The sequence below is a fragment of the Coleofasciculaceae cyanobacterium genome (assembly GCA_036703275.1).
Taxonomy (GTDB): domain Bacteria; phylum Cyanobacteriota; class Cyanobacteriia; order Cyanobacteriales; family Xenococcaceae; genus Waterburya.
This window is the reverse complement of the sequence record DATNPK010000111.1, coordinates 57,672-288,357: the sequence shown is the minus strand read 5'-3', so window position 1 is coordinate 288,357 and position 230,686 is coordinate 57,672. Positions and strand designations below refer to the sequence as shown.

Here is a 230,686-nt window from a genome sequence, read left to right as displayed (position 1 = left end):
GCAGCAAAAAAAATATCGTAATCCCTTGCCAACTCTGGGCGAATTGAACGTAAGAAAAACAGTCCAGCCCCTGCTACTGCTAAGAATAAACCTAAGATAGCGGCTGCATTCAGCCCAAAATTAACCATTACTATTCTCCCAATCTGGTTCGCTTGGTTTTAGGTAATATCTATTTTACCTATACTGACTTTAAGTAGTGTAGCTTCATATTCTACCTAGACTCAGACGGGTATTAAGATCCAAGTCTGTATAAGTTACTATTATCTCTACTGTTTTCTATATTGTGTACTATTTTTAAATCCAGCATGAACCCTAAAATATAACGACGGAATACTATTAAGGCTATATCTTTGCGCTACAGGGGATTCCGTCGTTTAATTATTTATACTCTTGTTAACAAAAGCAGACAACTATTATCTATTATCCACGCTCAATTTTGTCGCTTTGACTAAGCACAACTAGCGCTATGGTGGCGGGAATAACTACAATAATCGCGCCTAGTCCTATACTTAAAAGAAAATTAGCTAATGAAGGAGTCATAATTTTTTTTATCCTAACTATTTTTTGTCTCAACTGTAATAGTTTACGTTGTTTTATAATTTTAAAAGTTTTTTAACCAAAATTAAAGTTAATCACAGCATTTTTCATAAGTAAGAGCTAAACCAATGTTGCAGTATAGTTCGCTTCACTATTATTAAGCAGTTTAGCAAAACACTCTCAAGCCCAAAGATCCTCTTTCTCTCTCATACTATTGGTACAGATGAGCAACAGGGCTAACATATTTGACTATTTTTGACTATTAAACTTGAATCAGCATCTGGCAAACAGTGGCATCTTTTTTGCTTGCGGTTTCCCAAAAAAGCCTGGGTTTAACGCATCAAGACTTGAAAATGACAGTACAATACATAACAGATGTTTACATTACGCAATACTTTTGGCGATTAATTTAGAAATTAATTAAGGATATGAATTTATCAATAATAACTATAGGAATTAGCATTTTACTGGGATTAATGACCATCCTGTTTATTTTTAGAATTGTTCTGACTTGGTATCCCCAAGCGGAGTTAACCAAGTTTCCCTTTAGCCTAGTTGTTTATCCGACAGAACCTTTCCTAAAACCTCTACGTAAAATAGTTTCTCCTATTGGAGGAGTAGACATAACTCCAATCATTTTAGTTGGGGTTTGCACTCTCCTACGAGAAATTTTAGTCGGTCAGCAAGGATTAATTACTATGGCATTAAATCATTAATTAAAAATCTACTCAAAACTTTTAAGCTTTTAACTTTTGTCTTCTCCAAAGCGATACTAATCGCTAAGATGCTCGGCAATAAAGTTAGTATAGATCTCACCTTTAAGGAAAGCTGGAGTTTCTAAAATTCTCTGGTGAAATTCAATCGTCGTCGGAACTCCAGTAATAGCGCATTCTCTTAAAGCCCGCTTCATCCGTTTAATTGCTACATCGCGATTTTCTCCCCAGACAATTAGTTTGCCAATTAAAGAATCATAGTAGGGAGGAATTTCGTAGTCTGTATAGACGTGAGAATCCATTCTTACTCCAGGGCCTCCTGGGGGTAGGTAAGCAATAATGCGTCCTGGATGTGGTCGGAAATTATGTTTGGGGTCTTCGGCATTAATGCGACACTCGATCGCATGACCTTTTAAAATTACCTGATCTTGAGTAAATCTAAGTTTTTCTCCCTGAGCGACGCGAATTTGTTCGGCAATCAGATCGATACTTGTTACCATTTCAGTTACAGGATGTTCCACCTGAATACGAGTATTCATTTCCATAAAGTAGAAATCACCCGATTTATCCAGCAAAAATTCTATTGTTCCAGCACCAACATAATTAATCGATTTAGCTGCTTTGACCGCAGCATCTCCCATTTTCTGACGTAACTCAGGACTCAGAACTGCACTGGGAGCTTCTTCGAGCAATTTCTGGTGACGACGCTGAATCGAACAGTCTCTTTCTCCTAAATGAACCACATTGCCGTGGCTGTCGGCAATAATCTGAAACTCAATATGACGGGGACATTCAACAAACTTCTCTAAATATACTCCCCCGTTGCCAAAAGCTGCTTCTGCTTCTCCTTGAGCAGCCTGAAACATTCTGACCAGCTCCGTCTCGTCTCGCACCAAGCGCATTCCTCTACCGCCACCACCAGCAGTAGCCTTAATCATTACTGGATAGCCAATCTTTCCTGCAACGACCTTGGCTTCGTCTTCATCACGCAACAAGCCATTACTACCAGGTACTGTAGGTACTCCCGCTTCCTGCATTGTTTTTTTTGCCGTAGATTTGTCTCCCATCGCCAACATTGCTTCTTTAGAAGGACCAATAAAAGTTAGCTGGTGGTCGTTGCAAATTTCCACAAAACGAGCGTTTTCTGCTAAAAAGCCATAGCCAGGATGAATAGCCGTAGCATTACGAGTTAGGGCAGCTGCTATAATATTAGGAATATTTAGATAGCTTTTACTAGATGGAGGTGGTCCAATACAGACACTTTCATCTGCCAACTGAACGTGGAGAGCTTGGCGATCGATTGTGGAGTGTACGGCTACAGTGGCGATGCCCATTTCAGCACAGGTGTGTAAAATGCGTAGAGCAATTTCTCCTCGATTGGCGATCAGAATTTTGTCAAACTGCATTCTTTAAGTAGATAACTAAAGTCATGTTTTAGAATAGAGCTTTTAATAGTAATAATGGTACTAAAAAAGAGTCGAAGCTTATTTATCGCCTGATTCCGAAGAGGGGCGATCGTCGCTCCAACCCCACCAAGCAGTATCGCACTCACACAGATAAAACTCTTGGTATTTGCGTCGAGTATCTGTATTCACAGGAGCGCGACGGTTCAGCCAAACGTTTTTTGCCTTTGCAGGTTTTGTTTTACAACTAGGGCAACAAAAATCGACCGCATGAACTGCTGATTTAGTCCATTCTGGCGGAACTAGGGCAAAGGCATCCATAAAGCTTATCGAGAATTGGGAATTGGACAGTAAAATAACTTATCTGTAAAAGTCAGTGGTAAGTTATGGTTTATCCCTGTTATTGTACTTCGATTATTCATAGTTGTTGTTGGAGCTTGTAATCAGTCGCGATCGCTACTAAAACTTTATCTTAAAATTTAAACTGTTCGATAAACATTTAAAAAACCAGAGGTAGTTTGTTTACCCCTGTTTTAGTATGTCTAGTTTGTTTATTACTTGCTGTAAATAATAATGCTTATAATTATTTTTAGTGTTGGTAGCTAGGAGGAAGATATTGATTCACATTAACTTGTCCTTGAACGCTAGTTTGAGTCGAATCTTGTCCGATAACGTTACCAGTACCGATAGCCGCAGCTTCGTTAGCGTTAACCTGTACAGCGGTTTTAGCATTAGGAGTTGCAGGAAGATCATAAGTGCCAAGGTTTAGCCGATCTTGTACGCTAAGTCGATCGGTGTTTTGAATTACTAAGTTGCCTGTTCCTACCGCCGCAGCAAAGTTAGAGTTGTTTTGAATGCTTGTTTGAGCTTGGGCTACGGTCAGGTTTCCCGACCTTGTAGAACCAAGCTGTTGTGTATCTTGCGCGAAAGCAGTTAAAGAAAGTGCAATAACTGTGGTTAGAATTGTTGACACTCTCCCAAAACGCCAAAGTGCGGTTTAACGGAGATTCTTGACTCATCGACTCTTAGCTAGACAAAACCTTGATTTTGTCCCCGCCAGACCGTCTCTGCAAGCATTTTAGGTTAAAGACCACGATATGCCCTAGCGCCGACTTTTTGCCAAATTAATGAGATTAATTAATTTACTCACTCAGACCCTCAACAGATTTTACGCCACCATTCGGCTACCTGAAACTATGGTTACAAACATATATCTATTTGTGCGACCCGTTTCAGCCTAACTACAGCTTGTAGGAACGATGAGGGTAATTTCTAGAACCTAGAAAATACAATAACTCTAAGTTCATGTAGGTTAAATTCCTACCGACGAATGAGACGTTTGAATCCATATCCTATGTGCTGCTAGGTAACATCATAGTGGTGCAGAGCTAGGATAAAAGCAGATAGCTGATAGCCGAATTTGGCAACTCTGCAAGGAAAGTTGTTTATGTTCAACAAAGTCTAACTAATTTTAAGCTTCGTTATCTGTAAGTAGTGTAACGGCTTAATACACTACCGCCAAAAGGCAACAGAGGTCTGTATTTCTTTTGAAAATTAAGAAATAAAAAAAGAATATTATTTGTGAGTAGATAATATTTTCTCATCATTATACCTCTCGGAGTATAGATTAGGGACTAACAACAACGTGAAATGAATTTAGGGAACGGGATAACCCCATATTTCTATCAAGACATAATCCTTGATAAACCAGATGTGAAGCGTATGAAATATGGGAGTAGGATGCTGTAAGAAGCCAATGCTTAACCTGAATTAACAGGTAACGTCCGACAGGGATGGATGTAATGTCCGAGATATGCTGACGTACAGCCCTGAGTCTGAGTAGGGAAATAAGTAGTTCTTAATATGCCTAATACGCAGATGTGTACAGAAAGACTTAAAACTGACCTTTCCGAGGCAGTCTAGCGTGGGATGAAAAGGAACAAAATACAAATTACCGAAAAGCCAGGAGTAGCCGTGTGCAGTGAAAGTTGCAAGCACGGTTTTGAATGGGAGTGTCGAGGAGCGATCCTCGGCTCGACCCCTAACAGTTTTTGAGGTTCTGTACACAGTCCAGCAATCTCAGCTTGTGTCACGTACGAAAATATTATATAACGAAGTGTATCCGTGATAGACAACGTTTGAAACTAATGCTATATAAAGCTTTCGACGATATTAATTCCAGCAGTTATATTTATCCCACTCGACTGTTAAGTTCGATTCACCCCACCACTAATCCTTACATTCTTGGGGACAAGCGTGGGGGTACTTTCTCACACTCAGATAGTATAGATTTTTTTATTATTTTAGACCTCGTTTGGGTAAATTTTAATGTCTGTTTTGCTTACATTTACTAGTTACGGACGATCTATATTTTTTATGCAGGTTACGAAAATCTGGTTTCTTAATCTGGGAATTTATCATTATTAGCTTTGGCCTATCAGAAAACATATTAAAATGGTTTATATTCCCTACTCTTAATTTAAACATTTAGATTACTATTACTTGCCTGGATGTCAATTATTAAATTGACATCCACTAATTATTGGAGTGATATGAAAGATAAGCTGTGGGGGAAGAATAAACATATTGCTCTACTCCCAAGCCCTTAAAAAATTAATATGCGGAAATCATTTAATAGCAAGAATTTTTTATTAATTACTATTAGCTTGATATCAACAGTAATAGGCTCAACAGCTTTAATTTTTGCTTATAAAATAAATTCAAATTCTACGCAAGATGCCAGACAAATTTTCCCTGAGCAACCAGCAGTTGCCCTAAATGAATCGACTACAAATACTCGCAAGAGTTTTTTACTTGCAGCAGATTTAATTGAGCGCAAACAGGGTAAAGAAGCTCTAGCAGAATTGCAGGGTTTAGAGCGGGAATATCCTTTGCTGGCTGCTTATGTTTTGCTTGCTAAAAGTAAAGCCTATCAGCTCGAACAAAACTCTGAAGCAGCGGAAAAGACTTGGCAGAAATTAGTCAGGAAATATCCTACTTCTGCTGCTGCTGCTGAAGCACTATATTTATTGGGTAAATCTAATTCTGCTTATTGGCAACAGGCGATCGCGCAATTTCCGGCTCATCCCCGCACACATGAAATTATCCGCCAGCAGTTAAGCTTAAATCCGAACCAACCGCATTTGATGGCAGTCTTGGTTAAATATACTCCTGACGAGCCTGGGGTAGACCAAATGAGAAATCGTTTAGTTGAAGAATATGCCAGCCAGTTGACTCCTGAAGAGTGGGAGGCGATCGCCGATAGTTATTGGTTGAAATGGGACTACGCTGAGGCAGGCAAAGCCTACGCTAAAGCTCCTATTACTTCTCAAAATCTTTACCGTGCGGGCAGAGGATATCATCTAGGCAATGATCGAACCACCGCTAAACAATATTATCTTCAGTTAATTCAACAATATCCTCATGCCGAGGATACAGGCTGGGGTTTACGCCGTATCGCCACCTTAGTCAGTCAAACAGAAGCGGTGACTTATCTGGATCGGGCAATTAAGCAATTCCCCGCACAAGCACCAGAAGCCCTGGTTGAAAAAGCACAATTTCTTGAAGCACTCAATAGTCCCAACTCCGCTGCCAATGCCCGACAAACTCTATTAACCGACTATAAACACTCTGAAGCAGCAGCTAACTATCGCTGGGACATTGCCAGTAAGAAAGCTGAAACGGGAGATTTGGTCACCGCCTGGCAATGGGCGCAACCGATTGTAGTTAATAATCCTAACAGTTTAGTAGCACCCAAAGCTGGTTTTTGGATTGCTAAATGGGCAGAAAAGCTCAATCGTCCCCAAGATGCCAATACCGCCTATAAATCAGTCTTGGCACGGTTTCCCCGATCATATTATGCCTGGCGTTCGGCGGTAGCTTTAGGATGGAATGTAGGAGACTTTACCACAGTACGCCATCAAGATCCTCAAGTAGTTAAAACCAGCAAAATAACTCCTCCAGGAGGCTCAGAAACCTTCCAGGAATTATATCAACTAGGGCTAGAACCACAAGCTTGGGCGCAATTTCAAACTGAAATTAGCGATCGCACCGAATTAACGATTGCAGAAGACTTTACTAAAGGCTTATTGAAACTATATCAAGGCAAAAATCTGCGGGGTATCAATCAAATCTGGTATCTGCAAGATCGAGATTCGCCCAAAGATCAACAACAATGGCAACAACTACGTCAAACCCCTGAATACTGGCAGGCTTTATATCCGTTTCCCTATGAACAAACTATCTTGAAGTGGTCGCAACAGCGACAGCTTAACCCATTATTAGTTACTTCTTTAATCCGTCAAGAATCACGGTTTGAACCTGAAATCGAGTCTTCTGCTGGGGCATTGGGCTTAATGCAGGTAATGCCTCCTACTGGTGAAGCCGCAGCTAAAAATATTGGCTTATCTAGCTATTCTTTGATTGAGCCTGAAGATAACGTCAACATTGGGACTTATTATCTCGACTTTACCCATGAAAAATACGGCAATAACTCGATGCTGGCGGTGGCTAGCTATAACGCAGGACCAAATGCAGTAGCTCAATGGGTCTCTCGCTATGGGTTACAAGACGCAGATGAGTTTGTCGCAAAAATTCCTTACCCAGAAACACAAGGTTATGTAGAGTCAGTATTTGAAAATTATTGGAACTATCTATTGGTTTATAACCCCGAAGTAGGAAAATTGTTTAAGCAGATTAACGAACAGTAAGTAATTTTCTTCAGCTTAAGTAATGGTCAAAATCATCAAACAGACGGCATCAATGCAGACGAGCGATCGCGTTAGATTGGATGCAGATATTTATCGTCCTGACACGGATGAGAAATTACCGATTCTATTGATGCGCCAGCCTTACGGTAGAGAAATTGCTTCTACAGTGGTTTATGCTCATCCTCGTTGGTATGCAGCCCAAGGCTATATTGTAGTGATCCAAGATGTACGCGGCAGAGGAACATCTCAAGGTGAGTTCGATCTGTTTACCCACGAAGTTACTGATGGTTTAGATACGTGCAACTGGGTGTCTCAATTACTTGACAGTACAGGAAAAGTAGGAATGTACGGTTTTTCCTATCAGGGAATGACGCAGCTATATACCGCAGCGCACCAGCCAAAATGTTTAAAGGCGATCGCTCCTGCTATGGTAGCCTACGATCTTTGTACCGACTGGGCTTATGAAAACGGGGCATTTTGTCTATTTGCTAATTTAGCTTGGGCAATTCAACTAGCAGGGGAAACAGCACGCCTCAAAGGAGATCGTGCAGCTTACCGAGAATTACGCGCTGCCTCCCGTAACTTGCCGTTAAATGGTTCTATTCCTGCCAATCCCGAACTGATGAAAGAGCTAGCCCCAGACTCCTTTTATCATCAGTGGTTAAATAACCCTAATCCTAATGCGGAATATTGGCAAAAGCGATCGCCTAAATATCTGCTAGAAAACGTAGATCTTCCCATGCTGCACGTTGGCGGTTGGTTCGATCCTTATTTACGGGGGACATTAAATCTTTATCAGGCAATGATAGCCCAAGGTAAACAACCACAGCATCTTTTGGTTGGGCCTTGGGCGCATCTTCCTTGGGGTAGAAAACTGGGTGCAGTTGACTATGGCATTCAAGCCCAAAATCCCCTTGATGAGATCCAGATTCGCTGGTTCGATCATTGGCTCAAAGGAAAAGATACAGGACTACTGCAAGAATCGCCGCTGTGTCTGTTTGAAATGGGCAGTAACCAATGGCGAGAGTTCGATAGTTTACCTAAAACTCAAAAAATTTATTACTTGGCTAGTGATGGACAAGCAAGTATTAGAGAAGATAGCGGAATGCTTTGGGAGTATGAAGAGGCAAGGGATATTTCTGTGCCCGAGTTATTAGAAATCGATCTTAGTCAAACAATTACAGAATTCGAGAATAATACAGATATTTTAGTTCATGACCCCTGGCGACCAGTACCCGCCTTAGGAGGACATTCTACCTATCCTGGAGGCACTTTTGACCGCTCTGCTTTAGACTGTCGTTCAGATATTCTGACCTATACATCGGCTTATCTAGAATCAGATTTACATATTGCGGGAGCAATAATGTTAGAAGTCTACTGTACTGTGGAAAATCCTAGTTTCGATCTTTGTGCTGTTTTGTCTACCGTAAATCCTGACGGTACCGTGTTTAATTTCACACAGGGTTACATTCGCGTAGTTACCTCAGATTCCGATACCGCCCTAATCAAAATTCCTTTGCAGGCTACCTGTATGTGTATTGCAGCAGGGAAGAGCTTGCGTCTCAGTTTAAGTGCCGCTTGCTTTCCTGCCTATCCCGTCAATCCTGGTAATAGCAAGCTACCTGACGAATCAGGTTTGATGGATGAGTCGATAATCACCTTGTTAATCCATTCAGGAGACAACTATCCATCAAGATTAATAATAAACTTCTCGACTGAATAAAGATTGAGGCTTCGGTTATTAGCGATCGCTAACACCCAAAAGTTTCTCGAATAATATAAAGAGAGGAAACATTTAGCATCTTAAACAATTAAAAGTTTATTGCCCTGCTCCCTCTCTAATCAAATCAATTATTGACCAGCACCAGCATCTGGTGCCGCATCTGGTGCCGCATCTGGTGCCGCCCCTGGTTCTTCCTGTGGTTCAACAACACCAGCATCTGGTTCAGCTTCAGTCTCTCCTGCTTCTGGGGTAGCACAAGAAGTTACTAAGCCGAGGCTTAAAACAGAAGCAGCAAACAAAGCTGCTAAATATTTGATTTTCATGTTTTTCTCCTAATGAAAACTTAAGTTGAAATTGTTTTACCGAAGCACATTATATAGTTGCTTTTAGTCCAGAGTTCATCTAACCAAACAGATGAAAATTTTCTGGTAAGGCATCGCTAAATCAAGCAAACTTAATCAAAACTTTATTTATTAATTGTTGATTTGACACACATCGTACTAAATATGCTGTAGCGTATACAGAAAGATTATCTTTTTTAAGCATTTCCTTGTTTAAATTAGCTTGAGTCTTTGGCATCATAATCGAGAAAGAACTGTAATAAACTCAATATGGAATTAATTCAACAATTAACACAAGGTCTTGGAGTTGATGATAACCAAGCAAAAGGTGGTGCTGGGCTCATTTTCAAAATGGCTAAAGAACAGTTAGGAGATGGTGAATTTGCTCAAGTAGCGAATGCGATTCCTGCTATCAGAAATTTAATTGGCGAAGCTCCGTCTGGCGGAAAAGGTATTGCTGGGGCTATTGGTGGCTTAGCTGGCGCAATGGGCGGTGGCAGTGGCGGTCAATTAGCGAATATGGCTGCTTTAGCTGGAGGTTTTAGTCAGCTAGGATTAAATCCAGGCATGGCAAGCAAATTTATTCCCATCATCTTATCTTTTACCCAAAGTAAAGGAGGAGATGGGGTGAGAAACATTTTGGCAGGAGTTTTAAAATAAACACACTTAGTCGCTATTGGCTATTGATAATTTCCTGAATTCACGAAAGACGTTCTACGGAGCGTCTTCTTTTATTTAAAATATAATTAAATATTAAGAAATATAAATTTAATTATATGGTGATCGCTCTCAAAAGTAAGCAAAAATCTTGTGTCGTAGTAGTTGGTGCTGGTATCGGTGGATTGACTGCGGGAGCATTATTAGCCAAACGCGGTTATGAGGTAAAGATCTATGACCAAGCGATCGCGCCAGGGGGATGCGCCTCTACTTTTAAGCGTCGGGGTTTTACCTTTGATGTGGGGGCAACTCAGGTAGCGGGGTTAGAGCCTGGAGGAATTCATCAACGCGTTTTTGAAGAATTAGAAATTCAACCGCCTGCGGCTACCTATTGCGATCCTGCCTGTGCTGTATTCTTACCAGGAGAAACAAAGCCGATAAATGTCTGGCGGGATCGGGAAAAATGGCAAGAAGAGAGACAAAGACAGTTTCCAGCAAGTGAACCATTTTGGAATTTATTGAATCGTTTATTTGAAGCAAGCTGGCGTTTTCAAAGTCGAGATCCAGTCTTACCTCCACGTAACCTTTGGGATCTGTGGCAACTAGTCTCAGCAGTCAGATCCGATACCTTAATTACTGTGCCGTTTACTTTGATGACTGTTGCCCAGGCGTTAAAGCTATATGGCTTATACGAAGATAAACGACTAAAAACATTTTTAGATCTGCAATTAAAACTATATTCCCAGGTAGGGACAGACGAGACGGCTTTGTTATATGCAGCTACAGCGTTAGCGGTTTCTCAAGCCCCTCAAGGACTCTTCCATCTTCAGGAAAGTATGCAGGTATTAAGCGATCGCCTAGTAACGGGTTTAGAAAAGTATGGTGGTAAGCTATTGATGCGTCATAGCGTCGAACAAGTTCATACAGCGTCAGGAAAAGTCACAGGGGTGAGTGTTCGTAACCAGAAAACTAATGAAACCTGGATAGAAGAGGCGGATGAAGTAGTCGCAAACGTTACCGCTCAAAATTTAGTTAAGCTGACTGACGATAAATCTCTGAGAAATTATGAACGTCGAGTCGAAAAACTGCCTCAACCATCAGGAGCATTTGTAATTTATTTAGGAGTCAAACGAGAAGCAATTCCCGCAAACTGTTCTCCTCATCTTCAGTTTCTTTACGATCGAGATCAACTAATTGGCGAAAATAACTCCCTGTTTGTTTCTGTAAGCAAGCCAGGAGATGGAAGAGCCCCAGAAGGGCAAGCTACGCTCATTGCATCTTCTTTTACCGATGCGGATTTGTGGTGGAAGAACGATTGTGACTATGACCAGATTAAACAACAGTATACCGAAGAGGCGATCGCTCGTTTAAGCTCATATTTTGCTCTCACTCCCGAAAATCTTATCTACGCTGAAGCAGCATCCCCTCGAACCTTTGCTAACTATACCGCTAGAGGCAAAGGCATCGTCGGCGGATTAGGACAGCGTATTTCTACCTTTGGGCCTTTTGGCTTTGCTAACCGCACTCCAATTAAGCATCTTTGGCTTGTGGGAGATTCTACCCACCCAGGAGAAGGTACGGCAGGGGTAAGTTATTCTGCTTTGACGGTTACCAGACAAATCGAAGCGAGTAGTTAGAGTCTATAGATGATCGCCATTGACTGCCAAAAATCCTTGTTCTAAAATGCCGCTCGCGTCACAATATAGGAAAGTATTTATACTCAGATAATTATTCTCTTGAAAATTCATACAGAATGTTAGTACAACCAGAAACTACTAAAGCAGACTCCCTCGATCTCAACTGTGACATAGTCATTGTTGGCGGTGGTATTGTGGGGACGACTCTGGCAACAGCACTAAAAGATTCTGGCTTAAATATTATCTTGATTGAAGCTCGATCCCCAGAGGTAACAGCAGCTAAAACCCAAGCTTATGCCCTTTCTCCCCTATCTAGACGTATTTATGAAGGAATTGGCGTATGGAAGGATATATTTCCCTATATTGGTAAATATCAGCATATTAGTCTGACTGATGCCGATTATCCTCAAAAAGTTAAGTTTGAAACCAAAGATTTACCAGGAGAATATTTGGGTTATGTGGCGCAGCACAATATAGTTATTGCTGCCTTACATAAATATCTGACCGACTGTCTTAACGTTACCTGGCTTTGCCCAGGGGAGGTGATTAACCTAACGACAGAAAAAGGTGTTTCAACGGTAGAAGTAAGCGTTAACGGAGAACAGCGTTTAATCAAAACTAAACTAGTTGTCGGGGCAGACGGAGCGCGATCGCACATTCGCAACTTAGCAGGAATTAAAACCCGTGGTTGGAAATATTGGCAATCCTGTGTGGCATTTACCATTAAGCATACTGCCTCAGAAAACAATACTGCTTTTGAACGTTTTTGGCCGACTGGCCCGATGGGAGTCCTGCCGTTACCAGGCAATCAGTGTCAGATTGTTTGGACACAACCCCATGCCAAAGCTAAAGCTTTAGCTGAACTAGATGATTCGGCTTTTTTGGCTCAACTACGAACCTGTACGGGCGATGTTTTAGGAGATTTAGAATTAGTTAGCCAACGTCTCGTGTTTCCAGTGCAGCTAATGCAGTGCGATCGCTATATCAAGTCCCGTTTAGCTTTGATTGGTGATGCTGCTCACTGTTGTCATCCTGTTGGTGGACAAGGTTTAAACATGGGTATTCGGGATGCCGCTAGTTTGGCCCAGGTACTACAGACTGCTCACGATCGAGGACTGGATATCGGTACAGTTAAAATTCTCAAACGCTATCAAGGTTGGCGAAAACTGGAAAATTTAGCAATACTCGGCTTTACTGATTTGTTAGATCGAATATTTTCTAACAATTGGTTGCCAATAGTTGCCCTGCGTCGTTGGGGATTATGGCTGATGAGCTATTTTAAACCCCTAAGGATTTTTGCTCTGCGACTCATGACGGGCTTACTCGGCAGAACACCAAAGTTAGCTCAACGCTAAGTAGATCGACTTATTAAGTATTTATTCAGTCACAGATTAGCTCGTACTTGGTCAGTCTGAGAATTGCGATCGATGTTATTATCATAGGTTGTAATCAAGGCACAATTACAGCTTAAGGCTGGGAAAAAAGCATTTATTTTCCTTTAATTCTCAATATCAGTAACTAACTACAAACAGAAGCTCGTACACTATGATTCACGATATATTCATGCCCGCCCTCAGTTCCACAATGACCGAAGGTAAAATTGTCGAGTGGACTAAATCTCCTGGGGACAAAGTAGAAAAAGGGGAAACGGTCTTAGTAGTAGAGTCGGACAAAGCCGATATGGACGTTGAATCTTTTAACGAAGGCTACCTGGCAGTTATCTTAGTCGAGGCGGGACAAGAAGCTCTTGTAGGCAGTGCGATCGCTTTAGTAGCCGAAACTGAAGCCGAAATTGAATCAGCTAAACAACAAGCGGTGAATCATGTAAAAGGTGGAAGCAAACCAGAACAAGCAGCCCCCGTAGCAGTTACCGCTCCAGTAGAAGTTAGTACTGCTACCGTATCCAGCAATGGTAATAGCTCGGGCAGAACTATTGCTTCACCCAGAGCGAAAAAATTGGCTAAACAGTTGGGTGTGGATTTAAAAACTCTTCAGGGAAGTGGTCCTTATGGTAGAATTACGGCGGGTGATGTCGAACAAGCCTCAGGTAAACCTGTAAGCACTCCTGCTGCGACTCCTTTGGGCGTTGTTCCTCAGGCTACTGCTAACTCTGCACCTGCTGTCGTGGCTGCCCGTGTTACTCCTAGTGCTGCTCCCACAACTGCTGCTCCCACAACTGCTGCTCCCGCAACTGCTGCTCCCACAACTGCTGCTCCCGCAACTGCTGCTGCCCCAGCCAAGGTTAATCCTGGTGAAACTGTACCCTTTAATACTCTGCAAAAAGCGGTGGTACAAAACATGGTGGCAAGCTTGCAAGTGCCTATTTTTCATGTAGCTTACACCATTACTACTGATGCTTTAGATAAACTTTATCAACAAATCAAACCCAAGGGCGTGACGATGACGGCGTTATTAGCTAAGGCGATCGCCGTTACCTTGCAAAAACATCCTGTGGTTAACGCTGGCTATACTCAAGATGCCATTAGCTACAACTCGGAAATTAATGTTGCTGTGGCAGTAGCTATGCCCGATGGTGGACTAATTACTCCCGTATTGCGTAATGCAGATCGACTGGATATTTATTCTCTCTCGCGCACTTGGCAAGATTTAGTCGCCCGCGCCCGAGCGAAACAACTCAAGCCCGAAGAATATACTACTGGGACATTTACCCTTTCCAATTTGGGAATGTTTGGAGTCGATAATTTTGATGCTATTTTGCCTCCAGGACAAGGCTCAATCTTAGCCGTTGGTGGCTCAAAACCTCAATTGGTAGCTGATGATTCAGGCATGATGGGAGTAAAACGCCAGATGAAGGTGAATATTACTTCCGATCACCGCATTATTTATGGCGCACAGGCAGCAGCTTTCTTGAAAGATCTGGCGACTCTGATTGAAACTGACGCTCAATCTTTGACGCTTTGAAAAAAGCGATCGGCTTTAAGCTTTAGAACAAGATTGTACTAACTTAAATAAAATATAGGGAAAAAAATGTTATTGTGTCTTTTTCCCTATCAAATAATAATTAAAGACTGACTTATAACAGCCTATACAGTTCAATTGAGGAGTAAACCAAAATGAGCGAGCGGTTTCTCTACGAAAAATCTGTAGCATATCAGGAATGTTTGATTATTCCCTTCGTTTTTAGCTGCGTTGATGGTCAAAATATCTACTCTTATTCTCTACTATCAGAGCAAGGCTACACCAGCATCTTACACCAAGCAGTAAACCCTGCTCAGTTGTATTCTAGTACAATACAAGAGATTGTAACGATCGCCCAACAACATTTAGATAGCCAATTAATTTTAGAAGGATCGCGCTATTTTCGGCAGCGTTATACCTATCATCACAATCTAATTGTGATCCATCAAGAAGCTAACAAGTGTTTTTACGATCATTACGCGCCAAACAAGTTAATCAATATCGCTGCACCCAAAATATTTAGTTGTCCGTTAGACTGCATCGCCTGGGTTAAGTCGGGACTACAGCGCCACCAAAATGATTAATTTGCTTCTTTAACAATCACAAAGGGCTGGACAATCAAAGCCGTGAATTCTTTCTGTGGTGTCTGATTCCAATGGGTAAGTTCTGCTGAAGTTGGCTTAGAAATAAATTGTTCGCTAATCCATCGTTGAACTGAAGGTGTATTGTCTTGCGCGATCGCTACTGCTACTTCAGAAAGATCTAACTCATCTTTAACTACGATAATGGCATCTCTTTTGGCGTGAGGCTGCAAGTCTTGCCAAGAAATATTGGCAACATCTTTTTCTAATTTCTCTTTTAAACCTGACATAGTCAATTGGATTGCTATCTACTTCCAATTATCTTAAGGCTCTGCTGGGAAATTTAGCAAATTGGCTGTTGCCTTTTAAATCATTTTAGGCGATTATTTCAGGACTTTTCAATCTCGCAATTTTCACCTTTAACTCTTCTGCCATCTTTAATAAATCGTTTTGAGCGATCGCCTGTTGTTCTGCCGATGCCAACCATTTTAAGTTAACGGTATTATTCTCCGCTTCTGCATCGCCTAAAACCAAACAAGCAACTGCACCACTGCGATCGGCTCTTTTAAACTGTTTACCAAAAGCACTACTGCTTAGATCTAGTTCGACACTCAAACCTAAGCTACGTAACTTCTGCGCCAATAACAATCCCTGTGCTTCTGCTGCCTCACCACGAGAAACAATATACATATCGGGAATATTAACAAGATTAGATTCTAGCTGTTGCAACAGCAATACTAATCTTTCCATGCCAATCGCCCAACCTACCGCTTGAGTTTCAGGACCACCTAGTTCTTTTACCAAGCCATCATAGCGTCCACCACCACAAACTGTTGCTTGTGCGCCTAAATCATTAGATTTGATTTCAAAAGCAGTGTAAGTATAGTAGTCTAAACCCCTCACTAGGCAATGATCGATCTGATATTTAATATTTAAGTCCGTGAGTAACTGCAACACCAGATCAAAGTGTTTTTTCGATTTTGCACTAAGATGCTCGGTAATTTTAGGCGCATTTTGGGCAATTTCTTGAGTTTTAGGGTCTTTACTATCTAGTATTCGTAGAGGATTACGGGTTAATCGATCTTGTGAATCTCGATCTAAATCAGCTTGATAAGGTTCGAGATAGCTAACCAAAGCTTCACGATACTGAGCGCGATCTTCACCATTTCCCACCGAATTGATATCTAACTGCAAATTTTTCAGACCCAAAGTGCGCAAAATATCAGTAGCTAAGGCGATAACTTCGACATCTGCACGAGGAGCATCACAGCCTAGTAATTCTAAACCGACTTGATGAAACTGACGCTGACGACCAGCTTGTGGTCGTTCATAACGAAACATCGGACCCGTATACCAAAGTCGCTGTACACCTCCTTGGGCATGAAGCTTATTTTGAATATAAGCTCTGACTACTCCTGCCGTACCTTCAGGTCTAAGAGTAATAGACTTATCTCCTCGACTACTAAAGGTATACATTTCTTTACCTACTACGTCAGTAGCTTCTCCAATCCCGCGCTCAAATAATGCTGTCTGCTCAAAAATTGGCGTACGAATCTCTTGATATACCGCCCGACCCAATATTTCTTTGACCGTTGCTTCAATTAACTGCCAGTATCCAACTTCCTCTGGCAAAATATCTCTTGTTCCTCTTAATGCTTGAATCATTTATTGCTTATGCTGCTTTTGTGTCTGGAAAAAACTGACCGCAGAAGACCGAGTCCCGTTCACTAGTAATTATAGGCGATCGCTCTTCGCCGAGATATTTCTAGCCAACGTATTAATTTGGTTGTGATAGAGTGGTTAGCATCCGAATTGTGTTTGATTTGCCTGCACCGTTTGCTCCTAAAATACCCAATATTTCTCCTTCTTCTCTAATTAAAGAAAGATGATCGACCAGCAAAATTTTTTTGTCTGTTTTGTCAATATTTAATAATGTTACTGGTGCATTATTCATTGATATTTACAATTTTTATTTATAAACCAAAAAACAATTATCAAAGATAATGCTATTATCTTTTCAAGCCATTTTATTAAAATTGTTAGCAACAACTTGATTCAATCTTTAAACTTATAAACGAGATTAATAGCTAGAATTATTAGCATCACCATAGCTCTCAGTTTTTTTTATCTCTTGGAGCGTTTTCCATCCTGGTAGCCATAAGGAATCGTCCTTAAGCTGAGACGCATTAACCCAAAAGCGGGTTTGAGAATCGCAAGATGCTACCATCTCGGCAAAGATCCATTTTCCTTGATTTTTGCGATTAGTTACCTGAAAATGTCTCCACCCCCATGTTTTTTGTTTGGCCGTCCATTTTGAGCCAATTAAGTAGGGGAACTTTAGTTTTTGTTTTTTCGACATTTTAACCTCAAGAGATAATAATGATAGTCTAGTCGCAATAATCTACTCTTTTTCATTGTGATATTTTTATGAAAATTACCTCTGTTTTGTATCAATTATTTTTAGAACGAGTTAATAGCTATAGCGCAATCGCTTTATTCTTCTGTTTGGCTCTTGCATCGGCTCCAGCAATTGCTCAGGACAACACTATTGAATTACAAGATACAAATTCAGGACAATCATCAACTGAACCACAACAATTCAACTATAGAGATTTACCACCCCTAGAAAACCAGACAGCTCCTAGCTCTAACCCTACACAAGTTACAGCTCCTATACCTCCAGCTAACGTAGAATTTGCGACTGAGGAAACTGACTATACTTTGGGAGCTGGCGATACAATCAATCTCAATATCTTCCAGGTAGAAGAATATAGCGGACAATATCCTGTTTTGGTAGATGGTACTATTAGTCTGCCCTTAGTTGGTCGAGTTGATGTTAGAGGTTTGAGTCTCAAGCAAACTTCTGATGTAGTTTCTAAAGAGTATGCAACTTATCTTAAAAGACCAATTATTACTGTTGGTTTAGTTACACCTCGCCCCTTAAGAATTGGTATTGCGGGAGAAATAGACAATCCAGGAGCTTATGAGGTTGCTCTAACTGCTGAGAATCCTCAGTTTCCTACCGTCACTGATATGCTAGAACAAGCTGGCGGTATTACTACTATTGCTGACGTGCGTAACGTCAGAGTGACCAGAGAAAATAAGGGCAAAGAAGTTGTTTACAATGCTAATCTTTGGGATCTACTAACCAGAAATCAAATTAGGCAGGATATCTCTCTTCGAGATGGAGACACTATCTTTGTACCTACAACTGATAAAATTAATACTTCTGAACTAGATCGTTTAGCTCAATCTAGCTTTGGCTTACAATCAGACAAACCGATCAAGATAGCGGTAGTAGGAGAAGTGTATCGTCCAGGTTCTCATTTTATTCAACCAGGACTACTCAGCAGAGATAGTATTAATGTAGCTAATCAAGGAAAAGAAGAGTCAATTCCTCCCAGACTTTCTCAGGCTATTAGTGCTGCTAATGGTATCAAACCTCTAGCAGATATTAAACAAGTAGAGATTAAACGTACTGCCTGGAATGGTGAAGAAAAGACGATTGCGGTTAATCTATGGGAGGTTATTCAATCTGGAGATACTAGCCAAGATATTATTTTGCAAGAAGGAGATAAAGTCCTTATTCCTCAAGCAAAGGCACCTACCGAAGAAGAAAGACGTCAACTTGCCTCAGCTACTTTTTCTCCAGAGACAATTACAGTTAATGTCGTAGGAGAAGTAGTTACCCCAGGTCCTGTAGAAGTAGAGCCAAACACTCCGCTCAACCAGGCTATTTTAGCTGCTGGTGGATTTGATACTCAGCGTGCCAACAGTAAGGAGGTCGAACTGGTTAGCCTTAAGCCAAACGGTACGGTAGAAAAGCGAAAAATTCAAGTCGATTTTGGCGCAGAAGTTAATGACGAAACTAATCCAGTTCTCGGTCAAAACGATGTAGTGGTCGTTGGTCGTTCTGGTACAACCGCAACTAGCGATAGTATTGGTAATGTAACTAGCCCTCTTGGGGGTCTATTTGGTTTATTTAATGCCATCTTTTAGATAAGAGTGCGCTAAAGTGTTAGCCCATTGCTCTGCCACATCTTGCAGTGGCAATGGGTCATTATGCGAATAATTTAAAATAATCCGCGTTGTGAGGATTGATAAAATAATGCCCGATAGAAGTTCAGATCGTTCTACTTATCTTCCTTCAAAAGATAGAAATGGTAATGGGATTGGTCTTAGAAATGCAAACGATACCTATGCCTATTCCTTACCTGTGGTTGACCAATCAGGAGAAGCCGAAGGAGATAGTATCGATCTACGTCAATTAACCAGTATAGTTAAACATCGCTTGCGTTTAATTTGTGGTGTAGTTGCTGGCGTAACTGCTTTATCGGCAATTGTAACTTTTAATCAGGAAGCAAAGTATGAGGGTAGTTTCAAACTTTTAGTCGAGCCGGTAACCGAAGAGCAAGACGATACTCTTTCAATATTGCAGCAGGATTTAGGAGGATTAGACTATGAAACTCAAATTAAAGTACTGCAAAGCCCTCGCGTTCTCGAACCAATCGTCAAAAATCTGTCTACTAAGTATTCAGAAATCGAATATGATGAGCTAATCAAGCCGAAAAGGTCTCCCCTAAAAATTGAGCAGCTAGACGAAACCAAAATAATAGAGGTGTCCTACGTTGATGGCGATCCAAACAAAATTCAGTTTGTTTTAGATAATTTGGCAGAAGCTTATCTGCGTTATTCTTTAGAAGAAAGAAGAGTAGAAGTTAGACAAGGTATTGATTTCGTTGAGAGGCAATTACCAGAGGTAAGGTCAAGAGTTGATCGGTTGCAAGGTAAGCTACAAAAATTTCGTCAGCGATACAATCTATTAGATCCAGAACAGCAAGCAGGAATATTAGCCAGGCAGCGGGTTGATTTTGAGCAAAAATACTTTAATACTCAGGCTGAATTAAAAGAAACAAAATCTTTATACGCCTTGCTCCAAAATCAGCTGAGATTGGAACCGCAACAGGCGTTAGCTGCAAGCTATCTAAGCGAATCACCACGATACCAAAATTTGCTAGATGAGCTACAGCAAGTCGAGGTAGAGCTAGCTAAAGAATCTTCCCGCTTTTCAGACCAGAATCCAGTTGTTCAAGCTTTGGAAGATAAAAAAACTCGTTTACTTGCACTGTTGCAGCAGGAAGCCAGTGGAATTTTAGGTCAAAATTTGACCAATGCAGTAGAAAACACGCCAAATTTAACTTCTCCTAGCTCTTTACGCCTGGGACTCAACCAAAAGTATATTGAAGCCGCTAATAAAATCGAAATACTTGAGCTTAGAGAGCGGGTTCTACAAGGAGCGATCGCTGAGTTGAATAGTTTGACCAAGCAAATGCCTGTTATCGCCCGTCAATATACTGATTTAAACAGACAGCTAATTGTAGCCACCGAGAGTTTAAACCGCTTTTTAACTGCTCAAGAAGAATTACAGCTTCAAGGAGCGCAGCAAGCGCTTCCCTGGCAAGCGATTTCACAACCTAGCGTAGCGGAAAATCCTATATCTCCTAATCCTGTTCGTAACCTGGCGTTAGGCTTAGTTTCTGGTTTAATGTTAGGTTGTGCCGCAGCACTATTAGCAGAGCGTCTCGATCCAGTTTTTCACTCTTCAGAAGAGCTAAAAGAGAGAATAAAATTGCCTATATTAGGTTTGATTCCAGTACAAAAAGATCTCAAACCTTTAGATGAATTATTAGTAGAACCTAAAAAAGAAAAAGTTAATTTGCCTCGATTACAAATTGGTAACAACACTCTTAATCTCAATCGCTCTTTTAAAGCTTCGCCAAGGTCTGCTGTCGATAGTAAGCAAAAATGGTATGGTGCTTCTCCTTTCTTAGAGTCTTTTCGCTCTCTTAACACTAATATCAAGCTTTTAGGCTCTGACACTTCAATCCGCTCTTTTGTAATTAGCTCCTCTATTCCCTCGGAAGGAAAATCGACTGTCTCCTGTCATTTAGCACAGGCAGCAGCAGCAATGGAGCAAAAAGTCTTATTAATTGATGCCGATCTGCGCCGTCCTCAAGTTCATCGCTGGATTGGGATTGAGAATCAAGAAGGCTTGAGTAACGTTTTAGCTACTGGCCTAGACGTTGAAGAAGCAATTGTCAAAGTTCCTCAGTGGGAAAATTTATCTATCATCACGGCAGGAGAAATTCCCCCAGATCCGACTCGCTTACTCTCCTCTCAAAAAATGTACGCTTTGATGGAACGTTTAAAAAGCAGTAGAAAATATGACTTAATTATTTACGATACTCCACCAATATTAGGATTTGCCGACGGTAGAATTTTATCAAGTCGTACTGATGGAGTGATATTGGTAGTCAGAATTGGCAAGACCGATCGCTCTTTACTTAAGCAAAATATTGATAATATTAAAATGTCTAACGTGCCCGTTCTAGGAGTAGTCGCAAATCAGGTCAACCGCACTACTAGCTCTTATCATTACTATAATCATTATTATGCCGATCGCCAGTAAGAAAATTTCTGGTAGTAAAGAAAAAATTGTCAATGTATTTGAGAATATTGTCACGATCATAAATCTGAATTTAATCTAGTGAACCTGCCAGTTATTTCCTCGACCTTTTTTTTGACCCTGTTGATGATGATCGGGTTATTTTTCTTCATTCGCGCTTCAGTCAAAGATCGTACCAAGCAGATACAGCTTGTTCCTGCTGAATCTGCAGATATTTTGCTTAAACAATTGCAAGAATATTTTGAAGCCAGGGCTTACCGACTAACCGCCGTTAATGCAGAAAATAAGCTGATTGTTTTCAAAGGATTTGTACAGCCCAGCCTTTTCTTAGCTATATTGTTAAGTTTTTTAGCGGTAGTAGGTTTATCTTGTTTGGTTTTGGTGTTGTTTTTGCTGTTTCCTAATGTTAACAATCTATTATTTTGGCTATTGGTTTTGATTGCACCCTTAGCTGGCGTTTTTTATTGGCGTAAAGCTGGTCGCTGGGAAGAAGTGTTATTACAGGTCACATCTAGAACAAATAGCCCTAATTTAGTCACCGTTACTGCTCATCGAGATGAGTTGATTAAACTACAGGAAAACCTGTCGGTGAAAACAGTGGAATAAATATAACTATTAGCTTAATTAGGTTTGATTAAAATTTAATAATTTTAGGTTAGATCTTCAAAGGGAGATAAACATAATATTTATCTCCCTTTAAAAAAATCTAAGTATTTAAGTTTGCTTAAATTTGCTTTAAATTAATGACTCTTACTCTAACGAGTAGCTGCTGTAGCGATCGCTTTATCATTATCCCACTCTTGAAGATCGATTGATTGCAGACTGGGAAAGAGAAAGTGGTTTTCTTCTACATATTGAGCGCCAAACAAACCTTTTTCTGCCCAGAAATAACGATCTGTGGTGTGTTCGTTTCTTTTAACCACCAAAACGGATGGAGGCTGAATCCCGCGGGAGGCTATGTAGTTGCGAGCCGCAGTTACTGGCTTATCTTCACCGCTTTCGATATGATACTGAGGAACGAGTTCTAGAATTTTGCGCCCTTCTTGGCGACGACGGCTTTTGCGTTTACGTTTCCTTGCCAACCCTTTGACCTCCTAAATTTTACTTACTGAATACTGTGTCATTGGTTACTATTTTCAGTTTTATTGTATCGTAATGAACAAAAAAAATCAACTGTTTTCTAGGGAAATTACCGAATAAAAATTAGGCAAAGATGCTATCTAAAAAATGTGTTGTTTAATATTTTATGATGAGAAAACAGCGAAATAGTCAAAAACCAAAATTAGATATCTAGGTTAAGTTGATAGCCATTTTCATAGCTACCATATAACTTTTTAGAAATCTCTGCCCGTGGAGCATAATGTCAAACAATCATATTTCCAGTACCGAATTTACTACTTTGTGTCAATCCCAGATAAATTTATTGTCTCAAAGTTTGGGTGCGGTTTGGAGTGTTATCTATTTGACAGAAGAAATGAGTGAAGACGTGCAGGCGCAATTGTTTCCTTTCGCGATTTATCCTCCAACCACAAATCAAAGTTTTTGTGAGCTTCCTCCTACTAAGTTATCGCAAATCTGGCAGGCATTACAGTCTCATTCCATAGCTCAATTATTACCTAATAATTTAACAACACAGAAGGAAACGAGATCGACAGAATCTACTTGGAAACCAGAGCCAACAGATACGCAACAGCTAATTTTACCGTTGATTCATCAGGATGCTTTTATTGGTCTTTTGGTAACCGGACGTGATGATCGAGAATGGTTACAAGGCGAGCTGCAACAGATAGAAGAAATAGCTCGTACGATCACGATCGCTCGCTTCATTGAACTCCAGTATCATTGGACACAAAATGAGTTGGCAGTCCAGGAAAATCTGAGGCGTATCGAACACGATCGCCTAGATAATTTATTGCATCAGTTACGCAACCCTCTAACTGCACTGCGGACATTTGGCAAATTGCTGCTTAAACGCCTTTTACCAGATGATCCTAACAGTAATTTAGCCAAAAGCATTTTGGCACAGAGCGATCGTTTTCAAGCTTTGCTAGAGCAGTTTGAGACAGAATCTAACCAGCTAGCTACCTTTGATTCTCAGGTTGCGCCTCATAATAGTTATAGTTCTTTTCCTCTGTTGGAAACTAAAATTAATAACAAAGTTGATCGCAGTAGTTTTCTCTTACCAAGTTCTGCTACTGAACTAACTTCTGTTGATTTAACCCAGATTTTAGAACCGTTGATTGCCACCGCAACAGTAATCGCCACCGAAAGAGACATTGAGCTGATTAATAAGATTCCTAACATCTTACCAGAAGTGACAGGAGACGTTTCTGCTCTTAGAGAAATTCTCAATAATTTGATTGATAACGCCTTGAAATATACTCCCCCAAGGGGAAAAATCCAGCTCGATCTTGAGATGGCAAAGCCTGCCATGTTGGGTATAGCAATTAAAGATACGGGATACGGTATTCCCATAGCGGATCGAGAGCAAATCTTTGAACGGCATTACCGAGGCATACAGGCTCAAAGCAATATTCCTGGTACTGGATTGGGACTGGCGATAGCTCAAGAATTGGCGACAAAAATGCAGGGAAAAATTGAATTGATTAGTCCAAACAATTTATCCGAAAATAGTCCAGGAACTACCTTTATTGTCTGGATTCCTATTTCAACTCATAATTGACAATTATTCATTCAATTGATGCGAAAATTATATTTTTTATTGCCTGGAACAACAGGAAAGTTCGGTGGCGGTGGACTATGGGCCGAGTTAAATACCTGTGTTTTGGCGCAGCGGATCTGTTCGGCAGAAGTAGTTACTTATCGCCAAAGGGAAGAAAAGTATTTGTTCTTAAACGACATATTGCCCAAAATCAGCCCAAAATCAGCAATTTTCCTAATTGGTTGGGGTTTTGATGTGCCTAAAATTATTACCCAGCTTAAAGGTCAAAATATTATCTATCATGCCCATAGCGCAGAATACGGCTTCGCTCTACCTCCAGAAATTCCGATTATTACTGTTAGCCGAAATACTATGGGGTACTGGGGAGCCAAGGCTGCTAATGGATTAATTTACTATTTACCTAACCAGATTGGCGATGAGTTTTATAATTTAGACCGACCGCGAAATATTGATATTTTGCTACAGACTCGTAAAGCTTCAGAATATCTGCTACAACAGCTAATTCCTGCCCTACAGTCTGATTATCGGGTAGAGGTTATCGATAGCTACGTTCAAGATTTAGCAGGATTATTTAACCGCAGCAAAATTTATCTTTATGATTCAGCCGAATATTGGGCAACCAGCGGCGTGACCGAAGGCTTTGGTTTACCACCTTTAGAGGCTTTAGCCTGTGGTTGTCAAGTATTTTCTAGCGTTAATCATGGACTAGCCGACTATCTCGATCCTGGATTTAATTGTCATAAGATTGCGGGCTATTCTCTTCAGTACGATTTACAAAGAATTGCTCAAGTATTGCAACAACCTACGAAGATCTCAGAATCTTGGTTAACTCAATATCGCAGTGAACATTTAGTAGCCAGATTAGAGGTGATTTTAACCGAAATTAATCAGTTTTTTGACTGGAGACTGCATTATCCTGCCAACATTAAAAGCTTAAACAACAGACGTATTAATCAATTAAAAATCCAGAAAATATTTGGCAAGTTACAGCAGAAATTAAAACTAAAATAGATCTGAGCTAATTATGCGAAATCTAAAAGACTTCTGTGGTAGATATAACAGGGTTTTTATGCCACCAGAATGTGCCAAAATATGCTAGAATTTGATTATAAAATGCTACTATATTGGGCTTTATTGGCTATAAAAGAGAAAAGCGCCGAGTTTATCAGCCATTAATCCAAATTATTGCATATATTTGGAGTTTTTCAGAGTATGACCACTTCCCAGGAACGGATTATCCCCATCGATCTGAGTAATGAAATGTCTCGCTCCTATTTGGAGTACGCCATGAGCGTAATTGTAGGCAGAGCATTGCCAGATGCTAGGGATGGTTTAAAGCCAGTCCATCGTCGCATCCTCTACGCTATGTACGAACTAGGACTTACCCCAGACCGCCCGTTTCGTAAGTGCGCTCGTGTTGTGGGGGAGGTATTAGGTAAATATCATCCTCATGGTGATACGGCTGTTTATGATGCCTTGGTGAGGATGGCGCAGGATTTCTCAATGAGAAGTCCTTTAATCAATGGACACGGAAACTTTGGTTCAATTGATAACGATCCTCCCGCAGCGATGCGTTATACCGAGTGTCGTTTACAGTCCTTGGCAACAGATTCATTGCTACGGGATATTGAAGCAGAAACGGTAGACTTTGCCGATAATTTTGATGGTTCAGAACAAGAACCAGTGGTATTACCCGCGAGGATTCCCCAGCTGCTGATTAATGGTTCGTCGGGGATTGCCGTCGGGATGGCAACCAATATTCCGCCCCATAATTTAGGAGAAGTGATTGAAGGTGCGATCACTTTAATTCACGCTCCAGAAATTAGCGATCTAGAATTGATGCAATACATCAAAGGTCCTGATTTTCCGACAGGAGGACAAATCATCGGCAGAGCGGGCATTAAAGAAGCCTACACTGCGGGACGGGGTTCGATTACGATGCGGGGAATAGCAGAGATCGAAACCCTGCAACAGAGAGGTAGAGCGGACAAAGAAGCAATTATTATCACTCAGTTACCCTACCAAACTAATAAAGCAGCCCTAATTGAAAAGATTGCCGACTTGGTTAACGACAAGAAAATTGAGGGTATTTCCGATATTCGCGACGAAAGCGATCGCACTGGGATGCGGATTGTCATTGAACTAAAGCGTGATGCCTATCCGCGGGTTGTCCTCAACAATCTTTACAAGCAAACTGCCATCCAGGCAAACTTTGGTGCCAATATGTTGGCATTGGTCAATAGTGAACCCCAACTATTAACCATTCGTCAGTTTCTCAAAGTATTTTTAAACTTCCGCGTCGAAGCAATTACCCGCAGGACTCGCTATCAGCTACGAAAAGCTGAAGCTAGAGATCATCTACTACAGGGCTTGTTAATTGCTTTAGAAAACATTGATTCAATTATTCAATTATTGCGAGGGGCTGCTGATGCTACCACGGCTAAAAATGAGCTAGTAGAGCGCTTTGGTCTGTCCCATACTCAAGCCGATGCGATTCTTCAGATGCAGTTGCGTCGTTTAACTGCTTTAGAAGCCGAAAAAATTCAGGCAGAACATGAAGACTTGCAAAATCAAATTACCGACCTGAATGATATTTTGGCAAGAAAAGAACGGATCGAAGAGATTATCGAGACCGAACTTACTGAAATTAAGAATATTCATGCTACTCCTCGACGTACCGAAATTGTTCAAGGAGAAGGAGAACTACTTGATAAAGATTTGATTGCCAATGAACAGTCGGTTATTTTGTTAACAGAACAAGGCTATATTAAACGGATGCCCGTGAGTACCTTTGAAGCCCAAAGTCGAGCGACAAGAGGAAAAGCAGCGGCCAAAATGAAGGAAAACGACGGCATCGAACACTTTATGACCTGTTGTGACCACGATACGGTCTTATTCTTTAGCGATCGCGGGGTAGTCTACTCCTTTAATGCTTACCAAATTCCTGCCACCTCTCGTACTGCTAGAGGAATTCCCCTAGTTCAAATGTTGCCGATATCTCAGTCAGAAAAAGTTACCTCGCTGATTGCGGTTAGCGAATTTACTGAAGATGAATATCTGGTGATGCTGACTCGCAAGGGGAACATTAAAAAAACTGCTTTATCGGCTTTTGCTAATATTCGCTCTAACGGCTTAATTGCAATTTCTTTGCAAGACGAAGACGAATTACGCTGGGTACGTTTGGCAACCCAAGAAGATAGCGTAATTATTGGAACACGCAAGGGAATGGCGATCCACTTTCAAACCAATAACCAACAGCTACGTCCTTTGGGCAGATCGACAAAGGGAGTTAAATCGATGAAGCTTAAAGGCAATGATGAGCTGATTAGTATGGATATTATTCCTGCTCAGATAGTTGCCACTATTGATACGGTAGGAGATGAAGAAGATGAAGACAGTGCCGAAGAACTGATCGATGAAGCAGTAGATCAGGGTCCTTGGCTACTGGCTATTACCAATAATGGCTATGGTAAGAGAGTGCCTATTGCTAAATTCCGCCTGCAAAATCGCTCAGGAATGGGAGTAAGAGCCATCAAATTCAAGTCCAAAGACGACCGCCTAGTGGCAATTGACATTGTTAACCCAGACGACGAACTAATGATTGTCACCAATCGAGGTATTATGATTCGTCAGGCGGTACTAGCAATATCTTTACAATCTCGTAATGCTACTGGAGTAAGGGTTCAGAGGTTAGATAAAGATGACGCGATCGCAGCTGTTGCTCCTGTTCCGCCAATAGAAGCTGAAGTAGAAGAAACATCGCCATAGAAATCAAACTAGAGCGAGCGTGTTCACGGTCAAGCCGTTTATCCTCATTGCGGTAAGAATCTCGATGTGGTTTAACCATACACTCCTGCCCTTGCACGTCCGTAAAACCACCGCGTCGAAGGGAACCCCAGACGAACGGGGCATAAGCCCCATCGTCATGTTTTGCATGACTTTGAGACGAGCGGCTTTGTGGGTCGCTCGTCAAAGTAGTTATCATCAAATATGCTAGCACCCTGCTATCGAGCGTAAATGCTAAATGTTTCTTTCGTATAAGTAAAGTAAGTATTAAAATTATGGAGACTTAGTTAGCAGTCTTTTAGGCATTTGCGTCGATGGATAACAATCTTGTAGGACAAACTATTCAGGGACGTTATTACGTCGTCAAACAACTAGGAAGGGGTGGAGTAGGGGTCACTTTTTTAGCTCAAGATCGACAGTGTTTTGATAGTCAATGCGTAGTTAAGCAACTTAAACCCAAAACGGTCAATCCCAAGACTTTAGAAATAGCCAGAAGGTTATTTAATCGAGAAGCTGAGATTATGAATAGTTTGGGACATTGCGATCGCATTCCCCGACTACTGGCTTATTTTGAACACAATAATGATTTTTTTTTAGTTCAAGAATTAATCGAAGGACATGACTTGAGCCAAGAAATAATTTCAGGTAAGTCTTGGTCTGAAGATAAGGCGATTGATTTGCTAGAGAATGTTCTCGAAGTACTTTCAATCGTGCATCAGCACAACGCGATCCATCGCGATCTCAAGCCTTCCAATTTAATGCGTCGTAGTCAAGATCGTAAAATTGTCTTAATTGATTTTGGCTCTGTCAAGCAAGTAAGTACCCAAATTATTAACGCAGCAGGACAGGTCAAACAGACTGTAGCAGTTGGTACAAAATCCTATATGCCGATGGAACAAATGATGGGTCGTCCAGGATTTTATAGTGATATTTACGCTTTGGGCATAATTACAATTCAAGCTTTGACAGGAATAAAGCCACAAAAATTGTCGTTTGACGATGATGGTGAAATAATTTGGCGCAACCAGCTAAATCCTCAGCTAAACTATCGGCCTAAGTTGCTGGATATTTTAGACAAAATGGTACGCTATCGCTATCAGGAAAGGTATCCCTCAGCAGAAGTTGTCCTATCCGAACTCAAACAGCTAGATGCGGCTCAAAATAGCACTAAGGATACGACGATAGTTTCCAATCGCAGCCCTGCTCGACCTCAACTAACTCAACTGCCGATACCAAAGCTAGATCGAGAAACAGCGATTCTAACTAGCAACCCTGCTTCTAAAGTAAAAGAAGTTGTGAGCCAAAATATCTTACTTACTGACTCTCAGGAAGTTGCTGCGTCTCAAGCAAAATCCAATCCAGTTCAGTCTCGGAAAAAACCCAAGTTTGCCGTAGTTTTTACTGTAATTAGTACGCTGACAATATTAACTACTGCTTTGGGAGTATGGTCACTATATAAAGAAAAGATCACAGTGCCAGAAATAGCACTATCCCTTTATGAAAATCCAAGTCATGGTTTTAAGATAAATTATCCTGAACTTTGGTCACAACAAAATAGAGATGACTTTTTTGCTACGGGAGTGGTATTTTTCTCGCCCCTCGAAGATGATACAGATCGATTTAAAGAAACGGTAAGTGTTCTAGTAGAAAATCTCTCTAGCGACATATCTTTGGCGCAGTATACTGTTCAATCTATTTCTGAAATCAAAAAATTATCCGATCCTAACGTTAGCAAAGCTCAAAACATCAACTTGGGTAACCTCGAAGGGCGACAAGTTATTTATAGCGGAGAAGAGAACGGCAAGCGGGTACGAAGAATGCAAACTTGGTCAGTTAAAGATAATCAGGCTTACGTAATTACTTATACTGCTCTGCCCGAAAGCTTTGAGAGCTATTTAGCTCCTGTGGAAAAGATGATTGAATCTTTTAAAACTATCGATCGCTAATTACCCAATCAAGCAAGAAGGTTAACTTGTTTCCCTCCTAAACCAAAAGCTTGATGAACTGCCTTAAGAGCTTTTACCCCCTCTGCTTCATCAATGACACAGCTGATTTTAATTTCTGAGGTGGTAATCATTTGAATGTTAATCTTTTCTTGGGAAAGAGCTGCAAAAAACTTAGCAGCTACCCCTGGATGCCCAATCATTCCTGCGCCAACTACACTTAGTTTAGAGATCGCCTTATCTGCTGAAACTTGACCACAGCCAATTTGCCGATCGAGTTTCGCAATCAGTTTACAGGCTAAATCCACGTCTGGCTCGGTAACGGTAAAAGCAATATCGCGGGTAGGAACGTGATTAATAATATGACAACGTTGAGATTGAATAATTGCGTCTACGCTGATGTTGTTCTTGGCTAGCAGGGTAAAAATTTGTGCTGCCATACCTGGAGTATCTGGTACATGGCGAATCGCAATTCTTGCCTGATTAGTATCGAGGGCAACACCTCTAACGGGGGGTTGTTTCCCCCGATATTGGCTTTGAGTAATTTCTTTTTGCGAACTGAGATCCACATCAAAGGCTTGGGACAGTAAATGTAGGGCGCGATCGCATTCAGTCTCATCAATCACGCAGCTTACCTTGACTTCGGAAGTAGAAATCATCTGGATGTTGATGTTCGCATCTGCTAGAGTCTTAAACATTCTAGCGGCAATACCAGGACGACCAATCATCCCAGCACCAGAAATTGCTACTTTAGCAATGTGACGATCTATGATTACCTCTGCTTCATCGGCTGCCGTGGGGTGAGTCCGCAGGGAGGGAGCGATCGCTTCGGCTACAGATGATGCCGCCTGTAAAACACGGTTAACTACAGTAAAGGCAATATCATTGGTGTTTCCCTCATGAATCGATTGAATAATTAGGTCTACGTCAATATTTTGCTTTGATATTTCGCCAAATAAGCTAGCCGCTACCCCAGGAAAATCTGGTACCCGCAATAAAGCAATTTTCGCCTGATCGCGATCGACCTCTACGCCATCAACTGGTTTGGCAATTTCCATACCCTGTAAAGAACGCGGTTGGGGTAAACGAGAAACTACTTTAGTGCCAGGGCGATCGCTCCAACTCGATAAAACCACCAAAGGCATTCCGTAATTGCGGGCGATTTCTACGGCACGGGGATGCAATACCTTAGCTCCCAAACTAGCCAGCTCTAACATCTCGTCGGCAGTGATCTCAGACATGAGTTGCGCCGAAGGCACAAGACGCGGATCTGTAGTGAGAATTCCTGGAACATCAGTATAAATTTCACAGCGATCTGCTTTAAGAGAAGCAGCCAACGCCACCGCCGAAGTATCCGAACCACCTCTACCCAAAGTAGTAATTTCTAGATTTTCAGTATTGCTAACTCCCTGAAACCCCGCTACCACTACGACCTCTCCCTTATTCAGATGCCTTTCAAGACGATCTGTACATACCTGTAAAATTCTCGCCCGACTATGTTCTGCTTCGGTGACAATGCCTACCTGGGCTCCTGTCAATGAAATTGCTGGTTGTCCCAACTCTTGTAACGCCATGCTCAAAAGAGCGATCGTTACCTGCTCTCCCGTAGACAGCAGCATATCCATTTCTCGACGGCAGGGACTAGTAGATATCTCGTTAGCCAGCTTAACCAAAGTATCCGTGGTTTTGCCCATTGCCGAGACAACTACTACCAAGCTATTTCCTTGCTGTACAGTCTTGCGTATTCTGTTAGCTACAGCCTGAATCCGCTCTACTGAACCAACAGATGTACCACCGTATTTTTGAACAACTAACGCCATAATCTTTATTTCAATCCCACCAGAGGCATCGCTTATATTATCAGTTATTAGCCCCAAGTCGCCAGTGATTTGTCAAAGCTTATTTTCCAGTATTGGTAATTTGACTTGGTTAAAACAAACCGATCGAACCTAAATCTCAAAGGTTGCTTTTTGGCTAACTCATATACCAAAATTTGGAAAAAATACAGTGAGCAGATTTATTTTAGGTATAAATTACAGCTCAGCTTACAAAATAGACATACTGGGCGAATCAATTTTAGGTTGAATATCCGAATGCCAAATCTGACCATCTAGTGCCATCTGCTCAATTAAACTAGCTAAACGTAAAGCTTTGAGAGCTTGCTCTCCTCCCACGGAAGGGCGTTCTCCACCACGAATACAGTTAACAAAATGCTCGATCTCAGCATGAATCGGTTCAACATTGTTGGTATAAACTTTTTCAGTAATACCATCTTGTTTGTAAAATATCTGCTGTTCTGCTGGCAAGTTGGTTTGCTGATGGCGATGAATCAGAATTTCATTTTTTAAGAAATCCGTCTCAATTAAGGATTTTTGGCAATGCGCTGCCAGACAACGAATTTTGCGATGAGTCACCTTGGAAGCAATCAAAGTTGCCACGACACCATTAGCAAAACCGAGATTTGCCGTCACGTAGTCTAAATTTCCCGAATTACTTGAGGTGCTACCGCTAGCAGTCAGCTTGACCACTGAGGAAGCTGATAGTTCTAACAACAGGTCAATATCGTGAATCATTAAATCCAAAACAACAGAAACATCGTTGGCACGGTCAGAATATGGGCTAAGACGTCGTGCTTCGAGAGCAAGAATGTTTTCAGTTTGAATAACTTTACTTAATTCTCTAAAAGCAGGATTAAATCTTTCAATATGGCCCACCTGTAAAATACATCCAGTCTCCGCTGCCAAATTGACTAAAGATTCCGCTTCAGCGATCGAGGCTGCAATTGGCTTTTCAATTAAAAGATGAACTCCAGCCTGAAGACAGCGGACTCCTACCTCATGATGAAGTTTAGTCGGAACCGCAATACAAACTGCGTCAACCGAAGCCAGCATATCCTCATAACTCTCATAAAAGTGAGTCTGATATTGACTAGCAATTTCAATCCCTCGTGCCAAGTTAATATCGGATACACCAATTAATTCGATGTCTTTAAGTAAACTAAGGATGCGAACATGGTGCTGTCCCATATTGCCAACACCAATAACTCCCATTTTCAATGGCTGCAACTGATTTTTGCTGTTGTTGGGCAATTTCCCTGATAAATTAGTTTGCACTTTTAAATAAACTCCTCCACCAATAAGTCGATTAGTATAACCGATATTTTGACTACCCTTAAGTCAATCAGATACTATCACAGAGACATCAAATGTAAATAACTTTACCTGAGTAACTACATAGTTAACTCGACGATGGTTCTAAACATTTGAATATATTTGAACATATTCTTTACAATATGCCCCAGTTGGATAGTTGAAAGGCATTAGCTTGTGGCGATTTGTTACCCGTCTATGTTCGGAGTAATTACAGATGGCATAAGAATCTTTTAATGTTAGCCTTTACAACAAACAAGTTTTTGAGGAGTGTCTGAAAAAATGAGTAGTCTAAAAATAAATATTAGGCTTAGTTTGCTATGGTCAAGCTTAAGTCTAATTAGCTTTGCAGCTCAACCAGCATTAGCAGAATCAATTAATAATCATCAGACTAATATCGATCGCGATCGCGTTACGCTATCCCAATTTAAGCTTATTTCGACTCAAGCCCAAGATTTATTGCTGCCGTCCTCTAACAGTAGTTTTACAAATATCACTTTGCCAACCTATCAGCTTGTTCAAAGAGAATTAAATTTAGAAAAATTTTGCCAAAACTATCCTTATAATTCTCAATGTTCTGGGACTACACCATCTAATGAACCCAGATTGCAAGAGCGATCGCCTATTTCAGTTCCCCAGACACCTCCAGCACCAACTGAAAGTCAGGACATCGTTAGCCAACAAAAAAGCGGGTGGGCAATTGCTCCAGAGGTAAGCAGTTTGGGTTTAGGTGGTCATGTGGTGAGAAAAATTACTCCCAATTTTAACGCTAGGATTGGGGTTAATGCTTTTAAACTGGGTATAAATATCGAAGAGACAGATTTTGATTATGAAGGCGACTTAAATCTGTTTAATGTTTCTAGTTTAATTGACGTTCATCCTTTTAGAAGTTCAGGATTTAGAATCAGTGGCGGTTTGATTGTTGGGAATAATAATATTGAAGGAACGGCAGATGTCTCAGAGCAAGTTGCTGATGGACTTGGCGAAGTCGAAGTTTTTGGGCAGCCAATTGATATTAGACAACTGATTGTTGATAGTGAATTAGCGACTATAGATACTGATATTGATATCAATAATAGTGTCTCGCCGTATTTGGGCATCGGAGGCGGGAATGCGGTGGGAGAAGACAAGGGATTAGGATTTTGGTGGAATTTGGGCGTGGTATTTGGCGGTTCTCCTGAAGTGGAAGTAACTAGCAATATTTCTGATGATCTTCCTGAGTCGCTGAGAGAAGAGGTTGAAACAGAAACCAACAGAATACTTGAAGATGAGGAACAAGATCTAGAAGATGAATTAGATTTTTTAAAAATTTATCCTGTTCTGTCGTTGGGGCTTTCTTATCAATTTTAGACACCAGTGATTTGTAGATTTTATAGTTACATGAAATAGAAAAAATAATGTGTCACAATTTTTCGTAAGGGCGTTTGTCCTTAAGGATTCCCGTGCATGGTATATCCGTAGGTGTCTATAGCGGATACACCTTCGGATATATCCGTTCAGGGACACCTTCGGACGATGCCCGTGCATGACTAGCTTCGCGTCGCGAAGCGAGTCCTTTAGGATAAGCTTCGCAAATGTGACCGAAGGGCGGAGTGCGGTTTATCCGTGAATCCGCGATTGGCTTTAGTATAAGCTCCGCGTCGCAATTACGCCCTTACAAAGTTCTATTTGTAGCAAACATTTAAGTATTTCATACTTAGATAGCTAAATCAGCAATCTTAATTCCATTACAAAACTTTGCGGCGGTGGTAATGCCAGTAGCTATTGCTTTAATCTGACAGTTATTACTTAATTGCGATTAATATTTTTCTTTTATATGACTGTTTCTCCCCACAAGAAAGCCAAAGCACTTAAATCTGGTAGTCGTCGCCCTGCTAAAGAACTTTGTAGTGAGTGTGGACTGTGTGATACTTACTATATTCACTATGTTAAAGATGCCTGTGCTTTTTTGAATCAACAAATCACTGAATTAGAAACACTGGCTCATGGGCGTAGCCGTAATTTGGCTAATGAAGACGATTGGTACTTTGGCGTCAGTCAAGAAATGCTCGCCGCTCGTAAGAAAAAACCGATTGAAGGGGCGCAGTGGACGGGAATTGTCAGCACGATCGCCTGTGAAATGTTAGAGCAGGGTTTGGTAGAAGGAGTTATATGTGTACAAAACACTGACGAAGATCGTTTCGCGCCCATGCCAATCATAGCGAGAACTTCTGAAGAAGTTTTGGCTGCCAAGGTTAATAAGCCGACTCTTTCCCCTAACTTGAATGTATTAGAGCAGATTGAGCGCTCAGGTATGAAACGTCTGTTGGTGATTGGTGTAGGCTGTCAGATTCAGGCATTGCGAGCCGTAGAACAGGAATTAGGCTTAGAAAAACTTTATGTTTTGGGTACGCCCTGCGTCGATAACGTTAGTCGTGAAGGATTACAGAAGTTTCTCGATACGACCAGCAGATCGCCTGAAACAGTTGTGCATTATGAATTTATGCAGGATTTTAGAATTCACTTTAAGCACGAAGATGGTTCGATTGAGAAAGTACCTTTTTTTGGTTTAAAGACTAATAAATTAAAAGATGTGTTTGCGCCTTCTTGTATGAGTTGCTTTGATTATGTCAATTCTCTAGCCGATTTGGTAGTGGGATATATGGGTGCGCCCTTTGGTTGGCAATGGATTGTGGTTCGTAATGAGACTGGCAAGCAAATGCTGGATCTGGTTCGAGAACAGTTAGACACCCAAGCAGTGATGTCCAAAGGCGATCGCCATCAGGCTGTACAGCAAAGCATTCCTGCTTACGATAAGGGTGTTACTCTGCCAATGTGGGCGGCAAAAATGATGGGAGTGGTAATTGAGCAAATTGGTCCTAAAGGTTTAGAATATGCTCGTTTTTCGATTGATTCTCACTTCACCCGCAACTATCTCAATTTGAAACGCAACTATCCCCAAAAGTTAGAAAAGCACGTTCCTGAGTATGCTAAAAAAATTGTCGGACAATACAAATTACCCGAATAGGCATTACTGCGCTTTTGAGCAGCGCGGTTGGATATGCTGACTCAGGTTCAGCATCCCCCGCGCTCAAATGAGTAGACCATAATAATAAAATTTAAAAAAGCTCTGAAGCTAATAGCCAACTAATTAAAAACGTAGTCTATTCAACTGAAAACGGCTGTAATTCAGCAATATTTTTCTCCCGCTTTTAATCTTTATCTAGAGCTACAGCTACAGCTTCATCGGCAGGCAACATTAATCGAGCAGGCCTAAATTTGCCATGACTATAATTGCCAGAGCCTATTCTAAATTAAAGCGATCGCTAAAAAAGGAATATTTAATCAAGTTGAATCAGCGCGTAGAGGTTTAAACTTTCAATTAAATGAGTTAAAACAACATATTAGGATGTAGACTGGGATATTTTGAAGTGATTTCAGGTCATTCGTTCCCTAAGTTTTTAATCCAGGGCTGGCGAATGAACGCATTGCGCGGTCAATTAAGATTCAGCGAACAATTATCCCCAACGTTATTCTAAGACCAATTTTGGTAGAGACTAAACCTATGGAAGATACTGCCCCAAATCAATCTGTAATCATTATGACGGGAATGCACCGTTCTGGTACTTCTTTAACCGCATCATTATTACAAAGTGCAGGAATTTATATTGGCGATCGCTTGATGGGTGAAAATACAGGTAACGCTAAGGGGCATTTTGAAGATTTAGATTTTGTGGAATTTCATCAAAGTGTTCTGCGCTCTCAGGATCTTAGCGTAGCCGGATGGACAGAGCAGAATAAAATTCAGGTTCAGCAACAGTATTTAGCTAAAGCTCAGAATTTGATTTCAGCTCGCCAGGATCGGGCTGTTTGGGGCTGGAAAGACCCCAGAACCACATTATTTTTAGATTTTTGGTCGCAGTTAATTCCTGATGCCAAATATATTTTTATTTATCGTTCACCTTGGGAAGTAATTGACTCGCTGTTTCGTCGCGGAGACGTGGTGTTTCGGGATCAACCCCATTTTGCTGTACAGCAGTGGTGTAACTACAGCCAGGCGGTTTTAGATTTTTATCAACGCCATTTAGATCGATCTCTGTTATTAGAAATTAGCAGCATCATTCAAAATTCTGAGCTGGTTGATTTAATTCAGCAGAAATTTGGCATAGAATTGCGATCGCCAGAATCACTTTACGAGCCAACTTTATTTACCGTTGACAAAAATGCTGATTATCGCAAGGCTTTAATTAGCCAGTTTTTTCCTCAAGCTATAGATATATACAATCGACTCGAACAACAGGCAGATCGTAGTAGTCCTGTTTCACTAAAACAGCCAGCGGTTGAACTAACTGAATCTGGGATTTTACAAGACTGGATCGATCTCAAGCGAGCCTTAAGCGAAAAACGTACAGCAGAAAAGGAACTAACTCAAACCCAACAGCAGCTAGATTCGACCAACGCTGAACTAGCTCAAGCCCAACAGCAGCTAGATTCGACCAACGCTGAACTAACTCAAACCCAACAGCAGCTAGATTCGACCAACGCTGAACTAACTCAAACCCAACAGCAGCTAGATTCGACCAACGCTGAACTAACTCAAACACAACAGCAGCTATACGAAGCTCAAGATAAACTAAGTCAGTCTCAAAAACAGCTACAGATAGCTCAAATGCAAACAGAGCAATTAAAGCTTTTAGTCGTGGCGATGGAAAGTAGCAAGTTTTGGAAGTTAAGAAGATGGTGGTTCGATGTCAGGCAAAAGACTAATCTGGCAGGAGTAGATATCCTATACCAAAACTATCTAATCTCGCAAAATCAACTGCCAACCCTAGAGCAAGCTGCTATGGTGAATGTCGATCGCGAGATTCCTGTGAGTGATAATCTTCAATATCAAAAGTGGTTGGAGCGTAATTATCCCAAATCTGCCGATATAAAAAAAATTAAGCAAGCTAGCCTAACTAAGGCTTATCAGCCTCTAATTAGCTTAATCGTGCCAGTCTACAATCCTGATGAAGATTTTTTACGTCAGGCGATCGAGTCAGTTTTAGAACAGGCTTATCCTAATTGGGAACTGTGTTTAGCTGATGACTGCTCTAGCCAACCTCACGTTAAGTCGATCTTGGCAGAATATGCTCAACAAGACGAGCGGATTAAAGTGATCTATCGCGCTGAAAATGGTCATATTTGCCGTACCTCAAATTCTGCTTTGGAACTGGCAACAGGAGAATACATTGCTCTATTAGACCACGATGATTTATTACCGCCTCATGCTTTAGCTAAGGTAGTTGAGTTACTCAACGAGCATCCTGAAGCAGATTTTATTTATTCCGATGAAGATAAGATTGACGAGCAGAACATCCATAAAGATCCGTTTTTTAAGCCAGATTGGTGTCCCGATTCATTTTTAGCGCGGATGTATACTTGTCACTTAGGAATATATCGGCGATCGCTAGTTACGGAGGTAGGGAACTTTCGCATTGGGTTTGAAGGTAGCCAAGATTACGATTTGGTGCTGCGAATTACGGAAAAAACCGCTCAAATCTATCACATTCCTGATGTTCTCTATCACTGGCGGATTCATCGACAATCTACTGCTGCCACCGCCGATGCCAAACCTTATGCTGCTAATGCGGCTCAAAAAGCCCTGATCGAAGCTATGAAACGTCGGAAAGAGCCAGGCAAAGTCACTACTCGGTCTAATTTCCCAGGAGTATACACGGTACGCTATCAAATTAAAGAGCCTAAGCTGGTTAGCATTATTATTCCTACCAAAGATTTAGCTGACACTTTAGATGTATGTTTAAAGTCGATTTTTACCAAGACTACCTATCCTAACTATGAGGTAGTGGTTATCGATAATGGCAGTACTGAAAATAAAACTACTCGCTGCTTTGAATCCTGGCAACAGCAAGAGCCTGAGCGTTTTAGATGTTATTCCTATAACGTGCCGTTTAACTATTCGCAAATTAATAACTATGCAGTAGAAAAAGCCCAGGGAGACTATTTACTGTTTCTCAATAACGATACGGAGGTCATTACCACAGACTGGTTAGAAGGAATGGTAGAACAGGTTCAAAGACCATCTATCGGTGCGGTAGGCAGTCTGTTGCTTTATCCTGATGATACGATTCAGCACGCGGGAGTAGTTTTGGGTATTGGTGGTGTAGCAGGACATAGCCATAAGCATCTGCACGTTTCTCAACCTGGATATATTTCTCAGGCAGCTTCAACTAATAACTACTCAGCAGTAACAGCGGCTTGTTTAATGTGCCGACGAGAAGTTTTTGAAGCCGTGGGTGGCTTTGAAACCGAACTGGCGATCGCTTTTAATGATGTGGATCTATGTCTAAAAATTGCTAGTCGTGGCTATCGCAATGTATGTCTTTCCCATGTAGTTTTATATCACTATGAATCAAAAAGTCGAGGCTATGAAAATACTCCTGCTAAACAGGCTCGCTTTGCCCAAGAAGTGAACTATATGAGAGAAAAATGGCAGCAACTGTGCGATCGCGATCCTTGCTATAACCCCAATTTAACTAAAAGCAATGAAAACTATAGCCTAAACATCTAATCAATTTATTTATGACCACCAGCATTACTAATAAGCATGTAAGAAATCGGCTCATTGTCCTCGTAATAGGCTTGCTGTTTTTAGGCTTCTGTTTATTAACTATCTTGCCTTGGGCGCCTACGGGGTTTAGATACGATCTCGATCAGTCTTGGGCAAGTGCGTTTCATGTTGCCTTTGCCAAGCAGATTCAATTTGGACAAAATTTTATTTATACCTATGGTCCCTATGGATTTTTGCGAACCGATCTCTATTTTGCCGAAACTTATGGCTATGCTTTTGTTTTTCGCTTACTGATTGCGATCGCAGTCTGGGCAGGATTATTTAAAATCATGCGATATTGCCTCGCGCGTCGCCAGGGATCGGCTCTTTTCTTGATTCCTATCTTAGGTTTTTTTCCTAATCCCGCGGTGACGATGGATTCTTTTCAGTTTCCCCTCCTGGTTTTGCCTTTGGTACTTTACTTTTATGTAAGCAAGAGTATCAGTCCTGTTTTGGTCTTAACCATCATGACGGCTTCGTTGGCAAGCTTAACTAAGCATACTTATCTGCTGCTTTGTATCGTGTTTATTAGCTTAATTACCGTTGATGAATTGGGAAGATTAAAACGCTTTCCCCAAGTCGCGCCAATTTATCTAGTTTGCCTCTGGTTGTTTTGGACACTTGCTGCCCAAGACGTGGCTAATTTTCCTGCCTATATCTTCAATGGCTTAGAGATTGTTAGCGGCTTTAGTGAGGTTATGGGCTTTGAAGGAAACCTGAAAGAAATAATTCTCTATCTTTTTGGCACAGGCATCTTTCTGCTGTTAGTCGTCACAGTTGAATGGAAAAATCGCCGCTGGTGGGGAATCTTGCCTACTTTGGGACTAGCAGCATTTTTATTGATTAACTTTAAAGGTGCATTCACCCGCCATGATTCTCACGCCTTACAGGCTTTGTTTAGTAATGTTCCTGTAATGTTAATCTTTACCGCCGTACTTTGGCCAGATATTAGTAAAAGTAGTTGGCGCATCGGCAACAAAATTAAATTACCTATCACTTTGTTTTGGGGTACGAGCGTCTCGGTAATTTTGATTATGGGTGCAATTATGCTGAATCACTATCTGAACTACGGTTATGCTGCATATAGTTTGAATATCCTGAAGCACCTTGCCAACCAAGTCCCGCAGGTAATCAGAGTCTTGAATGGTAAAGGAAATTTTTTGGCGATCGCCGAAACCAGCAAAGCACAAGTCAGGTCAGAAAATATTTTAGCGCCAGTATCAGGAACAGTAGATCTTTATGCCAATGAAATAGCCAATATTTTTGCTTATGATTTAACTTATCAACCACGACCAGTTATCCAAAGTTTTTCTGCCTACACGAGTAAGTTAGCTCGGCTAAATGCTGAACATTTAAAACAACCCGACGCAGCCGAAAATATTTTGTTCGATCTTCAACCAATTGATGGACATCTAGCTAGTTTTGAAGATGGTCTTTCTTGGCCAGAGATCTTGACTCGTTACGACATTACTAATATCGAAGGTCGCTATCTGATTCTGCAACGTAATTCTCAACCCCGTCAATATCAGTTTGAACCGATTACCGAGCAGGTTACTCTTGGTTTTAATGAATGGTTCGATGTTCCCAAGACTCAAGAGCCGATTTGGGGAAAAATTGAACTTCACCCCAACCTTCTAGGAAAATTAGCAACTGCCGCTTTAAGATTACCTGTGCTATACCTAGAAGTCGAAACTGCCGACGGTATCCAAACAAAATATCGGACGATTGGAGATGTGATGAATGAAGGTTTTTTACTCTCACCAATACTGACTAATCGTTGGGATTTTCTGGATCTAGCTTCTTCAGACTGGCAATCAAGATTAGCCAGCAAAGAAGTAGTCAAATTTCGGATTATCGTCGATGGTTTAAATTCATCGCTTTATCCCCCAGAGTATCAATTTAGTCTTAGCAAGCTACAGTTCCCGCGACAAGATTTTGCTCAAGTCTCAGGCTGGCAAGATTGGAGCCAGCAAATTAGACCTCTGGCTGTGGAGGGATCGCCACAAAGAACTCCGATTGATGGTCAGCAGTTCGTCTGGTTGTCTCACGCGCCAATGAAGACATCGATCGCGCTACAAGGTACAGAGCAACGTTTATCCTTTAAATTTGGCATTTTAGACGAGGGCGTAGCATCAGCATTAAAAGAAAATGAGGGTGATGGAGTAGAATTTAAAATCATTGCTTTGACTGATGGGAGTGAAAATGTGTTATTTTCTCGTAAATTGCAGCCACGGAGCAACTCCCAAGATCGAGGTGTGCAGGAGGCAGAGATAGATCTAAGCCAAATTAGAGCCGAGAACCTGATCTTAGAAACTCTCGCTGGAAAAGATAATCAATGGGATTGGTCTTATTGGTCAGAATTAAAAGCCGAATAAATTATAGGTTTACAGTTGTTTTTTTGGTGTGAGATATGGGTTTGATTAAGAAGTTATTGCGGCAGCGAGCAGTAAAATTTCTCATTGGTGGTGGTGTAGCAGCCGCCTTCAATTTGATTTTGATTTTTGTTTTAATTGAATGGCTTGGTTTAGCAACTCCACTATTGCGTAACGTTGCCAATATTATTGCCATTGAACTATCTTTAGTTTTTAGCTTTTTTGTTTATCGTATTTGGGTTTGGCCAGGAGGTGTATGGCGGGCGAAACAAGTACTTTTTAAGCAGTTACCCCTCTATCATCTTTCCGCAGGAGCAGCAGTTTTACTACGTATTGTGATTGTATTTCCTCTGCTAGATCGACTGGGAGTTGACTATCGACTAAATACTGTAGTTGGAGTCTTGCTGAGTGCGGTGCTTAACTATTTAATTAGCGATCGCCTAGTATTTAACCACCAAGAAAGTGATCTTCATTATCCTGAAGGTTTAGAAAGTTCTCGACATCAAAAAAAACCTGGTAAACCAGCTAAAATTGCGCCTTCTGCGATCAATCTCTTTTCTATAGTTATTCCTGCCTACAATGAAGAGGGAAGCATTGCTAAAACTATTGAATCCTTGCGTCAAACCCTTGATGAAGCCAGCATACCCTACGAAATCTTGGTAGTTAATGATAATAGTCGCGATCGCACAGAAGCAATTTTACAGGACATTACGACCCATTGCGATCGAGTTCGCTATCTAAATAATTATTACCCCAATGGCTTTGGTTTTGCCGTGCGCTGTGGTATCGAAAACTTTGCTGGAGATGCAGTGGCGATCGTGATGGCAGATAGCTCTGATTCCCCTGATGACTTAGTAAAATACTATCACCAGTTACAAGAAGGATATGAGTGTGTCTTCGGTTCACGCTTTATTGGGGGAGCAAAGATTATTGATTATCCTGCTCACAAATTGACCATCAACCGCCTGGCAAATTTATTTATCAAGGTTTTGTTTGGGTTGAAATATAACGATACAACTAATGCTTTTAAAGCTTATCGTCGTGAAGTAATTGAGGGGATTTCTCCCTTGATTTCCCATCATTTCAACCTAACTGTAGAAATGCCCCTCAAGTCGATTATTCGCGGCTATTCTTACGTGACTATTCCTATTTCCTGGCGCAATCGTCAGACAGGTGTTTCTAAATTAAAGATCAAAGAAATGGGCAGTCGTTATTTATTTATTGTGCTGTATGCTTTGATTGAACAAACTCTTTCTAGAGGTGATTATGTTCGCTCGAAGCCAGCAACCAAGCTAAAAAATACGACCGCTAATTTAATTCAAAAGTAAGTTTATCAGTATAGAGCAACTTAATTAATTATTAATATTGGATTTAGGATGATTTGCCTTAAATCCTGCTTTATAAATGTCCATAGATGAACGCAGATGAACACAGATGATTTATCGATTGTGGTTTGTTAGTTGTTGTTTGTCAGAAATATGAAGCGAATTTTGTTTGGTTTGTTGGCTATAATATCTCCTTTATTCTTAGGATTTTTAGTCTGGCGATATAGCGTTAATGTTCCCTTTTGGGATCAATGGGATACCCCAGGAAAATTAATTGTTGAAGCTTCCCAGGGTAAATTAACTTGGGAACAGTTGATGCGCCAGCATAATGAGAGCCGAACTTTTTTTCCTAATTTAGTGTTTTTAAATTTGGCTCGGCTAACTAATTGGAATACCAGATTTGAAATGCTGGTAACTTTTTTATTAGCCTGTTTGGTGTCTTTTAATATTTATCGTTTGGGCAAGATTACGCTAAATAATCATTGGCAACATTTGATTTGTTTTTCCTTGGCTAATCTATGGATTTTTAGCCCGAAACAATATGAAAACTGGCTGTGGGGGTTTCAAGGTATTACTTTTATTTCGATCGCTGCTATTACTACTGCTTTGGTCGTTATTTTTTCTTCACTTCCCAGGATAATCAAGTTAATAGTTAGCTTGGTATTATCGGCGATCGCAACTTTTTCTTTTGCTAATGGTCTTTTATGCTGGATTATTATTTTTCCCGCTCTATTATTAAAATTGTTTCCCAAGAAAGTAAGCAAAATCTGGCTATTTTTTGGCTGGTTGACTATATTTAGTACTTTTTTTACTGTTTACCTACATGATTATCATCAACCTTCCCATTCACCCAGCCTGAGCCAAGTTATTACCCATCCTCTTTTGGCAGTTAATTATTATACGGCTTTACTGGGATCTCCTCTATTTTCTCAAAGCTTATTAGACAGTCAAATCAAAGGTGGGGTAATTTTAATTATTTTTACTTGTTTCTGCGGTTATTTATGGCGGCAGCGTCGAAATACTCAGCTGATTAATCAATCTTTTCCTTGGCTATTAATTGGATTTTATGTCTTATTAAGTGCAGGTTTGATCACTGCGGGAAGAATGAATTTGGGGACAGAATTTGCTTTGTCGTCTCGCTATATTACTTTTTCTACCTATTTACTAGTTACACTAATTTATTTATTTGCTATAGTTTTAAGTCATGTCAGACACAAGCTAATATTAGGCATTATAGCTACTTTACTAACAATCTTGTTGCTGCTTAGTTATAAAAACAGTTTGGCATTAGGAATTAATCTGTTTACTAAAACTCATTACCAAAGGGTTTATGGTAAAACCTGTTTGCTTACCATCAATGTTATTGAGGACAAAGAATGTATCGCCGAGTATATTTACCCTAACCCAAATAAATTGGCAAAACAAGCTCAAAAAATCAATCAACTTGGCTTATTGCAGCCAAAATTAATCCAAGATATTAACTGGCAAGACAATCAAAAACTCAGCCAAGAAAATTTATTAACCCACGGAGAATTTGCTAGTTTGACGCGAACTCAAGACGATAGCTATGTTGCTTCGGGGTGGGCATTTGCCTTATCCGATCGACCATCATTTGATGCGGTAATTTTAGCTTATCAAGTTTCTGAACAACCGCCGAAAGCTTTTGCGATCGCTCCATTAAACATGAAAACCAAAGATATTTTGGGACTACTACTCAATCGGAAAAGTATTAAACTCACCTGGGAAAAAACTTTTTCTACATTAGAATTTCCTCCCCCACAAAGTCGCATAACGGCCTGGGCTTTTGATACTAATGATGCGAAAGCTTATCCCCTAAAAAATACTCAAACTAATAAACATTACGATTAGCAAAAAAAATTTATGAGCGATCGCATTTTAATTTCAGGAGGTGCTGGTTTTGTAGGTAGTTCTTTGGCAATTGGTCTGAAAAAACTGCATCCCGACTGGCAGATAATTTGTCTTGATAATTTACGACGCAGAGGTTCTGAATTAAATCTATCTCGGTTTAAAGCATTAGGTATCGAGTTTGTTCACGGAGACGTGCGTTCTATTGACGATTTAGACCCTAATGTATTCAGTATTGACGTAATTATCGACTGCGCTGCTGAACCTTCGGTGTTAGCTGGACAAAGTTCACCCCAGTATGTTTTGCAAACCAATCTTCTAGGCACAATTAATTTATTGGAACTAGCTAGAAAAACTAATGCTGGTCTAATATTTTTGTCTACTAGTCGAGTCTACTCGATTGAGCCTTTATCTACCTTGAATATTGTCAAAAATGCTACAAGATTAGAACTAGCAGCGACTCAAACAATTTCTGGGGTTTCTTGGGCGGGAATTACGGAAGACTTTCCCGTAAATGGCTATCGATCTTTATATGGCTCAACTAAGCTCGCCTCAGAGCTATTAATTGCCGAATATCGCCAGACATATGGTCTTCAGGCAATTATCAACCGCTGTGGTGTTTTAACTGGCCCCTGGCAAATGGGTAAGGTAGACCAAGGAGTAGTAGTGTTATGGGTGGCGGCGCATTACTTTCAAAAATCTCTCAAATACATTGGTTATGGAGGAACAGGTAAACAGGTAAGAGACTTTTTGCATATTAAAGATTTATTGAGGCTGGTTAACTATCAATTAGAAAATTTCGCTCTGCTTGATGGAGATGTTCTCAATGTTGGTGGCGGTAGATCCAGCAATCTTTCTTTATTAGAAATGACTCAACTGTGCCAAGAGATTACAGGGAACAGAATTGATATTCAAGCAGTGGATGCCAACAGAGCCAGTGATATTCCTCTTTTTATTACGGATTGCGATCGCATTCAACAAAAAACTCAGTGGCAACCTGAAATTAAACCAGAACAAACCTTTAAAGATATTTATCACTGGATTGTTGCCCATGAAGATAGTTTATGTCCCATTTTGTCTTGATTTTAAGCATGGGTGACAAGTTAAGGCACTACGTTGTTTGTCAATCGGTTTTAAGCTCTAAGCTTTAAGCTTTTGAAATATTTTTCATGAACTTTAACTTTCTAAAAGCGATCGCTAATTAATTAATATTTGTGCTACAGATAGTGTTTAAAAATAAGTAAGACACTATCTGTAGTAGTTGACATCAATTTTTGCTTAACTTGTCACCAATGGCTATTAGCTATTAGCGCAGCGCGTACGCGGACGTGCCTCCAGGCACTAATCCTTTAGGGCAGATCGTCGTCTTACGACGACTGGCAAAGCTTTGCTTTGCGCAGCTACGAACCGAAGCATTTTGTACGTCATACATCAAATCACCAACGCCGAAAATTTAACTGGAGCGAGTTGGTCACGACAATTAACGAGCTTGATGCCATCGCAACTGCTGCCCAAACTGGAGATAAAACTAATCCAAACTCAGGTAATAAAATACCTGCTGCAATGGGAATAGCAAAAACATTGTAAGCCAAAGCCCAGAGTAAATTTTGCTTAATCTTGTGAACCGTAGCTTGACTCAGCTCAATTGATTTAATTACATCCTGAAGTTGATTTTGCATCAAGACAATATCAGCAGTAGCGATCGCTACATCTGTACCGCCCTGGAAAGATATCCCAACGTCGGCTTGAGCCAAGGCTGGGGCATCATTAATTCCGTCGCCAATCATCGCTACTGTTCGAGCCTGCTGTTGTAAAGACTGAATTACCTGAGCTTTTTCATCGGGCTTTACTTGTGAGAAAACCTCAGTAATATTCAGCTTTTTGGCGATCGCCTGAGCCACTTCTGGGCGATCGCCTGTAAGCAAAACAGTGTTTAAACCTAAAGCCTGTAATTGTTTAACAGTTTGAACTGCATCTGGGCGCAGGCTATCTTCTATAGCAATTAAACCTTGTAAGCTGCCTGAAACAGCTAAATAAATAATTGTTTTACCTGATTGAGCCAGAGATTGCGCCTTTAAATCATGGTGTTCGGGAATAGCAATTCCTTGGCTAGTCAGCCATTGATGATTACCTAAATCAACTTTTTCTCCTGCAACCTTAGCAGACATTCCCTGTCCAAGCGCATTATTAAACTCAGCAGTCTTTAGCAAAGCCAAATTTTGTGATTTTGCAGCAGTGGTAATTGCTTGAGCTAGAGGGTGATTGCTTCCACGTTCGACTGAGGCGGCTATCTGGAGTAACTTCTCGGAGGTAATATCGGTTAAAGAAATACATTCGGTAACACGAGGCTTGCCAATAGTTAACGTGCCTGTCTTATCAAAAACTACTGCATCTAATTTATGCACGCGTTCGAGAACATCGCCACCTTTGATTAAAATTCCTGATTCAGCACCAATGCTGGTACCAACTAAAATTGCCGTAGGAGTAGCTAAACCGAGGGCGCAAGGACAGGCAATTACTAGAACGGCGATCGCCAGTTTTAAACTGAGCAAAAGCGGAGAGGTCATTGTCACCATCTCATCAGCAGACATTGGCATAGAATGGGATGCAGTTACTAATACAGAATCCCAGACTTTTGTACCAATAAAATACCAGAATAAAAAAGTCAAACTGGCGATCGCCATTACACCGTAGGCAAAATAACCCGCGATCGTATCAGCTAGCTTTTGTACTGGTGCTTTACGAGTCTGAGCGTCTTCTACCAGGTTAATAATCTTAGCTAGGGTAGTATCTTGACCAATGCCAGTTACTTCAATAGTAATTACTCCTGAGCGATTAATCGTACCCGCACGAACCACATCAGATGCTGTCTTGGCTAATGCTATAGATTCCCCAGTTAACATTGCCTCATCGACAATTGCTTCTCCCTCAACTATAGTTCCATCCACGGGAATTTTTTCCCCTGATAAAACTCGTAACCATTCTCCAGGCTTGACTTGTTGTACGGGAATTTCTATCGTTTCAGCGTTGTCTTGCTTACCAACCAAACGAGCAATAGGTGGTTGCAAAGTAACCAGCTTTTCTAAAGCAGCGGAGGCGCGGTTACGGGCTTTTCCTTCTAAAGTACGCCCCAATAAGATAAAGCCCAGCAGCATTACTGGTTCATCAAAAAAACATTCCCAACCCAAACTAGGTAAAAATAGAGCAAAACAGCTAGCCAGGTAGGCGCTGCTCGTTCCTAAACCCACCAGGGTGTTCATATTAGGCATTCCTTGAGTCAGACTACGCCAGCCATCAATTAAAAGCGCTCGCCCTGGAATCAATAAAGTCAGCGTTGCCAAGGCAAAGTGAACCCAAATGTTACTGAGTACGGGGATGGTGGGTAACCCTAAATGATCTAGATGACCGATACTAGAAACAACTAATAATACCGTAGCGGTGATTAACTGCCTAACTTGCTGTTGAGATTGCTGCTGTCGTTTTGCTTGATTTGACTGAGCAATTTGATAAATACTGCGATCGCTTGTTCGTAACTGGGAAGGAAAGCCTGTTTTGGTCAACTTCTGGGCCAAAGCTTCTGGAGTGATGCTTTCGGCTTGATACTCTACTACTGCCACTTCCGTAATCAAGTTAACACAAGCTGATACTACCCCCATTTGCTCTAGCTGCCTCTCAACAGCTTTGACACAACCAGCACACTTCATCCCCCCCACATCAAGGGCAACTGTTTTTAGTTCGGATTGAGAATTGGGTATATTTGCTTGTTCTCGATCGGCAGGAGGTAGCAGAGACTTAACCATATAGCAAGTACTTTAAAAGATTATATATTTAAATCTTAGATCGATTGGTAGGTAAAAGAACTTAATTACTGATTACTGATTACTAAAAACAGTATTATTGTGTACGTCATATTTTCAATCAGCAAGGTCAGGATAAATAATTACCAAATTAGACAAATACTCGGTGCTGCAAAGAAGGCATTTGTTGGCGCACCTGCTGCAAACGGTGCGGATTTATCTCAGCTACGGCAACTCCTGGTGCATCTCCTGCATTGGCTAAAATTACTCCCCAAGGATCGATAATCATGGCATGACCATGAGTGTAGCGACGCTCATAATGATTTCCTGTTTGGGCAGGAGCAATTACATAACAAGTATTTTCGATCGCTCTTGCCTGTAATAATATTTGCCAGTGGTCTTTTCCCGTGTAGGCAGTAAAGGCAGCAGGAATAAACAACACATCTGCACCCTGACGAGATAGATAGCGATAAAATTCGGGAAAGCGAACGTCATAACAGATCGATAGCCCTAGCTTACCTATATCTTCTGATTCATAGATAGGGGGAATTTCTTGACCAGCCATAACGGTGCTGGATTCTTGATAAGTGTTGCCGTCGGGTACATCTACGTCAAACAGGTGAACCTTCTGATAGTGAGCTACCTGCTGACCATCTGGAGTAATTAAGACTGCGGTATTGTAAGCTTTATCAGCATTGTCGGCGACTGGCACGGGGAAGCCACCACCCAAAATCGTGATTTGAAATCTCTGCGCCATTTTTTTGAGAAACTGCTCGCTTTTTAGCGCAATTTCTTTTGCTTGTGCCACTTTATCGACTTCTTTGCCCAAGAAAGCAAAATTCTCTGGTAGGCTAACTAATTCTGCCCCTTGGCGTACTGCTAGTTCGATTAATTCCTCTGCTTGGATCAAGTTTTTCGCGAGGTCTGGTTTGCTGGTCATTTGAACAGCGGCGGCAAGATATGACTTCATGGAGAGACTTAATTGTTTAGTTTAGTTTTCTAGGATATAGCTCAAAGGGGAATTTTATAAGCTGTATTTATTTAGAGAGAAAATCCTTCAGGCAACAACTCTTTGATAGTTAAGCTGCGCCATCCCTGACTTGCCAGAAAAATAACTCGAGCATCCTGTCCAAATTCCCAAATTACTTGCCGACAAGCACCACAAGGAGAACAGGAAACACTTTGGCTGTTTGCTACAGCGATCGCTTTTAACTTCATTGTATCGCTTTCGTCGCCGATTATGGCATTGGCGATCGCATTTCTTTCGGCACACATAGTCAAACCGTAGGAGGCATTTTCGATATTACAGCCTGAGAAAATTTTACCCGTAGCAGTTAGCACGGCTGCACCCACCCGAAACTGAGAATAAGGTGCATAAGCACTATCCATAGCTTGAGTCGCAACTTCAATGAGTTGTTGTTCTAATTTTGTTAATTCATTTAACACACCAGCAGATAATACCTCTTGCTCTTAATTTATTTTCCTACCATTGAAACCAAATTGCGCTTAATTTCTGGTCTTCCTTGGGCAACGGAATCTGCCAGCGAATGCAGCATGATTTGCGTTGTTTCCCAATTAACACAGGCATCAGTAATACTCTGACCATATACCGTAGGTTTGCCATCTTGAGGTATAGATTGACTTCCTGCGACTAAATGGCTTTCAATCATTACTCCCACAATATGCTGTGAACCTGTTTCAATCTGCTGATTAATGTTATTTAACACAGTGGTTTGTTTGGTAAAGTCTTTACTGCTGTTGCCGTGACTGCAATCAATCATTAGGCGAGAATTCATCGCTTTTTGTTTCAAAGCATTGCTAGCTGCTTCAGTATCATTAGCTTCATAGTTTGGTTTAACTGCACCACCTCGCAATACTAAGTGTCCATCAGGGTTGCCAGTTGTCCTAACGATACTAGCTAGTCCATCTTGGTTGATGCCCAAAAAATGATGCGGAATTTTAGCGGTTAACATCGCATTAATCGCCGCCTTGAAACTACCATCTGTGCCGTTTTTGTAGCCCACTGGCATCGATAAACCAGAAGCCATTTGACGGTGAATTTGACTTTCTGTCGTTCTGGCACCAATAGCCGTCCAGCAGATAAGATCGGCAATGTACTGTGGCGTAATTGGATCGAGCAATTCTGTGGCAGCGGGTAAGCCAATCTCAGCTAAGTCAAGTAATAACTTCCTCGCTGTTCTCAAACCTGTATTAATATCGTAGCTATTATCTAAATGAGGATCGTTAATTAATCCTTTCCAACCAACGGTAGTGCGAGGCTTTTCAAAGTAAACCCGCATAACGATTTCGAGTTGGTCCTGAAACTGCGATCGCAATTTTGCCAGTCTCTCTCCATATTCTTTCGCTGCTGCAACGTCATGTATGGAACAAGGTCCAACTACGACAAGTACTCTTTTATCCTTTCCTTCTAGAATATTACGAATGCGATCGCGAGTTTGCGCTACCAATTGAGCAACTTCTTCAGCTATCGGTAATTCGCTTTTAATAAATGCGGGGCTTAACAATGGTCTGGTTTCAATAACGTGTAGATCGCTGGTAATATCCATTTATTCAATATTGCTTCTTTTATAATTTTAGATTTAGAAAGCTACGGGCAAACAAAGTTCTAATAATGTGCTGCTGACAACCAGGTTCTATTTTGGTTGCTTCAACCCAATTTTAATTTTGATATAGTCTGCATTTTTTAACAACAGCAATTTTTAACTGTTCACTTCTAATTTAAGTTAAACCATGCTGCAAAAGAACCAGGTACGGTTATCCTGTAAAAGTTATCAATAAAACGTACATATTGTCAGCAAAACTTCATAAGCACCTATGTTGCTTTTCTTACCGCCGTTATATTTCGTCTTGATATGCGATCGCAATATTACTGCATCTTATTGAAATAAACAGCAAGAGCATTACATTATAATTTGAAAAAATGCTCATACACTTACTTTGGACAAAAAAACTGCAATGAAAGAAACCTTTAAAGATGTAAAGATAGGAGAAATTTCTAATTTAATATCTAAGCTGGGATTATCGTCTGAGCAGGTAGTTAATATAACTATAGAACAGACAGATACTACTTTAACTGATGTTCTAGACCGCCTTGGTAAAAATGCTCAAAAGAAAGGATTAACCGCAGAAAAACTCAACGAATTATTAGCGGATGAATCCTGAACCAGTTGTTGTTGATACTAATGTTTTAATTAGTGCTGCACTAAGCCCTAATCGTATACCTAGAAAAACAATTAACCTTATCGCCAACGGCAATTTTGTAATCATCCAGAGTGAAGCCACTTATCAAGAATTAACTACTCGAATTCAGAAGAAAAAATTTGATAAATACATTTCTAATGTAGACCGCAAAATATTTTTAACTGTTGTTGAAAAGAACAGTAAATTTATTTCGGTGTCGCATCAAACTACTATTTGTATTGATGCCGATGATAACAAATTTTTGGAATTGGCTGTCTCTGGTATGGCTAGATATGTAGTTACTGGAGACAATGATTTACTATGTCTACAGAGCTATCAAGATATCAATATCATTACTGCTGCTGATTTCCTTAATTTAAGCCAGAGGCAAGCTTAGTTAATCAATTGTTAATATGCGATCGCAATACGATCCCATCACGTTTTTAAGGCGATCGCCTTTACCATTTTGAGGGGCGATCTGGATGTAATCGATCTAAATTCCACGACAGGGGATTATTAACGATAAACATCTTTTCTGTGTCTTACTCTGGTAACAACAATTTTTTGCGTCGAGTCATCGATCTGTTGACATACTCACCGCCCTATAAGGACGGTGATTCTGGGTTCAAACAGCAATAGCTTCGGTGAGAAGTCTAACATCGCCTAACCCAAGAGAAGATGCCCCTTCTCTTTGCAGATTAACTGCTGCGTTCAAATCTCTTTGAATGCCTTTGGTATTGCAACCAAGGCAATCCCAAGTTTTATCCTTCAAACTTAAATCTTTGTTGATATGTCCACAATGCGAACAGGTTTTAGAGCTTGGGTAGAACCGATCTACAAAGTGAATCAGCTTGCCTTTGTTCGTAGCAACAGTTTTAAGTATTTTTAAGAAAGTAGCAAAACTCAGGTCGCTAACTTTTCTTCCCCATAGCCGTTTCATACCATTTAAGTTTAAGTCTTCAAAAATCAGTACATCATATTGGTTAGTTAACTTGTGCGCCAACTTCCAAAACCAGTCCTTTCTCTTGTTAGAAATATCTTCATAGACTCGACTGAGGTTGTCTTTAGCTTTGTACCAATTATTTGAACCTTTTTTCTTGCTTGATAGTTTACGGTTAGCGGCTTTTAACCTGTTACGAGATTGATTGAAAAATAAAGGAGATTGAATAGTTTTTCCATCGTTTACCGTTAGAAATGTTCGCAATCCATAATCAAAGCCTGCCATCTTACCAGTCACGACTCCGAAAGATTCTTGCACATAATCAGTTACAACTAGGATAAACAAGTCCCCTAGATTGTTCCTTTTAACAGTTAACGTCTTAACTTTTCCTTCTATTTCTCGACTTTTTGAAAACTTATAAACAATAGTGCCAATGCGTATTTTATTACCCGACAAAAACTTATATCCAGCTTGCTTAAGAGTGAAAGACTTGTACTTTCTAGTCTTTTTAAAATTAGGGGGTCTGGTTCCTCGTTTATGCTGTTTAAAAAATAACTGATAGGCTTTCTCGATTCGCTGGCAGATATCCTGTACAGCCTGAGAACCTACCTGTTGCCAGTATTTAATACGCTTTCTTAATTTGGCAATATGCTTCATGAGTCGGTACTGACTCAAGTGTTTACCAAACATTTTGTAGTATCGCTTATGCAAAGCAATACAATGATTGTAGATGCTTCCGCTAGCGTTTATCTGCCAATGGATACGTCTATTTTGCTTGGTTTTATACAACTTGAATCTGTACGTTTTCATGTGCGAAGCGGTATCCTTTAGGATTCACTTATTTTACCATGAATGTAGTACGCACAATCGCGCCTTTAGGGCGAGGCTTTAGACCCATTTATTAAAAGGTAAACCAGTCTGTATTCACCAACTCGACAACGATACAAATCATCATTTCCTTTAAGCTTAATTACTCCTGAAAGGCGAGGATCTTCAATGAGTTGTTCGATCTTATTAGCTATGCGATGCTGCAATTCCAATGGTAGTTTTTTAAGTTCTTTGGCTGCTGAATATTTAAAGCTGATGCTGTATTGAGGCATAATATTTTATTCATTTAGCTCAAGCTCTGCTTTAAGCTCATCCCAACTAACTTCTGCTTCATCTTGACGAGAACGAGAAATCATGATGTCATAAAAATCTTCCCATAAATCTCCCCACTCGTTCAAATCAATTAATACAGCAGTTTTTTCACCTTCTTCATTGACTAAAAACTGAACGCCTTCCATAATTGTTGCTCTCATAAAATAGCTTAATTCAATTGTACTTATAAAACTTGAGAATATCTGTCGGGCGATCGCCTTTACCATTTTGAGGGGCGATCTGGATGTAATCGATCTAAATCCCACAACAGGGGATTATTAACAATATACTGACGAATTTTATCCATCGCATTCTTCGCCCCCCGCCCCCCAATTCTGGGGGAGAAGATATTACTCTTTTGCCCCCCAGCCCCTAATTCTGGGGGAGAAGATAATTTAAAGTCCCCCAAGCTTGGGGGATTTAGGGGGCATTGACTTTGCCATATCGTTGTTCCTGGCGCGTCGCGCAATATGTTGATTTTTTTGGTGGAAACGGTTTTGAATGCACCAATTAAACGCCCCAATGGTTTACGTTGTTGATTGATCGCATTGGCGCTGTGGCGTTCGTCGATCATGGGGACGTTTGGCGCATTGATCGTATGGTTGGTATGCCGTGGGTTGATCGTAGGGGCGTTTCCCCTAAAGGATTAGCTTCGCGTCGCGAAACGCCCCTACAGGGTTTATCGGTAATTACCATAATGGCGTGAAAATGATTGGGCATCACAATCCATTCATCGGTATGCAAATATGAATGTTGTTGACACAACCATTGATATGTTTCGGCAATAATCGCACCATATTGATTCAAAATCATCTGTCCATCAATAATTTCGCCGAATAAACATTGCCGTTGATATGCGCAAATGGTCACGAAATAGGCCCCTGGTTGGCTGTAATCATATCCAGGTAATCGGAGCGATCGCCTGTGGTGTCGATCGGGGTTGTATTTCATGGGTTTTAATCCTGTTATGGCGTTAATTGATGGTGAACGCCTCTACAGGGTTTATCGGTGTTTATGTCGGGTCGATCGCAAATGATTACGATCGTGTGCAAATGTTGGATATTAGAATCGGTCGATCATGTACGACGGTGTTTTTCAGGAACTGTAACGGTTACACCTTGGGGGGTCAATTGAATTTCGCCACCCAGTCTTTCGATATTATCAACTGCTCTTTGACGAGTAATATCATCCTTGGCGTTAGTTAACAATTGAAACCATGAACCAATTTGTGCTTCAACACTATCAGGATTATCTGCCAAAAAATTAGACATTGATTTCATACGCGCAGCAACGGCTTTGCTTCTGTCATCATCATAGTAACTCGCCCATTCAATACCTTTGTCGTAAGAACGTTTAGCAGCCTTTGAATCACCTAAAAATAATAATTCATCAATCGCTTTATATATCCATAAAATATAAGAATCAGGATGAGATTGTGGCGTAATAGATGCTAAACCTTGTTCGATCAAAGTTGTACTAACTTGAGGATCTCCAGCAAATGCAGAGGTAGCAGGAGACATCATAAAGTATGCTTCGACAAAGCGAGGATCGTTTTTAACTACGGTTTTGAAATAATCAGTTGTAGCTGCATAGCCAGTATGTTGTCTAACATCACCATCGCCAAAATAAACCAAAAACTTTAAAAATGCCCAGTCGGCAATTAAATTCTTATAGCTAAAACCAGGCATCTTTGCTAATAAACTCGCTGTTGTTTGATCTTTTGATTCTTGTCGATTATGATCTTCTTGAGTTAACTTATTTTTAGCTTCTAATTGCGGTTTTTGTAAATATATAATTCCGCTAATAAAAGAAATAGATAGTAATATATTTAAAATTAATTTCTTTACTTTAGAATTCATAATTAATTACTATAAAAATAAACAATAAAACTACTGAATCTTATTGCCCCTATTACAAGTTCGATCGGCTTGAGCAGTTACACTAGAAGTTGTTCCGTCACTATCAACTCCTGTGGCAATACACAAAGTTTGACTATACTGAGGAGCGTTATAATATACTCCAACAGAAAAATCTCTAGCGCGATCATTGCTTGGATTAGTAGCGTATGCTGTATGAATTGCTTTACTTTGATTGGCAGTATTATCTGTTGTAAATGCGTAATATTCTCCTGAAATACCTATGCCGACAACATTTATATCGTTACCGTTATAAAAGGTTTTGTTTTCAAAATGGTATCCTTGCTGGGAACGAGCAAGTACACCTAAAGTAATTTTTGCTTCTGTTTCTCTGGCTTTACCTATTTGACCTAATAAATTAGGTAAAGCAACAGCAGCTAATATTCCAACAATAATGACTACTACTAATAATTCGATTAAAGTAAATCCCTGATTATTATTACTAGATATTATTCTTTTAAAAAAAATGTAATTATTATTTTTTTTATTGTTAACCATAGTTTTTATTTCAAAAAAAATATGTCAGAAGAATAACAAAAATGATTGCAAACCTCTGACATATAGCAGTAAAATTAAGCTCATAAAATATACTGAACGTCTATTTTATTAAATTACCACCAGTACAAGCAGGAGTTGCAGGAGTTGCAGTGACTAAACTTTCAGTACCTGCTGAAGTTCTTGTAGTACCAGTATCTTTTCCAGTAGCTACGCACATAGCAGTCTTGAATGCACCACCAGAGTAGTTTACGCCTGCGGCAAAATCACGAGTTCCATCATTATCGGGATTTTTGGCAACAGCAACGAAGGTTGAATTAGTAGCATTACCACCATCAGCAGTTTTGTTTCCGTAGTCATAAAATTCAACACCAGGGACTACTCCTAATGCAGCTTCAGTACCTAAAAAATCATTAGTGGCGGTAGCTACTTCTCCATAAAACTTACTTGCTTCTAAATGATAAGCTTGTTGAGCGCGGTTCATTGCGCCCATAGCAGTTTTCGCTTCAGACTCACGGGCTTTACCAACTTGACCAAGTAAGTTAGGCAAGGCAACGGCAGCCAATACACCGATGATAATTACAACTACCAATAATTCAATTAAAGTAAAACCTTTGTTGCCTTTTTTGATACGTAAGTTGTTTAATAATTTAGCAGTAAATACGTTATTCATGTCTATATCCTTCGATTAATAAAAATTTGTTTGTGTGTTTGTTTTATGTTTTTGTTTTCCTATTTAGAAATTACCCAACATATCGATAAAACATATCATTATTAAAAAAGTTTTTTTAGAATTTTTTGCTAATAGTTAACTAGATTTATGCAGCGATCCAAATCACATTTTCAATAGACATTTGAAGAGGATTAAATTAATAGTTTTAATTACTTTGCTCACTAAAAGTCCCCCATTGTTGGGGGATTTAGGGGGCTATTGGTTTTCGCCCTCAAGTTTGGGGAGAATAGTTGAATGGTGTTTTAGGCTGATGGATTGAAAGTGCGATCGTGAGACTAGATTTTGCGGGTTAGAAGTTAAACTAAAAGTCTCCCATTGTTGGGGGATTTAGGGGGCGGGATAAGCTGGGTTGATAGCCCCCGACGCGAAGCTAATCCTTTAGGGCTAGCCCCCCAAGTTTGGGGGGAACGGTTAAATTGCGAGTTGTCAGGATGAGGATTTATAGTTTTACTTTCTCGCTACCTTAACTTTAAGGGTAAGCAGCTAAACTAAAAGTCCCCCAGTATTGGGGGATGCAAGGGGGCTAAATCCAAGTTAGTCGAGCATAAAGTGCGATCGCTCTGAAACTAGATTTTGCGGGTTAGAAGTTAAACTAAAAGTCCCCCAGAATTGGGGGATTTAGGGGGCAAATCAACAATGAACCACAAACCCAGAATTCGCGGTACAACAGCAGAGATAGAAGAAGCTGCACGGAGACTAAGAAAGAACTTAACTCCAGCAGAAGCTTATTTATGGTCTGCATTAAGGAATAAACAATTAGAAGGATTACGGTTTCGCTGTCAGCATCCTGTAGGTAATTTTATTTTGGATTTTTATTGTGCTGCTTGTAAGTTAGTTGTGGAAGTCGATGGAGAAATTCACGATCAACAAATTGATTACGATCGCGCCAGAACTAATAAGTTAGCCGAATATGGTTACAGAGTGTTGAGATTTAGTAACGAACAGGTATTAAATAATTTACCCCAGGTGATTGCAGAAATAAGACAAGCTGCTGTTTTGCCCCCCTAGCCCCTAGCCCCTAGCCCCCGACGCGAAGCTTATCCGAAGGTGTACCCTTTAGGGAATCCTTTAGGGCTAGCCCCCCAATTCTGGGGGGAATAGTTGAATGGTGTTTTAGGCTGATGAATGGAAAAGGCGATCGCGTTTTGCCCCCTAGCCCCCAATTCTGGGGGAATAGTTGAATGGTGTTTCAGGCTGATGGATTGCAAGTGCGATCGCTTTGAGACTAGATTTTGCGGGTAGGCAGTTAAACTAAAAGTCCCCCATACTTGGGGGATGCAAGGGGGCTATTGGTTTTCGCCCCCAATTTTGGGGGAATGGTTGAATGGTGTTTCAGGGTGATGGATTGCAAGTGCGATCGCATTTATGTATGAAAAAAATCGAGGTAGGGCGATCGCTTTGCGTCTATCTAAGCATCTTTAAGCTTCAAATCATAACCCTAGCCAGCTTTGCAAAGAACCTTCTAATTTTTGAGCATCCACTTTTGATAATTCACCGATAACTTTGATCGCTAATCTATTCTCGACCGTATATAGACCTCTTTTTACCGCAGTAGGAACATTTAATCCTTCTTTTAACCAATCGAGAAGCATAAACTCGCCTGATAACAACTTAGTCGTCTTACTAGTCAAAGGCACAACAATAATATCTTGAGAGGCGTGTGCTGTACTAACGACAACAGCAGGTCTTACTTTGGAGTTAGATAAATCAGAAAAGGGATAACGAACTAGGATAATATTATTCTTCGAGTAATTCGGCATAAACATCATCCTCCGTATTATCCCAAACTTTGTCTAATGATGCTTTGCTAGATTGATTCCAAAACTCAGTTTCTTTATCTGGTAGTACTGTAATTAGAACCCTAGTACCTTCTGAAAGTTCAAGCTGTTCTGGTATTTCAATTTTTCCTTGATGGACAGTAGCTAACAGTGTTTTTAACATGGGAATTTTATGGTGTGTAGACATATTTTAATTTAGCTTATTGCAATATAAATTGCGATCGCATTTCCCATGTGAAGAATTTTAGTAGGGCGATCTCCTTTATATGTAAAGGATTTGAAGTGATGCGATCGCATTTATGTATGGAAAGAATCGAGGTAGGGCGATCGCACTAGTAGCGCGTCATTAATTTGTTGGGTATTGAAAATTGGTTTGAGCCCCCTAGCCCCCTAAGCTTGAGGGAATCAGCCCAGCATTTTAGCTTAGACGCACTACTAGGGAAACTTAAAAGCTATGGCAATAATTATAGCAATATTGATATAATTACTCTTTTAGGTAAACCGTGCCAAGAACTTGCATACTGTTTTACCAAGAGAAAAAAGGCAATGCTCCTGTGGTGAAATGGTTGAGCGAACTAAGAAGCAAAAATTCCTAAGGATTTGCCAACTGTGTAGGTCGCATTCGTCAGCTTGAAAATATGGGTTATGAACTGCGCCGACCTTCAGCAGATTATCTACAGGATGGCATTTATGAGCTTCGAGCTAAACATCGCAATATCCAGTATCGAATTTTGTATTTTTTTAATGGCAAAAATATTGCTGTGCTTCATCACTCAATTATTAAAAAGAGTTCGGCTGTACCAAAAAATGAGATTGAGCTTGCAATCAAGAGAAAAGAAAAGTTTGAGCAGAATCCTGAACAACATACTTATCAAGGAGAGACAATAGATGACTAGGACAACTGACGGACTAAAAATTATTGATGCCATGATTGGCGATGATGAGAAACTACGGGAGATGTGTGAGCAGGCAACGGTGAATGCTCATGTTGCTCAGTTGATTTATGATGCCCGCAATTCAGCAGGATTAAGTCAGCAGAAATTAGCTGAGATGATTGGAACAACTCAATCGGTAATTTCTCGTTTGGAGGATGCAGATTACGAGGGGCATTCCCTCTCAATGTTAAGCCGTGTAGCTCAAGCTCTCAATCGCCAGGTAAAGATTGAGCTCATACCTATTGATTCTAAGGTTGCATAAGCTTTCAAACACAGAGCGATCGCGTTTTGCCCCCTAGCCCCCAATTCTGGAGGAAATAGTTGAATGGTGTTTCAGGGTGATGGATTGCAAGTGCGATCGCTTTGAGATTAGATTTTGCGGGTAGGCAGTTAAACTAAAAGTCCCCCATACTTGGGGGATGCAAGGGGGCTATTGGTTTTCGCCCCCAATTCTGGGGGAATGGTTGAATGGTGTTTTAGGCTGATAGATAGAAAGTGCGCTCGCTTTAAATATCTACCAATTAACAATTATTAGACCGACGACTCTATCTAATTGAACATCGCGAGTAACTAGCTTCGCTGAGTTTGCTTTTGCCATGGCAGCGACGATCGCATCTGGTAGTTTAAAGTGATATTGTTGGCGAATTGAAATGATTTGCTCGATTAGCGATCGATCTTGACTAGATAAATTAAGTACTTCTATTTGTTGTAAAAACTGGTGGAAAAGCCTGATATCAGATTCCGTTAAGCCAGAGAAGGCCAAAAATTCTAGCTGGCTGATTACAGAAATCCCGATCCATTCTGCACTTTGAAGTAATTCAACTAAGCTAAGATCTCTCTGTAGCAAGGCGATAATAGCATTAGTATCTAGGAGATAACGATTACCACTCATTCCTTAACTTTCTCTGTGTTTCTACAGCATCACCTTGCCAGCTAAGTTTTTCTGATAAATCAAAATTATAGATATTCTGTTTTTCTTCCTTCTGGGGGACAGGATTAACAATTACTATCAAATCGACCTTGCCAGCGACTAAATTGGTTGGCAAACTAATATTTAGCTTTCCTGTGTCATCAATTTCAGTAGTAAGTTTTATAACTTCCATCGTTTTTTATATGTGGCAATGAAACTTGAATTCAATGATAGCAATTTAGAACTGGTCAGATATATGGTGTTTTAGGCTAATGGATAGAAAGTGCGATCGCCTTTTGCCCCCTAGCCCCCAATTCTGAGGGAATAGTTGAATGGTGTTTCAGGCTGATGGATTGAAAGTGCGATCGCACTGCTACAAAAGCTGTATGTAGTGAATTAAAGAAATGCGATCGCCTACCAGTCAACGATTATGAAGTTTTGATGACTCCCAATAGCAATATTTTTGGTAGAGAAAAAAATCACTGTTCGTTGCAATTGGAAATGGAAAGTCAAGCTGACATTATTTACACAGAAGAAACACTTTTGCAGTTTATGCTCAGAAAAGCTAAATTAACTACTAATCTCTAATTTCGTTATTAGGCAGCTACCCTGATAGCCAAAGATATTTTTCCACAAGTAAGTGCAGATAATACAAAGTTAAGAGATAAAAAAATCAAGAAGACTTAAACTCGAGCAATTTTTTACTTTTGCCTCTTGCCTGGTTAACAAGGTGTCTAGCGTTCTTTTTTCTATTCCATAGATGTTTTCTATAGTTGTTACTCACATACCCATAATATTTACAATAAAAGTTGATTCTGCAAATTAATATTGACATTTATATCAAATATAGCTGGACCTAGTGTTTAGCTATACTAAGCTAGATATAATTACACTCTAAAATCCAATCGAATGCCGAGCGACAGATGTGGATAAGCAGCATTTTTTAGACTTGGCTTTGTCTATATAATGCAGCAATCTACCATTGAGTTAAACAATAGTTAAAGACAAATTACCAGTTAAATAATTTTCATATCTAATAGCACTTGAAAAGTATCACGATATCTGAAGTATATGGCTAACGCTCATAATTCTCATAGTTCACTAACAAACTCTCAAATCGATCTTTTGCAGCAAGAATGGACAGAGCATCATCGTTTTCATGACCGTGGAGAATATCCCTGTCCCGTATGTCGTCATGGCAAAGTTACAGAAATGCCGTTAATGGAAACTTTTTCTTGTAATTTTTGTCAGCATATTTTTACGACTAACTTTGATAAACAGTTGCTTAAGATGGTAGATAGTCAACTTCCTCTGACATGGTACTGGAATGGCAAAATCTGGAAGGGAATCCATCGAGAAGGTGCTGAGGTGGGATGGGCTTATATATTATTTGCTTTGGCTTTTGTGCTAGTTCCCACATCAATCATTGGAACAGGTTTATATTTGTTTCCGCCCATGAATGGAAGCTTGCTATCTTGGCTTCCTCTAACTTGGACAATTTTGACCTTCTGCGCTCACCTGTCTTGTATTATTTGGCTCATTATTGAGTATTATCAGTTCCCAATTTTTCTTTATGTTAGAGCTTTAAAAACAAAGCTATCTACGCTGGATAATTGAACCATAATTATTTAAGTCAATAGTTGTCAATAGTTAATTTGACCCACTCCCACGCATAAATGCAGTGGGATTCGGGGGTTAAACAGCAATTGCATCTTGAAGATGTCTGACATCGCCTAGCCCCAAGGTTGAAGCCCCAACCTTTTGAATCACTTGGCTAGCATTTGAGTCACGCCCATGCTTGGTAGAGCATCCAGGGCATACCCAATAACGTTCTTTTAGCTCAATTTTATCTAAAACATAATCGCATTTGTGACAAGTTTTAGTACTCGGATACCAGCGGTCTATGTAGCTAACTATTTTCCCTTTCTTGGTTGCTACAAAATCTAGTATCTTGAGAAATTCAGCGAACGCTAAGTCACTAATCTGGCGACCCCACAAACGCTGCATTCCTTTCAGATTAAGTGTCTCGAAAAACAAGTAGTCGAATTTATTAGTCAACTCAAGTGCTAGTTTCCAAAACCAGTCACGACGACGATTGACTACTTTTTCGTGAACTCTAACTAAATGTTTCCGAGCTTTTTCTCGGTTATTAGAACGTTTCTTTTTCCGAGAATGATTTTTGCCAGCCAATTTTAATTCTTTTAAAGACTGTTTTAAGAATAGTGGTGAATGTATTTCAGTGTTGTTAGAGCAAGTCAGAAAAACCTTACATCCAAAGTCAAAACCCGCGTTGTTACCTGTCGTTATTCCAACTTGACTGTCTATATAATCTGTTACTACAAAAACGAACAATTCCCCTAAAGGATTGCGTTTAATAGTGATGGTTTTGATTTTTCCTTCTATGTCTCTACTCGAACAATATTTAAATACTCTTTTGCCTATTCTTAACTGATTAACATCTAAAAATTTGTAGCCAGCTTGTTTTAAAGTTATTGATTTGTACTTAATTCTTTTTCTAAAGTTTGGTGGTCTTACCCCTTTGGAATGATGTTTAAAAAACAATTGATAGGCTCGGTCTATGCGCTGCACTATGTCTTGAACGCCTTGCGAACCTATAAGCTTCCAATACTCATTTTTGTTTCTGAGTTTGGCTATGTGTTTCATTAACTTATTTTTGTTCAAATACTTACCAAAAGCGCGATAATAGCGTTTGTGCAAAGCTATGCAGTGGTTATAAATATTTCCCGCTACATTTATCGTGCGATGCAAATGCCTATTCCGTTTATGTTGATATAGCTTGAATCTATAAGTCTTCATGTGTTTATTGTACAATACTATAGACACATTTATAACCTAGATATGGGACAAGAATATCGGCATAAGAATACATCAGTCACTCTAATTAATTATCATTTTGTTTGGTGTCCTAGACGACGCAGAAAAGTACTTAGAGGATTAATCGAACAGCGACTAAAAGCTTTAATACACGAAGCTTGTAAAGATGCCGACCTAATCGTAGTGGCATTAGAAGTGATGCCCGACCACGTTCATGCTTTTTTAAATTGTCCACCAACTATTTCTCCGAATCAAGTGATGCACAAAGTTAAAGACTATACTTCTAGATATTTGAGACAAGAATTTACCGAGCTACTAAAAATGCCTTCGATGTGGACTAGAAGCTATTTCTGTTCGACGGCTAGAAACGTTTCAGCTGCTACGGTTGAAAGATATATTGCTCAACAAAAAACTCGCGGATGATTCATCCCACGCATAAATGACGCTTCGCTCGTGGGCTTTCCTTTTCTGTAAAATGGATGGACAAAGCTGTAATTAGACCCATCCATTACTCTTATAACTAGCTCGATCTAAACAGCATTTAAAAAATAGTCAATCGATTTGAACCTAAAGCAAATTTAATTTGGTGCAACAGGCAAGGTTCTGCCCTCCACGCGATCGAGATAAGGCAGCACTTCATCAGTGTAGTCAATCGGCAACACAGCGCAGACATTTTCGTGGGGACGAGGAATAATTACCCAAGACTCTAAAGTCGCTCCTTCGGCTTTTTTTACAGCCTCAATTCCCGCAGCCATAGCTGTCTTGACTTCTGAAACATCACCACGAATATTAACGTTAAAGCGCGCACTACCAACGCGAATATAACCGACTAAGGTTACTCGCCCAGATTTTACCATAGCATCGGCTGCTGCTAAGATGCCAGGGAATCCTTTTGTTTCGAGCGACCCCACGGCAGATTGAGATGGCATAAATTTGCTCCTAAAAATTATTATTTACAAATAGAATTTAGTACGGCTAAATTACATTTACGAGTACTAATTTTAACTGACGCGCGGTAATTGTTGAATAAATTCAACTCTTGATAAACGATAAGCTAGAAGCGAAATTGCTCTACTTCTTCGGTATAAGCAATGGGCAAGACCGTAACCACATTTTCAGGAGGATTAGGAACAGTATAGTGTGTTGTTACCTCTCCACCAAAAGTATTTTCCGCTGCCTTTAATCCCGCTTCCATCGACGCTCTTACTTCAGAAATTGGACCGCGAATCGCAATGACAAAAGTACCGCTTTCTCCCTTGTCAAAATAAACTAGAGTGACGCGACCAGCTTTTAACATCGCATCAGAAGCAGCTAAAACAGCAGGAAAACCTAAAGTTTGGATTACGCCTACCGCGTGTTGTTGAGACATAAACTTTTTGCTTCAAAATTTGAATAATTAAGACATATTTTCTGAAATAAACTTACACCAGTTTTACAAGGGGCTGTCCTTGATAAGCCCTGTGGTGGAGTAATCTTCATCTAAACCACTATATCTTGATTGCGCTCGGTTCGGATCTAGTAGCGATAATGCGATCGCAACCTGAATTTGGTTTTGCCCACTGGTATTGATGATCTCGTGGATCGCCCCAACACAAGCCAAGGTATATCTCAGTAAGGGCTGCATCAATTTCTGCCCACTCGGTTTGGATGACTAATTTCTGAAGATATTCTGGTGAAATTGGTTGATGATGATTACCGTGACGGTTAGTTCGATTATTGACTAGCCAAAAATTCATTTTAGAAGTGACTCGATTCCAAAAATTTAAAATCTTGGAACGGGCAGAAATGAGAATTTCTTTATCACCCTGGACAGGAATCAATTGATTATGAATTTCAGGATAGGTAATACTTTGCTCGTTAAAAGTACAGGTGCGCCAAATAATGCCCGATACTTCATGTTGCTGTTGGTATTCATGGATTTGATGGCGAAAATCGCGATAGGCAAAGACTTTGTTGACCTGATCCATATTCAGGGCTTTTGCCATCACAGGATCGTTAATTCTTTGCGCTGAAGATAGGACAACACGCTTTCCTTTCCAATTTTCTTTTAGCTCAAAGTCTAATATTTTGATTAGTTCGTCGGTGGTATATGTCATTAATCCAATGCGACTAAGCCTGCTCTTATTTGCATTGTATCTCTGCTCATAGATAAGCAAGTTAATAAAACAGATCGACTTGGTTTTTAATTAAGATCGATGCTGAATAAGGTAACATGGGTAACAAAAATACGTATGATAATTAAAGCAAGCACTAGTTGGTAAGGCTTATGTCTTCAGAAAATATCGAGATTTGCCCAGTTTGTCAGGTTAAGATTAAAAACGATCGCCAAGTAATATTTAGCGCGGGCAAACCAGGCGATCGCACTAAACTTTGGGCGCGGGTATGTCAATACGTTGCCGATAAGCAAGACGGCTGTATTAATCAGGATTCAGCTAAAATCTCCCCGATTAAACCAACTGATAGTTATAAACCCGTTACGTTTGAACAAAAAGAGCAGTAAGGTCAACAGTTACAGCAGTTTTTGATTGGGTAGACCAGATTGATTTGTCTGAGTAATAAGTCTATCGCGGGTAAGCGGAGCAAATAATAAGTTCACTCAACTGAAATTCGCTGTAACAGTCAAGAACTTTTGATTTAGCAACGCTTAGAGATTACCGTCAGCAATTTATGGTTTTATTGCTGGGTTATGTTCAACTCAGGAATAATTTATAAGAGGGATTAGAGCTTTCATCCCAATAACGATAACCCATCGAGTTAAGAAACTTTTGCCATTGGGTCATTTCATCAGGAGGAACCTGCATTCCTACGGCAATGCGTCCATAGTCTGCACCATTATTGCGATAGTGAAATAGACTAATGTTCCAGTTGGGACTCATACAGCTGAGAAACTTCATTAATGCCCCTGGACGTTCGGGAAATTCAAAACGATACAGTAGCTCATTTTCTGATAGAGGCGATCGCCCTCCTACCATATGACGCAGGTGCATCTTAGCCAGTTCGTCATCAGTTAGATCGATAGTTTCAAATCCTTGCTCCTCAAAAGTAGTTACTATCGAAGCAGCATCAGCGCGATTTTGAATTTGGATGCCGACAAAAATATAAGCTTTGTGATCATCAGAAATACGATAGTTAAACTCAGTCAGATTACGCTTACCAATACACTCACAGAACTTACGAAAACTGCCCCTCTCTTCGGGAATAGTCACCGCAAAGATTGCCTCGCGACGTTCACCAAATTCCGCCCTTTCCGAGACAAACCGCAAACGATCGAAGTTCATATTTGCACCACAGGCGATCGCTACTAAAGTTTCTCCTGTAATATTTTCCCGTTCTACATAGGCTTTAGCTCCAGCGATCGCTAATGCGCCAGCGGGTTCTAAAATAGAGCGTGTGTCTTGAAATACATCTTTAATTGCAGCACAGGTGTCATCCGTATCCACTAAGATAATTTCATCTACATAATCTTGACAAAGACGGAATGTTTCCTCCCCCACTTCTCGTACCGCCACGCCATCGGCAAACAAACCCACTCTGGGTAAACAAACTCGATATCCTGCTTTCATCGAGCGATACATTGCATCAGCATCCACGGGTTCTACCCCAATAATCTTAATTTCTGGGCGTAAACGCTTGATATATGCCGAAATTCCCGCAATTAACCCACCACCACCAATTGCCACAAAAATCGCGTGTATTGGCTGCTGGTATTGCCGTAAAATTTCCATGCCGATTGTTCCCTGCCCCGCAATCACATCAGGATCGTCAAAGGGATGGATAAAAGTCAAATTTTTTTGTTGACATAGTTGTCGAGCATAGGCGCAAGCATCATCATAAGTATCACCCCGCAAAACTACAGTTGCGTTACGAGCGTTTACCGCATCTATCTTTACCTGGGGAGTAGTTACGGGCATGACAATAAATGCCGTTGTTTTTAAATATTGAGCAGCTAGAGCCACACCTTGAGCATGGTTTCCCGCAGAGGCTGCAATCACTCCCTGTTGCAGAACATCAGGCGGCAGTTGCGCCATTTTGTTATACGCACCCCGTAGTTTAAAGGAGAATACCGACTGCATATCTTCTCGTTTTAATAGCAGCTGGTTATTTAGTCTGGCTGATAAAATAGACGCATATTCCAAAGGCGATTCTTGAGCAACATCATAAACACGAGCGTTGAGAATCCTCTCCAAGTAGTCGGATTTCATGGGCGGGAGGCTATGTAAAGATAATTTTAGATCTTATCAAATATCGATCTTGAATTCTCGATCGGGTTCTAAATTCAAAACCACTGCTAATTTATCAGGCGTTGATTTTAGTAAGAAATAATTTAAAGTTGCGATCGCAAAGCCCTAAAGGATATGCGGAGCGGTATGCTTTAGCATTAGCGCCTGGAGCCGCGTCCGTGGGCTGCGCCCAATCGCAATTTCTCCAACCTACTAATCTTACGATCGGCATACAAATCGCTATTTTATGATAACTTTGAAAAACCGTTTTAACTCTTGACTTTTGACTTCGATCTTTGCGACTCTGCAATAATATTCTCCAATAAACCATAAGTCATGACCTTAACCGTATACAATACCCTCACCCGTAGTAAATCAGCGTTTCAGACCATTGAAGAGAATAAGGTGCGAATGTATTGCTGTGGCATCACTGTCTATGACTATTGCCACCTTGGTCATGCGAGGACTTGTTTAGTTTGGGATGTGGTGCGTCGTTATTTACAGTGGAGTGGCTACGCAGTAAATTATGTTCAGAACTTTACCGATATTGACGATAAAATTCTCAACCGCGCTAGGCAAGAAGGAACATCAATGGAGGCGGTTGCCGAGAAGTATATCGCTGCTTATTTTGAAGATATGGCTAGGTTGGGAGTAGGTCAAGCAGATGCCTATCCCCGCGCTACACATACTCTAGATGGAATTAAGCGTCTGGTTTATGAATTAGAACAAAAAGGTTTTGCTTACCCTACGCAGGGGGATGTTTACTATGCGGTGCAAAAGTTTCCTGAATACGGCAAATTGTCGGGCAGGAAACTTGATGATATGCAGGCGGGTGCTAGCGGTAGAGTCGGTGTAGAAGATTCCGAGGGTAGTAAAAAACAGTATCCCTTTGATTTTGCCCTTTGGAAAGCAGCCAAAGCAGGTGAACCAGCCTGGGAGTCTCCTTGGGGTAATGGTCGTCCTGGCTGGCATATAGAATGTTCGGCAATGGTGCGAGAAATGTTAGGGGAAACAATCGATCTTCATGTTGGTGGTGGAGATTTAACTTTTCCGCATCATGAAAATGAGATTGCTCAATCTGAGGCGGTAACAGGTAAACCCTTAGCTAATTACTGGCTGCATAACGGTATGATTATTGTAGAAGGGAAAAAGATGTCTAAGTCTTTAGGCAACTTTATTACCATCCGCGAGTTGCTCGATAAATACGATCCGATGGCGGTGCGGTTGTTTATTCTCCAAGCTCAATATCGCAAGCCTGTAGATTTTACCGAAGAAGCACTAACTACCGCTACCAGTAGTTGGGAAACTTTAAAAGAAGGTTTATTATTTGGTCATCAGTATGGCAAACAGTTAGGTTTTACTCATGCTGATTTGCAGGATGAAGTATTAGTAAGCAGGTTTAAATTAGCCGTAGACGATGACTTTAACTTTGCCGGTGGTTTGGCTGTTCTGTTTGAGATTGCTAAAAACCTGAGCAAGGAAGGTAATATTTTGGTTCATCAAGGGACGATCAAAACTGATGCTCAACAATTAGCGCAACAGTGGCAAACTTTGACTACATTAGCCGCAATTCTAGGCTTTGAAGCTAAGACAGAAAAAGCTAGTAGTGATGCAGAAGAATTAAAGGACTCGGAAATTGAAGCCTTGGTGCAGCAGCGCAACGAAGCTAGAAAAAATAAAAATTATACCCAAAGCGATCGCATTCGGGACGAATTACAAGCCCGAGGTATTAGCTTAATTGATAAACCTGGAAGAGTAACAATTTGGAATCGCGATTAAAGCGCATTGGCTCTTTAAATGTTCGATAATTAAATTTTTAAGTATTTTTCTGGGCTACAAAGGCTCTGAATTTGAATAATATTGCCTGCTAGCTTCTGTTATTGAAATGTTGGAGCGCAAACACCTTAAACGCTAATATGAATATTAATAGCTCTTTGAGCAGATAACTTTTTTGGCTTTAGTGGATATTTAACTTCTAAGCTAAATGTTAACTGGTTACATTAGCAGAAATGCTAGATTATAAAGTATAAATGCCTAGACAAAGCCTAAAATTAGAGAAATAATTATTCAACAATTACCATACATTTTGGTAATTGTTGAATTTCTGAGACTAATAGGGCGTGTAAGTAGCTACCGCAGCTAAATAACCTGGCATGGTATAACATAATCCTGATATTGAAAATAAGAGGACTAATATGAGCGATATACAAGAACAAATACAAAGAGAAAGAGAGGCTGCAAGACAAGTTTGTAGTACCGAAGGCGACACTTCGGGAGAATGCGCTGCTGCTTGGGATACAGTAGAAGAATTATCTGCTGAAGCATCCCATCGAAAACAAAAAGCTCCTAAGAAAAATTCTTTTGAGCAATATTGCGAAGATAACCCTGATGCTTTAGAATGTCGAGTCTACGAAGACTAGCATTATCTATGTGTAAATGGACTTAAAATCGAAATTCGACGACGCTATCCACATCCGTCAACAACGTTCGATCGACAACGTTTTAAATGGCGTATGTGCTGTCTTATAAGTTTATTTACCGGTAGTTTAAGTTTAAACGCCCCACGGCATTCTGCGGTTAGATAATTATCATTAATACACAAGTGAGAATATATATATGTCCTCACTGTGGAATGCGGTCAACGTTACATCGTTATTTTCTGACGATGCTTGCGTTGATCTTTATTTTTGGCTAGAAAAATATAACTAACTGCAATACACAAAAATTCTTTAACGCTTCAGGCGTTGACTTAGAACAATTGTTAATGCACTCTTAAAAAGCAATCTAAGGCTGTTCAATCTCAAACACGGAAATAGTAGACATCAATTTCGCTAACACAATAAATAATGGATATTTGGTTTAGACCTTTGGTATGGATGGACTATCGTTTAGGAGTACTGGTGGCGGTAATTATCCCTTTAGTGCTTTTGATTTGGGCTTTATTCCAAAAACAAGAAGCCATGCAAAAATTATTAATCATCTATTGGCGGGTTGCCAGCTTGTTGTTAATTACGGTCTATTTATTAATCCCTGAGTGGAAGATTGGATTTATCACTAGCTTGGCGGCGCGCATTTTAATCCCAATTTCTCTCTGGTTTTGGGTAGATTTAAATGAAGAAATTAGAGATATACCCCAGAGTATTTTAAAGCTGGTATTTACCTCTTGGCGTTGGGCGATGACAGGTTATTGTGTTTTAGGGGCGATCGCCAAAGCTATTTTTCTCCCCTGCGGTTTATCCAGCAGCACTGTAGAGACTGCTTTTTGCCAAGTGTGGTTAGAAGCACCTCAAGCTTATCGTAATTTCTTCCACAACGAGTCAGGAAATGAGGGCTTTTTAGGCTTTATGGGATCAGTTGGCTTAGTAATATATATAATTTATTTAGCTTATTTCGTACTGATTCGTCTTGGTAAGCAAGGACGTTCTGCGCTAGAACAATAATCAAATTAATCTTTAGCTATAGGCTATAAGTTATAAGCTATCAAAAATATGTCTGAATCAATTGGTCTGCGTCTGGAGCAATATACCCTCAAACGTAAACAGGAATTATTGATGGTTCATCTTGAAACTGCTTCTGGTGAACCTGATATCGTCATGATTTATGCTGGCTTTTCTAGTTCTTTAATGAGAGCTACTGCCTTCGATCCTGATGTCCCTGTAATTGCAGCCGATTCCCATATTATTTCACTCGATCGCCTTGCTAGTCCTTATAATCCTAGCGAGCCAAAAATTATTGAATCTGGTTTAAGTTTAGCCGCAATGATCGATCTTTTAGCGAAGATGAATCTCTGAAGCATAAGCACATATACCCAAAATTTAAGTTATTTACCCAAAATTTAACTTTATGGCTTAATTTTATGGTGTAGATGTTGTGAAATTAAAGCAGGTAGTACAATATTGCCTAATTATCAAACATTCTATTGTTAAACAAAAATTAAAAACACTAGAAAAATTAGCTTAAATAAAACTTAGGAGTATATCGATGTGAGCAGTTTAGCAAAAACCTTGTTAGATGCGAGTCAATTACCCACAACTCCTTTATTCGGAACAGATGGAATTAGGGGCAAAGCAGGAGACATTTTAAATGCAGCTTTTACTCTCCAGTTGGGCTATTGGGCAGGAAAAGTTCTGGCAGAGGCAGCAGAAAATAAAGGACCAATTATTATTGGACAGGATTCTCGCAATTCTAGCGATATGCTATCTTGTGCGATCGCAACAGGATTAACTTCAGCAGGGCTAGAAGTCTGGCATTTAGGTTTATGTCCTACTCCTTGTGTTGCCAGCTTAACTAGCGCAACTGAAGCAGTTGGTGGCATTATGATTTCTGCAAGTCACAACCCTCCACAAGACAATGGAATCAAATTTTTTGGCAGAAAAGGAACTAAGCTAGCTGATTCTTTAACTCAGAAAATAGAGGCACATCTGAGAAACAACGATGTGCAGGATGAACTAGATCGAGCTTGGGGCAAGCATTATCATCGCCCAGAATTGGTCAAGCAATACGTTCAATTTCTCAAAGCATCCCTACCTCAAAACACCAGCTTTGCAGGAATGCGAATTGTTTTAGATTTAGCCTGGGGAGCATCAGTACAGGTTGCTCCTGCTATTTTTCAGCAGTTGGGGGCAGAAGTAATCAGCCTGAATCAGTCAGCCAATGGCGATCGCATTAACGTTAACTGTGGTTCAACTCATCTAGAACCATTAAAGCAAGGAGTCAAAGAATACCAGGCAGATCTGGGATTTGCCTTTGATGGTGATGCCGATCGAGTCATGGCAGTAGATAGTCAAGGTAGAGTCATTGATGGCGACTATATTCTCTATCTTTGGGGCGAACTATTAAGACAGAAACAACAGCTTCCAGATGATTTAATTGTGGCGACGGTAATGGCAAATTTAGGCTTTGAGCGTGCTTGGCAAGCTATAGGTGGCAAAATGCAGCGCACCCAAGTTGGCGATCGCTATGTGCAGGCTGCGATGTGGAGTACAGGAGCTATGTTAGGCGGAGAACAGTCTGGACATATTCTCTGTCATCATCATGGAGTTTCGGGCGACGGGATTCAAACCGCATTACATTTGACTTCTTTAGTGTGTCAATCAGAAACTTCTTTAACCGAATTAGTAGATAACAGTTTCCAAACCTATCCGCAAATTTTGCGTAATGTAAGAGTTGAAGATCGAGAACGTCGCAGCAAATGGCACGAATGTGAACCGTTGCAGCAGGCGATCGCTCAAGCGGAAGCAGCAATGGGAGAACAAGGACGTATTTTAGTTCGTGCTTCGGGAACAGAACCCCTAATTCGCGTAATGGTAGAAGCCGCAGATCGTCAATTGACTAACTATTGGACAGATAAGCTAGTTCAGGTTGTAGAACAAAATTTGGCAGCATAGTGAGGTTAGAAGTCAGAAGTCACATTGTGCTAAAGCATACACCTTCGGATATCCTGCGGGAAGAGGAAAAGTCAGAAGTCAGAAATAAATTGTTTGACTCAATTTACTAGTCGATCTTGGATTGAGATGGGTTAATGGCGGAGTAAATAGCTGAATAGTCTAAATCTGCTAAACCCATGGCGATCGCCTGTTCGATAATTTGCTTGATTCCCGCTAAACTACTGGTATTTAAATCTAACTCTGCTGCTTGGTTGAGAAACAGATTAGTGTCTTTTAAGAGGTGTTTGGTAGGGAAATTCGGATTAGCAAAATTGCGATCGCGCATTCGCTCCAGCTTTTTATCAAACGTAGGGGCATATAAAGCACTCTGCCGTACCACTGACATAAACTGTTCTATATCTACTCCTTGCTTTTGAGCAAAACTAAGGCTTAGGGCAAAAGTACTAGTCAAACCGACGATTAATTGATTAAGAGCAAGTTTCATCGCTGCTGCTGTACCTACTTCCCCAACGTATATCGGCTCAAGGCTATAGCATTTGAGTAGTTCACAATATCGATCGAACTGTGCTTTAGTACTGGCTACCATGACAATCAACTCCCCTGTTTTTACCTGGGGAATACTGCCTAATACAGGCGCTTCTAAATATTCTCCCCCTGCTTCAGATACCGCATCGCGAATTGACAGACTTTCTGTCGGGGAGATCGTCCCCATTTGAATTATGGTACGGTTGGCTAAATGACTTTTGGCTGCCTCAGACAATAGAGATTCTGCGATCGCTGCTGCATCGCTCAACATCAAAATTACACACTCTGTTTGCTGAATAACTTCACTTACTGAGTCGGCAAGTTTTGCCCCAGCGTCTTCTAAAGGCTGTAATTTAGACTTAGTACGGTTATAAACAGTTACACTGTGGTTGGCTGATAGCAATCGCAAAGCCATTGGCTGTCCCATCAAACCAGTTCCCAAAAACCCGATTTTCATTAGTTTTCTTGTCTAGCTTCATTATCAACTTACAACAATTTATCAACAACTCTTAATGAGAGTTGTTTAGTTTTGCTCAATAAGCGATCGCTTTTCCCGCAGGTTTACGAATATCATTAACACCTACGATTGTTCCGTCAGGATTGACTAAAATCGACTCTGCTGCCCCCCATTGCATAAATGGTACGATTTCATATCCCCTGAGTTTTAAGCCCCTAAAAGTTTCAGCATTAATTGCCTCAGGTTCGCTGACTACCCGATTGGGTATACCTTGGTAATGTAAACGGGGAGTATTGACAGCATCACTGAGATTCATGCCGTAATCGATCGCATTAATAATTATCTGCAATACGGTAGTGGGTATGGTTGAACCTCCTGGACTTCCTGTAACTAGATAAACTTGCCCATCATGGGTAACTATAGTCGGTGACATGGAACTAAGAGGACGTTTCCCTGGTTCAATTAGATTAGCTTCTCCCTGTCGTAACCCAAACTGATTTACTTCACCCAACTTGGTAGTAAAGTCATCCATTTCATTGTTGAGCAAAAATCCTGTTTCTGGAGCAATTACGCCTGCACCAAAATAAGAATTAATTGTATAAGTAACAGCTACGGCATTACCTTCTTTGTCTACTACCGAGTAATGAGTAGTGTTTGTTCCTTCAGCTTGAACATCTGTTGAATATACAGATTCAGGGGGAATAGCTGCAAACGCAATTTTGTCTCTCAAGGTAGCAGCATATTCAGGAGATAGTAATTTATCTACTGGGTTATCGACAAAATGAGGATCGCCCAAGTAACGATTGCGATCGCCAAAAGCGAATAACATTGAAGAAAATATCGGGTGTAAACTTTGAGGAGTTTTCCAGCCCAATTCTGTTAAATTGTAGCCAGACAAAATATTTAACATCTGACAAACCGTAGTACCACCACCAGGAGGCGGGGCAGAAATTACCTGATATCCTCGATAATCACAGCTAACAGGTTCGTACTCAGTCACTTGATAGTTAGCAAAATCTTCTAAACTTAGAATGCCATGGTTGTCTTCGCTAGCAGCAACTATTTTTTTGGCTATCTCTCCCTGATAGAAAGCATTCTCATCTTCAGCAATTAAACTAAGAGTGTTAGCCAACTCTGGCTGAATTAAAGTGTCTCCAGCTTGATAAGTCTTGTTGTCTTGTAAAAAGATTGACGCAACATTAGGTTGTAATAATCTCTTTTTACCTGCCTGAAATATATCTATATCTCCTGGTTGCAGCTTGAAACCATTGGCAGCCAACGCGACTGCTGGATTAATTACCTGTTTACGCTGCATCGTGCCATATTTATCTAGAGCATAATTTAATCCCTTAACCGTACCTGGAACACCTACGGCTAAATAACCATCTGTGCTTAAATCTTTAATCAAATCACCTGTTTCATCAAGATACATATCAGCAGTAGCCTTACCGGGTGCAGTCTCACGAAAATCGATAAAAGTTTCTGTGCCATTTGCCAAGTGAATCAGCATAAATCCGCCTCCACCAAGATTACCGCAGCAGGGATCGCTTACGGCTAAGGCGTAGCCAACAGCTACCGCAGCATCGATCGCATTCCCTCCATCTTTTAAGATCTCCAACCCAACTGACGAAGCCTCTTTCTGCGTTGAAACTACTACCCCATTTCTACCGACGGCTTGAGTCGCTACAGTCTCGGCATTAACTGAATACCAGCTATCGACTGTCGAATAGATTAAATAAAGATTGTTAATCAAATAGTTACCAACTACAACCAGAAAAACAATGCTGACAGCCAGAAATATAGCTTTTTTAATTTTCATTTATTTCAAGAAGAAGAATACTCTGAACTCTTAACTTTTGACTTAAAAACTATTCCACCAGTAAACAATACCAAAAAATCATACCAACTCCCCCCGCATCACCGTTACCGCCTGTCCTAGAAGCGAAACGCGATCGCCACCATCGTAGTCAATTTTGACCACGCCACCACGCGGCGAAGCCTGATAAGCTAAAAACCGATCTTTTTGTAAGCGATCGCGCCAATAAGGAGCTAGACAACAATGAGCAGCACCCGTAACTGGATCTTCGTCTATGCCTAACCCTGGAGCAAAAAATCTCGAGACAAAATCATATTCTGAATTATCCCCGGCCAAACTAGTGACAATTACGTTTGATATTGGTAGCTGCTTCAGTAAAGTAAAATTAGGCTGTAGCTGTTTTATCTGTTCAACCGAGGCAACTTCGACTAAGTAACCCAAAGAATTATATAAAACAGTCTTCAAAGGTACTCCTAAAGCATCTCTTAGTTTAGTAATTGGCGGTATATCTTGCGACCGATTAGCGGGAAAATCCAATTTAATCCAGTCATCTTCATACTTAGCAGTTAACACGCCACTTTTAGTTTCAAACTTAATCTCTTGACCAGTAGAAGCATAACCTTCTGTCCATAATACGTGCGCGCTAGCTAAAGTTGCATGACCGCACAATGGAACTTCCATAGCTGGAGTAAACCACCGTAGTTTATAGTGCTGCTCTTGTTTGATTAAAAATGCTGTTTCGGAAAGATTCATCTCTTGCGCGATCGACTGCATCCACCAATCATCTTGGGGCGATCGCAAGACACATACAGCAGCAGGATTTCCTTGAAAAGCTTGAGCGGTAAAAGCGTCTACCTGGATTATCTTTTGATTCATAAAATTTTGTCAGATCTAAATCTGAATTAAGTCTGAACAAAATATACAGAAAACTCAAGTAAGTTTTGGTTTGATTAAAGAAAAATTATCTAGCTTTGCGCTGCAATTGCCTAAAGTCCATACAATAGTAGTTAAATAACATCAGCACTTTAAACCATGAAGCCTAATAATCCATCCTACCTAGTCTCATTTTTAGGATTGAGTATTGCTACCACTCCTTTCATTATTAGCATTTTGACTTTATATTTATTAACCGAATTTATGACTGAGCTAGGGAAAGCCAGTGAAGAAATATTTCGTTCAGAGCGTTTGCCTATCCTCAACTTCCCCAACTTTGATGACTAATAATTGCTAATAATCTGGTTCAGCAAAACTCAACTATTGTTATTACACCCACCAAATTACAATTTACATACGCTAAGCAGAGGTTTTTATGAGTTCGGTTGTTCAATCTTCAATAGCAGATCAAACAGAGGTTAACGTAGTCGATACTTCTTATTTGCTGCTGCGTCATCGCCAAAAATTGATAGAAGATCTTTGGGAATCTGTATTACGTTCTGAATGTGGTCAGGAAATGCTCGATCTACTTCAGCAAATGCGCTCTCTTTCTTCTGCTGAAGGACAGGTAACAGATTCATTTCCTCAGTCTTCTGTGCCACAGCTAATTGCAAAGCTAACCCTCAACGATGCTATTCAGGCAGCTAGGGCGTTTGCTCTTTATTTTCAATTAACTAATATTGTTGAACAACACTACGAATCTAGAGAACAAAAACTGGCTCGGCGTGTTACCCGCACTGCTTTATCACCACAGCATTCTAATGGCAATGGTTCAAAACACTCCAATGTTTCTTTGAGCAGCAATAATAACCCGCTAGGGAAGGAGTTAGCTGATAATTGGAGCGAACCCAGTATATCTAGTAGCAACCAAGCAGGGTTGTTTCACTGGCTATTTCCTTATCTTAAGGAAATTAATATGCCACCGCCAATACTACAAAGATTATTAGACCAGTTAGACATTAGGCTGGTCTTTACGGCTCACCCAACGGAGATTGTGCGACACACTATCCGCAAAAAACAGCGTCGTATATCTCACATTCTCGAACAGCTCGACATAGCAGAAGAAGTAATGCGGGAGATCGGAGTATCAGAATCTTGGGAGGCTAAAGAGGCTACTAATCAACTAACGGAAGAGATTAGGCTCTGGTGGCGTACAGATGAACTGCATCAGTTTAAGCCCAAAGTCTTGGATGAGGTAGATTATTCTCTACACTATTTTCAGGAAGTATTGTTTGACGTAATTCCTCAATTGGCTTCTCGTCTTAAACAGTCCTTAGCAGATTCTTTTCCTGGTTTAGTGGCTCCAACCCATAATTTTTGTTATTTCGGCTCTTGGGTCGGTTCAGACCGCGATGGCAATCCTTTTGTAACTTCTCAGGTAACCTGGGAAACAGCTTGTTATCAAAGGAAAATTGTTATTGAAAAATATCTCAGTTCAATCGAGCAACTACGGGAGTTATTAAGCCTTTCATTGCACTGGAGCGATGTTCAGCAAGAATTACTGGATTCTTTGGAGCAAGACCAGCAACGAATGTCTAGTATTTATGAAGAATTAGCAATTCGCTATCGTCAAGAACCCTATCGCCTCAAGCTGGCTTATATTGCTCAAAGATTAAAAAATACCTTGGAACGTAATCGAATTTTAGCTTCGGCGGCTGGAAGACAGGCAATTTCGGAAATCAATACCGATAATATCTATGCCTCAGGAGCTGAATTTGTAGCTGAATTAAAGCTCATGCAGAATAGTTTGGCTGCAACTAGTTTGCAATGTCGTGAGCTAGATAATTTAATTTGTCAGGCAGAAGTATTTGGCTTTAATCTAGTGGAGCTAGATTTTCGACAGGATTCCTCCCGCCATAGTGAAGCGATCGCTGAAATTACCGCCTATCTCCAAGTTCTACCCAAGCCTTACGATGAGCTTTCAGAAGCCGAGAAAACTGCTTGGCTGATTCAAGAATTAAAAACCCGTCGTCCTTTGATTCCTGCGGAAATGCCTTTTTCCGATACGGCTTGCGAGACGATTGAAACCTTTAGGATGTTGCACTTATTGCAGCAAGAATTTGGACGGGGCATTTGTCAGACCTACATTATCAGCATGACTAACTTTGTTAGTGATGTTTTGGAGGTATTATTACTTTCCCAAGAAGCAAGACTATACGATCCAGCTACCTGTCATACATCCGTTAGAATCGTACCTTTGTTCGAGACAGTTGAAGATTTAAAACGCGCTCCAGAAGTGATGCGGGAATTATTTGAACTGCCTCTTTATCGTGCAGCTTTAAAAGGAGGCTATCAGCACGTCGCCACGAATCAACAGAACACTAAAGCTAATCTTAGTTCCGTTCCTCTCAAGCCTAGCGATCTTCAGGAAGTGATGCTGGGTTATTCTGACAGTAACAAAGACTCTGGTTTCCTCAGTAGTAATTGGGAAATCCATAAAGCTCAAAGAGCATTGCAAAAAGTAGCCTCAGAATTTGGCATTTCTTTAAGGATTTTTCATGGTCGTGGTGGCTCTGTCGGTCGTGGTGGTGGCCCTGCTTATTCAGCGATTTTAGCCCAGCCGACGGATACAATTCAGGGGCGAATAAAAATCACCGAGCAAGGAGAAGTATTAGCTTCTAAATATTCTTTGCCCGAGCTGGCTTTATATCATCTCGAAACTATGACCACGGCGGTGATTCAGTCTAGTTTGTTGGGTAGTGGATTTGACCGAGTAGCTCCCTGGAACCAGATTATGGAAGAATTATCAGCGCGATCGCGTACCGTATACCGCTCTTTAATCTATGAGCAGCCAGATTTTGTTGATTTTTTTCATTCGGTTACTCCAGTAGACGTGATTAGTCAGCTACAGATCGGCTCTCGTCCTTCTAAGCGTCCTGGCAAGGGAAACGCTAACAAGAAAAAAGACATGAGCAGTCTTAGGGCAATTCCTTGGGTCTTTAGCTGGACTCAAAGTCGCTTCTTACTACCTGCTTGGTATGGGGTTGGTTCTGCCCTACAGGGATTTTTAGACCAAGAGCCCAGGAAAAATCTCGATCTGCTGCAATATTTTTACGTAAAGTGGCCCTTTTTTAGAGTGGTGATTTCCAAAGTAGAAATGACTTTGGCAAAGGTAGATTTGCAGATAGCCGAACATTATGTCAAAGAGTTGTCTCAACCAGAGGATCTAGAACGGTTTCAAAAGTTGTTTGCCCAAATTTCTGAAGAATACAATTTGACTAAATCTCTAATTCTTAAAATTAACGGTCAGAAAAAACTTCTTGATGGCGCTCTTGAACTACAGCGATCGGTACAGGTGCGCAATGGCACGATTGTTCCTTTAGGGTTTTTACAGGTGGCTTTAATTAAACGGCTGCGTCAGCACGATAAATCTCAGGCGCTACACTTCCGCTTTAGCAAAGAAGAGTTATTAAGAGGTGCGATGCTAACTATCAACGGTATTGCTGCTGGAATGCGTAATACAGGCTGATTTAGCAGCTAGAGAACATACAGGGGCATAACAGGGGCAAACGGCTATTTGCCCCAACTAAAATAATTATTTGTAGACCAACAAAGTGAATTGAAAACAGCTACCTGATTCAGGAGAGCTTTCAACCCAAATTTGACCGTAATGGGCGCAAACTATTTGATAACACATTGCTAAACCTAATCCATAGCCTTCAAAAGCGCGATCGCGCTGTAGGCGGAAGCTATCTTCAAAAATGCGTTCTCTCTTCTCTGGGGGAACTCCTGGTCCCGTATCACAAATGCTGACCTGAACCTTTTGATTTGTACGATGTAGTATAGATAAAGAAATTTTTCCCTGTTTTGGAGTGTATTTAATAGCGTTGTCCAGTAAGTTGCCAACTAGTTGACGGATTAATTCTTCGTCAGCATAAACTAGCGGAATATCTTGAGGAATGTCTTGTTGGAAATTCATCAGTTTCTGCTTTAACCTGGCATCAAACTGACTAATTACTTCTGGGAATAAGGCGTGTAAATCTAGCGCTCTAGGCCTAACTGCTAATTTTGCATTCGCACTTTGAGAATTTTGTAGCAGTCCGCTGATCATGTTATTCATGATGCCGAACTGATTTTTTGCCTGCCGAAACAGTTTTTGTTTGAGAACTTTGAGCTGTTTCGCTTCTAAGCGATCGTTTTGCTCAGATAGTTCAATAGTTTCAACTGCCATTGAAGCTGCTGTTAGAGGTGTCCGTAGATCGTGGGCTAGCATCGCCAAAATTTGATCTTTAAACCGTAGCTGTGCAGCCAATTCTTCTTTTTCTTGTTTCAGGCTGAATATTGCCTCAGATAGTTCAATATCTTTAGCATGATAACTTTCCTGAGCTAATAAAGAATTTGATTCCTCTAGCGCTTTAGCTCTATCTTTGCTTACTCTTAAGTCTTCTTGAGAAGCCTTCCATTTGGGCCACCATTTTTCTAACTGCTTAATTAAATTGCTTCCTGTCAAAGTCTGCCTGGGCGCTGGAGCGATTTTAACTAAAGCAGGAGTAGCAACCAGCTTGAGAAATTCTACTAGGTGAGGCTGTTTTTCGATCTCAACCACATTCAACTCAAAAGAGTAATCTAATTGCAAACTCTTTAAGTAAGCCTGAATTTTTTGAACTTGCTCATCGGAAGAAGAGCGTTTATCTACAAACAATAATAATTGAAGCAATAGTTCCTCAGAATTACTCTGGTCGTAATCAGGATATTGCTTATTGGATTGCAACACTAGATCTAAAAACCCAACAAGTTAGCTAAAAGCTACCTTAACTCTTCAATATAAACAAAATGGCAATTAAATAAACTGCCTTTTAATACTTATTGTGCCAGTAGTAGTAGCTTATTTAGTTTATTAGAAAGTAGCTATCAGCCAGCAATCACAGCCGCTAGAGAAGTTTTCCCCACAACTCAAACTTTCTTATAAGACACTATTAAGATATCATAAAATTTACCCAGATTGCCTCAGTTGCTTAATTTCGGTCAACGTTACACTGCCTCGTTCGCCAACAGCATGGTTGTACAAGCTGCTTTGTAAGCAGTATAGCCCACGCACACCAACGCCAGGGAAGACAAGGGGCTGTCTTTTCGGGTCTCCCGACAAGCTTGCTTGCACCGCATAGTTTGGTGTACGCCCCGTCCCAGGCAATGCGGACTTGTCCCCTGTCAAGCAGGATTGAGATAAGAAGATGGCGCTTGCGTTGACGAAGGGCTGTTACCTGAATTTGGGCGGTCAACATCGGGCAAGAAATCCCCCAAAGGTTTTGCCCGCAAATATTACGCCCTCAAAATTTATTTCAGGTGTTTACCAGCCCTCACCCCTTCCGCGGTCATAAAATTTTTAGAAATATTACTTTATCATGGCTCTTGGTTATCTTGCTCTCGTCTTACACGCTCACTTACCTTTCGTTCGACATCCAGAAAGCGATTTTGTTTTAGAAGAAGAATGGCTGTTTGAAGCTATAACTGAAACTTATGTTCCTTTGCTTCAGGTCTTTGAAAACTTGAAGCGGGACGGAGTTGATTTTAAAATGACTATGAGTATGACACCGCCTTTGGTGTCAATGCTACGCGATGAACTCCTACAAGATCGTTATGACGCTCATCTTACTCAGCTACAAGAATTAATTAGCAAAGAGCTAGAACGGCATCAGCACAATGGTCATATGCGCTATTTGGCTGAATACTATGCTAACTCCTTTAATCAAATCAGGAAAACTTGGGAAAGCTACAGCCGAGATTTAGTAGCTGCCTTCAAGCAATTTTTAGATAGTGGCAACCTCGACATTATTACCTGTGGTGCGACTCACGGTTATCTTCCTTTAATGAAGATGTATCCTCAAGCAGTGTGGTCACAAATCAAGGTCGCTTGCGAACATTATGAGTCCAACTTTGGTCGTCCACCCAAAGGAATTTGGCTACCAGAATGCGCCTACTATGAAGGTTTGGAAAGAATGCTGGCTGATGCTGGCTTACGCTACTTTTTAACTGATGGACACGGTATTCTTTATGCACGTCCCCGTCCTCGTTTCGGCTCTTATGCACCGATTTTTACCGAAACAGGAGTTGCTGCTTTTGGTCGCGATCACGAATCTTCGCAGCAAGTTTGGTCTTCCAAAGTTGGATATCCTGGTGCAGTTGAATATCGTGAATTTTACAAAGACCTAGGCTGGGAGGCTGAATATGAGTATATTAAGCCCTACATTATGCCTAATGGTCAGCGCAAAAATACGGGTATAAAATATCATAAAATTACTAGTCGTGATGGCGGATTGTCAGAAAAAGGTCTTTACGATCCTTATTGGGCAAGGGAGAAAGCTGCCGAACACGCGAGTAACTTTATGTACAATCGAGAAAGACAAATTCAACATCTAAACGATATGTTGCAGCGTCCGCCGATTGTAGTTTCTCCTTATGATGCCGAATTATTTGGTCATTGGTGGTATGAAGGGCCACAATTTATTGATTTTTTATTCCGCAAGAGTTGGTACGACCAAAATACCTACGACATGACACACCTGTCGGAATATTTGCAGCAGCAGCCTAACCAGCAGGTTTGTCGTCCGTCACAATCTAGCTGGGGTTATAAAGGATTCCATGAGTATTGGTTGAACGACACCAACGCCTGGGTTTATCCTCATTTACATAAAGCAGCGGAAAGAATGATTAAGCTGGCAAATCGCGAACCTGCTGATGAGCTTGAGTGGCGTGCTTTAAACCAAGCGGCTAGAGAGTTGCTGTTAGCGCAGTCCTCTGATTGGGCGTTTATTATGCGCACAGGAACCATGGTTCCTTATGCAATTCGCAGAACGCGATCGCATTTACTCCGCTTTAATAAAATTCACGAGGATCTTTTGGTAGGCAAAGTAGATTCTGGATGGTTAGAAAAAGTTGAGGCGATCGATAATATTTTCCCCAATATCAACTATCGTACTTATAGAAGTATATAGCAGGATCTTTAAAGCTTATTGCTTGACTACAGTTATTTATCAGCAGTAGAACATTTACCACAGTTAATATTTTTTTATCCCTTGTCAGTATTTTGTCTAATGCTGGAGGGATCTTTTATTGTAGTAAAAGCCTCAATTTAAATCGATAATGTCGATAATATCTAACTTAAATAAAAGTTCTTCAGGCGCAACTGCTGCTAATTTTTAGCTTTTAGACTTACTAATAAAAATTAGCAGTGATTTTTAATTTTTTTGAGTCGGTTTAGATGGAAAAGAAAAACTAGAGATTAGCAATAATAATACGCCAATATTAATCGCGACGTCGGCTAGATTAAATACAGGAAAGTTAATTAGGCGAAAATCTAAAAAATCTACCACATAACCAAAAAAGAAGCGATCAATACCGTTCCCAATTGCCCCAGCTAAAATAAATCCATATCCTAATTGCTCGGAGCGACTTAACCGGGGAGAATAGTAAACAAAAATAATTAAAATTAAGCTTACTATCAAAGAAATCCAGCGTAAAATTTCAACTTTTCCCCGAAAAAAGCTGAAGGCAGCACCAGTATTAATTACATAAGTTAAATGGAACACGTCTTGCCATAAAGCAAAAGTGTCGCCAACTTCGGCAAAATTTTGTACTACTATAAATTTAGTTATTTGATCGAGAATAATTCCCAAAATAGCTGTTAGCCAAAAGCTTCTTTTCCGTCTCATTAATTTCTTCCTCATAACATTTCGATCTAGATAAAAACCAACTTGAGCTATAATTATTAAGAAACTTTGAGCCAAAGATACAAAAGTCTATAGACCAATCATATGTCTCTTCCTATTCGCAACATTGCTATCATTGCCCACGTCGATCACGGTAAAACAACTCTCGTAGATGCGCTACTCAAACAATCGGGTATTTTCCGCGAAGGCGAAGATGTACCAGATTGCGTCATGGACTCTAATGACCTCGAAAGAGAGCGAGGAATTACAATCCTGTCTAAAAACACCGCCGTTAGTTATCAAGATACTTTAATTAACATTGTCGATACTCCAGGACACGCAGACTTCGGTGGTGAAGTCGAACGAGTTTTGGGTATGGTGGACGGCTGTATTTTGATCGTTGACGCTAACGAAGGTCCGATGCCTCAAACCCGTTTTGTACTTAAAAAAGCGTTAGAGAAAGGCTTACGTCCAATCGTTGTAGTTAACAAAATTGACCGTCCTCGCGCTCATCCTGATGGCGCAGTTGATAAAGTATTTGATTTATTCGTAGAACTGGGCGCAGACGACGACCAATGTGACTTTACCACTCTTTACGCCTCTGGTTTACAGGGATATGTCAAAGAAAATATAGAAGAAGAGGGTGTAGATATGCAACCCTTGTTTGAGGCGATTCTGCATCATGTTCCACCACCAGCAGGCGATGTTGACCAGCCCCTTCAGCTACAGGTAACAACTCTTGACTATTCCGATTATTTGGGTCGCATTGTAATTGGTAGAATTCATAACGGCGTTTTAAGAGCTGGTCAACAAGCTGCCTTAATTAAAGAGGATGGAAAGATTGTCAAAACCAAAATTTCCAAATTGATGGGCTTTAAAGGACTAGCCAGAGTTGAATTAGAAGAAGCCAGCGCTGGAAACATTGTCGCAGTTGCCGGTTTTGCCGACGCTAATATCGGAGAAACTATTACCTGTCCAAACGAACCTCAAGCACTGCCTTTGATTAAGGTAGATGAGCCTACATTACAAATGACTTTTTCGGTTAATAATTCGCCTTTTGCGGGTCAAGAAGGAAACTATGTAACTTCCAGACAGATTCGCGATCGCCTAATGCGAGAATTAGAAACTAATGTAGCACTTCGTGTCGAAGATGGAGATTCTGCCGAGAAATTTTTAGTATCGGGTAGAGGTGAATTGCATTTAGGTATCTTGATTGAAACTATGCGTCGTGAAGGATATGAGTTTCAAGTATCTCAACCCCAGGTAATTTATCGAGAAATTAATGGTAAACCCTGTGAGCCTTTTGAATATCTTGTGTTAGACGTACCAGAAGCTGCTGTTGGAAGCTGCATTGAACGTCTCGGCCAGCGTAAGGGCGAGATGAAAGATATGCAGAATGGCGGTGGACGAACTCAACTAGAGTTTATCATCCCTGCTAGGGGTTTGATTGGTTTTCGCGGTGACTTTGTCCGAATCACTCGTGGCGAAGGCATTATGAACCATAGTTTCCTAGAGTATCGTGATTTCTCAGGAGAATTAGAAACTCGCTACAACGGTGTCATCATTGCTTTTGAAGAGGGGATAGCAACGTTTTATGCTCTCAAAAATGCTGAAGATCGTGGAGTATTCTTTATTACTCCTGGTACTAAAGTTTATAAAGGGATGATTGTGGGCGAACATAATCGTTCTCAAGATCTGGATTTGAATGTATGTAAAGCCAAACAGCTAACTAACCATCGTGCTGCTAGTGGCGATGAGCTGGTACAGCTGCAATCACCTATGGAAATGAGTCTAGAACGAGCCTTGGAATATATTGGTTCTGATGAGTTGGTAGAGGTTACACCAGAATCGATCCGCTTACGCAAGCTTGGAACTAAAAAGCTGGCGAAAAGATAGATTTACTCATAGTTAATGCTTGATTACTAATTGTAATTAGCTTTTATTTAATTTAAATCGGGAAAAAAATAGCCTAGTTTAATTAATTTCACCAGGGTAGCTTATATTGCTACCCTTTTTTAATGTTCCTGGACATAAATTGCCTTTGTCGATGTTCTACTACTTCCAACTTTTGATGTTGTTCGATGTCAAATATGCTGGACAAAAATTGATTTCACAATTGAACTGCCTCAGCCAGAGTAGCGTTCACTAGAGTTATTCCAAGTTTCTTTAAAATTCTTCATCGTTTGGCTGTAGCTGTGGTTCAATCGGCAAACTATCCCTACCAGATTTTTCTAAATTAAGTTCCCATTTAGGTGGACTACTTGCAGGATTATATTTATAGCTTGCTAAACATTGATTAGTTTGATTAAAAATATTCAGACTATAGCCATATTTTCTAGCTACTGTACCAAATTGATTGACAAAACGATAACGTCCAAAATAATCCAATAAAGTCCATAATTGCCAATCAACAATTAAATTGATCTGATGTTTTTGAGGATAGGTAAGCCATTTTTCGACTAATTTACCATTGAAAGGATCGAACTGTTCTGCTGCCCACCAAAAGCTCGCTTGAGTATTATCTAGATTAGATTTAGCAGAGGCTACTGCATTTGAATTGTTTGAAACAGTTGCAAATTTGAGCTCTTTTGTAATTGTATTAATAGCTGATGAAGGTTGATTAATTGGTTGATTGCAGGTGTTAAAAAATTTTGTAGAAGTTTGTTTGGCGATCGCCAAATTATTAATTAATATAATGGATAGCCCAGTTAAAATAATCGTCGTGCCACATTTATTCATGGGTCAAAGTGATTATGCTTTTAAAATAGCTGCTTAGTTCAGAAAATTGATCCTATAAGTAATAATGCTGTATCTAAACCAAAAAACAATACTAAAAATACTAAATAATAGTAGCTCCTGCGTATAAACTTGATAGATAAATAATTAAATTCCTGCAATTATAACCGATCAATTGTAATCAGTCGGTTAATTTCATCAGATTTTAGACCAATCGCCATTGGTCTTCTTATTTTTGGCAATAGTGCTACATCATATAGCTCACTAACTATTCCTTCTAAAAGTAGCCAGTGAGCAATTTTTCCACTTAATAAATCAATTGCCAACAGTCCACAGAATGATTCTGTTGCTGACTGCTTTAGTTTGTCGTCTAATAGTAATCCAGAAAAAGTTTTGTTTCTCGATTGAGATAAACCGACTACGGCATAATTTTTATAAAAAGCGCAGCCACGTAAATATCCAGGACAAAAGACTACAGGCTCGAAAGTTCATAGTTGGCGCTCGATGTAACCAATATTCTCCCGTACCTGAATTTAGTAACCATTGAGATGACATCTGTCTTCAGCAATCAGCTGCAAAATGAAAGGTGGTTGCCACAGGGGTTAAAAACTATGAGTCTGGCTGACTGTGCCTAAACAGTTAAACAGAGTATTAGCAAATACTAATTTATTCGAGCGATCGACCACCGAGTTGTATATATCCAAATCTCTAACGTGGCTAAATTAGGGAATATAAAGACAATCATAACTATTATAGGTTTGCTCAGGTTTAAGAGCATTTTGAAACCCCCAGATTTGATACTGAGAACTAAGATATAGAGCTGATTGTTGAACCCATAAACCCATACAGCGGTCAAAAGTACGTTCAAAAACTGATAGCCTGCCGTTGGGTTGTAGACCAATTAAAATTTTACCCGCCTGGTACGTTTTGACACTCCCCATGCGTAAACGCAGGGGATTCTTGGTTCACTGAAAAAACTTACTTAAGCAGATTTTCATCAACCAAAATAGAGGTTTATTCTCCCCAAGCTTTAGTAGATCCCGTATGCCCTACGGTACTTAGCCCTATCGAAAGAATGTTTCTAGCTGCATTCTCATCTCGATCTAAAATGCAGCCACATTTACATTTATGAGTTCTAGTGCTAAGTGTTTTGGTTACTTTTGCTCCACACTCGGAGCATTTAACCGAGGTATATTGCGGCGGGACAGCAATTGTGATCTTGCCCAACTTATAACCAAAATACTCTAACCAAACTCTAAATTGATACCAACCTACATCAGTGATGGACTTTGCCAGATTGTGATTTTTTACTCCTTTGGCAATTGTTAAGTCTTCATAGGCGACTACATCGTTAGATGTGATTACGCATCGTGCCAACTTCACGGCATGATCTTTACGCTGCCTACTTATCTTTAAGTGCTTTAAGGCGTATCTTTTTCTGGCAGTTTTGATAAAAACGAGAGATCGCAGCCCAAGCTCTGTCTGCACTTGATTGTCTAGCCATTGAATTTAACGCCTCAGCAAAAGGAAACTCGGCAGCTAATACTTTGCAGTACGCGCTTAAATCGTATTTTCCTACTCCTTTGTTATCCATCCAATAGCGTAGTGCTTTGTTGCGTATGAACTGTGCCGTTAGAACGGCTTCGTCTATCGCTTAGTATTGAGCTTGTTTTGCGTATATCTTGGCTTCTAAAACTAACATAATCTTATGCTAGCATATCAGCATAAAATAAATCCGCCAATGCTAAGCCTGCCGTAAAGCCCCTGGCTTTAGACATGGGGCTTTACGGCACAATTCGGTAAATATCTTTAAACCAGAAGCTTCGAGCGAACCTTCAGATTGTCTTGACTGCATTTAAAATGTTTGGTTTGATTGACTTGATATCAATGAATATCAATGACTAGCCGCTCTATTTTGTTTCGGGAAGCATCAAATCAGCATGAGTATCAAATTCAGACTGCTCTGATTTGTCATCTGCTACACTCTCAGGTAATTCTAAATTAGCGTCTGTTTTTTTTAACTTAAGACATAGTTCAAACAAAACTTCTGCTAAATCACCGCGAGAAACCTTATTGGTCGATAATTCTGTTAGGCTAGATTCTAATTTTTCAAATATTTGCTGCTTGAGTAGCTGTAAATCTTGGTCTGAAGCGGATTTGGATTGAGCAATCTCCATTTTAAGACTATTCGCCTTAGCATTAAGACTATTTTGTAAAAAATCTATATTTTCGTAGCTGTGTTGAGATAACGTATCAAGCTGTTGCTGTATTTTACTCTGCTCTTGTTGAGCTGTAAGATTGACGTATTTAATTTTTCGCTGAGAATTAGCGATCGCATTTATTTTGTGCAGCAGCTTGTTTTCTAGTTGAGCCATTCGCTCTTCAATAAGCAGTTGAAACTTTTGCGAATTTGCTTCTAAGTGATTTAGTCTCTGGTTGTATTGTTCTAACTTATGATTATATTGGTTAATTTGTTCGCCAAACAAAAGATCTTGTAGCTGAGTAATGTTACCCAGCCTTTTACGCATTTCTGCCTTGGTTATCTCATTCATAGGTATAGATAATTTCTTCTCAAACAGATAAAGTGGTAAATTGACCTAAAATAAAAGGGTAATAGATACTTAGACAAAACTTACATAAGATCTTATATTAATGTGAATAGAATCAACTGGCAGGGCAGTTATGATCTCGCATTCTACGCCAAAAATTTGACTGGTGTTGGAATTTCTTAAAAAACAACCCAAGACTTCAAAAATTTACTTAATTGGCAGTGTAACAGCAATATTTGTGCCTCGATTTATCTGACTATCAACAGCTATTGAACCCTGATATAAATCTACGGACTTTTTCACAATCGATAATCCTAAACCCGTTCCAGGAGTGCTATAAACATTGCTCGCACGATAAAAAGATTCAAACAAATGCTTTTGCGATTCTTGAGGAATACCGATGCCGCGATCGCGCACTTGCAGTTTAATTTTGGCTGGTTGAGTGGAATAAGAAACAATTAACTCTACGGTTGCACCCGCAGGAGAATATTTTAGAGCATTTGATAATAAATTGTTTAATATATTTCTAATTGTCGTTCGATCTAAATTAATTTCTTTGATGGCAACTTGATAATCAAAATTAACTTTTTTGCCTGCATAAATCGAAGCTAATTTTTGAATAATCTGAAGACAGAAATTTTCTAAATCTATTGGTTCTAACTTTAATTTCTGTTTGTCTGATTCTGCTTTACTTAAAACTAAAATATCTTCTAATAAGGAATTCATGGTCAAAGCTGCATCTTGAATTGATTGCAGATAAAACTCGCGGTTTGAATTGCTTAAATTAGAATCTTCTCGCAAATTTTGGACGCAGAGTAAAATACTACTCAGGGGATTACGAAATTCATGAGAAGCCATGGAAATAAATCCTGACTTCAACTCTGTTAGTTCTTTTTCTTTGGCAAGAGATTTACGAATTTCAGTTTCTGCGTGCTTTCTAGCGGTAACATCTCTACCTATATATACACAGTTGAAAAAGTCTTTGATCTCTGTTGGCGCTACAAAACAGTCAAACTCAATCTGAATCGTTTGTTGTTGTTTGCTGATCAAGTTAACCTCGATCTTTTTAACAGCATCTTGTGAAGCTAATAAAGAACTGTATATTTGATGATGATTGAAGCTAGAATCTGGAATTAAATTATCGATCGATTGATTAATTAACTGTGATCTTTTCTGCTTAAATAGTTCGGTAGTTGATTTATTGACTCGTTCTATCTTTCCTTGAGGAGATGTAATCAACAAAACGTCTCGCATCGAAGCAATAATTTTGTTGGTACAGTATTGAAATCTTTGCAGCTTATTAAGGGTAATTTCTGCCTCATTTAGTTTTTGCATCGATGATTGTTGAGCTAAAGTCGATTCCGTGACATCTTCTAAAAAAATAGCCAGATGCTCTTCTATAGCTGTAATCGATAAATCAAAATATAAAACCCGATCCACCAGTTGCCGATCGCGAGAAATAGTCTCTAAAATAAAGCTTGTTTGTCGTCCCAAAAGTATTTCTTGGCAGGTTGATTCTAAGCCAACAATTTCGGGAAAGCCGACTCTAATATCTTCGCCAATTGCAATAGGTTGTTCGGCATATTTTTGAACGCCAGCCGAAAATTGCGTGATGCTCAAATTGCGATCGCACAATAAATATTCTTGGTTATCGACAACGGGTATTAAATCCACAGTTTAATTACAGTGAGCTTAATTTATTGTTACCTCAATCAACGTGAGTTCGACCAAGTTAGAAAGTAGCAGAAGGTAGTGCCAGTAATTCAATTGGCTCTAAATCAATACTACGGTGTTTTGATTGAGTCGCTTTGTTAGGTAGATAGGTATAAGCAATCAATCCAGCCATCAGATTTACTAAAAAATTCCCCCTACTACGCTGTCTTCAATGTTCGATTTGAAAGATATTTTGGAGTTGGTCGTTGACAGTCTCGATGTTATCGCTCTTTTACGCCCAAGAATTTGGTCAATCAGTTGAACAAGCTTCTGTTTCATCTTCTTTTGAGATCGAGTAATTAACTGGAGTTGTTGTTCCTAAAGCTGCTCAAAAAGATCTAGACAGATGTAACCACGGTCGCCAAATAATTTAGCGAAGATACCTAGAAGCAGATCTGGTAATGGTTTTCTCTCATCCACATTTGCACTACGTCAATTTAAAAGCAAGCAACTCACCTCTATCATTAATCATCAGATGAAGCTTAAAACCATCGTGCCACCCCATCGAGTTTTTGACCAACGCTCAGGCATATGCGAAGCGGTATGCTAAAGCACTAGCTTCGCGTCGCGGAGCGGTATGAAGTAAGCATATGCCCTAAAGGACGGCGGGGATCCTGACCCAACCAGCAATGTCGGGAAATACTTGCTCAGACCTGCTGCGACATGGCAGATACACTGTTATCGCTGTTGAATCGACCAAACTAATTCTCACTTCTCCTTTGCCGGTGTTGAGGAAACAACACAATAACATTAAAGACCAAGGCATTAACTCAACAAAGCGATTGTAGCTAACTAAATTGGTTCTGGCTTTTTGCCAATGTGGCAAGATGATAGCAAAAAGCGATCGCTACTGTTTTTTCATCAGGTGGCGATCGCTTATTAATGCAGTTGCTCATCAGGCTTTCGCCCAAAATTTCGCTGCATCGCTTTTTTAACTATAATAATGTCGCTTTTTTACTCAATTTTACCAATTACGCATCTTGTACGATCTACTTATATTTGGAGATGAATCAACATGGCGATTGAACTTTGCTGCTTGCCCTAAAGGACTCTATCACGGATACCGCTTCGCGACACGAAGTTAGTCCTTTAGGGCATATAGCTTCGCGTGACGCGCTAGCTTATCCGAAGGTGTACCCTTTAGGGAATCCTTTAGGCCGCGAAGCACCGTGTTTCGCTATCAAAATTGTTTAGGTGCGATTAAGTAAGCAAAATTGCCGCTCAATTTAACGGTAACGTTTTTTGCGACGAGCAATTGCTTTGCGCTTACGCTTTTCAATTGGTGTCTCGTGGTGACGACGACGTTTAATATCGGCAAAAATACCTGCTTTAGATACTTGACGTTTAAATCGACGTAGTGCAGATTCTATGTTTTCGTTTTGTCCAACAACCACTTGGGTCATTAAAAATCATCCTCCTTTCTTGATTATGACAGTAATAATTTTGTTTATTGTTATATCAGCTTGTTGCTGTTGAGCTTCTTATTATAGCCTCATAGCAAGCAACCCTATCTATTCTTCGGTTAAATACGAGAACTTACTTTTAATATTCACTGCTTAGGATTCTCAGTATCACATAATACAGTATAAACTAATAGCCGAATTCTATTTTATTTCCTGTATTCATTTAATTTAATCTTCAGATTAGCCAATCTTTAGTGCAAGAAATGGCGAGTACCGCTTAACACCATAACTATACCCAATTCATTAGCAGCAGCTATAGAGTCTTTGTCTCGAATCGAACCTCCTGGCTGAATGATGGCACTAATTCCCGCAGCCGCAGCAATGCGTACGGAGTCATCAAAAGGAAAAAATCCATCGCTAGCCAACACTCCCCCTTGCGCTTTTCCTGCTTGTTCCAAGGCAATTTTAACTGAACCAACACGGTTCATTTGCCCTGCACCAATACCCAAAGTAGTGCGATCGCGACTAACTAAGATAGCATTAGATTTAACGTGTTTAACTAGCTTTTGGGCGAACAACATTTCGGCAATTTGTTCGGCAGTAGGTTGCTTCTGGGTGGCAATCTGCCAATCATCGGGGTTTTCAATTTGGTCATCGCTCTTTTGAACTAAAAATCCTCCAGCGATCGCTTTTATGGTTTCTTTTAGTCCTTTAGCTAAGTCAGGTAACAATAATATTCTCAGCTTAGATTTAGCTTGCAAAATCTCTTGAGCTTCTTCATCGCAGCCAGGGGCAACCACACATTCTAGAAAAGTCTTAGTTAGAGCCTGTGCTGTTGCAGCATCAATAGACTGATTTAGTGCCACAATTCCGCCAAAAGCCGAGACGCTATCAGCATTGAAGGCTTTTTCATAAGCTTCTACCAGAGTACCAGCAACCGCTGCACCACAAGGGTTAGTGTGTTTTAATACTGCTGCCGCGGGTTCAGATGAATCAAATTCGGCAATAATTCGCCGTGCTGCCTCTAAATCTACCAAATTGTTATAACTTAATTCTTTTCCCTGTAGCTTAGACGCTGCTGCCCAACCTGACGCTACTTTACCAGTTTGATACCAGGCTGCGGGTTGATGAGGGTTTTCGCCGTAACGCAAAGACTGAACCTTGTTTCCACTAATACTATAAGTATTTCCTAAATCCTCTGACTGATTGAGGTTGGCAAAATAAGCAGAGATAGCGCGATCGTAACTATTAGTATGGGCAAAAGCATAGCCTGCCATTTGTTGGCGGAAAGTTAAAGATATTTCTCCGTTAGACCGCTGATATTCTATAAGATAATTCCCATATTGCTCGGGACTACATAAAACAGTCAAATATTTAAAATTTTTAGCTGCTGCGCGAATTAAAGTTGGCCCTCCAATGTCGATTTTTTCGATCGCTTCTGGTATAGTGACATTAGATTGGGATATTGTTTGCTCAAATGGATAAAGATTCACTACAACCAAATCCAAAGGACGAATATTATTAGCTTCCAAATCTGCCCGATCTTCTACCAGATCTCGACGAGCCAAAATTCCTCCATGAATGCGAGGATGCAAAGTCTTAACTCTTCCGCCTAATATCTCTGGTGAGCCTGTATACTCACTCACTTTAGTTACAGTAACACCAGCCTCCTGTAAAGTTTTGGCAGTGCCACCACTACTAATAATCTCAAACTGAAACTCTACTAACTGGCGGGCTAATTCAACGATACCAGTTTTATCGGAAACGCTTAAAAGTGCTAGACGGCTCATAATTGCTCTTACTTCAAAGGACAGGCATTACTTACCTTATGATATTTTTGATATTTTAAAAAATTCTTTTGATGAAGACGATTACATTAATACATTAAAGTGCGATCACGGTTAAAATCAAAACCATTTCAGATTAGTAAAACTATACTGTCAAATAGCAACTAAGTATAACAGTATCAAATTCGTAGATAGATTATGACTCCTAAAGATAAATTAATACAAGAATTAGATAACGTATCCGAACCTTTAATTGTTAAAGTTCTAGATTTTCTGTCTTTTTTACAAGCGAAACAAAAACAAGATGAGTCAGACATCCGCGATGCTCGTGCTGCTTTAGCAACTGTAGAAAACGAAGGTACAGTATCCTGGGATGAACTAAAAGCAAAAGTAGGACTGTGAATTATCGTATTGAATTTACAAAGCAGGCTGCCAAACTGTTTAAAAAATTATCTAATCAAGATCAACAAAGGCTCAAACCTAAAATCGATGCTTTAGCTCATAAATCCTCGTCCTAGTGGAGTAGTTAAGCTTTCTGGAGAAGATGATTTATATCGTATTAGGGTAGGGGATCATCGGGTAATTTACAGCATCTAAGATAACCGCTTATTAGTTTTGGTTGTAAAAATAGGGCATCGCAGAGATATTTATCGCTAAAAATCAGATAAGTTGAATTGTGGAATTGAATGTGTGTTTCACACTAAGATTTCCAAGTTAGAGTAATTGAGACAAGCGGGAGGTTTAAGTTCAATGTTTTGGGGAATGGAATTATCTTGGTCAGAAGAAGAAATTTTACGCAAATATCAACCAACTCTAGAAAAGTATGGCGTTTACTTTGACGAAGAGATTTGTAATCTGATTGAAAATTGTCCTCAAGATTTAGAATGTAGAATCCAAGCTTTTATTGGCTGGTTTCTGAGTTTGGAATATCGCACCTTATTAGAAGGTAAACATCTCAATCTTCCCGATGCTAATGAAACTTTAGCCAGAGTTTTCCAAGAAAAATGGCATCCTACCAAATTTCAACAAGAAAGATTAATGCAAGCGCATTTATTTCCTGCCGATTTAGCAATGAGAAATAAACTAGCTGAGATTAATTTTTTTCGAGCGATCGCCTACGAAATTCCCCACAACTCCAACCAAATTAAATTCTTTTATCGCGGTGTAATGATTTGGCGAGAAGATATTTCTAAGTTATTAAAAGTATCCAATCGTGGATTAATTGAGATGTATCACTTTCAAGTTAGACACCATAAAGAAAAACCAATCTAAAATGATTGATTATTTAATTATAAATAGAATTTAGATAGTCTAGCGTTATTTTATAATTTTTTGAATCTTTAGTATTACTTCTAATCTGGTGTATTATAGTAAAACTATTAAAAGCTATTAGCTCTCAGCTAATAGCTTTAAAAAATCAACTCCGCAAAGTGACATCAAACTTCTTCACTAAAGTATCGCGGACTTTTTGATGCACAGGATCGACATCTTTGTCGGTTAAAGTGCGATCGCTTGCTTGATAGACTAGATTAAACGCTAAACTGCGTTGTCCTTCGGGGACATTTTTACCTCTGTATTCATCAAAGACTTCTACCTGTTGCAGTAGTTTACCCCCTGCTTTACTCATGGCTTTGGTAATTTCCGCCACGGATAAATCTAAAGGTGCAAAGAAAGCTAAATCGCGATCCGAACCTGGATAGGTAGAATAGGCTTGGAATTTAGGGGTAGTAATAGTGTCTCGATCTAAAGCTGTTAACAGGAGGCTGAAATCTAATTCAAAGAGATAGACTTCATTAGCTAAATCCTTTTTTTGCGCCAGTTGAGGATGAATTTGCCCAAATACACCCAAAGGTTTTCCTTGCAACCATAAAGCAGCCGTACGTCCTGAATGTAGTCTCGATTCCTCAGTGGTTGGACGATATTCGACGCTGATACCCAGATTACTAAAGACGTTTTCTAATATTCCCTTAGCATCATACCAAGTCATCGGTGTACCTTTGCCACCATTAATCCATAATCCTGCTGAGGTGATATTCCCTCCCATAATACCTGCAACGGCATCTCTTTCTTGTAACTGATCGTCGTCTTGCCAAAATACCCGTTCAATTTCAAAAGCGTTGAGTGCGCCGTTACCCTGAGACTGATTGTAGACAAAAGCATCTAACAAACCCGAGAATAAATCGGCACGTAAAGCGGAGTATTCTGCAAATAAGGGATTAGCTAGCTTAACCTCTTTACCTGTAGGTTTTACTAAAGAATACTGCACTACTTCCGTTAAACCAACACCCCGTAAGACAGCGCGGAGTTTATTTTTAATCACATATTCCGCCGAAAGATAACCAGGTTCGGTTTGATCGGGGAGAGTATCACAAAAGTGATCGTAACCATAAAGACGGGCAACTTCTTCAATGAGGTCAATTTCTCGTTCTAAGTCCCGATACCGATAGGGAGGTACTTTAACCAGCCAAGTGTTTTCTTTGCCTACGACTGGTTCTAAATTACAGCCTAATGCACCTAAAATTGATTCAATATCGGCGGCTTCGATGTAACCAACACCATCGTCTTTATTAACCGCACCTAATATTTGGTGAATTCGACTTAAACGCAATTCAATAGCATTACGGCTAGTATGATCGACACGATGATCTGATAAAGCTTGGGTAACAAGAGTACCACCAGCTAATTCTTGCAGTAATGCGATCGCTCTTTTACAAGCTGATTCTAATTCTACTTGGTTAACACCCCTTTCATAACGGGTAGAGGCTTCACTACGTAAGTTGTGAGCGCGAGATGAACGACGAATTACAACAGGATCAAACAAGGCTGCTTCCAAGACAATATTAACTGTATGAGCATCAACTTCTGTCTCTTCACCCCCCATAACTCCTCCTAAAGCTACAGGTTTATTATTAGCGGTAATTAATAAGTTATCACTAGTCAAATCTCGCTCTTGTTCATCTAGAGTCTTTAACTTTTCTCCTTCTTGAGCAAAACGCACCCCGATAGTTAAATCATCACTCCCTGCAACTCGTTGTAACTTCTCTCGATCAAAGGCGTGTAACGGTTGTCCCCATTCCAATAAAATATAGTTAGTAATATCCACCACATTATTAATTGGACGTGTACCTGCTGCTTCTAACCGCCACTTTAACCAGTCAGGAGAAGGCGCAATTTTCACCCCTTCTATAACTGTACCGATATATGCCATACAGGCTGCTGGATCTTTAATATCAATTGCCAAAGAACTATTAGAAGCAATATTTTGTTGCTTAACTTCTGGCAATCTTACCTCTACACCAGTTAAGGCTGCAACTTCTCTAGCAATACCCACCATGCTTAAAGCATCAGCGCGGTTAGCCGTAGTAGCCAAATCCAGAATTACATCATCTAAACCCAATAAAGGACGCACATCATCCCCCGGTTTAATATTATCTTCCGCAAAAATATGTATCCCTTCAGACTCTTTTTCTAAACCCAATTCCGTCAAGGAACAAATCATCCCCTGCGAAGGTTCACCCCGCAACTTAGTTGGCTTTAATTTCAAATCAATTGCAGGTAAATAAGTCCCTATTGTCGCTACCGGAACAAATATATCCCCCCGCACATTTGACGCACCACAGACAATATTTAAAGGCTCGTCTGCACCAATATCTACCTTGCAAACACTCAATTTGTCAGCATTTGGATGTTGCGATCGCTCTATTACCTTCCCAACTACAACCCCGTCAGCATTGGCACGCAGGTCAATTAATTCTTCTAATTCAAATCCTGCTATAGTTAAAATTCTTCCCAACTCTTCAGGGGACATATTGATATCGACTAATTCTTTTAACCAATTTAGAGAGACGCGCATTACTGCCCTTATTTATGATTTATTTATAATTCCGCAAAGAGTATTTTAGCGTTAAATTGTTGATGGTGAGACAGTCCGTTGCAGTGAAGCAGTGCGTTGCCCTAAAGGATATGCCCTAAAGGATTCCCTTCGGTCTCGGAGCTTATCCTTTAGGACTAACTTCGTGTGACGCGCTAGCTTATACTAAAGCCCTAAAGGATTCCCTTCGGTCACACTCGCTTCGCGACGCGAAGCTAGTCCTTTAGGGCATCGTCCGAAGGTGTCCCTGAACGGATACACCTAAGGATATACCATGCACGGGAATCCTTTAGGACGCGGAGGTATCCTTCGTTGTAGGAACTGTCGAACCGGAAGGGTTGAAGGGAGATAGGGCGCGATTGGCCTAGCCTAGCCGCAGGCATCGCATCGTATCAATAAAAGGCTAAATGTTAGTATTTGGATAATGATATTTGATTGGGATACCAAATTATCTCTGGCTGAATTTAAAGAAGGTAAGCTAAAAGTTCAAAGTGCTGTTGATGCTATCAGTGAGTTGCAAGAATTTATCCAGCATGAATAATGAGTAAAATTGTTGTTTCCAGTAAATTCAAAAGAGCATTTCGTAAATTTACTCGTCATAACACGCAGCTATAAGCAAAAATTGAGAAAGTAATTACTAAATTATCTGAAGATACTTTTAATCCCACTTTGGCAACTCATAAATTAGAAGGAAAGTTAGCCCATTTATTAGCTTGTTCTTGCGGATATGACTGTCGTATTGTCTTTGAAATAGAGCAAAAAACTGGTGAGAAACTTGTTGCTTTATCAAAAAGAAATGAAGAGTAATGTAAACAGACATCTTAAAAGAATGGACAATTATAAATAGAAATTTGAAAAATATAAATAAAAGATTAAAATAAAAAAACCTGATAATAGAAACAATTCAAGATTAACCCAAGCTCTGAAAATGCCCATTAAAACGAAGGGTTTCACTTCTACACTATAGTGCGATAATGCGATAGTGCGATCTAAAGCTAGCTTGGATTTATAAAAGTGCGTCAAAAAGATTCGCATAAACAATTCCGCCATTATGATGGTCGTGCGACAACAGTACCATTTCATAAAGGAAGAGATATTTCCCCCAGGTTATTACGACAAATCGCTAAAGATATATATCTGAAAATTGATGAGTTTTTAGATAACAGGTAAATTTTGAGAAAGCGATCGCATTTCCCGTCGCGTTAATCAGGTGATCGCATTAGTATTCTGTTGTAAGGGCGATCGCTTTTAGTAGAATAAAATACAAATTTTATACAGGATTAAACTTAGATATTTTAACTGAAGCAATACAACGAAGTCGAAACAATAACCATACAGAAGTAGGTAGATAGTTGATGCAACAATTTCAGAAGCAAGAAAATTAGACCTTGCTGATTTAAGCTATGATTTGCGAATAAAAAAGGTGGCAAATGAACGTAAAAGTCATGATTTTAGAGAATATACAAATTGCTTCAAGTTGTAATTACTTTAGTAGTTAAACCAGCGATCGCTTTATTTGCCGTTTCGCCCAAGATATAAACATCAATTTCTACTTGTCCTAATAAATAAACTCGGATATCTGTTAAATTTTCTGCCATTAAATTTACTAAAGCCTGATAACGTTTTATTTCGTCTTTCTCCTCTTTATTGTGCCATGTTTGTTCTTGGGTAACAGAGGCAAAGAAAGAGTGAAATTCTTGAATCTCTATTTTTAGCTCAGGGGAATAATTATCATGCTGCAATAAAACGTTTTGAGCAAAATTTGCTGCATCTTGGCAATAATATACCTGAAAGGGATATTCTGCTTCACTAAGCCACAGCAAATCTACGCTAGCTAATTCTAGTTTTTGAATTAACTCTCGATCACGAAGTGATTCTAACCTACCAACAAGATTATTTTCTGTCATGTATTTCTAATAGAATCAGGAATTATTTGCAAGAGCATTAATTATCTTAATAAGTTAAATCTGGGAATTATTTTGTCCACAGATAAAAGAGCTGCTGCCGTGATTTGAATTGACTTAATTTGGTAGATTAGGCAACTGCGCTATTAACTTGAAGAAATTCTTTAATTGCTTTCAAATAGGCTGTCTTGTCTTCTAGCATCGGAAAGTGAGAGGTTTGAGGCAGCTCTATATAGTGAATATTGTCATTTAGAGCTGCCGCTTGTTTCCCCATTTTCGCTGGGATAATAATGTCTTTTTCTCCTGACACCATCAGAGTAGGCACGGTTAACTTGGCGAATTCTTGAGGCATAGTTTCTACGGCTTGTTTACTGACGGAAGTATAGATTGTTCCTACCGCAGCTTCGTAGTCAGCCAGCAAGAAATCTTCTAAGAAAGCTAGGCGATCGCTTTTATTAATTGGACGATGTAAAAACCGCGCCATAAACATTCTGTCAGCAAAGGGAAATTTTAAAAACCAGTCATAGCGAAACTTTACTACATATGCGCCAAACTTGTGAAAGGCGGCAAAGGCTTTGGCATCGTATTCAAAAATTCCATTACAGGTAAGAATTGCCTGCTGTACTCTTTCTGTGTAGCGGTTAAGAAAAAAGGTAGCAATTGAAGCTCCCATTGAATGAGCGTTCAGATAAACTCGATCGAGATTTAAGGCATCTAACAAAGCAGCCAAATCGTCGGCATAGTCTTCCATAGCGTATCCCAAATCTGGCGCATCTATTGGTAAGGTAGAACGACCAAAGCCACGTAAATCGTAAAGCAGACAATCAAAATTATGGGCAAGAGCGATCGCAGTACTATTCCAGTATCTTCCTGAGCCTCCCCAACCATGAACAAAAACCATCACGGGCTTGGAAGAGTTTTCTGACTGTCTAATCCACTCATAATAGTGATTTACACCACGAACATCTACTATCGGCATACTAAATTGTTAATCAATATAGATTTCTAATATCAAGTTTATTCCTTGATGCAATCAGTTTCTCAGTTGTTTTAATTGTTTTAACATCGCTCCTCAATGTTTATGTTTGCTCGAGTAAGCGATCGCGATTGTTCAACCTTGCAAAACCCAAGTTTAAATGGATTATCATAATAGGCGTAAATTACGAGGTTGAGGTTAGCAATGGATTATAAAAATAGAATTATGACGGAAGTTGAATCTCTACCTGAATCCTTGTTGCCTGAATTATTAAGCTACGTGCAAACTCTCAAACCCAAAGCAGCACCTTCTAAAATAAAGCTAACAATTAAACCAAAATCATTTTCAGAAGACACCAACACTATTATTATCTATACAGATGGTGCTTGTACGGGAAATCCTGGTGCGGGGGGATATGGTGCAGTAATTATCGATGGCGATCGCCGTGAAGAGCTGTCTGGTGGTTACAAACTTACTACTAATAACCGTATGGAGATGATGGGCGCGATCGTCGCTTTAAAATCGCTTAAACCTAATTCTCAAGTCAAGCTACACAGTGACTCTAAATATATCGTCGATGCAGTGGTTAAAGGCTGGGCAAAAAAATGGCAGTCAAACGGTTGGCGCAGAAATACCAAAGAAATGGCGAAAAACCCCGATCTATGGCAAGAATTACTCGATCTGTGTCAAATACATAATGTCGAGTTCAAATGGGTTAGAGGTCATGCTGGGATACCAGAAAACGAGAGATGCGATCGGCTAGCAGTTGCAGCGGCACAGCAGAGAAATTTACCATTAGATGTGGGTTATGCCGAATCAATCTAAATATTACATTTGTTTCAGCTTAAGATTTGATTAATGCCACATTAATGCGAGATTCTTTAGGTTGAGTAATTTCCGCTTTAATATCCGGACCAAAAAACTTTTCGATTTTCTCTTGTCTTTCTTTCCAGTCTTCTAAGGAGAAAAAGGGTGAATAGTATTGCATCAGTAGAGTATATGCACCGTCTCTAGATTGTTCTTGAATGCCAGCTAATATTGGTCTTTCTTCGTCTGTGGGGCTTAAACCGAATTTAGCCAAACAGTCATCCAGGTGCGCTTCTTGCCCATAACGAAAGCGAGTTACATCTTTACGTAACTGTTCTTGGGTGGGAGTTGCTTGCGATCGCAATGCTTTTACTTCTGGAGTAGTCTCTGCCATGTAAGGTACTGGCTTAAGCTCAGACGCTTTAAGGGCTAATCCACCTAACAGTAGAGGTATTCCATAGAAAAAACCTGCTAGATTAAGAGTGTTCATCCCTACGGCATAGGCATAAAATCCTACAGCGGTTAAAATTCCTCCCACAGTTAAGCCTACTGCCGCTAATGGTATTTTGCGCAACATAAAAAAAATTGTTTAAATTTGTTAATATTGTCTATTCTAGAGCTATTGGATACTAGGTTTAAATAAAATTATGGACAAGGTAGATATCAAAGCCAAAATCGTACAAATGAATTCTAAGAGAGATTCTTTAGTAGAACTTCTGGAGAGACCAAACTTAGGAACTTTGAGGATCGACGTCGATCAAGCCCTGGAAGAATTGGACGAATTGATTGAAGAATTTAACGAAACTTTCCCTGAAGAGAAAGTATAAAAAAATTGTTTTTGATTTGAGAAAGCAAATAGCAAGTACTACCACGTCTAGGCTAAAATGCTGGGCTAATTCCCCCAAGGCGAGCGAGCCCCTAAAGGGTTCGGCACTTTGCGACGTAAAGCTAGTCTATTACGGATAAGCTACGAGACCGAAGGGAATCCTTTAGGGCAAATTATGCACGGGCATATCGCCGAAAGGCGTTTATTCTCATTGCGGTAAGGACAAGCACCCACCGCATTGGGTGCGAAAGCAAGAGTGCGGCTATCGAGTGAATGCGCGAGAATTGGGGTAGGGGCTGAAAATAATTTTCAATACCCAACAAATCAATCTAGACGCGCTCTTTTGGTTGGTTTAGCATCAGCATAACCCAACCATAATTAAGGCATTTTTCGGGTTTTACGTTGAACTAAAACTGCATATGGAAATATTTAAAGCCAACATAAAACAATTGAATGATGTTGCTTTTTTGTTTGACCAATATCGAGTCTTCTATCGACAAAATTCCGATCTAAAACAGGCAAAACAGTTTATTAAAACCAGGTTGCAGCAACAAGATGCGGTTATTTTGCTAGCTACTAAAAATAATCAACCCGTTGGTTATACTCAGCTATTTCCATCTTGGTCTTCTGTGTCAATGCAAAGAGTCTGGATTCTTAATGATTTGTTTGTACTTCCAACAGAAAGAAACAAAGGAGTTGCTAAAGCGTTAATGAACGCAGCTAAAGAATATGCTGTATCTACTAATGCTGTTCGGATTATTCTCGCTACAGAAGTAACTAATAGCATTGGTCAAAATCTTTATCAATCAATGGGGTATCGCAAATTTGACGAGTTTTATCATTATGTACTGGCGATCGCCTAACTAAGTTATCATAATCTTTACTACCACAAGCTAAACCAATCTAAGAATATCGATTCTGGCTTTTAAAGCATGATGATTTGTGACTTATTCTAAAAAATAAATAAGAGTTGGAAATTAATAGCCGATAGCCTGCAAAACTTTAGTTAATTTCCAATTCTAGACGTAAATAACTTTTGGCGCAGTGAAATATTTTTTTCTGAGTGATGGCTGGATTTATGGCAGAGTTTGGGAGTTTGGCGGATTATGGGATCAGGTTAGTTGGGGACGAAAGCCTGAAATCAAACGTCTTGACTGTGGTATCTTACAGCAGCAAGAAATTCTTTGGCTTTATGCGGTCGAGGATGCCGTATTAATGGTGGAAGTAGAGCCTGAACGAGATTTTCAAGCTACGCCTAGTATCGGACAGGTAGTACTAAAACGATTAATCAGTGCCGAACAGGCGATCGAGGTGCTAAATCATGCTGAATCAATATTTAATTCCGCTACCAAGAACAAGAGAAGCTGAGTACAGATTAATTTTTTACTATTTTTGTTACATAACTTAACTTTTATGGATAATAGTCGATAAATCTTGCAATAGGTTCTAACAATAGTTACACTTCTTTAAATAATAGTAATTTCAAGTCATCCTTGAATAAGCCCATTTTTTGTCGACCATACCAGAATTTTTGGGGTAACGACAAGGCTTGCAGCATAAATACAGATGACAAAATAATAGTCAGCTTTGGCATTATTATTTTAATAGTAACGTTGGAGTTAGCCAGTGTTATCTGGTCATACTAAACAAATTATTTAATTGATAGGAGGAGCGTAGTCTATGGGACTACCTTGGTATCGAGTTCACACAGTCGTCCTGAACGATCCAGGAAGACTAATCTCAGTCCATTTAATGCACACTGCTTTGGTAGCAGGTTGGGCGGGTTCTATGGCTCTATTTGAGCTGGCAACTTTTGACCCTAGTGATGCTGTCCTAAATCCTATGTGGCGACAAGGTATGTATGTACTACCTTTTATGGCTCGTTTGGGTGTAGACACATCTTGGGGTGGCTGGAGTGTTACTGGTGAAACTGGGGCCAGCGCTGGGTTTTGGTCTTTTGAAGGTGTGGCGATCGCGCACATCGTTCTTTCTGGTTTACTGTTTCTCGCAGCAGTATGGCACTGGGTATATTGGGATTTAGAATTATTCATCGATTCCCGTACTGGTCAGCCAGCTTTAGATTTACCAAAAATGTTTGGTATTCATTTATTTTTATCTGGTCTACTTTGTTTTGGTTTTGGCGCATTCCACCTTACTGGCTTGTGGGGTCCTGGAATGTGGGTCTCAGATGGCTTCGGGTTGACTGGTCACGTCCAGGGAGTAGCTCCAGAATGGGGCCCTGGTGGGTTTAATCCCTTTAATCCTGGGGGTGTTGTGGCTCACCATATTGCTGCTGGTGTTGTAGGCATTATTGCAGGTTTGTTCCACCTCAGTGTTCGTCCGCCTGAGAGACTTTACAAAGCTCTGAGAATGGGTAACATTGAAACAGTTCTTTCTAGTAGTATTGCCGCAGTATTTTTTGCAGCTTTCGTAGTTACAGGAACTATGTGGTACGGTAATGCTACTACTCCCATCGAATTGTTCGGTCCTACGCGTTATCAGTGGGATCAAGGTTACTTCAAGCAAGAGATCCAGCGTCGTGTTGAAACTGCAATGGACGATGGTTTAACTCAAGCTCAAGCATGGTCGACAATTCCTGAAAAATTAGCATTTTATGACTATGTAGGCAACAGTCCCGCTAAAGGTGGGTTGTTCCGTACAGGTTCTATGGACAGTGGCGATGGTATTGCTCAAGATTGGTTAGGACACGCAGTATTTACTGATGCTGAAGGACGCGAATTAGAAGTTCGTCGTATGCCTAATTTCTTTGAAACATTCCCAGTTATTTTGACCGATGCTGATGGTGTAGTTAGAGCGGACATTCCTTTCCGTCGTGCAGAGTCTAAGCTTAGTGTTGAGCAAAGTGGCGTTAGCGTTTCCTTTTATGGTGGTGCATTAAATGGTCAAACCTTTGATAATCCATCTACCGTAAAGAAATATGCACGTAAAGCTCAACTGGGAGAAGCCTTTGATTTTGATACCGAGACTTTAGGGTCTGACGGTGTATTCCGTACTAGCCCGCGTGGTTGGTTTACCTTCGGTCATGCTGTATTTGCTCTATTCTTTTTCTTTGGTCATATTTGGCATGGTTCTCGTACATTATACCGAGACGTATTTGCTGGCGTTGACCCCGAGCTAGAAGAAGAACAGGTAGAATGGGGCTTTTACCAGAAAGTGGGTGATAAATCTACTCGTGCTGCCAAAGAAGCATAACACTTAGCTGTTTTAAGGTCTAGCATGGTTGGGAAGACAATATTTAAAATATATTTAATTTGGATGTCTTCCCAACATAAATCCAATCAATTGATTGAAAAACTCTAACTTCAGTTATTTTGTTGGTAAAATAACTAGTAAAGACACTTTAGGAATTTAATTATGGAAGCTGTTGCATACATTTTGGTTTTGGCTATGGCAATTTCAGTTCTCTTTTTTGCGATCGCTTTTCGTGAACCACCCCGTATTGAAAAATAAATCAGCCAGTTAAAGTTAAGTATTTTTAAGAACTCTTCATTTCTGAGTCTTTTTTAGTTATTGTCCATTGCGTAACGGACTATGATTAAAGAAAACGGCTCAGATTTGTTGTTTATATAAACAATTTATAGCAAACATAATTAAGCATCCTTTTTAGAATTAATGCACTGTCCTAATTGTCAACATACGGAAAGCAGAGTATTAGAGTCTCGGTCTACAGAGAGTGGTCAAAGTATTCGACGTCGAAGGGAATGCCTCGATTGTAAACAACGTTTTACAACTTACGAGCGCATTGAGTTAGTTCCCATTACAGTAATTAAAAGGGATAGCAGTCGAGAATCTTTTGATCGCGCCAAATTGCTCCGAGGAATATTACGAGCTGGCGAAAAAACTAAAATGTCTTATCAAAAAGCGGAAGCTATTGTTGACAGTATTGAAGCCAATTTACAACAAAATTCAGGCAATGAGTTTAGTAGTAGTGATATTGGAGAACTAGTTTTACAAAATCTGCGTTACGAAAATGAAGTGGCATACATCCGTTTTGCCTCTGTATACAGAAAGTTTCAGGGAATCAAAGATTTTGTTGAAACTTTAAATCATCTTCAAAACGAAAATTCTCAGAATTCTGATTTTCAAGCTTGGCAAAATCCAAGTGCAAATTCTTCAAGCGCAATTGCCGACTATGTTTCTTAAACTTCTATTTGCTAAGTTCCATTGTTATAGTAGCGTAAATTTATCTTGTAAGGCTAATCATAAAGCGATCGCCTATTTTTTTGATTAATTAATTTTTGAACTGATTATTTACTCTTAGGTTAAAACCAAACTTAAGTCTTTTTGGATAATCAAATTTGATTAAATTTTAGAAAAATTTCTCAACGGCTAAAAACCCAAAAAAAGTTACCCTTACTCCAATAAAAAGTTACAATGGTATAATGCTATCTTGCCAACAGATAAAAACGTTTTTTCGCAAAGCGTTCTGTGGAGGTACTTTGTATCCTCTAGCTCAACACCAAGGCTTGTATCAAGCGCATCGACTCAAGCGATTTGGCTCTGCAAACGACAAAGCCGACTCTAGCAGTTAATTGGTAAATTTAGGTGTAGGCTGCACGATAAGTAGGTGAGTGTACATCAAGCAGGAGGCTCATCCAATCAAAAAAGTAAGGAAATAAACAAGGACATCTAACCCATATGGTCAATCAGCAAGCAAACAGCACTAAAGATATTGGTTTTACTCACGAAGATTTCGCTGCTCTCCTGGACAAATATGACTATCACTTCAGCCCTGGAGATATAGTAGCAGGAACTGTTTTTAGTATGGAACCAAGGGGAGCTTTAATTGACATTGGTGCTAAAACGGCTGCTTATATACCCATTCAGGAGATGTCGATTAATCGAGTTGATAATCCTAGCGAAGTTCTTCAGGCAGACGAGACAAGAGAGTTTTTTATTCTAACTGACGAGAATGAAGACGGACAGCTAACTCTTTCTATTAGACGCATTGAATATATGCGTGCCTGGGAGCGTGTCAGACAGCTTCAGCAAGAAGATGCCACAGTTCGTTCTAATGTTTTTGCTACTAATCGTGGTGGTGCATTAGTCAGAATTGAAGGATTGCGTGGTTTTATTCCTGGTTCTCATATTAGTGCTAGAGAAGCAAAAGAGGATTTGGTGGGGGAAGATTTACCCTTAAAATTTTTGGAAGTTGATGAAGAACGCAACCGCCTTGTTTTAAGTCATCGTCGTGCCTTGGTAGAGCGCAAGATGAATGGTTTAGAAGTGGGTCAAGTTGTCAGAGGTTCTGTACGCGGTATCAAACCTTATGGTGCATTTATTGATATCGGTGGAGTAAGCGGATTGCTTCACATTTCCGAGATATCTCACGATCATATTGATACTCCTCATAGCGTTTTTGGAGTAAATGATGAACTCAAGGTAATGATTATTGACCTTGATGCAGAAAGAGGTCGTATATCTCTATCGACCAAGCAGCTAGAACCAGAACCAGGTGATATGCTCAAAAATCGTGAAATAGTCTTCGAGAAAGCCGAAGAAATGGCCGAAAAATATCGTCAGAAACTCCTAGCCGAAGCTGAAGGAATTACTTTGGAAGAAGCAGTTGCGTCTGACGAACCAGTGGCCGATCAGGATGTGGCTGAGGAAGTAGCGACAGAAACAATTGTCGAAGATTCTACTGAAGATTTAGAAGGAGAAATGGTAGCCGCAGGAACAGAAGAGTAATTTTAATTACATTCTGTTTGAATTAAATGTTAGGAGAGGAAATTTCCTCTCTTTTTTTTATTAATTAATTGGAGAAAAAAATTGTCGATCGAGATCGGCTGTCAAGACTTAAAGTTTAATAATATAGCTGCCGTTATCTTTGATAAGGATGGTACTTTAGAAAACTCTTTGGCATTTTGGCGAGAAGTAGGTACAGAAAGAGCGCGTTTGATTGATGCTCAAATTCCAGGAGTAGGAGAACCTTTGATGATGGCATTTGGTATTTTAGATAATATCTTAGATCCTCAAGGTTTAATGGCAGTGGGTAGTCGCTATGAAAACGAAATTGCTGCTGCTGCCTATATCGCCGAAACTGGAAGAAGCTGGCATGAAGCCAGAAAAATTGCCCAGTCAGCTTTTACAGAGATATCTGAATCAAAATATTTAACCAAAACTTCAGAATCAGCTCCCTTATTTCCTGATGTTAGAGATACTTTTCAATCTTTAACTAGTGCAGGTTTAAAAATAGGCATTCTCTCAGCTGACTCTACAGAGGAAGTCAAGAAATTTATGGCTAGTCACCAATTACAAGACTATATACAGTTATGTATAGGAGTAGATAATGAAATTACCAAACCAGATCCACGGCTTTTCTGGCAAGCTTGCCAAAGTTTAGGCGTTTTAGCTGAGCAAACCTTAATGGTAGGGGATGCTGTTGGAGACATGATGATGGCAAAGAATGCTAAAGCAGCTGGAAAAATTGGCATTTGTCGTTACCAAAATTACCAACTTCCCATGGCAGATGTACAGATTAATAGCCTGTTAGAAATTCAAACTTTGTAATTTTTGAAGAAACCTGTATTATATTTTTTAATAGTTGAGTATTTAGGTTGATATACCACGTCAAGTAACAATAATTCATAGAGGATTACGAATTGTCTAATAATTATCTATTTACCTCCGAATCAGTCACAGAAGGTCATCCAGATAAAATTTGCGATCAAATTTCTGATACTATTTTAGATGCCATATTATCTCAAGATCCCGCCAGTCGTGTAGCAGCAGAAGTAGTTGTTAACACTGGCTTAGTCTTGGTTACAGGAGAAATTACGACTAAAGCTCAAGTAAACTATGTAGATTTAGTTAGAAACAAAATTGCCGAAATTGGCTATACTCATGCAGAAAATGGATTTTCAGCTAATAGCTGTTCAGTATTAATTGCTCTGGATGAACAATCACCAGACATTGCACAAGGTGTAACCTCTGCTCAAGAGCAGCGTGAAAATCTAAGTGACAGTGAACTGGATGAAATTGGCGCAGGCGACCAAGGACTAATGTTTGGCTATGCTTGTAATGAAACCCCTGAATTGATGCCTATGCCGATTAGCTTAGCTCATGGCGTGTCTCGACGTTTGGCAGAGGTACGTAAACAGGGTGAACTATCTTATCTACGTCCTGACGGTAAAACTCAAATTTCAGTTCAATATGAAGACGGGAAACCTGTCGGAATCGATACCATACTTGTTTCTACTCAGCACACCGAAACTATTGGTGATATATCCGAAGGTAGTGATGTTCAAAAGAAAATCAAAGATGACTTATGGTCTGCCGTAATTCAGCCTGTATTTGCTGATTTAAAATTAAAACCTAACGACAACACTCGTTTTTTAGTCAATCCTACAGGTAAATTTGTAGTTGGCGGTCCTCAAGGTGATTCTGGACTGACAGGTCGCAAAATTATTGTTGATACTTATGGTGGTTACTCTCGTCATGGTGGCGGTGCTTTTTCAGGCAAAGATCCCACAAAAGTAGATCGCAGTGCTTCTTATGCTTGTCGCTATGTCGCTAATAACATTGTGGCAGCAGGTTTAGCCGATAAATGCGAAGTACAGGTTAGTTATGCTATTGGTGTTGCCAGACCGGTTAGTATCTTTATCGAAACGTTTGGTACTGCTAAAGTTACGGAAGAAAAGCTTTTAGAGCTAGTTAAACAACACTTTGAGTTACGACCAGCGGGGATTATTCAAACTCTCAACTTACGTAATTTACCTCAAGAAAGAGGTGGTCGTTTTTATCAAGATGTAGCTGCTTATGGACATTTTGGTAGAACCGATCTTGATTTATCTTGGGAAAAAACTGATAAAGCGCAGCTATTGAAAGAGTATTTGTTATCAAAAAGCGCAGCTTGATAACTTAATTTATCAGATTGAGCGAGCAATTTAATATTTTTTATGAAGCTTAGTTAAACTAAGCTTTTTTATTTTTAATAATTAACCTCAATCATTTGCCATACATCCAAAAAAAATAAGCTAAAGTAAATTCAATTCTCAAGCTTAGTCAGGTTTTAAATGTTAGTGCTGGATAAATTTTTCAAATATTATAAGAATCGACGTATTGCGGTAGCGTTAGCTTTGCTAGGTACAGTTACACCGATCGTAGGACTCCATAAGCTATATTTAGGTCAGCCAGTCTGGGGAATTATTTATCTTCTTTTATGGTCTACGCCCATATCTCGCATTGCTGCTGCCGTTGACGCCGTATGGTATCTGGTTCAAGATCTCGAACAATTTGAGCGTCAATTTAATGGTCATAGCCAGTACAATCTAAATCTTAACACCTCACCTCAGGTAAAGGCGATCGCTGAAGCCCTGCGAGAACTAGATCGCCTGCGTGAAGATGGCTTACTCACCGAATATGAATTTGAGCAGAAGCGCCGTCAGCTATTAGAGCATATTGCCTAAACAATAGACAATTAAAAACTATTAATTCTATGTTTGAACTATCTCAAATTGGCATTAGACATAAAATAGCTAACGATCCTTACTATCGTTTTCAATCATTACGAGAAATTGCGATCGCGGCTGAATTGGGAATTAAAATAGATGTTAATCAAGCGACGGTTGATGATTGGCTGAGGTTACCAGGATTGTCGATTCATCAGGCGCGATCGTTAGTAGAATTAGTCACAATGGGAGTGCAGCTTGTTTGTCTTGAGGATGTTGCTGCTGCTATTAGTGTTCCTACACAGCGTTTGAGAGCTTTAGAACCTATATTGGCTTTTGCCTATTACGATCGTCTTAGTCCTCTCAGTCCAGAAAAAACAAATCTTAACACTGCTTCAGTTGCTGAAATTGCTACTATTGCTGGAATTAATTCTGACCTAGCTCAAGAGTTTTTTAAGAATCGCCAAGAATACGGTAGCTATCGAAACATCGTCGATCTACAGCGTCGCTTGAATCTCAACAGTGACTTAACATCACAGCTAATGCACTATATCAGATTTTAAAACGCAAACCCAATCAATACTGAAGCAGGTGGCATAAAAACTATCGAAGTGATGACTAATTGCTTCTATCCTATTTTTTAACTTTTATGTCTCAATCTGCTGATGCCAAAGAAGCGGCAACATCGCAAAATGAACCAATGCGCAGCGTTCATACTAATAATTTTCCTGAAATTCTGCGTCAGTTAAACATTTCCTTAGTAATTTCTACTTACCAAGCAGGGAAGGTAATTATCTTACGTGCTGATGATCAGCAGCTCAATACCCACTTTCGGCTCTTTCAAAAACCAATGGGAATTGCCGTAGACCGACACAAAATCGCCCTTGGCTGTAATAGTCAGATATGAGAATTAAATAACGTTTCTGCTGTTGCAGCAAAGCTAGAGCCAAGAGGAAAACATGATGCTTGTTATCTGCCTCGTCGCTCCCATATTAGAGATATTGATATTCATGAGATGGAATGGGGCGGTGCAAATAAATCGCAATTGTGGTTTGTCAATACTCGCTTTTCTCTTTGTACTCTGGATCAAAACTATAGCTTTGTGCCTCAATGGCGGTCTATTTTTGTTACCGTACTAACTCCAGAAGATCGTTGTCATCTTAATGGTTTGGCAATGGTGAATCATCAGCCCAAATATGTAACTGCTCTAGGAGAAACCGATAGTATGGGTGGCTGGCGAGCTAATAAAGCTAATGGTGGTATCGTCATGGACATAGTTAGCAATGAGGTTGTTAGTCGGGGTTTATCAATGCTTCATTCTGCTCGCTGGTATGGCGATCGCCTATGGGTGTTAGAATCTGGACGAGGTAGTTTGTCCGTTGGCGATCGCGAAGCTAGCACCAAACTAAGCGGTACAAGCCAAAGTCATTGCACTACTGGAAAATTGCAAACTGTTACTACTCTGCCTGGCTTTACCCGTGGCATCGATTTTTATGGTTCACTAGCCTTTATTGGACTATCTCAGGCAAGAGAAACAGCGGTATTCAGCGGTATTCCTCTAACTGAAAAACTTAATGAAAGAATTTGCGGTGTTTGGGTAGTAAATATCCAAACGGCTCAAACTATTGCCTGCTTAAAATTTGAAGATGCGGTGCAAGAAATATTTGCGGTTAAAGTCTTACCTAATATCTGCTTCCCTGAAATTGTTGATTGGGATGAACAATTAATCGGTTCTTCTTATGTTTTACCCGATGAAGCGTTAGCAGATGTTCCCAAAGAAAAACTATCTATCCGTTAGTTTTGTTAAATTAAGTAATGTTCAGTCAAAAAGCTAAAAGCTAAAAGCTAACAGCTAATAGCTAATAGCTTCGAAAGTTAATTTCAGCAAAGCTGTTGCAGATTAAACGTAATTTATGAAGATCAATTTAAGAGTTTGGCGACAAAGCAATCCTGATAGTTCAGGTAAACTAGAAGAATACACCGTATCTGATGCTCATCCTAGTATGTCTTTTATTGAACTACTGGATGTTTTAAACGAACAGTTGATCAAAAGCGGTCGAGAACCTGTAGCTTTTGATGTTGACTGTGGTGAAGGCATTTGTGGCTCTTGTGGCATGATGATTAATGGAGTGGCTCATGGAGAGCAAAAACAAACTGCGGTATGTCAGTTACACCTGAGGAGTTTTAAAGATGGAGATACAATAACCGTAGAACCCTGGCGTGCTAAAGCTTTTCCTATAATTAAAGATCTAGTAGTCGATCGCACTGCATTTGATCGCATTGTTGCTGCCGGTGGTTATATTTCTGTTAGTACTGGTGCTGCACCCGATGCCAATTCTTTACCTGTAGCTAAAGAAAATAGCGATCGCGCTTTTGATTATGCAGCCTGTATTGGTTGTGGTGCTTGCGTAGCAGCTTGTCCTAATGCCTCTGCATCTTTATTCACTGCCGCTAAAGTTTCCCATCTAGCATTACTGCCTCAAGGACATCCCGAACGTAAACAACGAGTACTCAATATGACAGCACAAATGGCAACCGAAGGCTTTGGCGACTGTTCTAATCACGGAGAATGCACTGCTGTCTGTCCCAAAGGCATTCCCCTAGATGCAATTTCATCAATGCGTCGAGAATACATCAAAGCGATCTTTGGTTGATGATGTTGATTATTAATTGTCACTATTGGATTAGCTTCAAAATAAATGCAGCTAAGAAAAATATATAGATAATAAAAAATTTGAAGGCAATTTTTTCATCCTCAAGCAATAAAAAACAGACTCATATAATCAGTCTGTCTTGAGCAAATATTTAATTTGACTAATTTTACCGATATGTCTACAAAATTCCTATACGCCGAATGACTTACCACAGCCACAGGTTTGAGCAGCGTTGGGGTTGGTAAATTCAAAACCACCACCAATCATCGCGTTGCTATAATCTAAAACCAAACCATAGAGATATAAAAGACTTTTTGGATCGCAAACAATCTGAAACCCATCATAGTCAAATACTTCATCGCTATCGCTAATCTTTTCTGATTCTTCAAAGTCCATCATGTAAGACATTCCCGAACATCCACCCTGACGAACACCTACCCGCAGACAAAGCTCCTTTCCTTGTTGTTCTTGCAGCATTTTAATATGTTTAAAAGCTGTTGGAGTCAGTAAAATTCCTCTTTCTCGAGTTTTCGTAGCTTCTGTCATCTGTTTTAATAACTCCTTTTAAATTTACGATTAAGTAATAAAATCAGTAACTTGGTACAGTTGCTAAAAATTTACTATGGAACTTAGATTATTTTTATTTTAGATTCTTTTTCTACTTAATGAATAGAGGATAATCATAACTCGGTAATATTGCTGAATTCAAAAATAGAAGGTTAAAAAATGTCTAGAATTTTGAACGAGGATCTTGTGGAGAATTAGAAAGCCTGGTGGCATAAAGAGACTTGGATAGCACTTAGCTTCCTAATTCTCCAACCTTAGAAATACTATTCGGTTACGCTATCAACGCTCAGAGGCACTAAATCTCCGTAGATTGTAAATCCCAAAAGCATGGGTTCATTTTCTTGGATTAACTTACCAGTGAGGGCGCAGCTTTCATCTTTACGAGCGGTTGCCTCAACTGTGGCGCGAATATCAGAACGAGCAAATTGAGGGCGATAGTCTCCAGATTTTTGGTGAACATAGTTCCAAAGAATATCTCTAATCAAAGCTTGATAGCCTTGGTTTCCAGATAGTTCCTTCAGCTTGTCTTTGAGACTACGCTCCAAGCGAATACTGGTAACTTCCATTTCAGTTGTAGATGTGCGAGTTAGAGTTCGCATTTTTTTTCCTCTAGATACTAGACATATATGGTCCTATAAGTGTAATACAAAGAAGCTGGTTTGCAAACCCCTTTCGATAAATTTAATCTGGTTTTTATTACTTGCCGATTCAGATTTCTAATATAACGCGCTCGAACAATTGTTTATGGGTAGGAAATGATCCTGAGTGTCTATTTATTCACAGAAAAAGCAATTTGGCATATTTATTAGAACTCTAACCTATAAGTGCTTGAAACCAATAATATAGCAAGGCTTATAGCCTAAAAATCAATAAAAAATATTCGAGGTCAAAATCAAACAGCGGGCAGGATTGACACGAGATAGCCCGATTAATTTGAGCTGTTAACTTAACAAAAATTTACCAGCCTTGCTACTCAAACATCTGTCAGTGGGGTTTTTTGTAGCTTTTCCTACATAAAATAATCCAGCTAAGAGTGATTTGTGTCAATGCCAAAGCTGCAAAAATAGTCAAAAGTTAGTTATGAACTTGTTTAATTTGACAAGCATTACGAAAATCTGAAATCACAGCCAAGACAATTTTATATTTGAGGAGCCACGCATCTTATGCTAAAAATTACCTATTTAGAGGACGAAATCTATCTCGAATGTTTGCCAAAGTCTGTTGAAGCCTGGAAAGCAGACCGAATTCTAGTTAACTTACGTGCTGCGGTAAGTATATATATTGAATCTAGTATTGCCAGCTTAATACTGCCGATTAATTTTTCTGAACTCAAAAATTTAGAGAAATTAGCCAAAATAGAGTCGTTCGATCTTATTCCTTGTGATGACGAATATATCGAGGTTTCTTTATTGGGTACATGGGTAGCGCAAAGTCAAACCAGCGAAAAAGGAATATTTGTTTGTGAACTAAGTCCTGAAAGCGAACGTTTTCTGTACAAATTATGGCAGGAATCTCAAATTAAGACTTCTTTGATCGGTGAATGATGGTGAATGATATAGCATTAATTAGCCATTTAATGTTGTGATTCCCAATCAAAAAATTAATCTGTAAAATCGATATTTTTATTTAAACAAAAGAAATTGATTAATTCTTGCAAACTGATGTTATCTTGCGTCGGCATTATTGCAGTAATTTTTGCCATATTTTCTTGATTGAAGCCAATAAAAATTTTATCTCGTAAAATTTGACGAGCTTGAGGAGCAAATTCCGAAATTTCTAGTTCAAATCTAGCCTGTCTTTCGTAAGCTAAGCTAATCATAAACCGAGTCATGGCAAGTAATCTTGCCTTAATTATGTCGTCGTCAAAATAATTAGAGCGATCGCAATTGAGAATTAAATCTTCGAGATCGGGATTATCTTCTAAAAAAACCAAGATTCCATCTTGAATATAATTTTCTATTCCCTCCATGCCTAAAGCACCTAAATCTGCCAAAGCAATAATGCTACCTACTATGGATATTTTAGGTTGACGATTATAGAGATAAGGCTGATAAATCGAGTTGGGTGAGAAAGTATACTCCGCTTTACCTGCTTGGGGATCGCGATCGCAGATTGTTGCAGCGATCGCATCTTGAATAATTTGCCGATCGAGATCGCTAAAAAGAATTGAGTGATTGAGATCGCCAGCTGCCAATTCTTGATTCAAGTTTTGAATATATTGCAGTAGTTTATTAGCAGTTTCAGTTTCACTCAGTCCTACCTGACGTTTGCGAGGCTGATTAGCTGCACTAGGAGGGTCAAATAGCTGCACCATATCATGAGCTAACCCACAAAGATTGATTAAGTTTTCTAGCCGTTCTAATTCCTCATCAGAGTTATCTTGAGACAGAACAATTTTAATCTCTTGAAAAATATTATTGGCTCGACGTTTTACTGCTAAGGCATGGTCTAGATTATGGTAGTAAAGCCGTTTGTCCTTGGTTTCTTGAATAATTTCGGCTCGAACGTAACTTTCCACCAGCTGAACTGTTTCTGCAAATGAACTTGGCTTTTTATCCCTGTGATTTTGTTTCATGAGCAAATTGCTGATTGGTGCAGTCCTAAAAGATACACCTTCGGATATCGCTACAACAACAGATGTCTTCTAATCGAGACTCGTTCACGGTGTAGAATTCGCCGAACTTTTACGTGGTTATGTTCTACAAGCGCGAAGCAGCGTTGACGGGGGAACTCCGCTTGAGCTTTGCTGAGCAAGAAACTGGTGAAACACCATCCTAGCCCACTTGTATACTCGCTTAGACTGCTAAAAAATATGCACAACCAGAGCAAATTTTGGATAGTTGTGCATCTTAAATATACTCGATTTTGAAATTTGCTACTGGCTATTTTTCCTCTTTCTTAGTTTATTTTGACCATAGTTGCTCGATAACTGTTTCTGGCTTGATATCTCCTAAGTTGCTGGTGTTTGATTTGATGGCAATGCAGTTGTCTTTTCCTGGTGGAATTGCGCTGCTGTTTTGAGGGGTAGATAGGGCAAAGGTATAAGTGTCTGAGGCTATGGATAGCTGCATGGGAGTGCTATTGTTGCACAGCATGAGATTTGCCCCAGCAATTATGGCTGCCATTTTGCCTACGTCGGGAGGAGCGATCGCTTTAAGATTACCATTAGCCGAAATCATTGCCGTTACCCAGGCTTGGTTATTATCTGTCTGCAATAACACAATTGATAAACCTGTTTTTCTTTGCTCGATATCATCGATGATTGTTTGCCAGCTTTTAATTGGATAAGCACTCATTGCTTCTGGTAATGGTTGATCGCAAAGAACAATGTAACCACTATCTTTGATTGTCAAACGCTGCTGTTCTGATTCGGCCCAGCTAATATCTTCTGTCGGGACATTAATTGTAACGGGAGGACAAGCAGCCTTAATACCTAATCCTGTTAGCAAATCATGATACATTTGGGCCGTATACTGCTCTGGTTTGCGGGCAACAGCAGCAGATAAATACAGTGCAGAATCATCTTGGTAACCTACTCTAGTTGGTATTCCATTTAGCCACAACAATAATTTGATGCGCCAAGAGGTTTTAAGACTAATGAGAGCATCGTATTCGCGATCGCGTACAGTTCCCAAAAGGTTGAGATAATCAGCAAAGCTGTTGCGGTCTTGAAAGTCAAACACCAGAACGTCATCAACATTTTTACAAACTCGATAAGCTTTTTTTGCTCTAGGTTCGACTAAAACATCAATTGCAGCTTTAGGATACTGTTGTTTAATAGTTTCCAGGGTAGGAAAAAAGAGAATTTGATTGCCAATTTCGCCAGGAACGAGGGCTAGTATACGCATTCTATAAAGAAGATATAGTCCTTGAGTTTTATCTGAGGTCAATTTTAGTAGATGATAGAGCTAAAGCGGATTATTTTTAGGAAAACATCATTAAATGCACTTATTGATTCCAGCAGCAGGTATGGGTCGTCGCATGGGTAGCGAGCGCAACAAGCTTTTTTTGGAACTGTTAGGCAAACCACTCTTAGCCTGGAGTTTACTGGCTGCGGAACAGTCTTCAACTGTGGAATGGATTGGCATTATGGGTCAGACTACGGATTTTGCTGACTTTAAAAATATTCTTAGCCAACTTAATTTAACTAAACCAGCAGAGTTAATTGTCGGCGGAGATACTCGCCAGGAATCTGTTTACAATGGTTTACAGTCTTTACCAAAAAGCGCGACCCGAGTTTTAATTCATGATGGAGCTAGATGTTTGGCGACTCCCGAACTATTCGATCGCTGTACTGAAGCTTTAAATGGCTGTAAAGGTTTAATCGCGGCTATTCCAGTCAAAGACACTATTAAGGTAGTTAATCAGCAAGAAATTATCACTGATACCCCAGATCGTGGCAATCTATGGGCGGCTCAAACTCCCCAAGGGTTTGAAGTAGAATTACTCAAGCGTTGTCACCATCGGGGCAAAGAATTGGGTTGGCAGGTAACTGATGATGCTGCCTTGTTTGAAAAATGTGAACTGCCCGTCAAAATTGTCGCAGGCGAAGAAACTAACTTAAAAGTAACCACTCCTGTAGATTTGGCGATCGCTGAATTTATTTTACGTCAGAGAATCAGTTGAAAGTCAACAACCAACTAAGTTTAGTAATTAATAGCTGATAATAACAGAGAAAAAATATCATCCCGTTCGCGATCGGCTTCAGCACGTCGTTGTTCACTTTCGGCTAACAATAGGCTATCGATGTCGTTTTGGTGAGCGTCTACCAGAATTAACTAAGCTTCTAAGCAAAAATTTGCGAAAATAATAACTGTAGCTAGCTTATTTCATCAACCAAAAATGCCCGTAACCGATTTAGACATCGACATTGCTACTTATATCGAGCATACGCTGCTCAAACCGAGTGCTATTCCTGAAGAAGTTAAGCAAATATGCCAACAAGCATGGCAGTATAATTTTCCTTCAGTTTGTATTTACCCTGCTTCGGTAGTTCAGGCAAAAGAATTATTACATGACAAAAAGCCTAACGTCTGTACTGTAATTGGATTTCCTACGGGGGCTGTCACGTCAGCAGTCAAGCTTTATGAAGCTCAAGAAGCGGTAGAAAATGGAGCAACGGAGTTAGACGTAGTAATCAATTTAGGTTGGGTTAAAATGCAAGAAACAGGCAAAATATATCGTGAGATCGCCCAAATCTGCTCGGAAACTGGTCAAAATGTTAAAGCAATCTTAGAAACTACTGTTTTGACGGACGAAGAGAAAAGATTAGCAGCAGAGATTTGTCTTGATGCGGGGGTAGCTTATCTCAAAACTAGTACGGGCTGGTTTGGTGGCGCAACAGTAGAGGATGTCAAGCTTCTCCAAGAAATTACCAAAGGACAAATTGGGATAAAAGCTTCGGGGGGAATTCATACCTACCAGCAGGCGATCGCTTTAATTCACGCAGGGGCGACTCGTCTGGGTACTTCGCGCGGGGTCGATCTACTACGCCAACAAAGTGAGTCTTTAAAGTAATTAACAATTAGTAATAAATAGTTAAATCAAAAGCTGATAGCTAATCAATTTCAACGAAGCCAATTCATTCCAGGCACAAAATGAATCAAAAATATAAAGCTACAGGAATTATTTTAAAAGGCTCGTCGCTCAAAGAAAACGATCGCCTGGTTACGGTGTTAACTCCTGAACATGGTTTGATTCGGGCAGTTGCACCAGGGGCGAAAAAGTATAAATCACAATTGCGAGGTAGAACAGAATTATTTGTCATTAATCAATTATTGTTAATTAAAGGGCGATCGCTGGATAAAATTATTCAGGCAGATACCTTATATACTTATCCAGGTTTAAGTCGCGATCTGGGCAAGCTTGCCACAGCTCAATATTTAGCAGAATTGTCAATTGCTTTGGCGGTAGCTGAACAACCCCAACCAGAACTGTATGAAGTGCTGAATGAACATCTTCGGCGCATAGAAGCGCTTACCGCTGGTGAGTCGGTATATCCTTATTTGGCTCAGGCAGTATTCCATTTATTAGCGATCGCTGGTTTGTCTCCTCAAGTATTTGACTGTTGTGTCACGCAACGTCTAATTCCACCTGATTTAACTTCTGCTTCTTGGCGAGTCGGATTTAGCTTTGAAGGGGGAGGGATTGTCGATTTAAATGTAGTACAAGCAGGACAAACTCAGCAGCCTGAACTTGACGATGAAGAGAATTACAATGTTCGTCTACCAAAAATCGCTCGCCGAATTAATGGCATTGAATTAGCTATTCTGCAACAGTTAAACAATCATTCTTTGCCGCCCAAAGAACTATTTACCGCCCAAGACACAGAAAAGTTTAATTTGGAGGTTGCTTGGATCACAATTGAGAAAATTTTGCGCGGATATATCCAATATCATATAGGTAAGACGATTTGTTCCGCTAATCTAGTAGATAATCTCTATATTGAATTTTAAAATAAGCCCAACTATCAACTATATAAAATGCGACTGTCGGAATCAGAAACTTCAGAAACTTCAGAAAATCTTCCAGAAAATCAACCTAAATCAGAAACTAAAACCAAAATTAGTTCTCAAGGATTTGCTCCTGTTTTAAAAAATCGTCAATTTTTAATCTTGTGGAGCGGTCAAATATTTTCCCAGTTAGCAGATAAAGTATACCTGGTATTGATGATCGCGATCGTTGCTAATCAATTTCAGTTGCCAAATCAATCAATCAGTCGCTGGGTATCGCCGATCATGATCGCTTTTACCATTCCTGCGGTGTTGTTTGGTTCTTTGGCTGGAGTATACGTAGACCGCTGGCAGAAAAAGCCTGTTTTGGTAGTTTCCAATTTATTGCGAGGAATCTTGGTCTTAACCTTACCCTTTTTGCTATCGGTGTTTCAAGGACAAAGCATATTTACAGCTATTCCTTTAGGGTTTGGTTTGATGCTGGGGATTACTTTTTTCGTTTCTACCTTTACTCAATTTTTTGCTCCCGCAGAACAGGCGGTCATTTCTTTAATTGTTAAGGAGCGAAATTTGCTAGCTGCTAATTCACTTTATACCACTACCATGATGGCATTGCTAATTGTGGGTTTTGCTATTGGTGAACCGTTGTTAGATCTTGCCGATAAGTTAGCTTTTCAGACGGGGTTACCTTCTGGTATTGGCAAAGAAATTTTGGTTGGAGGAGCTTATGCGATCGCCGGGATGATTTTGCTTGCCTTGCGCACAGGAGAAAAGTTAGACCAATCTAATCGAGAACAGCCTCATGTCTTGGCTGATATTCAAGACGGTATTAACTATTTAGGGCAAAATCATCGTGTACGCAACGCTTTGATTCAGCTAGTAATTTTATTCTCTATTTTTGCAGCCTTGGCGGTATTAGCGGTAAGCATGGCCGATCAAATTCCCCAAATTGAGGCGCAACAATTTGGTATCTTGTTAGCAGCAGCAGGAATCGGTATGGGAACAAGCGCAGCCATTTTAGGTAGTAAAGGGCACAAGATCAAGCGCGCTCGTTTAAGCTTAGTGGGCTCAATTGGCGTAGCAGCTTCTTTGACGGGATTATCCTTTGCTACTCAAAATCTTTGGTTAGCCTTGACGATGACGGCATTATTAGGGGCATTTGCCGCTTTAGTCGGTGTACCGATGCAAACAACCATCCAGTCAAAAACCCCTATAGAGATGAGAGGGAAGGTTTTTGGCTTACAAAACAATGCGATTAATATTGCTCTTTCTTTGCCTTTGGTGTTAGCCGCCGAAGCTGAAACTCGTTTTGGTTTGCCTGCTGTAATTTTGGTGCTAGCTGCGATCGCAGCGTTAGGAGGCGTTTTAACTTGGTACATGATGCGGGCTGATGATAGTTTGGACGAGTTACCATCTAGCTCCGAAGTTTAAGGCTAAAAGCGGATTTTTATTGGAAAAAGCCAGACATAACCCCCAATCTGGTAAATTAACTAAAGCTAATAAATCTAATAATTATGGATCTTTTCACGGTTATAAATTAACTGTGATTCTAGCTATCAGCCAAAAATTTGCTCGGCTATATGAGAGATTGACTATGAAGGTAGTTAATTTAAGCTAATGGCTAATGACTAATAACTGATAGCTATCCAAAATTAAATCGCTAATTACGATCGAGGCGTTGAATTTATTAGTTATTTGGTAAATTTGTAGCTGCCTAGAAGAAAGAGCATTTGAATGCATATTGCATGGCTAGGAAAAAAATCGCCCTTTTGTGGCAACGTAACCTATGGTCGCGAAATAACTAACGCGCTGTTAGATCGAGACTATCGGGTTAGCTTTTTGCATTTCTCTCAACCGCAAAATAGTTATGATCACAACTGGTCAAACTGCCATGAAGTTTCTCTGCCGTTTATTTATAAATCTCAGGTTTATACGATTCCTACTTTAAAATCCAGCAAAGTCTTGCTGCGAGAGCTACGCCAGCTAAAACCAGATTTAGTCCACGCTTCTTTGACTCTATCTCCCCTAGATTTTCTCTTACCAGATATCTGTGAGGAGTTAAATATTCCCCTGGTTGCCACTTTCCACCCACCCTTTGATAGCAAAATCCGCAATTTAAAGTCAAGTACTCAATATCTCACTTATCAGCTATATGCCCCATTTTTAGCCCACTACGAACGGGTAATTGTCTTTAGTGAAATTCAGCGAGATCTTTTGATTAAGCTGGGAGTACCAGGCGATCGCGTGGTAATTATTCCCAATGGTGTCGATCAACATAAATATTCTCCAGGTTATTCCAGTCTCAAATATCAGCTAAAAGCGAAAAAACTGTTTGTCTATCAAGGACGTATTGCCACGGAAAAAAATATTGAAGCTCTACTAAAAGCTTGGAAAATAGCGGACATGGGAGATGACTGTCAGCTATTAATGGTGGGGGATGGTCCCATTAGAAGCTCTCTCCAGACTCATTATGGCAAAGAACATAATATTGTTTGGCTCGGGTTTATCTCTGATGAACAACAGCGGATTAATATTCTGCGGGCTGCTGATGTTTTTATTCTCCCCTCTTTGGTAGAAGGTTTGTCCATTTCTCTTCTCGAAGCTATGTCCTGTGGCTTAGCCTGTATAGCTACCGATGCAGGGGCAGACGGAGAAGTGTTAGATAATGGTGCGGGAGTGGTGTTAGATACCCAAGGAGTGACGGCACAACTTAAAACTTTATTACCCCTGTTTCGTAATCATCCTGAGATGACTAATTTGTTAGGTAATAAAGCCCGACAAAGAGTATTAGAAAGATATACCCTACATCAGAATATTACTAAGCTAGAACAATTGTATTTAGAAATAGCTAATCGACAATTGATCATTAATAATTAATAATTCAATTCTTACCTGTTGTTTATTTTTGAATCAAGCTGTGGCCAAAGTCAGTGTAATTATTCCTGCTTATAATGGCGATCGCTATTTAGCCGAAGCGATCGATAGTGTCTTGGCACAAACCTATAGTGACTATGAAATTATCGTGGTTGATGACGGCTCAACAGATAATACTCGTCATATTGTCGAGCAATACGGCAGCACTGTTTTATATCTGAGCCAAAATAATCAAGGAGTGGCAGCCAGTCGTAACCTCGGATTGGCAGCAGCTAGAGGTGAATATATCGCTTTTTTAGACCAGGATGATATTTTTCTGCCTCATAAGCTATCTTCTCAAGTCGCACTGCTGAAGCAAAATTGTGATTTAGGAATGGTAAACAGCGGATGGCAAATTGTTGATGAACTAGGGAACGTAAAGGCAGCGGTGCAGCCTTGGCAACAAATTCCCCATCTCGACTGTGCCAATCTGCTGATCTGGAAACCTGTTTTTCTCGGAGCAATGCTATTTCGGCGATCGTGGCTGGAACGTTCAAAGGGCTTTGATACTGCCTTAGAACAGACACCAGATGTAGATTTAGTAATGCGGTTAGCAATGATGAATTGTTCTGCTGCTTGGACAGAACAAACAACGGTTAAATATCGCCAGCATGAAGCCAATGCTTCTAAAAATACTCTGTTGCAAACTCAAGAATTAAACCAAATCACTGCTAAATTTTTTACTCAATCGAACTTATCTCCAGAAGTCAAAAGTTTAGAGGCGCAATCCCGTTATCAAACTTTAATCTGGAGTTCTTGGCGACTTCAGCAAACAGGATATTTAATCGAAATGAGTGATTATTTGTATCAGTCTCAGTCTTATAGTCAAAAATACCCGACAGAAACAGTTCTAAGCTGGATTGAATCTTTCAAAAACTATTCGGCTGAATATGGTCAACAGTTTGACGTTGCTACTTTGATCGCTTCTCGTGAATGGCAAACTTTGGTACATCAATATATTTTTTAAACTGGTATGACTAAGGTAAAGAAATAACTGCTTCCTAATGATTGTAAGCGACCATGTTTCATATATATCGATGATAACGAAGAGTTTTTGATGTTGGGTTTCACTGCATTTTACCCAACCTACAAAACTTTTGATGCGGGTGGTTTAAGCAATGTTTTTAGAGTGATGATTATGCATTTTTATCTGGGCATTGATTTTGGGACTTCTGGGGCGAGAGCAATAGTTATCGATCGCCAGAAACAGATTATTGATACTAGACAATCTAGCTTGACTAATATTGCCTCAGATAAACTAGCTCAAACTTGGCAAGATACTCTGTTTAGCTTAATTACCCAGATACCAGTTGCGATTAGAACCAGTTTAAAAGCGATCGCCATTAATGGCACTTCCTCGACTGTGTTGTTGTGCGACGCTACAGGCAACCCGATTACCGAGCCAATTTTATACCATGACTCTAGAGGGAAAGAGGTATTAGAGCAAATTAAAATTCTTGCTCCAGATAATCATGTCGTAATTAGCGCGACTTCTAGTTTGGCAAAGCTACTTTGGTGGCAAAAACAACCTTACTTTGAACGAGCTAGCTATCTGCTGCATCAGGCTGACTGGTTAGCTTACTTATTACACGGCAGGTTAGGCATCAGTGATTATCATAATGCGCTCAAGTTAGGATATGACGCAGATCGTCTGTGCTATCCAGATTGGTTGAAATTACCGTTTAGTTATTTATATCCTCAAGTGCTTGCCCCTGGTGCATTTGCCGGAGTAGTAACTCCAGAAAATTGCGATCGCTTAAATCTGCCGAATAACTGTCTGGTACGTATGGGAACTACCGATAGTATTGCTGCTTTTCTTGCCAGTGGTGCTAGCCAGCCAGGAGAAGCTGTTACTTCCCTCGGTTCAACCTTGGTTTTAAAATTACTTAGTCGGACTAAAGTTACCGCCTCTGAATTTGGTATTTATAGTCACAGGTTAGGCCATCTTTGGTTAGCTGGTGGTGCATCTAATACAGGTGGGGCAGTTCTCAAGCACTTTTTTACTGATGAACAACTTCAACAACTGTCTGAGCAAATCAATCCTGCAACAGTAAGCCCGCTCAAATATTATCCTTTATTAGAGCCAGGCGATCGCTTTCCGATTAACAATCCTAATTTACTACCTCAGTTAAAACCTCGTCCGAGTAATCCAGCCAAGTTTTTACATGGCTTATTAGAAAGTATGTCTCGTATAGAAGGATTAGGCTATCAAAAACTACAAGATTTAGGTGCTGACCAATTAACTAGGGTATACACAGCAGGCGGTGGAGCGAAGAATGCTGTATGGAGCAAAATTCGTCAGCGTTATTTAAAAGTACCAGTCTCTGTGGCAGCAAATACTGAGGCAGCTTATGGCAGTGCTTTACTAGCTGCTGAACCAAACTTTAAGAGGGAAAAATAGGTTGAAGAGGAGTCGATATATTACTTCCATATGGGTTTACTATCAATGCAATAATTAACACTGTGTATAACCGACTCTTCTATCTCAATCTTCTATGTTTTTATGCAGTTGCTTTATCTTCTTGAACCAGCATCTGCTCAGTAGTAGGTAGCTCTAGACAATATCCTGCGCCGTAAACAGTTTTAATGTAGTTGGGATGACGAGGATCGGGTTCTAATTTTGTCCGTAAATGGCGAATGTGAACTCGAATGGTTTCTATATCATCATCGGGATCGTAACCCCAAACTTCTTTGAGAATTTCTGGGGGAGCTACAGTCTGCCCATGACGCTGCAAAAGACAGTGCAGTAATTCAAACTCTAAGTGGGTTAGCTTAACTGTTTTTTCAAACCAGATAGCTTCAAAGCGTTCGGGAATCAGAGTTAAAGGACCAAAATTAAGAATTTCTGAGTGTTTAGCTGCCTGGGGAATGCGGTCTGTACGACGCAATAAAGCTCTAACCCTAGCCAGCATTTCTTCAACTTCAAAGGGTTTAGTTAAATAATCATCTGCACCAGCATTAAAACCTTCTACTTTATCTTGGGTTTGTCCTAAAGCACTTAGCATCAAAACTGGAATATCAGAAGTACGGTCGTCCCGACGTAATCTTTGGCAAACGGTGAAGCCATCAACTTTAGGCAGCATTAGATCGAGCATCACCAGATCGGGCTGTAGCTGCACTGCTAGAGCCTGACCCTTTATTCCATCTTCAGCCTGATTGACATCATAGCCAGCCATCTCCAGGTTAATAGAGACTAATTCAGAGATTGCGGGATCGTCATCAATTACTAGTATTCTTGGCATCTTATAATATGGTCGATGTTTATTTTTGGTAAATGGCGCGATCGTTTAACTTTTCGATTTAATACAAAAAACTAGGAAATATTACAAATCCTGTCATGATTATAAGCAAAAATGCTCATTCTGTTTAAGTTATCTGTTCTATGTTAAATATTCGTTAATTTTTATTGCAAATATGATTTACGTTTTTAAATTGTTAAACAAGCAGTTAAAAGTTGCTATTTAATTTCTATTTACCGCTCAATGTAATACTATAAATTTATATTATATTCCCAGAAAATTTAAGTTTATTTTTCTTTACCTATATCTTGACCAAATGAACGATTTCTGAGTGACGCTGTGGCTTTTTAAGATTATCCTGGGATGTAAGAATTCTTAATAAGAATACTCATTAATTCAGTTTACGCTAACAGACTAGGTGGATTTTTAAATCTTTTGTTACAGAATATAGAACAGCAAGTTAATCATAAAAAAATAGGAAGTTTGGTATGAGCGTTAATTTAGCCACAATGTTGCGTGAAGGGACGAAAAAGTCTCACACAATGGCAGAAAACGTTGGTTTTGTTAAATGTTTTCTTAAAGGAGTAGTCGAGAAAAAATCTTATCGCAAGTTAGTAACTAGCCTTTACTACGTCTATTCGGCAATGGAAGAGGAAATGGAAAGGTTAAAAGACCATCCTGTACTGTCTAAAATCTATTTCCCCGAACTCAACCGCAAACAGAGTTTGGAACAAGATTTACATTTTTACTATGGTGCTAACTGGCGCGAAGAAGCCAAAAACACAAAAGCTGGAAAAGCTTATGTAGCGCGTATCAGATCCATAGCTGAGACTCAACCTGAATTGTTAGTTGCTCATTGCTATACTCGTTATCTGGGAGATTTGTCTGGGGGACAAATTTTGAAGAAGATTTCTCAAAGAGCGATGAATCTGACCAATGGCGAGGGAACTGCCTTCTATGAGTTTGAGGATATTTCTGACGAGAAAGCTTTTAAAAATAAATACCGCCAAGCAATGGACGAGTTGCCTATAGATCGAGCAACTGCGGAAAAAATTGTTGATGAAGCTAACGCTGCTTTTGGCATGAACATGGAGTTATTTCAAGAACTTGAAGGTAACTTAGTCAAAGCGATCGGCGTAATGTTATTTAATACTTTAACTCGCCGCCGTGTTCGTGGCAGCACAGAATTGGCTACTGCTGACTAATCATCAAAGCTAATCTAGCTGGAAAATAATCAAAAAACCAAAAAAAAGAACAACCCTGAAAGCTGGGTTGTGGTTGAGTTAGTTTAAGTCTAACGCGATCGCTATCTAGCTCTTAGGGTTGTCTGTTGTTTACCGCAATTTTTCAGTTTACAAAACCCTCATACAAATTAGCTATTTAATGATCTCAAGAACTATTTTATTTTTGGCTTTAAACCATAGTTACGATAGTTCCAATAATCATTCATAATGCGGTGATGATCGAAACAGAGATTCGAGGGCAAATCCCATTGATTAAATATCCCCAAATTTTTAGCATCATCAGCAGCAACAGGATTACCTTTGGCAACAGCGATAAAAACGATCGCCAGAGTATGTTGACGTGGATCTCGCTGCGGATCTGAATAAACATAAAACTGCTCGATCAGTTCTACTTTTAGGCTTACTTCTTCTTCGGCTTCGCGAATCGCTGCGGTTTCAATCGACTCTCCATAATCAACAAATCCTCCTGGAATTGCCCAGCCAAAAGGTTCATTTTTTCTCTCGATTAAAACAGTTGGTCGTCCTGGGCGATCGATCAATTCGATAATAATATCTACAGTTGGTGCAGGATTACGATAATTCACTTGAGATTACGAGTAATAAAAATATAACCAAGTTTAAATCAAACTATAGAGCCAGCGACGAAATCCCTCATAATTATCTCTCTTGACAATTAACTTGGTGGATTTGAGCGTTTTGCGATCGCTAAATATTTTTGATAGTTTGTTTGGGCAAAGAGTGCAGTTTTGGCATCGGCTTTTTCGGCGGAGGTTTAGTAATATTGGGCGTATCGTTAGTTAATCGACAAAATGCCTGACAATTTATTGTTTAGTCTGGGTTTAATTCTATTACTCGGATTTCTGGGTGGTCAATTTGCCCGTAAACTGAAAGCTCCTCCTTTGCTGGGGATGATGCTCGTTGGCATCTTATTAGGATCGCAGATAAGTAATTTAATTACTCAGCAGGTTTTAGATCTGGCAGATGATCTCAGAACGATCGCCGTAATGGTAATCTTGATGCGAGCGGGGTTAGGATTAGATCGCGATAAGCTAGCTCAACAGGGTAGTGTTGCTTTGCGTTTGGGTTTTTTGCCTGCTTTGACCGAAGCGATCGCCATTTCTCTAATTTCAATTTGGCTATTTGAGTTTGACTGGGCAACAGGTTTGTTATTAGGCTGCGTCATTGGTGCCGAATCTCCTGCGGTAATTGTCCCAGGAATGTTGCGTCTTAAAAACCTGGGTTGGGGGGTATCTAAAGGAATCGCCGATGCCATTTTGACGGGGAGTGCTTTGTCCGATGTTTTAATCTTGTTGCTGTTTAGCTTGCTGTTAAATTTTTTAACTCAGGGAACTATTACCAGTAATGGGCTATGGTTGTTACCTGTTCAGATAGTCGCCCAAATTATTCTCGGGGTAATATTTGGTTATTTGGCAGCCAAATTAATTGTCTTCTGCACTATCAAGCAAAAGTGGACGCAAAATAGCGTTCAAGATACTTTGATTGCTGCCACCATAGCATTGCTATTAGTGGTACTTGCTTCTGGTTTCCCTTACTTTTCTGGATACTTAGCCGTAATGGCGATGGGATTTTTTCTGATTGAATTTAGTCCTCCCCTGGCACGTCGCTTGCGTCAGGAATTTAATCATCTGTGGATTGTGGCAGAGATTTTTCTCTTTGTCTTAATGGGAGCAACAATTCAGCTACAGGTTTTATCAAATGTGTTGTTGCCAGGAATTATCTTGCTTGTCCTTGGCTTGATTTTTGGTCGTACAATCGGCTGGTATCTAGCTACATTAGGTAGTAACTGGAATTGGCGGGAAAAGTTATTTCTCTTACCTGGAAATTCCGCTAAAGCTACGGTACAGGCTGCTATTGGTGCAATTCCTCTTAGTTTAAATATACCAGGAGGCGAGATTATTTTGGCGATCACCGCTTTATCTATTTTGATTACTGCCCCTTTAGGAGCTTGGGCAATACCTACTTTTGCTCCCAAACTACTCACCAAAGATGAGGTAGATCCGACTAAAGCTAATCTAGTTACCCCAACAGTTATTTTAGGTGCGGTTCATAGCTTCAAGAGTGCGATCGCAGTTTTAACCCAGGTAGCCGATCTTACACGCAGAACCAACGGATCGGTCGTTATTCTTGATGTCACCAATAACCCTCATCAGACTAATACAGATAGACTAAACTTGCTAATGGCTAAATTGTTGGCAGATGTTCCTTATCAACTGATAATTACCACGCAAAACACATCTAAGCCAATATCCGAGGAAATACTACGTATTGCTAAGGAATACAAAGTTACAGCTATTACTCTAGCTAAAAACAATTCCCAGCCTTGGGACAATAGCTCTTTTAGCTCAATAGCTCAACAAGTTATAACCAGCAGCAATATTCCCGTAACTCTAATCTGATCCGTCAATCCTTTAAGCCTCTTCTAAATTAAATTTAATAAATACCAAAACACTACTAATCAAAAAACCAATGATAAAGCCAAACAGATGAGCATGAAAACTTACTTGGGGAATTATGTTATCAAAAATAAATTGAATGATGATGATCAAAATAATTTGTAGCAGTCGGCGTTTTGCAGTAGGTGAATATCTTTTTTTTAACCAAATCTGGAGCGATATCGCCAAAATTGCGCCGATCAGCCCCATAATTGCTGCTGACGCGCCGACTAAAAAAGCATTGTCTAAACCCAACCTAAAAGCTAGTAGCGTAAAAGTGAGCATTGAGCCAATACCACTGAATAAATATATAGTTAGATAATATTTTGCTCCCAAGCTCAATTCAATCAAACGCCCAATAAAAAAAAGCGCCAGCATATTAGTTGCCAAATGAAATGAACCGTAATGTAGAAAATTAGCTCCAATCAACCGCCACCATTCTCCTGCTAGAACTTTCTGGGGAATTAATGCGCCCAAACGTTCCAATGCAAAAGCGCTTTGACTGCCACCCAATTTGATTTCTAAGGCATATATCAGTAAATTTAAGGCAATTAAAATATATGTAATATAAGCTATTTTATTATGGCTACTTTTCATGCAAGATATGGGTATGTAAGATGAATAGCTTTATCAGCCTGGGTTTAAGCTAGATGATAATGGCAAGAGCGCGATCGCTACTAATCGCTAATTAGACAACTATAATCAACGAGATCGAGTGATTAAAAAAGCAGAGATTCAACTGGATCGAAGTTAGTAATTGGGTTATCATACCGTCTTGTTTTGCTGGAATAAGATAAACCAAACACTTTTATCATAAATAAGCAACTATGCTTAGCTATTATTCTTAAATTGATTTAAAGTCGCTAATATAGGTAGATTACCTCTGTTTTGATCGACTGCAAATGCCTTTGTTTCGTATAGTAGCTCTATTTCTCGGTCTTAGCGTCATTCTGGGATTATCGATCTGGTTGGTGACATCTTTGTCTCACCTATATATGCAGATCTCTTTTACCGCCCCCATTTTGGCTAATTTACTGCTGCTACTGGTAATTGTCTTAATCGGGTTAATCATGGGAGGCTATGTTTATTACATTAATAAATCTACCCGTAATTCTCGACGCAAGAAAGATAAACGCCGTACTAAACGAATCAGAGTTCCAGAAGAAAAAAATCAGGTAGCAGCCCAGAATCTTCAGGCATTAAAACAGCAGGTAGGGCAAATACAGGACAAAATTGCCCAAAAAGCTTTATTAGGTAGATCTCGACAAATTGAGGCGAATCTCCAGCGAGGGGAAGTCAAGGTAGTTATCTTTGGCACAGGATCGGCAGGAAAAACCTCTTTAGTTAATGCTTTGGTGGGCGAAATCGTGGGAGAAACCAACCCCATCATGGGAACAACTACCCAAGGAGAAACCTATAGCCTGAAACTAAAAGGAGTAGGTAGAGAAATCTTAATTATTGACACCCCTGGTATCTTAGAAGCGGGAATTGCGGGAACAGAACGGGAAAAAATAGCCAAACAGCTAGCTACAGAAGCAGACTTACTCGTCTTTACCGTGGATAATGATTTGCGCCAGTCAGAATACGAGCCTTTAAGAACTTTAGCAGAAATCGGTAAGCGATCGCTGTTAGTCTTTAATAAAACAGATCTTTATACTGATGAAGATCGAGAAATAATCCTGGGCAGACTGAAAGAAAGAGTCAAGCCCTTTATCTCTTCTAGTGACGTAACGGCTATTTGCGCCAACCCCCAACCAGTTCAGCTAGCCAGCGGAGAAATTATCGAGCCTCCTGTAGAGATCTTACCGTTGATCAAAAGACTGGTGGCAGTATTGCGGGCAGAGGGAGAAGATTTAATTGCCGATAACATTTTGCTTCAGTCTCATCGCTTGGGAGAAGAAGCCCGCACCATTATCGAGAACCAGCGTCGTCGAGAATCAGATAGAATAATCGCTCGCTATCAGTGGATCAGCGCGGGCGTAATTGCGGTAACTCCTGTACCAGTAGTCGATATGTTAGCTACCGCTGCGGTTAATGCCCAAATGGTAATCGAAATCGGCAGAATCTATAATATTGAACTCGATCTCGAACAAGGTAAAGAATTAGCCTTATCTCTCGGTAAAACTTTGGTTAGCTTGGGCGTAGTCAAAGGTGCGGTAGATATCTTAGCTAAAGCCCTCCAGTTCCACTTTGCCACTTATATTGTCGGTAAAGCGATTCAAGCTGTATCTGCCGCCTACCTAACTCGCATTGCAGGTAAAAGCTTTATTGAATATTTTAGGCGCAATCTTGATTGGGGAGACGGGGGCATAACAGAAGTCGTGCAGCAACAGTTTCAACTCAGTCGGCGGGATGAGTTTGTCAAATCCTTTGTCCAAGATGCGATCTCTAAAGTAGTACAGCCATTATCTGAAGCCTGGGGCGATGAAGATCTTGATGAGGGAGAAGAAGCAGAGGTAGTCGAAGAGATGGTAGCGCAGCTAGAAGATGATTGGTAGTTTTACTATAGTGTTATCTGTGGCGGGAGTTTATCAAAATTAGTTTCAATGCGTACCGTGTATCGTACCATTTTTTCAAATTGAGTAGAAAGGCGATCGCCTTAAATTTTTACTACGATTTTAATTATAGCGATCGCTTTTTATCCTTGGTTTAATTCAATTTACTTAAACTATTGAGTAAACTTTTGTTTGACTGGAAGCTTTACAATCTTGTCCGAATGAGCCTTTTGTTTGCTTTTTAAATCTTTGTATATAGCGTTTAGATCGTAGTTAAAAGATCTAGCGTACTCTTCTCTATTTTTATGAATTTCTTCAATAATTTCGTCTTTATACATAATTTTTCTCGTTATAAATTGTATTGCATTAATTCGTAGGGCGTACAGATTATTGGTAACTCGTATCCAAGTTGCAAACTTATTTGCGATAGCTTCTTCTGAATTTGAGCATTTGCCATGTGTTTGCAATTCCATGTTAGCAAGTAATCCAAGCCGTAAACTGTTGCTAAAGCCATATGCAGAGAGTCATTGGAGGCTTTGGACGGTAAATTACTTTGCTGTAAGAATGCTTGTGCTAATTCTACTGCTTCTTCGATGATATCGAGATACATTATGGGTTTCAATAGATCAAGCCTTTGGTTCGCGATCGCTTCATCTCCTCTAGCAACTTCATCCTCTACAAGTTCGGAAGCATAAACAGTAAAAGCACTACGACAAGTATCCCACCAGTCTTGGGTAACTTTGATATTAGCTGCCAAAATTAAATTTGCAGTCGATCTTGCAGTCAGATAGCCAAAAATACTAGTTTCTACATAAACTAGTTTCCTTCATAATCATTAACTATAGTAAAAACTAGCTATTTCCTATAATTTGCGATCGCACTAATATTTTGACTACAACTGTAATTATAGCGATCGCAATTTTTTTGATTACCAAATAGTCTGAATATTAGATAACTTAATTTTTCTGTCTCTACTAATTACTGCAACTTTGGTGTACAAAGCAGTAGCAGCAATAATACGATCTGGTAAATCGGAAATTTGTGTTCTGTCTACTCGAACTAAAGTTTTAACTACATTTTTATCCAAAGGAATTTCGATTAATACGCTATTTTCTTCATCTATTGCATTTACTAAACGTTCCAATGTCTGTTCTGGAATACGGTTTTTTTAACTTAAATAAACTATTTCAGCCAGAGTAATCGAAGCAATACCGATTTGATTTCCATCTACTGCTGCTGTTTCAATTGTTTGCTGTGCAATGTTAGAAAGTCTCTCATCATTAAACAAATACCAGATAATCGTGTGGGTATCTGCCACCGCTACAATCATTTAGATATCCTCTCTGGGAAAGTTATTCCATACCTCATTGCGAGTTCGTTCTATTTCTGATTCTGACGGTGCTTTGCTCAAGTCTGCACATAAACCCAGTAAAGATTTTTTAGGTTGAGGTTTTATCGTGGATAATTCTCGTTCTAGATCTGGGGTTAGCTGTTGAATAAGTCGTACTTTATCTATTGGGGTTAGTTGTTTGGCTAGTTGAAGGACTTCTTGCAATGTCATTTGAAATATTTTTTTAGATACAAAGGCGATCGCACTAAAACTTTTACTAAGATTTTAATTATAAGCGATTGCCCTTGTTTATCCATGTCTGATAATCAACATTAATTTATTGGTGAGCAAGCAAGCTCATCCTGAAACGTTTTTCGCTTATAGTTACTTTGCCCAACCTACTACAAAGATTATTAATTTTCTTAATTTAAAGTTAATTAACACTAGACATCTAGTATTAATTAATTATGTCAGGAAAAAACAATTTTTTGCTTGACATAATTAATCACAATTTATTGGACACTCAGTTAAATATAGATTAGCTGCCAAGAGATAATTCCAAATTTCAGTCCATTTCTTGCATTTAAGTGAACGAGTAATTGAGTTTTCCTCGCTTACCTACTTCCAATCAGTCAAAACACCATAAATACCCCAAATTGCCATCGCCCTTAAATAATGACTCGCTCTAAAAGTACCAACTGCGGTAATAGCTTCAGGAGTGCGAAACTGTAAGCCATTTTCGTATACTTGCTTAACTACAGTTTCTGTTAGTTGGAAAGCTTCTTCTTTCATACCCATTTGAATCATAAAAGCAGCCAAACCAAAGTTGATTCCTGTCCAGACTTCTAGGGGATGGGTATCATTGGGATTAACTGGACTTCCATCGGGTAAAACGCCGTTGGCTGCGCCATATTTGCCGTGATGAAATTTGAGAAAACAGGCATCATAAATTTTGTTTAAAGTAGACTTAATGTATTGTTCTTCTACTACGTCAGGTAAATTTAATAAACGAGCATAGAATTGTCCACAGAGTTGATCTGCCATCACTGCATTTGAACCACTTTCGGTATCGAGACGATAGTATTCGCCATTCCACAAAGCATTATGATAGAGCGATCGCGATTGCTCTAACCAACTATGATAGTTATCAATCGTATTTTCGATACCTGCACAAAAGTCCGATACTTGTAGACTGGGGTTTGTCGGCGGATTGTCGCTCAGAATTTTACCGATTTTAATTGCTGCTTCTAAGGCGGCTATCCATAAACCGCCACAATAGGCACTTATGCCTCTTAACTTCCAGTCATCAAAAGTTTGATCGGGTGCGCCAGAATTTTCGGGAATGCCATCGTTGTCGCGATCGAATTTCTTAAGATATGCCAAGGTTTGAGTAATACTGTGCCAACATTCCCAGAGAAAGTCAGTATCTCGAGCGCCTGTTAGCAGATAGTCTCGGTATACTTGCAAGACAAAATCGCTGGGTAAATCTTTCCATTGATTACAATCTTGATAGGAAGTATAGTTAGTTTCCTCCCACGGATGTTCATTTGGTGCGCCCAGATCGTGAGGCGTTGCACCACCTTCTTTTCTGATGGCACTAGAGCGATCGTAACCTACAGTGCGCGGTGTATCATCATGATCGGGAATGGCTCTGGCAAAGGCTTCTAAAACAGATTTATCTAATTGTGGCCACAACATCATCAAGCCAAATGAACCGTACAGGCGCACATCTAGGCTTTCATACCAGCGATAATCCATGCACTCCAATACCCCAAACTGCCCTACAGGATCGTTTTCAGTAGCTGCTGTCCAGAGAGTACCACCATCAGCCAGCAAGTATAGCTCGTTAAACAACGCCATCTTAAACCAGTCGGGTAAGTCATCCCGTTGCAAAATTGGCTGTTGCCAAGCCTGGATTTTTTCCCGCCACATCTCACCATGCTTGAGAGAAGTTCTAACCATACTCCAGGCATTTTTACCATTGCGCCCGAAAAAGTCTGTATAACGACGATAATAATTAATGCCTTGCTTAAATTCAGTAATAGGCAAGTCCCAAGCTAAAGTAAAGGGAATTTTCTTAGTCTTACCTGGCTCGATCTTAAACCGAATTGCGATCGCACAGGCAATTTGTTCACCAGGATCGGCTGGGGTTTCATTTTGTAGATCGGGTAACGAGCCATCGGCTGCAAAATAGTCCCATACTTCTGCACCGTCTCCATCAGGATTCCAACGACTGAGATAAAATACTTCCACGCTAGGATTATAGACTGAGGCGATCGCAATTTGTCCGTCTCCTTCTTGTACTGATTCATGAGGCTGTCCTAAAGGACGACGCTTCGCATATACCCGATTTAACAAACAGCCTACCCGATAGTTATCCTGTATCCACTCATTATAGTTTCCTGTGCTGTCACGCCATTTAGGTTGATACTCATATTCTGGACTACCATCATCTCGCACCTCAATTGTGGGTGATTTAATTGCGTTGGTAAACCAGCCGACAGTATTTTGCCAAGTCAGCATGATACTTAGAGTAATCGGTTTATCGGTAGGATTGTGTACCGTCCAGTCAAAATTAACTATTGGATAGCTAGATTCTTGGTAATTCTCTGCCCATATCGGCGAAAACTGCTCACAGGTTATATCTGCCGCAAAAACTTCTTGATACTCAAACCAACTGCGAGGATACAGCGCGCTATACATACCCTTCTCTTTTGGATACCAAGCCCAACGAGATAAAGTGTTATCCTCTGGTGCTTCCGTACACAAAGCATAAGCCTGAGTTGCCGATTCTGTCTGTTCAAAAACACTAAATTGACAGGCGGGAAGAGACTTGAAAATATGTTCCCCACCATCTAAGTGCCATAGGTTAAAATCTCCTTTGGTCGATCTCCCAATACACCCCGCACCCATCCCACCAAGGGGCATTCCATGCCAAGGTCCATCATCCAAATTACTGGCATAGCGAACAGTGTAAGGATTGTCCCATCCTTTGCCGATGGGACGTTGCCAGGCACAATTGGGAATCTGAGGATTTGGCTTTTGGTTGGGTATCATACGCTCAAATTACTGAATAAAGCAGAATTCAGGATAACAATAAAATCATAGATTAACCAGAATTTAGCTTAAAGATTTACAGCAGTTTTTAATTGTTCAGAACAACCAGGATTAGTTTTATTTTCTCTTCCCCCTCCTGAGGATAAGTATTTTTGATCGCTCCAAACTACGTTACTATCACCAATGGCATTAGAAGAGGATGTAGATCTATTTAACAAATTAATAAATAGATAAAAGATTTGGTTTCAATTAGATAGTGATGATTATTGCACTACCATAGAAATCAAGTTATGTAAATAAAACTGAAATTTTTGTAAAAAATTTTAATATTCCTAAGTATATGTTTACAATAGAGTCAACGTTGGAAATCATCAACGTTGTTTAATTTAATTGCACGATAACTTATTGGAAGATCATCTATGCCATTTACTATTGACTCAGCTCGTAACATATTTCCCGATACCTTATCTGCTGATGCCGTGCCAGCATTAACAGCTAGATTCAATCAGCTTAGTGCAGAAGACCAATTAGCATGGATTTGGTTTGCATATTTAGAGATGGGTAAAACTATTACAGTTGCTGCTCCTGGAGCTGCTAATATGCAATTTGCTGAGCCTACTCTTGATGAAATTAAGAAGATGAACTTCCAGCAACAGTCTCAAGTAATGTGCGATCTAGCGAATCGTGCAGACACTCCAATTTGCCGTACTTATGCTACTTGGACTGCCAACATTAAGCTAGGCTTTTGGTTTCGTTTGGGAGAATGGATGGAAAAGGGGATTGTTGCTCCTATTCCCAAAGGCTATAAGCTATCAGCCAATGCTAATGCTGTCTTGCAAACCCTCCAAGGGTTAGATGCGGGTCAACAAATTACGGTATTGAGAAATACAGTGCTAGATATGGGATTTGACATTTCTAAAATGGGAAGTTTCCAAAGAGTAAGTGAACCAGTTGCTCCTCCCACAGAAATGTCCAAGCGAACCGAAGTTGCTATTGCAGGGGTAACTAATCAGACTGTATTAAACTACATGAACTTGTTAAATGCTAATGATTTTGATGAATTGATTAAACTATTTATTTCCGATAGTGCATTGCAACCTCCTTTCAAAAGACCAATTGTTGGACAAGATGCGGTGTTGAGATTTTTCAAAGAGGAATGTCCTAATCTGAAATTAGCCCCAGAGCGTGGTGTTTCTGAACCGGCTGAAGATGGATACACTCAAATTAAAGTCACGGGAAAAGTGCAGACTCCTTGGTTTGGTGCTGGCGTTGGGATGAATATGTCCTGGAGATTTTTGCTTAATTCTGAAAACAAAATTTTCTTTGTGGCGATCGATCTTTTAGCATCTCCCAAAGAATTACTCAATTTAGCTGGTTAAACCCAACCCCTAATCGTTAATCGACTAATTAACATCCAACTTTCTTTTCTCTTACTAAAGAGAGATAATTAATTAAATACATTTTTGGTCGATCGCTAATATTTAATCAAGCGATCGACTATTTATTACTTATAAATATAAATTTTTTACTAAGGTTATAATTAAAGCTTTTATGTTAGAATTACCATAATTAAAACCTATGTATTAAATCAAAATTTAATATTAATGTTACCAGTACAAGTAAGTGCGATTAAGTAATCTAAAATGGAGGAAAGTACAGCAAAAGAACTTTTGCAAACAGCCTATAAAAGAGAAACATCGGCTTTAATCGCCAGTGTTAGGGATCGCACTAGTTCGATTACAGAACTCAAGGATTTATGGTATATACACGATTTATTGAGTACTAAAAGATACGAAATAGATGGCAAGTATGACTATAATTCTTCTACTATTATTTTTGACTTTGCTCAATTAGTAAAAGAAGGATGGCTACATCTCCATGAGCTAAAAGATTTGCAACCAGAAATGCAATCTAAAATATCAGCGTTAGCACGGATGTAAATCTCAATATTCTCAAGATAATTAAATATTTAATCTATAAGAGTTGGAGTTAGAAGCTGCCTATTCGAGTATTTCCTTAAGCCTTTCGGCAATGCGAAATCTTGATCTAAGTTTTTACCCAACTCTTTCTTATTTGATGTTGCATCTGCTTCGCGAATGCTAGAGATTGAGTAGCAAATAGTGAGTAGCCACAATAAAATATTTTACTGGAGCAACTCAATACATCGTCTCCATATACTTTCTATTCCCCCTCCTGGGGATGCGGATATGGCAAGAGTCAAAACTACGTTACTATCAGCAAAGAAGTTGAAAATTGGCTCACAGTCTGTTGCCTACAGCTAATGGGTCTACAAACAGACTGTAATATTCTTCAACTTCAGTACGTATATTTTCTGAGAGAGGACGAATACTCATGGCTTACGAATTACCATCTCTTCCCTACGATTACACGGCATTAGAACCATTAATTTCTAAAAGCACTCTGGAGTTTCATCACGATAAACACCATGCTGCGTATGTCAGTAAGTACAATGACGCAGTTAAAGATACAGAATGGGATAACAAACCAATTGAAGAAGTTATTAAAGCAATAGCAAAAGATGAAAGTAAAAGCGGATTATTTAATAATGCTGCCCAAGCTTGGAATCATACTTTTTACTGGCACTGTATGAAACCTAACGCCAGCGGCACTCCTACTGGCGAATTAGCTAAAAAAATTGAGGCTGACTTTGGTAGTTTTGAGCAGTTTATCGAAGCTTTCAAAAATGCAGGTGCAACTCAGTTTGGTAGCGGTTGGGCTTGGTTAGTGCTAGATGGCGATACCCTCAAAGTTACTAAAACTCTTAATGCTGATAATCCTTTAACTAAAGAACAAATTCCCTTATTAACTATGGATGTTTGGGAACACGCTTATTATCTTGATTATCAAAATAAACGTCCTGATTATATTGATAATTTTATCGGTAAGCTAGTCAACTGGGATTTTGTCGCTCAAAATTTAGCTGCTGCATAGGCATCAATTACTAGGCGGATATTTAGGATATTTAATTTTAATATCCGTTTAATTTTATATTCAAGAAAATCATGAACAGAGTCAAAAATAATCACAACAACCGCGTTTCTCAATGGCAATTAAATAAAATGACGACCATAATTTCTGAAAGATGGCAAGAAGTTTGGAATATTGTTGAGGCAAGAGAGCGAGATAAAAACTGCCGAAGTCTAGGAAAATAACCGATTTAACTACTTAATCTTAATTACGGCGTTGCATTTTAGTAAAACACAGACACATTATGAGCGAACCTCATTATCCTCAGATTATTCTTTCTTTTGCTTACCGTGGCTGCAAAATTCAAATTGACCGCGATCAATTGGATGGACATTGTATTTATGCAGCCTGGGTTAACCACGATCGAGGTTGTGCTGTTGCAGTTCCTAGCGCCATGACTCCTATGGATGCAATTAAAAGAGCCAAACAATGGATAGACAAAAAACTGTAATCGATTTAGGTTGCCTGAATTTAGGTGTAGACTACGCTATTGAAAACGACATAGTAACTTTGAGCTGACTTACTTAAGCGTTTTCCAATGGTTGCCAAAATTTTAGTCAAGCTCGTGTAGCAAAAGTTTAAATAAATTACCCTGAGCGCAATTTTTCTTAATCAAATAACCTTAGTACCGACCTGTTTGTAAATTTATTGCAACAAAAATTTATATTACTTATAATGGTAGGTACAAATTCTTAATAAGGTTACAACTGATGGAAAACCAAGAAAACAAATTCGGCTTTACTCGATTTTCAGAACTCTGGAACGGTCGTTTAGCTATGTTGGGCTTTGTTGCAGCTATGGCTGTTGAATATTTTACTGGTCAAGGAATTCTCGGTCAGTTAGGAATCATGTAATCTCCCTAACTGTCTAACCTACAAGGTTATGCTTTTGCACTAATAAATTAAATACATTTTGAACACTATAAGAGTTTGGTTGAACGAGTAATTGTTTGCCAAACTCTTTGTCTATTTATTTGTTTATTTAACCTTAAGCTAAATTTTCGATTTAGTTAGCTTAAATTAGGGGTAGTATTAATAGGCTATACAACGTTCGGTTTTAATGGGGAACAGCCATTAAAAGCAATGGGGAAAGTTAGGTGCAAATCCAACGCTGTCCCGCAACTGTAATGAGATAAGCCTAAACAAAATCTCTTAGTCAGGATGCCCGCCGAGCGCGATCGCTAATCAAATCAACAAATCTGCGAGGTACAGATAGTTCATGGTCAATTCTTTAATTCAACCAAATCTTAATTCTCTTCAACTGCCTGCTTTGCCTTACCAAAGACCCTTGCTGGCAATTGGTCACGGTACGAGAAACGATCGCGGCAGGCAGACTTTCTTAGATTTTGTGGCAATCTACCAAAAATTAGATACTTCTCGACCTGTAATTCCCTGTTTTCTGGAATTAACTAAACCCACAATTCAGCAGGGAGTAGAAGCCTGTGTCGAACGTGGTTATACAGAGATTACTGCTTTGCCAATATTGTTGTTTGCAGCCAGACACAATAAGTTTGACGTTACTAACGAACTAGATCGATCGCGATCGCCTTATCCTCAGATTAATTTTAGTTATGGTCGTCACTTTGGGATTACCCCGAAAATTATTGAACTGTGGCGCGATCGCCTGGCAAAATTAGACCAGCCAGAACATAATCCTCGTAGTATAGACCGTAAAGATACAGTAGTATTATTTGTGGGGCGAGGTTCTAGCGATCCTGATGCTAATGGTGATGTCTGTAAACTAGCGCGAATTATTTGGGAAGGAAGTGGCTACAAGACAGTGGAAACTTGTTTCGTCGGTATTACTCATCCTCGTTTAGAAGAAGGCTTTCGTCGAGCATATATGTATCAAGCAAAACGGGTAATTGTTTTGCCTTATTTCTTGTTTACGGGAACTTTGATGGAGAAAATCTTTAACATCACTGCTGAGCAAGAAGAACAGCATCCTGAGATTGATTTTGCCTGTTTACCCGAAATGGGAATTGCTTCTCAATTATTACAGGTATTTAGGGAACGAGAAATTGAGGCACAGTTAGGTCAAGTAGCAATGAACTGTGAAATGTGTAAGTTTCGTCTTGCAGCAGCAGATGAACATGGGCATGGACACGGACACGGACACGGACACGGACACGATCATCACCACGGACACCATCATGACGACAATATCGATCCTTATGCCAAGTTAGAAGATTATCATCAGCGTATTTGGAAAACACCTTAAAATTAGATATTCAAATTGCTCGAACAATTATGATATAGCTAAAAAACAGGGGATAAAAATAGTTTTATCCCCTGTTGTCGATATATAGTTTTTTCAAACCTTAGAACTTTTCTCGAACTACCGAGAGTATTAAAGTACTTGTTCTACTTCAACAATTTCAGGAATTTTTTCTCTCAAACGACGTTCGATACCCATTTTGAGCGTCATTGCTGAACTAGGACAAGATCCACAAGCACCCTGGAGTCTTAATTTTACAATTGGGCCTTCAATTTCGGCTAGTTCGACGTTACCGCCGTCAGCCATTAAATATGGACGTAGTTCGTCTAAGACGGTTTCTACGTTATCTTGAGTTAATGCTAATGCCATGGTTGCTTAGGTTGATTAAGTTAATTAAGTTGTAATTTCTATAAATTGATCCTAGCGTGTGACAGCAGAAATTTATGCTACCGCAGCAGGTTCTAACAACTTGCTTTCAGAAAAGATAAATTCAGTGGTAATTGTATCTTGATTAGGGTCGATAGATTCAATCACCTGATGTTGAGGAACGTAATATTTACCTAATTTTTCGTAGCTTTCGTTAAACTCGCGTTTAGCTTTTAGATCGTTGGTTTTAGAATCACGGAAAATAGCGTTGTAACCAGTAGAAATATACCCTTCTCCAGTATCTAGGCTTTCATTGGTGTTAATCACAAATGCCATTGGTCCCATAACACGGCTAACCTGAGAAATTTCTGTACCGCGAATCTTATAGTTAGATCCCATAGAGTCGCCTTTAACCAAAATTTCCACCGCGCCAGAAGCATCCTCTTCTCCTAGAGTAAAAGTGCTTTTACCGTGAGCATTTTCAAAGGTGTTGCGTTTACGGTGAGTAATTACGTCTCTCATGTGATTGTAGACGCTTTCTGACACCTTCTCGTCTTCAATACCATTGACCTCTACAGATAGATCGCTGTTGACTTTGATCTCGGCGGTATATAATTCGTCTGCTTGCTTCAATTCTAGTTTAGTAGTGTAGCCAGGAAAGTCGCTATCCCAAGTGTAACGATTTTCGTAAGCTGCGCGAAAGCGATCGCGTGCAGTCTGATCTGTCATATTTTCTCTTAAAATGTTGTTTCTTTTCCTTATCTAGTTTAAGAAAATTTACCTCAATTAACCGCAACTAAAGCCAAATTTAATTCAAAATCGATCTTTCATCTCACGAATACGACCAAACACTCTGGCTGGATCATTAAGTTTGGCGGTAGCTTGTAAAGCAGGAGTATCCCAACGCAAAAAAGGATTAGTTTGCTTTTCTATACCCAACAATGAAGGAACAGTAGCAAGTCCTCGACTCCGAATCTTCTGTACTTCTTGATACCTATCCTGTAGGTTGACATTTTCACGGTCTACGGTAAGAGCAAACTTGAGATTATTTAGAGTATATTCGTGAGCGCACCAGACGCGAGTGTCGTCAGGAAGCTGACGCAGTTTGTCGATAGAATTGACCATTTGAGCTGGAGTCCCTTCAAATAGTCTGCCACACCCTCCAGCAAAGACTGTATCGCCACAAAATAATTCTCCTGTCTCTTCGGGTGTTGTCGGCGGAAAATAGTAGGCAATATGAGCGCGGGTATGTCCTGGAACAAAAAATACTTGACCTATTCTGGCAGCAAATTGTACCGTATCGCCTTCGTTTAGGAAGAACTGTTGATGGGGAATTCTTCCTCGATCTTCTACGCCACCGTAAACACAAAGATCGGGAAAATATTTAACCAACTGTCTGTTTCCGCCAACATGGTCAGAATGGTGATGAGTATTGAAAATAGCAATTAATTGGGCATCAATTTTGGCTAAATAGTCAATTACAGGTTGTGCTACTGCTGGATCGACTACTGCGGCAATCTTTCGTTCAGGATCGGATAAAACAAAAATATAGTTGTTTGATAGAACAGGAATACGTTTAATTTCCATTTGGGAATCAATATTTTGAGGATTATACTCTCGACGTTTTTAGGCACTGTATTCCATCATATTAAAAAAAGATCGGGTAATTTATATCTCAATACAGTTTACAACGCGAAAACTTTTACTTCTAGTTGAAATAGAGCCAGAGTATAGAGCGATTAGTTTCGCAAAGTGTAATTACTAATTGGCGATCGCTGATTAGCGCGATCGAGATCTAAAGAATTTTTACTACATTAAGTTGAATATTTTTGCTCTGTGATGCGCCAAAGACTGCTTTAACCTTGACAATTGATGATTGTTTTTTAGTATTTAGATTAAATACCCCTAACTAATATGTTTAATAGTTCCGCTAATAAATTTTGGTTTAAACAAATTAAAGAAAAGCCTAGCTATATATTTATTTTTTTTATTTTAAGCTTGAGCAGCACTACTTTTAATATAATAGGAACTATTTTATTAATTCCAGTTTTAGCTATCTTATTTAAAGATTATGAGCAGATAACTACATCTAATTACCCAATCTATATTAAATACTTTTTTACTTTGTTTGCTTATGGTCAAACGCAACGTCAGTTTGTGAGCATAATTTTTACCATGTGTTTGCTCTTTATTTTTAAAATAATAGCCAACTATATTAATACAATAATTGGCTTTAACTACACCAAGTATTTGATTTATAAAATGAAAACACAAGGTTTAAGTTTACTATGTAGAGTAGATTTAGATTATTATCATAAAAACAATGCAGCAGATATTTTATTAAAGCTAAATCGAGAAATAGAAAAAGCTGCCTTGGCTATTAAAAGTATTCAAAATATATTAGTAATTTCCTTCATATTTTTTTTGGTATGTCTAGTTTTAATTTCAATTTCATGGCAATTGACTTTAATAAATTTAATATTACTACTATTAACTTTTTATTTTAATAAATTGCTTGTTTTTATTAAAAACAAGAATTCGATGCCTGAAAAATTTTCATCATCTCGTCAGATAGTTGAGTTGTTAACTGGAATTCGCTCAATCAAAACAGCCGCCAATGAATACGCCGAATATAGTGCTATAACCAAATCAATTAAAGAGAAAGATCGAACACAGTTACACGCTCAATTAATCTCCACAATTATTAAACCAATTACTGAGATTGCAGTAATAATAATGGTCTTATTTTTGATTATTGTTAGCTATTATTTACAGCCTCAGCAAATACAAGAATTTGCTCTCTTTCTAGTTTATTTAGTTATTTTATTGGGGGTACTACCTGTTGTCAGCCAGTTTAATCAGGCGAGACTGCAATTGATTAATACTCGCTCTAGTGTGGCAACAGTAGCTAATTTTTTAACTGAAGCTAATAAACCTATTTTAAGCTCTGGCAACATTGCTTTCTCCAAATTGCAAACAGGTATTGAATTGCAACAGGTTACTTTTGCCTATCCACAACAGGCTCAGATAGTTCTAGATAAAATTAATCTGCGAATTCCACTAGGAAAAACTATTGCTGTGGTTGGCTCTACTGGAGCGGGAAAATCTACTTTGGCTGACTTGCTAATTAGGTTTTACGATCCGATTGAAGGCAAAATCTTACTTGATGGTATAGAGCTAAAAAAATACGATCTGGTTAACTTGAGAAGAGCGATCGCCGTAGTCAGCCGCAATACTTTTTTGTTTAGTAATTCTCTAGCATACAACATAGCTTATGGCGTAAAGAACGCTACTCAAGCAGAGATTATTGATGCTGCTAAAAAAGCCAGAATCTATCAATTTATTAGTCAGCTTCCTCAAGGATTAGCTACACAAGTTGGTGAAGGGGGAGTGGTACTTTGTGATGAGCAAAAGCAAAGAATTAGTCTGGCTAGAGCTTTTTTACGTAACCCTGAAATTCTGATATTAGATGAGCCAATTAATATTCTCGATCACAATTCCAATTTGCCAGACTCCATTCAAAGTGTAATTGAATCATTGTGTTGCGATCGCAGAGCGTGGGCTGCGCCCAATCGCACTATTTTAATTATGACTAACCAATTAAAACTAGCTCAACAAGCCGACCAAATTGTTGTCTTAAACAAAGGTAGGATTATTGAAATAGGCACTCATGCAGAACTACTAAAACAGAGTAATGTTTATCAACGACTATATTCGATGCAGTTTAAAACTAGCCAGCAATCTCGTCAACAAAAACTTGCTCAAAAAATCGCCCAAAAATTAGCTCAGCATACCAACAGCAATATGTCCTCAGAAGTTCGTACTAATCTAAATGCCCTATTGGATTGCTTAGAGCTAATCAACGAAGGTTTATTTGAAAATCAACAAGAACAAAACAAACTTCTCGATCAAACATATCAATCGGCTGAAAATATGCTGGTTAGTCTGAGAGAATATGAACGCAAAATTTCTCGCGAGTTTGAGCAAGACAATTCATAAATAATCATTGTCTAAAAAGTTAACTATAAACTATCTTTATTAGATTTTAAATTATCGATTCTTAACAAAATAAAGTTGATTTTAATACCTCGATTTTTCGCTTAACTTCTGCAAAGCATCGTCAGTGACGCGACAAATACGCCAGTCAGGCAAGACCTTTGCCCCCATGCTTTGATAAAAAGCGATCGCGCTTTCGTTCCAATCTAAAACGCTCCACTCCAATCGTCCTGCACCTCGATCCAGAGCTAACTTGCCCAAATAAGCCAACATTGCTTTACCAATGCCTCGACGGCGATATTCTGGTAACACAAATAAATCTTCTAAATAAATACCAGGTTTAGTCAGAAATGTTGAGTAGTTAGGCAAAAATAAGGCAAAAGCAACCATCTTGCTCTCTATTTCTGTAATAATCGCTTCAGCATAAATTCGACTACCAAATAGATCTTCGTGTAAGTTTTCGACTGTACCTGTAACCTGATGGCTCAATTTTTCGTATTCTGCTAATGCCTGGATTAGACTAAATATCTGCGGTACATCTTTGGCGATCGCTTGGCGAATTTCAAATCTTGAGTGCATCAGTTTTTTGAAAAAAATAAGTTCAATTCCCTTATATATCAATAAATGCAAAATATTTATGAAAGAGAAAGCATAAATTAATTATTTAACAGAATTATCGGAATTATTGACTTAAATCCAATCTATTGCTTTTTATTCTCGATAAACCTTAAGCTTAATTATTCCTGACTTAAAAAGCCAAAACTGCCAGTTAAAAATCTGTCTCTTGAAAGAACCTTAAAAAAACAAAGTTAGTTACTATTAATTACTTAGCTTAATCAGCTATACCAAAGAACAATCAATACGTGGTGTGATTGAATATGAATATTAAAACTGTTGTTCTAGCAACTATTTTGGCTACTGGTCTTCCCGTAGCAGTTCAGGCGCAAGATGTAAATGACTACGAAAACTATCAGGTTGCCTGTGACTCTGGTGCAGAATGTAACGATTTTCAGGTTAATTACGAACAATCCGATGGCGATAAAGTTGCTCAAACAAGAAGAACTAGACCTCGCCGCACTCGTAGTAGTAGCCTTGATAGTAAATACTATGCAGGTGGAACTCTTGGAGTATTTTTTCCCAGTGAAATCGATGATTTTCAGGTAGGAGTAGAAGGACCAGGTAATGTAACTAATCTAGAGACAGTCGATCCTGGTAGTGGATTTGGTGGTAGCGTCTACGGTGGTTATCAGTTTAGCGAGCTAATTGGTGCCGATATAGAAGCGTTCGTTTTTGGCGGTGGTGCCGAACCTTTTGATTCATCCTATACCTCCTATGGCTTTTTCGTTAATCCCAGATTTACTTATACTATTGACCCAAATAACGATAGAAGCATATATGTATTTGCTAGTCCTGGTATTGGTCTAGCTGGAATTAATTTTGGCGACGATCTTTCTGATGCTTTAGACGATAGCGACTCAGGAACTGGATTGGCTCTGCAAGTCAAGGCTGGTGCTGGTTATCCTGTTTCAGATAACATCGACATTATTGCTCAAGCAAGATACTTCAATGCTTTTAGTGCGATCGAAACAACCCAATTTGGTCAAGGTGGCACTGTTTCTGAGACTGAAGACAAAAACTTTAATGCTTTCTCAATAGAAGCTGGAGCCAACTTCAAATTCTAGTTTGATAAAAGCAAACTGCTAATTTAGACATTCTTAAGGTAAATTGCCGTATTTAAGGAGGTATTGTCAGTTTTTTCTGATTTACCTCCTTTATTTATGTGGAAGTAACCAAGATTGCCGCCAGGTAACAATGTGAATCAGTTGACTCGACAGAAATTTATAAATATTTTTGCACCACTTCCCAACCTGTCCAAGATACATAGGCTAAACCGACAAACAGCACGGCGTTGACTGAAATGTGGAGCGATCGCGCCCAAGTATTACGGACATCAATCTGGTTAGCACTCCAAGCGGAAAGACAAATTAGACCCACCACGAACAAACCAGCCCACAAATGCGTAGAATGTCCTAAGCTGCCGTAATATCCAACTGTTCCAACTACGCCGATCGCCAGCAACAATAAAACTAGAAAGACAATAATTATTCCGCCGATGTAATGTGCATTTCGCAGCCAAGGCGGACGACCAACTTTAGTAACACGACTATAAAACATTAAAGCTCCTGAAACGAGAAGCATCAGATAAAAGGCGATCGCACCGCCCATTGCCCAAGCAGCAATCTTCCAGAGCCAAAGAAAAGATGGTAAGTCCAAATTTACTAATCAGGTATTACTTTGTACTGATAATATTTTAATCTTACCAATCAATATAAATAATGGGGTTGGCGATCTTTACAACCCCAACAATTATCTTCAATATTACTTAAAAAACTAGTGGCTTATTATTGACTTTCAAACCGCCAGATTGATTGAGGATGAAACCTCAGAGCTGTTTAACGAATTAGTTACGGCTGTATTTCTTGCCTGCTCAATATTTGTCACCTTTTGCTTCTTTGGCAGAGACTGCTCCTCTCCATTTTTGTGCAATTTGAGCTTAGTGCAGGGGATTGTATCAGACAATATAGCACTGGCCATCATCCCACAATGGATCTCCAAAATGGCGCTGGAATTTGCTTCAAATACTAATCTTTGACCTGGAAACACGACTCGCTCAAAATACCAGTTAGCAATGTTAGTGATCCGAGCTATTTGAATTCTGCTTGTAGCGTTTACGTAGCAACAAAGAATGCTGTTGTTTTCATTATTTGGTAGAGGATCTAAGATTTGAGACATAACTATTGAAGAATGTTAAATAAATTAATTTTCTGAGCAATGTACACAAGCTAACATTTCCCGATCCCTATTAGCTGTAAAACAAGCTACCGATAGATATTTATCTAATCTTTGATTGAGTACTTATAAAAAAAAATACTGTTTAAGCTTAGTTAGATTTTATTTTTGAGGAAAACTAGTATTTTATGAGTTGAATTCTCATAATTCATAATTGTTAATCTCGATCTCTAGTAGATTCAGACTATTTTATTGAGGCTCATGTCCTAATTTATCTTGGACTTAAATAAAGTAATTTCCTGAAATTCTTTAATTTTGGTTGATCCTAGCAGCTAATCTCGCTAAAGTTAAGTTATATGAAAAGTTTATTATCGTTGAAAACCAAAAATCTATTTCTAATCTTCATATAAACTCATAAAGCTTGCAAAATTTAACAATAATACTTAGCTATGACTCAGCGAATTCTTTATGTTCGTCTTCCCTGTAACCCTATATTCCCGATTGGAGTGGTGTATCTTTGCGACCATGTTCATAAGTTTTTTCCTGAGATCGAACAAAGAATTTTTGACCTTGGTACAGTTCCACCATTAGATTTTAATCGCGCTCTCGATCGTTGTATTGATGAATTTCAGCCATCTTTACTGGTATTCTCTTGGAGAGATATTCAAATTTATGCTCCAGTAGGTGGTAGAGGCGGAAATCCATTACAAAACGCTTTTGAATTTTATTATGCTAAAAATCCTTTGATCAGATTACGGGGGGCATTGGGTGGTTTTAAAGTAGCTACAGCCTATTACGGCGAACTATGGCGCAATAACAGCCTAATTAAGCGAGGTTTAAATCGAGCCAGAAAATATTATTCACAAGCTCGTGCTGTGGTGGGTGGTGGTGCTGTAAGCGTGTTTTACGAGCAATTACAACAACAGTTGCCCAAAGGTACAATTGTTTCCGTAGGTGAAGGAGAACAATTATTAGAAAAAATCTTAAGCAACCGAGAGTTTCGTGATGAACGCTGTTACGTAGTGGGAGAAAACCAAATCAGAGAAAAGCTGATCCACGAATGGCCTACCCCGATTGAAAAAACCGCCTGTAACTACGATTATATTGCTAAAGTGTGGCCTGAATTTGACTACTATCTTCAGGAAAACGATTTTTATCTGGGAGTACAAACCAAAAGAGGCTGTCCTCATAACTGCTGCTACTGCGTTTACACAGTAGTAGAGGGAAAACAGGTAAGAATTAATCCGGCTGACGAAGTAGTTAAAGAAATGCGCCAGCTCTATAATAGAGGAATTCGCAATTTCTGGTTTACCGATGCTCAGTTTATTCCTGCTAAAAAATATATTCCTGATGCGATAGAGCTGTTACAGAAAATTGTCGATTCGGGCATGGAAGATATTCATTGGGCAGCATATATCCGCGCTGACAATGTTACCCCTGAACTGGCTAAACTCATGGTCAAAACAGGGATGAACTACTTTGAAATTGGTATTACCAGCGGTTCTCAGGAACTAGTACGTAAAATGCGTATGGGCTATAACCTACGTACTGTGTTGCAGAACTGTCGCGATTTAAAAACAGCAGGGTTTAACGATTTGGTTTCAGTTAATTATTCTTTTAATGTAATTGACGAAACTTATGAAACAATTAGACAAACCATTGCCTATCATCGAGAGCTAGAAGCAGTTTTTGGTGCAGATAAGGTAGAACCAGCTATTTTCTTTATCGGTTTGCAACCTCATACCCATTTAGAGGAATATGCTTTTGAAAACAAAGTTCTCCAGCCTGGATATAATCCGATGAGCTTAATGCCTTGGACAGCTAAAAAGCTACTTTGGAATCCAGAACCTTTAGGTTCTTTCTTTGGCGAAGTGTGTCTTCAAGCCTGGAAGCAGAACCCTAATGACTTTGGCAGAGAAGTAATGCAGATTTTGGAAAATAAGTTAGGTAAAGCCACTCTCGAGGAAGCATTGACTGCCCCTGTGAAATTAAATAATCAGCAATTAACTGCTGTATAGAAGCAAAATTTAACCATTATTCATAAGGTACGTTATTTATCGCGCCTTGACTAAAATAATCAATTATCTACTATGCTGGAAGGTTCAATATTACAAAGATTAGATGAAGCTCATCGCCATGGCAAACGGCCATTAAATCTAGGTGTTTATTATAAAAATACTTTGGTTGCGCTCTGCCATGCTTTAGAAGATTTTATCTTAGATTCTAAAAGTGCCCCCTTGATGATAACAGCCTTTCAGCGTGGCAAATGGTATTTAGAAGAAGCCGATCGCTATAATGATTTGGCTGATAAATCCGAACACGTCACTATTTTGGCTACTCCAGATTCTGGGTTTGATAATCACCCCACTAGCAAGAAAGAAAACGTGGCGTTAGTTCATCTCCAGCCACAAGATCCCGTTGCCGAAGAGTGGCACTTGATAATTCTTTCTCCTACTTATACGGCAATGGTACTATGCCAGGAATTATCCGACGCAGACTATGGGGTAAACAAGCCAAAAGAAGATTTGGAACGCAAATTCTACGGCTTTTGGACATTTGAACCCAAATTAGTCCGCGAAACTGTAGAAATAGCGATCGCTCATATCAAAAGCTATGAGCCAAAATTAGCCGATTTGATGACTGCTAAAGTAGCTAGAATGACCGCCGAGTCTGCTACTAGACAAAGAGATAACTTGGATGCGGTGGTTTCTCAGGTAGTTAGATATCTTCAGAACTCCCGTAAAATACTGAAGCAACCACAGCAGGCTGCTGGCTTTAGAGGCTTCCAAGATTTGAGTGAAAATATTGTTTCTAATGAGATGCAGGCTTTTTTACGCATGGCTCAGCTGCTGGATGCTACTGATGTCAGTAATCCGATGGCAGCTTCAGAAGTCGCAGCAATGGCAGAAGCAATGTCACAACTGCTCGATCTGCCTGCATGGCAAGCTAAGAGATTATATTTATCTGGTTTGTTACATCGTGTTGGGTTACCTGAGGTGACAAAAGAGCGCAACAAACAGTCTCAAGCCTTAAAAGAAGCTTTTGAGCAGAATCAACCTGCTTCTAAAGCATCAGTGTTGCGAGTAATGCCTCAATTAGAGGCGGTTTCGAGAATTTTGACTCATCAAAGAGAAGCTTGGAATGGCTCAGGCATTCCCGCCGGATTATCGTACGATTCCATTCCCTTAGAGTCGCGAATTATTTGTTTGCTGGCAGACTTTCAACAAAAAATGAAGGCTTATAAGCAGTATTCCTTGGATAAAAATCCGATGACTCAAGCCTTGGCAGATTGTCAGGCTCTAGCAGGTAAGCGATACGATCCTAAACTGTTAGACGCTTTATCTCTCTTGGTAATGGGAATGCAGCAGGGAATGACTCTAGAGGCATATAGACCCAAAATTGCTACGGGAATGTGGCTAGTAGATTCTAATAATGCCAGTAAAAATAAAACCGCATCTTCTTAAATTCTTTAAAAGTTGATAGCTGATAGCTCATACAATAAAATTCATTTTTAACCAAAAACTTAAACGTAAATAATGACCGTAGATACCATCCGCGCAGGACAAGAAAAGCATTTTCCCGGGATAGATTTAGAAGATGAAGATTTGACTGACTGCCAGCTAGAAAAAATTAATTTAGCTGGAGCAAATTTGGTTGGAGTAGATTTTTCTCGCTCTAACCTCAAAGGAGCAAGATTAGATGGAGCAAACCTGTTGGGCGCAGATTTAAAACTTACAGATTTGCGGGCGAACCTTTTGGGTGCAAACTTAATGCAGGCAGATTTAAGTAGTGCCGACTTACGCGGTAGCAACCTGAGAGGAGCAAATTTAATGGGGGCTAAATTGGCCCAGGCTTCTTTATCTGGAGCATTCTTAAGCGGAGCAAATTTAACAGGGGTAAATCTCAAGGGAGTAGACTTGCGTGGTACAGATTTACGGGGGGTAAATCTTAACAGTGCTAATCTTAAGGGAGCAAATTTATCTCAGGCAGATCTCCAGGGTGCAAACCTGAGCGAAAGCAACTTAGAAGAAACCGACTTACGGGGCGCAAACTTAGCTGGGGCAAATTTAACGGGGGCAAACTTACTCTGTGCTGAACTAGAAGGTAGTAATATCGATGGGGCGAACCTAGAGCGAGCTTGCGTTTTAGGAACTGTGATCGCCAAATAAAGAATGGCGGCTTTTAAAGAAAATAGCATGAGTTTAAACCAAATCTACGATGTTTTGATTGTTGGTGCAGGTCCAGTAGGATTGGCCACAGCGATCGCTCTACTTCAACGTGGCATAGATAATATCTTGATAATCGACCAAACTCGTAGTTTTCGGCAAACGGGGCAAGTAGTTGATATTTTGCCCAACGGTTTAAAAGCACTCAAGTATATCAATGAAGATGCTTATCAGCAAATAAAAACAACAGGTTTAGAATTTATTCAAGCTCGTCGCCACAATAGCGAGGGCAAAGAAAAAAAAGCGACTCAAAAAAGATTTTGGCGTCAAAAAAACTTGCAGGGTAAAGTTGTTCGCTAAATTCCTTTAGATTTTGACTTTTGGTATAACCGATATGGAGAAGGAAGAGTATCAATTCCTTGGTATCGTTTACAAACTAACTTGAGAAATTTACTTCCACCAGAAATAGTTAAAGCCAATCATCGTTGTGTAAATGTCGTTCAAGAAGCTAGCTCGATACTAGTAAACTGTGTTTCCAATAATGAAGTCTCTTCTAATCCTTTCGCTCATTGGGAAACACAAATATCAGACAAGACAACAGATACTAATTCTTATCAGTTTTCCGATCGGGAAATGGCTGACCATCACCAATTTCAGGCTAAGTTGGTTGTAGCAGCAGATGGAATTAATTCGACACTTCGTCAGCTAATTTACGAAAATTCAGATTTAAGCCAATGGGCAAAAGCGCAATATTCTGGTTTTGCCGCAATTGGTTGTTTGCAAATCGATGATGTATCTAATGAGATAATGCAACAGTTAGAAGACAAATATTTTCAAGGTGATATGGTAGTCACGTTACGAAATGATTCTCCTCAACTTCAATCTCGCAATATTGAGTCACCTCGGTTGATCTTAATTAGAAAAGCTAAAAATGCCCTTGGTTATTTATTCCATGCTCCTTTGAGCTTAAATTCACTCCAAAATAAATTACCCGAAGCAATTATAAATTTAGCAGTAGATATTTTAACCAAGGCGAATTTTCCTGCTATTTTTGCCCAGGTAGTTAGATTATCCTCTCCTCAAACATTAATTCATCGACCTTACTATATTCACCCTGCAAATATCCCTAGTTCTCAACGAATTTGGAGTAGTGAGCGATTGGTTTTGGTAGGAGATGCTGCTCATGGAATGCCTCCTTTTGCTGCACAAGGAGCTAATCAGGGTTTAGAAGATGCTGCCATAATCGGTACAGCGATCGCCAATATTATTCATCATAATGCTTTGGATAATCGAGAAATTATTTCTCAGCAATTTAGCAAATACGAACAGCTTCGTCGTCCTTTAATCGAACAGGTTCAAGACGCCACCATGCACAATCACAATTGGTCACAAGAAAAATGGGAAGATTATAGTGACGTGGTTTATAGTCGTGACATAGAAAGCTTGAGTCGTAATTTTGGTTTAAATTGAATCACAAAAGTATTGTAATAATATTGCCTGTAAACTTGCAAAAAGATAGAAAAGGGAACTAGCCTACAACCAGCATAGTCCCTAATTAGAGTCATCTATAGGAATTGTCAACTTAACTAGTAATATAGTACTCCTTGAAGAATTAGTCAACTGCTTTTCTTAAGCTTCAAATATTTGATGTCGATCAAATCTGATGTTATTGTGTTATTACAAACCGAACGGTCTTAAAAATAGCTGTCAGTTTAATTAATTAGGAGAAAATATCTGAGACTAATACTACAAGCAAAGCACTTGCTGTTACTTAGTGTTAATTGTTAACAGTAAAAATAATGTCTAAAGCACAGCAAACCAAAGCTCGTATAATCGAGCAAGCAGCAGAGTTGTTTAACCAGAAAGGTTATGCAGGTTCTTCGATTGCGGATATTATGCAGGCAACTGGCTTAAAAAAAGGAGGGATTTACAACCATTTCAAAAGTAAGGATGAACTGGCTATAGCTGCGTTTGACTATGCAGTCGCAAAAATGAGTCAAAAAGTTTGGAGTGCCGTGAAAACTAAACGTAATGCGATTGAAAGACTACAGGCATTAGTATCGGGCTATTTAGCTTACGTTGAAACGCCGCCAATTGTCGGTGGATGCCCGATTTTAAATACGGCGATTGAAGCTGATGATACTGATTCCCCTTTACGCGATCGCGCGATCGCAGCTATTAATAATTGGCGTAATTTAATTGTGCGCATTATCAATAAGGGTATCAAAAAGGGAGAAATACCCGCAACCATAGAACCCGATACCGTCGCCACGATTATTATCTGTAATATTGAAGGAGCGATTATGATGAGTCAGCTAGAAAAAAATCCTGTTCATTTACAAAGAGCGATCGCCCATCTGCAAAAGTACATTCAGAATACTCTGGTGTAAAACGCCATTAAATTTTTTTGACTTCAAAAAGACCGATCGGTCTGTAAATAGAATTATTAATCTCAAATGAAAGCAAAACCTTTAGAAATAAGCCTAGAATTAGCAATAAAAACCTATGACATCGATTTTGCAGGAATTGTAAGCAATATTGTTTATATTCGCTGGTTAGAAGACTTACGACTGAAAATGCTAGAGTCTCATTTCCCGATAGAACAATTAATGGCAAAGGGTTACTGTCCAATTATTAACTCAACCCAAATCAAATACCAGAAGGCTTTGCACTTAGGCGATCGCCCTGTGGGCAAAATGTGGATGTCTCAATTGGGGCGTTTACGCTGTAGTGTACAAGCCGAGATATGTCTGGGACAAGAAATAGCTGCTACCGCGACGCAAGTGGGATTTTTTATTAGTTTAGAAACTAGGCGTGCGATCGCTATCCCCGAAGAATTTAAAGAGATTTACACCCAATATTAGTGGTTTTTTGTAAGTGCTGCTGGCAAAAAATGATTATTTTGAGAGGAAAACATGAATTTATATCACAATATCTAGTTGGCGATTGCTTATCCTCAACAGACATCACTTTTGCTGCCCTCGCTTCTCCCGTTATCTGCCCAGAATATCATCCCGTTTATGATGATCAATTGTCAAAACTTCCCCCAGAAATGGTTGCGATAATCGAAGAATTACGGACAACACCAGCAGGTAAATTAGTTATGCGTATGTATCGAGAACATAGACAGTAGTGGTAATCCGTGAATTGCCCGAACAGTAATTAGTAATTAATAAATCATGTTGAAATTTTATTGCAATCCCCTTTCTCCTTTACCCCGTCGTGTTCCGATCGCTTTATTAGTTGCTAAATTAGGTTTCGATCTAAGTCAAATTCAGCAAATTGAGAAATGGCGCGATCGCCTGATGCAAAAACAAGTCTGTCAACAAACTAAATCTAATAGTAGTAAACCTCAAGAAAAGTTCGGTTTTATGACTAACGCTCAGGCATATGCCCTAAAGGACTAGCTTCGCGTCGCGGAGCGGTATCCTTTAGGGCATATGCCCTAAAGCATTAGCGCCTGGAGGCGCGTCCTTCGCGTCGTCCTTTAGGACGGCAGGGAATCTGACAAAAGTAAGAAATATGTAAGAATTATATCTCTAATTCCGCGTTCACAACTATAGCAACAGAGTGGTAATTAATTTAGGGTAAGTGTAAGAAAATAGAAAATAGCGATCGCTTAATATACCTCAAAAAAATAGAAAAACTTTCAGGTGTCAACAAAAATGGTTAACAGGTGCTTAAATCTACGGTGTGGAGTCAAACGTCATCATCGTAGCGAGCGCTTTTTTCACGATCCGACTCATGTTCGTCCCATAACATCTGTAGGATTAAGTAGGTTTTCCAAACGGCTAAATCTTGAATGGCAAACACAAGGTAGAGCTTTTACTTAAAGAAAGCGAAATTTATATTAATTTAATTAAAAATATAGAGATGACCTTAACAGCAGTTAAATAGTATTTTTATGATTGAATGTGTGATTTTCGATTGCGATGACACACTAGTTGATAGTGAAATAATATGCAATTTGGGTTTATCAATCAAACTCTAAGAGTTAGGAACACAGGCAGATATTCAATCAATGGTTGTAATTAAACCGATCGAGGAACATCAAATTGAACAGGCACAAATTGTCATCATTAGTTTAGAAATTTGGCAGGGGACATTATCAGCAACAGATTTGAAACGTATTGATTCAATGTCTGATATTAGTAATGTCAAATCAGACTATTTTGACAACAGAGGTTTATTTCTGGTTTTAGTTGATAGAGAGCAAGTTGTAGGTACTGGAGCAATTCGGCAACTTAGTCGTGATATCTGCGAACTTAAGCGAATGTGGTTTCTCAAACCATATCGAGGACAAGGATTAGGTCAGAAAATGGCACAAATACTCTTCGATTTTGCCAGAAAAGAAAAATATCAAAAAGTAAGGCTTGATTTAGCTAATGAGAAAAATCAACTGCAAGCTCTAAATTTTTATAAAAAATTAGGTTTCTTTGCAATTGAACGGTACAACGATAGTCTCTGTACTGTATTTATGGAAAAAAATTTAACCTGTTGAGAACTAGAGATCGCTTTAGTAATTTGAGGTAAAACTATGGCTGGTATTATTTTAACTACAATTGGCTCTTGCAAAGAGCTGCACCCAAAGTTGCGATCGCATTTCTCAATCGAGTTTTGAACTCAACGCTAATTTGCCCTGTAAACCGCTTCTCTCGACTACAAGCTTGGGGATTAAACTAATATTATTTTATTTTTAGGCTGTATTAATGGTAAAAAATAAAACATAAATAAATAATTATGCTAAAGCTTATTGATGAGAAAAGCTATCAAATTAATCTTAATAACCAGCTTAACAATTTTGGCGATTGTAGGCTTACTATCTAAACCAGTAACTTCTCAACCTTGTCAGCAAGAATGTCCTAGTTCCCAACTAGATCCTGATTTGGTTCACGGGATGAGAGTTTTTGGGGAAAATCAAATTTATATTACTCATAAACCATTTCTCAATACTCCTAGCAAAGCTCACAATTTCCAAGCTATTTATCAAGTAAAATTCAGCGGCTTAAGCGAGCAAGATCCACGAAAATATATTTAAGCGATCGCGAAAAAAACACCCTGAAAGAATATACATTAATGCCAACTGAAGGTTTCACTAAAACAAAACTTTTAAATGGCTCGCTCAAATCATTTAAAGGTCAAATTTACCGCGGAGATATTGAAGAATGCTTGCGTAAAAATTCGCGAGGAACTAAATTTTGTCCTATACCCTTAATTTCCAATAATCCAGAAGTAGAAGTAAAAATTGAGCAGGCTATTTTCGTTTGTGATTTTGCCGATCCTAATTGTATGCCCAAAGTTCCTCCCACCAAAGCGGAATATATTCTTTTTGGTGATGATTCAGAGCAATATATCGCCCACCGAATTACTGGTGCGCCTGATGGCGATTTTGACCAAATTTTACGACTCAATCGCTCAATTAAACTCGATCGAGAACAATTAGCTGAACTCGAGCAAAATAATTATCTCAAACTTGTAGCCAAAGATAAAAGTAACACGAAAAATGCAGTTAAATTGCGATCGCCAACCTCATTTTTGATTAATGGTCAAGGCAAACCAGTCACAGATTACTCCGCCGTCTATCACGGATACCGCTCCGCGTCCTAAAGGATTAGCTAGCGCGTCACGCGAAGCTAGTGCTAAAGCATACCGCTCCGAGACCGAAGGGAATCCTTTAGGGCATATCCTTTAGGGCATATAAAACGACGGAGACGGCACGGACCGTTGGTCAACTTAGAAATGAGCAAACAGGCAGAGTACTATCTGGAAACAGACCCCCTAATATTCTGTAATCTGCTTCTAAGCACACAATTAAGTACTTTCACATTAGTGTGATAGTTCTAGGTAGCTGCTTGTGCTTAAAGATAGAAAAATTTTAAATTCAACACTTAACGCTGCAATAAGTACTGGTGTTGTAAACTAGATTTTGCTCACGATTGAGAGGTTAAGAATGGAGATAGAATATCCAGAAGATTTAAGATACCTAGATAGTCACGAATACGTTCGTTTTGATGGTGAAATCGCTACGATTGGAGTTAGTGCCTTTGCACTCGATCAATTAGGAGATGTAGTCTTTTTAGAGCTTCCTGAAGTTGGTGATGCAGTAGCAGTAGGAGAAACTTTAGGCACAATTGAATCAGTAAAAGCCGTAGAAGATCTATATCCACCAGTGTCGGGAACAGTAATTGAGCGCAATGAAACAGCAATTGATGCGCCAGAAACTCTCGCCGACGATCCTTATGGAGAAGGCTGGTTGATCAAAGTAAAAGTTGGCGATCCTGATGATGAATTAGCCGATGCTCTTTCTGCCAAGGAATATCGCGCTCAGGTAGAAGGAATGGATGAATCATCATGAGTTGGTTTACCTAGTTTTTGAATTGCCGTACATTCAGCTTCTAGCTAATCTAACTAAACAATTATTTTGTTCTGCTCGCTCTATAAATTTCTGTAGCCAATTATGTTTTGCTACCAAGGTGTGTTTGCTTATCAAGCAAAACAATTACGACATTTGCTGACAAATTAATTACTCTTTTTATCGGTAAAATTTGTTAACCTTTATTACAAATCGTCTAAAAAAGTGGTTGCGCCAGGTTGCTGGCAATAAACCACCATTTTTTTTACCTATAAGCCAAATTTAATAGATAGTATGGTTAATCTAAATTTTGCTACAGAGTCCAAAATTTTGGAGACAGAGGCAAATTCTAATTATAAAAATTCTTTAAATCAACATACTAGTACGTTTGCTCAAAGGCATATTGGTCCAGGGCAGCAGCAAATTGAGCAAATGTTGCAGGTATTGGGAATTGCTAGTCTGGATGAATTGATCGAGCAGACTGTTCCCGCCGCAATTCGTCTCAATAAACCATTGCGGTTGCCAGAAGCGCAAAGCGAGTCGGCTGCCTTAGCTAAGTTAAAAGCGATCGCAGCTCAAAACCAAGTATATCGCTCTTTTATTGGCAGAGGTTACTATAATTGCATCACTCCTGCGGTTATCTTGCGTAATGTCTTAGAAAATCCTGGCTGGTATACTTCCTACACTCCCTATCAGGCAGAAATTGCTCAAGGAAGATTAGAAGCACTGCTCAATTATCAAACCATGATTGTTGACCTGACGGGTTTAGAAATTGCTAACTCTTCTTTATTGGATGAAGGGACAGCCGCCGCCGAAGCCATGGGCATGAGTTATGGGTTATGTAAAACCAAGGCTAACGCTTTCTTTGTTGATGCGCTTTGCCATCCTCAAACCATAGAAGTAGTCAAAACCCGCGCTTTACCTTTAGATATTGAAGTAATTGTGGCTGACTATGCCAATTTCGATTTTTCTACGCCGATTTTTGGCGCGCTATTACAGTATCCTGCTACTAATGGCACGATTAATGATTACCGTGCCTTTATTAAACAGGTACACGAAGCCAAAGCTTTAGCCACTGTAGCAGCAGATATTCTCAGCTTAACGCTTTTAACTCCTCCTGGAGAATTTGGGGCAGATATTGCGGTAGGAAACACACAAAGGTTTGGTGTTCCCTTGGGTTATGGTGGTCCTCATGCAGCCTATTTTGCTACTAAGGAAAAATATCAACGGCAAGTTCCTGGACGTATCGTGGGGGTTTCCAAAGATGTTCATGGGAAACCTGCTTTGCGATTAGCACTACAAACCAGAGAGCAGCATATTCGTCGAGAAAAAGCCACCAGCAATATTTGTACGGCTCAGGTTCTATTGGCGGTAATAGCGTCTATGTACGCCGTATATCATGGTGCAGCTGGGATAAAAGCGATCGCTCAAAGAATACACCAACTTACAGCGAGTTTGGCAACTGGGTTAGAAAAACTAGGTTATCAAGTTGTTAACCAATCTTTCTTTGACACGATTGAAATCGAGACAGGAGCTAAAAACGCTGCGGATATTCTTAAAATTGCTGCCAACAATCAAATAAATTTGCGTTGGCTTGATACCAAGGCGATCGGCATCTCTGTAGATGAAACTACCACCGAACAAGATATTATTCAGCTGTGGCAAATCTTTGCCGGAGATACAGATTTACCTTTTGACTGTGCACAATTGCTGGTTAACCAATCGCCAACTATCGCTCAGCAGCAGTTACGTACTAGTCAATATTTAACAGACGAAGTATTTAATCGCTATCATTCAGAAACTAAACTTCTGCGTTATTTACATCAGCTAGAAACCAAGGATTTATCCCTGACTACCTCGATGATTCCGCTGGGTTCTTGCACTATGAAGCTCAATGCTACAGCGGAAATGATTCCCGTGACTTGGGCAGAATTTGGCAATATTCATCCTTTTGCTCCTTTAGAACAAGCTCAAGGTTATCAAAAACTTTTTGCTGAACTAGAAGAATGGCTGGCAGAAATTACGGGTTTTGCAGGTATCTCTTTACAACCTAATGCGGGTTCGCAGGGAGAATATGCAGGACTACAGGTAATTCGCCAATATCATCAATCCAGAGGAGAAGGACATCGTAATATTTGTTTAATTCCTGAATCGGCTCACGGCACTAACCCTGCCAGTGCGGTAATGTGTGGCATGAAGGTGGTGGCAGTAAAATGCGATCGCTTTGGCAATATTGACCTGCAAGATTTACAAACCAAAGCCGAAAAGCATCAAGCTAATTTAGCGGCACTGATGGTGACATATCCCTCAACTCATGGGGTGTTTGAAGCGGAAATTAAAAGCATCTGTGCCATTGTGCATCAGTACGCAGGACAAGTTTATATGGATGGAGCAAATATGAATGCTCAAGTTGGTTTATGTCGTCCTGGCGATTTTGGCGCAGACGTCTGTCACCTTAATCTCCACAAAACCTTCTGTATTCCTCATGGTGGTGGTGGTCCAGGGGTTGGTCCCATCGGAGTAATGTCTCATTTAGTACCTTTTTTACCTGCCACACCCAAAACTGCTCAAGATGCCCAACCTATCGGTGCTATTTCGGCCGCTCCCTGGGGAAGTGCCAGTATTTTGACTATTTCCTGGATGTATATTGCCATGATGGGAGAAGCTGGTTTGACCCAGGCAACCAAGGTGGCAATTCTCAACGCTAACTATATGGCAAAGCGTCTTGAACCCTGTTACTCGGTGTTATTTAAAGGAGAATCTGGTTTTGTCGCTCACGAATGTATCATCGATCTGCGCCCTCTGAAAAAACGAGCGCGGATTGAAGTTGATGACGTAGCCAAAAGATTGATGGATTTTGGTTTTCATGCGCCAACGGTATCTTGGCCCGTGATTGGTACAGTGATGATCGAGCCTACCGAAAGTGAATCTAAAGAACAGCTAGATCGCTATTGCGATGCGATGCTGGCTATTTATCAAGAGGCCGAAGCGATCGCCAATAAAGACATGGATCCTGAAGATAATCCTTTGAAAAACGCACCCCATACAGCAGAATCAATTATCTGTGGTGAATGGTCACACCCCTATAGTCGTGAACAAGCAGCTTATCCTGCGCCTTGGACAAAAGAACATAAGTTTTGGACGACGGTGGGCAGAATTGATAATGCTTATGGCGATCGCAATTTGGTTTGCTCTTGTGTGGGAATGGATACTTACCAAGAATAGGTGAAACTAGCATACTGGCATACTGATTATTGAAGATAGGTAAAAGAGAAAAGGTTAAAGGAAAAGTCTCATAGCAAGCAATATCTATAATTTTTTTCCTTATACTTGAACTCGATGATTATCTAAAACTTGGCTAATGATCGAGGCAACTTCATCGGGTGCTTCGATCATGCCTAAATGACCACAGTTGCTAATTTGAAATACGTTGCTTTCTTCTGAAGCAAATGAACTATGGAAACTGGCAAGATGATTGACATATTTAATTTCCATCACCTTGTCTTTATCTCCTGCAACAAAGTAAACAGGCTGTTGCAGACGCGAAACTAACTGGGGCAATAAATGTACTTCAGCTTCAGTGGTCGATTCTAACAATGCACCCAAAGCGGCTTTCTCGTCGGCTTGAACAAAATCAAGCACTCTCTGTCGTCCCCATCTTAATGATAAAGGGCGAGCTACCATCATTCTAGAAAACAAAACGCTTAAAAAAGGAACACAAGACAACCAGCGCGGACGAAATTTGACTAGCTGTTGACCGGCATTGCGAAAACGTTCAAATTCTTCTTTGAGATAAATACCGCCTCCAGCATTAAGACAAATAACACCTTTAATTACTTCTGGACAGAGATCTGCCGCCCAAAGAGCAACGCTTCCACCCAAAGAATGTCCAACTATCCACGCTTCGTTAATTTCTAGACTTCTAAGCAAACACCCCAAATCATTAGCATAAGCATTAAGACTATAGTTCCTAGAATTATTCAGACCATTTTGAGTATCTATTGCTGAAACACCATGGTCAGAAGTTATTGAAGATTGAACGGGGGTTAGTGTCAAACTTGCTTTACTTGAATGTGAAACAATTTGAGACTCGCCAAAACCCCTAGCATCATAAATTAAACACTGATATTCAGATTTTAAAAGCTGTACTAAAGGTTGCCAGTAATGACGGCTGAGAAGCCAACCATGAACAAATACCAATACTGGTAGTTTTGGGTCGGCGACAGGGGCGGTTAGCTCATAGATATGAGGCGTTTCCAGTATATTTATCGATGGCATTTTCTTATCGTATCATTACGGTCTACAGAGACTGCTAATTTAATATTGTGTCAATTTTTTCTAAGCCAGAGCAAGCCCTAACCTAAAATAAAAGAATCCAGAGTAATCTCTGAGCGCGAAAGGCGGAGTACCGTTCACTTTTATTTAATAGTTTTTGTACTTGAAAATGATTTTGCGTCAGAAAATAGACTAATATAACAAACATATCGTATTAAAAACCATAAATCAGTAAAGCCATATCGGCATGGTCTTTTGGAAAAAACTATTTAGCAATTCAGACGCAGTAGCTACTTCGGAAACTACAGAATTTGGTGGAGAGTTATTAAACTTAGAAAATCAAGATGCTTCTCAACCTCAAATCATATTTAGTACTGACCGAGATATCGATTTTTATGAATTAGAGGAACTCTGCGATCGCGTTGGTTGGGCGCGCCGTCCTCTACGTAAAGTGAAAAAGGCTATAGAGCATAGCTTTTTGGTAGTTTCAATGTGGGAAATTCAGGGTAAAAAGCGTCGTCTAATTGGTTTTGCCAGAGCAACTTCCGATCATGCTTTTAATGCGACTATTTGGGATGTGGTAGTTGACCCTAAGTTTCAGAGTCGAGGTTTAGGTAAAGCGATGATGAAATATGCTATTTCTCAACTACGCAGTGCCGATATTAGTAACATCACTTTGTTTGCCGATCCTCAAGTAGTGAAGTTCTATCAAAGATTGGGCTTTATTTTAGACCCAGAAGGAATTAAAGGAATGTTTTGGTATCCAGACTAAATTAGTCAACAGCTACCAATGAGCGACACTAAGTAATTTATTAAATTTTTAATTGCTGTCAGGCAAAGATCAGACCATAGGTTGCTAGTTACGATGCAAAATTGCGTTACAATCCGTAACAAACGTAATAATTGAGTTGGAGATATGAAAACGGCTTTAATTACCGGGGCATCTTCGGGAATTGGCGAAAAATTTGCCAGAGAATTAGCATCAAGAAAAATTGACCTGGTTTTAGTAGCGCGATCGCAAGACAAGCTAGAACAGCTGGCTACAGAATTGAGCAATACATATCAGGTAAAAACTGAGGTGATCGTCAAGGATTTAACTGAAGCCACCGCAAGAAAAGAAGTATTTGATGCAGTTCAAGCTAAAGGCTTAAGCATCGACCTTTTAATTAATAATGCAGGATTTGGCGACTATGGCGCGTTTAGCGATCGCTCTTTAAGCAAGCAAATGAACATGGTGCAGCTTAACATTGCCACAGTAGTTGAAATGACAGGATTATTTTTGCCCCTAATGCAGCAGAGAAGCAGTGGAGCAATTATTAACCTCTCTTCAATTGCGGGTTTTCAACCCATTCCCTATATGTCAGTTTATGCTGCAAGCAAAGCTTTTACTCTCAACTTTAGCGAAGCACTATGGGCAGAAAACAAAGACCGTGGGGTTAAAATTTTAGCCGTTTGTCCTGGTCCAACCGAATCTAATTTTTATGACCGTGCCGATTTTCCCGATTCAGCTATAGTATTAAACTCTATGACGATGGCTTCTGCCGCAAAAATTGTTCGAGACGCTCTAAAAGCACTTGATAAAGGACAATCTACCCTGGTGACTGGAGGCTTTTATAATCATCTAATCGTCAACCTACCACGATTAATTCCTAGAGATTTATTAGTCAATGTAGTAGGGAAACAGTTTAAAAATATTTAATTCTTTATTGCGAATTAATAACTTAGTAGTATGGTTGTTAATTAATTGTCATCAATTTTGCGACTGTTTTCTATCAATCTACAGATTGTCAGGGCAATTAGTTTTTTCTTAGAATTCTACTAGTAGATCAAACAATTTGATTGCCCCGCTCATTAATTTATTATCGAGATAGAAAAATAGGTGCAGTAATGTATTTAGTCACTGGCGCAACAGGATCACTGGGACGCAGAATTGTTAGACAATTGAGAGAAGATGAGCAGTCAGTTAGAGCTTTTGTTCGTTTATCATCAAGTTTTAGCGAACTTGAAGATCGTGGGGCAGAAATCTTTATCGGAGATTTGAAGTTAGAAAAAGATATCGTTAAAGCCTGTCGTGATGTTAAATACATTATTAGTAGTCACGGGGGAAACGATGCTCAGACTGTAGATTACAGAGCTAATATAGATTTAATCGACCAGGCGATCGCTAATAACGTCGAGCATTTTGTGTTTATTTCCGTCTTAGGGGCAGATCGAGGCTATCAAGACTCAGCCACTTTTAAAGCTAAGCGAGAAGTAGAAAAATATTTGATTACTAGTGGCTTAAACTACACTATTCTCCGTCCTTCGGGGTTTGCTAATAATCTAATTCCTCTGGCGGAAAGATTTAGGGATACAGGAATTTACTTTTCTATTGGCGAACAGCAAAATCGCTCGTCGATTGTTAGTACTGACGATCTAGCCCAAATTGCGATTGCTTCGACTCAAATTGAAGCAGCCAAAAACCAAATATTTGCCGTCGGTGGCCCAGATATCATTAAAAGAGAAGATATTGCTCGGATTTTCGCTCGTTTATTCGATCGAGAGCCAATTGTAATCAATCCACCCCTGCAACTGTTTGATGGCTTACGAGTGGGTATTGGTCTATTTAATCCTCAGTTAAACAAATCTTTGAGTACGCTGCGAACTCTATTAGCTCACGAGTTTTTCTGTACTCGAGATGAAATTGCCCGTCTAGAATCTACCTTCAATCTGAAGCTGGAATCTTTAGAAAGTTTTTTGCGTCGTTACGTTGGACATTAACAAATTGCTGGTTGAGCGTCAATTTTAGTCGGCAAACTAATTTTGGCTGTTTTGCTTCTAAGTTAACTGTAATCGATCGAGCATGATGAGGCTTGGTTAAAACCCCAGTTCTAAACTAGATGTGATTTAATGACCTTGAATAAATCTTATCAAGTGTCTTTATGACTCAATTAAGCATCTATATTGCGGTAACTAGTCACGGCTTTGGTCATGCTGTACGGGCAGCAACGGTGGCAGCAAAATTACAGCAGTTACGTCCTGATATTACGCTGACTTTTGTAACTGTTGCTCCAGAATGGTTACTCAAGTCTTATGTAAAAGGAGATTTTAACTATCGTCAACGAGTTTTTGATCTAGGCGTAATTCAAAGCGATAGTTTGACCATGAATAAGCCAGCAACTTTGAGCAAAATGCAGGAAATTATGATCCAGCAAGATACGATTATTGCCGAAGAAGCTAGATATATTCGCGACAACAATATTGGCTTGATTTTAGCCGATATTCCTGCTTTGGCTGCTCCTATTGCCAAGGCTGCGGGTATTCCTTGTTGGATGATGAGCAACTTTGGTTGGGACTTTATCTACCGTCACTGGGGAGAAAGCTTTGAACCCGTAGTCAACTGGATTGAAAATCATTATCAGCAAAGCGATCGCCTATTTCGTCTTCCTTTAGCCGAGCCAATGTCAGCCTTTGCCCATATTACCGATGTCGGACTGACAGGAGACAAGCCTAACTATAGCAACCAAGAATTACGCCAGAAGTTTAACCTAACGGCATCAACTGAAACAACTATTTTACTGACTTTTGGCGGACTAGGACTACAGGCGATTCCCTACCACAACCTCCAGCATTTTCCCAATTGGCAATTTATTACTTTTGACCGTGCTGCGCCAGATTTGCCCAATCTATTGAAGATTGCCGACCATACTCTACGCCCTTTAGATTTTATGTCTCTTTGTGGACGAATAGTTTCTAAACCTGGATACAGCACTTTTTGTGAAGCCTTGTGTTGCGATGTTCCGATTATCTCCTTAACCCGTGAGGACTTTGCTGAAGCACCAGTATTACTAAATGGCATTCAAAATTATTCTCAACATCAGATTATTTCCACTGAAGAATTTTTTGAGGACAGCTGGAATTTTTTAAGACAGGATCTAGTTTCTCCCCGTAAAACAGAACGTTTAAATAAAGACGGTGCAACAGCGATCGCGCAAGAAATCTCTAATTACTTTTCCTAATTATTACCGATTACTTATACTTGTTAAGCTCAAAATTTGGTTCTAACTCTTGTATGGGGGTTTTTAGCAAATTGCCCCTAGTACAATATCTAATTTAGAACACGATCCACTTTGGAGAGGTAAGCAGAAATAAAGTACTGCGAGAAATTGGCGTACCAATACTAGGAATCTCTATACCAATCACTCCTGCTTTTTTAACTATTATCTGTCCTTTAATACTTCCCCAAATTAGCATTTCTGCCCAGTCGCCTAAATCTGGTTGATGTCCAACTAAGGCTAGTTTTCCCTTAGGGTTTTTAACTTGCCACGTCTGTAGCCACTCCAGCCATTGCTCAATTTCTCCGTCGGGTTTGAGAGGGGCAAAGCTTTGAATATCTTCAGCTAAACCTTCATGTTGCAAGATCTCTGCTGTTTGATAAGCTCTAACTAAAGGACTGCTTAGAAGCACATCGAATTTGAGTCCAGCAGCCAATAAACGCTTGGCTACCTCGAGCGTTTTCTCACGACCCCGATCGATTAATGGGCGTTGCTCATCATTAGTATAAGTCCCACGTTTAGCAGCTATCCCATGACGAATTAAATATACTTCCATGATTGGCTAGGAATGACTAATAAACAACAATCTTTATTGAGCAAATGGTTGAAGATTAATTATTCACCCAGTCACCCCAAACCATTTCATCATGATGCAAAGTCGAAATTTTAATCAGTAGCAATGACATATATTTTCAGGTTCGACTAACCGCATCAGCTTTTGCTTTAGCTGAGTGTCAAATGCTTTCCACTTAAGCAATGACATTATCTTCAGGTTCGACTAACCGCATCAGCTTTTGCTTTAGCTGAGTGTCAAATGCTTCCCACTTAAGCTTGGTAAATTCCGAATTATCATTAAAACCGTTTAAGAAGCCGACGGGAATCTCAAAGCCCCCAGCCATGTAACGACCACCACCAAAGAATCTTCCTTGAGCGTCTTTACCCAGCGTGTCTTTAATAAATTCGTCAGGGTCTAGAGTTATTTTAGTAGTCCGTAGCGAACCAATAACTAATTCCTTATCGTCATCTTCGTTGTGGACGATGCCATATACCACTGCGGTATGGATATCTTCTTCAGTTACTAAGAAATCTGCTGCTTGGGGAATAGCATCGCGATCGTCATAGCGTAGATAGCCTACGCCAGAGATGGAGAAGTTCTTTTTAATCATGCGGTTTCTCAATGCCCGTTCGACTACGTTCATGACGCGATGCGATCGCGCTGACTGTAAGACTGCATTCAGTAACTGAGAATCATAAAAGCGGCTTAAGTAAGCCGCAGCCATAAAGTCTTCTTCCTTCGCCTGCATTAAGCGATTAGTATCAGAACGTAAGCCGTGCATTAAAGCCGTGGCGCATTTAACATGATTTTCGTTACTGGTATCGAACTCCAGCATTCCTGACTGAATATACTGAGTTAAAATCGTCGCTGTTGCTCTGGTTTGGGGGCGTAAATCGATAAATTCTGCCCCCAAATCCCCCTGTTTACTGTGATGATCGATCGCCACAATTAGGGGTATACCAGCTTCTTTAACAACTGAATAAAGCTGACTGTTTGTTCCCTGGCTATCTACCAAAACGCAGCCTTGATAGACTGATAAATCTTCATCTTGCAGGGTAGTATTAACGTATTTTTTGGCAGGTAAAGCTGTTAGCCTAACTAAGGTAATATTTTCTTGATGAGACAGAGTACCACCATAGACAATATCACAGCTAATATCGTAGTTGGCAGCAATTAGTTGATAAGCCCAAGCACTAGACAAGGCATCAGGATCGGGGAAATCCTGAATGACTATAATTTGGTTTTCTCCTCGATGCTGCTCTAAAATTGTGCCTAGCCGATTGACTATTTTAGCTAAATCCCCGTCTGGTTGAATTTCTGTGCCAAATTTGTTGTTAATAGCTTCTAACTGTTTTTTAGAGGTAGTTTGTTTGTGAGCCAGGCGACTTTCTAGAGAAATGTTAAGGTTTGACGACATACGATAATGTTGTTGGTAATTTTAAAATTACCGAGTGAAAGAGTAAGTATAATATTGATTTTTTTATTTAGAGTTTAAAGTTTATCATCAACTAATTATTTTCTGTGACTGTCTAGAGAACTAAATCCCGATCACATATTTTTTCCACTCTTGGTTAGAGTTTCCCTGAGTATACTTGACTAGTTCAAAATGTAGGCTACTATAGGGACGGCGAGGTTTAGTCTGTAAAGTCATTTCTGACTCTTTTGGGGTGCGGTTGCCTTTTTTTACATTGCACCTGACACAAGCTGCAACTAAGTTTTCCCAGGTATCACTGCCTCCGCGAGATCGCGGTATAACATGATCGATCGTCAACTGGTCGCCTTTTGCTGTACAATATTGACAAGTATTAGCGTCTCTTTCTAGTACATTGCGACGAGTCAAAGGAATTTCTTTATAGGGAACTCTGACATAATATCGCAGACGAATTACCGTTGGTAAGGGGAAATCACTATAGATAATTTGACCCCGATGTTCGAGTTGTTCTGCTTTACCTTTAATCAGTAATACCACTGCTCTACGCCAACTAGTGATATTAAGGGGTTCATAGGAAGCATTCAATACTAAAACCTTACCCATAATAAAGACTTAGATGATTTACATGAGATGGTAACACAGGGGAACTAATTGATGTAACTTAGGAAACGTTGATTAGGCTTGTTGTTTACTATGCGCGCAATATTTTGGCAGCATCCTTGACCTTATCTATTTCTGGACTAGAATTTGTGAATCATATTTACTTAAGTTGGGACAGAAAATAAATTTAGCTATGGTGGGTTGGCAACAGCAGCAAATAAATTTAGGGCAGGAACATCAAGATGATTTGTCTCTCTTGGTAAGCCGTCAACGTGCCTGGATCGAAATAGATTTAACCGCTTTGGCTCATAATGTAAAAACTCTCAAAAACTATCTTGCGCCTCAGACAAAATTGATGGCAGTAGTTAAAGCCGATGCCTATGGTCACGGTGCAGTTACTGTCGCTAAAACCGCCTTAGCTAATGGCGCTGACTGTTTAGCGATCGCTACCTTAGCCGAGGGAGTAGAATTACGCCAAGCAGGAATAACCAGTGCTATTTTAATTTTAGGCGCAATCAACGCCGTTGAAGATATTAAAGCTGTAGCAGCCTGGAAATTAGAACCGACTATTTGTAATTTAGCTCAGGCATTGGCTTTTGATGCTACCTTAGCCACGGTAGGAAAGTCGCTGCCAGTACATCTTAAGTTAGATACGGGAATGTCTCGCTTAGGAACTAACTGGCAAGAAGCTACTTCTTTGGTGCAGCTAGTTTGTACTCGAGCCAATTTAAAGATTGCTAGTATTTATTCTCATTTTTCTACTGCCGACGAAAGCGATCGCACCATAATGAACTTGCAGCATCAACGCTTCAACCAGGCGATCGCTCAGTTAAAAAATACTGGTTTTGTTCCTCCACAGCTACATTTAGCCAATTCCGCCGCCACGTTAAGCGATCGCGCCTGTCACTATGACATGGTAAGAGTCGGACTGGCTCTTTATGGGCTATATCCAGCAATTCATTTGCGCCAGACAATCCCTCTTAAGCCCGTTTTACAGGTCAAAGCCAAAATAACTCAAGTCAAAACCATTCTTGCAGGAGAAGGAGTCAGCTATGGTCATAAGTTTATTGCCTCCCAAGATACTAAAGTTGCTGTAGTTGGTATTGGTTATGCAGATGGTGTTCCCCGTAATTTATCAAATCGGTTACAGGCGATCGTCTGTGGTCAGTTAGTACCTCAGATTGGTTCAATTACCATGGATCAGCTAATGCTCAAGGTAGATTCGCTTCACGATCTCGAGCCAGGTGAGATTGTAACTCTAATCGGTCAAGAAAATAATCTAAGAGTTACCGCTGATGATTGGGCAAATAAACTGGATACTATTTCTTGGGAAATTCTCTGTGGTTTTAAGCATCGGCTACCAAGGATATTTAATCAATCAGACAAGCAGCAAACCGCTAAATTTGAAGCTCGCTAATTCGCGGTACTGTAGATTATTGCTCAATTAGTAGCTCGGCAGACTCTCGATCTAGTGGCTTAGAAAAAAGATATCCTTGACCGAGTTTGCAATTCAAAGCCTTTAACACCTTAAGCTGGTTTAAATTTTCTATTCCTTCAGCGACAATATCTATTTTTAAAGTTCGAGACAAAGTAACAATCATCTTAACGATTTCCAAGTTTTCCCGTTCGTTTAACATTCCATGAATAAATGAACGATCGATTTTCAGCACATTAATCGGAAAGCGTTTTAAATATTGTAGAGAGGAATAACCAGTGCCAAAATCATCAATGTTTAATTTGATTTCTCTTTCCCTAATTTGTTGGAACAAATAAATTGTCTCTGGTTTGTAATCCATCAAAGTAGTTTCAGTAATTTCCAAATGCAAAGAGCGACCTGAGAATCCTGTATTGGCCATAGTTTGATCTAAAATATCTAAAAAATTAAGATCTTTAATTTGTTGGCTGGCAATATTCACGTTAATTTTTAAGTTAGCTGCACCAGAATATTTGCTTTGCCACAGACACATTTGATGACAAGCTTCTTTCAAGACCCATTCGCCGATCGCGACAATTAATCCTGTTTCTTCAGCAACATGAATAAATTTGTTAGGATAAACTAAACCTTTAGTGGGATGATTCCAGCGCAATAAGGCTTCAAAGCCGTGTAGCGTATCAGTTTTTAAAGAGACGATTGGCTGGTAGTGTAGCACAAACTGATCTTGTAAAATTGCTTTATGTAAGTCGTTTTCGGTTTCTAATAGTTGTTTTGTCTCAGCATACATCTGTTGATGAAATACTTCATGTCTTGCTTTCCCCAGAGATTTGGCACGATACATTGCCAGATCTGCGTCTCGTAAAATTTCAGCACTGTCTTGATATTTGTAGTCAGCCACCACAATACCGATGCTGGCACTAGTAAAAACAGTATGACCTTGCAAATAGAAGGGTATAGCTAGCTGTTCTTTAATTCTTTGAGCGATCGCATTAGCTTCTGCGACAGCTTGAATTTGGTGGAGCAAAATGGTAAATTCATCACCTCCCAGACGAGCGACAAAATCGCGATCGCGAGAACAGTCAGACAAGATTTGAGCTACGGTAATTAATAGTTCGTCACCAACTAAATGACCCAAACTATCGTTGACAATTTTGAAGCGATCTAAATCGATAAATAAAACCGCAAATAAATATTCAGGATCTTTTTGGCTTTGCCAGAGTGCCTGTTCGACTCGCTCGACAAAAGCAGAACGGTTGGGCAAATGGGTTAACGAATCATGCTTGGCTTCGTAACTTAGTTCTGATTCAATTTTCTTGCGTTCGGTAACATCGCTGATAATGCCATCTCTACGGCTGGCTGCTCCTGTATCGTCGAAAATTAAGCGACTGCGTTCCCATACCCAGCGAATTTCACCGTTAGGCTGCAAAATTCTATATTCAAGATCGCTGAGCTGGTTTAAGGAATTAGCTAAGGATGATTTGACGCTATCGCGATCTTCAGGATGAATTGACTCTAAACGTAAGTCAGGATTATCCAATAACTCTTCAACTGGACGACCATAAACTTTTTGGGCTGCTGGATTGAGAAACAGCAGGTTGCTAGTCACTACATCGGCTGACCATACCACCTCTTCTAAAGAGTTAAGAATACTCTCTAGTTTCTCTTCGCTTTCTTGCAGCAGCTTCGTGACTTCCCGACGCTCTTTTACTTCCTGTTTTAATTCTTGATTAGCTGCTTCTAGCTGAGCCGTGCGCTCTCGGATTCGCAGCTCTAATTCAGTATTGAACTTTAAGATCTTTGTTTGAGCAGCCTGGAGCTTTAACTGGTTTCTAATTCGCAGCAGTACTTCATCGATTTGAAATGGCTTGTTGATGTAATCGACTCCACCAGCACTTAATGCCTTGATGCGATCTACTGAGTTGTTACTAGCACTCAAAAAGATAATGGGAATGTTGTGGGTTGCTTCATTTGCCTTTAGCTGTTCACAAACTTGATAGCCGTCTAAGCCAGGCATCACAACATCTAAGAGGATTAAATCTGGGATTACCGTATTAGCTACTATCAAAGCCATTGTTCCGTTAACCACCCCTTTGATATCGTATCCCTGATTGCTCAAGGCATCAGAAAGTAGATGAATATTTTCAGGTTTGTCATCTACCACTAAAATTTTGGCTTTGGTTTGTTCCAAAGGGAATATGTTCATTAATCAGAAGATTTAGCTAAGTCAATAATTTTGTCACAGCGAAATTGTTCTGCCAAGTCTTCTAATCTCTTAGCCAAAGATTCGTATTCATCGGGAATTTCGGTTAAAAGCTGGAATATCTCCTGATTATCAACTTGAGCTGCTGCTTCGTATAACTGCGATCGCCAATGTGATGGCATAACAGACAGACTTTCTCTGGTCAATTCTTCTAGCAGCAATTCCTGTTCTAAAGACACATCAACTGTATCTTCGTAAAGGTAATCAACATTTAAATACTGACCGATTTTTTCCAATAGTTCAGCTTCGTGAAACGGCTTACGCATAAAGTCATCACAGCCAGCCGATAAAATTACGACTCTCTCTTCTTCAAATGCACTTGCTGTCAGAGCAATAATCACCGTTTCTTTGCCTTGGGCTTGAGATTTAATCCTTTTGGTTGCTTCATAACCATCAAGGATCGGCATTCTCATGTCCATTAGAATCAAGTCAGGATGCCATGTCTGCCAGAGATCTAAAGCTTGTTGACCATCTCCCGCTTCCTCTACCAGAAAACCAATTCCTGTTAATAGTTTTTTTAGTAACAAACGGCTAACTTCTACATCATCCACCGCCAAAATACGATACTTATCCTGATTTGTCGCCAAACCAATAATTTTTCGCTGTTGGATTTCAGCTGGTCTAACTATTTGGGCAGCAGACGTATCCTGTACTCTAACTAAAATATTAAAGAAGAAAACGCTGCCTTGACCGACAGTACTTTTTGCTTTCAGTTCTCCACCCATTAGCTCGACAAATTTATAGCAGATCGATAAACCTAGACCTGTTCCTTCATTAGAAACACGCCCGATTTTGGTCTGCTCAAAAGGAGTAAACAATTTCTCCATCTCTTCTGACTCAATGCCAAGCCCAGTATCTTCAACGGAGAAAAATAAAGAACAAGTATCAGAAAATAGAAATTCGAGGTTATCTTCTACTTCAACCGTTAAAGTAACTGTCCCCTTGTCGGTAAATTTAAGCGCATTACCTAGCAAGTTGATCGCGATCTGACGCAGTTTTCCTTCATCTGTATAAATCTGCTTAGGTACATTGCTAGCTATATTAAAGGACAGATTTAAACTTTTGAACTCTGCTTTTAAACGCAACATTTCTTCAATGCTTTTTAGCATTAGATGCAAATCAAACTGACTTTCATTGAGAGTTATTTGTCCTACTTCTATTTTTGACATTTCTAAGATGTCATTAATCAATCTCAATAAATGTTCTCCGCTACGGTTAATAATATTGAGATTTTCTTGTTGTTCAAGACCAATAGAGGCATCACGAGTCATTAATTGAGTAAACCCTAAAATAGCATTAAGAGGTGTCCGTAATTCATGACTCATGTTTGCTAAAAATCTGCTTTTAGCTTTGTTAGCATTCTGCGCCTGCGCCAGAGAAATTTCTGTATTTTCGATACTTTCTTCCAACTGAGCAGTTCTTTCCTCTACTTTGGTTTCTAGTTCCTTGGTAAAACCTTCGAGTATTTTGACAATATTACGATTAGTTCGGGTTAAATTGCCGATAATTTTATAAGCGATAAATACGACAATCAACAAAAATAATAAGAAACCTATTAAACGATAATTATTGATTTTTTGTAATTGTTTTTGATACTGGTCGAGATAGTCTATTTCTATTGCTTGCAGCTGTTTATTTATCGATTCTAATTGAATTTGAGCGTAGATAGCATCAATTACTTGATTTTGGTTTAAAATCTTTGTACTATAATTAATCAATTCGGTAATAATAAGTTTATTTTTTCTGATTGGCTGTTGTCGAAAAATCAGCTCGATTTGCTCAAGATTGTTTTCAATAGCTAGTTTTAAATCTTCCTCAGAATTTTGGCAATATTTAAGAGAATTAGCCAATAAATCATCGCTCAACACCAACAATTCACTTCCTGCAACAATATTACTACCAAATATTTCAGGATTTTCAACTATTTTATTTTTCAGCTTAGGTATACGTAAACAAGATTGATTGAATGTTGATTTGGCATTTTTTAGCAGATTTATAGATTGAAGCTGAGAAATTAATAATTCCTTTTGGGTTTCTAACTGACTTTTTAAACTATTTTGTTTTTGTCGAGTCAAAAAGTCAGGTATTTCTTGCAAAGCTTGAGTAGCTGCATCGACAGTATCAATTTGTGAACTAATACTATCCCCTAGCTCTTCTGAAAATGAAGACGGGCTTCTAATGATATACTTTTCTAACTCAAATACTTCCTGTTGAGCTGTTTGAATATCACGATGATATTTTTGAGCTTTTTGACTGTTAAGCGGCAAACTTTTGTGGATCAAAAATACCATCACAAAACTGCTTAATCCACCAGCAATTATGTACCAATATATTGATAGTGAATTATTGGCTTTTTCTTGAGAAAATAAACTCAAAACTGTTTCCTCAGCTGGTAGCTAAAAATATCATCTTAGTTCGTACGACTTTGATCAATTTGGCGAATATAAGTTTAATTTAAGTTTTTTTAAAAGAGATGTAATTCAATAGAGCTATTAATAAATTAATTTATTTAACTAGACAAGTACGTGTTAGCTGTAATTTACATAACAAACTAACCTACAAAATAACTCTTGTTTTTCCAGCCTGTAAATACGAGAAATCCCTGAAAACCACTTTTCTTGTTTAGTATTGATGATAATCCCCGAAAATATCTAATTTACATTCCGTCTGAAAACAGTAGAGTTTTAAGCTATTCTGGGCAATATGGAAATTGAAGGGATAGACGTTTTTGAGCGAAACAATCGATTAATTGCAAATTACCAAGAAGACAAAACCTTATAAATAGCGTCTATGTGCCTGAAGCTGAAGAGATAGTTCAGACAACGATATTGCTTACAAGATTAAATAAGTGGATTAGAAGTTTGTAGTTCAGACTAGCAATTAATCGATTGTTTTGCTAGAAGACCAAGCCAAACAACTAATCCTTGATAACTAACTTTAAAAATATTAGATATTACAGTGCGCCAGCATTAGCTAGTCCTAAAATTACCCCAGCACCCAAAAGATGACCAAGACTAGTAGTACCTAACAAAGCAGGCACTCCCATCCCACCAAATAAAGCGGGAGAAGGCAATTGAGGACCAGCATTCTGATATTTAATTGTAAGTTTACCCAAGGCGATCGCGAAAATATTGCAGGCAATCATTACAATAGCTACTTTGGGACTCCAAGATACGGTATGAGGTAGTTGAGCAGCAGCTAATAAAGTTAAATAAGTCATTTTTTCTCCTGAATTTTTGATGTATTTGTCTGGATCGATGATAAATTTATTTCTTTTAGATAATAGAAGTATGAAACGATGTTGCAATATTTATTAATCTAGTAAAGTTTTATATACATAAATATCACGGCTCGTTTTGGCTTTGTAGTCTTAGTTTATGTTAGTGATGGAGTGTCTTTGAGATAAACAAGGGGCTGTGGCTCAGTAGGATAGAGCAAGCGCCTCCTGAAGCATCGGGCATCATGAGGGAAACTTCATGGATGAATGTGGTCAAATTCAAGGAAGCCTAAAGTTGCAGGACGCAATCAAGGTAATCTTGAGCCAAGCTCTATAATTCCTGGTAGAGAAGGTGCAGAGACTGGTTGCAGATTTAAAAACAGGAACAGAACTAGCCAAATCTAATCGGCATTCATAACTGTCTGCAACATAACGGCCACCACCTAAAGGTAAATTACCTAGGGTGAAGGAATAGTCCAGAGAGTGGGGAAACTCACACCAATCTGAAGCGCTAGGTCGCCAGTTCAAATCTGGCCAGTCCCGTTATCTCATTGCTCGCTCTGCCCAAAAGTCAGACAATTCCTTAAAATTTTATTGCGTAGTTGTAATGCGTGACGCGAGAAAATATACACTTCATTTACATAAGGAAGAATTTTTGAATCAAGATATTTTTTTATGGCTTATTACTGGTATAAAGCGTTTCACTTAATCGGAATTGTAGTTTGGTTTGCAGGACTGTTTTACCTAGTGCGACTGTTTGTCTATCATGCAGAAGCAGAACAAGAACCCGAACCTGCACGCAGCATTCTTAAAAAGCAGTATGAAATAATGGAGCAACGTCTCTATAGTATTATTACCACTCCAGGAATGATCTTGACGGTGGCGATGGCAATTGGTTTGATTTCTACTGAACCAGAAATTCTCAAATCTACCTGGCTACATATCAAGTTAGCTTTTGTCATTTTGCTGATTGGCTACCATCATTTTTGCAAAAGCATCATGAAAAAACTGGCTGCGGGGGAATGTCAGTGGACAGGACAACAGTTTCGAGCTTTAAATGAAGCACCAACAATTTTACTAGTATTAATAGTACTGTTGGCAGTATTTAAAAATAATTTACCCTTAGATGCCACTACTTGGCTGGTAGCAGGCTTAGTTTTAACCATGGTCGCAAGTATCCAGCTTTATGCAAAAAAACGTCGTAAGGATAAAGAAAAGCTAGCTGAGGTAGATAAACAAACATTTGCCTCTAGTTCTGTAGGAGAGTAGTCTTAAAAGGATGAGGGAAGATAAGTCTGTTATTCGCTGGTAACTAAGTAACTGAAATTCTGTTCTTCATCTTGGCTAATAAATGTATTTAAAAAGTTTGCATCTGCGCTCATTTCGCAATTATGTCGATCGCCAGATAGAGTTTACAGCTCAGAAAACAATTTTAGTTGGTAATAATGCTCAAGGAAAATCGAACCTATTAGAAGCAGTAGAGCTACTTGCTAGTCTTAAAAGTCATCGTGCTACTCGCGATCGCGAATTGGTCTTAGATTCTGCCAGTATAGGTCAAGTTGGAGCAACAGTTGAACGTACTTATGGGACTAGCGAATTAAGTATAGTATTCCGTAAGCAGGGAAGACGTACTGTAGCAGTAAACCGAGAAAATCTGCGCCGTCAATTAGATTTTTTGGGGATACTCAATGCAGTACAGTTTTCCAGCTTAGATTTAGATTTAGTTAGAGGTGCGCCAGACTCGCGGCGTAGCTGGATTGATGGCTTATTAATTCAATTAGAGCCTGTATATTCCAGTATTTTGCAGCAGTACAACCAAGTATTAAAACAGCGCAATGCTTTGCTCAAGAAGATTCGACAGAATCAAGAGAATTCGACAGAATCAAAAGACGATGAACCAGAGCTAAGATTATGGGACGAACAGCTAGCAGCAGCGGGTTCTAGAGTGGCGCGTCGGCGTGCCAGAATAATAGCTAGACTAGCTCCTGTTGCTCAATTTTGGCACAAGCGCATCAGTGGCGAAACGGAATTGTTAGAAATTAACTATCTTCCTAATGTAGAGTGGACAGAAGACGATCCCCTTAAAGTACAGCAGGCTTTTTTAAATAAAATCGAAGAGCGTCGTACGATCGAACAATACCAGGGAAAAACCGTCGTGGGGACGCATCGCGATGAGATTGAGTTTACGATTAACCAAACCCCTGCTCGTTATTATGGCTCTCAAGGACAACAGCGCACCCTAGTATTAGCTTTAAAGTTAGCCGAATTAAAACTAATTGAAGAAGTCGTGGGAGAATCACCCCTATTGCTGCTAGACGACGTGTTAGCAGAACTAGATCCTAATCGTCAGAAACAGCTTTTAGAAGTAATTGGCGATCGCTTTCAAACTATTATTACTACTACCCATATCGATACCTTTAATCACGATTGGATTAAAGACTCGCAAATTTTAGCAGTAGAAGCAGGAAAGATCAGCGAAGTTTTACTGAGTTAATATCCAAACATAGATTAAATTTAATCGATATTTATAATTGAGTTATAAGATGCACTCGCGTAGGCTAATTTGCGCGTTTTATTTTAAAGTTTAAGAAACTATGTCTCAACAAAACAACTATTTTTCAGAAGAATATAATCGCTTAATTCAGGAAGCTAAAGTGCAGATCGAGCAACAGCAATATTGAGAAGCAATCAATAATTTAGACTATATTATTGAAAATAGCGATCGCGATGGTTATGCTTTCTTTTTAAGAGGAAAAGCTTATGCTCAGTTAAAAGAGTACAAACCAGCACTAACTAATTATGAAACAGCCCTAATTATCTATCGAGAAACATAAGATAAAAAATATCAAATATATACTTTGTTTGAACTTGCTTTTGTCTATCCTTTTAACGGTAAAGTTCGTGAAGGATTTTTAGCGCAGCAGCAATCATTTAGACTAGCGAAAGAATTAGATATAACAGAGAACGATCCTTTATATTCGTATATTTCTCATGCTGCTCAAATGTCTGATGAAGGTTTAGATCGAATGGAATCTACACTACAAAATATAACCTCTATTCCACCTTGGGATAAATTCGGTTTGATGGGCAAATTAATGGGCTATGCAACCAGGGGAAAACCACAATCTTACCTATTTGTTATAGTCTGGTTAATTGTGGCAATTCTATCATTCATATTAGCAATCATATCTTCGCCTATTTGGCTTCCAATGACGCTTGATAAAATGTGGCGAAGAAGAAGAAATAGCGAATAAGATTTTTCTGAAACAAATTAAATTCAAATTTCTAAACAAAAGATCTATCTAAGCTTGTGAGGAAATCTAAAGCTAATAGCTAATAGCTGCAAAAAAAACGCGATCCAAACTTGCCAGATAACAGTAAGCTTTATAAGTGGCGTTTGTAGCAAAGAATCAATGGTAACCATAAACGATAATTATCTCAAACTCAAAGCAGGGTATTTGTTCCCTGAAATTGCCCGTCGAGTCAGTGCTTTTGCGGCAGATCATCCTGATGCACCAATCATTAAGCTAGGGATTGGAGATGTCACCGAACCCTTACCTGCTGCCTGTCGTGATGCGATAATTAAAGCAACACAAGAAATGGGCGATCGCGCCACCTTTAAAGGATATGGCCCAGAACAGGGATATCTCTGGTTAAGAGACAAAATTGCTCAACATGACTTTCAATCCCGCGGTTGTGAGATAGATGCGTCCGAAATCTTTATCTCAGACGGTTCTAAGTGCGATTGCGGTAATATTCTCGATATTTTTGGCAATGATAACAAGATTGCTGTTACCGATCCTGTATATCCCGTATATGTCGATACTAACGTGATGGCAGGACATACAGGGGAAGCCAAAGACGGTAAGTATGAAGGTTTAGTTTATTTACCGATCAGTGCGGATAATAACTTTACTGCGGAAATTCCCAGTGAAAAAGTAGATTTAATCTATCTCTGTTTTCCTAACAACCCTACAGGTGCAACCGCTACCAAAGAACACCTCCAAGCCTGGGTAGATTACGCTAAACAACATGGCTCATTAATTCTGTATGATGCAGCTTACGAAGCCTATATTACCGATCCAGATTTACCTCACTCCATCTATGAGATCGAAGGGGCAAAAGACTGTGCGATCGAGTTTCGTTCTTTCTCGAAAAATGCTGGCTTTACAGGAACTCGTTGCGCCTTTACCGTAGTTCCCCAAAACTTAATGGGTAAAGCAACTGATGGTTCCGATGTGAAGCTGTGGCAACTCTGGAATCGTCGTCAGGCGACTAAATTTAATGGTGTGTCTTATATCGTCCAACGAGGTGCAGAGGCGGTTTATTCTCAAGCGGGACAGTCACAAATTAAAGAGTTAATTAGCTTTTATTTAGAAAATGGCAAAATTATCCGCGAACAGCTTACCACAGCAGGAATTGACGTATATGGTGGCACAAATGCACCTTATGTTTGGGTAAAAACTCCCAATGGTTTATCTAGCTGGGACTTCTTTGATAAATTGCTGTTTAGCTGTAACGTAGTCGGGACACCTGGATCGGGCTTTGGTGCAGCAGGGGAAGGCTATTTTCGTATCTCTGCTTTTAATAGTCGGGAAAACGTTAACGAGGCAATGAAACGGATTACCGAGAAGTTTAAAGCTTAATTTTGCTCTCTCTATCCCCTCAACTATGAGGGGGGAGAAATTTTATTTTGGTTTGAGCAAGGAGGAATTTGGGAAAAGTTTCCACTTTTAAACTTATTAGTAAATCAATTTTAACCTTTTTTAATAGGCTATATAAATAGTATTACAATTGCGGCGATCGCCTACGTAATTTTACAATTACTTTTTTCTCTTCTGTTATTAAATTATCCTAAGGGCAGAGAAAAGACTTGTTTTATTGACAGCTTATTTAGAAGATCGGCCAATTTATCTATTGGATTAGATTACGGACGTATAGTTGAAAACCGTCGTCCAAAAAAATTCAAAGCTTAGAAACAGAAAGCAATTCCTCTGGAAGATTGGCAATTACTCGTTCAAATGGTGCGGTATCATCTAAAATTCTGACTAAAATTAATGCTCCTTGAATCTGCATAATCGCATTTTGCGATCGCAACTTGGCTATTTCTGGCTCAATACCTCCTTCAATTAGTACCTGAGCTAAAGTATCGAGCCAAGTTTGAAGTCGCTGCTTGACTTGAGCATGAAATAAATTGTCAGCTTCTCCAAAAGACATAATTGCTAAGAAACAACCATCTCTGCCATTGCGATAAAACTCTTTCAGACTGTGACACATCTTATGAATTTTCTTGGCAGGTTTATCCTGATTTTTTAAGGGTTTTAAGACTGTATCCCTAAAGCAACAATTAATGTAGTCGATTACCGCAGCAGCCATCCCTTCTTTGCCTTGGGGAAAATGATGATACAAACTGGCTTTCCCTAAACCTGTGGCTTTAGCCAGCATTGACAGGGTAGTTCCTTCATAACCATATTGTCTAAAAATGGGAATCAGTTTAGCGATAGCTTGTTCTTTAGACATACTGGGACATAAATCAATATTTGAGGTTACTGTTGACATTTTATCGAACAATCGGTACAGTTAATTTATTGACCAAACGTTCGGTACAAAATTTAATCATGACAATTAAACTTTTTAACCTGGAATTATCTGGCAACTGTTATAAAGTCAGACTGTTGCTAGCTTTACTTGGTTTAGAGTATGAGCTTGTACCTGTAGACTTGATGGCAGAGGAACATAAATCTGCTGAATTTTTACAACTCAATCCCTTAGGACAAATTCCTGTTTTAATTGACGGCGATAAAATAATTCCTGATGCTCAAGCAATTTTAGTTTATCTAGCACGGCAATATGGAGATCGAACCTGGCTACCCACCGAAGCAGAATCTTGGAGTCGAATTGTGCGCTGGCTGTCAACAAGTGCAGGTGAAATTCGTCAGGGAGTAGAATTTGCTCGCAGGTTTCATCTATTTAACGCTCAATACGTCAATATTGAATTTGCCACCCAACAAGCTACTTTTATGCTTCAGCAACTAGAGCAGCATCTAACAGATAGAGAGTGGTTAGAATTAGGACATCCGACGATTGCAGATATTGCCGTATTTCCTTATGTAGCTTTGGCAGCCGATGGCAAAATTTCTCTCGAACCCTATTCAAATATCTTAGCTTGGTGCGATCGCCTTAAACAATTACCGAGATTTATAGCTATGCCTGGAATTACAGCCTAAAAAATCAATGGGATAATATTATGAGGAAAAAATTTACGGAAATTGCTTTTACTCCAGGAGTAAAAACTGCCCAAACTCGTTATGGGTCGCGCAAAATTTATGAAAACTTTGCTCAACAAGATATTAGCGAAGATATTTTAACAGAGCTAGAAAGCGAATTTATCCAAGCAAGAGATGGATTTTATTTAGGAACTATTGGTAGTAATAACTATCCTTATATTCAGTTTCGAGGAGGAGCAAAAGGGTTTTTAAAGATTATTGATAAAAAGACTTTGGGTTTTGCCGATTTTAAAGGCAATTTGCAATATATTAGTGTTGGTAATCTCATTGAATGCGATCGCGTCTTTTTATTCTTAATGGATTATGCTCACCGTCGTCGTTTAAAGATTTGGGGACGAGCCAAAATAGTAGATCAAGATCCACAATTGCTAGCTCAATTAACCATGCCAGATTATCCTGCCCAAGTCGAGCGAGGCATAATAATTACCATTGAGGCAATGAGTTGGAATTGTCCTCAACATATTCCGCTCAAGTATTCCGAAGCAGAAGTAGCAGCAATAACTAGTCCTTTATTAGCCAAGATTAAGGAATTAGAAGACAAGTTGGCTGAGTTTACTTCTTAAACGTCAAAAGAGAAATGTAAATGATCGATCCATTTTAATCACTACACTATATGCAAAACCGTAGGAAGACCAAGGGCGATCGCTAAATAAAATTCTGAATCGCTTCACTTACTGCTTCAGAATATTCTTCATAAATACCTAAAGTTCCATTTAATCTAACTGTTTGCATCTGTTCTAATTCTGCCATGGAGCTCATTTCCGCTTTCGATTTAGGTGGTGCATTTTCCGCCAGAATGATTAATACAGGAATAGATACAGAGGATAAAAGATGTAAAAATGCCTCTCTATTGGTCACAGGATCGATCGCACCAGTGACAAAAGCAGCAGGGGCGTATCTTGCACCGTTTTTCGAGGTAATTTGCTGTTTTTGGGCGATAAATTCGGGAGTTAGTTTCGTCTCATCTACATAGACGTGGCGTTTATACATTAGGCGCAGAAAAGAAGGAGTAGTGTTGAGATAGTACAGAGTTTGTCCTAATAAGGGCGATCGCACTAAGTTTTTAACCCCATTTCTCATCCCATCGGGTAAACCCATAACTCTTAAAGGGCCTTGCCAAGTAGGAGCGATTAAAATAACTTTAGATACAATACCTGGTAGTTTTGCTAGTTTTAAAGCGTATCCTGAAGCATGACCAGCAGCAATTAAGATAATTGGACGATTAAAAACTGCTTCGACAAAATCTGCTAATAATTGCTGAAATAAAACTGGACTGTAATCTACACGAGGGCATTCCGACTCGCCAAAACCCAACCAATCTAAAACCGTAACTTGATACTGAGTAGCGAGTATGTTTGCAATACCCTTCATTTCTGTGCGACTAGAAACCGTACTAAAAGCAGGAAGTAATAATACAGGGTTTCCTTGTCCGATAGTTTCGTAAACGACTTGATATTTTTTTCCTTGCCAATGCCAATTATAGCGATCGCTTTTACCGCCAATACCAGAGTTAAGCTGAGTCGGATTAGTTACCGTAGTCATAGTTAATAGCGAGGAGTAATAAGTCTATAATCGGATCTTAGTCAGATATCCAGTTGACTTTGCAGTTGTCTTAACGCATTGATACATGAAAAAACTTATGATTTTGCAACCGTTGATTAATGCGATCGCTACTTCAACAAAATAAAAAATAAGCGATGCGATCGATCATTAAAATTAGTACCAGGGAACTCTAGATTTAGTAGTTTAACTTATCTAGATATATGCTCCTTCCTCATCAATGTTCTGAGTTGTCAAATAACGTCAACGCAATTTTAGATTTAGTACCAAAATCGAATATAAATCAACAGATTAGAGTTGCAGAAGCATCTTTAGCCAAAGCGATCGCCCCAAAGTTTGAAATAGTTTTTGCAGGCGCGTTTAGTGCAGGAAAATCGATGTTGATTAATGCACTATTAGAACGGGAATTGCTTTACAGTGCGGAAGGACACGCTACAGGAACAGAATGCTACATTGAATATGCCGAACCAGAAGCCGAAAGAGTGGTTCTAACTTTCCTGAGTGAAGCAGAGATTAAGCAACAAGCTGCTAGCTTATGTAAGCATTTAGGATTATCAGCCGATGATATTACTCAAGCACAAATCATCGATCTGCTTCATCAAGCCTGCGCGGCAATCATCGAACAAGAGGGTGGCGCGAGTAAGTCTGATCGGGCAAAAAAGGCTCATGCTTTGGCGTTGCTATTACAGGGATTTGAAGCTAATCGCGATCGCCTCGATGCTAATAAAAATAATACTTATTCAATGGAGGAATTTAATTTCTCTAATCTATCCCAAGCAGCTACTTATGCCCGACGGGGTAGTAATAGTGCCGTACTAACTAGGGTTCAATATTACTGTCATCATCCCCTTCTACAGGATGGTAATGTACTGGTTGATATGCCAGGTATTGATGCACCTGTTAAAAAAGATGCCGAACTTACCTACAGTAAAATCGAACATCCCGATACTTCGGCGGTGATTTGTGTGCTTAAAGCAGCTTCGGCTGGAGAAATAACTTCCGAAGAAACCGAGTTGCTAGAAAAGATGAAGTCCCACATGGGCATACGCGATAAGCCTACGGCATGGCTTCGCTACGCGTGTTTTATGTTTTCAACCGCATCGATCAGACTTGGTACGGCGGACAATTAAGTAAACTATTGGATCGGCTAATTCAAACTGAGTTTAAAGATAGTCAGCGAGTATATAAAACCAGTGGTTTATTAGGATTTTATGGTAGTCAGGTTAAGTCTACCAGTAGTAGCGATCGTTTTGGTTTAGATTCCGTATTTGCCGACAGCGTTAAATTAGTTGGTGGTGAAGAAGAAACGCCCCAGTTTGTGAGTGAATTTAATAAATACTGTACTGGTGGTAAGCTTACTCGCACTAGCTTTAGAGTATCAGTTCATAGCTACGAGACACCCAATGAAAACTATACTCGCATTCTAAGTGAATTTGGTACGCCGTTGATCGAACAGTTAATTGCTGATAGTGGGATAGAAGAATTTCGTAGTGCTATTACCCGCTATCTAACCCAGGAAAAACGCCCTCAGCTATTTGCCAACTTGGCTGAAGATCTCAAGCCTATCTGTAGCGATCTCAAACAGCATTACCTCAAGCAGTTACAAGAGTTGACTAATCAACCCCAAGAGATTGAGGCAATGAAAACTCAGGAGTTGACCCTACTCAATCAGAAGTTACAGACAATAGGCAAAGAATTCTCGCAGCATTTAGAACAAGAAGTTAATTCGGTAGTAAATAATCAAGATTCTGAATTTGAATCAGACTTCCAAAAACTTAAAGCGCAGATGGTAAGCCATCTTGATGAACTGCTACAAACTTTTTCCGTACAGGATGCCTATAGTCGCGCTACTTTATCTCATCCCCGTAATGCAACTGCACCTTTAATTGCTGTCTTGGTAGAGGCTTTGTATCACCTAGCTAATGAGTTAGAGGTGACATTAGTTGAAGCATCAGAAGTTTTGGTGAAAAACTTTTGTCAGCGTCTGTGCGATCGCTTTAAACAACAAGAATATTATCGTCAATTAGATCGCTTACTGGGTGAAGACACTGGTATTTTAGAACAGATTGATGAATTAGAAGCCAAGTTAATTCATGCTTTGATTAGTGAAGCCAAAACAGAATGCGATCGATACGTTAGGGAAAGCCCCCGCTTCTACGATGAAGGAACATTTTCAATCTATCAATTTCGTCAGACGCTACAGCAAACTTCTCAAGGATATGACTGCGCCAGCATGGTAGAAGCTGAACCTGCTATCCGTCAACTATTAAAGTTAGATTTTGAACCAAAAGTTTCAACGACAATTCGCCGTAATTTCCGTCAGACAATTAACCAAACAATCAAGACACATTTGCTGCCGATGGCACAACAACAAGCAGATAAAATTTTACAGTATTATCCTCAAGCCAGAGCATTTTTAGAACAAACTTTAGAACAAGAAGCTATTACTAAAATTGCCCACAACCAAAAATTACAGCTAGAGGTAGAACAAGAAATAAAGCAGTATAACCAGGCGGTAAATGGGTTAAATGATTGCTTGCGATCGCTGCAATTATCTCAACATCAATTACCCGTTATTAATCGAGAAATAGCGATCGAGATTGAATCCAAAGCCGAAACTTCTAACAACAACGGAAGTCACAGTCATTCCGATTCGGTAACTGCTACGACAGATATATAGTTAATAATTAAATAAGACAAATCATGGCAAAACCTCATCAATACGAAATAACATATGACTTACAAGTAAACGCTAATGAACATTTAAATCAATGTGATTCAAAAGATGTTATTTCCCTAGACTCTGATAAATGGATTAGTGTAAAAAAAATAAAAGATGTTATTGAACAATCCTTTAATCAGTCTAATGGATTAACTTCAATTATCAATTATATTTCTTCTATTTCTGGTTTGGGAAATACTAAACTCTGGTTTCATGAAGGAGAAGAATGTGAAATATTAAGAGCTGGTTCTAAAGGGTGGCAAAAAGGGAAAATAAAAATAAACGTTACCTTAGAATTTATTCCCGATGAAGCTGAAGAAAAATCGCCTCTTGATGATGTTCGTCAAGAATTAGATCGAGATAATTATTAATAATAGTGAGGTAAGTTAACTATGAGTAAAGATTTAGAAATTTTAAACCGTGATGATGTTATTTCTGTATTTAAACATGATGAAGGCAGGTTTATCTGCGGTGATACATTACGAGTTGAGCAACTATGTAATGATTACAAAACTTATGTTGATGAGAGCAATACAAGCGTAAGTAATAAAGAGATTTTTGAACAGCATATTGACTGTGAGGTATTAAGACAAAACGGTGAATATCAAGGTTGGCAAAAAAGAAAGATTAAATTCGTAATTCAGTTTTAACCTGATGCAGTTGAAAATAATAAAAACACGAATTCTTTGGATGACATCCGTAAACAAATAGATACTACAAACTAGGGAGCAGTTAATAATGGAAGAAAGAAATAAATTTATTAATGGCGATGAAGTAATTTCAATTTATAATAAAGATGATAATGTTTTACTCAATCATCATACATATAAAGCAGAAGAATTTTTAGACCGCTTAGGAGATTATATAGATCGCAACAAAAAAGAAAAATGGATTGATAAAGGAGTACCTTGTAAAATGTTATCTCCCAATCAAAACTGGCAAAAAGGTAAAATCAAAATCTGTTTACAGTTTGTTCCCGATCGATCAGAATCTATTCTGGATGATATTAGACAAGAAAATCAATAGAACTACTATTTCTATTTACACAAATTTATCTTAATTATTAATCTGAACTCAGAAATAAATTTTCAACAGTTAGAGCATGAAAACTCTAGTGCAGTTGTTTCTTTTAATAATGGGACAACATTTAGAGTCAGCAAGTTTATGGAAAGTTTAAACAGATTCTTTATAAATTTAGTGCTTAATGAGTTGTCAGAAAAATTAAAACAAGCTGGTTTAGGAACTCCACCTCATTATGGTACTTGGCATCAAGGTGTTGAAGCTGAAGTTTTAACACCTCAGTCTGGAGAATGGAAAAAAGGCAAGGTGAGAATGAGAGTAATCTTAGAGTTTTGTCCTGATGAACCAGAAGAAATCAAAAATGACAATGTACTGCAAAATAACAACTCTTTAGATGATATTCGTCAAAGCATATCTTAGGTTTAAATAGATAAATCTCGTAAGGGCGATCGCACGATTTGCCCTTGCCTTAAATGCGATGTTCCAACGTATCTTTAACAATGTCTCAAACACCACGTATTAACCTACCTCAATCCGTTAGAGAATATGTATTGCAACGCGATAATTATCAGTGTCAAAGCTGTGGTAAAAGCAACTTAGAAACACAACTAAATATTGACCACATTATTCCTTTAGCCAAGGGAGGAAGTAACGATATCAGCAACCTACAAGTCTTGTGTAGCAAGTGTAACCAAAAGAAAAAGCATCATTTTGATTCTCGTTTTCAACGTATTATGATTGATTATATTTAATTTATATTTAATTACCAGCATCTTATTTCCTCGTTGAAACTCACAAAGTAGTTTGATTGCATCGTTTGGAATATCGAAATAAACAATAAGAACATAAGGCTAAATTGAAAGAGCGATCGCCCAAACTTAAGTTGGGTAAGAATTACCCCTGATCTCTACCTGTTTGTTTACCTTGCTCATAGTCTTGAAGAAATGTCTTAATCGTTTTGATCCGTTATGTTTTCGGTTCTTGGGAGTTTCGATAATAATTCTCAATCTAGTTATCAGAAGTAGCAATGCTTTTGGTCTTCTGGAGCCAGATCGAACATCTCGATCTGTTCATTAAGCGATCGCCCAAGAAAAATCTGCACAAAGAAATCTGACTATTGAATTAACAACATTTATATCAGTAGACAGATTAAATTAAATACTTTATTTTGTAGCTTTTCTGTAAATTTACTTCTTCTTGCTAACTTACGTAACCGTTGTGATTATGTAAAAAAAGTTACTCGATTCGCAACTAATAACTTAAAGTTACTTGGCCGTTCCTTAGGTTTTTAGCAGTGTATCGACTGACTTTCCTATGGGAGTTTGACTATATGCCGATTGAAAATATAAATGTTGATTATTCACTCGTAGAAGATTGGGGTGATATTCAACAAGGAAAAATTGACATCACCAACAATAGTGACAGCAATTTAGATAGTTGGGATTTAAAGTTCAATTTATCAGATCAAATCACCGAAATTTCGAATGCTGAAATAGTAGGAAAAGATAACGGACGCTACACTATTGAACATGAATCTTGGAATCGAGAAATCAAGGCTGGCGAAACTGTCACCGTCAACTTTACTAGTAATGGTGATGGCTCCGCTCCAAAAAACTTTGATATCCAAGGATCGTCTGATAGCCCTAGCAGTAGCGACAGCATTTATACCGACTCAAATCCTAGTTTAGATAACAATCTAGCTTTAAATAAAACTTATCAAGGACGAGCTACCTTCTACGATGCAGCCAACCCCGCTGGTGGCAAAGGCAACTCAGGGTATGATAATCTTACGGGAGCCGCTTTAGAAGGAATTACTGCGATTAACAATGTGCAGTGGAATGGCTCGGAAGCTAGTGGAGCTTTCTTAAAAGTATCTGGACCAGAACAAAGAGCAGGAGACGCTCCGATTGTAGTTCAGGTTTCTGACCATTTGGTTGAACGTGCCGATGGCTTGGATTTGAGCGGGGAAGCATTTGCTCAAGTTGCCGATCCTGTTGATGGCATAGTAAATATCGAATACGAATTGATTAGTCCAGGCAATAACTTTAAAACTCCCTATGGCTACACTATTGGTCAAGGTATTGTCGTAGAAGGAATTGCCGAATCTAATCCTAATTACGGTGCTGTCAGACTAAACAATCATCGTCACCCGATTGAAAGCGTTGATTTGCTGACAGAAGGCGGCGGTAGCAAACCATTAACTCGTGGCTCTGATAACCGTTTTGTCACCAATAGTAGTGGTATAAGTGGGAAACAAGATTTGTTAGTGACAGATATTTTTGGTCAACAAGTTACCTTGAACGATATCAATATTACCAATGGCAGTAGTGCTGATATTGTCACTGGTGAGCAGTTCAATATGCTTTAGTCGATCGCTAAGGTTTCTATTTAGAAGCACTGGATTAACTACTAAGCGAGGCGGAGTAAATAGAAGGTCTACTTCTTATTTACCCCGCACATCGAAATACCAAGATTATTCGTCGATCGCTGGTTTATATTCTTGGCTCTGAATTAAATCTAATTTGGCTATTTCTTGAGCCGAAGCTTGCAACTGTAAAACGTTTGTTGCTTGTTTCAATAGGTAAATAGGTAAGCAAAATATAAGCAATAATTGCCAAAGATTTATATGCCAACCAGTTAAGCTAAAGCTCAGTCCAACCAGGTAAAAATTAAGATAAAGCAAAATATAAAAAAGCTCATTACCTGCAATTAATAAACCCATAAACGATTTACTGCCGTAATATAGTTTAAGCAGCCCATTAGTTGACCACTTGGCAGAATCCTTGTGACTGGCTCTCCCTAGCATTCCCGTAGCGTAAATTAGATAATAATGGCTGCTAATATCAAGAGCGATCGCGCCAATAAAAGCTAATAAATAATTCGGATATAGCTGGGCTAAAATCAAACACAAGCCCGCAGTAGCAGAACGATCGGCCACCATATCTAAGGCTGCACCAAAATTACTGCTTTGGTTATAGGCACGAGCAGCACGACCATCGAATTCATCTAAAATAAAGGCGATCGCATATAGGCCAATACACAATTGCCAGTTTCCTAAACTATGACCAATAAAGCTGCCTAAATAAAGCCCAAATCTAAGATAGCCAATAATATTTGGTACGTACAAAAACACCTGGTTGATCGACATATTTTAACTATTTTTAACTTGAGCTAAATAGAAGAGAGCTGAAAATTTTCAAGCTAAATTAATGATTTCTATTGGTTCAATTGGATCGGCTGGCTCAAACCCAAAGATACGAGCATAAAAATAAAATTCACTATCTAGAGCCTTTTTGATATTGTCCGCAATTCTAAAGCCATGAGCTTCTTCCTCAAAAGATATATAAGCCACGGGTAAACCTTTCTGTTTAATCGCTTGAAACATCATCTCTGCCTGATTGGGCGGAACTACCTTGTCCTCCAAACCCTGAAAGAAAATTACGGAACAATCCAAAAGTTCGGTAAAGTAAATTGGCGATCGCTCTTGATAAATAGCTCGCTGTTCAGGATATTTGCCGACTAAACCATCCAGATAACGAGATTCAAATTTATGAGTATCTCTGGCTAAAATCTCCAAATCGCTTACGCCATAGTAGCTTGCCCCTGCTTTAAAGGTATCGCGAAAAGTCAAAGCTGCCAGAGTAGTATATCCTCCTGCGCTGCTACCTGTAATTACTAAGCGATCGCCATCTACCCGTCTTTGATCGACCAAATATTTAGCAGCATTAACGCAATCATCCACATCAACAATGCCCCACTTGCCATCTAGTCTTTGACGATACTTACGACCATAACCAATACTGCCACCATAATTAACGTCCAAATAGCCAAATCCCCGACTAGTCCAATACTGAATTCGCAGGTTTAAATCCACTGAAGCTGCTGCTGTCGGTCCACCATGACTTTTGACCACCAAAGGGGGAAGCTCTCCAGGTGATGCAATATAGTCTTGATTTTGAGGGGGATAGTACCAAGCATAAGCAGTTAAATCATCTGTTGTGGGAAAGGCGATCGCTTCTGGCAAGCTCAGATAGCCAGGTTCAATCTTAAGATCTCCTGTCCGCTTCAGTACTTGTTGTGTTTGCGTATCCAAATTTAACTTAATTACTGCGGTAGCTTCTGTAGGTGAACCGCCGATGAAGACAACAAAACCACTACTACTACTTTGAAGATCGCCAAGATTAGTAAATCTGGTTTTAATTTCTTTAAACTGTTTAGTTTTGAGGTCAATTATGCCTAAATGCCAGCAACCCTCCGACGAATAAGCACACACCAGACGCTCATTTCCGACTAAAGCATAGGTAGACAAGCCAAACACCCAATGAGGATAGGCGAATTCTGCCGCCTTTTCGTGTAAAATTTCGACTTGACCATCTCGATTGCGTCGATAGATATTCCACCAGTTAGTGCGATCGCTACAGAAGTATAGCGTACCGTCGCTACCCCACTTTGGTTCGCAAATCGATTCTGCCTTTCCCCCAGCAACAATCTTGGGTTCAAAGAGCAAGCCGTTTGCGTCGATCTTGGCTAACCATAAATAGGTACTGTCCCAAGGCATATTAGGATGATCCCAACTCAGCCAGGCTAGCTGTTGACCATCAGAACTTAGACGAGGAGAAGAATAAAAATCACTGCCAGCGATTAAATTTTGGATTCTGCCAGTACTAATATTAATAGTTACAATATTATTATTAGCTTCAGCATCAGCCTGGTGATCCTCACAGACACAGATTAAGCGATTTCGGTCTTGGTCTACTATTATGTCCCCATAGCGTTGGTGTAATTTGTTAGTTAGTGGATTAGGCTGTTTGCCTATTACCTGTTGATAAATTCTACCGTCTTGGTAATTAGAAAAATAAATTGTATTTTGTTCGACAACAAAAGCCCCTCCGCCATATTCATGTATTTTGCTACGAACGCTAAAGGGAGCAGGAGTGATATTTTGCTCATGCTGATTGTGATAGCCAACAATTAAATTTCTACCTTGTTCTTGAGGGCGGTTTTCCACCCAGTAGATTTTTTCGCCCTCAACTGCAATACCACCGATCCCGATAGTTTGCGAAACTATTAAATTTGAGGTTATAGGAGATTTCCAAGAACCAAAGGCAGCAACTTGAGGTGTTTTCATAGATTCTAATCCTCTTTAATAAGAGTTCTCGTCTCCGCTTAATTATTTTTACAGCTTTATCAACCCAATTGATATAGTAATATTTTCAGTAGAGGAATGTAATTGAACTATGAATTTAATTGCCTTCAGATGGCGAGCGATCGCTTTTTTGGTTCAAACCAGCTCGATCTTGAGTGCGGCTGTTGACTAAACAAACCAACTTCAATTTACCAAAATTAATTAGGATAACAAACATTTTAAGCTTAAGTTGGTATCGAGACCAACCAAAAATCAACAGTATTTTCAAGAGTATTTTCAATTGCGGTTTGAAGTCAAAGTAACAGTCTGAATGTCCCAATCTCTAATCGCTCTTTAAATTAGTTGAAAAATCCGCTCGGAGTCACAGATTACTCCGCCGTCCTAAAAAATACCGCTCCGCGTCCTAAAGGATTAGAAGTTCGCGTCACGCGAAGCTAGTCCGTGCATGATAAGCTTCGAGACCGAAGGGCGGAGTGCGGTTTATCCGTGAATCATGCACGGGCATATCATGCACGGGCATATAAAACGACGGAGACGGCACGGACCGTTGGTCAATTTGTCATCAGTGTTGCATTTTGAACCGTGTCTTGTCTGTATGATGTTGAGTAGCAAAGCTTCGTACCAGATAGAGCCAAATCAAAAATTAACTCGGATATCTAATAAAAATTTACAGAAGTTAACGAAAATCGTGTATTGTAAAGATTAAAGAGTGAGATTAAGGGTTTAGTTTAATTCCATGAAAATGCTTAATAACGAGCTGTTATCGACCATTGGAGCTAAGATGTAAGCAGAAGTTAAGTTACACCACAGCGTAACATTTTGAAACATAGCTAACTTTTTTTAATATAAGTACACACAGATCCTTACAAAACTCTGGGTTTTGACAAAACAGAATTTTCTTCTTACACAATCAACATCTCATAGCCAACCGCGTCATGAAAACAGCACAAAAATCTAACGATTTAGTTAGAAGCTATCTTAAAGAAATAGGTCGCGTTCCTTTACTAACTCATGAGGAAGAAATTCTATATTCCAAAAGAGTGCAGAAAGCGATCGCTTTAACCAAGGTCAAAGAATCTCTAGTCGAAGAACTAGGCGAAGAACCAACTGTTGAAGAATGGGCTAAAGCTGCTCAAATTAGCCCAAATAAGCTACTTGCTGCAATTGAAGCAGGAGATTCAGCCAAACGCAAAATGGTAGAGGCAAACTTGCGTTTAGTAGTTTCCGTTGCCAAAAAGTATCTCAAGCGCAACCTCGATCTATTGGATTTAATCCAAGAGGGAACAATTGGGATGCAAAGAGGAGTAGAAAAATTTGACCCTACCAAAGGATATCGTTTTAGTACCTATGCTTACTGGTGGATTCGCCAAGCAATCACTAGAGCGATCGCCGAAAAAGGTCGTACCATTCGCTTGCCAATTCACATTACAGAAAAGCTCAACAAAATTAAGAAAGCTCAAAGACAACTCGCGCAACAGAAAGGTAGAACTGCTACTATCACTGAGTTAGCCCAAGAGTTAGAGCTTACGCCTAAGCAGGTGCGAGATTACCTAGAAAAATCTCGTCAGCCAATTTCTTTAGACGTTAGAGTCGGCGATAATAACGATACTGAGCTTGGCGATATGCTCGAAGATTCGGGACAGTCTCCTGAAGATTATGCCACGACTTCCTCTCTCAAAAGAGACTTAGAAAAGCTGATGGCAGATTTAACGCCTCAACAAAGAGAGGTAATTTGTCTGAGATTTGGTTTAGCTGATGGTAAGCCAATGACCTTGGCTAAAATAGGGGAATGTCTTAGTATCAGTCGTGAGCGAGTTAGACAAATTGAGCGAGAAGCTTTGTCTAAATTGCGTAAGCGGAAAATATCAATTCGTGAGTATCTTGCTAGCTAAAATCTTGAGTGCATTGGGGATCGATTAGGCAAGCTGCTGTTGAATTCCGCCTCCATTTCCCGAGTAATGAGTAATACCTCTGCCTAAAGTCAGCCAATATCGGGTACACTCAATGCGATAAGTGCGACACGAAGTTATATCCGAAGGTGTATCCTTTAGGAGTCCTTTAGGGCAAGCCGCTTCGCGACGCGTAGGACGGACGCTCCGCTTATACTAAAGCATATGCCCTAAAGGATTCCCTTCGGTCTCGGAGCGGTATGCTAAAGCATTTGCCCTAAAGGATTCCCTTCGGTCTCGAAGCTTATCCTTTAGGGCATCGTCCGAAGGTGTCTATAGCGGATACATCTACGGATATACCATTGAAGACTGCAATTTGTTACCATAAAACCAAGAAAATAGACCTTTGGGTGACGTTTTACGCCTGGGGCGACTGCATCAGCAAAGTTAGTTAATAGTGAATTGAGCGGAAAACTCTGCGGTAGTAGTTCGGTTCTACGTAACCGCTAATTAATCTTAAAATGATTAAATAAATAGAGTAATCTGTGAGCGTTAATCAACTATGATTGGCAGCTTTAAATAATTCCAATCAAGAGGGTAAAAAAGTGAAAAACGAGAATATTTCCCAAAACGCCTTTAAGCACAGCCAAGATCATAATTCACTATGGCATTATGTTCAATCTCTCAGTCCAGATACTATCGCTCAACTCTCCAAGCCAGAATCTCAAGAGGTTTTTCAAATTATCGAACATAACATTACGGGGTTATTAGGTAACTTGCCCAGAGAAAATTTTGATGTAGCGATCGAAACCAATCGTGAAAGCTTGGGACGTTTATTGGCATCGGCAATGATGAGCGGTTATTTTCTCCGTAATGCAGAGCAAAGAATGAGCTTTGAAGAATCTTGGTTAGGAATATCCGACAAATAATTAAGAATCTTAACGGCAAATCTAATTATTAATGTGGGCAACCTCCATCAAAATAACATGGGGTTGCTTTGCCATGGCCATCAATATAAATTAATCTACAAGACAATACGAACGTAAAACTATTTATGCCATCAACATCATCTTCTATTGTGCATAAGAAGATTGGAGTAGCCGTTATTAACAATCAGCAGGGAAAAATTCTGATCGATCGCCGCAAATCTGAGGGAGAAATGGGAGGACTTTGGGAGTTTCCCGGCGGAAAAATCGAAGCAGGAGAAACTATAGAAGAATGTATTAAAAGAGAGATCAAAGAAGAGCTAGATATAGAAATATCTGTAGGCGAACGCTTGACAACCATTACTCATGCCTATAAAACATTTAACGTGACCATATATGTTCACGACTGCCAGCACGTGAGTGGAGAACCACAACCACTTGAATCTGAAGAAATTCACTGGGTAGAACCAGCCCAAATGGATCGATATCAATTTCCTCAAGCTAATACACAAATCGTCAATCTCCTCAAACAAAGGAGTATAAGCCAATGAGTGCCAGGACTATTTCTGACAACCTAATCATCAGAGAATTCACTGCCCCAAAGCAAATTAAGTTGTTTACCTCGTTACAACAGGCGCAGGTAAGCGGAAAATTGACCTTTAGCGATCCAATTAAAGGAGATGAATGGCATTTATACCTTTATTTAGGTGGCATTGTCTATGGTACCGGAGGAGCGCATCCAATTCGCCGTTGGCAAAGAAACTTAATTTCTAACCTGCCTCAAATACCGTTTCAATTATCTAGTCTGCAAGAAGAACTCACCGAACGAAAAGCTGACCTAAGAGATAATATCTGGGAATACGAACAAATATCTTACTGGGTAGAACAGCAGATTATTACCGCGCAACAGGGAAGAAATGCGATCGCCTTTGCCCTAGGCGAAATTGTCTTCGATCTTACTCAGACTAGACAAATAATTTGTCGCCTCAATCAAGACAACATCTTGCCGCCAAAAATAGAACCGATTGAATCTGAAGAGTTAATTAGTCAGACTCAACAAGTTTGGCAAAGTTGGTCAGAGGCTCAGATAGCCGATCGACCGCCAAATAAAGCCCCTATAATCTTGCAGCCTCAGCAACTTCAGCAAAAAACTTCAATTTCTGCCTATCCAAGTCTGTGTAAGCTACTTAATGGCAATAGAACTTTGAGAGATTTAGCGGTACAGTTAAGAACGTCTCCTTTACAAATGGTTTGCTCTCTTTTACCGTATATTCAATCAGGAATTTTTGGTTTAGTTGATATTCCTGATTTACTCGAGCTAATTTCCGCTTCGAATAAGGATTATAATCATCAAGACCGTCCCTTAGTTGCCTGTATCGATGATAGCTTAATGATTTCTCACATGATGGAGCAAATTATCAGCCTGGCGGGCTATCGATTTATTGCGATCAACGATCCTTTGACGGCTATAGCTACTTTGATTAACCGTCAACCCGATCTGATTTTTTTAGATGTCGTCATGCCAAAAATCAGTGGTTACGATCTCTGCGCCCAACTACGAAGGTATCCAGAATTTACTGACACACCGATCATTTTCTTAACCAGTAATTCGGGAATAATCGATCGCATTAGGGCCAAAATGGTTGGTTCATCCGATTTTCTGAAAAAGACAGTTGATGCTGATGAGCTACTGCAAAAAATTATCGAATATTTGCCCTAAAACCAGCCTTACAGCAGTTTTTGATTGGGTAGACCAGATTGATTTGTCTGAGTAATAAGTAATAAGTAATAAGTTCTACTCAACTGAAATTCGCTGTAAATAGCAAATTAATTTACGCGGGTTGGCGTTTTTCCCAGGCGGAAGAACCAACCGAAGCTAGGGTAATTAATGCAACTGCAACTATTGCTTGAAATTCTAATCTTTCTCGCAAAATAATCCAGCCCAGGAGTGTAGCGATCGCTGGTTCTAAACTCATCAGCACCCCAAACACTCGGATGGGTAACTTTTTGAGTGCTTCTAATTCAAAAGTGTAGGGAATTACCGAGGAAAGAATTGCTAGCCCTAATCCTGCTGCCAAAAATCTGGGCTCAAGTTTGGTCAAACCTGGGGATAATATGCCCAACGGTAAAAGTCCTAACGTTCCTACTGCCAATGCTGCTGACATTAGCGCTATTGCATTTATGTTGGCAAAAACCCTGCCCACCCTAGCAGAAAGCAAAATATAAGTTCCCCAAAAAAAGGCTGCTAACAAAGCCAAGCCTACACCAATGGGATCGAGAGATGACCCTTCTAAGGGAGCTAATAAAAAGATGCCGACACCAGCCAGAAATATCCAGAGCAAATCGAGAATCTGGCGAGAATTGGCGCAAGCAACCCCTAAAGGCCCGATAAACTCCAAAGTAACGGCAACACCCAAAGGAATACGAGCGATCGCTGCATAAAAACTCAGGTTCATGGCTGCCATCTCCAAGCCAAACACAATTAAAAGTAAATAATCAGCACGGGTGTAGCCTTTTAATTGAGGTCTTTGTATCAGTAACAAAGCGATCGCACCCAAGCCAACACGTAAAAGCACTGTAATAGTTGGCCCTAATTCCTGAATTATATTTTTAGCGATCGCCGAACCTAGCTGAGTTGAGGCGATCGAGATCAACACCAGTGTAGTAGGAGGCGGTAATGCTAGATTTGGTTTGAACTTTGACATAAACCCTCCTCAACTTTTGACAATGGAAGAACTAATATTACTGAACGATATCATCGAGAGCGCTCGTATCAAGACATCGCATCAAGACAAAGTAATTTATTTATCCGCACAAGACGCTTCACGGTCGCCAAGAAACTCTTAAAAGCTTAAAATATCAGCGTGACCACAGCAGTTATAGTCATTGCGATTAATGATAAGTAATATTAGTCTTTTAGTAATTCAAAACTCTCCTACCGCACCTCTAGGTGTCTTAGCTGAATGTATTCGCGAGCGCGGGATTACGGTAGAAATTGTAGCTCCCTCTGCTGGCGAAAGATTTCATATTTCTAAGTCTTACGATGGTTTAATTGTTTTAGGTGGGCCAATGAATGCTGAAGATAATGCTCACTATCCTCACCTAAAAAACGTAGTTCGTTTAATACAACTATTTGCCCAAGCGGAAAAGCCTATTCTCGGCATTTGCCTGGGAGCGCAATTAATTGCCAAAGCTTTTGGTCAGCGCGTATATCAACACGATAAGGTAGAACTGGGTTTTACGCCGTTGCGACCGATCGATTCGGCGATCGCTGATGATCCAGTATTAAAATCGGCGTTGCCATCTAATTGTGAGCCGATTCACATCATGGAATGGCACTTTGATACTTTTGATCTACCAGAGCAAGCAGAACTGCTGATGACGGGAGATAATTGCCAAAACCAAGCATATCGTATTCACGATAATATTTATGGATTTCAATGCCATTTTGAAGTAACCCAGTCAATATTACAAGGTTGGCTAGCTAATGGAAGAGACTATATTCAAAGCAACCATCCCAACTTTCCAGAGCAATTATCAAAACAAGCCGAGTTTTACTTAAATCAATCTAATGACTTTTGCCATAAAGTTTGCCACGCTTGGTTAGATCTGATTCAAGTTCGGGTAGCATCTTGAATTGGGCATTGCGTATAATCAGTAATCAGTTCTTGGATGGCGGAAGACAGTCAGTTGATTGAGTTGAATTAGCAATATCAATCAGCAAGTATTGCCAAAATCTTTCGTAAAAATGAACTTTATTTACTGGTTTTCCTGCTCGATAAACTAGACGACTTTCGTTTACCCATTGAAAAATCGAGCCACTTAAATTAAAAACATTTTCATATCCTTGAGATTGAAGACGACGAGCGATCGCCGCAGAACGATAACCAACCGAACAATAAACAACTATTGGAGTTGCCAGATTTATCTCGGTAATTTTGGTCAAATCTTCAAGATTACTAGGAGCTAATTTAGCATTTATTAAGTGACTGACTTCATATTCTGCTTGCGTCCTGGCATCTAATAGCAGCGGTTTTTGTACGCGATCGCCTGTCAACCAAGTGGCTAAATCTTCTGTTGACAACTGCTTTATTTCTAAAAATTGCAGTCGAATTAGCAATTTGAGCAGCCACCAGCTTAATATTCTGAGAAGAAACATTGAAATCAGCGAATATCGTCGTAAAATTGTTTGAGATAGGTTGCCCGAACTCCAAGAGCCCACAGACTGCCAATATAAATATATATAGCATTAGCTTTGAAAACACCCAATTTGGCTACACGGCGATCGCTAGATTGTACGATGCGATTGACCAGATAGATTCTCCCGTATTGGACTAATTTGATACATATATCTGCATCTTCCATGATCGGTATTTCTGAGTCAAAACCACCACAATTCTTAAAACTGCTGCGACGACAAAATATTACCTGATCGCCAAATAAAATTCGCAACCCTTTAAAAAATAAATGAGGTCGAAAAATTAATGCTCCGTAATAAGTTTTTAAGTAATTATGTAAGGAGACTCCCCAACGAGTTCGCTCTTTTCCGCTCATCAAAGAAATAAATCCGCCTCCAGCAATGCTGCGATCGGTTAGCGTCTTCTCGATTACTGCCGTAAGATCGTCAGGTACAAGGGTATCAGCATGAAGAAAACAGAGAATATCACCCTTTGCTGCTTTTGCGCCTAGATTCATTTGGATCGAGCGACTTGCTTTTGACGAAATTAGCCAAGGAATACCCGCTTGGCGAGCAATATTCAAAGTATTATCTTGACTTCCTCCATCTACAATTAAAATTTCTTTGGGAGGAGGATTTAATAAAGTTAGATGTTTTAGAGTTCTTTCCAAAACATCTGCTTCATTTAAAGTAGGAATGATAATCGAAATTTGCGAATCCATTTTTTAAGCGGTAATTGAACAGCACGGCGATTAAGCGAACTTAACCTTGCTCATTACAAAGCCACTTTTTGGAGTAGTTGGCATTTTTGATAAGCTAATCTCTAAATTCTGTTCGGGTACATCATATTGCAGAGATTGAGTCAAGAAATTTAGCGTAACCTTCATTAGTTCAATTGTGATCCATTCTCCTGGACAACGATGATTAGTATAATAATCACCACCACCTTGAGGGATTAAATTAAACTGACTGCCGTTCCACTCGCGAAATCGTTCGGGAGCAAAATCTTCTGGGTTTGACCATAGTTGAGAATTGTGGTTTGTACCATATAAATCGAGCAGCACCCTGATTCCTCGAGCAAAAGGATATCCGTGCCAATCAAAATCTTGACTAACTATAGCTGCCGCAAACGGGAAAAAGGGATAAAATCTGCGCACCTCTTGCACAAACCATTCACAGTATTCTTCTGACCCGTTTTGTAATTTTTGCCGACATTCAGGATGTTGATGTAAAGCCAAAGCAGCAAAAGTAACATATCGGGCGATCGCTACAGTAGGTCGTAAAATGTTGATTAACTCTACTGCGGCAGTATGTTTATTCAGCAATTTCCCCTCTAAATCGCGGTGCATGGCGATCGCATATGCTGCGCTATCTTCTGGTATTTCTAGTTGATTATTACGCACCTGTTCGATGATGTCCTCAATCCACTTCTCCGCTCGTTGACGGGCTTGTCTTCCCCGCCAGTGTTTGGGCCCAACTGCTCCCGAAGCATCAATCATTGCCTCTAAATCGGCGGTTCTTTGTTTAACTTCTGATTCGCTAAGGGGAATGCCAGTCCAAGCACAGCTAGCACGACAAAAAACTGCTTGCGCTTCTTCAAATAGGACAATTTTATCAATCTGCAACCATTTTTGAGCAGAAGCCAACCACTGTTTTCTAGTCAAATCTGCTAATCGCTCAATGCCCTCATCACTCATCAAAGACATAAACATTTGCTTGCGATGTCGATGAGCAGCCCCATCCATTCCTTGAACGCCAGATTCACCGAACAAGGTTTTTTTGAGCCTTTTAGGAGCAGCATTTTTTCGCCTGAATTTTTCAGGATCGTAGAAAGCTTTGGCAGCTTCCTCTCCCTTAAAGCAGATTGTTTTTTGGAACAAAAGCCGAGTTTGAAAAATATCAGACTGATAGCGTCGGCATCTTTGGGAAATAAATTTATAGCCGTTGAATGCCAATGCCAAAGTGCTATCCAAACTGCGGTCTTGAGGAATCTGTGGCATAAAACTATGGCGTAGCTATTTGAGGTAGAAAACTGAAGGTGTGACTATTGTTAGCTAATAGCTATTAGCTAATAGCTATTAGCTTCAATTCATTAATTACTGGGGTTGGGGAATCGGTTGGGGTTCGGGTGTGGGTACTGGCTGCGGAATAGGTGTAGGCACTGGCTGCGGGATAGGTGTAGGTACTGGCTGCGGAATAGGATCGGGAACGGGTTGAGGGATAGGATCGGGAGCGGGTTGAGGATTGGGATCGGGACGGGTTGGAGGTGTTTGAATCATGATTAATTTTAAGTTAGTTAGTTTTTAGTTAGTTTGATAGGAGCGATCGCGAAGCGGAGGCACAGCCTCATCGCTTTAGGAAAAATCTAAGCAGCAGCAAGCTGTTTTACCTTTTCTGACAAAGTTTGTTGCAGAGAATCAAAGGGTTGAATGAATTTATCAATTCCCTCTTCTAATAATTCTTCCATCACTCGGTCGAGATCGATGTTGATATCTGGTTCTTGCAGACTAGCTATAAGTTGTTGAGCTTGTTCGACATTGCTTTCAATAGAATTAGCGGTAATCTCGCAATGATCGGCGCAAGCGTCGAGAGTCTCAGGTGGTAAGGTGTTTACGGTATATTCCCCGATCAGTTCATTGACATACATGACATCGTTGTATTGGGGATTTTTAGTGCTGGTGCTAGCCCATAAAAGCCTTTGAATGTTTGCACCTCGATCGGCTAAAGCTTGCCAACGATCGCTTTTCGTAATCTCTTTAAATTTTTGATAGGCTAGTTTAGCATTGGCGATCGCTACTTTACCTTGAAATGTTCGCAAGCGGGCTTCTTCGTTGAGACTTTCCGTACCGATGTTTTTTAGTTTTTCATCCATGAGAGCGTCGATTTTAGTATCAATACGACTGAGGAAAAAACTAGCAACCGAGGCAATCTTATCAATAGGTTGACCTTGTTTTACTCTTTGTTCTAAACCGCGAATATATGCCCAAGCCGTCTGTTCGTAACTTTCTACGGAAAACAACAGGGTAATATTAACGTTAATTCCTTCAGCAATCACTCGTTCGACGGCAGGAAATCCTTCAGGTGTTCCTGGAATTTTGATCATTACGTTTTCGCGTTCAATCGCGTGGTAATAGCGTAATGCTTCTTCTACCGTACCTTCGGTATCTCTGGCTAAATGAGGTGAGACTTCAATACTCACATAGCCATCAAGTCCACCAGTTTGCTCGTAAATCGCTTTAAAGCGATCGCAAACATCACGAATATCTTGAAAGATTAGAGATTCATAAATTTCGCTAACTGGTTTACCTGCTTTAATTGCCGCTTCAATATCTGCATCGTAAACTTGATTATTCGCGATCGCCTTTTCAAAAATAGTCGGATTGGAAGTAATACCTTTAAGTCCATAATTTTCGATTTGCTGTTCTAATTCGCCAGACTTAATCAGACTGCGATTGAGATTATCCATCCAAACGCTTTGTCCGTAATTGTCAATTTCTAAAAGTGGATTATTCTTAGTCATAACTTTTTTTATCTCTTTTTCAGGTGTTTGTCAATTTCAAAAAGCTGTTTAAATGACAATGTTTTTAATTGTCGAAAAGTTACTATTTAATACTTAAAATTAAACCAGATTTACTTGTTATCTTTTTGATTTTAATCTTTTTTGCGTTGCCTATCTGCGGGATAATTTATAACAAATAAAAATCAATAATTTGCCCATTCTTCCAGTCCCCCTGAACCATTTCCTAATGATGCAACGCCATCTTTTTTGATTTTTATTCTTTGACAGTCAAAATTTAAACTGAGCATTTGACTTTATTCTCCTATTATAAACTAATTTATAATTTGCAGACATTGCTCAATGGTATTGTTAATTAGTTTTAGGTAATTTTCTAGAATAATTCTAAATTCTTAAATATCTAATCTGTGTCTTCCCAAAGATAGACTTACACTCATAATTAACAAAACTTTAGCTATTTAAAAATTATTTATTAGCTTAATTATTTTATTTTGCTTTAGTTGATACCGAGAATAAATATCCATCTTAGAAAATAAAGCAGCAATTTTTCTTCCTACTGAAGATAGACAATTAATTCACATTTTTTACCACAGACATAATACATTTATGAGTATAGCTAGCACAAAAAATGAGTGGGCTATCTTGATTATCTTAAAGTTGGGTTTCGGCTTCAGAGTCTAAAATATCAAGTTTTTTAAATTAAAGTTTTATTGATGTTTTGTTTGGAACCATACATAACTTGGAAATTGTTTTTGTTTATATCTTTAGTAAGACTGCAAGCTTAGCTCGGATTTATAAAATGAGATAAAAGAGTCAGCGTCATTCAATTATTTGGCAATTATTACGGGTTAAAAGCCTTTTTTTTACGGTCAAATACTACATTCAATCTTTTAAAATTATGTCTTTAGAAAATTGGGATAATTTTCCAGATTTAGACATTTGCCGACAAAAAGTTAATAATTTTCTCAACCATTTTTTAGATATAGAAAAAGATGCTGAAGATGAAGAAATTTTTAGCGACTTTCGCTATGGTAAATGGCAACGTATTATTTCTTTACCTGCTCGGATTACAATTTAGGGAGCGTTCGCCGAATATATCGATGGTATTCTTAAATTAGTTTTGGATAAACAGTTGGAGAATTTCACTTATTAAAACTGAAGCAAAACTTGATAGTTAGCTAACTTAAGTTAATTTTTGACTAATTTTTGATTATTTTAGGATAGATAATCAAAGCGATCGCTTGACATTATTATAAATAATTAATCTTAGTTACTCTCAATATATTTGCTCAAGCAAAATCAACCTCTTCCATTAGGTAGAGGGAATAAATACTGAAGTGATTTTAAGCTGAAAATAATTATCGAGAAAACTTTTCTTTAAAATATTTCAAAAGAAAGATTTTGGAGAGATTTTCTTCTAGATGTTTAATGGAGAATTAAATAAGAAATTATGCAAAGTTTTAAATTAGGTTCGATTTTTGGGTTTGAAATTCGGGTTGACCTGTCGTGGCTACTAATTTTCTTGCTAATCTTGTGGACATTGACGGTAGATTTATTCCCGTTTAACTATCCAGGGCTTTCTAATACTGCATATTTAGTCATGGGTGTATCGGGAACAATCTTATTTTTCACTTCTTTATTACTCCACGAAATTTCCCATTCTCTAGTAGCAAAAACCAAAGATATTCCTGTAGAAGGAATCACCTTATTTGCTTTCGGGGGCGTATCTCATACTCGCATGGATGCTGAAACTCCTGGTGATGAATTTCAAATTGCCGTAGTTGGACCTTTAACTAGTTTGGCACTCTCTGGACTGTTTGCCTTGATTTCCTACTTTGGCAAAAGTGCAGGATGGGACGTAGTTATAACTGGTGTTGCAGCGTATCTTTCCTGGATAAATCTTATTCTCACTATTTTTAATCTTTTACCAGGATTTCCTCTCGATGGCGGACGATTATTTCGTTCTACCATTTGGAAATTTACTAACAACCTGCAAACTGCAACCCGCATCGCCTCTTTTGGCGGGAGACTGTTAGGATTGAGTTTAATTACCTTTGGCTTTTGGCAACTGTTTAGTCCTATTCCCAATTTTATCGGTGGACTGTGGTTAATCTTAATTGGTTGGTTTTTAAACAATGCAGCAGCAGCAAGCTATCGAGAATTAGTCTTACGAACTATGTTAGAAGGTTCTCGCGTCCGCGAAGTAATGACGCTCAAACCTGAAACAGTACCCGCCGATTTAAACTTACAAGATTTAATCGATAATTACTTTTTTAATCGTTATTACGAGTCCTTTCCCGTAATGGAAAACGATCGCCCCATTGGGATGATTACTTTAAATCAGCTTAAGCAAGTACGGAAACAAGATTGGTCACAGCGCACGGTTAGAGAAACCATGATTCCCATTGATGAAATTGCTGTTAGTCCGCAACAAGACATAGTCAAAGCCTTAACCCAAATGCATTCAGGGCGATCGCGTCGGTTGTTAGTTACTACCAATGGTAATTTAGAAGGCATTATCTCTTCTACAGATATTTCTAACTGGTTACAACGTCAACACGAGTTTGGCAATTCATTATCTAAGAGAAAAACTTCTACTCCCGAACAGCAGGTGACTGAAATGCAGTCTAGTTAGTCTGGCTTGGTAGTAAGTATGAAGTATTGATTGGCAACTGTTGACTAGCTTTTGTCTAATAGATTTATTTATATCTAAGTCCATTAGTTATCAGAAAAATTATAACAGGCGATCGCCAAGAGGAAAATACGGCTGAAAAGCACAGTGAATACACAGCGAGGAGCAACTTATGGCACAAAATCAAAAACCAGTGGAAGTTTTAGAACGAGGTAATATTTATTTTTGTTATACTCCCAAAGTCGAACGTCACGATGTGGAAGGATTAGATGACGTGCAGCGATTTTACTTGGTTCTCAGTCCTAATGGCAAAAAAAGCTACCGTTTGATTGTCATCGGTCAAAAACAATTACCGCAAATTAAAGATAGTGGTAACAAGTGCTGGTGCTTTGTAGAAAGTGTTAGTAATAATCCTAAAGAACTAGAGCAGGCACTGAGACGAGAAACCTATCAAACTAAAACGCGAGGCGAAAGAGAACAACCCGCTGCTCGTCCTGTGGGTGAAGGCATTTATGAAATTGTCCGACATCAAAACCAGACTAACCTAATTTATGCCTTGGAACTGCCCGAAGATTTGGGTGAGGCACAAAAAGCTCTTGGCATTCAAGCCGAAGCCAACTATATCATTACGATTAAAAACCCCGAAAGCTCTTCTCCTAATGGTATAGGCTTGCCAGCCCAGGAAAAAGCAGATCTACCCAAACAGCTGCAAAATCGCTTTGAAAAACGACGTTTTGTTTCTGCTGAACCCCCTGAATTTTTAGACTATGCAGGAGTGGAACTAATTTTAATCGGTGCATCGAGTGATATTTCTCAAGAATTAGACATTGAACTCAACCCAGCCACAGAGACAGAAGACACCGCAGAAATACTTAATGACTTACGGATGCGGAAAAGTCGCCATCCAATTGAACCTCTTTTCACTGGAGAATGGCGATGAACTACTTACTACATACTTTGTGAGGTAGGACTATCCTAACATCACGTTTTGGTTGCGGGTCTTATTCCGCTCTTCTGTCAAGAAGTTGTCAGTCCTGGTGTAATTACAAGGCGATAAGCCTGCCCTAAAAGACGACGCGGATACCGCTCCGCATAACGGCATGGCTTCGCTACGCGATTACATTGCCAAGCGATATCAGTATCAAGATTGCGGTATTCCTGAATATTGAATTATTGACCCTGATGCTCAAACAGTATTGGTATTAGAACTTGTTGCCAATACTTATACTGAAGTAGGTAGCTTTTCGGATCCCGAGCAAGTGCGATAGCCACAGTTTCCAGAACTTGACCTAACAGCAGCACAAATCTTTGCCTTAGCCGATTGAGAATAACGCGATCGCCAAGAATATATTTTAACTATTACCAATATTTCTAACTAAAAAAGTGAACGGTACTCCGCCTTCCGCGGTCAAAAGTTAGAGGCTTTTCAGTAACTTATTTATAGTCCGCACTATTGAGCTGGTTTTTATGGGGAATTACTATAAGAAAATTTGTTTTAAATACCCGATTGTTAATACTTAGGATAGATAAATTTCTGCTTGCTCTAAGAGTAAATGTAAATAATTCAATTAAAGATTGCCCGTGAAATATAAACAACTAGGAAGCGATCGCCAGATCAGTGCCATCGGCTTGGGCGCAATGCCGCTATCATTATCAAATCGTCCTTCCGAGTCAGATGCGATCTCCGTTATCCATAAAGCTCTCGATCTAGGCGTAACTTTAATCGATACGGCTGACGCTTATTGCCGCGATGAATTGGACAAACATCATAACGAAAGCTTAATTGCCAAGGCACTGCAACAGTACCCAGGCGATACAAGTTCGGTTACGGTTGCCACCAAAGGCGGTTTAATTCGACCAGAAGGACGATGGACTCGTGACGGCAATCCAGATCGTTTGCACAAAACCATTCGCGAAAGTTATGCAATTCTTGGCGGTTCTAAACCAATCGATATTTGGCAATACCATGCACCAGATCCTAACTATACGATTAAAGAAGCTTTAACTCCAGTCAAAGATGCTGTAGAACGAGGCTGGATTCGCTATGTCGGCGTTTCTAATTTTACTGTCGAGCAAATTAAACAAGCTCGTCAAATAGTCGATCTTGTTTCGATACAAAATCAATATAATCCCTGGCATCGACAACCCGAATTTGACGGGGTATTGGATTACTGTCAACAAGAAGGATTGATTTTTTTTCCCTGGAGTCCTTTAGGGGGAAGCAGTCGCGTTAATCGTTTACAGGATATTCAAATTATTGCTGAATTAGCCCAAGACAGGGAAGTTTCGGTCTATCAAATTGTTCTGGGATGGTTGCGAGCCAAATATTCTTGCATAGTGCCAATTCCTGGTGCTAGCCATATTTCTAGTATCGAAGATTCAGTTAAAGCCGTCGATTTGGAACTTTCTACTGAAGAGGTAGAACATATTGACAACGAACTCGCAAATCAAACTAAAGTATAAAGTCAAACAAGGCAATTGGGGGGCTGTTGACCAGCAAAGACAGCATCTAAATTATCCAGCAACAGAAAACCCATCTGAGTTCGGGTTTCTATTGTCGCACTACCAAGATGTGGCAACAAAAATACGTTAGGTAAAGTTCGATAAGCAGGGTTGAGATTGGGTTCTCCCTCAAACACATCTAATCCTGCTGCTTGGATTTTGCGCGATGAGGCTCCGCCTCCGCTTGGCGATCGCAGTGCGGCAATTAGGTCTTCATCTACTACCAAACTACCACGGGCTGCGTTAACAATAATTGCTCCTTCAGGTAATAATTCAATCCGTCGAGCGTTTAAAAAATGTTCGGTTTCGGGAGTGGCGGGACAGTGAAAAGAAAAGAAATTGCTGATGCTTAACAAGTCCTCTGGATCCTCGTGAAAGATTGCCCCTGCCTCTTGTTCTGGAGAAAGCTGGTGACGATTACAGTAATGAACTTCCATGCCAAACGCTTTGGCTCTTTGAGCAACTGCTCTGCCAATTCGCCCCATGCCTAAAATACCTAAACGTTTACCCGTCACTTGTGTACCCAGTAGTTCGGTAGGGGAGGGGTCTGTCCATTTGCCTTGACGCACTAGCTGTTCTCCTTCGTGAGCGCGACGGGCAGCACCTAACAATAATAACCAGGTTAAATTTGCTGTAGCATCAGTTAACACATCGGGAGTATTAATTACGTAAATGTCACGCTTCTTGGCTGCTTCTAGATCGATGTGGTCGTAACCCACGGAAAAAGTAGCGATCGCCTTGATTGCTGCTGGTAATTGAGCGATCGCCTCAGCATCAAGGGAGTCTTGTCCAGTGATGATTAAAGCGTCTACTTTTTGACTACCTAGCAACAATTCTTCTGTAGAATACGGATGATCGTCTCGATTCAAACAGGGTAGATAATCTTTTGCCAAACGATCTTCGACAGCAGTGGGTAATTTACGGGTGACTAGCACCGTCGGACGAGTCTTCATGTCGTACTCATTAAAAAAAAGTGATAGGGGAGGGGGAGTTGAGACAAAAAGGATGAGAAAGCAATTGTAAGGGACAAGTTAAATATTAATCTTAATTTTAGTCAAAGGCGATCGCATCTATCCATAGTTGCGCTTGACACTAATTAAAACGTACAAAATTTTTACCTTCAAGATAGATTTAAATTCTCTAAACAATTGTCTATAAAGTTATTCAGGGGACTTTCGACGAAAGTTGAAGGTTGTTTGTATTGTACGAACCCTCATGAATCAACTTAATATTCTGGTCACGGCTATTGGTGCAATAGTTTTATTTCTCGGACTTTTATCAAACTATTTACGACAGCAGTGGTGGACATCAGATCCTTTTATCGCAATGCTGCTAGGAATTTTACTCAGTCCAGTTTGTCTAGGATTAGTTAATCCACAAACTTGGGGAATAGGGCAGGCACAACTTTTAGAACAAACTGCTCGCTTTAGTATAGCAATTGGCTTAATGGGGGTAGCATTGCGACTCCCTAAAGGATATTGTCTTCGCAACTGGAAATCGTTAGCAGTCCTCTTGGGTTTGGTAATGCCAATGATGTGGGTTGTAAGCAGTTTGCTAGTTTACTGGATTTTAAACCTACCCTTTTGGTCAGCAATGGTCATTGGAGCGGCAATTACACCAACCGATCCTATTGTGGCAACTTCAATTGTAACTGGTGTAGTCGCCGAAGAAAATCTTCCAGGACGCTTGCGACATCTAATTTCGGCTGAGTCGGCTGCTAATGATGGCTTGGCTTATCCCTTTATGCTACTAGCAATTTTGATGTTAGAGCAAAGCACTAAAACAAATTCAAGCGCGATCGCTACACTATCACACTGGTTGACTCGTGTTGTTCTTTGGGAAGTCGGTGGGGCAATTATCTTTGGTGCATTCTTCGGTTATGCAGCAGGTAGTCTTTTAGAATGGGCGGAACGAAAAAAAACGATCGAACAACAATCTTTTCTTGGTTATACTATTGCCTTAAGCATTACCGTAGTAGGTGCCGCCAACCTAATTGGTACTGATGGTCTTTTGTCCGTATTTATTGCTGGACTGGCTTTTAACTATGCGGTTAAAGCGCAAGAAAGAGCAGAGGAAGAAAACGTTCAAGAGGCAATTAATCGCTTTTTTACTCTACCAATTTTTATTTTGCTCGGTTTGACTATTCCTTGGCAGCAATGGTTAGGGTTGGGCTGGTCGAATCTAGTTCTGGTGGTAACGGTATTACTACTGCGACGTATTCCCGCTCTTTGGTTATGCCATCAGCTCATTAAATCTACCAAAACTATGCCAGAAACTTTATTTGTCGGTTGGTTTGGACCGATTGGCGTTGCTGCCATTTATTACGCAGGTTACAGCTTACGAGAAACTGGCATAGAAGAAGTTTGGTTAGTTTGTTCCTTGATGATTTGCGCTTCAATTGTTGTTCATGGCTTTAGTGCCGTTCCTTTTACCAAGCTTTATAGCAAGGATCGCAGTCGCCATAAATATTTAAATTAAGCTTTTATTTCTAATCGTTTGTGAGTGGTTAACTAGTGACAATAGCGATCGCAATTTTACCCGAAGCGTGTTCTGTTTCGCTATAAGTATGGGCAGCAGCTATTTCCGAAAGTGGATAAATATAATCGATGACGGTTTTAATCTTACCTGCTTCAATTTCCCTGGTGAGATAGACAAGATCCTGTGCATTAGATTGGAGCATAATTACTTCGGCTTTCTGATTGGGCATTAGATCTTGTTGAAGTTCGGCTAACTTTTCATCAGGAGTTGGCTGAGTCGTAATATAGACACCATCGGGTGTTAAGACGGATTTACATTCAGACGGCGTGCGATTACCAACCACATCAAAAATAATGTCATATTTGACGTTATCTTCGGTAAAGTCTTGCTGTTTATAGTCAATAACGCGATCGGCACCCAAACTTTGCACCATTTCTACATTGCTACCACTACAAACGCCCGTAACTTCTGTCTTAAATGCTTTAGCAATTTGAACGGCAAAAATACCAACTCCCCCCGAAGCACCATTAATTAAGACCTTCTGTCCCGCTTTTATGTCGCCTTTATTTTGTAAAGCCTGTAGTGCAGTCATTGCTGCTAGAGGTACAGTTGCTGCCTCTGCATGAGTCATATTAATCGGTTTGGCAGCAGCAATCCCTTGAGAAACCGCAGCATATTCGGCGTAAGCGCCTCCCGTTGACTGGTCGAGACGAGCATAAATCAGATCGCCTGGATGGAACTGGTTAATGCGATCGCCAACTTCCATAACTTCCCCCGAAAGATCGTAGCCTAAAAGCATGGGAAATTCGTCACCCGAACGATTTTTCAGCAAACCTTTTCTGATTTTCCAATCGATGGGGTTAACGCTGCTAGCATGAACCTTAACTAGCATTTGGTCTGGTTCGATCTGCGGTTTTTCAATTTCTTTAATCTGTAAAACTTCAGGAGAGCCATAGCGATCGATGATTGCTGCTTTCATAGGTGTTATATCAGTTATTAAAATATTGATAGACATTAGTGGCAAACGTTAGTAAGGGCGAACGGCGACGCGAAGGACGCGCCTCCAGGCGCTAATCCTTTAGGGCTAATCCTTTAGGGCGTTCGCCTCTACCTACTACGCTGCACCTGGCACTAACTCGACTTTTACCCAGCCTGGTTGCCGTCGATCAAATGCTTTATAGGCATCAATAACCGACATTAATGGTTCTACCTGGGTCAAAACCTTGGCTGGATCGACTGTTCCCTGTTGAACCATATCCACTAAAGAAGGAATATAGTTGCGATGATTGCAGTTACCCATATTAATTGTCAGATTTTTGTTCATCGCCATCCCGATCGGAAAGAATTTGTGAGATGGAGGATAAACGCCAATAATTGAGAGCGTACCTGCTTTAGCTAAGCCTTGAACGGCCCATTCCAATGCCTGAGAAGGAGCATTACCTGGATGCCAGTTTCCTCCCTGTGGGTTGGTTTGGGGGGCTACCTGTTGAACCTCCTGCTGAAACTGTTGCGCCTGTTTTTGGGATTTTTCGGCTGCTGGACCGCTTAGGGGCGCATTCGCATCCACACCCACGGCATCGATCGCCTGATCGACACCAATTCCACCAGTAAGTTCGCGAATCATTTCCACTGGATCTTCAGCATTATAGTCAATAACTTCTGCACCTTGTTCTCGCGCCATCTCCAGACGCGAGGGAATTGTATCAACAGCAATAATCCTGCCCGCACCCAAAAGTTTAGCACTAGCGATCGCAAACAGACCGACTGGACCACAACCAAAAACGGCAACTGTATCTCCTGGTTCGATTTCGGCAATGTCAGCACCAAAATAGCCTGTCGGGAAAATATCGGAAAGCATAATCGCTTGGTCGTCTGTTACCTCTTGTGGTAGCTTAACTAAACCAGCATTTGCATAAGGAATCCGCGCATATTCTGCTTGCAGTCCATTAAAAGGTCCAGTATTTTCTGGCCCGCCAAAGAAAGCTGTTCCAGCAGTTTTGCCATGAGGATTAGCATTATCGCACTGAGCCTGATAACCGCTACGACAGTAAGAACAGTAACCGCAGGCAATCGTTGAAGGAACAACTACGCGATCGCCTTTTTTGAGATTTCTGACATTAGAACCAATCTCTTCGACAATACCAATTCCTTCATGTCCCAGAATTGTGCCAGGTTTCATTCCCGTGAATGTTCCCCGAATCATATGTAGATCTGTACCGCAAATAGCACTTTTGGTCAGGCGAATAATCGCATCCATCGGCTCTTGAATTTTAGGTTCTGGAACATCATCGAGTCGTATATCGCCAATTCCGTGAAAAACAACTGCTTTCATAGTTAATACTCTTAATTATTAAGTTGTGCTGCTTCGAGGACGTAGTTAATATTTATTAGTTTTTCTGCTTCCCTGCTTTGATGCGTTTATGGAAAGACTTCGGTTAAAAAATCCAAAAATACGCTGAATCGCAGTGTTTTCATGTTTTCGGGCAGTACGACAACAAAGTATTTGATTATTATGCTATAGGCGTTGCCATACTTTATTGTCGTTCTATAGATAGAGATAAAACCTAGTACGTCTGAGCCAAAGCGAGCGCAGATTCACCATAACTAACCTGCTTAGGCTAGCTAACAGATAATAGCGCGGGGAAGCGTTGAGCTTACTGAGCAAGAAGCTAAAAGCTAAAAACCAGTTGACAAAAAAAGCCGTCTCTTAACTTGTCACTACTGCTGCTTATCTATCAATCGAAATACTACTTTAACTTCCTTGGCTAAACTCTCTACAACTTCAGTCAGATGTTGGTATTGAGAGATCGGTTTACTAATTGAAGTATTAACTCAAATCATTAGTCTTCAATTAACAACTTAATTAACAACAAAACAGGTTCTTTTAGCTGTCGCTTTAAGGAGAAATATCATGACCAACACAGAATTTGAATCAGAATACGCCCAAAATCCCTATCCCAACCTTCCTCCGATTATTGAAAGCCTAGACAGCGAGTATTTAAGCAATGGTGTTACTAGTTCTGTAGCCATTGCCGGACACCCTGTTCATCCAATTATCGTGGTGTTCCCTGTTGCTTTTTTAACTGCTGCTGCCGCTAGCGATATCGGCTATTGGTTAACCAAAGACTTTTTTTGGGCGCGTGCCTCAACCTGGTTAATTGGACTGGGTTTAGTAGCAGGCTTTTTGGCGGCTGTGGTCGGAATGTCAGACTTTATCAAAATCCCCAAAGTGCGAAAGCGTACTGCTGGTTGGGCGCATATGGTTCTTAACGTTACAGCTTTAGTCTTAACCACAATTAATTTTTTCTATAGACTAGATACTCCCGAGGCTTTTATCCTTCCCCTTGGTTTAGCTGTCTCCTTGTTAGTGGCAACACTCCTCGGACTTGGAGGTTGGTATGGTGGAGAACTTTCTTTTCGGCACAAAGTTGGGGTTATTGGTTCTAACAATATTCCAACTTAAATGAGCAGCGAGCGACTAAATCATCAAGTCGCTCGCTATTAAAAGTGCGATCGCGGTTTTAATAGCGTGTCTAGGCTAAAATACTAGGCTAATTCCCCCCAAGGGGAGCGACCCCGCGTCTATCACCGACGACGCTCCGCTTATACTAAAGCATTTGCCCGTGAATGCGCGAGAAAGGGATTAGGGGACCCAAAATAATTTTCAATACCCAACAAATTAATCTAGACGCTTCTACTACTTGAAGGTGAATTTTTTAACGATCCAGTCAGAAATACTGGGAATGGTTAAGTTATCAAAATCCCCTTTGACTTGGGTATAACCATCCATAGGTGCATATAAATTATTGGGGCCATCGGCAGATTTTGGTTCTGAGGTATGCTGTCCCGAAAAGCCAATAGCTAGTAATATAGCATCCATCAGTTCTGGCGAGAGTCTTTGACCCAAGTCTAATATTCTACCCACATCACCGACAATAAAGTCACGGGTAGGATGTTCTGCCGTGTAAAGAATCGCTTCAGCCACCAGCTTGGGAGAATAGTAAGGGGGTAATCCCGTAGGTTTTACGCCCAGCTTGGTTAGTACGTGGTTATAAAAGGGAGTATTAATTACCGCTGGTTTGATACTGGTGACGCTAACAGGAATTTTGTCATGTTGCAGTTCGACACGCAAAGATTCGAGAAGGCCTTCCAAACCGTGTTTGGCAGTGGAGTAAGGACTTTGCAGAGGTAAGGCTCTTCTGCCCTCCATTGAGGAAATATGAATCATCGCTCCTCTTCCTTCTTGTTTGAGATAGGGTAATGCTGCCATTGCTCCATACACCTGTCCCATTAAAGTAACATCAATGACGCGCTTAAATTCTTCTGGCGTAATTTTCTCAAAGGGAGCGAGGATACCAGTCGCAGCACAATGCACCCAAGTATCTATTCTCCCATACTGCTCGACCGTGTAATCGGCGATCGCCTTTACTTGTTCAAAGTCGGCTACATCGCCCTTAAAGGCTTTAGCCTCACCTCTAAAATTCTCAATTTGTGCGACTAAAGAATTTAGCCCTAGTTCATTTCGGGCTGAGACAACTACCTTAGCTCCTTTTTGAGCAAACTGAAGAGCCGTTTCGCGTCCAATACCGCTGGAAGCTCCAATAATAGCGACGACTTGTTCAGAGATTGGTTTTAATTGCATGGGGATTTCTCCTAATATAAAAGTTATAAAAGTAAATTTTTAAGCAGCCAAACCTCTAGAGCGGTGTTGGTGACTTGAGGTATGACGCAAAAATATGAAAGTTTAGAGCTATTAGCTATTAGCTATTAGCTGTTAGCTTTTTTAATATGAGCTAAATCAGCTAGAGTTGGCTGATCATCTTTTGTACTACCTGTACACCAGTTATTGCTTGCCAGCCAAATAGCCCTAAAACGCCAATATTTAGCGCCAAATGAAGGTTGCGCGCCCACATATTACCTCTTTGCATAAAAGGTGAGAGGGAAGCAGAGGTAACGATTAGGCTTACCATGGTTAAACCTACAATTAAGTGAGAGCCAAAAAAGATTTTACCTTTGTTGATATAGGTAACAGCCATACCTAAAAAAGCATTGAGCGTAAGTACCGCTAACAGCACTGAACCAACTTGGTAGTGCTTAACGTTGTAACGCCCCTTAATTAATTCTTTCTTAGCTTCACCTTCAACATTCCGACTTTGCCGAATTTTTAGCCCTAAATATAGAGCATAAATTGCTGTTGCTAATAACACCCACATGATAATAGGGTGAATAAATTGCGACCAAACTTTTACTGATTCTGGAATTGCCAAACTCATAATTTTTCCAGCAGTTAACTTGACAGTGTGAAATAACTTTATTTCTAACTTGAAAATTATCTTAATGAAAATTAGCCTTCGATCTAATCCATCAAACAGTAGAAATAATTTAAATAATCATGAGTTAAGCGATCTCTTGTTAGACAGTTTTCTCAAGTCAAGAAATTCCTCAACAGATTGTGCTAACTATTTCTAATCAGAATTATTGAATAAGCTTTAAGTCAGTAAAACGTACTATTCGTTGGCTAGAGTTGTCCGCAGTTGCCAACTAATTTCTACCTTCAGCAAGATGCAATTGTTAGTAGTGTTAAGATAGCTTGGGATTTAAGGTTAATAATTGATTAATTAAACCCAATAAATAAACTGTATTATCTATTACCAAAATAAATAATTCAGCAGACAATACTTCTCGCTTAAAAATTGTTGATTAATTACGGCGGCTTTGCCGAACCAGTTGGCTTGCGCAATCCCTGAAGCTAAGAGAACATCTGAAAAGTTGTTGTTTTACATTCAATTGTTTGGATTTGCCCCCCAGCCCAACAGCGTAGTTGGATAAGAGTCGCGAAACACCAGCATCCCCCACGCTCAAATTTGGGGAGGTACGGACGGCGAACCTGCGTCGTTGTATTGAGGACCGTGAATTTAAGGGGGTTTAAAGTAACGATTTATATTTTTCAGACAAGCTCTAAGAGCTAAAAGCTAATAACTACTAAAGCTTAACTGAGAAGTATTAATACAAACATTTTTAATTGAGATTACAACAAATTTTCAGGAGTTTTGGAGATGAAAATTGCTCAAATTGCCCCTCTTTGGGAACGAGTACCTCCTCCTGCTTATGGCGGTACGGAAATTGTAGTTAGCCTGCTGACAGATGAATTAGTGCGCCGAGGTCATGAAGTTACTCTTTTCGCTTCGGGAGATTCCCAAACCTTAGCCCATTTAGAGCCTTCTTGTCCCAAAGCTTTGCGAGCGATAGAAGCAAGTCCAGCAGAAATTTCAGTTTATCAAAATCTACAGCTAGATCAAGTTTTTACTCAAGCTGCGGAGTTCGATTTGATTCACTCTCATGTAGGCGAAGTTACATTTTCCTCGGCAAAGCTAGTTGAAACGCCAACGCTACATACAGTTCACAATACTATTCAGTCTCATATTGAACCGCTGTGGCGAGCATCGAGGCAGCAAAATTTCATCAGTATTTCTAATTCACAAAGACGCAGCGATCTGCAACTAAACTATGTCGCTACTGTTTACAACGGAATTAATACCAGCGAATATCCTTTCTATCCCCAGCCAGACAATCATCCCTATCTGGCTTTTTTAGGTCGAATCTCGCCAGAAAAAGGCCCGCATTTAGCAATTGAAATTGCCAAACGTACTGGCTGGCATTTAAAAATGGCAGGAAAGATAGATTTTTTCAATCGCGAGTTTTTTGAGGAGCAAATAAAACCTCAAATTGACGGTAAACAGATTGAATTTTTAGGAGAAGCCAATCACCAACAAAAATGTCTTCTCGTCGGTGGTGCAGTTGCAACCCTGTTTCCGATTACCTGGAACGAACCTTTTGGCTTGGTAATGGCAGAATCAATGGCACTGGGTACTCCCGTAATTGCGATCGCACTAGGTTCGACTCCAGAAGTCATCCAAGACGGTCAAACGGGATTTTTGGCTGACAATGTCGAGGAATGTATCGCTGCGCTCGATCGCATTAAAGAAATAAACCGTATTGCCTGTCGCGATCGCGTCATCACTAAATTTAGTGTCGAGCGCATGGTTGACGACTACGAAGCAATTTATCAAAAACTGTTAACGAAGAAGTCCCTGAATAATAATCACATTCCCAACCTGGTTATTAATAAAATCGCTTAACGGCGTAAAATCTAAATTAATTAACTAAGCCAGATTACTAATTTATAAGTTGCTATGACAGAGCCTCTCAAACTCGATGGCAAAACCTATGTCCCAGCCGAAATTGCTCCAATCCCTCAATGGCCTTGTGTTAAAAACGAGTTGAGATTATCTACTTTAACTCTTAAAGACGATGACATTTTCTTAGTTACGGACACTTTGGGTAATATTCCTGGTTGTTTGCCAGGAGAAGCAACTACAAGTGTCGGACTATTTTGCCAAGATACTCGCTTTTTGAGTCGTCTGGAATTGCAAATTGATGGTCAGTTACCGATTCTGCTTAGCAGTAATGCTAGCCGTGGCTTTGCTATGTCGATTCTGTGTGCAAATCCGCATTTGGAAAAGCAGCAAATTGGGGCGGAAACGATTGGAATTGAAAGAGAAATTGCGATTAATGGCGGACTGTTTGAAGAGTTAGGTATTACCAACTATAGTACCGGCGCTGTCAGCTTTGAGCTTAGTCTGAGTTTTGATGCCGATTTTGTCGATTTATTTGAAATTCGTGGCTGGGAGCGCAAACAGCGTGGTAAAGTGCTACGTTTGATGGCGATCGCCGAAAATAATGAGTTAGAAACAGTAGAAGCAGAAGCTAGTTCGATAGAAAATGTAGAATCCGATCTCTCAGAAGTAAAACCCGAACAGGCACGTAGTCCTTTTATTTATGAATCTCGCTCCGAGTTTTCAGCAAGTAAACTTAAGCCAGAGCCATCGAGCGCAACTCAAACATCCGAAGATTTAGTTTTAGCCTATCAAGGTTTAGATGGGGCGGTAAGCTCGTCGCGCATTCAATTTTCTTCTCGTCAGCCTGACTATTTTAAAGGTCACACCGCTATTTGGCACATAGAGTTAAATCCTCACCAAACCATACATTTAGGCTACCGCGTACAGTTGCTTTTTCATAGTCGTTCTATTTCCAAAGTAGGTACGCCAATGACGCTGATGCAGGCAAAAGCAGCCGAATCAATGGAGTTGCAAGAATGGCAACAGCAAGTAACTAAAATTGAATCCGATAGTAGTACTTTTAACCGTTTAATTGAAAGAGCGCAGCAAGATATTTATCTATTGCGCCAAAGTTTTGAAGACAGAAAATTTTTATCGGCAGGAATCCCTTGGTTTTCTACCCTGTTTGGTCGAGATTCAATTATTGCAGCATGGCAAACGCTAATCCTCGATCCCAAAATTGCCCAAGATACTTTATTCATCCTGGCTCAATATCAGGGTAAAACCGAAGACCAATGGCGAGAAGAAGAGCCAGGAAAAATCCTTCACGAATTACGTCTTGGGGAAATGGCGCGCTGCGACGAAATTCCTCATACGCCTTACTACGGTACGGTAGATGCAACTCCTTTATGGCTGATTCTCTATGCTGAATATTATGCTTGGACGGGCGATCGCGATACGCTAGAACAGTTGTGGGAAGCTGCTTTAGCCGCTATGAGCTGGATCGATCGCAACTGTAGCCAAACGGGCTATCTATCTTACGCTCGTCATTCTCCCAGTGGTTTGCTCAATCAGGGTTGGAAAGATTCTGGAGACTGTATCGTTAACCGCCAAGGTCAATTAGCAACAGGATCGATCACTTTATGTGAGGTTCAAGGTTACGTTTATGGGGCAAAAATGCGTCTATGTGCGATCGCTGAGATCATGAAAAGAACCGATCTAGCTGGAAGATGGTATCGAGAGGCTTCAGAACTGAAAAACCGCTTTAATCGAGACTTTTGGCTTCCCGATTTAGATTATTGTGCTTTGGCTTTAGATGGAGAAGGAAAACCAGTCGAAAGCATTACCAGTAATCCAGGTCACTGTCTGGCTATGGGCATTTTAAAGCCTGATAAAGCGATGAACGTAGCTGAAAGACTGCGCGCGCCAGATTTATTTAGTGGTTGGGGTATTCGTACTCTAAGCAAATTATCTCCAGCTTACAATCCCATGGGCTATCATATCGGTTCGGTTTGGCCCCACGACAATAGCATTACTGCTTTGGGTTTACGCGCTACCGCTGCGGAAGTTCCCGGAGAATCATCTAGTTTAGTCGAGCAAGCTCTCGAACTCGCCACGGGAATTATAGATATGACTCTCCAACAACCCTATTTACGACCGCCAGAACTGTTCTGCGGCTACGAACGTAGTGCCGAAAATACCCCCGTGCGCTATCCTGTAGCTTGTTCTCCCCAAGCTTGGGCAACAGGTACGCTATTTCAGCTTTTGCAGGTGGCAATTAATCTCGTTCCCGATGCAGCTAACAACCGCGTGCGTGTGATCGAGCCAGTTTTACCCGACTCTCTCAATCGTCTTTCATTGCAAAATCTTAAAGTAGGTTCGACCATACTTGATTTGGAATTTGAACGTCTGGGCAATACTACTGCTTGTCGGGTAGCCAAAAAACGTGGCAATCTCAGGGTATTTTTTGAAGCTTAACGTTACCAATCAGTCGATCCCCTACTCGAAGCAAAGGTGGAGATACGTTGAGCAAAAGCTAAGAGCTAACAGCTAATAACTTGTTTTCTAACTAATATCTTGCCTTCACTCAATTTTTAAACTCATGTATCTCAAGATTTAGTATCATTTGCCATACATGAGTTTTTTAATGAGTTTTTATATCAGCTTTATGAGATTAAAAAACCACAAGCAAAATTAAGATAAAACTTAGAAATTAATCTAGAAGTATCAATTGAGTCACGAATTACCAAAAAAGCATAAAAAAGTTTAACGCACGTAATTAAAAATAATTAGATTTTTTTCCTGCTAAAATTTCATAGACTTTAGGAGTATCTCTGATGGCAGTCGATGTCAGTAAGTTTCGCGGTTTTGCCAGTTTGACTGGTTTATCTGAAGATGTGGAAATTGACAAAACATGGCCAGAGAATCTGTCAGGTCATGTTTTTATTGTTGCTCCTTGTCACCGCAAAAATGACCGTCATTTATTTGCTGGTGAAGGTGTAATCATCAGGTGGGATCTCCAGCCCCAAGAAGGAAAAGTTAAAGTCCACAGCAAAAAATTAAATACTTGGGATAGTTTCTGGCATTCAATACAATCGCCACTCAGTGAACTACTGCCAGAAGCCTTTTTTCCCGCTAGGGTTGGTCTGATTGGCATCGCTGAAATAGCTAATACTGCCATTGTTAACATGGACGGTAGACTAATTCTTACCGCAGATGCAGGGCGTTATTGGGAAGTAGATCCAGATACTCTCGAAACCATTACACCAATAGGTTACTTTGACGAACATATTGTTTCTGTTCCCCTGTCCTTTTTTCCGTTAGTTGCTAATACAGCCCATCCTTTTTATGACCCTAATACCCAAGAACTAGTTAGCTGCGAGTTAAAGTCTAAACCCCGTCCAGGAAGTTTAGTTACTGATATGCTGAGTGCAGTTTACATTACTCGTTGGGATGGCAAACACAAGGAGCGAAAAGATCGAGAAAATACAGGTATAAGACATTGGGAATTAGAAGGAACAGTCCTCGACGGTAGCCCCCATACAGCTATAGTAACTGAGGAATTAATTATGATTCCTGATATGCCGTTTCAGATGGGGGTAGCAACGTTGTTGGGGTTAAAAGTTCCGTCTCACCTAGCTTATCCAAAAACACAATTTTATTTGATTGAGCGGCAACATTTAACAGCAGATCGTCAAACAGTACCATCACGTCTGATAACTTTTGCTGGTGATAGCTATCACTTCTTATGCAACTATCGTCATATCGACAGAAAAATTTATTGCGTTGCCGTACAGCAAGCAACCATTAGCTTGACTGAAGCAATCAAACCCGATGATGTTAAACATTTTAGTGGCGATCGCTATACTTCAGAATATTATGGCATACCTTGGATGTTTGCTTTCGATCCTGGAGTACTCAGAAAAGTAATAATTCAAAACGCACAATTAATTGCTCAAGAAGTCTTTATCCATCCTGGTTGGTTTGCAACCATGCTGCACACAGCCGATCCGCGCGAGCTTTTTGATTCTAAAGGTTACTCTGCTATCTATCAAGTTTATGCAGGGTATCACCAAGATTTGATCTGTCGCCGTCAATACCTCAGTTTCCGCGAGCATGCAAATAGACTTTTAACAGACGAACAGTTGCCCAAAGAGGATCTGCCTTCAGTTTTAGCCAAAGTTCCTTTAGACAAAAATTGGCAAGAACTTACTCAGCAAATTAAAACAGAACAAGAGCAAAATCCTGACGCTCTCGTGTTTGATTTAGGCAAAGAACTGCTTGATTTTTATGTCTGTCCTCAAGAGTATGTTTTAGACAGTATTCAATTTATTCCTCAAGATCGAGGCTATATTTTTGCTACGGTTTTGAGTTCACAAGGCTCTCAAGTTTGGCTATTTGCTGCCGAACATCTTAGTCAAGGACCTATTGCTAAACTTTGTTTACCCGATACAGTTAATTTTGGCTTTACCTTGCATTCGGACTATTTTGAGCAAGTTACGCCCAGGCAAACTAATTACAATGTGAATAGGTACTTATCTGCTATGCGTAGTGTAATCAAAGTTCCTTACGAATTTTTTGTCAATCGACGCGGTGATATTCTTAACCGAAAAGTAAATTGATCTATCGTCTTAAATTAGGATGACAGATCTGTTGACGATCGAATGGGTAAAGTATTTTTGACTTAATTTTGAGTGATTTATTATGATAACTTTGACTGGCTATCAAATCTTTACCAAAATCTACGAAAGCTTTAACTCAGAACTCTATCAAGGCATCCGCTCTTGGGACAATCAGCCGATTATTTTTAAGGTACTAAAACAGGATTACCCTACTGCTCAAGAACTCACCCGCTACAGGCAAGAATACAAAATTATCCGCAGTCTTAACTTTGATGGGGCGATCGCGGCTTATGGTTTAGAACCTTATGGAAGAACCTTAGTCATTATTTTAGAAGATTTTGGGGCTGTATCTTTAAAAAAATGGATCGAGTCAAAGCCTTTGACTTTAGCAGAATTTCTGCCGATTGCGATCGCGATCGTGGAGCATTTAGGAAAAATTCATGCAGCCAAGGTGATTCACAAAGATATCAACCCTGCCAATATAGTCTTTAACCAGACAACAGGACAACTCAAAATCATTGATTTTGGCATTGCTACTATCTCCCAGCGAGAAAGCCCAAGTCTAAGAAGTCCCAACATTCTTGAAGGCACTTTAGCCTATATCTCCCCCGAACAAACAGGACGAATGAATCGTAGTCTGGATTATCGCACCGATCTCTATTCTTTGGGAGTCACCTTCTACGAACTACTCACCAAACAATTACCTTTCGAGACAAGCGATCCACTGGAATTAATCCACTGTCATCTAGCCAAGCAACCACTATCTCTTCAGCAAATTAATCCCGATATTCCTTTAGTTATCTCTAATTTGGTGATGAAGTTAATGGCAAAAGCAGCTGAGGATGGATATCAGAGTGCTGATGGCATCAAAGCGGATTTAGTAGAATGCCTCAGACAATTAGAAACCACTGGAAAGATCGGCAATTTTGCGATCGCCACTCAAGATTTAGCTAATCGGTTTGAAATTCCTCAGAAACTTTATGGTAGAAAAGCAGAAATTTCGAGTTTACTAGCCGCATTTAAAAGAGTCGCCGCCTTAAATTCAGTCTCAACCGAGCTAATGCTGGTCACTGGCTATTCTGGGGTGGGTAAAACAACCCTAGTACAAGAAATTTATAAACCGCTCACGGAAAAACGCGGCTATTTTATCTCTGGTAAGTTTGACCAATTTCAGCACAATATTCCTTATTCTGCTGTTGTCGATGCCCTAACCGATTTAGTTAAACAACTTTTGGGTGAAAGTAAGACAAGACTCAATCGCTGGCGTGAAAAGCTCTTAACTGCTTTGGGCATAAATGGTCAAATAATTATTGATGTTATTCCCGAAGTAGAATTAATTATTGGCAAGCAGCCAGCGACGCTAAAATTAGCGGCCACAGCAGCCCAAAATCGCTTCAATCTGGTCTTTAAAAACTTTATTCGCGTCTTTTGTGACTCTAAGCACCCCTTAGTTATCTTTCTTGATGATTTACAGTGGGCAGACTCTGCCAGTCTCCAGTTAATCGATCTGATTATGTTGGATACAGATATTAGACATCTATTTTTAATTGGCTCTTATCGAGATAACGAAATTAACCCCGCCCATTTATTAACGATTACTCTCGACAAATTGCGTCGAGAAGGGGCAATAGTCAATCAAATTATTTTAAAGCCCTTAGCTCTTCATCAGATTAATCAGCTAGTTGCAGATACGCTCAATAGTGAACCAGAATATGTGCGATCGCTAGCAGAATTAGTTTGGCAAAAAACCTCTGGTAATCCTTTTTTTGTCAATGAATTTTTAAAAAGTATCTATGCAGAAAATTTGTTAGTATTCAATGCTGCTCCACATTTTGTTAGCCAGCCCAAAAATTCTCGAGGTACTTGGCAATGGGATCTCCAAGCAATCAAAAGGATTAGCAGCACCGATAATCTGGTCAAATTTATGATGGACAAAATGCAGAAATTGCCCAAATCTATCCAAGACAGTTTAAGTATAGCTGCTTGTATTGGGGCAGAGTTTGACTTAAATAAAATCTCAATTATCTGTCAAAAATCCGCAGCGGAGATTTTTGCCAATTTAACTTTAGCGATTGATACAGGTTTGATTATTCCTCTATCAGAATTAAATGAACAACTATTAATTGAAGATTATAAATTCGGACACGATCGCATCCAACAAGGAGCTTATGCTTTAATTGATGAGCCACAAAAGCTATCTATTCACTTAAAAATTGGTCGCTTACTTTGGGAAAATACGCAACCAAACGACTTATCAGAGAAAATATTCAAAATAGTCGATCATCTCAACTTAGGGCAGCAACTAATTACCGAACAACCAGAACGTAATAAAATTGCTCGGTTAAATTTGTTGGCAGGACAAAAAGCCAAGGCAGCAAATGCTTATGAAGCAGCACTCAAATATTTTACAAGAGGTCAAAAACTTTTAATAGATGAGAGTTGGCAGACTAACTACGATTTGATCTTAGCCCTCTACTCAGAAGCAGCAGAAGTAGCGTATTTAGGCGGCAATTTCGAGCAGATGGAATATTTTGCCTCAGTAGTGCTGCAACAGGCTAAGACTTTGCTGGATCGAGTGAAAGTTTATCAAGTCAAGCTCGAAGCTTACCAGTCACAAAATAAAGAGTTAGAAGCAATTCAAATGGCTCTGCCCGTACTAAAAAATTTAGAGTTCACTTTGCCAGAATCACCTCAACTATTGGACATTCAACAAGAACTGGCAAAAACTCAGACCAACTTGGCGGACAAGCAAATTGAGGATTTAATTAATTTACCTCAAATGAGCGATCCAGGCAAATTAGCCGTAATGAAAATAGTCAGCTCCATCTTTTCTTCTGTCTTTATTGCTGCTCCTCAACTACTGCCAATACTGGTGTCTAAACAGGTTAATTTGTCTATCCAATATGGGAATACTTCTCTATCTGCCTTTGCTTATGTCAATTATGGGCTAATTTTGTGTGGCGTAGCAGAGGAAATAGAAAAAGGCTATCGATTTGGACGGCTGGCTTTAAATATTGCTGATAAATTACAAAAATCAGAACTGCTACCCAAAATAATTGCCGTATTTTCAACGGCAATTAGTATCTGGAAAGAACCAGTTAGAAACTCATTGGCATCCCTGCAATCTGCCTATCAGATTGGCTTAGAAATGGGAGATTTATACTATGGAACTACCTGCGCCTATCTCTACTCGTTTCATTCGGCGTTTGTTGGCAAAGAACTGACACAATTAGCCTCAGAAATAGCAGTCTACGATCGCGCTTTTAGTCAACTCCAGCAACAAAACACCCTTAATTATCTGAAAATTTACGGTCAAACTGTCTTAAACTTAATGGGGCGATCGCCGACTCCCTATTATTTGAGCGGGGAATACTATGATGAAGAAATAATGCTCCCCCTGCATCTAGAGGCAAATGATCGCTATGGACTTTGCGCTCTATACGTCAATAAACTACACCTTTGCTATTTATTTAGAGAGTACGATCGCGCCGTTGAAAACGCGGCTAAAGCTCAACAGTATCTAAATGGAGCAACCGCAACCCTGCTTATTCCTCTATTTCATTTTTATGATTCTCTGGCACACCTTGCTGTTTACCACTCGGTGGCTATTTGTAAGCAACAACAAATTTTAGCCAGAGTTGCTGCCTGTAAAACCAAGATGCAGCAATGGGCAGATCATGCGCCGATGAATTATTTACACAAGTTCTACTTAGTAGAAGCCGAACAACGTCGAATTCAAGGTTGTTATCTTGAAGCAATGGAGTTTTACGATCGCGCGATCGCCGAAGCCAGAGAAAATAAATATATCAATGAAGAAGCCCTCGCTAACGAACTGGCAGCCAGATTCTATCTAGGCTGGGATAAAGTCCGAATCGCCCAAGTCTATATGAATGAAGCACACTATCTTTATTCTCTTTGGGGGGCGACGGCAAAGGTGGAGGATTTGCAGGCAAAATACCCACAGTTATTAATCAAATCCTCGGCTACCGCTTCTATAACCGATAAGCTCAAAATAACCAGCAATACTAATACTCGTTCGGGAGAAATCTTAGATTTAGCCACCATTATTAAAGCATCTCAAACTATTTCTAGTGAAATACTTTTGGATAAACTACTGGCTGCTCTAATGAAAATTCTCATTGAGAATGCTGGGGCGCAGGTTGGCTATCTAATTTTAGAAACTCAAGGACAACTCCTGATTGAAGCTTCTGGTTCAGTGGAGCGACAGAACGTTAGTGTTTTAAAGTCGATCGCCATTAAAGGTTATCTGCCTACATCAATTATTAACTATGTTGCTCGGACTCAACAAACTGTGCTGATAAATAATGCTGTTTATCAGGGCAATTTTACCCAAGATCCCTACATCAAATTTCATCAGACTAAATCTCTGTTATGTACACCACTACTCGATCGCGGACAACTCAGAGGAATTGTTTATCTGGAAAATAATCTCACCGTAGGCGCGTTTACCCAGTCAAGGCTGGAAGTTCTCCAAGTTTTATCGAGCCAAGCAGCGATCGCAATTACCAATGCCAAACTCTACACCGAGCTACAGGAGAATCAAAGCCGACTCGCTCAATTTTTAGAAGCGATGCCCGTCGGCGTATCTGTTCACGAACCCACAGGGGAAGTTTACTATGCAAATCAGATCGCCAAAAAGTTAGCCAAAGAAAGCAATGCCCCGCCACAGATCAGAACTGAGCAATTGTCAGAAGTTTATCGGGTGTATCAAGCTGGAACAGAACAGCAATATCCAGTCGAAGAATTGCCCATTGCCCGAGCGATCGCTGGTGAAACGGTTAAAAAAGACGATCTCGAACTTCACTTGACTAATAAAATTATGCCTTTGGAGATTTCTGCCACGCCAATTTTTGATGAAACGGGTCAAATTAAATATGCGCTCGCCGCTTTTGCTGACATCACCGAACGTAAACACTTAGAAACGCAACGCATTCA

220 protein-coding genes, 3 pseudogenes and 1 riboswitch (2 of these 224 only partly in view) are annotated in these 230,686 nt (G+C 39.7%); of the genes and pseudogenes, 127 read left to right on the top strand and 96 right to left on the bottom strand.

Features of this window, described 5'->3' with window-relative positions; genetic code table 11:
• Together V6C71_26270 and V6C71_26265 are read right to left on the bottom strand one after the other, a co-directional pair.
• A protein-coding gene (locus V6C71_26270; protein ID HEY9771965.1) for a Ycf66 family protein crosses the window boundary here: on the bottom strand, window positions 1-128 show its start. Its footprint begins 961 nt before the window's first position; the window shows 128 of its 1,089 coding nt (coding positions 1-128); its start codon is at window positions 126-128; the stop codon falls past the left edge of the window.
• Between the two features lie 292 nt (window positions 129-420).
• On the bottom strand, window positions 421-540 hold the full coding sequence (locus V6C71_26265; protein HEY9771964.1) for a photosystem II reaction center X protein: 120 nt from the start codon (window positions 538-540) through the stop codon (window positions 421-423).
• Between the two features lie 425 nt (window positions 541-965).
• On the opposite strand from V6C71_26265, the gene V6C71_26260 reads away from it, so the two are divergent.
• Complete coding sequence (locus tag V6C71_26260) at window positions 966-1,253, top strand: YggT family protein (GenBank protein HEY9771963.1); 288 nt, start codon at window positions 966-968, stop codon at window positions 1,251-1,253.
• A 56-nt stretch (window positions 1,254-1,309) separates the two neighbouring features.
• Here the strand turns inward: V6C71_26260 and accC are convergent, their stop codons facing one another.
• From accC to V6C71_26245, 3 genes are all read right to left on the bottom strand, one after another.
• A complete protein-coding gene (accC, locus tag V6C71_26255; protein ID HEY9771962.1) occupies window positions 1,310-2,656 on the bottom strand; it encodes an acetyl-CoA carboxylase biotin carboxylase subunit in 1,347 nt (448 codons plus the stop codon).
• 78 nt (window positions 2,657-2,734) lie between these two features.
• The gene (locus V6C71_26250; protein ID HEY9771961.1) at window positions 2,735-2,974 is read right to left on the bottom strand and encodes a hypothetical protein; all 240 of its coding nucleotides are present in this window, start codon (window positions 2,972-2,974) and stop codon (window positions 2,735-2,737) included.
• A 268-nt stretch (window positions 2,975-3,242) separates the two neighbouring features.
• Window positions 3,243-3,626 carry a hypothetical protein gene (locus tag V6C71_26245; protein HEY9771960.1) on the bottom strand — a complete coding sequence of 128 codons (384 nt, stop codon included), beginning with the start codon at window positions 3,624-3,626 and terminating at the stop codon, window positions 3,243-3,245.
• 1,645 nt (window positions 3,627-5,271) lie between these two features.
• Between V6C71_26245 and V6C71_26240 the strand changes: the two genes are divergently transcribed.
• Together V6C71_26240 and V6C71_26235 are read left to right on the top strand one after the other, a co-directional pair.
• Window positions 5,272-7,362: a lytic transglycosylase domain-containing protein gene (locus V6C71_26240; protein HEY9771959.1), complete on the top strand. Its 2,091-nt coding sequence runs from the start codon at window positions 5,272-5,274 to the stop codon at window positions 7,360-7,362.
• A 22-nt stretch (window positions 7,363-7,384) separates the two neighbouring features.
• On the top strand, window positions 7,385-9,085 hold the full coding sequence (locus V6C71_26235; GenBank protein HEY9771958.1) for a CocE/NonD family hydrolase: 1,701 nt from the start codon (window positions 7,385-7,387) through the stop codon (window positions 9,083-9,085).
• Between the two features lie 128 nt (window positions 9,086-9,213).
• Here the strand turns inward: V6C71_26235 and V6C71_26230 are convergent, their stop codons facing one another.
• Complete coding sequence (locus tag V6C71_26230; protein HEY9771957.1) at window positions 9,214-9,408, bottom strand: hypothetical protein; 195 nt, start codon at window positions 9,406-9,408, stop codon at window positions 9,214-9,216.
• A 288-nt stretch (window positions 9,409-9,696) separates the two neighbouring features.
• Here V6C71_26230 and V6C71_26225 point away from each other — a divergent pair, with 288 nt between their 5' ends.
• From V6C71_26225 to V6C71_26205, 5 genes are all read left to right on the top strand, one after another.
• Entirely contained in the window at window positions 9,697-10,086 is a 390-nt protein-coding gene (locus tag V6C71_26225; protein HEY9771956.1) for a DUF2780 domain-containing protein, read from the top strand.
• A 116-nt stretch (window positions 10,087-10,202) separates the two neighbouring features.
• The gene (gene crtD / locus V6C71_26220; protein ID HEY9771955.1) at window positions 10,203-11,720 is read left to right on the top strand and encodes a C-3',4' desaturase CrtD; all 1,518 of its coding nucleotides are present in this window, start codon (window positions 10,203-10,205) and stop codon (window positions 11,718-11,720) included.
• Window positions 11,721-11,836: 116 nt separating this feature from the next.
• A complete protein-coding gene (locus V6C71_26215; GenBank protein HEY9771954.1) occupies window positions 11,837-13,075 on the top strand; it encodes an FAD-dependent hydroxylase in 1,239 nt (412 codons plus the stop codon).
• A 190-nt stretch (window positions 13,076-13,265) separates the two neighbouring features.
• A complete protein-coding gene (locus tag V6C71_26210) occupies window positions 13,266-14,642 on the top strand; it encodes a dihydrolipoamide acetyltransferase family protein (protein HEY9771953.1) in 1,377 nt (458 codons plus the stop codon).
• A gap of 152 nt (window positions 14,643-14,794) precedes the next feature.
• Window positions 14,795-15,223 (top strand): hypothetical protein, encoded by a 429-nt coding sequence (locus tag V6C71_26205; GenBank protein ID HEY9771952.1) that lies wholly within the window; start codon window positions 14,795-14,797, stop codon window positions 15,221-15,223.
• Here the strand turns inward: V6C71_26205 and V6C71_26200 are convergent.
• The 4 genes from V6C71_26200 to V6C71_26185 all read right to left on the bottom strand — a co-directional run bounded on the left by V6C71_26200 (window position 15,220) and on the right by V6C71_26185 (window position 17,579).
• Complete coding sequence (locus tag V6C71_26200) at window positions 15,220-15,510, bottom strand: DUF2288 domain-containing protein (protein ID HEY9771951.1); 291 nt, start codon at window positions 15,508-15,510, stop codon at window positions 15,220-15,222. The two genes, V6C71_26205 and V6C71_26200, sit on opposite strands and share 4 nt — an antisense overlap.
• Before the next feature lie 85 nt (window positions 15,511-15,595).
• Entirely contained in the window at window positions 15,596-16,885 is a 1,290-nt protein-coding gene (hisS, locus tag V6C71_26195; protein HEY9771950.1) for a histidine--tRNA ligase, read from the bottom strand.
• A 112-nt stretch (window positions 16,886-16,997) separates the two neighbouring features.
• Window positions 16,998-17,174 carry an ATP-binding cassette domain-containing protein gene (locus tag V6C71_26190; GenBank protein ID HEY9771949.1) on the bottom strand — a complete coding sequence of 59 codons (177 nt, stop codon included), beginning with the start codon at window positions 17,172-17,174 and terminating at the stop codon, window positions 16,998-17,000.
• 126 nt (window positions 17,175-17,300) lie between these two features.
• Window positions 17,301-17,579 (bottom strand): TIGR02450 family Trp-rich protein, encoded by a 279-nt coding sequence (locus tag V6C71_26185; GenBank protein HEY9771948.1) that lies wholly within the window; start codon window positions 17,577-17,579, stop codon window positions 17,301-17,303.
• Window positions 17,580-17,647: 68 nt separating this feature from the next.
• Between V6C71_26185 and V6C71_26180 the strand changes: the two genes are divergently transcribed.
• The 3 genes from V6C71_26180 to V6C71_26170 all read left to right on the top strand — a co-directional run bounded on the left by V6C71_26180 (window position 17,648) and on the right by V6C71_26170 (window position 22,292).
• Window positions 17,648-19,219 carry a polysaccharide biosynthesis/export family protein gene (locus V6C71_26180; GenBank protein HEY9771947.1) on the top strand — a complete coding sequence of 524 codons (1,572 nt, stop codon included), beginning with the start codon at window positions 17,648-17,650 and terminating at the stop codon, window positions 19,217-19,219.
• Window positions 19,220-19,328: 109 nt separating this feature from the next.
• Complete coding sequence (locus tag V6C71_26175) at window positions 19,329-21,689, top strand: polysaccharide biosynthesis tyrosine autokinase (GenBank protein ID HEY9771946.1); 2,361 nt, start codon at window positions 19,329-19,331, stop codon at window positions 21,687-21,689.
• A 78-nt stretch (window positions 21,690-21,767) separates the two neighbouring features.
• Window positions 21,768-22,292, top strand: coding sequence for a cofactor assembly of complex C subunit B (locus V6C71_26170; GenBank protein HEY9771945.1), 525 nt, complete (start codon window positions 21,768-21,770; stop codon window positions 22,290-22,292).
• Between the two features lie 149 nt (window positions 22,293-22,441).
• On the opposite strand, the gene V6C71_26165 is transcribed toward V6C71_26170, so the two are convergent.
• Entirely contained in the window at window positions 22,442-22,768 is a 327-nt protein-coding gene (locus V6C71_26165; GenBank protein HEY9771944.1) for a DUF3155 domain-containing protein, read from the bottom strand.
• 278 nt (window positions 22,769-23,046) lie between these two features.
• On the opposite strand from V6C71_26165, the gene V6C71_26160 reads away from it, so the two are divergent.
• The 4 genes from V6C71_26160 to V6C71_26145 all read left to right on the top strand — a co-directional run bounded on the left by V6C71_26160 (window position 23,047) and on the right by V6C71_26145 (window position 30,101).
• Entirely contained in the window at window positions 23,047-24,369 is a 1,323-nt protein-coding gene (locus V6C71_26160) for a HAMP domain-containing sensor histidine kinase (protein ID HEY9771943.1), read from the top strand.
• 18 nt (window positions 24,370-24,387) lie between these two features.
• Window positions 24,388-25,380 carry a glycosyltransferase gene (locus V6C71_26155; GenBank protein HEY9771942.1) on the top strand — a complete coding sequence of 331 codons (993 nt, stop codon included), beginning with the start codon at window positions 24,388-24,390 and terminating at the stop codon, window positions 25,378-25,380.
• 201 nt (window positions 25,381-25,581) lie between these two features.
• Window positions 25,582-28,137 (top strand): DNA topoisomerase (ATP-hydrolyzing) subunit A, encoded by a 2,556-nt coding sequence (gene gyrA, locus V6C71_26150; GenBank protein ID HEY9771941.1) that lies wholly within the window; start codon window positions 25,582-25,584, stop codon window positions 28,135-28,137.
• Between the two features lie 332 nt (window positions 28,138-28,469).
• Entirely contained in the window at window positions 28,470-30,101 is a 1,632-nt protein-coding gene (locus V6C71_26145; protein ID HEY9771940.1) for a protein kinase, read from the top strand.
• Window positions 30,102-30,109: 8 nt separating this feature from the next.
• On the opposite strand, the gene V6C71_26140 is transcribed toward V6C71_26145, so the two are convergent.
• Together V6C71_26140 and V6C71_26135 are read right to left on the bottom strand one after the other, a co-directional pair.
• The gene (locus V6C71_26140) at window positions 30,110-31,918 is read right to left on the bottom strand and encodes an aspartate kinase (protein HEY9771939.1); all 1,809 of its coding nucleotides are present in this window, start codon (window positions 31,916-31,918) and stop codon (window positions 30,110-30,112) included.
• A gap of 225 nt (window positions 31,919-32,143) precedes the next feature.
• Entirely contained in the window at window positions 32,144-33,211 is a 1,068-nt protein-coding gene (locus V6C71_26135) for a Gfo/Idh/MocA family oxidoreductase (GenBank protein HEY9771938.1), read from the bottom strand.
• A 318-nt stretch (window positions 33,212-33,529) separates the two neighbouring features.
• Here V6C71_26135 and V6C71_26130 point away from each other — a divergent pair, with 318 nt between their 5' ends.
• From V6C71_26130 to V6C71_26100, 7 genes are all read left to right on the top strand, one after another.
• Complete coding sequence (locus V6C71_26130) at window positions 33,530-34,597, top strand: hypothetical protein (protein HEY9771937.1); 1,068 nt, start codon at window positions 33,530-33,532, stop codon at window positions 34,595-34,597.
• A 466-nt stretch (window positions 34,598-35,063) separates the two neighbouring features.
• Window positions 35,064-36,254 (top strand): Coenzyme F420 hydrogenase/dehydrogenase, beta subunit C-terminal domain, encoded by a 1,191-nt coding sequence (locus tag V6C71_26125; protein ID HEY9771936.1) that lies wholly within the window; start codon window positions 35,064-35,066, stop codon window positions 36,252-36,254.
• Window positions 36,255-36,791: 537 nt separating this feature from the next.
• Complete coding sequence (locus tag V6C71_26120) at window positions 36,792-39,797, top strand: glycosyltransferase (protein HEY9771935.1); 3,006 nt, start codon at window positions 36,792-36,794, stop codon at window positions 39,795-39,797.
• Between the two features lie 11 nt (window positions 39,798-39,808).
• Complete coding sequence (locus V6C71_26115; protein ID HEY9771934.1) at window positions 39,809-42,211, top strand: hypothetical protein; 2,403 nt, start codon at window positions 39,809-39,811, stop codon at window positions 42,209-42,211.
• A 35-nt stretch (window positions 42,212-42,246) separates the two neighbouring features.
• Window positions 42,247-43,536 carry a glycosyltransferase gene (locus V6C71_26110; protein ID HEY9771933.1) on the top strand — a complete coding sequence of 430 codons (1,290 nt, stop codon included), beginning with the start codon at window positions 42,247-42,249 and terminating at the stop codon, window positions 43,534-43,536.
• Between the two features lie 150 nt (window positions 43,537-43,686).
• The gene (locus tag V6C71_26105; GenBank protein HEY9771932.1) at window positions 43,687-45,402 is read left to right on the top strand and encodes a hypothetical protein; all 1,716 of its coding nucleotides are present in this window, start codon (window positions 43,687-43,689) and stop codon (window positions 45,400-45,402) included.
• A gap of 12 nt (window positions 45,403-45,414) precedes the next feature.
• Window positions 45,415-46,482, top strand: coding sequence for an NAD-dependent epimerase/dehydratase family protein (locus tag V6C71_26100; protein HEY9771931.1), 1,068 nt, complete (start codon window positions 45,415-45,417; stop codon window positions 46,480-46,482).
• 353 nt (window positions 46,483-46,835) lie between these two features.
• On the opposite strand, the gene V6C71_26095 is transcribed toward V6C71_26100, so the two are convergent.
• The 4 genes from V6C71_26095 to V6C71_26080 form a co-directional block, all read right to left on the bottom strand.
• Complete coding sequence (locus V6C71_26095; protein HEY9771930.1) at window positions 46,836-49,199, bottom strand: heavy metal translocating P-type ATPase; 2,364 nt, start codon at window positions 49,197-49,199, stop codon at window positions 46,836-46,838.
• A gap of 148 nt (window positions 49,200-49,347) precedes the next feature.
• Window positions 49,348-50,166 (bottom strand): carbon-nitrogen hydrolase family protein, encoded by an 819-nt coding sequence (locus V6C71_26090; GenBank protein ID HEY9771929.1) that lies wholly within the window; start codon window positions 50,164-50,166, stop codon window positions 49,348-49,350.
• Window positions 50,167-50,237: 71 nt separating this feature from the next.
• The gene (gene cdd, locus V6C71_26085) at window positions 50,238-50,642 is read right to left on the bottom strand and encodes a cytidine deaminase (protein HEY9771928.1); all 405 of its coding nucleotides are present in this window, start codon (window positions 50,640-50,642) and stop codon (window positions 50,238-50,240) included.
• A gap of 29 nt (window positions 50,643-50,671) precedes the next feature.
• Window positions 50,672-51,763, bottom strand: coding sequence for a 3-deoxy-7-phosphoheptulonate synthase (locus V6C71_26080; GenBank protein HEY9771927.1), 1,092 nt, complete (start codon window positions 51,761-51,763; stop codon window positions 50,672-50,674).
• Between the two features lie 409 nt (window positions 51,764-52,172).
• Here V6C71_26080 and V6C71_26075 point away from each other — a divergent pair, with 409 nt between their 5' ends.
• Window positions 52,173-52,379, top strand: coding sequence for a hypothetical protein (locus V6C71_26075; GenBank protein ID HEY9771926.1), 207 nt, complete (start codon window positions 52,173-52,175; stop codon window positions 52,377-52,379).
• Window positions 52,369-52,794 (top strand): putative toxin-antitoxin system toxin component, PIN family, encoded by a 426-nt coding sequence (locus V6C71_26070; protein HEY9771925.1) that lies wholly within the window; start codon window positions 52,369-52,371, stop codon window positions 52,792-52,794. Before V6C71_26075 ends, V6C71_26070 begins: the two co-directional genes overlap by 11 nt.
• A gap of 228 nt (window positions 52,795-53,022) precedes the next feature.
• On the opposite strand, the gene V6C71_26065 is transcribed toward V6C71_26070, so the two are convergent.
• The 8 genes from V6C71_26065 to V6C71_26030 form a co-directional block, all read right to left on the bottom strand.
• On the bottom strand, window positions 53,023-54,147 hold the full coding sequence (locus V6C71_26065; protein ID HEY9771924.1) for a transposase: 1,125 nt from the start codon (window positions 54,145-54,147) through the stop codon (window positions 53,023-53,025).
• Window positions 54,148-54,212: 65 nt separating this feature from the next.
• On the bottom strand, window positions 54,213-54,437 hold the full coding sequence (locus V6C71_26060; protein HEY9771923.1) for a type II toxin-antitoxin system RelE/ParE family toxin: 225 nt from the start codon (window positions 54,435-54,437) through the stop codon (window positions 54,213-54,215).
• A gap of 6 nt (window positions 54,438-54,443) precedes the next feature.
• Entirely contained in the window at window positions 54,444-54,638 is a 195-nt protein-coding gene (locus tag V6C71_26055) for a hypothetical protein (protein ID HEY9771922.1), read from the bottom strand.
• 59 nt (window positions 54,639-54,697) lie between these two features.
• A complete protein-coding gene (locus V6C71_26050; protein ID HEY9771921.1) occupies window positions 54,698-55,051 on the bottom strand; it encodes a hypothetical protein in 354 nt (117 codons plus the stop codon).
• Entirely contained in the window at window positions 55,048-55,428 is a 381-nt protein-coding gene (locus V6C71_26045; protein ID HEY9771920.1) for a hypothetical protein, read from the bottom strand. Before V6C71_26045 ends, V6C71_26050 begins: the two co-directional genes overlap by 4 nt.
• Before the next feature lie 125 nt (window positions 55,429-55,553).
• The gene (locus tag V6C71_26040; protein HEY9771919.1) at window positions 55,554-56,336 is read right to left on the bottom strand and encodes a hypothetical protein; all 783 of its coding nucleotides are present in this window, start codon (window positions 56,334-56,336) and stop codon (window positions 55,554-55,556) included.
• A gap of 30 nt (window positions 56,337-56,366) precedes the next feature.
• A complete protein-coding gene (locus tag V6C71_26035; GenBank protein HEY9771918.1) occupies window positions 56,367-56,891 on the bottom strand; it encodes a prepilin-type N-terminal cleavage/methylation domain-containing protein in 525 nt (174 codons plus the stop codon).
• Window positions 56,892-56,991: 100 nt separating this feature from the next.
• Complete coding sequence (locus V6C71_26030) at window positions 56,992-57,561, bottom strand: type IV pilin-like G/H family protein (GenBank protein ID HEY9771917.1); 570 nt, start codon at window positions 57,559-57,561, stop codon at window positions 56,992-56,994.
• A gap of 696 nt (window positions 57,562-58,257) precedes the next feature.
• On the opposite strand from V6C71_26030, the gene V6C71_26025 reads away from it, so the two are divergent.
• Entirely contained in the window at window positions 58,258-58,629 is a 372-nt protein-coding gene (locus V6C71_26025) for an endonuclease domain-containing protein (protein ID HEY9771916.1), read from the top strand.
• A 29-nt stretch (window positions 58,630-58,658) separates the two neighbouring features.
• Here the strand turns inward: V6C71_26025 and V6C71_26020 are convergent, their stop codons facing one another.
• The 3 genes from V6C71_26020 to V6C71_26010 form a co-directional block, all read right to left on the bottom strand.
• A complete protein-coding gene (locus V6C71_26020; GenBank protein HEY9771915.1) occupies window positions 58,659-58,829 on the bottom strand; it encodes a hypothetical protein in 171 nt (56 codons plus the stop codon).
• A gap of 222 nt (window positions 58,830-59,051) precedes the next feature.
• Entirely contained in the window at window positions 59,052-59,381 is a 330-nt protein-coding gene (locus V6C71_26015; GenBank protein ID HEY9771914.1) for a type II toxin-antitoxin system PemK/MazF family toxin, read from the bottom strand.
• On the bottom strand, window positions 59,359-59,586 hold the full coding sequence (locus V6C71_26010) for a hypothetical protein (GenBank protein HEY9771913.1): 228 nt from the start codon (window positions 59,584-59,586) through the stop codon (window positions 59,359-59,361). The genes V6C71_26015 and V6C71_26010 overlap by 23 nt, the downstream gene beginning before the upstream one ends.
• 433 nt (window positions 59,587-60,019) lie before the next feature.
• Between V6C71_26010 and V6C71_26005 the strand changes: the two genes are divergently transcribed.
• On the top strand, window positions 60,020-60,295 hold the full coding sequence (locus tag V6C71_26005) for a type II toxin-antitoxin system RelE/ParE family toxin (protein ID HEY9771912.1): 276 nt from the start codon (window positions 60,020-60,022) through the stop codon (window positions 60,293-60,295).
• Window positions 60,288-60,596, top strand: a complete 309-nt coding sequence (locus V6C71_26000) for a helix-turn-helix transcriptional regulator (protein ID HEY9771911.1) — start codon at window positions 60,288-60,290, stop codon at window positions 60,594-60,596. Before V6C71_26005 ends, V6C71_26000 begins: the two co-directional genes overlap by 8 nt.
• Before the next feature lie 252 nt (window positions 60,597-60,848).
• Here the strand turns inward: V6C71_26000 and V6C71_25995 are convergent, their stop codons facing one another.
• From V6C71_25995 to V6C71_25985, 3 genes are all read right to left on the bottom strand, one after another.
• A complete protein-coding gene (locus V6C71_25995; protein HEY9771910.1) occupies window positions 60,849-61,226 on the bottom strand; it encodes a type II toxin-antitoxin system VapC family toxin in 378 nt (125 codons plus the stop codon).
• Window positions 61,216-61,437 (bottom strand): hypothetical protein, encoded by a 222-nt coding sequence (locus V6C71_25990; protein HEY9771909.1) that lies wholly within the window; start codon window positions 61,435-61,437, stop codon window positions 61,216-61,218. The genes V6C71_25995 and V6C71_25990 overlap by 11 nt, the downstream gene beginning before the upstream one ends.
• 76 nt (window positions 61,438-61,513) lie before the next feature.
• A complete protein-coding gene (locus V6C71_25985; GenBank protein ID HEY9771908.1) occupies window positions 61,514-61,669 on the bottom strand; it encodes a hypothetical protein in 156 nt (51 codons plus the stop codon).
• Between the two features lie 16 nt (window positions 61,670-61,685).
• On the opposite strand from V6C71_25985, the gene V6C71_25980 reads away from it, so the two are divergent.
• Window positions 61,686-61,832 carry a hypothetical protein gene (locus V6C71_25980; GenBank protein ID HEY9771907.1) on the top strand — a complete coding sequence of 49 codons (147 nt, stop codon included), beginning with the start codon at window positions 61,686-61,688 and terminating at the stop codon, window positions 61,830-61,832.
• A 483-nt stretch (window positions 61,833-62,315) separates the two neighbouring features.
• The gene (locus V6C71_25975) at window positions 62,316-62,861 is read left to right on the top strand and encodes a hypothetical protein (protein ID HEY9771906.1); all 546 of its coding nucleotides are present in this window, start codon (window positions 62,316-62,318) and stop codon (window positions 62,859-62,861) included.
• Window positions 62,862-62,939: 78 nt separating this feature from the next.
• Here the strand turns inward: V6C71_25975 and V6C71_25970 are convergent, their stop codons facing one another.
• Window positions 62,940-64,061, bottom strand: a complete 1,122-nt coding sequence (locus V6C71_25970) for a transposase (protein HEY9771905.1) — start codon at window positions 64,059-64,061, stop codon at window positions 62,940-62,942.
• Window positions 64,062-64,103: 42 nt separating this feature from the next.
• On the opposite strand from V6C71_25970, the gene tnpA reads away from it, so the two are divergent.
• Window positions 64,104-64,502, top strand: a complete 399-nt coding sequence (gene tnpA / locus V6C71_25965; GenBank protein HEY9771904.1) for an IS200/IS605 family transposase — start codon at window positions 64,104-64,106, stop codon at window positions 64,500-64,502.
• A gap of 155 nt (window positions 64,503-64,657) precedes the next feature.
• Here tnpA and V6C71_25960 read toward each other — a convergent pair whose 3' ends face one another.
• The 3 genes from V6C71_25960 to V6C71_25950 form a co-directional block, all read right to left on the bottom strand.
• Window positions 64,658-65,008: a carbon dioxide-concentrating mechanism protein CcmK gene (locus V6C71_25960; GenBank protein ID HEY9771903.1), complete on the bottom strand. Its 351-nt coding sequence runs from the start codon at window positions 65,006-65,008 to the stop codon at window positions 64,658-64,660.
• A gap of 125 nt (window positions 65,009-65,133) precedes the next feature.
• Window positions 65,134-65,448 (bottom strand): carbon dioxide-concentrating mechanism protein CcmK, encoded by a 315-nt coding sequence (locus V6C71_25955; GenBank protein HEY9771902.1) that lies wholly within the window; start codon window positions 65,446-65,448, stop codon window positions 65,134-65,136.
• A 118-nt stretch (window positions 65,449-65,566) separates the two neighbouring features.
• Window positions 65,567-66,175: a hypothetical protein gene (locus tag V6C71_25950; GenBank protein ID HEY9771901.1), complete on the bottom strand. Its 609-nt coding sequence runs from the start codon at window positions 66,173-66,175 to the stop codon at window positions 65,567-65,569.
• A 170-nt stretch (window positions 66,176-66,345) separates the two neighbouring features.
• Here V6C71_25950 and V6C71_25945 point away from each other — a divergent pair, with 170 nt between their 5' ends.
• The gene (locus V6C71_25945; GenBank protein HEY9771900.1) at window positions 66,346-66,579 is read left to right on the top strand and encodes a hypothetical protein; all 234 of its coding nucleotides are present in this window, start codon (window positions 66,346-66,348) and stop codon (window positions 66,577-66,579) included.
• A gap of 190 nt (window positions 66,580-66,769) precedes the next feature.
• On the opposite strand, the gene ilvA is transcribed toward V6C71_25945, so the two are convergent.
• Window positions 66,770-68,281 carry a threonine ammonia-lyase, biosynthetic gene (ilvA, locus tag V6C71_25940; GenBank protein ID HEY9771899.1) on the bottom strand — a complete coding sequence of 504 codons (1,512 nt, stop codon included), beginning with the start codon at window positions 68,279-68,281 and terminating at the stop codon, window positions 66,770-66,772.
• Between the two features lie 354 nt (window positions 68,282-68,635).
• Here ilvA and cysS point away from each other — a divergent pair, with 354 nt between their 5' ends.
• The 5 genes from cysS to glmM all read left to right on the top strand — a co-directional run bounded on the left by cysS (window position 68,636) and on the right by glmM (window position 73,686).
• Complete coding sequence (cysS, locus tag V6C71_25935; GenBank protein ID HEY9771898.1) at window positions 68,636-70,078, top strand: cysteine--tRNA ligase; 1,443 nt, start codon at window positions 68,636-68,638, stop codon at window positions 70,076-70,078.
• 416 nt (window positions 70,079-70,494) lie between these two features.
• Entirely contained in the window at window positions 70,495-70,719 is a 225-nt protein-coding gene (locus V6C71_25930; GenBank protein HEY9771897.1) for a Calvin cycle protein CP12, read from the top strand.
• A gap of 426 nt (window positions 70,720-71,145) precedes the next feature.
• A complete protein-coding gene (locus V6C71_25925) occupies window positions 71,146-71,739 on the top strand; it encodes a DUF3177 family protein (protein HEY9771896.1) in 594 nt (197 codons plus the stop codon).
• 48 nt (window positions 71,740-71,787) lie between these two features.
• Window positions 71,788-72,090: a hypothetical protein gene (locus tag V6C71_25920; protein ID HEY9771895.1), complete on the top strand. Its 303-nt coding sequence runs from the start codon at window positions 71,788-71,790 to the stop codon at window positions 72,088-72,090.
• A gap of 192 nt (window positions 72,091-72,282) precedes the next feature.
• Entirely contained in the window at window positions 72,283-73,686 is a 1,404-nt protein-coding gene (gene glmM, locus V6C71_25915; protein HEY9771894.1) for a phosphoglucosamine mutase, read from the top strand.
• Between the two features lie 106 nt (window positions 73,687-73,792).
• On the opposite strand, the gene V6C71_25910 is transcribed toward glmM, so the two are convergent.
• The 3 genes from V6C71_25910 to V6C71_25900 all read right to left on the bottom strand — a co-directional run bounded on the left by V6C71_25910 (window position 73,793) and on the right by V6C71_25900 (window position 77,360).
• A complete protein-coding gene (locus V6C71_25910) occupies window positions 73,793-74,668 on the bottom strand; it encodes an NAD(P)-dependent oxidoreductase (GenBank protein HEY9771893.1) in 876 nt (291 codons plus the stop codon).
• 76 nt (window positions 74,669-74,744) lie between these two features.
• Window positions 74,745-76,487 carry a gamma-glutamyltransferase gene (gene ggt / locus V6C71_25905; GenBank protein ID HEY9771892.1) on the bottom strand — a complete coding sequence of 581 codons (1,743 nt, stop codon included), beginning with the start codon at window positions 76,485-76,487 and terminating at the stop codon, window positions 74,745-74,747.
• Window positions 76,488-76,565: 78 nt separating this feature from the next.
• A complete protein-coding gene (locus V6C71_25900; protein ID HEY9771891.1) occupies window positions 76,566-77,360 on the bottom strand; it encodes a PhzF family phenazine biosynthesis protein in 795 nt (264 codons plus the stop codon).
• Between the two features lie 156 nt (window positions 77,361-77,516).
• Here V6C71_25900 and V6C71_25895 point away from each other — a divergent pair, with 156 nt between their 5' ends.
• Together V6C71_25895 and ppc are read left to right on the top strand one after the other, a co-directional pair.
• Window positions 77,517-77,705, top strand: a complete 189-nt coding sequence (locus V6C71_25895; protein HEY9771890.1) for a hypothetical protein — start codon at window positions 77,517-77,519, stop codon at window positions 77,703-77,705.
• 88 nt (window positions 77,706-77,793) lie between these two features.
• Window positions 77,794-80,886 carry a phosphoenolpyruvate carboxylase gene (ppc, locus tag V6C71_25890; protein HEY9771889.1) on the top strand — a complete coding sequence of 1,031 codons (3,093 nt, stop codon included), beginning with the start codon at window positions 77,794-77,796 and terminating at the stop codon, window positions 80,884-80,886.
• A 66-nt stretch (window positions 80,887-80,952) separates the two neighbouring features.
• Here the strand turns inward: ppc and V6C71_25885 are convergent, their stop codons facing one another.
• Window positions 80,953-82,131 (bottom strand): histidine kinase, encoded by a 1,179-nt coding sequence (locus V6C71_25885; protein HEY9771888.1) that lies wholly within the window; start codon window positions 82,129-82,131, stop codon window positions 80,953-80,955.
• 628 nt (window positions 82,132-82,759) lie between these two features.
• Here V6C71_25885 and V6C71_25880 point away from each other — a divergent pair.
• Window positions 82,760-84,349, top strand: coding sequence for a glycoside hydrolase family 57 protein (locus V6C71_25880; protein ID HEY9771887.1), 1,590 nt, complete (start codon window positions 82,760-82,762; stop codon window positions 84,347-84,349).
• Between the two features lie 243 nt (window positions 84,350-84,592).
• Here the strand turns inward: V6C71_25880 and lspA are convergent, their stop codons facing one another.
• Window positions 84,593-85,081: a signal peptidase II gene (lspA, locus tag V6C71_25875; GenBank protein HEY9771886.1), complete on the bottom strand. Its 489-nt coding sequence runs from the start codon at window positions 85,079-85,081 to the stop codon at window positions 84,593-84,595.
• Window positions 85,082-85,168: 87 nt separating this feature from the next.
• Between lspA and typA the strand changes: the two genes are divergently transcribed.
• Window positions 85,169-86,959, top strand: a complete 1,791-nt coding sequence (gene typA / locus V6C71_25870; protein HEY9771885.1) for a translational GTPase TypA — start codon at window positions 85,169-85,171, stop codon at window positions 86,957-86,959.
• A 270-nt stretch (window positions 86,960-87,229) separates the two neighbouring features.
• On the opposite strand, the gene V6C71_25865 is transcribed toward typA, so the two are convergent.
• The 9 genes and pseudogenes from V6C71_25865 to purH form a co-directional block, all read right to left on the bottom strand.
• Window positions 87,230-87,802 (bottom strand): hypothetical protein, encoded by a 573-nt coding sequence (locus tag V6C71_25865; protein ID HEY9771884.1) that lies wholly within the window; start codon window positions 87,800-87,802, stop codon window positions 87,230-87,232.
• Between the two features lie 158 nt (window positions 87,803-87,960).
• Window positions 87,961-88,272 (bottom strand): annotated as a pseudogene (locus V6C71_25860) (DUF4915 domain-containing protein).
• A 249-nt stretch (window positions 88,273-88,521) separates the two neighbouring features.
• Window positions 88,522-88,740, bottom strand: coding sequence for a DUF4915 domain-containing protein (locus tag V6C71_25855; GenBank protein ID HEY9771883.1), 219 nt, complete (start codon window positions 88,738-88,740; stop codon window positions 88,522-88,524).
• A gap of 73 nt (window positions 88,741-88,813) precedes the next feature.
• On the bottom strand, window positions 88,814-89,287 hold the full coding sequence (locus V6C71_25850; protein HEY9771882.1) for a transposase: 474 nt from the start codon (window positions 89,285-89,287) through the stop codon (window positions 88,814-88,816).
• Window positions 89,202-89,393: a hypothetical protein gene (locus tag V6C71_25845; protein HEY9771881.1), complete on the bottom strand. Its 192-nt coding sequence runs from the start codon at window positions 89,391-89,393 to the stop codon at window positions 89,202-89,204. The genes V6C71_25850 and V6C71_25845 overlap by 86 nt, the downstream gene beginning before the upstream one ends.
• Window positions 89,394-89,709: 316 nt before the next feature.
• Complete coding sequence (locus tag V6C71_25840) at window positions 89,710-90,351, bottom strand: hypothetical protein (protein ID HEY9771880.1); 642 nt, start codon at window positions 90,349-90,351, stop codon at window positions 89,710-89,712.
• 204 nt (window positions 90,352-90,555) lie between these two features.
• Window positions 90,556-92,022 (bottom strand): PAS domain-containing sensor histidine kinase, encoded by a 1,467-nt coding sequence (locus V6C71_25835; protein ID HEY9771879.1) that lies wholly within the window; start codon window positions 92,020-92,022, stop codon window positions 90,556-90,558.
• Window positions 92,023-93,287: 1,265 nt separating this feature from the next.
• The gene (gene rpsU / locus V6C71_25830; protein HEY9771878.1) at window positions 93,288-93,464 is read right to left on the bottom strand and encodes a 30S ribosomal protein S21; all 177 of its coding nucleotides are present in this window, start codon (window positions 93,462-93,464) and stop codon (window positions 93,288-93,290) included.
• Window positions 93,465-93,715: 251 nt separating this feature from the next.
• The gene (gene purH, locus V6C71_25825; protein HEY9771877.1) at window positions 93,716-95,254 is read right to left on the bottom strand and encodes a bifunctional phosphoribosylaminoimidazolecarboxamide formyltransferase/IMP cyclohydrolase; all 1,539 of its coding nucleotides are present in this window, start codon (window positions 95,252-95,254) and stop codon (window positions 93,716-93,718) included.
• A gap of 195 nt (window positions 95,255-95,449) precedes the next feature.
• On the opposite strand from purH, the gene V6C71_25820 reads away from it, so the two are divergent.
• Together V6C71_25820 and V6C71_25815 are read left to right on the top strand one after the other, a co-directional pair.
• Entirely contained in the window at window positions 95,450-95,653 is a 204-nt protein-coding gene (locus tag V6C71_25820; GenBank protein ID HEY9771876.1) for a hypothetical protein, read from the top strand.
• 321 nt (window positions 95,654-95,974) lie between these two features.
• On the top strand, window positions 95,975-96,523 hold the full coding sequence (locus V6C71_25815; GenBank protein ID HEY9771875.1) for a hypothetical protein: 549 nt from the start codon (window positions 95,975-95,977) through the stop codon (window positions 96,521-96,523).
• 145 nt (window positions 96,524-96,668) lie between these two features.
• Here the strand turns inward: V6C71_25815 and pheT are convergent, their stop codons facing one another.
• A complete protein-coding gene (gene pheT / locus V6C71_25810; protein ID HEY9771874.1) occupies window positions 96,669-99,104 on the bottom strand; it encodes a phenylalanine--tRNA ligase subunit beta in 2,436 nt (811 codons plus the stop codon).
• A gap of 687 nt (window positions 99,105-99,791) precedes the next feature.
• Between pheT and V6C71_25805 the strand changes: the two genes are divergently transcribed.
• On the top strand, window positions 99,792-99,929 hold the full coding sequence (locus V6C71_25805; protein ID HEY9771873.1) for a hypothetical protein: 138 nt from the start codon (window positions 99,792-99,794) through the stop codon (window positions 99,927-99,929).
• Between the two features lie 665 nt (window positions 99,930-100,594).
• Here V6C71_25805 and V6C71_25800 read toward each other — a convergent pair.
• The gene (locus V6C71_25800; GenBank protein HEY9771872.1) at window positions 100,595-101,029 is read right to left on the bottom strand and encodes a nuclease A inhibitor family protein; all 435 of its coding nucleotides are present in this window, start codon (window positions 101,027-101,029) and stop codon (window positions 100,595-100,597) included.
• Window positions 101,030-101,156: 127 nt separating this feature from the next.
• A complete protein-coding gene (locus V6C71_25795) occupies window positions 101,157-102,005 on the bottom strand; it encodes an alpha/beta hydrolase (protein HEY9771871.1) in 849 nt (282 codons plus the stop codon).
• 201 nt (window positions 102,006-102,206) lie between these two features.
• On the opposite strand from V6C71_25795, the gene rnhA reads away from it, so the two are divergent.
• Window positions 102,207-102,827: a ribonuclease HI gene (gene rnhA, locus V6C71_25790; GenBank protein ID HEY9771870.1), complete on the top strand. Its 621-nt coding sequence runs from the start codon at window positions 102,207-102,209 to the stop codon at window positions 102,825-102,827.
• 19 nt (window positions 102,828-102,846) lie between these two features.
• On the opposite strand, the gene V6C71_25785 is transcribed toward rnhA, so the two are convergent.
• Window positions 102,847-103,386: a DUF2854 domain-containing protein gene (locus V6C71_25785; GenBank protein ID HEY9771869.1), complete on the bottom strand. Its 540-nt coding sequence runs from the start codon at window positions 103,384-103,386 to the stop codon at window positions 102,847-102,849.
• Window positions 103,387-103,456: 70 nt separating this feature from the next.
• Between V6C71_25785 and V6C71_25780 the strand changes: the two genes are divergently transcribed.
• The 13 genes and pseudogenes from V6C71_25780 to V6C71_25720 all read left to right on the top strand — a co-directional run bounded on the left by V6C71_25780 (window position 103,457) and on the right by V6C71_25720 (window position 114,700).
• Window positions 103,457-103,636: a hypothetical protein gene (locus tag V6C71_25780; GenBank protein ID HEY9771868.1), complete on the top strand. Its 180-nt coding sequence runs from the start codon at window positions 103,457-103,459 to the stop codon at window positions 103,634-103,636.
• A 418-nt stretch (window positions 103,637-104,054) separates the two neighbouring features.
• Window positions 104,055-104,498 carry a GNAT family N-acetyltransferase gene (locus V6C71_25775; GenBank protein HEY9771867.1) on the top strand — a complete coding sequence of 148 codons (444 nt, stop codon included), beginning with the start codon at window positions 104,055-104,057 and terminating at the stop codon, window positions 104,496-104,498.
• Between the two features lie 181 nt (window positions 104,499-104,679).
• Window positions 104,680-105,003: a hypothetical protein gene (locus tag V6C71_25770; protein ID HEY9771866.1), complete on the top strand. Its 324-nt coding sequence runs from the start codon at window positions 104,680-104,682 to the stop codon at window positions 105,001-105,003.
• A gap of 312 nt (window positions 105,004-105,315) precedes the next feature.
• Window positions 105,316-106,848 (top strand): photosystem II chlorophyll-binding protein CP47, encoded by a 1,533-nt coding sequence (gene psbB / locus V6C71_25765; protein HEY9771865.1) that lies wholly within the window; start codon window positions 105,316-105,318, stop codon window positions 106,846-106,848.
• Between the two features lie 162 nt (window positions 106,849-107,010).
• Window positions 107,011-107,106 (top strand): photosystem II reaction center protein T, encoded by a 96-nt coding sequence (locus tag V6C71_25760; GenBank protein HEY9771864.1) that lies wholly within the window; start codon window positions 107,011-107,013, stop codon window positions 107,104-107,106.
• 162 nt (window positions 107,107-107,268) lie between these two features.
• Complete coding sequence (gene nrdR / locus V6C71_25755; protein HEY9771863.1) at window positions 107,269-107,799, top strand: transcriptional regulator NrdR; 531 nt, start codon at window positions 107,269-107,271, stop codon at window positions 107,797-107,799.
• A 495-nt stretch (window positions 107,800-108,294) separates the two neighbouring features.
• Complete coding sequence (locus V6C71_25750) at window positions 108,295-109,344, top strand: 30S ribosomal protein S1 (GenBank protein ID HEY9771862.1); 1,050 nt, start codon at window positions 108,295-108,297, stop codon at window positions 109,342-109,344.
• 81 nt (window positions 109,345-109,425) lie between these two features.
• Window positions 109,426-110,166, top strand: a complete 741-nt coding sequence (locus tag V6C71_25745) for an HAD family hydrolase (GenBank protein HEY9771861.1) — start codon at window positions 109,426-109,428, stop codon at window positions 110,164-110,166.
• Window positions 110,167-110,258: 92 nt separating this feature from the next.
• Entirely contained in the window at window positions 110,259-111,512 is a 1,254-nt protein-coding gene (gene metK, locus V6C71_25740) for a methionine adenosyltransferase (GenBank protein HEY9771860.1), read from the top strand.
• Between the two features lie 165 nt (window positions 111,513-111,677).
• Window positions 111,678-112,064, top strand: coding sequence for an NINE protein (locus V6C71_25735; protein HEY9771859.1), 387 nt, complete (start codon window positions 111,678-111,680; stop codon window positions 112,062-112,064).
• Between the two features lie 29 nt (window positions 112,065-112,093).
• The gene (locus V6C71_25730; GenBank protein ID HEY9771858.1) at window positions 112,094-112,609 is read left to right on the top strand and encodes a ComEA family DNA-binding protein; all 516 of its coding nucleotides are present in this window, start codon (window positions 112,094-112,096) and stop codon (window positions 112,607-112,609) included.
• Window positions 112,610-112,695: 86 nt separating this feature from the next.
• Window positions 112,696-113,844: pseudogene (locus V6C71_25725) on the top strand (TIGR03032 family protein).
• A 115-nt stretch (window positions 113,845-113,959) separates the two neighbouring features.
• Window positions 113,960-114,700 carry a succinate dehydrogenase/fumarate reductase iron-sulfur subunit gene (locus V6C71_25720; GenBank protein HEY9771857.1) on the top strand — a complete coding sequence of 247 codons (741 nt, stop codon included), beginning with the start codon at window positions 113,960-113,962 and terminating at the stop codon, window positions 114,698-114,700.
• A gap of 189 nt (window positions 114,701-114,889) precedes the next feature.
• On the opposite strand, the gene V6C71_25715 is transcribed toward V6C71_25720, so the two are convergent.
• Both V6C71_25715 and V6C71_25710 read right to left on the bottom strand, forming a co-directional pair.
• Window positions 114,890-115,246, bottom strand: a complete 357-nt coding sequence (locus V6C71_25715) for an iron-sulfur cluster assembly accessory protein (protein HEY9771856.1) — start codon at window positions 115,244-115,246, stop codon at window positions 114,890-114,892.
• A gap of 284 nt (window positions 115,247-115,530) precedes the next feature.
• On the bottom strand, window positions 115,531-115,866 hold the full coding sequence (locus V6C71_25710) for a hypothetical protein (protein ID HEY9771855.1): 336 nt from the start codon (window positions 115,864-115,866) through the stop codon (window positions 115,531-115,533).
• A 564-nt stretch (window positions 115,867-116,430) separates the two neighbouring features.
• On the opposite strand from V6C71_25710, the gene V6C71_25705 reads away from it, so the two are divergent.
• Complete coding sequence (locus V6C71_25705) at window positions 116,431-116,811, top strand: alr0857 family protein (protein ID HEY9771854.1); 381 nt, start codon at window positions 116,431-116,433, stop codon at window positions 116,809-116,811.
• A 56-nt stretch (window positions 116,812-116,867) separates the two neighbouring features.
• On the opposite strand, the gene V6C71_25700 is transcribed toward V6C71_25705, so the two are convergent.
• On the bottom strand, window positions 116,868-117,842 hold the full coding sequence (locus V6C71_25700; protein HEY9771853.1) for a hypothetical protein: 975 nt from the start codon (window positions 117,840-117,842) through the stop codon (window positions 116,868-116,870).
• Between the two features lie 328 nt (window positions 117,843-118,170).
• Window positions 118,171-119,115 carry a glycosyltransferase family 9 protein gene (locus V6C71_25695; protein ID HEY9771852.1) on the bottom strand — a complete coding sequence of 315 codons (945 nt, stop codon included), beginning with the start codon at window positions 119,113-119,115 and terminating at the stop codon, window positions 118,171-118,173.
• 94 nt (window positions 119,116-119,209) lie between these two features.
• On the opposite strand from V6C71_25695, the gene ispD reads away from it, so the two are divergent.
• The 7 genes from ispD (at window position 119,210) to V6C71_25660 (ending at window position 127,033) form a co-directional block, all read left to right on the top strand.
• Complete coding sequence (gene ispD, locus V6C71_25690; protein ID HEY9771851.1) at window positions 119,210-119,893, top strand: 2-C-methyl-D-erythritol 4-phosphate cytidylyltransferase; 684 nt, start codon at window positions 119,210-119,212, stop codon at window positions 119,891-119,893.
• Window positions 119,894-120,109: 216 nt separating this feature from the next.
• Window positions 120,110-120,784 (top strand): deoxyribose-phosphate aldolase, encoded by a 675-nt coding sequence (gene deoC / locus V6C71_25685; GenBank protein ID HEY9771850.1) that lies wholly within the window; start codon window positions 120,110-120,112, stop codon window positions 120,782-120,784.
• An 80-nt stretch (window positions 120,785-120,864) separates the two neighbouring features.
• On the top strand, window positions 120,865-121,722 hold the full coding sequence (gene recO / locus V6C71_25680) for a DNA repair protein RecO (GenBank protein HEY9771849.1): 858 nt from the start codon (window positions 120,865-120,867) through the stop codon (window positions 121,720-121,722).
• Between the two features lie 27 nt (window positions 121,723-121,749).
• Window positions 121,750-123,150: an MFS transporter gene (locus V6C71_25675; protein ID HEY9771848.1), complete on the top strand. Its 1,401-nt coding sequence runs from the start codon at window positions 121,750-121,752 to the stop codon at window positions 123,148-123,150.
• Between the two features lie 303 nt (window positions 123,151-123,453).
• Complete coding sequence (locus tag V6C71_25670; GenBank protein ID HEY9771847.1) at window positions 123,454-124,596, top strand: glycosyltransferase family 4 protein; 1,143 nt, start codon at window positions 123,454-123,456, stop codon at window positions 124,594-124,596.
• Window positions 124,597-124,624: 28 nt separating this feature from the next.
• Entirely contained in the window at window positions 124,625-125,599 is a 975-nt protein-coding gene (locus V6C71_25665) for a glycosyltransferase family A protein (GenBank protein HEY9771846.1), read from the top strand.
• A gap of 90 nt (window positions 125,600-125,689) precedes the next feature.
• The gene (locus tag V6C71_25660) at window positions 125,690-127,033 is read left to right on the top strand and encodes an FGGY-family carbohydrate kinase (GenBank protein HEY9771845.1); all 1,344 of its coding nucleotides are present in this window, start codon (window positions 125,690-125,692) and stop codon (window positions 127,031-127,033) included.
• A gap of 100 nt (window positions 127,034-127,133) precedes the next feature.
• On the opposite strand, the gene V6C71_25655 is transcribed toward V6C71_25660, so the two are convergent.
• Window positions 127,134-127,874 carry a response regulator transcription factor gene (locus V6C71_25655; GenBank protein HEY9771844.1) on the bottom strand — a complete coding sequence of 247 codons (741 nt, stop codon included), beginning with the start codon at window positions 127,872-127,874 and terminating at the stop codon, window positions 127,134-127,136.
• A gap of 485 nt (window positions 127,875-128,359) precedes the next feature.
• Between V6C71_25655 and V6C71_25650 the strand changes: the two genes are divergently transcribed.
• Window positions 128,360-129,076 (top strand): heme oxygenase (biliverdin-producing), encoded by a 717-nt coding sequence (locus tag V6C71_25650; GenBank protein HEY9771843.1) that lies wholly within the window; start codon window positions 128,360-128,362, stop codon window positions 129,074-129,076.
• 191 nt (window positions 129,077-129,267) lie between these two features.
• Here the strand turns inward: V6C71_25650 and V6C71_25645 are convergent, their stop codons facing one another.
• Entirely contained in the window at window positions 129,268-129,699 is a 432-nt protein-coding gene (locus V6C71_25645; GenBank protein ID HEY9771842.1) for an NUDIX hydrolase, read from the bottom strand.
• Window positions 129,700-129,924: 225 nt separating this feature from the next.
• On the opposite strand from V6C71_25645, the gene V6C71_25640 reads away from it, so the two are divergent.
• Window positions 129,925-131,532, top strand: a complete 1,608-nt coding sequence (locus V6C71_25640) for a cation:proton antiporter (protein ID HEY9771841.1) — start codon at window positions 129,925-129,927, stop codon at window positions 131,530-131,532.
• Between the two features lie 12 nt (window positions 131,533-131,544).
• On the opposite strand, the gene V6C71_25635 is transcribed toward V6C71_25640, so the two are convergent.
• Window positions 131,545-132,165 carry a rhomboid family intramembrane serine protease gene (locus tag V6C71_25635; protein HEY9771840.1) on the bottom strand — a complete coding sequence of 207 codons (621 nt, stop codon included), beginning with the start codon at window positions 132,163-132,165 and terminating at the stop codon, window positions 131,545-131,547.
• Between the two features lie 305 nt (window positions 132,166-132,470).
• Between V6C71_25635 and V6C71_25630 the strand changes: the two genes are divergently transcribed.
• Window positions 132,471-134,066: a DUF697 domain-containing protein gene (locus tag V6C71_25630; GenBank protein HEY9771839.1), complete on the top strand. Its 1,596-nt coding sequence runs from the start codon at window positions 132,471-132,473 to the stop codon at window positions 134,064-134,066.
• 170 nt (window positions 134,067-134,236) lie between these two features.
• Here V6C71_25630 and V6C71_25625 read toward each other — a convergent pair whose 3' ends face one another.
• The 7 genes and pseudogenes from V6C71_25625 to V6C71_25595 all read right to left on the bottom strand — a co-directional run bounded on the left by V6C71_25625 (window position 134,237) and on the right by V6C71_25595 (window position 138,668).
• Window positions 134,237-134,401 carry a hypothetical protein gene (locus V6C71_25625; GenBank protein ID HEY9771838.1) on the bottom strand — a complete coding sequence of 55 codons (165 nt, stop codon included), beginning with the start codon at window positions 134,399-134,401 and terminating at the stop codon, window positions 134,237-134,239.
• An 11-nt stretch (window positions 134,402-134,412) separates the two neighbouring features.
• Window positions 134,413-134,868: pseudogene (locus V6C71_25620) on the bottom strand (type II toxin-antitoxin system VapC family toxin).
• A gap of 123 nt (window positions 134,869-134,991) precedes the next feature.
• Window positions 134,992-135,207 carry a PIN domain-containing protein gene (locus tag V6C71_25615; protein ID HEY9771837.1) on the bottom strand — a complete coding sequence of 72 codons (216 nt, stop codon included), beginning with the start codon at window positions 135,205-135,207 and terminating at the stop codon, window positions 134,992-134,994.
• 24 nt (window positions 135,208-135,231) lie between these two features.
• A complete protein-coding gene (locus V6C71_25610) occupies window positions 135,232-135,393 on the bottom strand; it encodes a hypothetical protein (GenBank protein ID HEY9771836.1) in 162 nt (53 codons plus the stop codon).
• Entirely contained in the window at window positions 135,394-135,624 is a 231-nt protein-coding gene (locus V6C71_25605; protein HEY9771835.1) for a hypothetical protein, read from the bottom strand.
• 387 nt (window positions 135,625-136,011) lie between these two features.
• Entirely contained in the window at window positions 136,012-138,450 is a 2,439-nt protein-coding gene (locus V6C71_25600; GenBank protein HEY9771834.1) for a GH116 family glycosyl hydrolase, read from the bottom strand.
• 68 nt (window positions 138,451-138,518) lie between these two features.
• A complete protein-coding gene (locus V6C71_25595; GenBank protein ID HEY9771833.1) occupies window positions 138,519-138,668 on the bottom strand; it encodes a hypothetical protein in 150 nt (49 codons plus the stop codon).
• A 201-nt stretch (window positions 138,669-138,869) separates the two neighbouring features.
• Between V6C71_25595 and V6C71_25590 the strand changes: the two genes are divergently transcribed.
• The 8 genes from V6C71_25590 to V6C71_25555 all read left to right on the top strand — a co-directional run bounded on the left by V6C71_25590 (window position 138,870) and on the right by V6C71_25555 (window position 143,658).
• Complete coding sequence (locus V6C71_25590) at window positions 138,870-139,829, top strand: orange carotenoid-binding protein (protein ID HEY9771832.1); 960 nt, start codon at window positions 138,870-138,872, stop codon at window positions 139,827-139,829.
• 264 nt (window positions 139,830-140,093) lie between these two features.
• A complete protein-coding gene (locus V6C71_25585; GenBank protein HEY9771831.1) occupies window positions 140,094-140,390 on the top strand; it encodes a hypothetical protein in 297 nt (98 codons plus the stop codon).
• A gap of 180 nt (window positions 140,391-140,570) precedes the next feature.
• On the top strand, window positions 140,571-140,732 hold the full coding sequence (locus tag V6C71_25580) for a hypothetical protein (GenBank protein HEY9771830.1): 162 nt from the start codon (window positions 140,571-140,573) through the stop codon (window positions 140,730-140,732).
• A 70-nt stretch (window positions 140,733-140,802) separates the two neighbouring features.
• Window positions 140,803-141,402: a superoxide dismutase gene (locus V6C71_25575; GenBank protein HEY9771829.1), complete on the top strand. Its 600-nt coding sequence runs from the start codon at window positions 140,803-140,805 to the stop codon at window positions 141,400-141,402.
• 71 nt (window positions 141,403-141,473) lie between these two features.
• Window positions 141,474-141,623: a hypothetical protein gene (locus tag V6C71_25570; protein HEY9771828.1), complete on the top strand. Its 150-nt coding sequence runs from the start codon at window positions 141,474-141,476 to the stop codon at window positions 141,621-141,623.
• 59 nt (window positions 141,624-141,682) lie between these two features.
• Window positions 141,683-141,889, top strand: coding sequence for a hypothetical protein (locus tag V6C71_25565; GenBank protein ID HEY9771827.1), 207 nt, complete (start codon window positions 141,683-141,685; stop codon window positions 141,887-141,889).
• Between the two features lie 259 nt (window positions 141,890-142,148).
• On the top strand, window positions 142,149-142,292 hold the full coding sequence (locus V6C71_25560) for a chlorophyll a/b-binding protein (GenBank protein HEY9771826.1): 144 nt from the start codon (window positions 142,149-142,151) through the stop codon (window positions 142,290-142,292).
• 180 nt (window positions 142,293-142,472) lie between these two features.
• Window positions 142,473-142,625: riboswitch (cobalamin riboswitch) on the top strand.
• 31 nt (window positions 142,626-142,656) lie between these two features.
• Window positions 142,657-143,658, top strand: a complete 1,002-nt coding sequence (locus tag V6C71_25555) for a sirohydrochlorin chelatase (protein ID HEY9771825.1) — start codon at window positions 142,657-142,659, stop codon at window positions 143,656-143,658.
• 129 nt (window positions 143,659-143,787) lie between these two features.
• Here V6C71_25555 and V6C71_25550 read toward each other — a convergent pair whose 3' ends face one another.
• The 3 genes from V6C71_25550 to gloB form a co-directional block, all read right to left on the bottom strand.
• Window positions 143,788-144,024: a NifU family protein gene (locus V6C71_25550; protein HEY9771824.1), complete on the bottom strand. Its 237-nt coding sequence runs from the start codon at window positions 144,022-144,024 to the stop codon at window positions 143,788-143,790.
• Window positions 144,025-144,096: 72 nt separating this feature from the next.
• A complete protein-coding gene (locus V6C71_25545; protein HEY9771823.1) occupies window positions 144,097-144,750 on the bottom strand; it encodes a DUF3386 domain-containing protein in 654 nt (217 codons plus the stop codon).
• 84 nt (window positions 144,751-144,834) lie between these two features.
• Window positions 144,835-145,608, bottom strand: coding sequence for a hydroxyacylglutathione hydrolase (gene gloB, locus V6C71_25540; protein HEY9771822.1), 774 nt, complete (start codon window positions 145,606-145,608; stop codon window positions 144,835-144,837).
• Window positions 145,609-145,935: 327 nt separating this feature from the next.
• Between gloB and V6C71_25535 the strand changes: the two genes are divergently transcribed.
• The gene (locus V6C71_25535; GenBank protein ID HEY9771821.1) at window positions 145,936-148,020 is read left to right on the top strand and encodes an ABC transporter ATP-binding protein; all 2,085 of its coding nucleotides are present in this window, start codon (window positions 145,936-145,938) and stop codon (window positions 148,018-148,020) included.
• Between the two features lie 81 nt (window positions 148,021-148,101).
• Here V6C71_25535 and V6C71_25530 read toward each other — a convergent pair whose 3' ends face one another.
• Window positions 148,102-148,596, bottom strand: coding sequence for a GNAT family N-acetyltransferase (locus V6C71_25530; protein HEY9771820.1), 495 nt, complete (start codon window positions 148,594-148,596; stop codon window positions 148,102-148,104).
• A gap of 299 nt (window positions 148,597-148,895) precedes the next feature.
• On the opposite strand from V6C71_25530, the gene V6C71_25525 reads away from it, so the two are divergent.
• The gene (locus V6C71_25525) at window positions 148,896-149,699 is read left to right on the top strand and encodes an outer membrane beta-barrel protein (protein HEY9771819.1); all 804 of its coding nucleotides are present in this window, start codon (window positions 148,896-148,898) and stop codon (window positions 149,697-149,699) included.
• A gap of 157 nt (window positions 149,700-149,856) precedes the next feature.
• Here the strand turns inward: V6C71_25525 and V6C71_25520 are convergent, their stop codons facing one another.
• Window positions 149,857-150,291, bottom strand: coding sequence for a DUF4079 domain-containing protein (locus V6C71_25520; protein HEY9771818.1), 435 nt, complete (start codon window positions 150,289-150,291; stop codon window positions 149,857-149,859).
• A 138-nt stretch (window positions 150,292-150,429) separates the two neighbouring features.
• Window positions 150,430-150,810 (bottom strand): DUF1830 domain-containing protein, encoded by a 381-nt coding sequence (locus tag V6C71_25515; protein HEY9771817.1) that lies wholly within the window; start codon window positions 150,808-150,810, stop codon window positions 150,430-150,432.
• Between the two features lie 446 nt (window positions 150,811-151,256).
• Here V6C71_25515 and V6C71_25510 point away from each other — a divergent pair, with 446 nt between their 5' ends.
• The 15 genes from V6C71_25510 to gcvP all read left to right on the top strand — a co-directional run bounded on the left by V6C71_25510 (window position 151,257) and on the right by gcvP (window position 164,550).
• Window positions 151,257-152,825 (top strand): photosystem II high light acclimation radical SAM protein, encoded by a 1,569-nt coding sequence (locus V6C71_25510; protein ID HEY9771816.1) that lies wholly within the window; start codon window positions 151,257-151,259, stop codon window positions 152,823-152,825.
• A gap of 72 nt (window positions 152,826-152,897) precedes the next feature.
• Window positions 152,898-154,271, top strand: coding sequence for a DICT sensory domain-containing protein (locus tag V6C71_25505; protein ID HEY9771815.1), 1,374 nt, complete (start codon window positions 152,898-152,900; stop codon window positions 154,269-154,271).
• 72 nt (window positions 154,272-154,343) lie between these two features.
• Window positions 154,344-154,976 carry a pentapeptide repeat-containing protein gene (locus V6C71_25500; protein HEY9771814.1) on the top strand — a complete coding sequence of 211 codons (633 nt, stop codon included), beginning with the start codon at window positions 154,344-154,346 and terminating at the stop codon, window positions 154,974-154,976.
• Window positions 154,977-155,003: 27 nt separating this feature from the next.
• Entirely contained in the window at window positions 155,004-155,333 is a 330-nt protein-coding gene (locus tag V6C71_25495; protein HEY9771813.1) for an FAD-dependent oxidoreductase, read from the top strand.
• A gap of 81 nt (window positions 155,334-155,414) precedes the next feature.
• Window positions 155,415-156,443 carry an NAD(P)/FAD-dependent oxidoreductase gene (locus V6C71_25490; protein HEY9771812.1) on the top strand — a complete coding sequence of 343 codons (1,029 nt, stop codon included), beginning with the start codon at window positions 155,415-155,417 and terminating at the stop codon, window positions 156,441-156,443.
• A 329-nt stretch (window positions 156,444-156,772) separates the two neighbouring features.
• Complete coding sequence (locus V6C71_25485; protein ID HEY9771811.1) at window positions 156,773-157,363, top strand: TetR/AcrR family transcriptional regulator; 591 nt, start codon at window positions 156,773-156,775, stop codon at window positions 157,361-157,363.
• A 66-nt stretch (window positions 157,364-157,429) separates the two neighbouring features.
• Window positions 157,430-157,837 carry a thioesterase family protein gene (locus tag V6C71_25480; GenBank protein ID HEY9771810.1) on the top strand — a complete coding sequence of 136 codons (408 nt, stop codon included), beginning with the start codon at window positions 157,430-157,432 and terminating at the stop codon, window positions 157,835-157,837.
• A 29-nt stretch (window positions 157,838-157,866) separates the two neighbouring features.
• A complete protein-coding gene (locus V6C71_25475; protein HEY9771809.1) occupies window positions 157,867-158,106 on the top strand; it encodes a hypothetical protein in 240 nt (79 codons plus the stop codon).
• A 46-nt stretch (window positions 158,107-158,152) separates the two neighbouring features.
• A complete protein-coding gene (locus V6C71_25470; GenBank protein ID HEY9771808.1) occupies window positions 158,153-158,380 on the top strand; it encodes a hypothetical protein in 228 nt (75 codons plus the stop codon).
• A gap of 258 nt (window positions 158,381-158,638) precedes the next feature.
• Window positions 158,639-158,806, top strand: coding sequence for a hypothetical protein (locus V6C71_25465; GenBank protein HEY9771807.1), 168 nt, complete (start codon window positions 158,639-158,641; stop codon window positions 158,804-158,806).
• A gap of 188 nt (window positions 158,807-158,994) precedes the next feature.
• Complete coding sequence (locus V6C71_25460) at window positions 158,995-159,474, top strand: GNAT family N-acetyltransferase (GenBank protein HEY9771806.1); 480 nt, start codon at window positions 158,995-158,997, stop codon at window positions 159,472-159,474.
• A 300-nt stretch (window positions 159,475-159,774) separates the two neighbouring features.
• The gene (locus V6C71_25455; GenBank protein ID HEY9771805.1) at window positions 159,775-160,011 is read left to right on the top strand and encodes a hypothetical protein; all 237 of its coding nucleotides are present in this window, start codon (window positions 159,775-159,777) and stop codon (window positions 160,009-160,011) included.
• Window positions 160,012-160,049: 38 nt separating this feature from the next.
• Window positions 160,050-160,580 carry a hypothetical protein gene (locus tag V6C71_25450; GenBank protein ID HEY9771804.1) on the top strand — a complete coding sequence of 177 codons (531 nt, stop codon included), beginning with the start codon at window positions 160,050-160,052 and terminating at the stop codon, window positions 160,578-160,580.
• A 343-nt stretch (window positions 160,581-160,923) separates the two neighbouring features.
• Complete coding sequence (gene gcvH / locus V6C71_25445; GenBank protein HEY9771803.1) at window positions 160,924-161,328, top strand: glycine cleavage system protein GcvH; 405 nt, start codon at window positions 160,924-160,926, stop codon at window positions 161,326-161,328.
• Window positions 161,329-161,619: 291 nt separating this feature from the next.
• On the top strand, window positions 161,620-164,550 hold the full coding sequence (gene gcvP / locus V6C71_25440) for an aminomethyl-transferring glycine dehydrogenase (GenBank protein HEY9771802.1): 2,931 nt from the start codon (window positions 161,620-161,622) through the stop codon (window positions 164,548-164,550).
• Window positions 164,551-164,649: 99 nt separating this feature from the next.
• Here the strand turns inward: gcvP and V6C71_25435 are convergent, their stop codons facing one another.
• Window positions 164,650-165,603, bottom strand: a complete 954-nt coding sequence (locus tag V6C71_25435; protein ID HEY9771801.1) for an alpha/beta hydrolase — start codon at window positions 165,601-165,603, stop codon at window positions 164,650-164,652.
• Window positions 165,604-165,847: 244 nt separating this feature from the next.
• Between V6C71_25435 and V6C71_25430 the strand changes: the two genes are divergently transcribed.
• The 4 genes from V6C71_25430 to V6C71_25415 all read left to right on the top strand — a co-directional run bounded on the left by V6C71_25430 (window position 165,848) and on the right by V6C71_25415 (window position 169,598).
• Window positions 165,848-166,372: a GNAT family N-acetyltransferase gene (locus V6C71_25430; protein ID HEY9771800.1), complete on the top strand. Its 525-nt coding sequence runs from the start codon at window positions 165,848-165,850 to the stop codon at window positions 166,370-166,372.
• Window positions 166,373-166,516: 144 nt separating this feature from the next.
• Window positions 166,517-167,299, top strand: a complete 783-nt coding sequence (locus tag V6C71_25425; GenBank protein ID HEY9771799.1) for an SDR family oxidoreductase — start codon at window positions 166,517-166,519, stop codon at window positions 167,297-167,299.
• 188 nt (window positions 167,300-167,487) lie between these two features.
• A complete protein-coding gene (locus tag V6C71_25420) occupies window positions 167,488-168,360 on the top strand; it encodes an SDR family oxidoreductase (protein ID HEY9771798.1) in 873 nt (290 codons plus the stop codon).
• Between the two features lie 161 nt (window positions 168,361-168,521).
• Window positions 168,522-169,598: a glycosyl transferase gene (locus tag V6C71_25415; protein ID HEY9771797.1), complete on the top strand. Its 1,077-nt coding sequence runs from the start codon at window positions 168,522-168,524 to the stop codon at window positions 169,596-169,598.
• A 94-nt stretch (window positions 169,599-169,692) separates the two neighbouring features.
• On the opposite strand, the gene sixA is transcribed toward V6C71_25415, so the two are convergent.
• From sixA to V6C71_25400, 3 genes are all read right to left on the bottom strand, one after another.
• The gene (gene sixA / locus V6C71_25410) at window positions 169,693-170,190 is read right to left on the bottom strand and encodes a phosphohistidine phosphatase SixA (GenBank protein ID HEY9771796.1); all 498 of its coding nucleotides are present in this window, start codon (window positions 170,188-170,190) and stop codon (window positions 169,693-169,695) included.
• A 193-nt stretch (window positions 170,191-170,383) separates the two neighbouring features.
• Entirely contained in the window at window positions 170,384-171,607 is a 1,224-nt protein-coding gene (locus V6C71_25405) for a bifunctional oligoribonuclease/PAP phosphatase NrnA (GenBank protein ID HEY9771795.1), read from the bottom strand.
• 120 nt (window positions 171,608-171,727) lie between these two features.
• The gene (locus V6C71_25400) at window positions 171,728-172,225 is read right to left on the bottom strand and encodes an HNH endonuclease (protein ID HEY9771794.1); all 498 of its coding nucleotides are present in this window, start codon (window positions 172,223-172,225) and stop codon (window positions 171,728-171,730) included.
• A gap of 166 nt (window positions 172,226-172,391) precedes the next feature.
• Here V6C71_25400 and alr point away from each other — a divergent pair, with 166 nt between their 5' ends.
• Window positions 172,392-173,639: an alanine racemase gene (gene alr / locus V6C71_25395; protein ID HEY9771793.1), complete on the top strand. Its 1,248-nt coding sequence runs from the start codon at window positions 172,392-172,394 to the stop codon at window positions 173,637-173,639.
• Between the two features lie 16 nt (window positions 173,640-173,655).
• Here alr and V6C71_25390 read toward each other — a convergent pair whose 3' ends face one another.
• The 3 genes from V6C71_25390 to psaK all read right to left on the bottom strand — a co-directional run bounded on the left by V6C71_25390 (window position 173,656) and on the right by psaK (window position 179,137).
• Window positions 173,656-175,860 carry an EAL domain-containing protein gene (locus V6C71_25390; GenBank protein ID HEY9771792.1) on the bottom strand — a complete coding sequence of 735 codons (2,205 nt, stop codon included), beginning with the start codon at window positions 175,858-175,860 and terminating at the stop codon, window positions 173,656-173,658.
• Window positions 175,860-178,292 (bottom strand): response regulator, encoded by a 2,433-nt coding sequence (locus V6C71_25385; protein HEY9771791.1) that lies wholly within the window; start codon window positions 178,290-178,292, stop codon window positions 175,860-175,862. The genes V6C71_25390 and V6C71_25385 overlap by 1 nt, the downstream gene beginning before the upstream one ends.
• Before the next feature lie 578 nt (window positions 178,293-178,870).
• On the bottom strand, window positions 178,871-179,137 hold the full coding sequence (gene psaK / locus V6C71_25380) for a photosystem I reaction center subunit PsaK (protein ID HEY9771790.1): 267 nt from the start codon (window positions 179,135-179,137) through the stop codon (window positions 178,871-178,873).
• Window positions 179,138-179,809: 672 nt separating this feature from the next.
• On the opposite strand from psaK, the gene hemJ reads away from it, so the two are divergent.
• The 4 genes from hemJ (at window position 179,810) to V6C71_25360 (ending at window position 183,780) form a co-directional block, all read left to right on the top strand.
• Entirely contained in the window at window positions 179,810-180,403 is a 594-nt protein-coding gene (gene hemJ / locus V6C71_25375; GenBank protein HEY9771789.1) for a protoporphyrinogen oxidase HemJ, read from the top strand.
• 82 nt (window positions 180,404-180,485) lie between these two features.
• Entirely contained in the window at window positions 180,486-181,628 is a 1,143-nt protein-coding gene (gene recF / locus V6C71_25370; protein HEY9771788.1) for a DNA replication/repair protein RecF, read from the top strand.
• Window positions 181,629-181,992: 364 nt separating this feature from the next.
• Complete coding sequence (locus tag V6C71_25365; protein ID HEY9771787.1) at window positions 181,993-182,388, top strand: hypothetical protein; 396 nt, start codon at window positions 181,993-181,995, stop codon at window positions 182,386-182,388.
• Window positions 182,389-182,547: 159 nt separating this feature from the next.
• Window positions 182,548-183,780, top strand: coding sequence for an LL-diaminopimelate aminotransferase (locus tag V6C71_25360; protein ID HEY9771786.1), 1,233 nt, complete (start codon window positions 182,548-182,550; stop codon window positions 183,778-183,780).
• 319 nt (window positions 183,781-184,099) lie between these two features.
• Here V6C71_25360 and V6C71_25355 read toward each other — a convergent pair whose 3' ends face one another.
• Window positions 184,100-184,654, bottom strand: coding sequence for a TetR/AcrR family transcriptional regulator (locus V6C71_25355; protein HEY9771785.1), 555 nt, complete (start codon window positions 184,652-184,654; stop codon window positions 184,100-184,102).
• A gap of 98 nt (window positions 184,655-184,752) precedes the next feature.
• Between V6C71_25355 and V6C71_25350 the strand changes: the two genes are divergently transcribed.
• Window positions 184,753-185,361, top strand: a complete 609-nt coding sequence (locus V6C71_25350; protein HEY9771784.1) for a glutathione S-transferase N-terminal domain-containing protein — start codon at window positions 184,753-184,755, stop codon at window positions 185,359-185,361.
• Between the two features lie 20 nt (window positions 185,362-185,381).
• On the top strand, window positions 185,382-185,984 hold the full coding sequence (locus tag V6C71_25345; GenBank protein ID HEY9771783.1) for a pyridoxamine 5'-phosphate oxidase family protein: 603 nt from the start codon (window positions 185,382-185,384) through the stop codon (window positions 185,982-185,984).
• Between the two features lie 82 nt (window positions 185,985-186,066).
• Here V6C71_25345 and V6C71_25340 read toward each other — a convergent pair whose 3' ends face one another.
• Window positions 186,067-186,963 (bottom strand): alpha/beta fold hydrolase, encoded by an 897-nt coding sequence (locus tag V6C71_25340; GenBank protein HEY9771782.1) that lies wholly within the window; start codon window positions 186,961-186,963, stop codon window positions 186,067-186,069.
• A 221-nt stretch (window positions 186,964-187,184) separates the two neighbouring features.
• Here V6C71_25340 and V6C71_25335 point away from each other — a divergent pair, with 221 nt between their 5' ends.
• The 8 genes from V6C71_25335 to V6C71_25300 all read left to right on the top strand — a co-directional run bounded on the left by V6C71_25335 (window position 187,185) and on the right by V6C71_25300 (window position 193,091).
• The gene (locus V6C71_25335) at window positions 187,185-188,111 is read left to right on the top strand and encodes a dynamin family protein (protein ID HEY9771781.1); all 927 of its coding nucleotides are present in this window, start codon (window positions 187,185-187,187) and stop codon (window positions 188,109-188,111) included.
• Window positions 188,045-189,661: a dynamin-like GTPase family protein gene (locus V6C71_25330; protein HEY9771780.1), complete on the top strand. Its 1,617-nt coding sequence runs from the start codon at window positions 188,045-188,047 to the stop codon at window positions 189,659-189,661. The genes V6C71_25335 and V6C71_25330 overlap by 67 nt, the downstream gene beginning before the upstream one ends.
• A 23-nt stretch (window positions 189,662-189,684) precedes the next feature.
• On the top strand, window positions 189,685-190,074 hold the full coding sequence (locus V6C71_25325) for a KGK domain-containing protein (GenBank protein ID HEY9771779.1): 390 nt from the start codon (window positions 189,685-189,687) through the stop codon (window positions 190,072-190,074).
• A gap of 21 nt (window positions 190,075-190,095) precedes the next feature.
• The gene (locus V6C71_25320; GenBank protein ID HEY9771778.1) at window positions 190,096-190,353 is read left to right on the top strand and encodes a hypothetical protein; all 258 of its coding nucleotides are present in this window, start codon (window positions 190,096-190,098) and stop codon (window positions 190,351-190,353) included.
• Between the two features lie 88 nt (window positions 190,354-190,441).
• Entirely contained in the window at window positions 190,442-190,729 is a 288-nt protein-coding gene (locus V6C71_25315) for a KGK domain-containing protein (GenBank protein ID HEY9771777.1), read from the top strand.
• A 171-nt stretch (window positions 190,730-190,900) separates the two neighbouring features.
• Complete coding sequence (locus V6C71_25310) at window positions 190,901-191,143, top strand: KGK domain-containing protein (GenBank protein ID HEY9771776.1); 243 nt, start codon at window positions 190,901-190,903, stop codon at window positions 191,141-191,143.
• Between the two features lie 80 nt (window positions 191,144-191,223).
• Window positions 191,224-191,475 (top strand): HNH endonuclease, encoded by a 252-nt coding sequence (locus tag V6C71_25305; protein HEY9771775.1) that lies wholly within the window; start codon window positions 191,224-191,226, stop codon window positions 191,473-191,475.
• 578 nt (window positions 191,476-192,053) lie between these two features.
• On the top strand, window positions 192,054-193,091 hold the full coding sequence (locus tag V6C71_25300; protein HEY9771774.1) for an expansin EXLX1 family cellulose-binding protein: 1,038 nt from the start codon (window positions 192,054-192,056) through the stop codon (window positions 193,089-193,091).
• Between the two features lie 105 nt (window positions 193,092-193,196).
• Here V6C71_25300 and V6C71_25295 read toward each other — a convergent pair whose 3' ends face one another.
• Both V6C71_25295 and V6C71_25290 read right to left on the bottom strand, forming a co-directional pair.
• Window positions 193,197-193,871 carry a CDP-alcohol phosphatidyltransferase family protein gene (locus V6C71_25295; protein HEY9771773.1) on the bottom strand — a complete coding sequence of 225 codons (675 nt, stop codon included), beginning with the start codon at window positions 193,869-193,871 and terminating at the stop codon, window positions 193,197-193,199.
• A gap of 48 nt (window positions 193,872-193,919) precedes the next feature.
• Window positions 193,920-195,851: a prolyl oligopeptidase family serine peptidase gene (locus V6C71_25290; protein ID HEY9771772.1), complete on the bottom strand. Its 1,932-nt coding sequence runs from the start codon at window positions 195,849-195,851 to the stop codon at window positions 193,920-193,922.
• Window positions 195,852-196,804: 953 nt separating this feature from the next.
• On the opposite strand from V6C71_25290, the gene V6C71_25285 reads away from it, so the two are divergent.
• The 4 genes from V6C71_25285 (at window position 196,805) to V6C71_25270 (ending at window position 200,404) form a co-directional block, all read left to right on the top strand.
• Window positions 196,805-197,761 (top strand): RNA polymerase sigma factor, RpoD/SigA family, encoded by a 957-nt coding sequence (locus V6C71_25285; GenBank protein ID HEY9771771.1) that lies wholly within the window; start codon window positions 196,805-196,807, stop codon window positions 197,759-197,761.
• Window positions 197,762-198,363: 602 nt separating this feature from the next.
• Complete coding sequence (locus V6C71_25280) at window positions 198,364-198,687, top strand: DUF760 domain-containing protein (GenBank protein HEY9771770.1); 324 nt, start codon at window positions 198,364-198,366, stop codon at window positions 198,685-198,687.
• A gap of 125 nt (window positions 198,688-198,812) precedes the next feature.
• Window positions 198,813-199,235, top strand: a complete 423-nt coding sequence (gene mutT, locus V6C71_25275) for an 8-oxo-dGTP diphosphatase MutT (GenBank protein ID HEY9771769.1) — start codon at window positions 198,813-198,815, stop codon at window positions 199,233-199,235.
• Entirely contained in the window at window positions 199,232-200,404 is a 1,173-nt protein-coding gene (locus V6C71_25270) for a response regulator (GenBank protein HEY9771768.1), read from the top strand. The genes mutT and V6C71_25270 overlap by 4 nt, the downstream gene beginning before the upstream one ends.
• A 112-nt stretch (window positions 200,405-200,516) precedes the next feature.
• On the opposite strand, the gene V6C71_25265 is transcribed toward V6C71_25270, so the two are convergent.
• Window positions 200,517-201,389, bottom strand: a complete 873-nt coding sequence (locus V6C71_25265) for an EamA family transporter (GenBank protein ID HEY9771767.1) — start codon at window positions 201,387-201,389, stop codon at window positions 200,517-200,519.
• 190 nt (window positions 201,390-201,579) lie between these two features.
• Between V6C71_25265 and V6C71_25260 the strand changes: the two genes are divergently transcribed.
• Window positions 201,580-202,320 carry a type 1 glutamine amidotransferase gene (locus V6C71_25260; GenBank protein ID HEY9771766.1) on the top strand — a complete coding sequence of 247 codons (741 nt, stop codon included), beginning with the start codon at window positions 201,580-201,582 and terminating at the stop codon, window positions 202,318-202,320.
• A gap of 25 nt (window positions 202,321-202,345) precedes the next feature.
• On the opposite strand, the gene V6C71_25255 is transcribed toward V6C71_25260, so the two are convergent.
• The 5 genes from V6C71_25255 to tal form a co-directional block, all read right to left on the bottom strand.
• Entirely contained in the window at window positions 202,346-202,843 is a 498-nt protein-coding gene (locus V6C71_25255) for a rhodanese-like domain-containing protein (GenBank protein HEY9771765.1), read from the bottom strand.
• A 5-nt stretch (window positions 202,844-202,848) separates the two neighbouring features.
• Complete coding sequence (locus V6C71_25250) at window positions 202,849-203,583, bottom strand: TIGR04283 family arsenosugar biosynthesis glycosyltransferase (protein ID HEY9771764.1); 735 nt, start codon at window positions 203,581-203,583, stop codon at window positions 202,849-202,851.
• 30 nt (window positions 203,584-203,613) lie between these two features.
• Complete coding sequence (locus V6C71_25245; protein ID HEY9771763.1) at window positions 203,614-204,861, bottom strand: cytochrome P450; 1,248 nt, start codon at window positions 204,859-204,861, stop codon at window positions 203,614-203,616.
• A 96-nt stretch (window positions 204,862-204,957) separates the two neighbouring features.
• Window positions 204,958-205,140 carry a hypothetical protein gene (locus V6C71_25240; protein HEY9771762.1) on the bottom strand — a complete coding sequence of 61 codons (183 nt, stop codon included), beginning with the start codon at window positions 205,138-205,140 and terminating at the stop codon, window positions 204,958-204,960.
• Window positions 205,141-205,226: 86 nt separating this feature from the next.
• A complete protein-coding gene (tal, locus tag V6C71_25235; GenBank protein ID HEY9771761.1) occupies window positions 205,227-206,381 on the bottom strand; it encodes a transaldolase in 1,155 nt (384 codons plus the stop codon).
• Between the two features lie 895 nt (window positions 206,382-207,276).
• On the opposite strand from tal, the gene V6C71_25230 reads away from it, so the two are divergent.
• The 4 genes from V6C71_25230 to V6C71_25215 all read left to right on the top strand — a co-directional run bounded on the left by V6C71_25230 (window position 207,277) and on the right by V6C71_25215 (window position 211,473).
• On the top strand, window positions 207,277-207,456 hold the full coding sequence (locus V6C71_25230; protein ID HEY9771760.1) for a hypothetical protein: 180 nt from the start codon (window positions 207,277-207,279) through the stop codon (window positions 207,454-207,456).
• A 372-nt stretch (window positions 207,457-207,828) separates the two neighbouring features.
• Window positions 207,829-209,013: a site-2 protease family protein gene (locus tag V6C71_25225; protein ID HEY9771759.1), complete on the top strand. Its 1,185-nt coding sequence runs from the start codon at window positions 207,829-207,831 to the stop codon at window positions 209,011-209,013.
• Window positions 209,014-209,182: 169 nt separating this feature from the next.
• Window positions 209,183-209,950: a hypothetical protein gene (locus V6C71_25220; GenBank protein HEY9771758.1), complete on the top strand. Its 768-nt coding sequence runs from the start codon at window positions 209,183-209,185 to the stop codon at window positions 209,948-209,950.
• A gap of 641 nt (window positions 209,951-210,591) precedes the next feature.
• Complete coding sequence (locus tag V6C71_25215; protein ID HEY9771757.1) at window positions 210,592-211,473, top strand: aldo/keto reductase; 882 nt, start codon at window positions 210,592-210,594, stop codon at window positions 211,471-211,473.
• Between the two features lie 2 nt (window positions 211,474-211,475).
• Here the strand turns inward: V6C71_25215 and V6C71_25210 are convergent, their stop codons facing one another.
• Window positions 211,476-212,465, bottom strand: a complete 990-nt coding sequence (locus tag V6C71_25210; GenBank protein HEY9771756.1) for a D-glycerate dehydrogenase — start codon at window positions 212,463-212,465, stop codon at window positions 211,476-211,478.
• Between the two features lie 262 nt (window positions 212,466-212,727).
• On the opposite strand from V6C71_25210, the gene V6C71_25205 reads away from it, so the two are divergent.
• Window positions 212,728-213,990, top strand: a complete 1,263-nt coding sequence (locus V6C71_25205) for a cation:proton antiporter (GenBank protein HEY9771755.1) — start codon at window positions 212,728-212,730, stop codon at window positions 213,988-213,990.
• Between the two features lie 28 nt (window positions 213,991-214,018).
• Here the strand turns inward: V6C71_25205 and V6C71_25200 are convergent, their stop codons facing one another.
• Both V6C71_25200 and V6C71_25195 read right to left on the bottom strand, forming a co-directional pair.
• Window positions 214,019-214,969, bottom strand: coding sequence for an NAD(P)-dependent alcohol dehydrogenase (locus V6C71_25200; protein HEY9771754.1), 951 nt, complete (start codon window positions 214,967-214,969; stop codon window positions 214,019-214,021).
• Between the two features lie 135 nt (window positions 214,970-215,104).
• Window positions 215,105-216,322, bottom strand: a complete 1,218-nt coding sequence (locus V6C71_25195) for a zinc-dependent alcohol dehydrogenase (GenBank protein ID HEY9771753.1) — start codon at window positions 216,320-216,322, stop codon at window positions 215,105-215,107.
• A 579-nt stretch (window positions 216,323-216,901) separates the two neighbouring features.
• Between V6C71_25195 and V6C71_25190 the strand changes: the two genes are divergently transcribed.
• Window positions 216,902-217,453: a DUF2231 domain-containing protein gene (locus tag V6C71_25190; protein ID HEY9771752.1), complete on the top strand. Its 552-nt coding sequence runs from the start codon at window positions 216,902-216,904 to the stop codon at window positions 217,451-217,453.
• A gap of 234 nt (window positions 217,454-217,687) precedes the next feature.
• Here the strand turns inward: V6C71_25190 and V6C71_25185 are convergent, their stop codons facing one another.
• Together V6C71_25185 and V6C71_25180 are read right to left on the bottom strand one after the other, a co-directional pair.
• The gene (locus V6C71_25185) at window positions 217,688-218,632 is read right to left on the bottom strand and encodes an SDR family oxidoreductase (GenBank protein HEY9771751.1); all 945 of its coding nucleotides are present in this window, start codon (window positions 218,630-218,632) and stop codon (window positions 217,688-217,690) included.
• Window positions 218,633-218,792: 160 nt separating this feature from the next.
• On the bottom strand, window positions 218,793-219,263 hold the full coding sequence (locus V6C71_25180) for a DUF4079 domain-containing protein (protein ID HEY9771750.1): 471 nt from the start codon (window positions 219,261-219,263) through the stop codon (window positions 218,793-218,795).
• Between the two features lie 783 nt (window positions 219,264-220,046).
• Between V6C71_25180 and V6C71_25175 the strand changes: the two genes are divergently transcribed.
• The 4 genes from V6C71_25175 to V6C71_25160 form a co-directional block, all read left to right on the top strand.
• On the top strand, window positions 220,047-221,129 hold the full coding sequence (locus V6C71_25175; GenBank protein HEY9771749.1) for a glycosyltransferase family 4 protein: 1,083 nt from the start codon (window positions 220,047-220,049) through the stop codon (window positions 221,127-221,129).
• Between the two features lie 54 nt (window positions 221,130-221,183).
• Complete coding sequence (locus V6C71_25170; GenBank protein HEY9771748.1) at window positions 221,184-223,586, top strand: amylo-alpha-1,6-glucosidase; 2,403 nt, start codon at window positions 221,184-221,186, stop codon at window positions 223,584-223,586.
• A 359-nt stretch (window positions 223,587-223,945) separates the two neighbouring features.
• Entirely contained in the window at window positions 223,946-225,730 is a 1,785-nt protein-coding gene (locus V6C71_25165; protein HEY9771747.1) for a carotenoid oxygenase family protein, read from the top strand.
• Between the two features lie 82 nt (window positions 225,731-225,812).
• Window positions 225,813-230,686 carry the 5' portion of an AAA family ATPase gene (locus V6C71_25160; protein ID HEY9771746.1) on the top strand. It continues 1,267 nt past the right edge of the window, so the window shows 4,874 of its 6,141 coding nt (coding positions 1-4,874); the start codon lies at window positions 225,813-225,815; its stop codon lies beyond the right edge, outside the window.

Bases quoted from the DNA above. Each gene is read 5' to 3' on its own strand.
- V6C71_26265 (HEY9771964.1), bottom strand. From the start codon at position 540: ATGACTCCTTCATTAGCTAATTTTCTTTTAAGTATAGGACTAGGCGCG.
- V6C71_26260 (HEY9771963.1), top strand. From the start codon at position 966: ATGAATTTATCAATAATAACTATAGGAATTAGCATTTTACTGGGATTA.
- accC (HEY9771962.1), bottom strand. From the start codon at position 2,656: ATGCAGTTTGACAAAATTCTGATCGCCAATCGAGGAGAAATTGCTCTA.
- V6C71_26250 (HEY9771961.1), bottom strand. From the start codon at position 2,974: ATGGATGCCTTTGCCCTAGTTCCGCCAGAATGGACTAAATCAGCAGTT.
- V6C71_26240 (HEY9771959.1), top strand. From the start codon at position 5,272: ATGCGGAAATCATTTAATAGCAAGAATTTTTTATTAATTACTATTAGC.
- V6C71_26235 (HEY9771958.1), top strand. From the start codon at position 7,385: ATGGTCAAAATCATCAAACAGACGGCATCAATGCAGACGAGCGATCGC.
- V6C71_26230 (HEY9771957.1), bottom strand. From the start codon at position 9,408: ATGAAAATCAAATATTTAGCAGCTTTGTTTGCTGCTTCTGTTTTAAGC.
- V6C71_26225 (HEY9771956.1), top strand. From the start codon at position 9,697: ATGGAATTAATTCAACAATTAACACAAGGTCTTGGAGTTGATGATAAC.
- crtD (HEY9771955.1), top strand. From the start codon at position 10,203: ATGGTGATCGCTCTCAAAAGTAAGCAAAAATCTTGTGTCGTAGTAGTT.
- V6C71_26215 (HEY9771954.1), top strand. From the start codon at position 11,837: ATGTTAGTACAACCAGAAACTACTAAAGCAGACTCCCTCGATCTCAAC.
- V6C71_26210 (HEY9771953.1), top strand. From the start codon at position 13,266: ATGATTCACGATATATTCATGCCCGCCCTCAGTTCCACAATGACCGAA.
- V6C71_26205 (HEY9771952.1), top strand. From the start codon at position 14,795: ATGAGCGAGCGGTTTCTCTACGAAAAATCTGTAGCATATCAGGAATGT.
- V6C71_26200 (HEY9771951.1), bottom strand. From the start codon at position 15,510: ATGTCAGGTTTAAAAGAGAAATTAGAAAAAGATGTTGCCAATATTTCT.
- hisS (HEY9771950.1), bottom strand. From the start codon at position 16,885: ATGATTCAAGCATTAAGAGGAACAAGAGATATTTTGCCAGAGGAAGTT.
- V6C71_26190 (HEY9771949.1), bottom strand. From the start codon at position 17,174: ATGAATAATGCACCAGTAACATTATTAAATATTGACAAAACAGACAAA.
- V6C71_26185 (HEY9771948.1), bottom strand. From the start codon at position 17,579: ATGTCGAAAAAACAAAAACTAAAGTTCCCCTACTTAATTGGCTCAAAA.
- V6C71_26180 (HEY9771947.1), top strand. From the start codon at position 17,648: ATGAAAATTACCTCTGTTTTGTATCAATTATTTTTAGAACGAGTTAAT.
- V6C71_26175 (HEY9771946.1), top strand. From the start codon at position 19,329: ATGCCCGATAGAAGTTCAGATCGTTCTACTTATCTTCCTTCAAAAGAT.
- V6C71_26160 (HEY9771943.1), top strand. From the start codon at position 23,047: ATGTCAAACAATCATATTTCCAGTACCGAATTTACTACTTTGTGTCAA.
- V6C71_26155 (HEY9771942.1), top strand. From the start codon at position 24,388: ATGCGAAAATTATATTTTTTATTGCCTGGAACAACAGGAAAGTTCGGT.
- gyrA (HEY9771941.1), top strand. From the start codon at position 25,582: ATGACCACTTCCCAGGAACGGATTATCCCCATCGATCTGAGTAATGAA.
- V6C71_26145 (HEY9771940.1), top strand. From the start codon at position 28,470: ATGGATAACAATCTTGTAGGACAAACTATTCAGGGACGTTATTACGTC.
- V6C71_26140 (HEY9771939.1), bottom strand. From the start codon at position 31,918: ATGGCGTTAGTTGTTCAAAAATACGGTGGTACATCTGTTGGTTCAGTA.
- V6C71_26130 (HEY9771937.1), top strand. From the start codon at position 33,530: ATGAGTAGTCTAAAAATAAATATTAGGCTTAGTTTGCTATGGTCAAGC.
- V6C71_26125 (HEY9771936.1), top strand. From the start codon at position 35,064: ATGACTGTTTCTCCCCACAAGAAAGCCAAAGCACTTAAATCTGGTAGT.
- V6C71_26120 (HEY9771935.1), top strand. From the start codon at position 36,792: ATGGAAGATACTGCCCCAAATCAATCTGTAATCATTATGACGGGAATG.
- V6C71_26115 (HEY9771934.1), top strand. From the start codon at position 39,809: ATGACCACCAGCATTACTAATAAGCATGTAAGAAATCGGCTCATTGTC.
- V6C71_26110 (HEY9771933.1), top strand. From the start codon at position 42,247: ATGGGTTTGATTAAGAAGTTATTGCGGCAGCGAGCAGTAAAATTTCTC.
- V6C71_26105 (HEY9771932.1), top strand. From the start codon at position 43,687: ATGAAGCGAATTTTGTTTGGTTTGTTGGCTATAATATCTCCTTTATTC.
- V6C71_26100 (HEY9771931.1), top strand. From the start codon at position 45,415: ATGAGCGATCGCATTTTAATTTCAGGAGGTGCTGGTTTTGTAGGTAGT.
- V6C71_26095 (HEY9771930.1), bottom strand. From the start codon at position 49,199: ATGGTTAAGTCTCTGCTACCTCCTGCCGATCGAGAACAAGCAAATATA.
- V6C71_26090 (HEY9771929.1), bottom strand. From the start codon at position 50,166: ATGAAGTCATATCTTGCCGCCGCTGTTCAAATGACCAGCAAACCAGAC.
- V6C71_26080 (HEY9771927.1), bottom strand. From the start codon at position 51,763: ATGGATATTACCAGCGATCTACACGTTATTGAAACCAGACCATTGTTA.
- V6C71_26075 (HEY9771926.1), top strand. From the start codon at position 52,173: ATGAAAGAAACCTTTAAAGATGTAAAGATAGGAGAAATTTCTAATTTA.
- V6C71_26070 (HEY9771925.1), top strand. From the start codon at position 52,369: ATGAATCCTGAACCAGTTGTTGTTGATACTAATGTTTTAATTAGTGCT.
- V6C71_26065 (HEY9771924.1), bottom strand. From the start codon at position 54,147: ATGAAAACGTACAGATTCAAGTTGTATAAAACCAAGCAAAATAGACGT.
- V6C71_26060 (HEY9771923.1), bottom strand. From the start codon at position 54,437: ATGCCTCAATACAGCATCAGCTTTAAATATTCAGCAGCCAAAGAACTT.
- V6C71_26055 (HEY9771922.1), bottom strand. From the start codon at position 54,638: ATGAGAGCAACAATTATGGAAGGCGTTCAGTTTTTAGTCAATGAAGAA.
- V6C71_26050 (HEY9771921.1), bottom strand. From the start codon at position 55,051: ATGATCGACGAACGCCACAGCGCCAATGCGATCAATCAACAACGTAAA.
- V6C71_26045 (HEY9771920.1), bottom strand. From the start codon at position 55,428: ATGAAATACAACCCCGATCGACACCACAGGCGATCGCTCCGATTACCT.
- V6C71_26040 (HEY9771919.1), bottom strand. From the start codon at position 56,336: ATGAATTCTAAAGTAAAGAAATTAATTTTAAATATATTACTATCTATT.
- V6C71_26035 (HEY9771918.1), bottom strand. From the start codon at position 56,891: ATGGTTAACAATAAAAAAAATAATAATTACATTTTTTTTAAAAGAATA.
- V6C71_26030 (HEY9771917.1), bottom strand. From the start codon at position 57,561: ATGAATAACGTATTTACTGCTAAATTATTAAACAACTTACGTATCAAA.
- V6C71_26025 (HEY9771916.1), top strand. From the start codon at position 58,258: ATGAACCACAAACCCAGAATTCGCGGTACAACAGCAGAGATAGAAGAA.
- V6C71_26015 (HEY9771914.1), bottom strand. From the start codon at position 59,381: ATGCCGAATTACTCGAAGAATAATATTATCCTAGTTCGTTATCCCTTT.
- V6C71_26010 (HEY9771913.1), bottom strand. From the start codon at position 59,586: ATGTCTACACACCATAAAATTCCCATGTTAAAAACACTGTTAGCTACT.
- V6C71_26000 (HEY9771911.1), top strand. From the start codon at position 60,288: ATGACTAGGACAACTGACGGACTAAAAATTATTGATGCCATGATTGGC.
- V6C71_25995 (HEY9771910.1), bottom strand. From the start codon at position 61,226: ATGAGTGGTAATCGTTATCTCCTAGATACTAATGCTATTATCGCCTTG.
- V6C71_25990 (HEY9771909.1), bottom strand. From the start codon at position 61,437: ATGGAAGTTATAAAACTTACTACTGAAATTGATGACACAGGAAAGCTA.
- V6C71_25980 (HEY9771907.1), top strand. From the start codon at position 61,686: ATGACTCCCAATAGCAATATTTTTGGTAGAGAAAAAAATCACTGTTCG.
- V6C71_25975 (HEY9771906.1), top strand. From the start codon at position 62,316: ATGGCTAACGCTCATAATTCTCATAGTTCACTAACAAACTCTCAAATC.
- V6C71_25970 (HEY9771905.1), bottom strand. From the start codon at position 64,061: ATGAAGACTTATAGATTCAAGCTATATCAACATAAACGGAATAGGCAT.
- tnpA (HEY9771904.1), top strand. From the start codon at position 64,104: ATGGGACAAGAATATCGGCATAAGAATACATCAGTCACTCTAATTAAT.
- V6C71_25960 (HEY9771903.1), bottom strand. From the start codon at position 65,008: ATGCCATCTCAATCTGCCGTGGGGTCGCTCGAAACAAAAGGATTCCCT.
- V6C71_25955 (HEY9771902.1), bottom strand. From the start codon at position 65,448: ATGTCTCAACAACACGCGGTAGGCGTAATCCAAACTTTAGGTTTTCCT.
- V6C71_25950 (HEY9771901.1), bottom strand. From the start codon at position 66,175: ATGACATATACCACCGACGAACTAATCAAAATATTAGACTTTGAGCTA.
- V6C71_25945 (HEY9771900.1), top strand. From the start codon at position 66,346: ATGTCTTCAGAAAATATCGAGATTTGCCCAGTTTGTCAGGTTAAGATT.
- ilvA (HEY9771899.1), bottom strand. From the start codon at position 68,281: ATGAAATCCGACTACTTGGAGAGGATTCTCAACGCTCGTGTTTATGAT.
- cysS (HEY9771898.1), top strand. From the start codon at position 68,636: ATGACCTTAACCGTATACAATACCCTCACCCGTAGTAAATCAGCGTTT.
- V6C71_25930 (HEY9771897.1), top strand. From the start codon at position 70,495: ATGAGCGATATACAAGAACAAATACAAAGAGAAAGAGAGGCTGCAAGA.
- V6C71_25925 (HEY9771896.1), top strand. From the start codon at position 71,146: ATGGATATTTGGTTTAGACCTTTGGTATGGATGGACTATCGTTTAGGA.
- V6C71_25920 (HEY9771895.1), top strand. From the start codon at position 71,788: ATGTCTGAATCAATTGGTCTGCGTCTGGAGCAATATACCCTCAAACGT.
- V6C71_25910 (HEY9771893.1), bottom strand. From the start codon at position 74,668: ATGAAAATCGGGTTTTTGGGAACTGGTTTGATGGGACAGCCAATGGCT.
- ggt (HEY9771892.1), bottom strand. From the start codon at position 76,487: ATGAAAATTAAAAAAGCTATATTTCTGGCTGTCAGCATTGTTTTTCTG.
- V6C71_25900 (HEY9771891.1), bottom strand. From the start codon at position 77,360: ATGAATCAAAAGATAATCCAGGTAGACGCTTTTACCGCTCAAGCTTTT.
- V6C71_25895 (HEY9771890.1), top strand. From the start codon at position 77,517: ATGAAGCCTAATAATCCATCCTACCTAGTCTCATTTTTAGGATTGAGT.
- ppc (HEY9771889.1), top strand. From the start codon at position 77,794: ATGAGTTCGGTTGTTCAATCTTCAATAGCAGATCAAACAGAGGTTAAC.
- V6C71_25880 (HEY9771887.1), top strand. From the start codon at position 82,760: ATGGCTCTTGGTTATCTTGCTCTCGTCTTACACGCTCACTTACCTTTC.
- lspA (HEY9771886.1), bottom strand. From the start codon at position 85,081: ATGAGGAAGAAATTAATGAGACGGAAAAGAAGCTTTTGGCTAACAGCT.
- typA (HEY9771885.1), top strand. From the start codon at position 85,169: ATGTCTCTTCCTATTCGCAACATTGCTATCATTGCCCACGTCGATCAC.
- V6C71_25865 (HEY9771884.1), bottom strand. From the start codon at position 87,802: ATGAATAAATGTGGCACGACGATTATTTTAACTGGGCTATCCATTATA.
- V6C71_25855 (HEY9771883.1), bottom strand. From the start codon at position 88,740: ATGGGGAGTGTCAAAACGTACCAGGCGGGTAAAATTTTAATTGGTCTA.
- V6C71_25845 (HEY9771881.1), bottom strand. From the start codon at position 89,393: ATGGATAACAAAGGAGTAGGAAAATACGATTTAAGCGCGTACTGCAAA.
- V6C71_25840 (HEY9771880.1), bottom strand. From the start codon at position 90,351: ATGAATGAGATAACCAAGGCAGAAATGCGTAAAAGGCTGGGTAACATT.
- rpsU (HEY9771878.1), bottom strand. From the start codon at position 93,464: ATGACCCAAGTGGTTGTTGGACAAAACGAAAACATAGAATCTGCACTA.
- purH (HEY9771877.1), bottom strand. From the start codon at position 95,254: ATGAGCCGTCTAGCACTTTTAAGCGTTTCCGATAAAACTGGTATCGTT.
- V6C71_25820 (HEY9771876.1), top strand. From the start codon at position 95,450: ATGACTCCTAAAGATAAATTAATACAAGAATTAGATAACGTATCCGAA.
- pheT (HEY9771874.1), bottom strand. From the start codon at position 99,104: ATGCGCGTCTCTCTAAATTGGTTAAAAGAATTAGTCGATATCAATATG.
- V6C71_25800 (HEY9771872.1), bottom strand. From the start codon at position 101,029: ATGACAGAAAATAATCTTGTTGGTAGGTTAGAATCACTTCGTGATCGA.
- V6C71_25795 (HEY9771871.1), bottom strand. From the start codon at position 102,005: ATGCCGATAGTAGATGTTCGTGGTGTAAATCACTATTATGAGTGGATT.
- rnhA (HEY9771870.1), top strand. From the start codon at position 102,207: ATGGATTATAAAAATAGAATTATGACGGAAGTTGAATCTCTACCTGAA.
- V6C71_25785 (HEY9771869.1), bottom strand. From the start codon at position 103,386: ATGTTGCGCAAAATACCATTAGCGGCAGTAGGCTTAACTGTGGGAGGA.
- V6C71_25780 (HEY9771868.1), top strand. From the start codon at position 103,457: ATGGACAAGGTAGATATCAAAGCCAAAATCGTACAAATGAATTCTAAG.
- V6C71_25775 (HEY9771867.1), top strand. From the start codon at position 104,055: ATGGAAATATTTAAAGCCAACATAAAACAATTGAATGATGTTGCTTTT.
- psbB (HEY9771865.1), top strand. From the start codon at position 105,316: ATGGGACTACCTTGGTATCGAGTTCACACAGTCGTCCTGAACGATCCA.
- V6C71_25760 (HEY9771864.1), top strand. From the start codon at position 107,011: ATGGAAGCTGTTGCATACATTTTGGTTTTGGCTATGGCAATTTCAGTT.
- nrdR (HEY9771863.1), top strand. From the start codon at position 107,269: ATGCACTGTCCTAATTGTCAACATACGGAAAGCAGAGTATTAGAGTCT.
- V6C71_25750 (HEY9771862.1), top strand. From the start codon at position 108,295: ATGGTCAATCAGCAAGCAAACAGCACTAAAGATATTGGTTTTACTCAC.
- V6C71_25730 (HEY9771858.1), top strand. From the start codon at position 112,094: ATGTTTGAACTATCTCAAATTGGCATTAGACATAAAATAGCTAACGAT.
- V6C71_25720 (HEY9771857.1), top strand. From the start codon at position 113,960: ATGAAGATCAATTTAAGAGTTTGGCGACAAAGCAATCCTGATAGTTCA.
- V6C71_25715 (HEY9771856.1), bottom strand. From the start codon at position 115,246: ATGACAGAAGCTACGAAAACTCGAGAAAGAGGAATTTTACTGACTCCA.
- V6C71_25710 (HEY9771855.1), bottom strand. From the start codon at position 115,866: ATGCGAACTCTAACTCGCACATCTACAACTGAAATGGAAGTTACCAGT.
- V6C71_25705 (HEY9771854.1), top strand. From the start codon at position 116,431: ATGCTAAAAATTACCTATTTAGAGGACGAAATCTATCTCGAATGTTTG.
- V6C71_25700 (HEY9771853.1), bottom strand. From the start codon at position 117,842: ATGAAACAAAATCACAGGGATAAAAAGCCAAGTTCATTTGCAGAAACA.
- V6C71_25695 (HEY9771852.1), bottom strand. From the start codon at position 119,115: ATGCGTATACTAGCCCTCGTTCCTGGCGAAATTGGCAATCAAATTCTC.
- ispD (HEY9771851.1), top strand. From the start codon at position 119,210: ATGCACTTATTGATTCCAGCAGCAGGTATGGGTCGTCGCATGGGTAGC.
- deoC (HEY9771850.1), top strand. From the start codon at position 120,110: ATGCCCGTAACCGATTTAGACATCGACATTGCTACTTATATCGAGCAT.
- recO (HEY9771849.1), top strand. From the start codon at position 120,865: ATGAATCAAAAATATAAAGCTACAGGAATTATTTTAAAAGGCTCGTCG.
- V6C71_25675 (HEY9771848.1), top strand. From the start codon at position 121,750: ATGCGACTGTCGGAATCAGAAACTTCAGAAACTTCAGAAAATCTTCCA.
- V6C71_25670 (HEY9771847.1), top strand. From the start codon at position 123,454: ATGCATATTGCATGGCTAGGAAAAAAATCGCCCTTTTGTGGCAACGTA.
- V6C71_25660 (HEY9771845.1), top strand. From the start codon at position 125,690: ATGTTGGGTTTCACTGCATTTTACCCAACCTACAAAACTTTTGATGCG.
- V6C71_25655 (HEY9771844.1), bottom strand. From the start codon at position 127,874: ATGCCAAGAATACTAGTAATTGATGACGATCCCGCAATCTCTGAATTA.
- V6C71_25650 (HEY9771843.1), top strand. From the start codon at position 128,360: ATGAGCGTTAATTTAGCCACAATGTTGCGTGAAGGGACGAAAAAGTCT.
- V6C71_25640 (HEY9771841.1), top strand. From the start codon at position 129,925: ATGCCTGACAATTTATTGTTTAGTCTGGGTTTAATTCTATTACTCGGA.
- V6C71_25635 (HEY9771840.1), bottom strand. From the start codon at position 132,165: ATGAAAAGTAGCCATAATAAAATAGCTTATATTACATATATTTTAATT.
- V6C71_25630 (HEY9771839.1), top strand. From the start codon at position 132,471: ATGCCTTTGTTTCGTATAGTAGCTCTATTTCTCGGTCTTAGCGTCATT.
- V6C71_25625 (HEY9771838.1), bottom strand. From the start codon at position 134,401: ATGTATAAAGACGAAATTATTGAAGAAATTCATAAAAATAGAGAAGAG.
- V6C71_25610 (HEY9771836.1), bottom strand. From the start codon at position 135,393: ATGATTGTAGCGGTGGCAGATACCCACACGATTATCTGGTATTTGTTT.
- V6C71_25605 (HEY9771835.1), bottom strand. From the start codon at position 135,624: ATGACATTGCAAGAAGTCCTTCAACTAGCCAAACAACTAACCCCAATA.
- V6C71_25600 (HEY9771834.1), bottom strand. From the start codon at position 138,450: ATGATACCCAACCAAAAGCCAAATCCTCAGATTCCCAATTGTGCCTGG.
- V6C71_25590 (HEY9771832.1), top strand. From the start codon at position 138,870: ATGCCATTTACTATTGACTCAGCTCGTAACATATTTCCCGATACCTTA.
- V6C71_25585 (HEY9771831.1), top strand. From the start codon at position 140,094: ATGGAGGAAAGTACAGCAAAAGAACTTTTGCAAACAGCCTATAAAAGA.
- V6C71_25575 (HEY9771829.1), top strand. From the start codon at position 140,803: ATGGCTTACGAATTACCATCTCTTCCCTACGATTACACGGCATTAGAA.
- V6C71_25570 (HEY9771828.1), top strand. From the start codon at position 141,474: ATGAACAGAGTCAAAAATAATCACAACAACCGCGTTTCTCAATGGCAA.
- V6C71_25565 (HEY9771827.1), top strand. From the start codon at position 141,683: ATGAGCGAACCTCATTATCCTCAGATTATTCTTTCTTTTGCTTACCGT.
- V6C71_25560 (HEY9771826.1), top strand. From the start codon at position 142,149: ATGGAAAACCAAGAAAACAAATTCGGCTTTACTCGATTTTCAGAACTC.
- V6C71_25555 (HEY9771825.1), top strand. From the start codon at position 142,657: ATGGTCAATTCTTTAATTCAACCAAATCTTAATTCTCTTCAACTGCCT.
- V6C71_25550 (HEY9771824.1), bottom strand. From the start codon at position 144,024: ATGGCATTAGCATTAACTCAAGATAACGTAGAAACCGTCTTAGACGAA.
- V6C71_25545 (HEY9771823.1), bottom strand. From the start codon at position 144,750: ATGACAGATCAGACTGCACGCGATCGCTTTCGCGCAGCTTACGAAAAT.
- gloB (HEY9771822.1), bottom strand. From the start codon at position 145,608: ATGGAAATTAAACGTATTCCTGTTCTATCAAACAACTATATTTTTGTT.
- V6C71_25535 (HEY9771821.1), top strand. From the start codon at position 145,936: ATGTTTAATAGTTCCGCTAATAAATTTTGGTTTAAACAAATTAAAGAA.
- V6C71_25530 (HEY9771820.1), bottom strand. From the start codon at position 148,596: ATGCACTCAAGATTTGAAATTCGCCAAGCGATCGCCAAAGATGTACCG.
- V6C71_25525 (HEY9771819.1), top strand. From the start codon at position 148,896: ATGAATATTAAAACTGTTGTTCTAGCAACTATTTTGGCTACTGGTCTT.
- V6C71_25515 (HEY9771817.1), bottom strand. From the start codon at position 150,810: ATGTCTCAAATCTTAGATCCTCTACCAAATAATGAAAACAACAGCATT.
- V6C71_25510 (HEY9771816.1), top strand. From the start codon at position 151,257: ATGACTCAGCGAATTCTTTATGTTCGTCTTCCCTGTAACCCTATATTC.
- V6C71_25505 (HEY9771815.1), top strand. From the start codon at position 152,898: ATGCTGGAAGGTTCAATATTACAAAGATTAGATGAAGCTCATCGCCAT.
- V6C71_25500 (HEY9771814.1), top strand. From the start codon at position 154,344: ATGACCGTAGATACCATCCGCGCAGGACAAGAAAAGCATTTTCCCGGG.
- V6C71_25495 (HEY9771813.1), top strand. From the start codon at position 155,004: ATGAGTTTAAACCAAATCTACGATGTTTTGATTGTTGGTGCAGGTCCA.
- V6C71_25485 (HEY9771811.1), top strand. From the start codon at position 156,773: ATGTCTAAAGCACAGCAAACCAAAGCTCGTATAATCGAGCAAGCAGCA.
- V6C71_25480 (HEY9771810.1), top strand. From the start codon at position 157,430: ATGAAAGCAAAACCTTTAGAAATAAGCCTAGAATTAGCAATAAAAACC.
- V6C71_25475 (HEY9771809.1), top strand. From the start codon at position 157,867: ATGATTATTTTGAGAGGAAAACATGAATTTATATCACAATATCTAGTT.
- V6C71_25470 (HEY9771808.1), top strand. From the start codon at position 158,153: ATGTTGAAATTTTATTGCAATCCCCTTTCTCCTTTACCCCGTCGTGTT.
- V6C71_25465 (HEY9771807.1), top strand. From the start codon at position 158,639: ATGGTTAACAGGTGCTTAAATCTACGGTGTGGAGTCAAACGTCATCAT.
- V6C71_25460 (HEY9771806.1), top strand. From the start codon at position 158,995: ATGGTTGTAATTAAACCGATCGAGGAACATCAAATTGAACAGGCACAA.
- V6C71_25450 (HEY9771804.1), top strand. From the start codon at position 160,050: ATGCCAACTGAAGGTTTCACTAAAACAAAACTTTTAAATGGCTCGCTC.
- gcvH (HEY9771803.1), top strand. From the start codon at position 160,924: ATGGAGATAGAATATCCAGAAGATTTAAGATACCTAGATAGTCACGAA.
- gcvP (HEY9771802.1), top strand. From the start codon at position 161,620: ATGGTTAATCTAAATTTTGCTACAGAGTCCAAAATTTTGGAGACAGAG.
- V6C71_25435 (HEY9771801.1), bottom strand. From the start codon at position 165,603: ATGCCATCGATAAATATACTGGAAACGCCTCATATCTATGAGCTAACC.
- V6C71_25430 (HEY9771800.1), top strand. From the start codon at position 165,848: ATGGTCTTTTGGAAAAAACTATTTAGCAATTCAGACGCAGTAGCTACT.
- V6C71_25425 (HEY9771799.1), top strand. From the start codon at position 166,517: ATGAAAACGGCTTTAATTACCGGGGCATCTTCGGGAATTGGCGAAAAA.
- V6C71_25420 (HEY9771798.1), top strand. From the start codon at position 167,488: ATGTATTTAGTCACTGGCGCAACAGGATCACTGGGACGCAGAATTGTT.
- V6C71_25415 (HEY9771797.1), top strand. From the start codon at position 168,522: ATGACTCAATTAAGCATCTATATTGCGGTAACTAGTCACGGCTTTGGT.
- sixA (HEY9771796.1), bottom strand. From the start codon at position 170,190: ATGGAAGTATATTTAATTCGTCATGGGATAGCTGCTAAACGTGGGACT.
- V6C71_25405 (HEY9771795.1), bottom strand. From the start codon at position 171,607: ATGTCGTCAAACCTTAACATTTCTCTAGAAAGTCGCCTGGCTCACAAA.
- V6C71_25400 (HEY9771794.1), bottom strand. From the start codon at position 172,225: ATGGGTAAGGTTTTAGTATTGAATGCTTCCTATGAACCCCTTAATATC.
- V6C71_25390 (HEY9771792.1), bottom strand. From the start codon at position 175,860: ATGAACATATTCCCTTTGGAACAAACCAAAGCCAAAATTTTAGTGGTA.
- psaK (HEY9771790.1), bottom strand. From the start codon at position 179,137: ATGACTTATTTAACTTTATTAGCTGCTGCTCAACTACCTCATACCGTA.
- hemJ (HEY9771789.1), top strand. From the start codon at position 179,810: ATGGCTTATTACTGGTATAAAGCGTTTCACTTAATCGGAATTGTAGTT.
- recF (HEY9771788.1), top strand. From the start codon at position 180,486: ATGTATTTAAAAAGTTTGCATCTGCGCTCATTTCGCAATTATGTCGAT.
- V6C71_25360 (HEY9771786.1), top strand. From the start codon at position 182,548: ATGGTAACCATAAACGATAATTATCTCAAACTCAAAGCAGGGTATTTG.
- V6C71_25355 (HEY9771785.1), bottom strand. From the start codon at position 184,654: ATGTCTAAAGAACAAGCTATCGCTAAACTGATTCCCATTTTTAGACAA.
- V6C71_25350 (HEY9771784.1), top strand. From the start codon at position 184,753: ATGACAATTAAACTTTTTAACCTGGAATTATCTGGCAACTGTTATAAA.
- V6C71_25345 (HEY9771783.1), top strand. From the start codon at position 185,382: ATGAGGAAAAAATTTACGGAAATTGCTTTTACTCCAGGAGTAAAAACT.
- V6C71_25340 (HEY9771782.1), bottom strand. From the start codon at position 186,963: ATGACTACGGTAACTAATCCGACTCAGCTTAACTCTGGTATTGGCGGT.
- V6C71_25335 (HEY9771781.1), top strand. From the start codon at position 187,185: ATGCTCCTTCCTCATCAATGTTCTGAGTTGTCAAATAACGTCAACGCA.
- V6C71_25330 (HEY9771780.1), top strand. From the start codon at position 188,045: ATGGCTTCGCTACGCGTGTTTTATGTTTTCAACCGCATCGATCAGACT.
- V6C71_25325 (HEY9771779.1), top strand. From the start codon at position 189,685: ATGGCAAAACCTCATCAATACGAAATAACATATGACTTACAAGTAAAC.
- V6C71_25320 (HEY9771778.1), top strand. From the start codon at position 190,096: ATGAGTAAAGATTTAGAAATTTTAAACCGTGATGATGTTATTTCTGTA.
- V6C71_25315 (HEY9771777.1), top strand. From the start codon at position 190,442: ATGGAAGAAAGAAATAAATTTATTAATGGCGATGAAGTAATTTCAATT.
- V6C71_25305 (HEY9771775.1), top strand. From the start codon at position 191,224: ATGTCTCAAACACCACGTATTAACCTACCTCAATCCGTTAGAGAATAT.
- V6C71_25300 (HEY9771774.1), top strand. From the start codon at position 192,054: ATGCCGATTGAAAATATAAATGTTGATTATTCACTCGTAGAAGATTGG.
- V6C71_25295 (HEY9771773.1), bottom strand. From the start codon at position 193,871: ATGTCGATCAACCAGGTGTTTTTGTACGTACCAAATATTATTGGCTAT.
- V6C71_25290 (HEY9771772.1), bottom strand. From the start codon at position 195,851: ATGAAAACACCTCAAGTTGCTGCCTTTGGTTCTTGGAAATCTCCTATA.
- V6C71_25285 (HEY9771771.1), top strand. From the start codon at position 196,805: ATGAAAACAGCACAAAAATCTAACGATTTAGTTAGAAGCTATCTTAAA.
- mutT (HEY9771769.1), top strand. From the start codon at position 198,813: ATGCCATCAACATCATCTTCTATTGTGCATAAGAAGATTGGAGTAGCC.
- V6C71_25270 (HEY9771768.1), top strand. From the start codon at position 199,232: ATGAGTGCCAGGACTATTTCTGACAACCTAATCATCAGAGAATTCACT.
- V6C71_25265 (HEY9771767.1), bottom strand. From the start codon at position 201,389: ATGTCAAAGTTCAAACCAAATCTAGCATTACCGCCTCCTACTACACTG.
- V6C71_25260 (HEY9771766.1), top strand. From the start codon at position 201,580: ATGATAAGTAATATTAGTCTTTTAGTAATTCAAAACTCTCCTACCGCA.
- V6C71_25255 (HEY9771765.1), bottom strand. From the start codon at position 202,843: ATGTTTCTTCTCAGAATATTAAGCTGGTGGCTGCTCAAATTGCTAATT.
- V6C71_25250 (HEY9771764.1), bottom strand. From the start codon at position 203,583: ATGGATTCGCAAATTTCGATTATCATTCCTACTTTAAATGAAGCAGAT.
- V6C71_25245 (HEY9771763.1), bottom strand. From the start codon at position 204,861: ATGCCACAGATTCCTCAAGACCGCAGTTTGGATAGCACTTTGGCATTG.
- V6C71_25240 (HEY9771762.1), bottom strand. From the start codon at position 205,140: ATGATTCAAACACCTCCAACCCGTCCCGATCCCAATCCTCAACCCGCT.
- tal (HEY9771761.1), bottom strand. From the start codon at position 206,381: ATGACTAAGAATAATCCACTTTTAGAAATTGACAATTACGGACAAAGC.
- V6C71_25230 (HEY9771760.1), top strand. From the start codon at position 207,277: ATGTCTTTAGAAAATTGGGATAATTTTCCAGATTTAGACATTTGCCGA.
- V6C71_25225 (HEY9771759.1), top strand. From the start codon at position 207,829: ATGCAAAGTTTTAAATTAGGTTCGATTTTTGGGTTTGAAATTCGGGTT.
- V6C71_25220 (HEY9771758.1), top strand. From the start codon at position 209,183: ATGGCACAAAATCAAAAACCAGTGGAAGTTTTAGAACGAGGTAATATT.
- V6C71_25210 (HEY9771756.1), bottom strand. From the start codon at position 212,465: ATGAAGACTCGTCCGACGGTGCTAGTCACCCGTAAATTACCCACTGCT.
- V6C71_25205 (HEY9771755.1), top strand. From the start codon at position 212,728: ATGAATCAACTTAATATTCTGGTCACGGCTATTGGTGCAATAGTTTTA.
- V6C71_25200 (HEY9771754.1), bottom strand. From the start codon at position 214,969: ATGAAAGCAGCAATCATCGATCGCTATGGCTCTCCTGAAGTTTTACAG.
- V6C71_25195 (HEY9771753.1), bottom strand. From the start codon at position 216,322: ATGAAAGCAGTTGTTTTTCACGGAATTGGCGATATACGACTCGATGAT.
- V6C71_25190 (HEY9771752.1), top strand. From the start codon at position 216,902: ATGACCAACACAGAATTTGAATCAGAATACGCCCAAAATCCCTATCCC.
- V6C71_25185 (HEY9771751.1), bottom strand. From the start codon at position 218,632: ATGCAATTAAAACCAATCTCTGAACAAGTCGTCGCTATTATTGGAGCT.
- V6C71_25180 (HEY9771750.1), bottom strand. From the start codon at position 219,263: ATGAGTTTGGCAATTCCAGAATCAGTAAAAGTTTGGTCGCAATTTATT.
- V6C71_25175 (HEY9771749.1), top strand. From the start codon at position 220,047: ATGAAAATTGCTCAAATTGCCCCTCTTTGGGAACGAGTACCTCCTCCT.
- V6C71_25170 (HEY9771748.1), top strand. From the start codon at position 221,184: ATGACAGAGCCTCTCAAACTCGATGGCAAAACCTATGTCCCAGCCGAA.
- V6C71_25165 (HEY9771747.1), top strand. From the start codon at position 223,946: ATGGCAGTCGATGTCAGTAAGTTTCGCGGTTTTGCCAGTTTGACTGGT.